Source organism: Nisaea sp. (assembly GCF_040217065.1).
Taxonomy (GTDB): Bacteria; Pseudomonadota; Alphaproteobacteria; order Thalassobaculales; family Thalassobaculaceae; genus Nisaea.
The window spans coordinates 167,661-398,346 of record NZ_JAVJNX010000008.1 but is presented as its reverse complement, the minus strand read 5'-3'; the positions used below and the strand labels follow the sequence as shown (position 1 = coordinate 398,346).

Here is a 230,686-nt window from a genome sequence, read left to right as displayed (position 1 = left end):
GGAACACCGCGGACGCATGAAACAGGGCCCCGTGATGCTTGCGGCAGTCCAGGCAGTGACAAAGGCCGACACGGTACGGCCGTCCCGATGCCACGAAGCGGATATTGCCGCACAGGCATCCTCCGGTGAATTGGTCCATGCTGGATCTCCTTTTGGCATAACGAAAGCTGACGCGACCGGCCGCACTCTACGCTAGGGTGGCACACGGTACATATAATGCGGGAAGAGGCTGCCACGATGAAGCTCTACTACACTCCTAATTCACCCTATGCCCGGATCTGCAGGATCATCGCGATCGAGAGCGGATTGGGCGAGATGCTGGAGCTCGACTGGGTGGGCCTGCGGACGCCGGACAGCCCGGTCATCCCGCTCTCGCCGCTGGGGCGCATCCCGCTGCTGCAGGACGATGACCTCGTGCTCTCGGAGGCGCGCCATATCTGCGCCTATCTCGACGAGAAATCCGGCAGGCGGACCGTCGCACCCTATGGCGACTGGCAGGCCGTGGCGGCGGAGGCACAGTCGCTTGCCTTGCTCGATGTGATCACCGTCTGGTCGCGCGAGATGCGGCGCAACGAGGCGGAGCGGTCCCGGTCCCTGCTGGAGGTGGCCGACATCCAGGTCCGGCGTGGCCTGGCCCACCAGAATGCCGCTGTGGAAGCGCCCGAGGGGAAAGCCCCCGCTGGCGCCCCGCCGATCAGTTTCGATGCGCTCTGCATCGTGGCCGCGCTCGGCATGATGCAGTTCTACGGGTTGGTGCCCGACTGGCGGGAGAGCTATCCGGTCCTCGCAGCCTGGTCGGATGCCTATGACAGCATCGCGTCCATCGCCGACAGCGCCCCAAGCCAGGATGCGCTGCGCCCTCTGACCCGCTGACGCCTTGCCCCGGAACAGGGGCGGAAAACCGAGCGGACGACGCCCCCCCTTATCCCTTCGGGTACAGCGTAACAACCGCGCAGCCGTCCTTGTCGGCGTGCCCCTGCGCGACCAGCAGGCGGAAAAGCGTCAGAGCCTGCCCGGCCATCGGCATGGCGAGCGGCAGGTCCCTGGTGGCGGTGTGCAGCATCTCCAGATCCTTCAGGACCTGCCGGGCATAGCCGCGCGGCTCGAAATCCTCCGCGGCAAGCCGGGGCATGAGCGATTTCAGCAGGTTCGAGCCGGCATGACCGGCTTCCAGCGCATCCGGGATCCTGGTCGCGTCGACACCGTAGGCTTCGGCCAGGCGAAAGGCTTCGGCGATGACGCAGTAATTGGTCAGGACCAGGGTCTGGTTGACCAGCTTCGTCGCCTGCCCGGCGCCGACAGCGCCCATCAGCGTTGCTTTGCCCAGCCCCTCAAGGATCGGCGCGACCCTGGCGAAGTCATCGTCCCGGCCGCCGGCCATGATGGCGAGCGCGCCCGCTTGCGCCGCGTCCGGTCCGCCGGAGACCGGCGCGTCGACAAAGCCGATACCGGCGCCGGCAAGGGACTCCGCGAGGGCGCGTGTCAGCGGAATGTCCGTCGTCGAGTGGTCCACGATAACCCTCCCGGCGCGGCCGGTTGCCGCCAGAATCCCGCCCGCGCCGCGGATGACATCCTCGACGGCGGCGGGTGTCGTGACGCAGATCAGCACATGCTCGGCTTCGGCCGCGACCTCCGCCGCCGAGGCCACGGTGCGGGCGCCGAGACGTTCGGCGGCCGCCCGCGCGTCCGGCTTCAGGTCCGTGCCGACAACCGCATAACCCTGCGCGATCAGCCGCTCCACGAAGGCAAGCCCCATCAACCCGAGACCGACAAAACCGACTGTGGCCATCATGGCACCTCCTTCACGGAAACAAGTACGAGAGGGAGAGTGTTGCCGCCGGAGGGAGCGAGGGCAAGCCGGGTGGTGGAATGAGCGCCGAACAGAGGGTGACGCCAGGGGGATCGGCCGGCCGGCGTGGTACACCTGCTCCCAGCCCATGCCCTGCTTTTCCCGACCGCAAGACCCGCCCTGGAACAGCCGATCCAGGCTGATAGGCGACCTGCGATAGAGTAATGAAGCATATGATCAGCTCTTAAGTTCCGGAGCGCCTCTCAAGGCGCGCTCCAGGTCTCCGTGCTCGAACGCACTGGCCATCCGCAGGATGGCTGCCTCGGGCTCACCTACGCGCTTTGCTACGGCCCGCCACCTAGCAACCGCTATAGCGACCTCACCAATGATCTCGCACGCCCGCTCTTCCTTGAGCCGAAAGTCCCGGCACACCTCCAGTGCCAGATCGATCGAGCAGGTCCCGTCATCGAGCGAGATGGTGGTGGTCAGCACACGCGCCTTCAGATCCGTCGGCGTCGGGTTAAGATCGTATGCGGGCGAGAGCCGCCAGCCGTCCGGGCCGGTGCGCAGGAAACCATGGTTACGAAGATGGTCATCGACATTGGAGATGAGAATATTGAACACCATCCGGCGGTAAAGTTCCTCTAGGTCGGCACGTGTGCGGGAGCCCATGCGGGACAGCTCGTCGGCGATCTCGATGTAGCTCGCCCGCTGCCCGTCGGTGAGCTGAAGCATGGACAGGGCCGACAGGAACGGGATGCGTGCCCCCTTCTCCCTATCAAACCGCCAGGAGATCAGGACCGGGCGTCCGTCGACCCGATGCAGTTCATGCCTGGGCGTGTAAATACCGGCATCGGCGGCAAGCAGCAGGGCGATGTGCTCCCAGGTCTCGATGCTGTATTCGTCGGTCTCCTTGGGGAACTTGGCGATGGCCATGCGGCCCTCGGGATCGATCACCGAGGCCTTCGGGCGGGCGCCTCCAAGAGAGGAGCCCGGCGCGAACATCATCCGCAGGTCCTCGTCCGTCTCCTCATTCCGCTCGATGCGCCGGACGCTCTTCAGAAGCGTGCCGAGCGCAATGAAGGGAGCAACACTGTCCTGGTCGGGCGCGAGGAACACGTCTCCCCCCTCCTCCCTGAACCGCAGAGCCCCGAGCCTGGACCGATCTGCGACACCAAGCAGGAAGTCCAGCTCTCCCAGTGTCCTTGGCGTGCGGCTCTCCAGCTCCGCCTGTCGCCGCTCCCGGCGCCGCATTAGCTGACGCCCCCAGGTGTCCGGTGCGGAGTCCCCGATGGTGCCGAAGATCTGGTGGCCCTGCGGGGGATGGTAGGTGCTCGTCGTCAGCGGCAGGGGTGGCTCCAGGACGAAGCGCTGCGGGTTCGCCAGCCAGTCCTCATGGTACCGGAAAGACACCGTCTCGCCGCCCCGGCGGCGCTGACGGTAGAGCGTTCCGACGCGATGGTCGGCATCCCCGAGCGCAATCCAGACCTCGGCGGTGTCGAACTGCCCCGCTCCGGTCATTTCGGTCGCACCCGCTGGGGCAGCGCATCAATATCAAGGTCGGTACCCAGCGCGTCCTGAGCCGGGTCGACCAGGGACGTCAGCCGGTCGAGGAGCCCGAGCGCATGGAGGACGGAGGCGTAGGTGCCGATGTTCACCCCGGGGTCACCATTCTCGATCCGGGCCACGGTCTTCCGTGAAGCCAGCGCGCGCTCCGCCACCACCTGCATCGTCAGATTGCGGCGCTTCCTGGCGATCCTGATATCTTCTCCCAGACGGCGCAGAGACCGCTGAACGACACTCGAAGGCATGTTAGGTGTTGGCATTAAAGTCCCCATCAAGAACCTTTAAAATTACTTAATGTATCACGATGGATACATTAATCAACGTCTCCTGACGTTACCCCAAGGCCGACACCAGCGCGACCTCGGGCAGGCTGAAACCCCGCTCAAAGAGCCGGCTGATAGCCTCATGCCGCAGGTCATGGAAGTGGACGTCCTCGATCGCCGAGCGCCGCAGGATACGCTTCCAGGCCATCTTGACCCCTGTCGTGGTCGTCGCGAACACCCTGGTGTCGTCGCTCAGGTCGGCTCCACACCGAGCCACCTCCAAGGCACGTCCGCTCAACGGTACCAGCCGGCTTCGACCGTTCTTTGAGATCCGGACCAGGGCCAACCGCTTCTCATAGTCGATGTCCGACTTCTGGAGCCCCACGATCTCACCCTGACGCATGGCGGTTTCGAGTGCGAATGTCACCACCAGGGGGATCGCCTTGTTCCTGCAGGCATTGCAGGCAACCTCCAGCCGCAACTCCTCGTCCTCGGAGAGCCTGCGTGTCCGGCCGGGTCCCGGCTTGGGCTTGAGGATCAAGCGGAACGGGTTCTCGGCACCAACCAGCCCCCAGGACCGCTCGGCAACATCCCAGACATGTTGGAGAGTTCCCAGGTCCCGGCGCACGGTATCGACCGACACCAGCGCGAGACGACGGTCTCGGTAGTCCGCCGCATCCGACGTGGTGATCGAGCCCAGAGTCTTCCTTGCGATCCGGTCAAGCGCCATCTTCCCGAGGCGCAACTCCTCTATGGGGGAGCTGCGCTTGGCTGGTGTGATTTCGCGTTTGTACCGTTCAATGAGGTCACCGAGGGTCGTTCGGCTCGGACTGAGGCTTCCCGTGTTGACTTGGCGGCCCCGAAGGTCCTTCTCGATCTGAGCCGCCCAGCTGACGGCGTCCTGGTACCGATCAAAGGTCTTGGTGAGCGCAGGCTTGTCCTTGACCCGGACCTGGGCTTGCCAGCGGCTTTTACGCTTGCGGATGGTAGGAATGGTTGGACCTCACTGTGACAAACGGTGTGACAGCAAGTCGTTCAAAGGGGATTTCAGCTGGACCTACTCACATAAAGATCAACGATCTCAATGGAGTAAATGGTGGGCGCGACTGGGATTGAACCAGTGACCCCTACGATGTCAACGTAGTGCTCTCCCGCTGAGCTACGCGCCCTATATCCTGCGGCATCGGGAAAAGTGCGCCGCGAAGGAGGCGTGTGTATAGCCAGCGGATTTCCGTTTTGCAAGACCTGATTTGTCAGCGTCGCCATGGTCTTTTACGCCATGCCGCGGCGGCGGCCGGATGGCGCGGGCGGCCGAAAGGACAGGGGCTGCTTCTTGGTTTGCCCCGTCCCGGTTCCATATTAGGGTGGTGGGCGAATTGTCGGCCCGGGAGACTGCATTTGCCTGCACATGACACAAACGGACCTGCTGCCCGGGATACCGCGGGCGCGGCGGCGGCCGCGCTGATCGAGCCCGGCTTCCTGAGCGCCGGCGATGTCGCCCTGCACCCCGCCCCGGCGGTGCCGGACGAGATCGCCGGGGTCTACCGCATTGCGCGTCCGGCGCATTGTACCAGCCCGCTCGTCGTTGCCTCCCCGCACAGCGGCCGGATCTATCCCAAGGACCTGCTCGACGCCACCCGGCTCGGCCTGCTCGATCTGCGGTCGTCGGAAGACAGCTTCATGGAGCAGGTGCTGGAGGGCGCGAACGACGCCGGCGCACCGCTGCTGACGGCGCTGTTCCCCCGGGTCTATGTCGATGTGAACCGGGAGCCGTTCGAGCTCGACCCGGCCATGTTCTCCGATCCGCTGCCGGACGAGGCCACCACCGACAGCATCCGGATTTCGGCCGGGCTCGGCACCATCGCCCGCGTGGTCGCCAATTCCGAGCCGGTCTACGGCCGCAAACTCACCTTCAGGGAGGCCGAACACCGGATCCGGGACTTCTACGCGCCCTATCACCGGGCCCTGCAGCGCCTGATCGCCGAGGCGCTGGAACAGTTCGGCTTCTGCCTGCTCGTCGACGGCCATTCCATGCCATCCAGCGCGGTCCGCCATGTCCGCAGCGAGCGGCGTCCGATCGATATCGTCCTGGGCGACTGTCACGGCGTGACCGCCGCCGCCGCCTTCATCGAGCGCGCCGAGGATTTTTTCAGGGAGCGGCACTATACGGTGCGGCGCAACAGCCCCTATGCCGGCGGGTTCGTCACCCGGCACTACGGCCGGCCCGGAATCGGCGTGCATGTCCTGCAGATCGAGATCAACCGTGCGCTCTACATGGACGAGCGCCGGATCGAACCCCTTTCCGGACTCACTCCGCTGAAGAGAGATATAGCAGGCCTTTTGAGCGCATTGTCGGATTCCGCCCGACGGATGGCGGAGACCGAGGCCGCTCCCGTCCGCGCCGCGGCCGAATAGTCCGGCGCCCGCCCCGAAAACGGCACGGTCCTTGCTTCTGTTTTGCCGACACAGGAGCCAGACCATGCGCTATCTATCGACACTGATCCTTTTTGCCGCTTTCAGCCTGCTGTTCACGCCCGATGCACAGGCGCTCGGGCCGTCGGACAGGATCTGCGCCAACGCGACCCGTCACGCCGAGGAAGAACATCGCCTGCCGCGGCATCTGCTGTTCGCCATATCCCTGAAAGAAACCGGGCGCTGGAACGACGAGCGCAAGGAAAGCTATACGTGGCCATGGACGGTGACCTCCGGCGGAGAGGGGCGCCACTATCCGACGATATTCGCGGCCATGGCCGAGGTGCGCCGCCTGCTCGCCGCGGGCACCACGAATATCGATGTCGGCTGCATGCAGATCAACCTGCGCTATCACGGCACCGCCTTCGAGGATCTCGCCGAAGCCTTCGACCCGTTGAAGAATGCCGGCTATGCAGCCCGGTTCCTGACCGAACTGAAACAGCGGCACGGCTCCTGGCGCGATGCCATCGAGCATTATCATTCCGGTAACAGCGTGCGCGGCAGGAATTACCGGGAGGCCGTCTCCAAATTGCAGCAGCAAGCCTATAAGGGCGACTCTCTCACCATGGCCGATCCCTCGGCCGACAATATCGAGCTCGCGGCCGCCGCTGCGGAACGGGCCGACGCCCTTGCCGCAAGAGCGCTGGCCCGGCAGGAGAGGCAGGCCGAGGAACAGGCCCGCCGCGAAGAACGGGCCGCGCGCCAGCGGAAGATCGCCGACGCACGTGCCCTGGAACTGCGCCGGGAATTCGAAGATCGCAAGGCCCGTTTGCTCGCCGCCTGGGAAAAACGCAAGGCGGAACGGCGGGCCAGATCGGGTCAGATCGCCTCGGCGGACTGACCGTCCCGCCAACCGTCTCGGCACCGGTACAAACAGATCTTGCGGCCGCACGGCGCACGGGCCAGCCTAGTGCTTTCTTGCCATCCAGATTTCACGGAGCCAGCAATGTCCGGGCCTGTCCGCGGCGTCCTGTTCGACAAGGACGGCACACTGACCGATTTCAAGAAAACCTGGGTTCCCGGACTGCTTTCCGCAGCGCGCCACCTCGCAGTGCTCCATGCGCTCGACACCGACCCCGATGCCCTGACCAGGGCCGCCGGCGGCGACCCACAGCAGAAAAGCATCGCCCCCGGAAGCCTGCTGGCACAGGGAACCGCAACCGAGGTCGCAGAGCTCTGGTGTGCCCTCGCCCCCGGCCTGCCAGCGTTACACGAGACAGCGGCATCGCTTGATGCCTACTGGCTCGATCACGCGGCCCGAACCCTGACCCCGGCCTGCGACCTCGAAAAGCTGTTCTCGGCGCTTCGCGCCCGGGATATCCAGATCGGCATTGTCACGAATGATGCCGAGCGCGGCGCCCGGGACCTGATCGAGACATTCGGACTGCGTGACCAGGTTGATTTCGTTGCCGGGTATGACAGCGGGCACAGGCCGAAGCCGGCGCCGGACATGATCGAGGCCTTCCTGCGCGCCCGGGGAATGGAGGCTGCGGACACTGTCATGATCGGCGACAGCAAGGCGGACATGGAAGCTGGAAGGGCCGCCGGGTGCCGCGCCACAATCGGCGTCCTGACCGGAGCGACTCCGGAACCGCAATTGGCCGATCTGGCGGATTTTGTCATTGCCGATGCCGGACACCTGCCGAGCCTGCTTTTTTCAGGCGCACTGACCTGATTCTTCGGGAAATTCAAGAGAAATAACGTATACGAAAACGTATTTTCTCCTGACTGGAAAATACGCCCCCGCACGCCGGCTTTGGAATTGAAGCCTTTGACGGCATGAGAAATCGTGGCAATACTTCGCGCACCACGGGACCAAAAAACACCGGACGTCGTCCGGGGGTTAAAAAAAACCACACTGTGGAATAACGCTAAAGAGGCTCGGATAACCGGGTCCGGAAGCAGATTGAACAAGGGAGGAAGTTCATGAAATCGGGTTTTCTGAAATCATTCGGCATGATTGCGCTCGCATCGACGTTCGCAATTAGTGTCGGCTCCGGTGATGCCGAAGCCAAGAAAGTACGCTGGAAGATGCATGCTGCGTTCGGCCAGAACGTAAAGGTACTCGGCGCGCCGCCGCATCGCATTTCCAAGGGCATCGACCGGATGTCCGACGGCGACTTCGATATCAAGGTGTTTGAGCCGGGCGCACTCGCCGGCGGTTATGCCTATTACGATCCGGTCAGCCAGGGCGCCATCGACTCCGCCTTCGGCACACCGGGCGCCAACCAGGGCAAGAACTCTGCCTACGCATTCCTGTCGACCTGGCCGTTCGGTCCGGCCGCGCCGGAATTCGTCGCCTGGTTCAAGCATGGCGGCGGTGTTGAGATCGGCAGCGAGCTTTATGCCCGCGACAACATCAAGTATCTGCTTTGCGGCATGATCCCGCCCGAAACATCCGGCTGGTTCCGCGAGAAGATCACCTCCCTCGACCAGCTGAAGGGCCTGAAAATGCGCTTCTTCGGTGTCGGCGCGAAGGTGATGCAGAAATTCGGCGTCTCCACCCAGCAGCTTGCGGGCGGCGACATCTATCCGGCCCTGGAGCGTGGCACCATCGACGCCACGGAGTTCTCCATGCCGGCGATCGACCGGTCCTACGGCTTCTACCAGATCGCCAAGTTCAACTATTTCCCCGGCTGGCACCAGCAGTCCACCTCCAACGAAGTCCTGATCAACATGGACAAGTGGAACGAACTGTCCGATGGCCAGCAGGCGATGCTTGAAATCTCCTGCGACAAGAACGTGACGGACATGATCGCCGACGGCGAAGCATTCCAGTTCGAAGCGATGATCGCTAACGAGAAGGACGGCGTTGAAAACGTAACCTGGCCGGACTCGATTCTCGACCAGCTGCGTGGCGCCTGGGAAGAAGTTCTTGCCGAAGAAATTGCGGCCAATCCTGACGTCAAGGTTGTGTGGGACAGCTACTCGAAGTTCCACGAAGGCTTCAAGGTCTGGGGTGAACGCGGTTACCTGAAATAAGACAGGACGCATGCGGGAGTCCCCTTTTTGGGGGCTCCCGTCTCTTTTTTTGCGCCCCGGGCGGGCCCGACGGAAATCCCGGCTGATAATGTCCCGACAGCGGACGCAGCCCACTTCCGGTCCCCATAGGAAATCGAGGTTTCAGAAATGAAAGCCGCACTGAACATTGCGAGCGTCCTGGATCGCATCTCCCGCAAGGCGGGCAAGGCTAGCGCCTGGCTCATCGTGCCGCTCGTGTTCATCATCATGTTCGATGTGATCACCCGCAAGGTCGACTTCATCCGACTCTATTTTTCCGAATTCTCGATTGATTACGGGTATTCGGTATCGACCATCCTGCAGGATCTTGAGTGGCACATTCACGGCATTATCCTGTTGATGACGTTCGGTTTTGGTTATCTCGCCAACGCGCATGTCCGCGTCGATGTGTTCCGCGAACATCTCCGTCCGCGCCGGCAGGCCTGGCTTGAGTTCATCGGTCTGATCGTCATGGCCGTGCCGTTTATTTTCCTGATGGGCTGGCAGTCCTGGATCCTGATGGCGGTCTCGTTTCATCAGGGCGAAGGCTCGGAATCCCTCACGGGCATTCCTTGGCGCTATGTCATCAAGTCTTTCATGATCATTGGCATTGTCGTGTTGAGCATGGCCGTCATTGCAACGCTCTGCCGCCTTGCCGCCTATCTGTTCGGCTCACGCGAAGAACATGAAGAGGCACGGGATTCGCTCGAGATCTTCAACTACGAACATCACCGGCCGGAATGAAAAATGACCAAAGAAAAACCGGCAATCTCTCAGGGGGCAACGCGGTAAACGATGTTTGAGGTTCTTTACGATCACATGTACGAATTCATAGGGGCGTACATGTTTCTCGCCCTGGCGCTGATGCTGTTCACCGGACTACCCGTCGCGTTCGCGCTGGGGGGGGTCGCCGTCGGGTTCGGCGCTCTGGGAATCTGGCTTGATGTGCTCGATTTCGCGGTCTTTTTCCAGGTCATCCAACGGATCTGGGGCGGAGACGGCGCATCGGGAGCCATCCAGAACCCGATCCTGGTCGCCATTCCCTGTTTCGTCTTCATGGGCACCATGCTGGAACGGTCCCGCGTGGCCGAGGACCTGCTGCATATCCTGCAGGTGCTGTTCCGCAAGGTGCCTGGAGCGCTGGCGCTTGCGGTTACCGTCATGGGCACCATCATGGCCGCGACGACGGGCATCATCGGCGCGTCCGTCGTCATGATGACCCTGATGGCGCTGCCGACGATGATCTCGCAAAAGTACGACCGCTCGCTTGCCACCGGCACGCTTGCGGCAAGCGCGACCCTCGGCATTCTCATTCCGCCGTCGATCATGCTCGTACTGATGGGCAGCCTGCTGGCGGTCTCGGTCGGCAACCTCTTTATCGGGGCGATCTTCCCCGGCCTTGTGCTGTCCGGTCTCTATGTCGCCTATATCGTGACCATGGGCATCATTTCTCCGGAAAAAGCCCCGCCGATCGCCGAGGACGCGATCCAGATGGAGCCGAGCAACAAGGCGAACATCGCCAAATTCTTCGGCTTCAGTGTGGTTGCAATCGGCTTCTGTTACTTCATGGAGCAGAGCCATCTCGCGGATGTCTTCAACTGGGGCCTGATCGGCTTTCTCATGGTCTTCGGTGTGTCCATGATCATCGGGCGCATGGAGGGCGACAGCTACCTGGGCGGTGTCCTGAGAGGCTTCGTGCCGCCAATCTTCCTGATCACGCTGGTGCTCGGCTCCATTTTCGCCGGCTGGGCAACGCCGACCGAGGCCGCAGGCGTCGGCGCATTCGGATCCCTGATCCTCTCCATCTCCAACAGAACCCTGAGCTGGGAGGTGCTGCGCGACGTGGTGCACCGGACCGGCCTGACCACGGCGATGATCTTCATGATCTTCGTGGGTGCAACAGCATTCTCGACGATCTTCAGGAACGTCTATGGCGAAGACCTGATCATCGAGTTCATCGAGTGGCTCCAGCTTGGCCCCTGGCCGCTGTTGTTCATGCTGATGTTCGTGGTCTTTATTCTCGGCTTCTTCTTTGACTGGCTGGAAATCACCCTGATCATCCTGCCGGTCTTCGCGCCGGTGATCCAGACCTTGGCACCGGCATTCGCGCCCCATCTCGGACTTGAAGCACCGACCAACAACGCTCAATTGGAGTTCGTTCAGCAACAGGTCATCTACTGGTTCGCCATCATCGTGGCGATCAACCTGCAGACATCCTTCCTGACACCACCCTTTGGGTTTGCCCTGTTCTACATGAAGGGCGTGGCCAAGGAGATGGTCTCCATGCAGGAAATCTACAAAGGCATCATCCCCTTCGTGATCCTGCAGCTGATTGGTCTCTCCATCGTTGTCATGTGGCCTGAAATCACACTCTGGCTGCCCAGTGTCCTGCTGAAATAAGCAGGTATCCATCAAACAAAAAAGCGCCCGGCAATGCCGGGCGCTTTTGCATTGTGGTCCGTTCAAGACGGCTTCAGCCTGAAAATTCCGCACGGATCGCATCACTGTGCTGGCCAAGTGCCGGGACCGGCCCGAAGGACGTGTCCGCACCGACAAACTGCGCCGGTGGCGCCACCACATCGATGGTGCCCACAGGCGTTTCGACCGGCACCTGCCGCAATGCCGGATGCTCCAGCACATCGGCAACGCTGTTGATGGCCCCGAAGGCAATACCCACCGCCGTCAGCTTTTCCCGCACCTGATCGCGTGTCAGCATGCCGAAGACGCCGTTGATCGCATCGTTCATCGCCCCGCGATTGGCCACCCTGTCGGTGTTCGTCCGAAATCGCTCGTCATCCGCGATCCCTTCATCCCCGAGCACGTTTTTACAGAAACGGCGCCACTCCCGGTCGTTCTGCACGGCGATCAGGATCATGTCGCCGCCGGCGCAGACATAGGCACCGTAAGGCGCGATGGCCGGATGGCTGAGCCCGATACGCTGCTCCTTCAGCACGCCATAGGCCTGATGCAGCAGCCAGGGCGACATCCACTCGGTCATGCCACCGAAGAGCGACAGCTTGATCTGGCTGCCTTCACCGGTCCGCGCCCGCAACAGCAGCGCCTCAAGCACGGCTGTCCGGGCGAACATGCCGCAGGCGATATCACAGATCGAGACGCCGACCCGGCCCATTTCCTCTTTAGAGCCAGTGACCGAGATCAGGCCGCTCTCCGCCTGGACCAGGAAATCATAGGCCTTCATGGCGGCATAAGGACCCTCGTCCCCGTAACCGCTGATATCCACCGTGGTCAGCCGGGGATAGCGTTTGCGGAGATCGTCGGAGCCGAGACCAAGCCGGTCCGTCGCGCCCGGTGCCAGGTTCTGCAGGAAGACGTCGGCCTTGCCCATGATCCGGTGCAGCAGGGCCAGATCGTCCGGATTCTTCAGATCCGCGACCAGACTTTCCTTGCCCCGGTTGAGCCACATGAAAAAGGCGCTCTCGCCTTTTATCTCATGGTCATAACCGCGTGCGAAATCTCCCTCGGCGCGTTCTATCTTGATCACTCGGGCCCCGGCATCGGCCAGGCGGGAAGCGCAATAGGGCGCGGCCACCGCCTGATCGATGGAAAGCACCAGCATGCCGTCGAGCGGCTTTGTCATAGTGGTCTCTCCCCGCTCAGTAGGAACGCGGCAGGCCAAGCACATGCTCGGCAATGAAGGACAGGATCATGTTGGTGGAGATCGGCGCCGTGCGGTACAGCCGGGCCTCCCGGAACTTCCGCTCCACGTCATATTCCTCGGCGAACCCGAAGCCGCCATGGGTCTGCAGGCAGGTATCCGCCGCGTCCCAGGCCGCTTCCGCCGTTAGCAACTTCGCCATGTTGGACTCGGGGCCACAAGGCTCGCCGGCCTCGAACAGCTTGGCCGCCTTCTCCGCCATCAGTGCCGCCGCCTCGGTGGCCGCGAACGCCTTGGCGATGGGGAACTGAACACCCTGGTTCTGCCCGATCGGACGGCCGAACACCTTGCGCTCGTTGGCATAGTTGGTCGCCTTCTCGATGAACCAGCGGGCATCGCCGATGCTCTCGTGCGAGATCAGGATGCGTTCCGCGTTCATGCCGTCGAGGATATATCGGAAGCCCTTGCCTTCCTCGCCGATCAGGCTGTCTGCCGGGATCTCCAAATTGTCGAAGAACACTTCGGTGGTTGCATGATTGACCATCGCGCGGATCGGCCGGATTTCCAGCCCGTTGCCTTTCGCCTCACGCATGTCGACGATGAAGACGGACAGGCCGTCCGTGCGCTTTTTCACCTCGTCTTTCGGGGTGGTGCGGGCAAGCAGCAGCATCAGGTCGGAATGCTCGGCGCGCGAGGTCCAGACCTTCTGGCCGTTCACGACATATTTGTCGTTACCCTTCTTCACCGCCGTGGTGGCAAGGGAGAGCGTATCCGTGCCGCTGGTCGGCTCCGTCACCCCGAAGGCCTGCAGGCGCAGCGCGCCGCTGGCGATCTTCGGCAGATACTTCTTCTTCTGCTCCTCGTTCCCGTGCCTGAGCAGGCTGCCCATGATGTACATCTGGGCGTGGCAGGCGCCGCCATTGCAGCCGGATCTGTGGATTTCCTCGAGGATCGCCGCGGCGGCGCTGATGGACAGGCCGCTGCCGCCATATTCTTCAGGGATCAAGACGGCAAGGTAGCCTGACTCGGTCAGCGCCTGGACGAACTCCGTCGGATAGGCGCGCTCCCTGTCTTTCTCCCGCCAGTACTCGCCGGGGAAATCCGCGCAAAGCGCCGCCACGGCACGCCTGATCTCAACGATAACATCGCTGTCCGTACTCATATTTCCTCCTGGATGCGGTTCTTGGCTGCCCGCAGTCTTAATTCAGTCTGAAGATAGCAAGCCGGACGGCGATCCGGCCCTCCTTCAAATTGCGATAGATGTGTTTCTGCTTCCGGGCGAAGGACTCGCCCATGATGACCGGCGCACCAGTCGGCGGCTCCGGTTCGCCCTTTTCCGTCCGCGCCTGACGCGCGGCACGCTGGTCGTCGAGATAGGCCTCGACCAGGGCTGACTGATCCTCCGACAGCTCGGTTGCGAGCCCGGCGGCATTCGCCGCCGCCTCAACCGCGTCGACCGGGATCAGATGGCTGTGTTCCGGAAGGCTCGCCCAGGGGACGGGCATATGGATCGGCTCTCCCGATCCGGCGACCACGTCATAGAGTCCGAACCGGCCACCCGGCTTCAGCACCCGGGCGATCTCCCGGTAGAGCCCCGCCTTGTCGGCGATGTTCATCGCCACATGCAGGGTGAAAATCACGTCGAAACTGTTGTCGGGAAACGGCATGGCGAGCGCGTCGCCCTGCTCGATCCGGATTCTCTCCAGCCCGACCAGCGCATTGAGCTGCCGGGCACTGTCACAAAATGCCTCGGTCAGGTCGATACCGGTGACATCCGCGCCATAGCGGCTCGCGGCCATGCGGGCCGGGCCACCAAGGCCACAGCCGACATCCAGCACCTTGTCGCCGGCCTTGATATCGAGACTGTCGAGGAACTCCGTTGCCGCCATCCGGCCGCGCAGATGCATCTGATCGACGGCATGCAGATCCGCTTCGGTAATGTTCCCCCGGCTGATGCCGGAGGCTTCAAGAATTGCGATCAGCCGATCCGCCAGCCCGTCCGAGCTGTAATGCGCGGTGACGTCCGGAAGATCGACCATGGGGCGGGCTAGCCCCAGGTTCCGAATTCAGGGGGCTGGATAATGCTGCCCTGATAGGTCAGCCCCGGCTGCCGGTCTTTCGCCAGCAGCAGCGGCCCGTCAAGATCGACCACGGCACATCCCTGCGCCACGAGCACGCCCGGCGCCATGGCAAGCGAGGTGCCGACCATGCAGCCGACCATCACCTCGAAACCCATCTCCAGTGCCTTGTCGCGCAACACCAGCGCTTCTGTCAGACCGCCGGTCTTGTCGAGCTTGATGTTGATCATGTCGTATTTACCGACAAGCGCATCGAGGGTCTTGCTGTCGTGGCAGCTCTCGTCGGCGCAGACCGGCACAACCCGGTCGAGACCGCGCAATCCCTCATCGTCAGCCGCCGGCAGCGGCTGCTCGATCATGACGACACCGAGCTCGGCGAATTTCGGTGCATATTCCTGATACTGGGCAACGGTCCAGCCTTCATTGGCATCGACCACGAGCTTCGCGTTCGGCGCATTCTTGTGGATCAGGGCGACCCGCTCCAGATCCTTGTCGTCGCCGGTCATCTTCAGCTTCAGAACCGGGCGCGCCGCGTTCTCGGCCGCTTTCGCGCCCATCACGTCCGGCTCGTCCACGCCGAGCGTGAAGACGGTCGTGACCGGTTGCGGCTCGGACAGGCCCGCAAGCTCCCAGGCCCGTTTGCCGGTCTGTTTTGCCTCAAGATCCCAGAGGGCACAGTCGATGGCATTGCGTGCGGCACCCGGTGCGAGTGCCGCCGCCAGACCGGCACGATCCATACCGTTGGCGAGGTCCCCCGCAACGGATTCGATCTGTGCCGACACGCTGTCCAGAGTCTCGCCATAGCGCTTGTAGGGAAAACATTCCCCCATGCCGGCGACATCGTCGCCGGCAATTTCCACAACAATGACCTCCGACTCTGTCCGCGCCCCCCGGGAGATCCGGAAGACGCCCTGCAGCGGCCAGCTTTCGCGACGGACGGTGACCGACCTGTACATCGACTGTTCCTCTTGCGTTGGGATGGGCCTAGAGCGGCATGTTGTCGACGATGGCGCCGACGCCGTTGCGGATCGGATCCACAGCCGGCAGGCCTGTTTCGTCGCTGGCCTTCTTCAGGAACTCCTCGGCAGCCTTGTCGTCCAGGCTGGAGGTGTTGACGCAGACGCCGACGAACTGCGCATCCGGGTTCGTCAGGCGGGCAGCCTGCAGATAGTACGGAATGCACTCGGTCAGGCTCGGAACCGGATATTCCGGCAGGCCGCGCATGTGCGGACGGTTGGCTTCATGGCAGAGCACAAGTGCGTCCGGCTGTGCACCGTGGATCAGGCCCATGGTGACGCCCGCATAGGAGGCGTGGAACAGCGAGCCCTGACCTTCGACCAGATCCCAGTGATCCGCATCGTTGGCCGGCGCCAGCTCTTCGACCGCACCGGAAATGAAGTCGGCGACGACCGCATCGACAGAAACACCGGAGCCGGCAATGAAGATACCGGTCTGGCCGGTCGCCCGGAAGGTCGCCTTCACATTGCGGTTGTGCAGCTCCCGTTCGATGGCAAGGGCAGTGAACATCTTGCCGACGGAACAGTCGGTGCCGACCGGAAGCAGCCGCTTGCCGGTGCGCTTCTTGCCGTTCGCGACCGAAAAATTGCCGGTCGGGTGGCGCACGTCATAAAGACCGAGGCCCTTTTCCTTCGCCTTTGCCGCCAGCGAAGGGATGGTGCTGATACGGGTATGCAGGCCGCTGGCGATCTCCATACCGAGATCGAGTGCCTTTTCCAGCTCCACCAGCCACGTGTCCGGCATGAAGCCGCCACGATTGGCGACGCCGAGAATCACGGTCTTTACACCGGCTTCGGCGGCTTCCTCGATGGTCATGTCCGGAAGCTTCAGGTCCGCCTTGCAGCCCGGCAGGCGGAACTGGCCGACACACCAGTCCTCGCGCCAGACCTTGACGCCATTGGCGGTCTTGGCTGCGAGCTGGTCGGGCGCATCGCCCAGAAACATAAGATAAGGATTGCGGATTTCCACGACGTCACCCTGGCAAAAATGTGGTTGCGCATTGCCCCGGACGGGGCACGAATTCATCAGTGCCCGCGTCCAAGGAGATTTCTCGACCTCCGGGTCGTCCCCGGTTTCGGGACGACCGTGATCAGGTCATCTATTCAAGATGGACTTTATGGTCACCCTCAGGTGCCACTTTCCATCCGGACGCTGCACTTCGCCACAGAAGATATGCGGAAAACGCCAGCAACGCCACTCCGATAATCGGCCGGACAAAGCCCTCCATCATGAACAGCGGGACAGATACCGCCGCCAGCAGAACCGGGATATAGGCCAGGGTCCATGCCTTCGTGCCCCTCGCCTTCTGGAACCAGGGAAAGCCAATGGAGAAGACCGATACGATCAGGAAGAAGAGCGACCACGGACGGCTGATGAACAACATGAGATCGCTGTCAATCGCCAGGGACCGCGAGAGATTGAGTTCCGCGACATGGCCGAGAACGACGCCGAGAATAATCGGGGCAAGCGGGAAACCGAGCTGACGCATCACGTAGCCGACGATGCCGAAGACGAACAGCACCCAGATGTCGTAGGTAATGTTGTTCAGGGCAAAAACACCGATCGAACAATAGGCCAGGATCACAGACGCAAGCACATACATCGGGATCCGGGTCACCAGCACAAACAGACGCAGCGTGACGGACTGCATGCCGATCATGATGAAATGCGCCAGGAAGAAAGCGACGAAGATCGCGTATGCCAGATCCGAATTGTCGCTGATGAAGGTCGGACTCGGCTGGACATTATGGATCAGCAGGGCACCAAGCATCACTGCCGTCACAATGTCGCCCGGGATACCCAGTGCCATCATGGTGATCAGGGCACCACCGGCCGTCGCATTGTTCGCGCTCTCCGGCGCGATGATGCCGTCGGGAGTACCGGTGCCGAATTTTTCCGGTGTCTTGGACGCCTTCTTCGCCTGGTCATAGGCCAGGATATTCGAAATCGAGCCGCCGGCAGCCGGCAGCACGCCTGTAAACACGCCGATCACGGAGGACCGGAGAAGGTTTGTCCAACGGGCCAGCACCATCCTGATGGCTTTCAGATGCTCGATCTTGATGCGCGTATCCGCACTGGAAGCATCCATCAGAGGCTGCCGGGCTCTTACCCGGTCCTGCAGATCGGAAAGCAACTGGCTGAAGGCGAAGAGACCGATCAGGACCGGCAGGAAGGTGAAGCCGGATTCCAGATCGTCGATCCCGAAACTGAAACGCGCGACGCCGTTCACTTCATCTTCACCGATGGTCGCGATGAACAGGCCGAGCGCGCCGGCAATCATGCCCTTGACCAGGTTCTCGCCCGAAAGGCTCGCCGTGATGGTGAGCGCGAACAGCACAAGCGAGAAATAGTCCCACGGACCGAATTCCAGTCCGATCACGGCCAGACGGGGCGCCAGGGTCACAAGCAGGACCGCGCTGAAAATACCGCCAAAGAAGGAGGACCAGACGCCAAGTCCGAGCGCAAGTCCGGGTTTGCCGTTCCGCGCCATCGGGAAACCGTCGAAGGTCGTCGCAATGGAAGATGGCGTGCCGGGAATACCGGTCAGCATGCCGGACATCAGCCCGCCGGACAGACCGCCGACGAACACGCCGATCATGGTCGACAGCCCTTCCACAGGACTGAGACCGAAGGTAAACGGCAGCGTCAGAACGACCGCCATCGCAATCGTGAAGCCGGGGATCGCACCGGCGATCAGACCGGCTGTCACGCCGATCGTCATCAGCGCCAGATTCCCGAGCGAGAAGACTTCGGAGAATGCGTGGATAAGTGTCTCGATCATCGCGCCCGTCCTAATTCAGCTGCAAGAGTTCGCCGTCCGGCAGCAGAACACCGAGGCCGAAGGTAAAAATTCCCCACATGAGTCCGATCGTTCCGATCGAAATTGCGAGATGGACAGGCGCACGCTTCAGTTCCGGCTCGCCCAGAAGCGTCAGGGACAGAAACACGAAGCCGACACCGCCAATCAACATACCGAGATACGGCATGGTCAAAAGGAAGAGGAAAAACAGAACATAAACCGTAATGGCGTTCCGGTACCGTCCGATCCCACCGCTCTTGGTGTTCTCTTCCGGCGCAGGAGCAGGAGCTTTCACAATGCTCTGACCGAGCAGCGCCAGACAGAAGACGGTGAGAACCCCAAGCACGGCCTGAGGCCAGACACTCGATGGCATGGTCCCGTAATTCGTCTCCTCGATCTCCAGGCTCGCGGAAATCATGACGCCGCAAAAGACCAGAAGCAGCAGAGCTACCAAAGTATCGCGATTCAAGCGCGCCACCGGCGTTCCTCCAAATCCCTTATCGTTAAACGCAAACGGCGGCCCCCGGAGAACGGGAGCCGCCGCGCGTCGGGCTGATTAATCAGTTGCCCTTGAAAAGTCCAACTTCAATCGCGATCCGTTTCCAGTCCGCGAAGGTCTTTTCGAAATAGGCCGTGTACTCTTTCGGGCCGAGATAGTTCACGGTAGTGCCCTTGGCGGTCATGGCTTCGACCACCTTCGGATTGGCGGCCGCTTTCTTGAAGATTCCGGCATAGTGGGCGATCACGTCCTGGCTGGCGCCCTTCGGCAGCACAATACCGCGGTCCGTCCCGTAGATCAGGTTGTAACCCTGTTCCTTGAGGGTCATGACATCCGGGATTTCCGCGTTCCGCTCCGGCGTGGTGATGCCGAGGGCCTTCAGCTCGTTGGTCTGGATGTACTTCTTGGCCGAGGCGAGGTTGATTTCGCCGATATCGATATTCTTGGCCAAAAGCGCGGTCATCCGCTGGCGGGTGCCGTCATAGGAGACGTGCTTGAATTTCACGCCGGCCGCATCTTCGAGCAGCAGGAAGATGAAGTGGCTGGTGGAACCAAGCGTCCCGCCCGCCGTCACCGAGCCCGGTGCCTTCTTCGCGGCGTCGACCAGTTCCTTGATGTTGCTGTACGGCACATCCGGGCTGGCGCCGATGATGGCCGGAGTCCGGGTCAGCAGCGCAACCGGCTCGAACGCATCCCAGGTGAAGTCCACCCGGCCATTGAAGAAGCTGGTCAGCGCGCTCTGGTGAATGGCGAACAGTGTGCAGCCGTCCGGCTTCGCCTTGCGTGCTTCCTTGGCGCCCTTGTTGCCGCCCTGGCCGCCGATATTGACGACCTGCAGCTTCGGCTCGGCACCGCCTTCGTTCGCCGCTTCAACGAACTGGCGGAAGATCACGTCGGTGCCGCCGCCGGCGCCCCACGGAACAATCAGCTTGGCGGTTCGGCAGGAAAGATCGGCTGCCTGCGCGGCAGGTGCCCCGGCGAAGGCAACAGACGCGGTCGCAAAGGCCGCGAAGAGTGCTGTCTTGAGTTTCATACTTGTCTCCCTTTAGGCACACCGCCCGGGCGGACGATGCTCGAATTTCGGCAGGCGCACGCAAAAAGCGCCAATAGAGGTTGATACCCTATGAATACACCGCTGTCTGTCAACCGTTCACGATTGTTCAGACCAGCATTCCATTTCAACGTGCATTAAAATCGGATAACTCATCTGGCTATGAGAGATATTATTTCCTCGATGCCTTTTATATCAGCTTTTCTGTCCTAGCCGCCCGCCATTATTCTGGCGCTGGAGCAGCTCCGACCAGTCTGCCGCAAGATTCTCAAGATACCGTGCGAACCTGTCACCCGGGAGCAATGCAGCCTCTGTTCCGTATTCCGTATGAAGATCCGCGAGGACCCCGCGGGTTTCCATGACTTTGCTGATGATTTCCACAAGCCCCTTAACGACATCATCCGGCAGATCGCGCGGTCCGTAGAGACCGTGGTCGATCCCGAAAGTCAGGCCACCGGCCTCGGCTCCGACCGTCGGCACATCCGGCAGCATTGCCGGCGCGAATGCACCGCTGACCGCCAGCACATTCAGTTCCAGTTCCTTGGCTCTGACCGCGGCGGCCTTCAGGGACACAAACCCGGCCACACCCGGGGGACCGCTGACCAGTTCGCGATAACGCGATATGCCTGATTCGAATCCCCGTATCCGGAAACGGACCTTGAGAGCCTCTTCCATCCTCAGGAACAGCATCTGTTCAAGCGGGTCATCGACGAGGGCGAAGGTGACGCTCTCCGGCTTGGCACGGAGCTGGGCGATGGTGCCGGCGAAGCTGGGTGGCGCCGGCGGCTCCTGACCTTTTGGAGGGGGGGGCGGCCGCCCGCCGGAAGACAGCGCGATCGCGACCGGGGTCCGGGTCAGAAGGGCAACCGGCTTGAAATCGCGCCAGTGCGTCTCGGCTTTCCCACGCAATTCAAAGGCCACCTGAATCTGCGTGTCGAGCATCAGTGTACAGCCGTTCGGCGCCGCTTCCTCAATCAGGCGGCGGGCAATATCGCGCGGGCGATTGCGCACACGGAAGGCAGCACCTCCGAGATTCGTCGCCGCGCCCGCCACGGCGCGGGCAACCAGATCCCCGGCGGAACCGACGACGGACGGAACGATGATCGAAACCGTAATACAGGAAAGCTCTTGCGCCCTCGATCCGTCCGGGCGCGCAAACAGCACCAAGACGGCCAGGATCACAGGCATAAGGAACCGAAACAGTCTCATTGTGCTCCCACTCGGCTGGCGCCCCACTATACCCGGGCCTGTTCCGCCGTCCAGCGGCACCCGATAGACACGGTGATTTGACCCGCCGAACTTTTCCGCTACAGAAGGTGGCGAAAGCAACACGCAATCGGGAAACGGGGAAAGATCAATGGCTGGAAACATGAAGGTCGGAATTGGCGGATTGGGCGCAATCGGCCTCACGCTGGCCCGCGCGATCATAGATGGTCAATTGCCCGGCCTGGAACTCGGCGCCGTTGCCGCCCGCAACGTGGAAAAGGCGCGGGCGAATCTGGATGCCATCGGCGCAAGTGCCCCGGTTCTGTCGCTCGATGCCCTGGCCGAAACCTGCGATGTCGTCGTCGAGTGCGCTCCTGCTTCCGTGTTTTTGACTGTCGCGGAAGCAGCCATCGCGAAGGGGCGTATCTTTGTGCCGGTGAGCATTGGCGCCCTGCTCAACCATATGGAACTCGTTGAAAAAGCGAAACAGACCGGTGCGCGCATCATTCTGCCAACCGGTGCCCTGATCGGCCTGGACGCCGTGCGTGCAGCCGCGGAAGGGGTGATCGACTCCGTGACGCTGGAAACCCGGAAGCCGCCGCGCGGACTCGGCGGCGCGCCCTATCTGATTGAGAACAACATCTCGGTCGAGGGGCTGACAGAGCCAAAGAAGGTCTTCGAGGGAAATGCCCGGGCTGCGGCCAGGGGGTTCCCGGCGAATGTCAATGTGGCGGCGGCCTTGAGCCTCGCGGGAATCGGGCCGGACCAGACCAGCGTGGAAATCTGGGCGGATCCGTCCGTCACCCGCAACACCCATACGATCAGGGTCGAAGCGGACAGTGCGCGCTTCACCATGACGATCGAGAACATTCCGACGGAAGAGAACCCGAAAACCGGTAAGATCACCGCGCTCAGCGTGATTGCAACCCTGCGCCGGCTGAATGCACCGCTGACAGCGGGAACGTGACCTGCGGCTAACTCAGCAGGTTAAGCAGACCGCCGCCGCCGCTGATATCCTGAAACAGACCGACCAGGGAGGCATTCTTGGGCTGCGCGGTTGTGGTCCCTCCGATCGCTTCGAGGTCTTTCTTGATCAGATATTGCTCGATGAACTTGATCGCGTAGTTCGTGTTCTCAAGCGGCTTCAGAAAACTGAGCGCTTCTTCGGACCCACTGGTGTTGGTCAGCGAGGATTTTTTCTCGCTCAGGATGGAATTCTGGATGTTCAGCGTGAATTTTTCGGCATTCACCCGGCTCAGCGTCGAGCCGACCGCGAACAGGGCATCATTCAGAATACTTTCGCGCGAGGCGGCGGCTCCGCCGCTGACCGCGACATACTGAAGCGAGCTCAGCGAGTCGTCGAAAGTATCCTTGAAGCCGTTCTGCGCATCGACCGTGATCGTCGTGCTCAGCGTGCCGAGAACAATTTTCAGATCACTGGCGAACTCTCCGAGCAGGTTGTTCCCGCTTTCCCCGGCCCGCGCGATGATATTGTCAAGATCGCCCCGGATCTGGCGTATCTCGGCATCGATCGAGCCGAGCGGATCGGCGATGTTTGCCGCAAAATCAAAGGACTTTCGGTCAGTGACAAGATCATCCTTAAGCTCGGACAGGGAATCCGTCACCGTGGTGTCGATTTCGGTCAGGATGCTGTTCGCGTTACCTGCTGTCAGACTGCCCGGCAATGCACCAAGAATGGTGGTATCGAGAGACCCGCCACGCGCATCGATGTTTTTTCCGGACGTCGCATCGGCCTGGTAGCTGATCGTGCCGCCGGTCAACAGATTGTCGAACGTGAAGGTGTTCGTCCCGTCCGTCGCCGTCCCGGCTTCGTTAATCAGCGATGTCAGTGCGTCAAGCTTTGCCCCGTAGGCCGTATTCAGTTCGTCGATGTCCGCGCCGTCCGCCTGAGCATCGAACGCCAACCCGCGAATATCGGTGATCAGGCCCGCAGCCTTGGACAGACGCTTGAGACTATCGTCGACCGCCGAAACTCCCTGGGAGAGAGATTGCGTATCGAGGGCATAGCCGAAATTGACGCTATTCACGCTGCCGGCGAAGCTCGACGCATTGACGCCGTTCTGAACCTGGGCGGATTTGAAGTCGGACTTGCCTGCATCAAAATCGGTTTTTGCAGCCGAAATACCGGAAGACAGGGCTCCGAGGCTGATCGCCTGAAATGCCGCATTGGCATTGTCCAGGTCCGTCAGGAACCCCGAAAGGTCGACCGAACTGGTCACGACCGCTGTCCCGTCCGACTTGACGACCGTTGTCGTCTTGGCCGACGGCAGCGCATCGATACCGCTGCCCGCATCGCCTGACGGTATCAGCAGGTTTTCCGTCGTTCCTGCAGTGGAGTCAGTGTAGTTGGACCCCTTGATGAACCCGTCCGCACCGGTAATTTCGGTCACCAGCCGGTCGAACTCGCTCTTCAGGCTGTCCAGGTCTTCCTGGGTGTCAACCTCGGCCGCCTCTTTGAAGATCTTTTCGAGCCGGGTCAGGTTCGGGTCGGTGGTCACGAGAGCTCTTTCAGCCTCGGCAATCAGCCCCTGCTGGCGGATCAGCTCGGGAATTGCCGCTTCCTGAACCGGAATCTCGTTCGCGAGAACCCCGCTCGGGTTCGTGACATTGTCGATATCCTGCAACCGGCCGCGCAGATCCGAGAGCTGGGTCTGCAGGGTGGTGAGCTCCAAGCCTGCATTCGTGACCGCGGATAGGCCTTTCTTGATCTCGCCGAGATCATCATTGACCAGGTCCAGCTTGGTCTTGGACGCATTATTCTCGTCCCGGTCAAGCGTGTTGAGCTTGTCAAAATCGAGTTTGGCATCGAGCAGGGATTGCTGCTTGAGAATGGACTGATTTGCGATCTGTGCCGGCAGACTGAGAGCCGTTGTCACAATCGAACGCAGCGGCAAGTCGCCAAGAATTTCGAGTGAACTGTCGATTTCATTGATCCGGCGAAGGAAAAACACCGCCTCCCGCGCCGCCGGATTCTGGAATCCAATCGAGACTTCGAACGCATTGGTCAGAAAATCATCAATGACCTGGGTCTGCGCGTCTGCGTTCTTCAGCTTGGTGAAACCCTCGTTCTTGACGTTGAGGAATTTCGTGAACTCGCCATACCGCGAATCTGCCAGTCGGTTCGAATAGGAATTCGGATCATCCGGGTCGCTGTTGATGATGGCTTTCAGCTTGCCCGGATTATTGAGTTCGGACTCAAGTCCAAAGGAGGTGAGAACGAATTCGAGAGTCTTGCGGTCTTTCAGAAAATCTTCGACCGAACTGATCTCGCTGGCGCTCGTCTGGAAGCTCTTGATGCTTTTCTGAACGTCCTGGCGCTCGTAGAAATCACGGCGCGCGCCTTCCGGGTCCCGCTTGTATTTGTTAAACGCAGCAAGAGCTGTCGTCGTCGGAGCACTGCCGGTGCTGACGGACCCACCCAGAATGCTTAATGCGGCGGCTGCGTTAGTCATGGAACCCTCTGCTTCTGCTGGATTTGTGCCATTCAGCATACCAAATGGTTAATGCACAAACCGGGCCACCTCTTCTGAGGCACCGTATCATCTAGCATTTTTTCCTGTGAAATTCAATGCTGGATAGAGTCTCGCGGAATTGCACAGCCGGTTGTCGTCAGACTATAGTTGCCGTCCCTTCCAACCGACCCCCACGGATCCGCCATGTTTACAACCAGACCTGAAATTCGCGGCACCTTTGGTGTGGTCGCATCCACGCATTGGCTGGCATCCTCCGCCGGCATGGCGATCCTGGAGCGCGGCGGAAATGCATTCGACGCGGCGGTCGCCGCCGGTTTCGTGCTGCAGATCGTCGAGCCGCACCTGAACGGCCCGGGCGGTGACCTGCCGTTGATCATGCACAGCGCCAAACAGAACCGGACACAGGTCATCTGCGGCCAGGGACCGGCGCCGAAAGCCGCGACGATCCCGGCGATCCGCGATCTCGGGCTCGACCTGATTCCCGGCAGTGGCCTGCTTGCCGCCGTCACACCGGGCGCCTTCGATACCTGGATGCTGATGCTGCGCGACCACGGCACCATGGGCCTTGGGGACGTTCTGGAATATGCCATCGGCTATGCCCGCAACGGCTATCCTGTGGTCTCGAAAATCACCGACACGGTCGAGACGGTGCGCGGGCTTTTCGAAACCGAATGGCCGACCTCCGCCGCGATCTATCTGAAGGACGGCAAGGCGCCAACACCGGGCGCCCTGTTCTCCAACCCGAAGCTGGCCGATACCTACGAGCGGATCGTGCGCGACGCGGAAACCGGCGGTGGCAGCAGGGAAGCCAAGATCGACCGGGCGCGGGACATCTGGTACCGCGGCTGGATCGCGGAGACCATCGACCGGTTCTGCCGGGACGCCTACATGGACGCAACCGGACGGCGCCATAAGGCCCTGCTCACCGGTGACGATCTTGCAAGCTGGTCCGCGACCTATGAAGACGCACTGACCTATGATTACGGCCGGTACACCGTTGCGAAATGCGGCGCCTGGAGCCAAGGCCCCGTCATGTTGCAGCAGCTTTCCCTGCTGAAATCCATGGGCATCGCCGACATGGACCCGACCGGCCCAGATTTCGTGCATGCCGTGACGGAGACCTCCAAGCTCTCCTATGCCGACCGTGAGGCCTATTATGGCGATCCGGACTTTGTCGACGTGCCGATGGAGACGCTGCTGAGCGACGCTTATGCGGAAAGCCGCCGGGCTCTTGTCGGCAAAGATGCTTCCGATGCCTTCATTGCCGGCACCATCGAAGGCTACAGCAACAACATTGCACATTCCCTGCTGCCACACGCGCAGGACATTTCCGGCGCGGGCATGGGGGTCGGCGAGCCGACCGTGGGCAAAATGGGCGAGGCCCGGGGCGACACGGTCCATATCGACATTATCGACAAGCACGGCAACATGGTCTCGGCCACGCCGAGCGGCGGCTGGCTGCAAAGCTCGCCGATCATCCCGGAGCTCGGCTTCTGCCTCGGCAACCGGGCGCAGATGTTCTGGCTCGAGGAAGGCTCTCCCTCCACGCTGGCTCCGGGCAAGCGCCCCCGGACAACTCTGTCGCCCTCCTTCGCGCTGCGTGACGGCGAAGCCTATATGCCGTTCGGCACGCCGGGCGGTGATCAACAGGACCAATGGTCGCTCTTGTTGTTCCTGCACCATGCGGATCACGGCATGAACCTGCAGGAAGCGATCGACTGCCCGGCTTTCCACAACGAGCATTTTCCAAGCTCGTTCTGGCCGCGCGGCCGGATCAACAAGCGTCTGGTGCTGGAAGACAGGTTCCCGGCCGAAACCTATGCCGAGCTGCGCCGCCGGGGTCACGATCTCGAGGTCGGCGATCCCTGGTCGGAAGGCCGGCTGACCGCCGCCGCCAAGGACGGCGACATGCTGAGGGCAGCGGCCAACCCGCGCGGGATGCAGGGATATGCCGTCGGCCGTTAGACACCCGCGGAATGCAGCAGCCGGCGCCTATATATCGAACGGAAAGCGACAGACGCGCCCATGTTTCGCGCGTCTGCGCCTTGAGGCCTGATGGTCACGGGCCGGTCACAGCGGCTGGTTCCGCGCGGCATACTCCATGACGGCGGTCGTCAGATATTCCCGGAGATAGAGTGCGAGATCGTCATTCAGGGAGATCGCCCGCTCCCGCCCGTCCTCGAACCGGAATGTAAGGACAAACCGGTCGTCCACGAGATCGATCACGAAGGACGTGACGACCGGAACATCGCCCGCAGGCTCCTGCGTCAGGCGCTCGTGCGGCTGTTTGTTGAAAAAATCCAGCCACTCGCGCGCTTCCTTGTCCTGCATCAAGACCCCACTCCCCTCGCCGATCAGCGTATCATAGGATCGAAACCACGAAGGATTGCACCGGAAATGCTGTTCATTCAAACAGGATAGCTGCTAGTGCAATAGTTTATGACGATCCCGGCAAGAACGGAGCGCGCCACGTGAAGAAACTCATCATCTTCGTCACCCTGCCACTGATGCTCATCGTCGGTGCCGGTATGGGGGCTGTGATGTTCGGGCTGATTCCGGGATTCGATCCGCTCGGCACCCAGAAGAAGAAACAAATGGCGGCCGGGGGCAGCGCACAGAACGAAGAACCCTATCTGAACGAAGCGCCGCCGCCATTCGCCGCGGCAGCGCCGGACGCGGTTGTTTTCCAGTTGGAAGAGTTCGTCATCAATCTGCAGACCGAACGGCATTATCCGGTCTTCATGCTGCTCAGCATTGCTCTCGAACTGAAGGATCCGGCGGCGCAGATCCGGGTGACGGCCCTTGAACCGCGCATCCGGGACAAGGTGATCATCTTCGCGAGCAGCCTGACCGAGCAGGAGCTGAACGGCTTTGAAGGCATCAACAAGATCCGGGACGGGCTGTGGATCCGGCTGCGTGACATCATCCCGAAAAAGGACCTGCTCAATATCCAGGTCATGAAGATGACCATCAAGTAGCGGCAGAACTTTCCAGCGCCCGGGTCTCCGTTTCGATGACTTCTTCAAGCCGGGCCATGAAGGTCTTGCGGTCGAGCCCCGGCGGGATTGGCTCCAGCACACGAACATCGATGACGCCCGGATATTTCATGAAGCTCTCGCGGGCCCAGAACTGGCCGGAATTGAGCGCCACGGGCACCACCGGAACATTCAGCGCACGATAGAGCGCAAAGACGCCAGGATGATAGGCCTGCTCGGTTCCCGGCGCGACGCGCGTGCCCTGCGGGAAAATCACCACCGGGCGGCCCTCGGCGACCCGTGCCTCCGCCGCCCTGACCATCAGCTTCAGCGCGCCGGCCCCGGCAGACCGGTCGATCGGCACCATGCCGACGCGACGAAAATACCAGCCGATCACCGGCAGCTTCAGGAGCTCCTGCTTCAGCACGATGGCCGGATCCCGGCAGAACAGATGCAGCGCGATGGTCTCCCAGGCAGACTGGTGCTTGCAGGCGATCAGCGCCGGGCCGTCAGGCATGCGCTCCGCGCCCGTCAACCGCCAACGCAATCCCACCACCAGCCCAAGCAGAGCGATGACGCCGCGTGACCAGACGTCCCGGATGGCGCAGACCCAACGCCGCGGCCCGAGGCAAGCCGGCAGGAGCAGCAGGCCGACCAACGGCGTAAGCGTGTAGAACAGAACGTTGAAGAGCGTCGCCCGGAAGGCTTTCATTTCGAGTTCCCTTGATTTATGGGACACCCTTTACTGAAGAATGCCGGGTCTGTCAGGGCAAAACTGACCTGACGATCCCGGTCCGCCGGAGCGCCACGCCAAGATGAGCGAAGCCCAGATCACCGGACGCCACGATCAGGAACCCTGGTTCCCCCGCATGATCGCCGCGCTTGAAGAGCGGGCCCGCGCTGAGCGGACTATCACCTATGCGGAACTGGCGGAAGCGGCGGGCATGGCCGGCCCCCATCGCATTCACCGGCTGACCGAGGCGCTCGAGGATCTGGTGACCTGCGATCACAGGAACGGTGCGCCCCTGCGCGCTGCGGTGGCCATATCGAAGGCCCGTGACGGGCTGCCGGGCCCGGGCTTTTTCCAGCACTGTGCAGGACTTGGCCTGTATTTCGGCCCGGACCACGGCCCGCAGGCCGAAACCTTTCATCGCCTGGAGTTGAATCGCCTATTTGTGAGGACCGGATAGCGTTGTTTCACTGGCAATTACGCCAATGAACGCTGATTAATTGTCCTGACTTCCGATATAGTCATGTATTCAGAAATTGAAGTGGACCGTTTCATGTCTCTTCCACGATCGCTTCGTGCCATGCTTTCGGCGGCCGTTCTACTCGCTGCATCCGGGGTCATGATAGCGATGGCAGCGGGTCCCGCCGCGACCATCAGCCAGAAGGGCCGCATCTTCACGCCGGGCGAGATTACCGTGAAGAAAGGCGACGTGGTGCGCTTCGTGAATGACGATTTCTACGGACACAACGTCTATGCCGAAACCGGGAATGCCGGCTTCGATATCGGTCTGCAACCGCCCGGCGAAGAGCGGGATGTGGTGCTGGAAAAACTGGGTATCATCGATGTCCGTTGCCGGATCCATCCCCGGATGCAGCTGAAGATCACCGTCACCGAATAACCGGCACGCAATGTCTCTCCGCCTCAAATTGATCGGCGCGTTTCTGGTGGCCGTGCTTGCCGCCGGCGCGCTGGCAGGGACAAGCTTCTTTGCCACATGGTCCCTCGGCGACATCGCCAAGGCATTGTACGACCGGCCGCTGCAATCGATCAATTTCGCCCGCGCGACACAGACCAATTTCCTGGTCATGGAGTTGGAGGAACGGCTGACCGGCGCCTCGACGGAAGAGCGTCTGGCCCGGTTGCGCGAGGATTTCTTCATCGATCTTGAGGTCGCCACAGACCGCCGGATGTCGGAACGGACCCTGGAACTCGCAGAAACCCTGCGTACGGACTTTGAGGCCTGGTGGGAAACCGCCCATGAGGCGCGGACCGCGCCAGCCCTGAAACCCGAGCGGGACGCGATCGCCGAAAAGATAAAGGTCAATCTCGACATCCTGGTGCAGGTCGCCGCGGAGGACGGTTACCGTTTCTGGCTCGCCGCCGAGCAAAGCGTCAACGATACCAAGCGGCTGACGAGCTATATTCTCGCCGGTGTGCTGGTGGTTTCCCTGATCGTCGCCGGCCTGCTCGCCCGCAACATCATCCGTCCGCTGAACCGGCTTGCCAAGGGCACCATCGCGCTGGCCTCCGGAGACCGCTCGGTCGCCGTCGACGAGCGGGATCGGACTCGCGGCGACGAGATCGGTGGTATGGCCCGATCCCTGCTGGTGTTCCGCGATGTCATGAACGAGGTCCGTGAGGCCCGGGACAGCGCCGAAGCCGCCGCCAAGGCGAAGTCGGACTTCCTGGCCATGATGAGCCACGAAATCCGGACCCCGATGAACGGCGTCATCGGCATGACACGGCTGCTGCTGCGCCGGCCGCTCGGTGCCGAGGAAAAGCATTTCGCCGAGACCGTGCTGGAAAGCGCCGAAGGGCTGATGCATCTGCTGAACGGCATCCTGGACTTCTCCAAGCTCGAGGCCGGCAAGCTCGATCTGGAGCTGCTGGATTTCGATCTTCGCCGTATGGTCGCAGGATCCCTCGCCCTGATGCAGGGCCGGGCGGAGGAAAAAGGCCTGACCTTCCAGGCCGATGTCGACACGGACTGCCCGCGTTATCTGAAGGGCGATTCGGCCCGGCTGCGCCAGGTCCTGCTCAACCTGGTCGGCAATGCGCTGAAATTCACCGAGAAGGGCGGCGTCACGGTCTCCGTCAGCCCGGCCGGCCCGGCCGGCACCTACAGGTTCAGGGTGACCGATACCGGTATCGGTATCCCGCCGGACAAGGTCGGCCGGCTGTTCCAGGAATTCAGCCAGGCGGACAGTTCAACGGCGCGGACCTATGGCGGCACCGGTCTCGGGCTCGCCATCTGCAAGCAGCTCGTGGAGCTGATGGGCGGACATATCGCCGTCGACAGCATTCCCGGCACCGGCAGCACCTTCTGGTTCGAGATCCCGCTCTCGGACGGCGCGATGCCGGATAATCGCGACCTGCCGGCCAATGCAGAGAAATTGCCGCCGCTGACCGTGCTTGTCGCCGAGGACAACCTGGTGAACCAGCAGGTCGCCCGCGGGCTGCTCGAAGCCGAAGGCCATACGGTGCGAATCGTTCCGGACGGCGCCGCCGCGCTGGCCGCGCTGGAGGCTGAGCCGGCCGGCGCCTTCGACGCCGTGCTGATGGACATGAACATGCCGGTGATGGACGGACTGGAGGCGACCCGCCGGATTCGCGCCCTCGCCCCGCCGCGGTCGGTCATTCCCATCGTTGCCGCCACGGCTGCGGCAACGGCGGAGGACGTGCAGCGCTGCCTTGAAGCCGGCATGGACACCTATGTCGCCAAGCCGATCCATCCCGGCCTGCTGTTCGGCGCATTGGCCCGGGTGCTGCGCCGGAACAACGAGGACGCGGCGGATGATGGAGGGGAAGACTGGCTGGACGATATGCCGGAGGAGGCCGCGTCGCCGGTGGCCGAGCGCCTGATGCAGGACGGCCCGGCGCTGGAGCCGGACATTCTGGCGACATACAGGGACCAGCTCGGCGCAGAGTTCGCCGATGAAATGGTTTCCGATTTCCTTGGCGCGGTCGACGCCCATGTCGCCATCATCGAGGAGCATCTGAAAGCCCGGAACGCCGCCGGGCTCGGCGAAGCCGCCCATGCCCTGAAGAGCGCGGCGGCCTCGGTCGGATTGCGCGATGTCTACCGGGCGGCGCTTTCGGTTGAAACCGGCGCCGAAGCGGATCATCTAGAGGAGTGCGTGGAGTCGGCCGAGTCTCTGCTCACCGCCCTCGAACAAAGCCGAACCCTTTTCGACAACCAGGCGGCCAGATGACTTCATGACAGATCACAGCAGCATGCGCCCCAATTTCGCCGAGTATCAGGTGATCGTCGCCGAGGACGAGCCGATGGCGACGAAACTCGCCCAGGGCGCCCTGAAACTGATGGGTTTCCGCCGGATCTTCCACGCTGCGGACGGGCTGAAAGCCCTGAAACTGCTGAAGGAGCTGAACGGTGACGTGCAACTCATCGTCTCGGACTGGAACATGCCGGAGATCAACGGCCTCGAATTCCTGCGGGCCGTGCGGAAGACCTATCCGAACATGCGGTTCGTCATGCTGACCGGCAATGCAAACAAGGACTTCGTGATCGCCGCCCGCCAATATGGCGTCGACGCCTACATCGCCAAGCCCTTCACCCCGGACCAGCTGCGCCAGAAGGTGGAAACGATTTTCAGGCTTTGAATGCGCTCCAACACGTATGCCGGATACCTTACGCCGGTAAATCCGGTCTGCAGCGCAGCACGTAGAAGGAGATATGCGCCTTTCCTGCCGGCTCGGACCGCGCGCTGAACTGACCTGCGAACTGAGTGGAAGACAGCAATGACCTTTTCGAAAACACTGGCTGCGGCAACATTGGCAACCGGCATGGCCTGGGCCACGCCCGCCGCTGCCCTGGAGCTGATCGGCCTGACGGCGAACAACCAGCTGCTCATGATGACCGACAGCAATCCCGGCGCCGCCCGCTCGGTCGATATCACTGGCGTGGACACCAAGGTCCTCGGCATCGATATCCGCCCGGCCGACCTCGCCCTCTATGCCGTCACCGCGTCCGGCGCGATCTACACCATCGACACCAGCACCGGCGCCGCCACCCGCATGTCGAAGATCTCGGAGCGGCTCGAAGCCGTCGACAATCTCGTCGTGGATTTCAATCCCCAGGCGGACCGGCTGCGGGTGATGGCCTCGAACGGACAGAACCTGCGCGTCAATGTCGAGACCGGCGCCGCCGTGGTCGACGGCCGGCTGAGCTACGACAAGGCCGACAGGCATGCCGGCGAAAAGCCCGGCGTGCTGGCCGGTGCCTATATCAATTCCTACAAGGGCACGAAATTCACCCAGCTGTTCGATGTGGACAGCAAGAACGGCATGTATGTCGTGCAGGATCCGCCGAATGACGGCGTTCTGAAAAGCGTCGGCCCGACCGGCCTTGCCGCCGGAACAATGATTGAAGCCATCGATATCTTCACCGATCCGAAGGACGAGTATCATGGCTTTGCCGTGGCCGGGGGCGCGCTCTACAGGTTCTCCGTCGCCAAGGGCATGATGACCCGCGTCGGCAGGATCGCCTCGCCCGCCGCGGCCGCGGTGATCGACATCGCCGCGCCGGTGGCGAACCGCTGACCATGGCACAGCGGAACCGGACACACTGGAGCGGGCGGCAGCGCCTTGTCGCCCTCCTCGCCCTGACGGCAGCCACCTCCTGGCTCGCCGTCGGCGGTCTCTACGCGGCGACGCCTTTGGTCATTGAGCAATCCGGCATCGCCTTCCTGCCGAAATCCATCACCATCAAGGCCGGCGATACCGTCACCTTCCTCAATTCGGATGTGTTCGGCCATAACGTCTATTCGGACAGTGACGGCGGGGAATTCGATATCGGCCTGCAGTCGACCGGGGCCGAAGTGCCGGTGACCTTCGAGAATGCCGGCCGCTTCATCCTGCAGTGCCGGATCCACCCGCGCATGCGGGCCGAGGTGATCGTCGCCGACTGACCGGCCCGGTCCACATGGCGCCGCCGACAGAGACGATTTTCAAGCGCCGGAAAGCCGGTCATACTCCCCTTAACCAAGAAAACAACGCCCTCGGGGGAGGACCGGACCATGAGCCACATCCAGACAGAACATCTCTTCGACATCACCCTCGCCGTGGAAGCCCCGCTGCAACTGCTCGGCCACACGCCGTTCGGCGAACGCAAGATCGCCAAGGTCACCGGCGGCAGCTTCACCGGCCCGAGCCTGAAGGGAACGGTGCGCGGCGGCGGCGGCGACTGGATCCTGGTGCGCAATGACGGCGTCACGCAACTCGACGTCCGGCTGGTGCTGGAAGCCGACGACGGCGCCCTGATCTACATGACCTACAAGGGCCTGCGCCACGGCCCCGAAGAGGTCATGGCCCGGATGAATGCCGGCCAGCCGGTGAACCGCGACGATTATTACTTCCGCATCACCCCGAGCTTCGAGACGGCGGCGGAGAAATATCTCTGGCTGAACAAGGCGGTCTGCGTGGGCAGTGGCGACCGGACGCCGAGCGGGCCAGTTTATAATGTGTATCGGGTGTTGTGAGGCGAAAACCAGCCATTTTGTCCCCACTATATCCACCTAACCGCCGGAGCCCATCCCTCTGCGTTTCATATCAAGAACTTGACCAAGAACACCGATACAGAAGGACCGCCCGCCATGAACCGCGCCCCCGCACTCATCAAGCGCAGTGACTGGGCCCGGGAAGAGGACCGGTGGGTCGGCCGGTTCGAGGGCGGGGAGATCGGCACGAACGTGACGGTGCTGTTCTTCTCCAGCGACAGGGTCGGCAGCGGGCCGAAGCTGCACGTGCATCCCTATGATGAGCTCTTCATCATCCGTCAGGGCCGGGCGCGCTTCACGGTCGGCGACCGGATTTTCGAGGCCGAGGCGGGGCAGATCGTCTTCGGGCCGGCGGAGGTGCCGCACAAGTTCGAGAATCTCGGACCGGGCCGGCTGGAGACCACGGACATTCACCTGAACGACCGCTTCATCCAGACCGACCTGGAGGACTGACGCCCGTTATCCCGGCCGCACCGCCTCCGCCAGCATCGTCATGCCCGGGATCATCGGGCCGACTTTGACATCGGTGAAGCCGGACTTCGTCAGCTGCTCCGCCAGCCATTCATCGTCCAGCGAGCGCGCTTCCGGGGTGAAGGCGGTGTGCTGGAGCTGCCAGAGGGCGGCGAGTTTCGGGCCGGTGCGGTCGGCCGTGACGACGAAATCATGGATCATCAGGCGGCCGCCGGGGACGAGGTGGTCATAGGCCCGCTTCAGCAGGCTGTCATGCTCGTCGCCGGCCACGCCGGAAAACAGGTAGGACATCAGGATCGCGTCCTGCGCGCGCGGCCATTCCGTGCGCAGCGCGTCGCCGATGACATAGTCGATCCGGCCGCTGAGCCCGGCCTTCTCGACATAGGTCTTGCCGAGGGAGGCGACATTCGGGAAATCGACGATGGTCGCGGTCAGGTCGGGGAAGGCTTTTGCCAGCGTGATGGCGAAGGCGCCGGTGCCGCCGCCGACGTCGAGCAGTTTCTTGCCGCCACTGAGGTCGACCAGCTTGGCCAGGCCGCGGGCCGGACCGAGGGAGCCGGCATGCTGGCTGTTGGAATAGAGCGTGGCCTGCTCCGGGTCGGAGAACCAGTCGGCGTAGGAGCTGGTGGCCTCATCCGGCAATTTGTTGGCGATGGCATCCTCGATCTGGTCCAGCAGGCCGTACATCTGCCGGTCCACCTGCAGCCGCAGGTAGTCGCCGAAATCATATTTCGCGCCTTTCACCAGGAAGCTCTCGGCGGCGGGCGAGTTGGCGAAACGCCCCTCCTCCGCGGAGACCACACCGAGCGAGGCAAGCGCGGTCAGCAGGGTCTGCACCCGGTCCGGATGCAGACCGGTCGCCTCGCCAAGTTCCTCGACCGAAAGCGGCCCGTCGGCCAGGCAGGTGAAAACTCCATGATGCAGCGCAGCGAACAACGCCTTGGATCCCATGAATCCGAAGGCAATATCGGAAATCTCTTCGGCATTGGTCAGCAGCGTCATCAGTCATGTCCCTGTTATTTTATCGTTCTTGCGACATAACTTATCTGAATTCGACAAAACCTGCAAAAGGCTCCGGGTTTTCCAAGACAGAATCTGGATCTCGGTCGGACATGACAGTATTTTTATGCTGCAGTGCGATCAGAATAGGCAGGCCGCCGGGTGTGACAATACCGCGCTTGACCGGCACGCCCCCTGGTTGAACCATGGTGCAACCCAATGGCGAAGGGAGGGACCAATGGCGCTCTACAAGGACCCGCACTTGATCGGGAAATCCACGCACCCGGAATTCGACCGGCTCTACCATCCGGGCGCGGCCGCACCGCTGTCCGGCATCTATCGCTGCGAGGGCTGCCGCAAGGAGGTGGCCTCGAATGCCGGGGAGCCGTTGCCGCCGCAGAATCACCACCAGCATGACGAGAGCCTGGGGGAGATTCTCTGGCGTCTGGTGGTCTATGCCGATCACGACCCGCAATAGGCGCCGGGGCGCAACCTGATCCTGCGGTACCTAGTCCTCCGGCGCCACGGGCCAGGGGGCGAAGCCATAGAGTTCCTCGGCATTGCGCAGCAGAATGCGGGTCCGGACCGCGCGGGACGGCGTCCAGTCGGCCATCAGGTCGAGCGGCTCCCTGTCCGCCGGCTCCTCCCCGTCCGGCGACGCGCCGCGCTCCAGATGCGGCCAGGCGCTGCCCCAGACCAGACGTTCCGGCGCCCAGTCGATGAGGGCGCGGGCCAGGTCCGGGATCTCGGGATCCGCCGGGTTGCCGTCCCGACCGATGACATAGGGCGCCGCGAGCTTCACCCAGAACCGCCCCCGGTCGATCAGATGGCGCAGGGAGCGGAAGCCCGGCTGGGTCAGGCTGCGGGAGAAGCGGAACCCGCCCATGTCGGGCAGGACGGTCTTGCAGGGCCAGGCACGCAGCATCTGAGCGACCTCATGCAGGTCGGAACCGTCCATTGCCAGCTCGACATCCCAGCCGGTCAGGTCATGCACGCGCCGGACATGCCGGTCGAGCTCATCCCAGGGGCAGCTTTCCCGGTGGCGCAGCATGGTCACGCGCATTCCCGTGGCGCCCGCAGCGGCAAGATCCTTCAGCTCGGCCACGTCGGTGCCCGGCCGCACCATGCAGAAGGCGCGGGCGCAATCCTCGACGAGACCGTCCGGGTCGGCGGAGAGCGCCTGTCGCGCCGCGAGCAATGTGCTGTTGTCGAAACCGAGCGCATCCGGCTGGATCAGCACGGCGCGGGCGAGGCCGAGCGCGTCCTGCACCGGGCGATAATGCTCTACCGGGCAATCCGGCAAATCTCTCGGCGGGACGCTTCCGGAAGCGGCGGTGATGCGGACATCGCAATCGACCGCGCCTGGCGGCGGCACGACATGACGGGTATCCGTATCCGCGCGGAGATCGCCGAGGAAGGCTTCGAAGGACATGCTGTTTTCCGTGGTCAGAAAAGCTGAAACGCACCGGTTTCGCGGTAGCGGCCGAAATGGCCCAGCGCGCTTTTATGTGCCGGGATCATTTCCGGCAAGCCGTCCAGCGGGAACCACTCCAGCGCCAGGGTCTCGGTCCCGTCGACAGAGAGCTCACCGCTCCATTCGCGGACGAGGAAATCGACACCGAATCCCTGGATTGTATCACCATTTGGATAAACCAGCGTGCATTCTTCCGGCGAGGATGCATGCCCCCACGGAATCGGGTCGAGCACTGTCAGGCCCGTCTCTTCCCGCACTTCCCTGACCAGGGTTTCCAGCACGCTTTCGCCCGGCTCGGAGAAGCCGGCGGGCAAGCCCCAGACATGAAAGTCGCCCCGGAACTGCAACAGCACGCAATCTTCCGCATCGAGGATCACACAGCGCGCCCCCGGCATCAGCACCATGCGGCTGCCGATCAGCTTCCTGAGCTGGCCGAGATAGCTGTCGGCGAAATCGTCCCCCATCGCGGCCGCTCCGGGCCGGCCTACATCACCGCCCCGATTTGCCAGGGGATAAACTCGTGATCGCCGATGCCGAGCTTCTCGCTCTTGGTTTTCTCGCCCGAGGCAACGGCCAGCACCTGCTCGAAGATCTGCTCGCCCATCTGCTCGATCGTAATCCCCTCGTCCAGCACCGCGCCGCAATTGATGTCCATATCCTCGACCATGCGGTGATACATCGTCGAATTGGTCGCCAGTTTCATCGACGGCGCCGGCTTGCAGCCGTAGCAGGAACCGCGCCCGGTGGTGAAGGCGACAATATTGCTGCCGCTCGCCACCTGGCCGGTGATCGAGCACGGGTCGTAGCCTGGGCTGTCCATGAAGACGAAGCCCTTGCTGTCGATCCGCTCGGCATATTTGTAGACGCCGGCGAGGTTCGTGGTGCCGCCCTTGGCCGCCGCCCCGAGCGACTTCTCAAGGATGGTGGTCAGGCCGCCTGCCTTGTTGCCCGGGGACGGGTTGTTGTTCATCTCGCCGCCATTGCGGGCACAATAGGCTTCCCACCACTTGATGCGCTCGACCAGCTTCTCGCCGACCTCCTTGCTCACCGCACGCCGGGTCAGCAGATGCTCGGCGCCGAAGATCTCCGGCGTCTCGGCCAGCACGGCGGTGCCGCCGTGGCGCACCAGAAGATCCGCCGCATAGCCCAGCGCCGGGTTCGCGGTCATGCCGGAATAGGCATCCGAGCCGCCGCATTGCAGGGCCAGGGTCAGTTCCGATACGGGGCAGGTCTCGCGCCGGCTCTGATTGGCCAGCGGCAGCATCTCCTCGATCAGGGCAAGGCCCTTTTCGATGGTCTTCCGGGTGCCGCCGGTCTCCTGCAGGGTCATGGTCCGCAGACGCGGGCCGCGCTCGAGCTGATGCGCCTCGAGCAGGAAGTCGATCTGGTTCACCTCGCAGCCGAGGCCGACCATGATGATGCCGGCGAAATTCGGATGCCCGGCGAAGCCCCAGAGAGTGCGCTGCAGGTTCGCGTAGCCCTCGCCCGTATCGGCCATGCCGCAGCCGGTCGCGTGGCTGAGTGCCACCACCCCGTCGACATTCGGATATTTCTCCAGCATTGCCGGGGTGACCGCGTCGGCCAGATATTTCGCCGCCGAGGCCGAGCAGTTCACGCTGGTCAGCACACCGATATAATTCCGCGTCCCGACCTTGCCGTTCTTGCGGCGAAAGCCCTGGAAGGTGGCCCGGTCCGCTTCCGGGATATAATCGGTCTCGGCGCGATCCATGCAGAAGGCGTAATCGCGCTCGAAATCCTTCATCGCAACATTGTGGGTATGGACATGGCCGCCGGGCCGGATGTCCTCCGTCGCGAATCCGATCACCTGGTTGTATTTCCTGACCGGATCGCCGGCGCCGATCCGCCGGGTCGCGATCTTGTGCCCCTGGGGCACCAGTGCGAGCGTCGCCACCATCTCTTCCGGGATCTTCGTGTGCGCCGCAATCTCGACGCGCGAGGTGACGACATTGTCCGCCGGGTTTAGCCGGACCGTCAGCCTTTGCGCATTCTGGGTTCCGCCTGATTCGGCCATCACCAGCAACTCCCTCAATATTGATTGTCGCGATGATAGCGCAGCACAAGGTGCGCGCAAATGCTTGCCGCATGGAAATCCGATGCCGTACTCATGGGGAAGCAAGATAATCAAAAACGGGGGACCATCATGTCAGGACGTTTGGCCGGAAAAACCGCGCTTGTGACGGCTTCGGCCCAGGGCATCGGCCGGGCCACGGTCGAGGCCTTCAGCCAGGAAGGCGCGACGGTGATCGCGACCGATATCAATCTGGAAAAACTGGCCGAGCTTGGCGGACTCGCCGGCGTCACCACGCGCCAGCTCGATGTGCTCGACGGCGATGCGGTGAAAGCCGCAGCGGCGGAGATCGGCGCCGTGGATGCGCTGTTCAACTGCGCCGGCTTCGTGCATCACGGCTCGATCCTCGACACATCCGACGAGGATTGGGATTTTTCCTTCAATCTGAACGTCAAGGCGATGTTCCGGATGTGCCGGGCCTTCCTGCCGGCGATGCTCGAAGCCGGCGGCGGCTCGATCATCAACATGTCCTCGGTCAGCTCCAGCCTGAAGGGTATCCCCCTGCGCTGCGTCTATGGATCGAGCAAGGCGGCGGTGATCGGCCTCACCAAGTCGATCTCTTCCGATTTCATGAAACAGGGTATCCGCTGCAACGCGGTCTGCCCCGGCACCGTACAGTCACCGTCCCTCGACGGACGGATCAACGCTTTCGATGACCCGGTGCAGGCCCGCAAGGACTTCATCGCGCGTCAGCCACTCGGCCGCCTTGGCACGGCAGAGGAAATCGCGGCGATGGTGCTCTACCTCGCCTCGGACGAAAGCGCCTACACAACAGGCCAGGCATTTGTAATCGATGGAGGCATCCTCAATTGATCGACCTGTCCGACTTCAAGGCCGCCGCGGAACGAATCCGCGGCAAGGTCCGCCGCACACCGCTGCTGGACGCCGTCGCCCTGAAAAGCGATCCGGCGCCCGGCGCCCGGTTGCTGCTGAAGCTCGAAAACCTGCAACCGACCGGCTCCTTCAAGGTGCGCGGCGCCACGAACACCGTGACGTCCCTGACCGATGAAGAGCGGGCACGCGGGCTGATCACGGCCTCCGGCGGCAATCACGGTCTCGGCGTCGCTTTCGGCGCCCGCATGACAGGTTGCCCGGCGGTGATCTATCTGCCCTCGAACACACCGCCATCGAAAGTGGAGAAGCTTAAAGCCCTGGGCGCAGAAGTGATCATCGAAGGCGCTGTCTGGGACGAGGCAAACGAGGCCGCCCTCGCCCGTGCCCAGACGGATGGCCAGACCTATATTCACCCCTTCGCCGATCCGCGCGTCATCGCCGGACAGGGCACCATCGCGCTCGAATTGCTCGAAGATGCGCCGGAGATCGACACTTTGGTAGTCGCCATCGGCGGCGGCGGCCTGATTGCCGGGGTGGCGGCGGCGGCCAAGCTTCTGAAGCCGGGCATCAAGATCATCGGTGTCGAGCCGACCGGCGCGCCGACCCACCATGCCGCCCGCGCCGCGGGCCATCTGGTCACGCTGGACAAGATCGAAACGGCAGCCGGCACACTCGCCCCCCGCAGCTCCGCCGCGCTCAACTTCGAGCTGATCTCGAAGAATGTGGACGAGCTGGTACTGGTCACCGATCCCGAGATGAAAGCCGCCGCCGAATGGCTTTGGGAAGAGACCGGCCTGTCCGCCGAGCTGAGCGGTGCAGCGGCCCAGGCCGCCCTGATGACTGGCAGGGTCTCGGCACCTGCCGGCAGCACCGTCGCCGTTATCGTCTGCGGCGCCGGGACAGACGGGCTCCCCGCCGCTTAGCGGTACCTCCATCGCCAACAAGGACCCCGTGTCAGGGGCCCTTGCGGATGACAAATGTGAAGGCGCCGTCCGACTCTGCCTCGCTTATCAGCTCATGGCCGCCGCTGTTGCAGAAATGCTTGAAATCCAGCGGCGATGCCGGGTCCGTCGACTGCACGGAGATCAATTGTCCCGGCTCAAGGCCCTTGATGGCCTTGCGGGTCTTCAGCACCGGCAGCGGGCATTTCAGGCCGCTCGCATCCAGGGTCAGTGCCAGCTCGGTCATAGGTTTCCGTCCCACAGGTGATCTTGCTCGCTGCATATTGGGTCGCAAATCCCGCATTGCCAATCCCGGCGACGGAATGACGACGGCCGGTTGGACGGATATCGGCAATCTCGCGGATGATCTTGGCCAGCAGAACGTCCGAGAACGGTGTGTCCTCGTCCGCCACCATAACAAAGGCACCGAGACCGCCGATCACATCCAGCCGGTAATGCATTTCAAGCGGAATGTTTCCCGGACCTCTGTATCCCCCGCCGCGGCTCTTTACGGCCAGCGCGTTGATGGTGATCCCGGCATCGACCGCGCGGTCCCGGGCCCAGTCGATCGGCCGGCCGCCGATCTGCGGCCCGTCGCCGGAGACATCGATCACCATGCGTGCGCCTTCATAGGTATTCGTCAGGATCTTGTCCGTGGAATAGGCAATGGCTTCGCTGATGGAATTATATCCCCAGGCTGCCCGGGGCGCGGAGAGCAGAGCTTCCCCGAATGCGCGAGCATCTTCCGGGCCGGCGATCTCACGCCAGTCTACGATCGTGTGCTGGGAGGATTCATCGCCCCATTCGATATAACTGACGGCAATCGTGCCCCAGCGCCCGGATGTCACTGCATCCAGCACCCTCGGGTCCGAAAGTGCCTCGGCATATCCCTGCCGCTGCAACCGCAGTTCGTCGTCATCGATCGACCCGGAACCGTCAGCGGCGAAAACCAACTCGAGATCAACCGACTTGGAAACCGCTTCAGATGCGCAGAAGGCCCCTGCAAGCAGGACTGTACCCACGGCCACAAAACCCGGAAAAATAGAGCGAACCCACCGTAACATAATTGAAAAAAGGCGAATTTTGCCTGTGGATAACTTATTTTGCCACGCAGACGGGGGCGAAGCTTCAAATGTGAGAGATCCGGTTCGCCCCATGGTTACCTGCCTCGATACAATGAAATCAGAAAGTGATAACGGGCATTCGGTTTAAATTGGAAAAGAATGAAATTACTCACAAGCCATACACAGCTTATCATTTCGATCCGATGGACCAGAGCAAAGCCCAGCCCAGTCATCCGGCACAGATCAGACAACAGGGATAAATATACCGATCCCGTCGCTGTCGCAAAATCTCAAAAGAATCAGGGTTAGAGAATCCCGTCGCTTGCCCGTCAATGCATGTGTCCTGACACGTGCACTCAAGAAGATGTCCGATGCAAGCAAACCAAGTTGGAAACAGCAGCCATTCAATAGACGGACGTCTTTGCAGGAACGATCTCTAACGCTCGCTTTGCTGAACGAATGGGCCGCCCATCCATCGCCAGCATATCCGCGACAACTTCAAGCCAAACAGGGTCGCGCAGCCAAAAAGGGAAATCGATCTGCATGACCAGGCTGTCGGTGCCATCGGTTTTCCGCACGAGTTCCCGCCGGTACCGGCTCTGATCAACATAGTGTGAGAAAGCGCCGGAAAGCGCCATTCGAAGGCGGTACTCTCCCCGGGAGGAAACACTGATCCGGCCAAAACAGACGGTACCTTCAAAGGAGTCAACTCCTGGCGGTACCGGCTCCGGGCTGCCGCAGGTTCCGCTTGCAGGATCCCGCGAGGCTATTGAAAGCGTCATGTACCCAACCGGGCTGGCACCAGTATGGTCCGGATGCCCGTCCGGCGCGGAAAGTCCTGATGGGTCCCGATTCAAGACGGCAAGCACCGCGACCAGCGCGACCAGCGCGACCGCCGCAATCAATGACATCGCACCCGGAACAAGGCGTGGGCTCCGCCACCGCGCCAGCGCCTGCCGGGAAGAACACGCGCGTCGAACCAGCCTCGCAGCCTGATCCCGGCCGAGGCAGGCCGCGAGCGCATCCTCCGCATCTGAGACCGGAACAAGATTCCAGCCATGCATCTGCGCGACACTGTCTGAGCCTTTCGGGAAAAGAAAAAGCCCCGGCGCCTCGCCCGGCAGGCCGGCACGCGCCAGCTTTTCCGCGACATGGCTGACCGGGGTTACCTTCAGATCCCTGTCCAGCCCGCCCGTAACCAATATGGTCTTGGCCGGCGATTCGCCGGGCATCGCCAAGGCGTCGGCAACACGCAAGGCATGCGCCAGGAACAGACCGAGCTGCCAACTCACTCCGGCGTCTATCGGTGCGGATAAATCGGTGCGATAGACCGGATGCCCGGTCATGCGCTCGACGACCCCTGTCGGTTCGCGCACGAAAGCGTCGTAGACCGGGCTGACCGGCAGAGCCGCAAGCGCCCCCCCGACACAAATGACGGACCGGACAGACGGATTCTCCCGCGCGATGTTCAGAACCTGCGCCGGTCCGCGCGTGGTGGCGATCAAGACCCGTATTCGCGGCGTCCCTGCCATCAGGCCAGCAGGAACCGGCAGTCCGGATCCCGGAGCAGCTGCAGGAGTGCCGCCTCCGCCTCCAGCAGAAGCTGAATCGTGCCGTCTTCGCTTTCCGGCAAGACATGCATGACCGGACTCCCCGCTTCCGGTATACCGACGACCAGCCGCGGCATCGTCCCCTCGACCGCCCTCTGAATAACCAGGTAAGCAGGCCCACCGATCTGCAGGGACTGTTCAACACGCATCAGGAAATCTCCTGCCTGGCGTATCGCATAAGTACCGTCGCTCGCCGCCGCAACGGCCGGCATGTCCGCCAACGCGAAGCGCTGGGCCAACATGGCAAGAGCCGAGCCGATCTCCGGCCGCCGCCTTGCCGCCTCCAGAACCTGCCGGCCAACCGGGCTTCCCGGGTCCGCCATACATTGCGCCGCTTCGGAAAATGCGATCCGGCCAGGATCCGCTTCCCGGGCCGGCCGCAACAGGCGATGCCGGAGATCGCACGACAAGGATGACGCGACAAACAGGGCTTCGGCGAACGGATCAGTGTCGGGACTGCGTGTTTCTGTCATACCGGCTCTCCGTAAAGCGCCGCCAGAGCAGCCTGGAACCGTCTGCAATCCTCTTCGAATACCCGGTCCGCAGGGATCAGGCTGAAATGGCGGTCCAGTGCCCGCAACAATGCAGCCAGATCATCGCAGCAAACCCGCAACAGAGGTTCGCTTGCTCTGGCCGCCTCCCGGATTTCCGGATTGCACACCCGCTCTTCCTCGAAGCCGCGCCGGTTCACTTTCATGAAGGCCAACCGGGCACGCCTGAATAGTGCAGCCTCAACCAATGTCTCGGGGTCACCGTCAACAGCGCTTTTAAGCAAACGGCTGATTTCCCGGTCCGGATGCAACGGCACGACGTTCCCAGCAAGTTCTGCCTCCGGATCATTGACCCTGGCGCGCAGGGCCGGGACAATCTCGGGGAAAATATCGAACCCGATCTCGAATGCTTCCGGGTCCCCGTTGCGGAACAGAATGAACATCAATGCCTGCCGGATTTTCTGAACACGCTCGGCCAGCACCTGGAAAGCCGCCGTTGCCGCGCCATAGTCCTCGACCGGCGGCTGCGCGACCAATGCCGCAACGGTCCCGTCAGGCCCGGCCATTCTGCCTCTGCGCACCGCCTGAACGATCCGGGCCTGATGGCTCCCGAAGCATTCCGCGCGAAGGATGGTGAGCGGAAGGATCGCCGCGGCATCGCCCGCTTCAACCACCAGCTCAAGCCGCGCGCTTTCGCTCTTGTTGATGGTCTTCAGCTGGTTCGCAGGCGGCAGGGACAGGTCGGCCAGCACAGATCTCTTACTGTCGGCGACCTCCAGCGCCCGGCAGATTTCGCCCGGGTCGACCTCTCCTGCATCACGTGCCGGACCGATCGGAGCCGCCGCCTCGACGGCAAGCCGGTCGGCGGCGGTCTTCAGCGCTTCCCTCAGATGGAAGAAATTCACCGCCACCGTCCGGAAACCCCGGAAATCGCTGCCTGCGCGCCGATCGGCGCACCGCTCCTCCCAGAAGGCCAGCACCGTGCGGTCGTCGATCGCGTCGGCACCGGCCCGCCGTCCTGTCCGTTCCGAAATGAAACCGCATATCGTGTTGAACTTGCGTTCATATTGCTGGGACGGCAGGTGCTGCTTGAGGAACTCATAGAGCCTCCGGGACAAGCCGTTTGCGAAAGACTGCATCGCTTCCCGGTCCCTTGGGCCGGAAAGGAGGACGGAAATATCTCCATCTATCTCGGCAAACCCGAGGGCGGTGATACAGAAGTCGAGAAGTGCCGCCAGGAAAGGCATACGGCTGTAACTGATCCTGTATGCCTGCCCCGGGAAACTGATAACCAACTCATCCGTGGCGGCGTCAATCTCCCGTGGCGCCGTGCCCCGACCGGCGGCCGACAAAGCGGCGGCCCTGAAGGCACCGGCCGTCGCCACGCGCATCGTCCAGAAAAATCCGACATATCCGTGACGTCCGGAGAGCCGGTCAGCGGCAGCGACAAGATACGCCAATTCCAGCAGAGGCCGGCCATAGGATCGGGCGGCAATCGTCTGGATCAGGCTCCGGCACACCCGCGCGTCATAACGTCCGCCGTCTTCGCCTGAGGCATCGGCCACGGCCGCAAGCACCGCGGCCAGTTCATTGCTGATCTCGGTCCTGAGACCGATTGCGCTGCCGCTGCTATCCAACACCGCCACCAGACCAATCCGATATGGTGAATAATTTCTTATTTTTTCATTTATTGCGTGTTTATCTTGATTGATTTCACAGCTGCCAGCAACAGACTATTGTATGTTGCGCCGGTCGGATCAGGGCGCTTGGAAGGACAATCTCAGGTGATCGACCGATGCGTCCCCGGATATCCGCACCCTCTTCAATCCGAGCCCTTCCGCCATCTTCACCAATCGGTCGCCGAGCAGGGATGCAGGCTCGACACTCCGGTAGCGGAACCGGAAAACGCCCCCCTCTTCAGCCGGATCGATCATGATCGGCGCAAGGGGTCCAGCCGTCTCGACGGAGAGAATATCCGCTATCATGAGAACCGTTTCAAAAGTGGCTCTCTCAAACGAAAGCGCGATATTTTCTGCGTCTGACGTCTTGAAGAGACTGGGCCGGATACCCGGCGCAGAGATGCTGTAGGGGACAATATGAACGATGAAACTGCGGTGCCGGGAGAGGGCCGCAACGTTCCGGAAGAACCGATCGGCGGGCACACTCGCGCGACCTGACGGCACGAGACCGTCGAGTCCATCGGGCGCCTCGCCGGTCAGCAGCACAATGATGGCCTCCCGGTCGAGTGCCAGCCCGGTCCGCGCGGCGACGAAATAGCCGGGAGAGCCGCCTATCCGGAGAATCTGTTCCTTGTTCGCGGGAACCGGGATCACCGGTCCGGTCTCGCCATCCGTCAGCCGGTTCAGAAAGCGGACGGCCTGGACTTTGCCGTCCGCCGTCCGGGCATAGAACGCCGCACTGCGCGGCCCCGGTGCAGCGGCGATGCGAACCTCCGGCACGGCGCCGCTTGCGAGCGCGGCTGCAACCATCGCGATTTCCGGCTCACCCGGCCCGGCGCTCACCGGACGGGCCATCACGATCGACAGCAGCACGCCTGCAAGCAGCAGTCTGCGCATCACCGGATCAACGCTTTCGCGCCGCGACCGCCTCGGCCAGGATGCAGAGCATCTCGAACATGATCGTGGCACCGGTCAGCGCCGTGATCCCGCTCGGATCGAAAGGCGGCGAAACCTCTACCACGTCCGCGCCGATCAGGTTCGCTCCCCTCATCCCTCGCACGAGCAATTGCGCCTCAAGCGCAGTGAAGCCGCCGATCTCCGGTGTACCGGTACCGGGCGCATAGGCCGGATCGATCCCGTCGATATCGAAGGTAAAATAGGTCGGCCCGTCCCCAATGACCCGGCGCGCCTCGGCAATGACCGCATCCAGTCCCATTTCATGCGCTTCATGGATCTGGATGACGCGCATGCCATGCTCGTAACTGAAGGCCCACTGATCCCGTGAATTGATGCCGCCGCGAATACCGATCTGCACGCAGCGTTTCGGATCCAGCAGCCCCTCGTCCACCGCTCGTGAAAATGGCGCTCCATGATGAAACCGGGAGCCGAGATAATCGTCCCCGGTATCGCAATGGGCATCGATCTGGATCAGCCCGACAGGCCGCTCCCGCGCCAGCACCCTCAGGATCGGCAGGGAGATGGAATGGTCCCCGCCGACGCTGAGCGGGATGGCTCCGGTCGCTGCCAGTTCCTTGTAGTAACCCTCGATCTCCTGATGCGCGCCTTCAAGCTGAAATGGCCGTTCAACCACCGCGTCGCCGACGTCGGCAACCGTGCACAGCTCATAGGGACAGACGCCGGTCGCCTGATTGATCGTACGCATCAGGCTGCTTTGGTTGCGTACCTCGCGCGGGCCGTGCCGGGCGCCGGGCCGGTTGGTAACGCCGCCGTCATAAGGCACCCCGACCAGGGCGATATCAAGGCCGGCCGCAGCTTCCCGATAAGGTGTGCGCATAAAGGTCGGAATGCCGGTATAGCGCGGCAGCCCCATCGCTTTGATTTCCTGTTCCGACATCGACATTCGCCAATCCTCCAGCTGCTTTCGTTCCAGTTTGCGATTGGGCCTGAGCGGATTGCAAGTCTGGACCCTCACGGCAATTGGGCGCTACTGTCAGTCTCCCGCCGCGATATCAAGAGACCGACATGACACAGTATTTTCCCGCCTCAAGCGAGTCTTGGGAACGCATCGATCCGCGCGATGCCGGCTTTGACGCCGCCGGTCTGAAAGCCGCCAGCGACTTCGCCATCGCAAACGAATCCAAGATGGACCGGGATATCCGCCGCGCCCTCGACAACGATCTGTTCGGCGAGCCGGAAGGGCTGCGCGACGTCATCGGCATCACCCGGCCGCGCGCCGACCCGCATGGCATGATCCTGAAAGGCGGCCGCATCGTTCATGAATGGGGCGATACCTCGCGTGCAGACATCACTTTCAGCGTCGCCAAAAGCTATCTGTCGATCTGCGCCGGTCTGGCGCTGGATGACGGCCTGATCCCCAGCTTCGACCGTCCGGTCGCCGAACTGGTCGATGATGGCGGTTTCGACGACCCGCAGAACAAGCCGATCACCTGGGCGCAGCTTTTGCAGCAGACCAGCGAATGGCAGGGCACGCTGTGGAGCAAACCCGACTGGATCGACCATAATCGCGATCTCGATGCCCAAGTCGGCGAAGGCACGCTCAAGGGCAAGACCCGCGAGATGCAGACCCCTGGCACCTTCTGGGAATATAACGATGTCCGCGTGAACCGGCTGGCCCTCGCCCTGCTCCGGGTCTGGAAGCGGCCGCTTCCGGAAGTCATCAAAGAGCGGATCATGGACCCGATCGGTGCGTCCTCCGACTGGGAATGGCACGGCTACGAGAATTCCTGGGTCGATATCGACGGCAAGAAGATCCAGTCGGTCTCCGGCGGCTCGCACTGGGGCGGCGGCATGTTCATCAGCTCACGCGATCAGGCCCGGACCGGCCTGCTCATGGCCAACGGCGGCGTCTGGAGCGGCAAGCAGCTCATCTCCGGAACCTATATCGATCAGGCGACGACAGCCTGCCCGATCAACCCTGACTACGGCTACCTCTGGTGGCTCAACAGCTCCGGCGGCTCCGCACCGTCCGCGCCGCGCACCAGTTACTTCGCCAAAGGAAAGGGCTCCAGCGTCATCTGGGTCGATCCGGCTCTCGACATGGTCGCCGTGGTCCGCTGGATCGAACGCGATGCCTTCGACGGATTCTGCGCAGCCGTGATGAGTTCGTTCCGGAAGATGTAAGGAATTATTAATCTAACCCGGAGATTACTGAGCACTAGGTTGACCAGTCGACTTACGTGGTGAACTTCCACTGTCAGGGATTTCCGGTTTCAAGGGATGCGCCTCAGATTTCTCCAATATGCAATCCTGATAGCGGGATTGGCAGCAACATCAGTGCCTTTCGGCACGGCCGACGGTATGCCCGCACTGCCGGGTTGGCTCGCTCCTCTCGCAGCGCCGACTGTACATATTCTCATGACGAAGACGGCTGAAAGACCGACCGTCTCCAGTCGGCGGGACGCGCGCCACCTTCCCCGGAATCCAGTGCGATGCTAATCTGGGGCGGCGCACTCTTCGTCCTGGTCCAGAGCGCATTGATCACATTGCTCTTGGTCAATCACGTCCGCCGCCGTCGCGACTTTCAGGCGCTTGAGGCGAGCGAGAAGCGGTTCCGCGATATGGCCGCGATCTCATCGGACTGGTTTTGGGAGGTCGACGAGAATCACAGGCTGACACATTTATCGGAAAGGTTTGAGAGCGTAACCGGCGAGTCCGTCGCATCGAAGCTCGGCGTATCCTATCTGGATTTCGAAAAGCTGAGCTATAACGAAGATCTGGGCGATGCTTGGAAAGAACACCGTGAGAGCATCAGGAACCATCGACCATTCCGCAATTTCGAATATGCGGTTCCGGGCACCGCCGGGAAGCAATGCTACCGGCGTATCAGCGGCACGCCGATCCTGGAAGAGGGTGTTTTCAAGGGATATCGCGGAACCGGGACGGACATCACCGAAGAACTGGAACGCCGCAACCAGCTTCTGCGCACAATTTATGAGGCGGATCTGGCAAATCGGGCGAAAAGCGCCTTTCTCGCGAATATGAGCCACGAACTCCGGACACCGCTGAATGCAATCATCGGGTTCTCCGAAATCATCACCGGTCAGCTCTTCGGCAAGGTGGAGAACGACCGGTATCTCGATTATGCAAATGACATCAACGATACCGGCAAACACCTGCTCACCGTCCTTAACGATCTGCTCGATATTTCGCGGATCGAAGCCGGATTCCTGACCCTGGACGAGAACGTGATTGATGTGCGGCAGATGATGCGATCCTGCGCCCGCATGCTGAATGAAAAGATCTCCGCGGCCAACCTCAGCCTGACCCTGAATATACCGCCGGACCTGCCCGCCTTTCTCGGGGACGAAACGCGCTTGCGTCAGGTGTTGATCAACCTTCTGATCAACGCCGTTAAATTCACCCCGGCCGGCGGGGCGATCTCGGCCAGTGCCGCAATAGTCGAAGATGGCGGACTGGAAATCTCGGTCAAGGATACCGGCGTCGGAATTTCCGCGGCCGACCTGAAGCGAGTGATGGAACCCTTTCAGCAGGCAGAGCAGGACTTGTCACGGCGATATGGCGGAGTCGGTCTCGGCCTGTCCCTCGCCCGCAATCTGACCGAGCTGCATGATGGAACCATTGCTCTAGAAAGCGAACAGGGTGCATGGACTCTCGTGCGCGTTCACCTGCCGGTCGATCGCGTCAGGGATTACCCAGAGCAGGGCCAGATCACCCAGACGGCCCACTGATAGACAGCCGTCAGATCTCGACGATCTTCCCCGGGTTCATGATGTTGTTCGGATCAAGCGCCCGCTTGATCGATCGCATCATTCCCAGCGCCGGACCATGCTCCTCTTCCAGATACGGCATCTTGCCATAGCCGACGCCATGTTCGCCTGTGCAGGTGCCATCCATCTCCAGAGCCCGATGGACCATGCGTTCGCTATGCGCCTTGGCCCGGGCCATCTCATCCGCGTCGTCAGGATCAATCACGTAGACAAGGTGGAAATTGCCGTCGCCGACATGACCGACCAGCGGCGCACAAAGCCCCGATTCGACGATGTCCTTCTTCGTCTCCCGAATGCATTCCGCCAGCCGCGAGACAGGCACGCAGACATCCGTCGGCCAGCCCTGCGAGCCAGGGCGCAGCGCAAGTCCCGCATAATAGGCATCGTGGCGCGCCTGCCAGAGAACGTTGCGATCCTCTGTCCGGGTCGCCCACTCGAAGGAACTGCCGCCGAAATCGGCGGTGATCGTCTCGACCGTTTCCGCCTGTTCCTTCACACCGGCCTCGCTGCCGTGAAACTCGAAGAAGATGGTCGGTTTCGCCTCGTAGCCCTGGAGTTTCGAATACTCGATGCAGGCCCCCATCTGCACTTCATCCAGCAATTCCATCCGGGCCACCGGGATGCCGGCGTGAATGGTCGTGATGACCGAGTCCACGGCTCCTTCCAGAGTATCAAACTGGCAGACGGCAGACGAAATCGCTTCCGGAATGCCATAGACCTTGAGGGTAATTTCCGTGATCACGCCGAGCGTGCCCTCGGAGCCAACGAAAAGCCGTGTCAGGTCGTAACCGGCGGAAGACTTACGGGCCCGGCGCGAAGTCCGGATGATTTCCCCGCTCGGCGTGACAACACGAAGCGACAGGACATTTTCCCGCATGGTGCCGTAGCGCACCGCATTGGTACCGGAGGCGCGGGTCGCCGTCATGCCGCCGATCGAGGCGTCCGCTCCGGGATCGATCGGGAAGAAAAGACCGGTATCGCGGAGATGCTCGTTCAGCTGCTTGCGGGTCACGCCCGGCTGCACGGTCACGTCCAGATCCTCGGCATGGACCGCCAGCACCCGGTTCATCAGCGAGGTATCAATGGAGACACCGCCCTTGAGCGCGGCAACATGGCCTTCCAGCGAGGTTCCCGTACCGAACGGGATGACCGGGAACTTCAGCCTGTTGCATACAGTGACGGCGCGGGCGATCTCCTCTTCGCATTCGGCGAAGACGACAGCGTCCGGCGCCATCGGCGCATGATAGCTTTCGTCCTTGCCATGCTGGTGGCGCACGGCCTCGGCCGTGGTGAACCGGTCCCCGAAAATCTGCTTCAATGCATCAAGCGCCGCATCGCGGGTGGCGGCATCGACGGGCGTCGCCTCTACATCCATTTCGGGATCTCCGTTCGAAAAAAAGTGGGCCGGTCAAACTACTCTCCACGCCAACACCCAGCAAGGGCACGCCGCCAATACCGTTACGGCCGCACGCCCTTGTTGACGGAAACCTCGGCAGCCGACATGTTCCGTCGAGAATCCATATATCGTCCATCATGCGCGGCACGGCCTGAAACGTGAGTATCTGGGGTAAAATCATTGGCGGCGCCGCCGGCCTCGCCCTCGGCGGTCCGATCGGCGCCCTGCTCGGGGCGACGGCTGGCCATGCCGTGGACCGCTTCGCCAGTTCCGATGCGCCGAAAGACGAGGAAGCGGCGACCAAGAAAATAGCCTTCACCATCGGTGTCGTGGTGCTCAGCGCCAAGATGGCAAAGGCCGACGGCGTGGTCACCCGTGACGAGATCGCGGCCTTTCGGGAAGTCTTCCACGTTCCCCCCGAAGAGATCCGCAATGTCGGCCGGGTCTGGGACATGGCACGGCGCGACGTCGAAGGCTTCGAGGTCTATGCGCAGCAGATAGCACGCCTGTTCAACGCCGGGTCCCCCGTCCTCGAAGAGCTTCTGCTGAGCCTTTTCCACATTGCCAAGGCGGACGGCGTCATTCACCAGAACGAGATTTCCTACCTTGAGCGCGTCGCCGCAATCTTCGGATTCGATGCAAATGCCTTCCAGCGTCTGCGCGCCGTTGCCGGCGACAAGGATGCGGAAGATCCCTATTCCATGCTCGGCATCGCGCATGACGCGGAGGACGCGGAGGTCAAACGGGTTTACCGGACCCTGATCCGCGAACATCACCCGGACCGGCTGATTGCGGAAGGCCTGCCGGAAGAATTCGTCGCGGCGGCAACGCAGAAAATGGCAGCCATCAATGCCGCCTATGACCAAATTGCCAAACAACGCGGCATGAACTGAGCCATGGCCCGAGCATCCTCCGCTCCGCCGGTTGTTGCCCTGCGCAACGCCCGGCTCACGCTCAGCGAACGCGTCCTGTTCGATGATGCCGACGTCACCGTGGCCAAGGGTGAGCGCATCTGCCTGGTCGGGCGCAACGGGTCCGGCAAATCCACGCTGCTGAAATGTCTCGCGGGACAGATCGATCTCGACCAGGGTGAGCGGTTCGTGCAGCCCGGCGCCAAGATCGCCTATCTGCCGCAGGATCCGCCGCTGCCGAAGGGTATCACCATCCGCGACCATGTCCGGGGAGGCCTTTCGGTCCATCCGGGCGAGCATCCGGCGGAATATCTGGTCGATTCCATGTTGCTGCATCTCTCGCTCGACGGCGACCGGCTGACCGATGCGCTGTCCGGCGGTGAGTCCCGCCGCGTCGCCCTGGCGCGCGCCATGGTCTCCGAGCCCGACGTGCTGCTGCTGGACGAGCCCACAAACCATCTCGACCTGCCGACGATAGAATGGCTCGAAGACGAGCTGGAAGCCTTCAAGGGCGGTATCCTGCTGATCAGCCACGACAGGACCTTCCTCAGCCGCCTGTCGAACCGGACCTACTGGATCGACCGTGGCGAGGTACGCCGGAATTCCGAAGGTTTCGCCGCGTTCCCCGACTGGGCGGACAAGGTGCTGGCGGACGAGGAGGCGACCCGGCGCCGGGTCGACAAACAGATCGCCGAGGAAACCCGCTGGCTGCGCGAAGGGCTTACCGCCCGGCGCAAGCGCAATATGGGCCGCGTGCGCACCCTGCTCGGCATGCGCCGGGAGCGGGCCGAGCGGGTGAAACGGACCGGGCTGGTCAATCTCAGTGTCGGAGACGCCGAGTCCGGTGGCCAGCTCGTCATTGAGGCGAACCACATCTCCAAGTCCTACCCGCAGCCGGACGGCAGTGAAAAGGTCATTGCGGAAGATTTCTCCACCATCATCAAGCGGGGCGACCGCATCGGTCTGGTCGGCGCCAACGGTGCCGGCAAGACCACGTTGCTGAAAATGCTGATCAGCCAGGAGACGCCGGACAAGGGCCGCGTCCGTGTCGGTTTCGGGGTCGAGACCGTCTATTTCGACCAGTACCGGGAAACCCTGGACGGCGAAGCGACACTCTGGTCCACGCTCTGCCCCGGTGGCAATGATACCGTCTTCGTGCATGGCAAACCGAAGCATGTCGTCTCATACCTGCGGGACTTCCTGTTCGAGGAACGCCAGGCGCGGGCACATGTGAAGAACCTCTCCGGCGGGGAGCGCAACCGTCTGCTGCTGGCGAAACTTTTTGCCGGCCCGCACAATCTGCTGGTGCTCGACGAGCCGACAAACGATCTCGATATCGAAACCCTCGACCTGCTGCAGGAAGTCCTCGGCGAATATGACGGCACGATCATCCTGGTCAGCCATGACCGTGATTTCCTCGACCGGGTGGTGACCTCCATCATCGCCGTAGAGGGCGATGGCAGGATCGAGGAATTCGTCGGCGGCTTCAGCGACTATGCCGCTCTGCGCAAGGCCGAAGCGCAAGAGCTGACGCAGGCAAAGAAATCCGGCAGCAAATCCACGGCGAAACCTGCCGGGAAACCATCCCAGCCGCGCGCCAAGCTCAGCTACAAGGACCAGCACGCGCTCGACACGCTTCCGGATACGATCGACAAGCTCGGGATGGAAATCGAGGCCCTCGGGAACGAACTCGCCGATCCAACCCTGTTCACCCGGGATCCGAAACGCTTCAAGGCCGCCAGCGCAAGACTTGAAGCTGCGCAGACCGCGCTGGAAACTGCGGAGAACCGTTGGCTTGAACTCGAAGAACAGCGCGAAGATCTAGAGAAAACCCGGGCTTCATGAAGCCACAGGACCTTCTGCTCGGCATCGTCGTCATGCTCGTCTGGGGATTGAACTTCGCTTTAGGCAAAGTTGCCATGGCGGAATTCTCACCGATGATGCTGATCGGTCTGCGCTATCTCCTGACCGCCATCCTGCTGATCCCTTTCCTGAGATGGCGCGGCATCAAGTTCCTGCACATCTTTGGTCTTTCGGTAACCCTGGGCGTCCTGCATTTCGCCTTCATGTTTACCGGGCTCAAGGGCACCGACGCCTCGCTCGCGGCCATCGCCGCGCAGATCCAGGTCCCGTTCGCCGTCATTCTCGCGGTCATCTTCTTTCGCGAACGTCCGAGCCGGCGGCAGATCCTCGGCATCGCCATAGCTTTCGTCGGAGTCGCCATGCTGGCGGGAGCGCCGCGAACCTCCGGCAGCCTGTTCAATCTCGGCCTGGTCATCGTCGCGGCACTGCTCTGGGGGCTCGCCCATATCCAGGTGAAATGGATGGGGACGATAAACCCGTTCGTCCTGAATGCCTGGATGTCCGTTCTGGCCGCCCCGATGATCCTGGGTTCCTCGCTGTTCTTCGAGGATGGGCAGTGGGATTCCCTGCAGACCGCCGGGATAGCGGGCTGGGGCGGTGTCGTGTATATGGCCGTCGGGGTCACCATCTTCGGTTACGGGATCTGGTACAGGATCCTGCAGAAATACGACGTTTCCCAAACCATGCCCCTGACCATTCTGGCCCCGCTGGTCGGCGCGGCGTCCGGGATCATTTTCCTTGGCGAGAGCATGGACCTGTTCCAGATTGCCGGTGCCGCACTGACCGTCGTCGGCGTCGGCGCAGTGACCACCGGCCGGGCAGCGCCCCCTCCGAACGTGGAAGCGGAAGCCAAGGGATAAGGGCGGATGGAGAAGACGGACAACATCATCGAGCGCCCCTCCCCGAACCAGGATGCGCGCCCGGACGGAACCGTCATCGACATCCTGCTGCTGCATTATACCGGCATGCAGTCCGCCGAGGCTGCTCTCGACCGGCTGACCGACCCGGATGCGAAGGTCAGCGCCCATTATCTGATCGACGAATACGGCCACTGCTATCGGATGGTCGACGAGACCCGGCGGGCCTGGCATGCCGGTGTCGCCTCGTGGCACGGTGTGACGGACATCAATGCCCGTTCCATCGGCATCGAGCTGGTCAATCCGGGCCATCAGTTCGGCTGCCGGCCGTTCCCGAATGCGCAAATGCACAGTCTGACGAGACTCTCGACAGCAATAATCAGCCGCCATCCCATCCCGCCGGCCCGGGTGCTCGCCCATTCCGACGTCGCCCCGGACCGCAAGGAAGATCCGGGAGAGCTGTTTGACTGGCAGCGCCTTGCCGCGTCCGGCATCGGTGTTTGGCCCGCCTACCGAGCCACAACGGACGACCCGCCCGCGTTTTCAGAAGCGATGCAGCTGCTCTCGGAAATAGGATATGCGGCGCCGGAAACAGCTGTCATGACCGGGGCGGCCCGCAATATTCTGCTCGCATTTCAGCGCCGCTGGATGCCCCGCGACCTGACCGGCGCCCTGACGCCCGAAACCGCTGCACGCATCCGCAGCGTGCATTCGGAATTAATGCGCGGCTGACCCCTACTCCATCACGGCCAGCACAACCGGTTGCGTTGCCCGTCCCAGATATCCCGCCTCGTCAAAGAGGTCGCTCGCGGTGATACCGAGGCCGCTGGCATTCCAGAACGGTTGCGAGTCCACGCCGAGCCACGCCCCAGCAGGCGGGCGGTGCAAGTGAATGCTGATCTCCGGGTTCGGAAAAACCACCTTCTCCCCATCGACCCAGGCAGGGCGCGAAAGCCCTGTTGCCCAATCCGCCAATGACAGCACGCGGGTCAACGGCCCCATGCCCTCCACCACCGGCTTGAGATGCCGCATCCAGATCCGCCCACCCTCTTCCCGGCGCATCTCGCAGGCATCGGCGAACCAGGGCTGGTCCATCCTCCGGCCGACATGGAAGTCCTTTCCGCCAACGGGAACCCGTTCCGCGGCAGGCTCGTCGATGAAGCCGAGCGGCTCGGCCGTCAGGAACAGGGCGCTGGCCACGGCGCAGGTCTTTCCCCCGGCAACAAGCTCCGCCGCAAGCTGCAGGGAGCGCCGGCCCTGGCGCAGGGTTCGTACGGAAACCGCAACCGGCTCCATCGGTGTGGGACGCAGCAGGGACAGGGACATCTGCAGCCCCATTCCACCGCCGTTTTCCCGGGAGGTCTTTTCCATCTCGGCGGCAAGCAGGCCGCCGACGACGCCACCATGCAGCCCCGGAAAGGGCCCCTTGGCGAGCGGCCCCGGGATCCAGTGGCTGCCGTCGAATGTACAAACGGGGGAAGCTGTCATATGTCAGCTTCCCCCGTTCACAAGAGAGATGTCCAGTGCCCGGAGGGAACGAGATCGTTCCTTCGGCACCGTCACTGCTTGTCTTACTCGGCCGCGACCGCGACGCCTGCGGCGTGGGCGCGGACCGCCGTGTCATAGGCATCGACCAGCTTGCGCGTGACGTCGCCCGGCGTGAACTTGTAGGTGCCAATGGCGCCGACCGGCGTGACTTCCGCCGCAGTGCCGGTCAGGAAACATTCCGTCGCCCGCGAAAGCTCTTCCGGCCGGATATGCCGCTCGACGATCTCATAGCCGAGATCGATGGCGAGCTGCTTTACTGTGCGGCGGGTGATACCGTCGAGGAAGCAATCCGGGATTGGCGTGTGCAGACGGCCGTCATCCATCAGGAAGAAAACATTGGCGCCGGTCGCCTCCGCGACATAGCCGCGATAGTCCAGCATCAGCGCGTCGTGGAAGCCGCGCGCCTCGGCATCATGCTTGGACATGGTGGCGATCATGTAGAGACCGGCGGCCTTGCTGTTCGTCGGCGCGGTATCGGGGGCCGGACGGCGCCATTTGGCGATATCCAGATTGATCCCCTTCATCTTCGCTTCCGGATCGAAATAGGACGGCCATTCCCAGGCGGCGACGGCGAGGTGGATGGTGTTCTGCTGGGCCGACACGCCCATCATCTCGCTGCCGCGCCAGGCGACCGGACGGACATAGCCGTCGACGATTCCCATGGAGCCGATGACGGCCTGCTTGGCGGCTTCGATTGCATCGATGTCATAGGGGATCTTGAAGCCAAGAATCCCGGCGGAGCGATGCAGGCGCTCGGTGTGCTCGCGGGACTTGAAGATCTGTCCGCTATAAACCCGTTCGCCCTCAAACACCGAACTGGCATAATGCAGTCCGTGGCTCAACACATGCAATTTGGCGTCACGCCAGTTCAACAAGGTACCATCCATCCAGATGGCACCGTCGCGATCATCGAAAGGAAGCAGGCTCATGAGGTTTCATCCCAGCAAGCTCCAAAGCCTAACCCGTTCGAATTGTTCATGTTGACGGGCGCTTCGGTTAGATTGTTACCCAAACTCGGGCTGAGAACTAACATTCAAAAGGAATTAAGTCAACATGGTTGACGTAAAAAGCATGGCGAACCCCCTTTTCCTGCGGGAGGAGGAATTGAGGCAAGGCATCGAGATGTTGTTCTTTGCCTATCGCGACTTCACGGGCGAGCCGGATGCCATCCTCGCCGAGATCGATCTCGGGCGGGCCCATCACAGGGTCATCTACTTCGTCGGACGCAATCCCCGGATCACCGTGACGGACCTGCTGAAGATCCTGAAGATCACGAAGCAAAGCCTCTCGCGCGTGCTCAGCCAGCTTGTCAGCGAAGGCTATATCGACCAGACGACGGACCAGGCCGACCGGCGGAAAAAACTGCTGACCCTGACCGAAAAGGGCGTCGACCTTGAGCACCGGCTGACGGCCAGCCAGCGCAAGCGGATCGCACGGGCCTACCGGGCCGCCGGCGCGGAAGCGGTCCAGGGGTTCCGCGAAGTGCTGCGCGGCATCATCGATCCGGGCGATCAGGAACGGTTCGAGATCGTGACCCAGACCATGCCGGTCCAGCGCCGCGGCAAGGCATGATCCCCGGGATGGACGCCGAGGACCAGCCGCATATTCTTGTTGTCGATGACGACAGCCGGCTGCGCGACCTGCTGACCCGGTTCCTGAGCGAGAACGGTTTCCGCATTACCGCCGCAGGCGATTCCGCCGATGCGCGGCGGAAACTGGCCGCGATCGAGTACGATCTCGTGGTACTCGATGTCATGATGCCCGGTGAAACCGGCTTCGAGCTGACACGGTCGATGCGCAAGACGCGCGACCTGCCGATCCTCCTGCTGACGGCGATGGGTGAGGTCGAGGACCGCATCGAGGGTCTGGAGACCGGGGCCGACGACTATCTGACAAAACCCTTCGAGCCGCGCGAGTTGCTGCTGCGCATCCGCACCATCCTGCGCCGCACGCGAACCGTTCCGGACATGTCCCAGGTGCGGTCCCTCGTGACGTTCGGCTCCTATGCCTATGATCGTGCGAACGGTGAGTTGACCAGGGATGGCAGCATCGTTCACCTGACGGAGTCGGAGGCGCTGCTGCTTGGCTGCTTTGCGCAGACACCGGGCCGCACGCTCAGCCGGGAGGACCTGGTTGCCCGCAATGCCGTCAATGGACATGAGCGCACCGTCGATGTGCAGATCAACCGGCTGCGGCGGAAAATCGAGAAAGACCCGAAATTCCCCCGCTTCCTGCAGACCGTGCGCGGCAAGGGCTATGTCCTGAAGGCGCTTGCAACCGGCACCTGATCCGCCCTGCTATCCGCCCGCGCCGGTTTATCTTAACATTGCCTGCAGTCACAGCCCCCAATGCCGGCAGAAAGAAGCGCATCCAACCGATGGCGACACTTGCTGAAAATGAACTCCGGACCAAACGCCGGTCCTGGCTTAAGCGTCGCATGCCAAAAACCCTGTTCGGGCGCGCATTGGCGATCTTCCTGACGCCGCTGATCCTTATGCAGGCGATCTCGACCTATGTTTTCTATGACCGGCACTGGGACACAATGGTACGCCGGCTGGCCACGTCACTCGCCGGAGACATTGCCCTGATCGTCACGGAAGTCGAATCGAATGCCAGCCCCGCCGCGCTGACCCGTCTCGACCGGCTCGCGCGCAACCATCTGGGACTGGTCGTCACCTTCCGGTCCGGCGCCATCCTGGAAAACCGCAGCTCGGAAACCCTGTTCGACCCGACCCTGCGCCAGATGCGGCAATCCATGACCGAACAGGTGCGCCGCCCCTTCGTGATCGATACCGACGCCGGCGACCGGCAGATCGCTTTCACGGTGCAACTTCCCGGGGGCGTGCTCGAAGTGCTCGCGCACGAGAAGCGCCTGTACAGCTCGACGACCTATATTTTCGTGATGTGGATGCTGGGCAGCGCCCTGATCCTGTTCGCCATCGCGCTGATCTTCATGCGGAACCAGATCCGGCCGATCCGCCGGCTGGCCATTGCCGCCCGGGCCTTCGGGCTTGGACGCGAAGTCCGCAACTTCAAGCCGGAGGGTGCACACGAAGTCCGTCAGGCGGCGGAAGCGTTCCAGCAGATGCAGGCCCGTATCCGGCGGCAGATCAAGCAGCGTACCGACATGCTGAGCGGAGTCTCGCATGATCTGCGCACCCCCCTTACCCGGATGAAGCTGCAACTGGCCATGCTTGGCGAGGACAAGGCCGTGCAGGAGCTCCAGGCGGACGTGCAGGATATGGAGCGGATGGTCGAAGGGTATCTCGCCTTTGCCCGCGGCGAGGGAACGGAAGCCACCGTCAAGACCGATATCAAGGCCCTGGTGACCGACTTTGCCATCGGCGAGCGGCGCGGCGGCATCCCGCTTGAACTCGAGATGAACGGCCGGGCGCTGCCGCAGGTCGAGATGAAACCGCAATCGATGAAGCGGGCGCTCGCCAATCTGGTGTCCAATGCGCGCCGGCACGCAAAGACCGTCCGCATCACGCTCGACGCCGCCGAAGAAGCCTATGAAATTCTCGTTGATGATGACGGCCCGGGTATTCCGGAAGCCGAGCGCGGACGGGTTTTCAAGCCGTTCTATCGCGGCGACCCGTCCCGCAATCCCGAAACGGGCGGAACCGGCCTCGGGCTGACCATCGCCCGCGACATCGTCCACAGCCATGGCGGCGAAATCGGTCTGGAAGAGTCGCCGCTGGGAGGCCTGCGGGTGCGGATCCGGATGCCGGTCTAATACAATCGCCCGCCGTTCGGCACTTTCAGCGTCGGACTGGCCAGCACCACTTCGCCATCTTCGTCCGGAAATCCGACAACCAGACATTCGCTCATGAACTTGCCGATCTGCTTGGCCGGAAAGTTCACGACAGCGACCACCTGCTTGCCTTTCATGCTTTCGGGTGTGTAATGCCGGGTGATCTGCGCGGAGGTCTTGCGGGTCCCTATTTCAGGTCCGAAATCCACCCAGAGCTTGATCGCCGGCTTGCGCGCTTCCGGATAGGGCGCGGCGTCGGTCACGGTGCCGACGCGGATCTCGACTTTCTCGAAATCGGAATATTCGATGGTCATGAGCGGCTCCCTTATTCGGGAGTGGAGATTATGCGCTCATCCACGCATCGTGAAGGGGTTTCACCCGCCTATAAAACAAAGAGCCGCCGAAACCTGGGGCTGCGGCGGCTCTTCATCACGCTCTCGGGGAAAGCTTATTTCTTGCCGGACAGGGACTGCACTTCTTCCAGGCTTTCGGTGATCCGCTTGTTGATCACGTCGAAGGCTTCCTGGTTCGATTTCGCGAGCATCTCGGAAATCTCGCGCAGATTCGTCACCGTGCGCTCGATCGTCGTCTTGACGGTCTCGGCCTGCTTGGCGATCCGCTCTTCCGGTGCACCCTGCGACATCAGGGCGCCGAGGGTCTTCTGGGATTCCTCGACGGTCTGCTGGAACAGCTCCGCCTGACGCTTGCCAATGGCCTGCAGACCTTCGGTCGCAAGCTGGTTGGCGCTGGCGATGGCTTCGATGTTCTTCTGCTGCGCGCTCATCAGCGCGTCGGCATCGATGCCGGGCATCTTGAAATCCATCATCATCTTCTGAAAATCAATGTTGAGGAACGGGTTTTCCTGTTTAGCCATTTGGACGTCTCCATCTTTTCTGACCACGTATTGCGCGTATCGACTTGACCGGGCCACGGTGGTTAATTGTCGCATCGCCGCGCTATGCTGCAATGCATCATACGCGTTCATATCGGCGTTTCCCCGAACAATGTCAAGAGCTATGTTGCACTGCAACAAAAACCTCAATCTCCGGATAAACCTCTTTCTTTGCGTGGCCTTTTTCGCCCCATGGGGGTGGATGCGACAATTTCGTCAAGCTGCCGCAACCGGCTGTCGAGCGCGGCCATGGTTGGGCCGAGATCGTCACTCTCGTCCTTCAGCCACACCTGAACGATCGAGATATAGAGCCCCGCCAACACCTGGCGGCGCAGGCATCCAAGCGGTCCCCGGTCGCCAAGCCCGGTCTGCCGGAGCACCGCGCTCATCGCGGAAGGGAGGCGGACAAGGCCGGGAAGCGCCATGCAGGGGTCCAGGCGCGCCGCGCCGAAAATAGCCGTGTGGCCAGCACGATGTTCCTGCAACAGCTCGAACCGGGTCATGATTACGTCGAAAAGCCGCTCTGGGACAGGCAAGGACGGGTCACGGGCTTCCGCATCGACCGCAGCATCCACCGCCCGCTCGAACCGGTCCGCCAGACCGTTCAATATTGCGCGCTTGTCAGGATACAGCGCGGTGACATCGGATACGGAAACGCCCGCCCGCACGGCGACCATGTCGATGGTCAACCCGGTCCAGCCCCGTTCACCGGCAACATCCAGAACGGCATCCAGGATCTTGTCCACATTCGCCGGCACCATGGCCCGCTCCAATTATCCAGTCCCTTTCACGATATGTAGCGGCCCGGCGGCAAAACAACCGCCGTGCGCAGCTCGGGGGCTCGCATAGTGCCGAAAACCGGCACGCGAGGCAGGGATTCTGGTTATTGAATGACAGGGAAGCGTCTAACTAGCCGGCAAGTTCTCGTGACCGGTCCGCCGCCGCTTTCAGCGCCCTTTCGAAAACCGGACCGATACCATCATCCGCCATCAGAACCTTCAGCGCTTCCGCCGTTGTCCCGCCCGGGCTGGTGACATTCTGCCGGAGCTGGGCTGCTGGCTCGTCGGACTGTCTGGCCAGTTCCCCGGCACCGGACACCGTGGCCGCGGCCAGCTGCATGGCGAGAGCCGCAGGCAGACCCAGTTTTTCTCCGGCCGCCGCCATGACTTCGATGACCAGGAAGACATAGGCCGGGCCACTGCCCGAAAGTGCCGTCACCGCATCAAGCAGGCCTTCCTCGGGGACCACGACAGCCTCGCCGACAGCGGACAACAGGTCGCCGGCCAGATCCATCTGCGCCTGGCTGGCAGCCTGATTGCCGACATAGGCCGTGATACCGCGCCCGACCGCCGCCGGCGTGTTCGGCATGGACCGGATGATCGCGGCATCGGAACCGAGCAGGCTCTCGAAATACTGGATGGTCTTGCCGGCGGCGATGGAGAGGAAGGCCGTTTCCGGGCCGATATAGCGGGCGAGCGGTGCCGCGTCATCCATCATCTGCGGCTTGAGCGCCAGCATGACCATCCCGGGATGGAAATCCGCCGGGACCTGCGAAATGTCCCGGACAATGGTCACCCCGTCGATGCCCTCGAATTGCGCCGTCGCCGCGTCCGAGCGCTCGATGACGCAGATGCCATGAGCGGCGTAGCCTTTTCCAAGCCAGCCCTGAAGAAGGGCGCCGCCCATTTTGCCGCATCCAAGCAGCAGGAGAGATTTGTTCATTGGAAGATCAAGCCTCTCCGACGACATCCAGCAGGGAAGCCTGCATCGCCTCTTCCGCCGACTTGCCGCCCCAGATGACGAACTGGAACGCGGGGAAGAAACGTTCGCATTCGGTCAGGGCGACATCCACCAGATCCTCGAGCTGCTCGACGCTCGCGGAATGCGCGCCACGCAGCAGGCAGGTCTGCCGGAACATCGGCGTACCATCCTCGGTCGAGAGGTCGAAATGGCCAAGCCAGAGTTTCTCGTTGATCATGGCAAGCAGGGAATGCACCTCGCGCCGTTTCTCCACCGGAACCCGGCTTTCGAAAATGCACGAGAAATGCAGCGCGCCCATATCCTCCTGCCAGAGGAAAAAGAGCCTGTAGTCTGCCCAGCGGCCCTGGATTTCTACGGCGAGCTCGTCATTGCTTGCACGCTCGTGAGCCCAATCATTGGCTCCGACGATTTCCTCCATCAGGTCTAACGGGTTACGGGGAACTTCAACCGTTTCGACGTAAGTCAGAGACATACTATCAACCCCCTCTGAGAGGTGCGCTGTCCGGCGCTCCGGGACGATCGTAGACAAGGATGCTTGGCCTGCGGACGGATCGAATAGTCCGACTAGATCTAGCGTGGTGCCAATCGCCAAGCACCACAAGAAGTAGACTCTCAAATGCGAAACCCACGATCAACCTATATTTCGTGGGTCGCGTCCGAAATATTGGTATATTTAGTTTTCTTTACAAAACAGCGGTTTATTCGCTCTTTTCCGAACCTGATGCAGCGGATTTAGCGGAAGCCGTTGTTTTTGCCTGCTTTGTGGGCCGGCGCGTGGTCTTTGCCTTGGCCTGCTTCAGGCTTGCGAGCTCCTTTTCCAGCACGGCGAGCCGTTTCGCAAGCAATTCCTGCTCGGCCAGTGCCTTTGCCGCCTGTTCGCGCACCGCTGCGAATTCCTCATAGGTGACGAGGTCATGGTCGCCGAGATAACGCTCGAACTGCTGGCGAATCAGCTGTTCCATCTCTTCGCGGACACCGGCGGCGGCGGACATCGCGCCGTTTGCCATCTTGGCGATGTCGTCGAAAAATCTGTTATTCGTCTGCATCGGCGGCTCCTCCTATCTGGCCACGGCTACCGGATATTCGGCAAATCACCGGGGCACAAGCGGCATCCTGCCCCAGACCTACTACTTTCGAGCTTGCGAAAGCAATCCGCGCCGGGCGAGAAACAACCATATAGAGCCTGGAAGCGCGAGGAGAACCTGATCGTGGGTCTGTTTGTCGCAGCATCGGAGGAACGCGCATGATTGTCGTCACCGGCGGCGCCGGATTTATCGGATCGAATCTGGTCGCAGCTCTCAGCGAGCGCGAGGATCTGGCACGGGACATCGTGGTTTGCGACGTGCTTGGTTCCGGAGAGAAGTGGCGCAACATCGCCAAGCGCGAACTTGCCGACATTGTTGCGCCCGGCGATCTGCTCGACTTCCTGGACGCGCACAAGGGCATGGTCGAGACCGTGTTCCATCTCGGTGCCAGTTCCTCCACCACAGAGCGCGATGCCGATTTCATCGTGAGGCAGAATTTCCGCGCCTCCGTCGATCTGTGGAACTGGTGCGCGGAGAATGATGCCCGGCTGATTTACGCCTCCTCCGCCGCAACCTACGGCGACGGCAGCGAAGGCTTCGAGGACGATGCCAGCATCGAGGGCCTCGCCGGCCTGCAGCCGCTCAATCCCTATGGCTGGAGCAAGCATCTGTTCGACCGCCGCATCGCCCGGCTGGTCGCCGAGGGGCGGAAGACTCCGAAACAATGGGCCGGCCTGAAATTCTTCAATGTCTATGGGCCGAACGAATCCCATAAGGGCAACCAGCAAAGCGTGGTGGCGCAGATCTATCCGCGGGCGGCGGCCAACCTGCAGGCGACGCTGTTCCGCTCGCACAACCCCGACTACAAGGATGGCGGCCAGCTCCGCGATTTCGTCTGGGTCGGCGATTGTGTCGATGTGATGATCTGGCTGCATGACACGCCGGATGTTTCCGGCCTGTTCAATCTCGGTACCGGCCAGGCCCGCTCCTTCGCCGATCTCGCCCGGTCCGTCTATGTTGCCCTTGGCAAGGATCCGCGAATCGATTTCGTGGATACGCCGGTGGAAATCCGAGATCGCTACCAGTACTTCACAGAGGCACGCATGGAAAAGCTTCGGAGCGCCGGATATCCCGGCCAGTTCACGCCTCTTGAAGAGGGTGTGCGGCGCTACGTTCAGGACTACCTCGACACCGAAGACCCTTACCGCTGAACCGGGAGCGACACTGATGGAGCAGGCCGGCCTGCCTTTCCCGAATATCGACCCGGTGATCTTTTCCATCGGACCATTCGCAATCCGCTGGTATGCGCTCGCCTATATTGCCGGCCTGCTCCTCGGCTGGCGCTACTGCGACCATCTCTGCCGGCAGGCGCCCCGCTTCATGGACCCGGCCACGCTCGACGATCTGCTGGTCTATGCCACGCTTGGCGTCGTGCTCGGCGGCCGTCTCGGCTATGTGCTGTTTTACAATCTGGGCTACTACGTCGAAAATCCGTTGCAGATCCTCATGGTCTGGCAAGGCGGCATGGCCTTCCATGGCGGCATGCTCGGAACGCTCGCCGGACTGTTCCTGTTCGCCCGGAGACGCGGCCTCAATCCGCTGGCGGTCGGCGATATTGTCGCCGCGGCAGCACCGATTGGCCTGTTCTTCGGCCGCATCGCAAACTTCATCAATGGCGAGCTCTATGGCCGCGCAACCGATGCGCCCTGGTCCATGGTCTTTCCGAACGGCGGCCCGGTGCCCCGGCATCCGAGCCAGCTTTATGAAGCCGCACTTGAGGGCCTGCTCCTGTTTGTCATCCTCGCACTGCTGGTTGCCCGCACAGATATAAGGCGCCATCCCGGCGCCGTCGGAGGCCTGTTCTTTGCCGGCTATGGGATAGCCCGCTTCACCGTCGAGTTCTTCCGGGAGCCCGACGCGCAACTCGGTTTCCTGTACGCCGGCGCAACCATGGGCCAGTTGCTGTCGCTGCCGATGATCCTTGTCGGACTGGCGGTGACGGTCTGGGCACTTCGCCGTCCCCCGATCCCGGATAAGGCATGACGGCAAATCCGCTTTCGGCGCATCTGAAGGCCCTGATCGCGGCAGACGGCCCGCTGACTGTCGCGCGCTACATGCGGGAGGCCCTGCTGCACCCGGAGCATGGCTACTACACGACCCGCGAGCCATTCGGCACCGCCGGCGACTTCATCACCGCGCCGGAGATCAGCCAGGTCTTCGGCGAGCTGATCAGCCTCTGGTGCGCCGCTGTCTGGCAACAGTCCGGCAGTCCCGAGAGAATGGCGCTGATCGAGTTCGGCCCCGGACGCGGCACCCTGATGGCAGATGCCCTCCGCGCCGCGCGCATCGTTCCGGGATTTTCCGGTGCGATTGACGTCCATCTCGTTGAGGCCAGCCCGAGACTGCGATCCCTCCAGCGCGAAACACTCGCCGATACCGGCGTGACCTGGCATGACAGTCTGGAGACGTTGCCGCGCCTGCCGTCTCTGGTTATCGGCAATGAGTTCTTCGATGCCTTGCCGATCCGCCAGTTGATCTATCGCGGCGGCGCCTGGCGAGAGCGTTGCATCGTCTGGGACGATCACAGCGACGCGCCCCGATGGTCGGACATGGCGGCCCCGGATACATTGATCCGGCAGATGCCGGAGCGGGCAGCCGTCCCTGCCGAAGGGGACATCTTCGAGATTTGCGAGGACGGACGGCTGACAGCCGGAGCGATCGCGCAGCATATTGCGCTTCATGGCGGCGCCGGACTTTTCCTCGATTACGGTCATGGCAAGAGCGCCTATGGCGATACCTTCCAGGCTCTCCGCCGCCATAGATATGTAGATGTCCTGGACGCGCCGGGAACAGCAGATCTGACCGCCCATGTCGATTTCGACGCCCTTCTCGCCAGCGCTGCCGCCAGCGGCTGCAGCTGTTTCGGCACCGTCACGCAAGGACAATTCCTGTCCGCGCTCGGGGTCGAGGCACGGGTCGAGCGTCTTGCGCAAGAAGCATCTCCCCGCCAGACGATGACACTGCGTAGCAGCGCGCGCCGCTTGATCGAACCCACCGAAATGGGCACGCTGTTCAAGGCAGTGGCGATCGCCGCGCCGGAAGTGGACGCACTTCCCGGTTTCGGGCCACCGCGGAGTCTGTAAGTGCGTGAAACGGGAGCCATTTCAGGGTGATCCAGCTTGACGAAATGAACACGGACAAAATCCGCCATGCTTTCTATACGAGGCGCGGCGGGGTCAGCCATGGCATCTACCGGTCACTGAATTGCGGGCTCGGCTCCGGTGACGCACGAAAGTCCGTCACTGCCAACAGGGCCCGGACCATGGCGGCGCTGGATTGCGAGCCTGAAGCCCTCTTCACCTGCAACCAGATCCATTCCGCCTTTGTTCATGTCATCGACAGTGACGAGCGCCCCGTCGAACCACCGCGCGCAGACGGCATGGTGACAACACAGAAGAATGTCGCGCTTGGCGTGCTGACGGCGGATTGCGCCCCCCTGCTGTTCTCCGATCCGGAAGACGGCATCATTGGCGCCTGCCACGCCGGCTGGCGCGGCGCCCTGAACGGGGTCATCGAGGCAACTGTCGAGGCGATGATCGAACTCGGCGCCCGCGCGGACAATATCCAGGCCGCCGTCGGTCCCTGCATCGGCGTGAACTCCTACGAAGTCGGCCCGGAATTCCCGCAGCCCTTCCTCGAGCAGGACAAGAACAACGCCGCCTATTTCAGCGCCGGAAAACGCGACGGGCATTTCCAGTTCGATCTGTCGAATTACTGCGCCTCGCGCCTGTCCCGCCTCCGGCTGGCCGAAATCTACCGGCTTGATTGCGACACCTGCCGCGACGAGCCGAATTTCTTCAGCTACCGGCGATCCCGCCTGCGGACCGAGCCGGATTACGGCCGGCAGCTCTCGACCATCGTCATAACGGAGTAGCACCATGCTGCATTTCGCCGAACAGGAGCTCGCCGATCGCCGCGCGCGCGCCATCGCACTGATGCAGGAACGCGGCCTCGACGGCCTGCTGATGTTCCGCCAGGAAAGCATGTTCTACCTGACCGGATATGACACGTTCGGCTTCTGCTTCTTCCAGTGCCTCTATCTCGGCGCGGACGGACGGCTGGCCCTGATCACCCGGGCGCCCGATCTCCGCCAGGCACAGAACACCAGCATGATCGAGGACATCCGGATCTGGGTGGATCGCGACGGCGCCACGCCGGCGGGCGAGTTGAAGGCAATGCTGAGCGATCTCGGCTGCGCCGGAAAGACCTTCGGCATCGAATACGACGCCTATGGACTGACCGCACGTAACGGCATGGCGATCAACGCAGAGCTGGATGGATTCTGCACTCTGATCGACAGCTCGGAACTGGTCTCCGGGCTGCGGGTGGTGAAATCACCGGCGGAACTGGCCTATGTCCGTCGCGCCGCCGCGCTGGCGGATGACGCCCTCGTCGCCGCGCACATGCTGACCGGCCCGGGCGCCTTCGAAGGCGATATCCTGGCCGCCATGCAGGGCGCCGTATTCAAGGGCGGCGGCGACTACGCCGGAAACGAATTCATCATCGGGTCCGGCTCAGATGCGTTGCTCTGCCGCTACTTCACCGGCCGCCGCACGCTGGGCACCGAGGACCAACTGACATTGGAGTTTGCCGGGGCATACCGGCACTACCATGCCTGCATGATGCGGACAATTCCGATCGGCCCGCTGAAGCCGGGCCACGTGGACATGCATGGCGCCTGCGTCGAAGCGCTGGAAGCCTGTCGCGAGGCGCTGCATCCAGGAAACATCGTCGGCTCCGTGTTCGATGCACATGCCCATGTCATGGACAAGCGCGGCTACGAGCACGCCCGGATGAATGCCTGCGGCTATTCCCTCGGGGCCGTCTTCGCGCCAATCTGGATGGACTATCCGATGTTCTACCATCGCAACCCGGTGGAAATCCGGCCCGGCATGGTGTTCTTCGCGCATATGATCCTGATGGACAGCGAAAAGGATCTGGCCATGACATTGGGTGAAACCTTCATCGTCACCGACAACGGGAACGAGCGCCTGTCCAAGCTGCCCCTCGACCTGGTCCACCGGTAGCGCCCGGGAGGGACAAGGACCATGCCTCACCTTCAGATCCTGTTCGCCGTGACAGTTCTCGGACTGCTTGTCAGTTGCGTCCTGGTGATTTAAGCCCGGCGCCATGACAGACAGCCTTTCCCGCTGGCGGTTTCCCGCACGTCTTTGCGCCCTATTCGCCGTGCTCGCCCTGAGCGTGACCGGTTGCGGCGACATACCGCGTCCCTTCGGCCGCGAGTCGTACGAGAAAACCCACACCGACTTCCTGCTGATACCGGAAGCGGCCGGCATCTATGTCGAGCCCGTGGAAGGCCCGGTAGACTGGGTCGGCGAATCCATCGCGACCGCCGTCTCGACGGCGCTGGTCGAGCACAATGTCGTGGCCAGTGCCGGTGCCCGGAACAGGGGAAGCTACATCCTCAGGAGTCAGGGCTACCAGCAGCTTCACGCCAACCGGCCCGCGGAACTTGTCCTGGATTGGGAACTGAGCGATCCGGCCGGGAACCTGATCGGCGAGAAGAGCGTTGTGTCGGTGCCGCCGCCGGATTTCTGGGAAACGCCGGACCCGAAGCATTTCCAGGACATTGCCAACAAGAACGCCCCCGGGATCGCGGCATGGCTGATCCCGCAGCTTGCGGCCGCCGTCGCAGAGAACCTGCCGATCCTACATGTCGACCTGATCGACGGCGAGGCGGGCAAGGGAAACGCCATCCTGCGTCAGGCCCTGCTGCGCAAACTGCGCGCCCGCGGCGTCGATGTCGCAAACAGCGGCACGATCCCGGAAGACGCGCTGTCCCTGAAAGGCCGGATCGACATCAAGCCGCTCAATGCAGATACCGACATGGTCGCCATAACCTGGCGTCTGGCTGATCTGGCTGCCCGCGAAATCGGGGTCATCGACCAGCAGAACGCGGTGCCTTCGGGCAGCATGGCCGACAACTGGCTCAGCGCCGCCCCGCTCATCGCGGACGGGGCCATGCAAGGTCTCCTGCCCCTGCTGCGCGCCTATGAGCGCCAAAGAATAGGCGAGAAACCTGTTACCAAACGGCAATAACCCTTGCACCGTTTCAACCGCCGCTGATATGTTCCGCCCGCTTCTACTGAGGCTGGTTTCCCGGAGATCGGTCTCAGCACTACAGAGATTTCGCCGCTCCTTTTCCAAACCGCGATCATAGGGCACGAATGTCAGACGTTCGTATGAAGATCCTGGCCTGCAACAGTAACAGGCCACTGGCGGAAGCAATCGCCACCTATCTCAATATGCCGTTGACGAAGGCCGACATCCGCCGGTTCTCCGACATGGAAGTGTTCGTCGAGATCCAGGAGAATGTGCGCGGGGAGGATGTCTTCGTCATCCAGCCGACCTCCTATCCGGCGAACGACAACCTGATGGAACTGCTGGTGACGCTCGATGCGCTGAAACGCAGCTCGGCCCGGCGGATCACGGCTGTCATTCCCTATTACGGCTATGCCCGTCAGGACCGGAAGTCCGGGTCCAGGACTCCGATTTCCGCAAAACTGGTCGCCAACCTGATCACGTCGGCCGGCGCCGACCGGGTGCTGACCATCGATCTCCATGCGGGTCAGATCCAGGGCTTCTTCGACATCCCGACCGACAATCTTTTCGCCGCCCCGGTGTTCCATAACGACATCACCGAACGTTATGGAGACGAGGCACTCACCATCGTCTCCCCCGATGTCGGCGGCGTGGTGCGCGCCCGTGCGCTGGCCAAGCCGCTGAATGCCGACCTGGCGATCATCGACAAGCGCCGCGAACGTGCCGGCGTTTCCGAAGTCATGAACATCATCGGTGACGTGAAGGACCGGCGCTGCATCCTGGTCGACGATATCGTCGATAGCGGCGGCACCCTCTGCAACGCGGCCGAAGCCCTGATCGCCTCCGGCGCGGTTTCCGTCGACGCCTATATCACGCACGGCGTGCTCTCCGGCGGTGCGGTCGCCCGCGTCACCTCCTCGCCGCTGCAATCGCTGGTCACCACCGACAGTATCCAGACCACCGAAGCGGTCCGCCTGGCCCGGAATATCCGGCAGATTTCGATCGCACCGCTGCTCGGCGAGTCGATCCGGCGGATCAGCGAAGAGCGTTCGGTTTCCAGCCTGTTCAACTTCTGAGTCTGTCCAGACGGAACGGACGGCCACGCCGGACCGCAAAGGGCTGGCTTTTTCCCGCGAAAGCCACTAAAACGCCTCGCTCATCCGTTCCGCCTTGCGGGCCGGCACCCCTGGAGGTCAGCCGCACGCGGAACATATTTATTGGAGAATAAAATGTCTGATGTGATCGCACTGAGCGCCCAGACGCGTGACCGGGTCGGTAAGGGGTCCGCCCGTGCCGCCCGTCGCGCGGGGCTCATCCCGGCCGTAATCTACGGCGACAAAAAAGACCCGGTTTCCGTAACCCTGAATGAACGCGCGCTGACGAAGCTGCTTCATCAGACCGGTTTCTTTTCGACCCTGATCGACCTCGAAGTCGACGGCAAGAAGCACAGCGTGCTCGCCCGTGACGTCCAGCTGCACCCGGTCACCGATCGTCCGGAGCATGTCGATTTCCTTCGGGTCAGCGCCAGCTCGACGATTACCGTCGAAGTGCCGGTTGAGTTCATCAATGAAGACCAGTGCCCGGGCATCAAGGCCGGCGGTGTTCTGAACATTGTTCGGCACGAAGTCGAAGTCAGCTGCCGTCCGGACCAGATGCCGTCTTCTCTGACGCTTGATCTGTCCGGCTGGAATGTCGGCGACAGCATCCACATCAGCGCGATCGTGCTTCCGGAAGGTGTCACCCCGACGATCACCGATCGGGACTTCACCGTGGCGACCATCGCCGCGCCGTCCTCGATGAAGAGTGAAGCGAGCGACGCCGAAGACGAGGCCGAAGGTTCGGCTGAAGAAGCCGAAACCGAGTCCGAAGACTAATCGGCCGCGCCGTGCCCGCCTCCTCGTGAGGTGGTCCGGCGGGAGGGGACCGCGCGATGTTTCTGTTCGTTGGCCTTGGCAATCCCGGGGCGAAATACGAGCTGACGCGCCATAATATCGGCTTTCTCGTCGCTGACGAAATTGCCGAAAGCTATGGCTTCGGTCCTTTCCGGGCACGCTTTCAGGCCCTCACCGCCGACGGTACCGTCGGCGGTGAGAAGGTTCTGCTGATGAAACCGACCACCTTCATGAACGATTCCGGCCGCGCCGTCGGCGAAGCGGTCCGGTTCTTCAAGATCCCTCTCGAGAACATCATCGTCTTCTATGACGAGATCGACCTTGCCCCCGGCAAACTGCGCGTGAAGCGCGGCGGCGGAAGCGGCGGTCACAACGGTATCCGCAGTCTCGATGCCCATATCGGCAAGGAATACTGGCGGGTCCGGCTCGGCGTCGGCCATCCGGGCGACAAGAACCGGGTGAAGGATTACGTGCTGCAGGATTTCACCAAGGCGGAACGCACCGGCTGGCTTTCGAAACTTGTGCCCGCAGTCGCCGACGAAGCGGACCTTTTGGTCCGTGGTGACGAAAGCGGTTTCATGAGCCGGGTCAGCCAGGCTGTATTCCCGCAACGCCCAAAACCGCCGAAACAAAATAACAAGCCGGACTCAGCCAAGGCTGACGGCGCCAGCGACAACAGTCAGGAAAATTAAGTCATGGGCTTCAAGTGCGGCATCGTTGGCCTGCCGAATGTCGGCAAATCCACGCTCTTCAACGCGCTGACCGAAACGGCGGCGGCGGAAGCGGCGAACTATCCGTTCTGCACCATCGAGCCGAATACCGGCCGGGTGGCCGTGCCGGACCCGCGCCTTGAAAAGCTCGCCGAACTCGCCAGCTCGAAAACCATCCTGCCGACCCAGCTTGAGTTCGTCGACATTGCCGGTCTGGTACGCGGCGCCAGCAAGGGCGAAGGCCTTGGCAACCAGTTCCTTGCCAATATCCGTGAAGTCGATGCCATCGTGCATGTGCTGCGCTGCTTCGCCTCCGACGACATCACCCATGTCGAAGGCTCCGTCGATCCGCTGCGCGATGCGGAGACCATCGAGACCGAGCTGATGCTCTGCGATCTCGACAGCCTGGAGCGCCGGGTCTCCCCGCTGGAGAAGAAAGCCAAATCCGGCGACAAGGACGCGAAGATCCAGGTCGCCATCATGACCCGGCTTCTGGAAGCCCTGCGCGACGGCAAGCCGGGCCGCTCCATCGATGACTGGAGCCCGGAAGAGCAGAAGATCGTCGCCACCCTGCAGCTGCTGACCACCAAGCCGGTGCTCTATGTCTGCAATGTCGACGAGGAAAGCTCCGCCGAAGGCAACGACTATTCCGCCAAGGTGTTCGAGATGGCGAAAGCCGAAGGCGCCGTCGCGGTTGTGATTTCAGCCGCGATCGAGTCGGAGATCGCCCAGCTCGGCACTGCGGAAGAGAAAGCCGAATTCCTGGAAACCCTTGGCCTCAAGGAAACCGGGCTTGCCCGTGTGATCCGTGCCGGTTACAGCCTGCTGGATTTGCTGACCTTCTTCACGGTCGGCCCGAAGGAAGCCCGCGCCTGGACCGTCGGCCGCGGCGCCAAGGCACCGAACGCGGCAGGCGTCATCCATACCGATTTCGAGCGCGGCTTCATCCGGGCGGAAACCATCGCCTATGACGATTTCGTCGCCTGCGGCGGCGAGAGCGGCGCCAAGGAAGCCGGCAAGATGCGGGTCGAAGGCTCGGAATATCTGGTGAAGGACGGCGACGTTTTCCACTTCCGCTTCAACGTGTAACTGGACAGTCGTCACACAGCCTGAGAAACAGGCACGAGTTTCCGCCGGGCCAGCGCGAGAAACAGCAGCCCGGTCGCGAACATGATCAGGCTGTAGGTTGCAGCCGGGATGACGTAGGCGCCGCCGCCAAAGATCAGCACGCCCACCGCGATGGCGAGGGTGCCATTCTGCAGGCCGCATTCGATGCAGATCGAAACACGCTGCGCCGGGCCGCTCCCGAGTGCCCGGGCGCCGAGAAAGGCGAGCAGCATCATGATGATGTTCAACGCGAGCGTGACCAGTCCGGCTTCGGCGAAATACGCCACCACATTTTCCCGCTCCTGAAGAATTGCGCCCGCAAGTACGAGCACGAAGAACAGGGTCGAGACCTTGGTCGCATAAGGCGCGCACCGGCTCGTCAATCCAGGCATGAAGTGACGCACCGCCATGCCAATCGCGACCGGAACGGTGACGATCAGGAAAATGCTGATTGCCGTCTTACCGATGGAGATTTCCCCGGCCAGCGCCTCACCAACGATCTGCTGATAGGCCATCCCGAGGACCAGAGGAATGGTCACCACGCTGAGCAGACTGGCAACGGCCGTCAGCGACACCGATAGCGCGACGTCCCCTTTCGCCAGAGCGGTCAGGAAATTCGACGTCACGCCGCCCGGCGCCACGGCAATCAACATCACGCCCATGGCAATTTCCGGAGCCAGGGGCCAGCTGGAAACCAGAAGAAAACCGACGAGCGGCAGCAACAGCATCTGGAAGGCCAGTCCCGTAAGCATGTCGCGAGGCTGCGTCAGAAAACGGCCGAAATCGGACACCCGGAGCCCCAGCCCCAAAGTGAACATCATGAAGGCCAGGACCAAGGGCAGGACGATGTCGGTGACGATCCCCATTTCGAACCTCGTTTTCATTTTGGCCACCGTACGGTGTGCCGGGAGATTTCCCGAATAGCACAACGGGTTCCTTTAGGCTTCAGAAGGATGTGATGCGTCAAAGCCCTCCATGCACCAGGATCGGCAGGCCTTCATCCTCCTGCGGCGCGTCGAAATACCGCGTGACCAGGTCGAACTGCTCGTCACTGGGCGCAAATTCATGGCCACCCTCTGCATTGCGCCGGTTCAACCGCATCCTGCAGGTATCGTCCGGAAGCTCCAGATAATGCAGGATGGGGCACGCTCCGGAACTGTCCGCAATTCCGCGCATCCAGCGGCGGACACCGCGTGTGTTCGCAGGGTAGTCCAGCACGACGGAAACCCCGCCCTCCAGAAGGGCGCTCACATGCGGTCCCATGACCGCACGCAGCCGCGCCGAATATGCGACATAGTCCTCGACGGTCCGCATTTCCGGGCCAAACAGGCTGCCGAGCCAGGCATCCTCGCTGATCAGCAAGGCACCGGAATGCTCGGAAAGGCGTTTGGCGAAAGTGGATTTACCGGCGGCGATCTTGCCGCAGAACAGATGCAATATAGTGGACATGGCGCTTTACCGTTTCCGGGTCTGGAGCCCGGCTGCGGGTATGACCCGCGGGTTTTGGAACAAGGGTATACGATGACCCGGCCTGTTGATCAGACCGGGTCGGTAATAACTCGGCGCACCACGAGGGTCGCCGCCTTGTTCAGAAGCGCGTTCATGCTTTTTGATTAACGCAACCCGCGCCGTCCGTCACGCGGAAACCGCTTTGCCATCCGTACCGGCTGGCTCTAGAGTCCGCCGCTCGGAACAAAGGCATGGGAGCGACTGATGGGCGAGTTCATTCAGCTGACGGCATCGGACGGGCATAAATTCGACGCGTATCTGGCACAGCCAAGCGGCAAGGCCCGCGGCGGCGTGGTCGTGGTGCAGGAGATCTTCGGCATCAACGCGCACATCCAGAGCGTGGCGGACGACTACGCGGCGCAGGGCTATCTCGCCATCGCACCCGCATTGTTCGACCGGATCGAGCCGAAGATCGAACTCGGCTACGAGGCCGACGACATCGAAAAGGGCCGGGACTACAAGGACCGCAGCAAAACGGATCCGGCCCTGCTGGATATCGCGGCGGCGCGGGAGACCGCGGCGGCGGCCGGAAAGGTCGGCGTCGTCGGCTATTGCTGGGGCGGGCTTCTTGCCTGGCTGGCAACAACGCGGCTCGACGGGTTCGCCGCCGGTGCCAGCTACTATGGCGGCGGCATCGGCACGGTTGCCGAAGAGAAGCCGAAATGCCCGGTGATCTTCCATTTCGGCGAGCAGGACCATGCCATCCCGAAAGAGGACGTCGAGAAAGTCAAAGCCGCGCATCCGGAACTGACGGTGAACATGTACCCGGCCGGTCACGGCTTCAATTGCGACCACCGGGGCAGCTTCGACGCCACCAGCGCCAAGATTGCGCGGGAGCGGACACTGGAGCTGTTCGGCGAACATATCGGTTAGACCGGCCAGCGCGTCATAATCGCGGTGCCTTGGCTGGCACCGCGATACAGCAGGCACCTCCCCGCCTGTCAGGTTCGGAGCATGCAAACAGCAGCTCCTCTCGTCGCCCTCGCGGTCCAGTGGCACCATTCAAAACGTCTATGCGAGATTTATCGGGCATCAGGCTCCCAATCCCTTAAAATCGACTGGAGCGGCCTGAAAACTCGCCGGTAATTCGACCGATGGTCCGGCCCATATCCGATGTCTTGTAGGTGAGCGCAGACTGTTGGACTCTTCCATAATTGCAATCGATTTCCGCGACCCGGCATGGATCGCCATAGCATTTCTGTCCGGATTGCTTGTCCGCCAGGTCGGCCTGCCGCCAATGGTCGGCTTCTTGATCGCCGGTTTCGTACTGCATATGTTTGGCGCCGAGAGCGATCAGTTCCTTCTCTCTGTCGCCGATATGGGCATCACACTACTGCTGTTCACCATCGGCTTGAAGCTGAGGCTCAGCACTCTGCTGCGCCCGGAGATCTGGGCGACCACAAGCCTGCATATGGGCGCCACGATTATCATCGCCACCGGCTTCATCGCAGCACTCGGCTGGGCCGGTTTTCTTCTTTTCGAAGGTATGGATTATCAGACGGCACTGATCATCGCGTTCGCCCTGTCTTTCTCGAGCACCGTCTTCGCCGTCAAGACCCTGGAAGGTCGCGGCTCACTGATGTCGCGCTACGGTCAAGCCGCGATCGGCATCCTGATCATGCAGGATATTGCCGCCGTGGTTTTCCTGGCCTTTTCCGCAGGTAAATTGCCGACGGTCTGGGCGTTATCCCTTCTCGCACTCATTCCCGCGCGCCATGCGCTGGGATATCTGATGGAGCGGAGCGGCTATGGCGAACTGCTGGCCGTTTTCGGCTTCAGCATGGCACTCGGTGGCGCAGCATTGTTCGAGCTGGTGGGCATGAAGGGCGATCTTGGCGCACTCGCAATGGGCGTTCTGTTGGCGAGTCACGCCAGGGCCAAGTATCTCGCCAGTATACTGATGAACTTCAAAGATGTGTTTCTGGTCTGTTTCTTCCTGACCATCGGGCTCACCGGTCTGCCGACATGGGAAACCGCAGCAACCGCAGTGGTTCTGATGATTCTCATTCCGATCAAAACGCTGCTTTTCGTCTGGCTGCTGACGCTGTTCCGGATGCGCGCCAGGGGCTCGACATTTGGCGGGCTGGTCCTGAGCAACTATTCCGAATTCGGTCTGATCGTGATCGTCATCGCGATTGGCGCGGAGTGGCTTGCGCCCGACTGGTTGACGGTCATCGCTCTGGCATTGTCAATTTCCTTGATTATTTCCTCTGCCATGAATGTCTACGCGCTGGAGATTTACAGCCGTTTCAGCAGTATCCTGGCCGGATGGGAGACTCGAAAACGCTTGGTTGGCGACGAAGATATCGATCTTGGCGGGCACCGCATTCTGATCTTCGGAATGGGGCGTGTCGGACGGGCCGCATATGATGAAATGCGCACCCATGCGGAAGACAAGATCATCGGGATCGATCTGGATGAAGCGCAGGTTGAACGAAACCGTAATGAGGGGCGCAACGTTGTCCTTGGCGACGCCACAAATCCCGAATTCTGGTCTCGTATCGTGACACCCCATTTCGGCATTGAAATGATCCTGCTCTCGATGTCGAAGCATCAATCCAATATCGATGCCGCAAGGCAGATGCGTGAGCGCGGTTATGAAGGCCCGATCGTCTCCACATCGCTTTTCCCGGACCAGGAACAGGAACTCCTGGAAAATGGGATCGACGAGGTTTTCAACATCTATGACGAGGCTGGCAGCGCCGCCGCCACACGCATGCACGGACTGTTGGAAAGCCATCGGCCCTGAGTAGAAGTCTACCGCTCACCCCACAAGACCACGCGCCGTCACACGCCGGGCAGCCGGTAGTCCCTAAACTGCTCGCGCAAGGTCATCTTGGACAGCTTGCCGGTTGCCGTGTGGGGAAGTTCGTCGACGAACACAACGTCATCCGGCAGCCACCATTTCGCGACCCTGTCGCCGAGGAATTCCTGCATCTCCCTAGCGGTCAGCCGCGCTCCGTCCTGCAGCACCGTAATCAGCAACGGCCGCTCCACCCATTTCGGGTGCGGTACCGCGATCACCGCGCATTCCGCCACATCCGGATGCGCCAGTGCCGCGCTCTCCAGATCAATAGAGCTGATCCATTCCCCACCCGACTTGATGACATCCTTGGTCCGGTCCACGAGGAACAGGAAGCCGTCCGGATCGATCCGGGCCACATCGCCGGTCTTCAGCCAGCCTTCCGCATCGAACGCGCCGTCGGTCGCCGCCTCGTCGTTGAAATAGGCACTCATGATGGCAGGGCCACGCACATGCAGTTCGCCGAAAGCCACCCCGTCATGGGGCAGCCGGTCACCGTGCGTGTCGGCAATCTTGAACTCGACCCCGAACATGCGCCGGCCCTGTGCCGTCTTCAGATGCATCCGCTCCGCCTCTGGCAGGGCGCGCTGCCGAGCATAGAAAACGCCGACAGAGCCGACCGGACTCATCTCGCTCATGCCCCAGCCATGCACGACGGTGACACCGAAATCCCGCTCGAATTCCTCGATCATCGGCTTCGGCGCGGCGGACCCGCCGATCAGCACGCACTCGAACCCGTCCGGCTTGCGGCCCTGCTTGCGCATCTCTGCCAACAGGCCGAACCAGACCGTCGGCACGCCCCAGCTCGTATTGACCTTCTCCTGGTCCATGAGCGCGAAAAGCCCCGGCCCGTCGAGCCGCGTGCCGGGCAGCACGAAATCGGTTCCGACGAGAGGAGCGGCGAAGGGCAACCCCCAGGCGTTGACGTGAAACAGCGGCACCACCGGCAGCAGCGAGCGCTCGGGACTGAGGCCGATACTCTGACCGACCGCGAGCAGGCCCATTGTGTGGATCAGGGTCGAACGATGGGAATAGAGCACGCCCTTCGGATTGCCCGTCGTCCCCGACGTGTAGCAAAGCCCCGACGCCTGCCGTTCGTCCAGATCCGGCCAGATGATGGTATCAGGCTGTCCAGTGAGCAGATCCTCATAGGCCAGCACGTCGAGCCCGGTTTCCGGCAAATCTTCCGCCGCGCACATCACCACATAGCGAAGGTCCGGCGGCAACCGTTCCGCCAGCGTCTCCACCAGCGGCAGGAAGCTGGTTTCCAGGAACAGAATCCGGTCTTCGGCATGGCCGACAATATAGAGGATCTGGTCTTCGAAGAGCCGGGGATTGATGGTGTGGCAGACCGCCCCGATCCCGGAGACGGCGTAGTAAAGCTCGAAATGCCGGTAACCGTTCCAGGCCAGGGTCGCGATCCGGTCGCCGTCAGCGATTCCAAGCTGGCGAAGCGCGTGGGCCAGCTGCGCCACCCGCTTGTGCGCCTCCGCGTAACTGTAGCGGTGCACGTCGCCTTCGACCCGGGCCGAGATCACACGCGCATCACCGTGAATTTCGGCCGCGAAATCAAGGATGCTCGGGACCGTCAGCGGACGGTCCATCATATTGCCTGGCAGCATGTAATTCCTCCCTCGTGTGCGCCCGCTTTCCGGCCGGCTCCGACACGATCCGGGAAGAGTCTAGCAAGGCCGAGCCCTGATTGAACAGCGCTCCGCGTTGCCGGATGTGCCGGCTCAGGCCATAGTTCGGCACAAGATTGGAAGCGGGAGAAATTCATGCAGCATTTAGCGTTTGGCAAAGGGAAGGTCGCCGTGGTCACCGGCGCCGCTCTTGGCATCGGCCGCGCCGCCGCGCTCCGGTTCGCCGAAATGGGACTGAAAGTCTGTCTGGTCGATCTGCCGTCGGCGGATCTGAAAGCAGCGGAAGAAGAAGCGAAAGTGAAAGCGGCCGATCCCGGCTCAATTGTCGCCATGGCAACCGACGTTTCCGATCCCGGAGCGGTAAAAGCGATGGCTGCCACGGTGATGGAGACATTCGGCGGCGCCGATATCCTGCTGAACAATGCCGCCTCCCGCGCCGGGCGCGGCTTCGATGCCGATATCGAGGAGTGGCGTCAGCTCGTCGAGGTCAATCTTTGGGGGGTGATCTATGGCACCCGCGCCTTCCTGCCCGGCATGCGGGAGCGCGGCACGCCCGCCGTGATCGTCAATACCGGCTCCAAGCAGGGCATCACCAACCCGCCGGGCCACCCGGTCTACAATCTCAGCAAGGCGGCGGTGAAATCCTACACGGAAAGCCTCGCGCACGAGCTGCGCAGCTCCGGCGCGGAAAACGTGACCGCGCACCTGCTGGTGCCCGGCTGGACAACCACAGGCAAGAACGAACACCGCACCGGCGCCTGGCTGCCGGATCAGGTGATCGAGTACATGCTGCAGGGGATCGCCGCCGGGTCCTTCTACATCGTCTGCCCCGATGACGAGGTCAGCGCGGAAGAAGACCGGCGCCGGATCCTCTGGGGCGCGGGCGACATCACCGAAAACCGCCCGGCCCTCTCCCGCTGGGATCCGACCGTCAAACACGCCTACGACGCGTTCGAACCCTGATCGGGGTTAGCCGCCGGCGATCTCGACCACCGTCCGGCCGCGCACGGCGCCCTTGAGGATCGCCTTGCCGAGTTCCGGCAGGTCTTCCATCGTGTGGCGCTCGATCATGTGATGCAGCTTCTGCATCGGCAGCTCCTTGGCGATCCGCTGCCAGACCTGCAGCCTGCGCTCCTTCGGGCACATCACGCTGTCAATGCCGAGGATGCTGACGCCGCGCAGCAGGAAGGGCAGCACGGTGGTGTTCAGATCGTTTCCGCCCGCGAGGCCGACCGCGGCGACGGCGCTGCCGTATTTCATCTGGGTCAGCAGGTTCGACAGGGTGGTGCCGGCGACATTGTCGATACAGCCGGCGAACCGTTCGGCCGCCAGCGGGCGCGACGGTGCCTCCGCCAGTTCCGCGCGGTCGATCACCTGGGAGACTCCGAGATCGCGGAGATAATCCGCCTGCTCCGGCCGTCCGGTCGAGCCGGCAACGGAATAGCCGAGATTGGCCAGGATCGCGGTCGCCACACTGCCGACGCCCCCGGCCGCCCCGGTGACCAGCACCTCGCCCTGGTCCTTGGTCATGCCATGCCGTTCCAGCGTGTCCACCGCCAGCATGGCCGTGAAGCCCGCCGTGCCGATCGCCATGGCGTCGTCCAGCCCGAGTCCGTCCGGCAGCTTGACCAGCCAGTCACCCTTCACCCGGGCCAACTCGGCATAGCCGCCCCAATGCATCTCGCCGACCCGCCAGCCGGTCAGCACGACCTTGTCGCCCGGCTTGAAATCCGGGTGCTCGGAGGTCTCGACAATGCCGGAGAAGTCGACGCCCGGAATATGCGGATAATCCCGCACCAGCCGGCCGATCCCGTTCAGCACCATGCCGTCCTTGTAGTTCAGCGTGGTATAGGCGACGCGCACCGTGACATCTCCCTCGGGCAGGTCCGCCACAGGCACCTGTTCAATCGCCGCCGTGACTTTCCTGTCCGCCTCGCGCAGCAGCACGGCCTTGAATGTGTCGCTCATCTCATTCCCCCTGAACCCAGTGGCTTTCGCATTGCAACTCGTTTTTCGTCCGGAAAGTTTGCCGCTTCCGATAACCAGATATGCCGCAGCGGCTCGTCCATTTCCTCCGGCGCGACGATGCTGAAACCGAGACGCTCATAATAGGGCGCATTCCACGGCACATCGATAAATGTTGTAAGGCTGATGGCCGCGATGCCCCGGCCGGCGAAGAAACGCTCGACCACATTCAGGATTGCCGCGCCTCGGCGGGCGCCGGCATGGTCCGGATGCACGTCAAGCTCACGGATATGCAGCCCCTCCCCCAAAACGGTGAGATGCGCGGCACCGACCGGCCGGTCATCGGCATCGACAGCAACCCAGAGCCACCAGTTGTCCTGGGCAGCGGCAAGGGTCTCGGCATCGTCAATCGGATCGCCCGCGGCTTCGGGATAGGGCGTATCGAGAAACTTGCGGGCCGCCGCCTGCTGGATCTCCCGGACGATATGGATCTCGTCCGGGCGGGCCAGCCGGCACGGGCCGCCGGTATTGTCCGTCATCGCAAGCCTTTAACGCAGCGGCTCGAGGATCGAGACATAGTTCGCCACGGCAGCCCCGCCCATATTGAAGATGCCGCCCATCTTGGCATCCTTGATCTGCATGTCGCCGGCATCGCCACGCAGCTGCATGGAGGTCAGGACGTGCATGGAAACGCCGGTGGCCCCAATCGGGTGCCCCTTGGCCTTCAGTCCGCCGGACGGGTTGACCGGCAGCTTGCCGTCCTTGTGAGTCCAGCCTTCCTTCACCGCGCGGGCGCCCTGCCCCGGTGCGGTCAGGCCCATGGCCTCGTACTCGATCAGCTCGGCGATGGTGAAGCAGTCATGGGTCTCGACAAAGCTGAGATCGTCCAGACCGACCCCGGCAGCGCCAAGCGCCTGCCGCCAGGCCTCACCGCAGCCTTCGAACTGGATGATGTCGCGCTTGGACAGCGGCAGGAAGTCGTTCACCTGCGCCGCCGCCCGGAAGGCAATGGCCTTGTCCCGGCCGAGTGCGGTCTCGACATCGGTCAGCACCAAGGCCGCCGCGCCGTCGGAGACCAGCGAGCAGTCGGTACGCTTCAGCGGGCCGGCGACGAACGGGTTCTTCTCGGACTCGTTCCGGCAGAATTCGTAGCCGAGATCCTTGCGCATCTGGGCATAGGGATTGTGCACACCGTTGGCATGGTTCTTCGCCGCGATCATGGCAAGCGCGTCGGACTGGTCACCGTGGCGCTGGTAATAGGCCTGGGCGATCTGGCCGAAGACACCGGCGAAGCCACCTTCAATGCCGGCCTCTTCCTTCAAATAGCTCGCCTTCAGCAGCGTTTCGCCGATCTGCTTGCCCGGCAGCCTGGTCATCTGCTCGACACCGACGCAAAGCACGACGCGGGCCTTCTTCGCGGCAATCAGGTGCAGCCCCTGATGCACGGCGGCACTGCCGGTGGCGCAGGCGTTTTCGACACGGGTCGCCGGCTTGAAGCGGAAATCGTCGGAGCTCTGGAAGACCAGACTGGCGGTAAAGTCCTGGGGCGAGAAGCCGCCATTGAAATGGCCGAGATAGACGGCATCGACGTCTTTCGGCTCGAAGCCCGCATCGGCCACGGCTTCCGCCGCGACCTTGACGATCATGCTTTCGACATCCTCGCCCTCATGCTTGCCGAACGGCATATGGGACCAGCCGACGATACATCCGGTCATGAGACTTTCTCCCTGGTTTTCTGCGCCGCACGGAAAGCGACTTTGGTTTTCCCTAGCAGAAATCGGCAGACCTGTCCCGGACAACAATGTTGCACCGCGACATGTGACCGGTGACGCCCCGGAACGGAAGGCGGGCCGGTAGAGAACGCAAACGGTCTGAATTTTTGCAGGTCAGGCGTTCCGGCGCAGGCGTCTTTCGAGATGACTGGTCATCAGGTCGACCAGCAGATACCGATCGAATGACAGCCCCTCGGCGGTCATCCGGTAGCCGAGATGGCGATACAGCGCCAGAGCGCGCTCATTGTCGCTGAGGACGGAGATCGTGACGCGATCGTAGCGCCGTGCGGCGATCCTCTCCTCCAGCGCGCGGACCAGCGCCGCGCCCAGCCCTTTGCCTTCGTGAGCCGGCGCCACCCAGATGTCCGAGATGTGATTGTCGCCATGCTCGCACGCCCCGATGCCGGCAATCTCGCCGTCCCGCTCGGCGATCAGGACCTGCTCCGGCAATTCACGAACAAACGAGACGAAATCCGACGCGGAAACCCGACCGCGCGCGCCGGCCGGAACCAGCGGCGCAATCCCCTTCAGCCAGGCCGCATGTGCCGCACGCCCGGCCAAAACGGCGTCCGCCGCGATGGCGTTCCGGATCAGGATGGCATTCAAAGGGTCTCGACGAACCGCACCGGCGCACCCGACGCCTTTCCGACCAGTTCGTCCTCGCGCATGACGATTTTCCCGCGCACCAGCGTCGCCATCACCCAGCCGGTGACCTGCTTGCCGTCATAGGGCGTCCAGCCGCATTTGCTGGCGATCCAGTCATTCGTGATGGTGCGCTTCGCTTTCAGATCGACGATGGCGAAGTCCGCATCGTAACCCTTCGCGATCCGGCCCTTGGACGCGATGTTGTAGACCCGCTGCGGGCCGGCGGAGGTCAGCTCGACCAGACGGCGCAGGGACAGCCGCCCCTCGTGCACATGGTTCAGCATGTTCACCAGCAGGGTCTGCACCCCGGTCATGCCGCTCGGCGTCTGCGGATAGGGTTTCGCCTTTTCCTCCAGCGTGTGCGGCGCGTGGTCGGAGCCAATCACGTCGACAACGCCCTGCTCGATGGCACGCCAGAGCGCGTCCTGATGATGCTTCTCGCGCACCGGCGGGTTCATCTGGGCGAGCGAGCCAAGTTCCTCGTAACAGTCCGGCGCCGTAAGGGTCAGGTGGTTCGGTGTCACTTCAACGGTGGCGATATCCTTGTTGGCGGCGAGGATGTCCATCTCCTCCGCCGTCGTCACATGCAGGATGTGAACCGGCCGTCCGGCGGCACGGGCGAGTTTCAGGATGCGGTTGGTCGCGAGGATGGCGGTTTCCTCGTCGCGCCAGATATTGTGGACGCGGGGATGGCCCTCTTTCTCGGCAATATGCTTGCGCTCTTCCAGCCGGTACTCATCCTCGGCATGCACGGCGAAGCGGCGGCGGCCGTCGGCCAGGATCTTCGCCAGGGTCTCGTCATCCTTGGCCAGTAGGGAGCCGGTCGAGGAGCCCATGAAGATCTTGATACCCGGGCAGCCCGGCAGGTTCTCGTATTCATGCAGCTTGCCGACATTCTCCGCCGAGCCGCCGACGAAGAAGGCGAAATCGACCCAGCCGCCGGCCTCGCCCCGGGCGATCTTGTCGGCGTGGGTTTCCGGCGTCAGCGTCAGCGGGTTGGTGTTCGGCATCTCGAAGATCGCCGTCACCCCGCCCATGGCCGCCGCCATGGTGCCGTGCGCGATGTCTTCCTTATGCTCCGCGCCGGGCTCCCGAAAATGCACCTGGGTGTCGATCACGCCGGGCAGGACATGCAGCCCCGAGGCATCGAACACCTCCGCCGCCGATCCCGCATCGAAACTGCCCAACCCCGCAACCCTGCCATCCTTCACCGCGACATCCATCGCCTCGATCGCGCCGGGCGTGGCGACGGTGCCGTTCTTGATGATCAGATCGTATGAGGACATGGGAGCAGGCCTTTCGGGGGGATCTTGTCGCGAACGAATAGCGATACAACCGGACGCGCGCCCAGACAAGGCAGAGCGCACCGATTGTGCATCGGGTCAATTTTCGAGAACCCGCAGGTGACACGAACTGCATCACAGGGTACGACCTTTTCACGGGCGACAACGTCTACGTGATTTGGGGGCATTGATGACATTTGAAAGCAGCGGTGCAGGCAGCATCGGGACTGCCGGGGAGAGGGGTATTCCGGCTCACAGACTGGAATTCGACACGACCGGCAAGGGCTGGCTGATCGGGATGCATATCTCCAATGTATTCCTGTCTGTCGTCACGCTGATGATCTACCGTTTCTGGGCAATCACAAACGTGCGCCTCGCACTTTGGCCCCGGATGAGATTTAACGGCTCCCCGTTCGAATATACCGGCACCGGGATTGAGATATTTATCGGTTTTCTGAAGGTATTCTTTCTGATCTTACTTCCTTATTCATTCTTCGCGGAGTGGGCGCTCGACACGGTCGTCGTGAAATGGGCTCTGTTTGGGACCTCTAGTCTTAACCTCATCGAACTCGTGCGACTGATCCTCGGCGTTTACATACCCCTGATATGCTTCTACAGCATCGGAAGTTATCTCGCCTTCCGCTATCGCGTTAACCGAACCCAATGGCGTGGCATCAGGGGGAGCGTCAACGGCAGTCCCATCCGTTACGCCGGGAAGGCCATTATCGCCTACACTTGCACCGCCCTCTCTCTCGGCCTCGCAAAACCGTGGGCCGATATCAACCTCTTGGGCTACAAACTGCAGAATGCGTCATTCGGCCAACGCGCTCTTGGTTTCCGGGTTTCGACCAATGGTCTCTGGAAACCCTACCTGACTTTCTGGTTCTCGATCCCCGCCTATGTGATCGTGACATTTGCTCTCGCCTATATCCTGGATGACAACCTTATCACCCAGACTCAGCACGTGAACGGGAACTCCATCTCAGTAAAGTACAGCGCAAAATCGCAAGATCCACTCGTCGTCATACTGTCAATGTTGCTAATTCTAGTGCCGTTCTTGCTCTACATGAATTATCGCGCTCGATTCTGGCAGAATATCGCCAGTAACACACAATTTGGCGCCGCCAAACCAGTGTTCAACGCGGAAGCCCCGGAGTTCTTCAAGCTCGTACTGGTGAACTACCTGATTACCATCCTCTCGCTGGGCCTTCTGCTCCCCTTAACCTGGTTACGCAAGGGTGAGTTTATGGCCCGTCATCTCGTTATCGTCGGAGAGCTTGCAGAGGAGCGCCTGGTCCAAGCTGAATTCGACGAGCAGTCGACAGGAGAAGGTCTGCTCGGCGATTTCGATATCGCCTGACCCATGAGCTCTCATTTCTTCGATGGATCGTCACCAAAGCGCTACGATGTCACTCTGGAAGTCTGGCCCGAGGGAATTTCGTTCGAGACCGAGCGAGGCGCCCTCAACTGGCGATATGAGGATCTGACCCGGCTCTGGTACTATCGTCCTGGACAGCATCTCGCCCTCACCCATCGCAAACACCAAGATTCGCGGTTGGTGATCGAGGAAGCGGACGCCATCTCCAGCATTCGCATGCACGCCCCGAATCTGCTGAATCGCGGCCGGGAAAGGCTGCGGTCGGTGCGGATTGCCGCAGCGCTTGCCGGCGGCATCCTGGTCTTGGTCGCGGCGATTTATTTCCTGGTGCCCCCGATCGCAGATCGTATGGCGCGGGCCATGCCATGGTCTTTCGAGGAAAAGGATGCGCCGGAGCTCGTGCAGCTCGAACGATTTATAGGCACGCCCTGTACTGCCGCGCGTCCCAATCAGGTGCTTCAGGACATGACCGGACGGCTTCTGGCAGCCGCGCATTTCCCGCATCCCATCACAGTCAGTGTGACAGACCGCAAGACAGCCAATGCCTTCACCTTTCCAGGCGGGCGGATTGTCCTGCTCCGCGGTCTGATCGACAAAGCCCGGACACCGAACGAAATCGCCGCAGTCATCGCCCACGAGATCGGGCATGTGGTGAACCGAGACCATACCGAGCGCTGGATCCGCAACAACGTGCTAAGCGCTGCAACGACGATGCTGTTCGGCTTCAATCCCACAGGGTCTGTCGGCGAGTCCCTTTTTCAGTCCGGGCTCGCGCTGTCTTTCTCGCGGGAGGATGAGCGGGACGCAGATGCCTTCGCCATTGATCTTCTGAACCGGCTTGATCTCGACCCGAGCGGTGGCGCGGCTTTCTTCGAGCGGCTGTCCAGGTCGGGCGGGCTTGGCGGGATCCTGCCCGGTTATCTCAGCACGCATCCCGAAAGCGACGGGCGCGCCGACTATTTCCGGGAGCACGGCACAGGCGCAAAACAGGCACTCTCACCGGCGGACTGGCTCATTCTGAAACAGATCTGCATCAAAACAGGCCAGGGATAGAGCTAAAGCGGCTCCCCCGCTTTCTCTTCTTCCAGCGCGTCCAGCCGTTCGGCGATCCAGGGCATGTGCGGGTTGATCTCCAGCGCGGCGGCGAAGGCCTTGATGGCGCCGTCGGCGCTGTCGATCTGCTGATAGATCAGGCCGAGGCCGGAGAGCGCGCCGAAATGCCGGGGCTCGAGCGCCAGAGTGCGCTCGATATCGCGGACCGAACCGGCGAAGTCGCCAGTGAAATAGAGCAGGGTCGCCCGCTTGTTCCAGGCCTCGGCGAAGTCCGGATCGATCTCGATGATCGTGCTGAAGATCCGGACAGCCTCCTCCAGCCGTCCCGCATTCATCAGCAGAACGCCGCGCTGGAAGCGCAGATCGATTTCCGCATCCGAGCCGTGCGTGGACCAGATCTGCCAGATTTCCCGTTCGATGTAACGGGCATCGGTGATCGAGGTCGCCGTCTTGAGCTCGACGAACAGCGGCTCAAGACGCGCGTCGGTCTGGTCCGCCGGAACCGGGGCGGAACAGATCAACAAGACGATCGCGGCAAGGACCCATCTGCTCATATGGACAGGGTAGCGCATCCGGCCCGGCCGCCAAAGAGACCACCGATCACATCTGGTCGAGCGCCTCCGGCTTCGGCCCGCCGGTCGCCCAGTCCAGCAGCTCCACCGTATGCACCACCGGCACCCCGGTACCGGACGCGATCTGCGTGATGCAGCCGAGATTGCCTGCCGCGATCACCTGCGGCGCGGTCTTCGCGATATTGCCGAGCTTGCGGTCCCGCAGACGGGTGGCGATGTTCGGCTGCAGCATGTTGTAGGTGCCCGCCGAGCCGCAGCATAGATGCCCTTCCGGAACGTCCTTAACCGCGAACCCCGCCTTACGCAGCAGGGCCTGGGGCAGGCTCTTGATCTTCTGGCCGTGCTGCATCGAGCAGGCGGAATGATAGGTCACCCGGAGCCCGTCCCCGGCGCTGCTTTCCGGCAGATCCAGGTCCGTCAGCAGTTCGGTGATGTCCTTCGCCTTGGCCGCGACCCGCGCCGCCTTCTCCGCATAGGCCGTATCCTCGCGCAGCAGGAAGCCGTAATCCTTCACCGTGGTGCCGCAGCCGGACGCATTGATGACGACCGCATCGAGACCGCCCTCCTGCTCTTCCAGAGCCGCCCAGGCATCGATATTCGCCCGGGCCGATTCCATGGCGGCCTCTTCCTTGCCCATGTGATGGGTCAGCGCGCCGCAGCACCCGGCCTCCTTCGGCACCACCACCTCGACATTATGCCGGGTCAGCAGACGGATGGTCGCGTCGTTGATCGACGGCGCCAGCGCCTTTTGGGCACAGCCGGCCAGCATCGCCACCCGAAGCCTGCGCGGTCCCGCGGCAGCATGGGTGCCCGGTTTTTCCAGGGCACTGCGGGCGGGAAGCTGTTTCGGTGCGAGCGACAGCATCGCCTTCACCCGGCCGCCCAGCGCATCGCCGAAGAGCCCCGCGAAGGGCCGTGCCATCGCCGCCCCGAGCAGGGCGAAGCGGAACCGGTTCGGGTGTGGCAGCAGCCATGCCAGCAGCGAGCGCAGGGCACGGTCCAGCAGCGGCCGGGTATAGGTCTGCTCGATATGCGCGCGGGCATGATCGACCAGATGCATGTAGTTCACGCCGGAGGGACACGTCGTCATGCAGGACAGGCAGGAGAGGCAGCGGTCGACATGCCGGACCACCTCGTCATTCGCCGGCTTGTCGTTCTCCAACATGTCCTTGATCAGGTAGATCCGGCCGCGCGGGCTGTCCAGCTCGTCTCCGAGCAGCACGAAAGTCGGGCAGGTCGCGGTACAGAAGCCGCAATGCACGCACTTGCGCAGGATGGATTCGGATTCTCTGACCGCCGGATCGGCGAGCTGGGCGAGGGTGAAATTCGTCTGCATTCTGTGTAGCCCTCTCAGACGCCCGCATACATGCGGCCGGGGTTGAGGATATGTTTAGGATCGAAGCTTTCCTTCAGGCGCAGGCTGAGCGCCGCAATTCCGTCCGGTTGCGGATGGAAAACCGGAACAGCCGCTCGCACCTCCTGCCCGGCGCGCACCAGCGTCGCATGCCCACCGGCAGCGGAAACGGCAGTGCGCACAGCCCCTGCTCCAGCATCGTCCGAGGCCGAAAGCTGCAACCAGATCAGGCCACCCGCCCAATCGGAGAACCAGGCCGCACCGTCCATCTCCGACAGTTTCGCCGCGACCGTGGCCCCGGCGGACGGCGGCACGGAAATGCGCCAGACCGGCTCCAACATCGGCGCGACCAGGTAATGCACGTCGCGGACCTCGAGCCAGAAACTCTGGCTGTTCATGGTATGCAGTTCCTCGACCGTGCCGAATGCCGACAGTTCCGACTTCAGATCTGCGCAGCGGCGCTCCACCGACGGGCCGAAGCCCTCGATCCTGAGCGCGGTCACGGACGTACCCGCGCCCTTGATATAGGACACACCGGACTTGGCCGTCAGGCCAACCGGGACATGGGCCGCCGCGGAAACCTCATGGGCGCTGTTCATCGCCGCGCCCATTGCCTTCACCGCAGCGTTGGCATCGAGGCCGAGCAGGAGCACGGTGTAGACCTTCTCCGGCATCGGCAACACCTTCACGTCGATCTTCGTCACCGCCGCCAGCGTGCCGTATGAGCCGCAGATGATCTTCGGCAGATCGTAGCCGGTCACGTTCTTCACCACCCGGGCACCGGATTTGAACTGCTCGCCCCGGCCGCTCACGGCCTCGAACCCGAGCAGATGATCCCGGGCCGAGCCCGCCTTGAGACGACGCGGCCCGCCGCTATTGATCATCAGCGCACCGGCCAGGCTGCCTTCGGATTTGCTGCCGCCGAGCAACGCGGTCAGATCCATCGGCTCGAAAGCAAGCATCTGGTTGTTCTCGGCCAGCAGCTTTTCCAACTCGGCCATCGGCGTCGATGGCAAGGCTGTAAGCACCAGTTCCTCCGGCTCGTAGTCGATCACGCCGGAAAGGCCGGACAGATCCAGTACGGTCTCGGCCTGGAACGGTCGCCCCAGGACGCGCTTGCTGCTCCGCCCGACGACCTCCAGCGGCTCGCCATTGGAGATCGCCCAGGTCACTGCTTCCTCGACCTGTCTTGCGTCTGCCGGCCTGAATGTTGATGCCATGTCTCGTCCCTGGTGTCCCGATGCGGCCCGCCGCCGCTATTCCGTTCTGGCTGATGCGCCATTGTCCCGGCTGCGCTGCTGATCCGGATGCAGCGATTTGCCGAGGATGTGATGATCGTCGCTGACAACATGGGAGCCGGCACCGACGATCAGCGGATCGGGCCCGCGCACGATCCGCCGGTCCTTGTTGTCATAGGGCAGGCTGGCCAGAAAGTGCTGCATGCAGGCCAGCCGGGCGCGTTTCTTGTCGTCCGACTTGACGATGGTCCAGGGCGCATCGGCGGTATCCGTATAGAAGAACATCGCCTCCTTGGCCTCGGTATAGTCGGACCATTTGTCCAGCGAGGCCAGGTCGATCGGCGACAGCTTCCACTGCTTCAGCGGATCGGTCTCCCGCGCCTTGAAGCGCCGCTTCTGTTCTTCCTGGGTAACCGAGAACCAGTATTTGTACAGCCGGATGCCGGAGCGGGTCAGCATCTGCTCCAGCACCGGGGTCTGGCGCATGAATTCCAGATAATCCGACGGCGAGCAGAACCCCATCACCCGCTCGACGCCGGCCCGGTTGTACCAGGAGCGGTCGAACATCACCAACTCGCCACCCGCAGGCAGATGCTCGATATAGCGCTGGAAGAACCACTGGCTCTTTTCCCGGTTGGTCGGCTTGTCGAGTGCGACGACGTGAGCACCGCGCGGGTTCAGATGTTCCATGAAGCGCTTGATCGTGCCACCCTTCCCGGCCGCATCCCGTCCCTCGAACAGAATGACCACCTTCTGGTCGGTATCCTGGATCCAGCGTTGCGCCTTCAGCAGTTCCGCCTGCAGACTGGCTTTCTGACGCTCATAGACGGCCCGCTTTATCTTCTCGCGGTAGGGATATTCGCCGGACTCGAAAATCCGGTGGATCTCTTCCGGGCTATGCCGCATCTCGGCGAGATGATGCAATGTCTGCCCGGCCGAGGCATGGGCGGCTCTGGTGTCGGCCGCGTCATCAGTCACAACATCCGCAGCAGGCGCAGCGTTCGTCTTGCTCTTCGCCGTGGCGGCCGGTCTCCGTTTGGCAGCGGCAGGTCTCGTCACATCTGTCATTTCAAGTCTCCCTGATCGGCCGGTCCCGCCGATCGCCTATCTGGCGCCCGCAAACCGGACAGATCATTGATCGACATCAAAATCGCGGAATGTCGGGAAATGGCAGCTGGCCCGCACTGACATGCATCCGGCCGAGTTCGGCGCAGCGATGCAATTGCGGGAAGACCTTGCCCGGATTGAGCAAACCGTCCGGGTCGAAGGCGCATTTGACCCGCTGCTGCTGGTTCAGATCGGCCTCCGTGAACATGGCCCCCATCAGGTCCCGCTTCTCGACGCCGACACCGTGCTCGCCGGTCAGAACGCCGCCAAGTTCGACACAGGCCGTCAGGATGTCGGCGCCGAACGCCTCGGCCCGTTCCAGCTCGCCCTCCTTGTTTGCGTCGAACAGGATCAGCGGATGCAGGTTGCCGTCACCGGCATGGAAGACATTGGCGACCCGGAGATTGTGCTTCTTCGACATCGCGCTCATCCGGGTCAGGATTTCCGGAAGCTGCTTGCGCGGGATGGTGCCGTCCATGCAGATGTAATCGGGCGAAATCCGGCCGACGGCCGGGAACGCGGCCTTGCGTCCGGCCCAGAAGGTATTGCGCTCTTCCTCGCTCTCGCTGATCCGGACCTCGGTCGCACCGTTCGCCTCAGCGATCTCCCGCACCCGGCCGATCAGGTAATCGACCTCGACCTCGGGGCCGTCGAGCTCCACGATCAGAAGTGCACCGACATCACGAGGATACCCGGCATGAACGAAATCCTCCGCCGCATTGATCGCCGGATTGTCCATCATCTCCATGCCGCCCGGAATGATCCCGGCTCCGATCACCGCCGCGACGCAGGCGCCGGCCTCTTCCGGTGTCGGGAAGCCGACCAGCACGGCACGTGCCGTCGACGGCTTGCGCAGGATCCGTACGGTGACCTCCGTGACCACGCCCAGCAGACCTTCGGAGCCGGTAATCAGGCCGAGGAAGTCATAGCCGTCCGCCTCCAGGTGCTTGCCGCCGAAGCGCAGGATCTCGCCATCGATAGTGACAAACTCGACCCCGAGCACATTGTTGGTGGTCAGGCCGTATTTCAGGCTGTGCACGCCGCCGGAATTCTCCGCGATATTGCCGCCGATCGAACAAGCGATCTGGCTGGAGGGGTCCGGCGCGTAATAGAAGCCGTCATCCTGCACCGCATGGGTGATGCCGAGATTGGTCACGCCCGGCTGGGTGACCACCGCGCGGTTGTCGTAGTCGATTTCGAGTATCCGGTTGAACTTGCCAAGCCCGATCAGAACACCGTCCGCAAGCGGCAAGGCGCCACCGGACAATCCGGTTCCCGCACCGCGCGGTACGACCTTCACACCCTCGGACTTGCAGTAGCGCAGGATCTCGGCGACCTGCTGCGTTGTCTCCGGCAACACCACGATCATCGGCAGCTGACGGTAGGCGGAGAGACCATCTGTCTCGTAGACGCGCATCGAGTCGGTCTCGGTGACCACACCCTCTCCGGGTACAATCATCCTGAGCGCGGCCGCGATTTCCTCGCGACGGCCGATAACGGACTGGTCCGGCTCCGGCATTTGCATAGCGCTCTCCCCTATTCGTTTCACGCCACAATAAGGCGGTCGGATGCGAGGAGCAATCTGGCGTCATTATTCCGCATGAGAAGATCTGATCCCACGATACGGAAAGCCAATTCCAGCCATGAAAAAGGCGGCGATCCTTGCGGACGGCCGCCTATTTCGGATCAGACCGGAGCTGTTAGCCCTGGCGTGCCTTGAAACGCGGATTCTGCTTATTGATCACGTAAGTCCGGCCCTTGCGGCGAACAACGCGACAATTACGGTCCCGCTTTCTCAGCGTCTTGATCGAATTCGCGATTTTCATGACACGAGTCCAAAAAATTCAGTCGGAAAGGCCAGCTGCCTTCGAGAAGCGCGGAACATATGGTGACGCTTATACTATGTCAACGCCTGATCCTCGGAAAAATACCCCTTGCCGGTCCAGTTCCCGGTTCAGGCTTTCACCGGCTTCAGGGCGAAATAGCGATACAGACGAAGATCGCCGGCTTCAAGCAACGCCGCCAGCCGGGCCCAGCGTTCAACCTCTTTCATCAAAATCTCAAGCTGACCAGGCGTAGCCTTGATCCGGCCGTCCTGGTAGCGATCGATGAAGCTCTGGAAGGCCCGCGTCATGTAACCGTAATAGTCCTTGCTGATATCCTCGGAGACCCGGACATCAAGCTCCAAAGCGGCAATTTCCGTTTCATAGCGGTCCAGAGACCAGAGATGGATCGGAAACGGATCGTTCTTGATCCACTTGTTGACTGCGGCAGATGGCTCCTTGCCAGGCGGCAGCATGAAGTCCGTCAGCGACAATTGACCATACATGCGCAGTGCCCGCTTCAGAACGCGCAGAATCCGGGTCTTGTCTTCTGTCCGGAACAGGAATTCCCGTGTCAGGATACAGTCAAAGCTGTTTGCCTTGAGGGTGATCTCTGCCGGATCATAGTCCTGCAGCTTGATCTTGGATCTGGTGTCCGACATGTCGATATTGCGCTTGGAGATCTCCGACAGTTCCGGAACATTCTCAAGCAGGGTCGCATAGCATCCGAACTGGCTGGTGACTGCGATTGTGCCGCCGCCCATCCCGCTGGTCAGGTCGAGCAGGTTCATCTGGTTGTCGAGCGCGAACGGTTTGGCGAGGGTCAGGGCGTGCTGTGCGCCACCCGGCATATTGAATCCCTTGCCCCAGATAGTCTCGATCATCTCGATGGTCTTGGGATGCCACGGACCGAGGACTTCCTCTTCTTCGGGTTCCGGTTCCTCGAGTTCGAAATCGATATCGAGCTTCGTCTCGTCAACCGCGAGGGTGCGCAGAAAGGCGTACCAGACGCGTTTTACGCGCCTCACAAGCTTGTGCTGTCGCCATCCACCCGCCAAACCAGTCCCCCCACGAACACGCGCGAAAAAGTCTCAGACCTTGTTAAACCATGAAATTTCTAACAATTTATTGACCATCCTGCGGCATTGCGAATCTATCAACTTTTGATTTTCCTGCAAAACCCCAACAGTCATCGCGCGATGACGACTCTGGCGTATCGCCCGAATCTCCAACTTTTTCAAGTATTAGCAACATCATGCCACCCAAATTAAGGAATTGACGTGCCTGAAGTTGCATTGTCTATAGTTTCGCTCAAATTTTGCAGACTTGGATCATGATTATGAGTGTTGGATTCGCCGAGACTTTCCGGGGGGACGTCAAAGCTTGGGAGTGCGACGTCGTCGAGCATTTTACCGTTGCCTACTACTACGAGAAATTCGAAGCGTCAGCCTGGCGCTTCCTGCGTGACCACAAAGTCGACCCGACAAAGGTGCGCACGACCGATTGCTATACGCGCTACCTTGCCGAACTACGCAAGGGCGACCTGTTCCATATCGAAACGGGGCTGATCCAGACCGGGCTTCGGCCCGTCATCGCGCACAAGCTCTTTAATTCAGAAACGGGCAAGCTCTGCACCACGATGGAGCAGACACTGGATGGTGCCGCGCTGACCGGGTCCGAAGCCGGATGGGACGGCCCTGCAAAAGAAGAGCGGGCGCCAGCAGGCGGATCGGCGAAATGGGTTCGTGCCGGCATGGATGTGGTGCGGCCAAGTGATCTCGACTGGACCGGCAAGCTTGGACTCGGCGGACTGATCCACCAGTTCTCCGGCTCGGGTTTTCATGCGCTTGCGAACATTGGCATGACGCCGTCCTACCTGCGGGATAATCGCCGCGGTTTCTCGACCTTCGAATTCCAGATCGAGATGGATCACTGGCCGGATAGTGGCGATCTGGTGCATATCGACAGCACGGTGGCCCATGTCGGCTCATCCTCGATCCGGATGGTGCACCGGTTGATGGACACGACCAGAAACACCCGGCTTGCCGAGCTCAGCCAGTTCGGTGTGCATCTCGACCTCGACGCCCGCAAGCCGACGCGGTTGCCGGAGCCGATCCTCGAAAAGGCCAAAGAGCTGCTCGGCAGCTAGTCTCACGCATTTAGAAACGCGGCGTCCGACCTGAGTTCGATCAGGGTCGGGCCGGCCGCCGCGAAGGCTTCGGCGAGTGCATTGCCGAAGCCTTCCGCACTTTCGGGCAGGGCATAATCGCAATGATAGGCTGCCGCGAGCGCGGAGAAATCCGGCACAAGCAAATCCGTGCCAAGCGGTTGCACACCCGCATCAATCATGTGATCACGGATCTCGCCATAGCCGCCATTGTTCCAGACAAGCACGGGCAAGGGCATGCGCAGCTCCGCCGCGACGATCAGTTCTTCCGCCGTGAACAACAGACCGCCATCGCCGGCAATCGCCATGGCCGGCCGCTCCGGCGCCCCGAGTTTCGCGCCGATCGCCGTCGGCACCCCGGTGCCGAGCGTTCCGAAGCCGTTCGGGAAATGCCATCCATTAGGATGATCGATCCGGAAGTAGGAAGCGCCGGTATAGGCGACCTGCGTCGAATCGAGGGAGATAAAGCAATCTTCCGGCAGGTATTCAGCCAGCATATCGAGCATGCGGCAGCGGTTCATCGTATCGGGTGTTTCGTGCACCGCACGGTTCTCACTCCAGAGCCGTGCCGCGCGTTCTTCAGTACCGGCAGCAGGCGCGCCGCCAAGGCGCTCCGTCAGAGCGGCCATGGTCAGAGCGGCGTCGCCGAGGATCGCGAGATCGGGCCTGAAACCGCGTACAAGCTGCGCCGGGTCAATATCGACGCGGATCAATTTATCGCCGAGCCGGATGCTCGCAGCACTCGTCCAGAAACTGGTCTCCGCCAACTCTGAGCCGACAGCGAGCACGATATCGGCAGCCGCAAGCGCCCGCTGGGTCGGCTCAAGCTCAAGCGTCGCCCCGGCGCTAAGCGGGTGGAACTCCGGGATCACCCCCTTGGCCGCCGTCGTGGTCACGACCAGAGCACCAAGTCGTTCAGCCAGCGCCAGCGCTTCGGCCCCGGCCCATTTCGCCCCGCCGCCAAGCAGTAATACTGGCTGTTCCGCATTGGAGAGGAGGTCCGCCGTCTCGCTGACAGCGCTGGCGTCAGGCCCGGGCTTTGGCGTTCGTGGCCATGCGACGGCATCGACAATGGCAGTCTGGTCGAACAGCTCACGTGGCACCTCCAGCCCAACGGGCCGGGGACGCCCGCTGTCGAACCGGGCAAAGGTCTGCGCAAACACCTCCGGCAGGTTTTCCGGAGCCCGCAGTTGATGATTGAAGGCGGTGACGGTCCGCGCCGCATCATTCTGGTTCGGCATCTCGTGCAGGAAGCCCTGCCCCATGCCGAGCTCATTGCTCTTGTTCGCGGCGGCGACAACCAGCATCGGCACGGAATCCGAATAAGCCTGACCGATCCCGGTCGCGGCGTTCAGCAGACCCGGGCCGGTGATAACGGAACAGGCTGCGGGACGGCCGGTCGCCAGGCCATAGCCATAAGCCATCAGCGCCGCGCCCTGCTCATGCCGTGGCGTCACGTGACGCAAACCGCTCGAGACCAGTGCCCGGTAGAAAGCCACGGTATGCACGCCCGGGATCCCGAAGATCGTGTCGATCCCGTAGCTTTCCATCAGCCCGACAATTGTGTCAGCGCAGCTTTTCTCGGCCATTCCGCCCCCATCACTTTCTGAAATTGACGCCGGCCCGTGCCGGTACCGTGCACCGCTTGGCACTTCACGGGACCCTAACGCCCGGTCTATCTTCGGCAAAACAACAAATTCTTACGTGCAGATAAGCCTGCCTTGGAGAGGGAGCAACCATGACCACAGACATCCAGCAAGCCCGCATCGACCTCGCCTGTTCATTGCGCTGGTCCGCCCGCATGGGTCTTAATGAAGGCGTCGACAATCACTTCTCCCTGGCCCTGCCCGACGATGACGGGGTGATGCGCGGCAACCGCTTCCTGATCAATCCGTTCGGCTGGCACTGGTCGGAAGTCACCGCCTCCTCGATGGTGCTCTGCGACGGTGACGGCACCGTGCTGGAAGGATCGGAGACGGTCGAGGACACAGCCTTCTTCATTCACAGCCAGATGCACAAGAACGTGCCGAGCGCGGTCTGCATCATGCACACGCACATGCCCTATGCCACCGCCCTGACCCTGCTGGAAGGCGGGCGGCTCGAGATGTGCGAGCAGAACGCGCTGATGTTCGACGGCCGTATCGCCTATGACGATGAATATGAGGGCCTGGCGCTGGACGAGGACGAAGGCGCGCGGATGGCGAGTAAGATCGGTAATAACGCGATCCTGTTCCTCGCCTGCCACGGCATCATCACCACCGGCGCGACCGTGCAGGACACGTTCAACGATCTCTATTATCTGGAGCGAGCCGCCAAGGTGCAGGTCCTGGCGAAATCCACCGGCCAGAAAATGCGCACCATCTCGGAGCGGGTCCGCTCCCATACCCGCCAGCAGGCCTCGACGGAAAATGCCCGGGTCGCCGACCGGCACTTCAAGGCGCTGCGCCGGATGCTGGAAAAGGAAGAGCCGGACTTCCTGAACTGAAAACTGTCCGGCTCAATCTCTCATCACACACTGAATAACCTTTTATGGGGAATAACTTAGTCAGAAAATAAATCTTTAATTGCATATTCAATGGTGGCACCATTCCCTTCATCGTGAGCAGAGGCGCTCATCGATGCAGGACCAGGACCGATGGACAGGCACAGGGAAATCGATGACGTCACGGGGCGTCGGAGAGGTGCGTCAACCGGACAGGGGCAGGCACCCTATCTCGCAAGACTGACAGCAGCAGCCAGCCTGCGCTCCTATTATGACGACCCGTCCAACTGTTCCGCAGTCATCGATGCACTCTCTCGGATTGTCGTGTCCAAGAGCATCAAACTGCTTTCGATCGATGTGTTTGACACTGCGCTGCTCAGATCGACGAAATCGGAGCTGGGCCGCTTCTGCTCTGTTTCGGAACGATTTCACACATCGCTTTCCAACGCTGGAACGACAACGAGCTTCGCGCCGGAAGATGTCCTGCTTGCCCGTATTATTGCGTCGCGCGCTGCCTACGGAATGCGGCGCGACACCACCATCGGTGGCGACCCCTCGCTCGATGCCATTGCCGGAACTGTTTGCGCGCTGCTCAACCTGCCGGACACAGCTGCGCTCTATGCCAAGACCGAGCTTGAATGCGAGACCCGCGATGTCTCCCTCAATCCGCTGATCGCCGGGATCAGAGACCGCTTCCCCGGACTCCGCCTGGTGTTTCTCTCGGACATGTATCTCGGGAGCCGGCAGATTTCAAAGATCCTCACGGCAAAGAATATCTCCAGCCGTCGCCCGAAGGTGTATTCCTCGGCGGATGGCCACGGCAGCAAGGCCGGCGGCGGGATGTTCGAGCATGTGGCCCGGTCACTGCGTGTCCCGCCATGCCGCGCCTTGCATATCGGCGACAATCTGGAGAGCGATTACCGCGGCGCGAAGCGCTGTGGCTGGCAGTCACTCTATCTCCCGTTGCCGGACGAAGAAATCCGGGCCCGCCGTCAATGCTTTGCCAGAATCCGCGCCCGGATCGATCGGTTTGCCGGCGGGCTCCGCCCTGAATGCGGTTTTACGCCATGACCCGGCTCCAGAAACGGCCAAGAAACCTGAGAGACGTCGGAAGCGACCTGCTTGGTCCGCTCGTCAATCTCTACCTGCTCAGGCTGCATGCCCACCTCCTGCAATCGGACCCGTGCCGCGACCGCATCCTGTTTGTGCTGCGCGCCGGACATCGGATCAAATCACTTTATGAAACATGGCTGAAGCGACGCGGTCACACGCTGCCTGCGCATGCCGTGCCGCTCCGGTCCTCCCGTCTGATGGCCTGCAAAGCGGCGTACGGGTCGGCGCCGGACCTCGCCCTGACGGCCCTCGGCCAAGAGCTTGATGGAGAGAGTCTGGATACGATAATCCGCGCCTTGCTCCGCGCGGAATCTCCATGCAGCAACCTCGACGATCTTCCACCGGTCCCGCAACAGCCCCTTCACGAATTCCTATGCAGCGACAATCCGGCCGCGAAGCGCGTCAGACGTCACCTGCATCATCAGTCCCGCCTCTTCTCGGACTATCTCGATGCGCTGGCGGGAACGGCCGAACGCCTTGTGCTGGTCGACACCGGATGGCGCGGCACCCAGCAGCTCTTGCTCGAACAGGCCTTCCCGAACTGGGACTGGTCGGGTCTCTATTTCGGCTGCATCGACCGGGCCAATGTTCTCGGCAAGACTCCCCGGCGAATGACCGGACTGATGTTCGACAGCCCGGGCTTCGACCCGGAAAACCCGGTGTCGGGTCTGGTCCTCCACCGCCACCTGATCGAGAGCCTGCTGGAGCCGTCAATCCGCTCGGTCGAGCGCATTGATCACGCTGATATCGAGGCCGTGCAGCACGGAAGGCCAGAGCGCAGCAACCACCGTGAGCTGCCCGACGGCGCCTATGAAGGACTCATCGCGTATATCGCCGCCCATGCCTCTGACAACCCGCGCGAAATCATGGCGGCCTATGAACTGGCCGTGCCACGTCTCACCGCCATGATCACCGCGCCCGAACCGGCGGACATACAGCTGCTCGCCCTGAAGCCCCGTTCCATCGATCTTGGACGGATCGGTTCTGTCTCGGTCGTGATGCCGGCGAAAGACCGAACGCCGGACGACACCCCCAAACAGCGTCTCCATGAGGCGCTCTGGGGACCGGGACAGGCCGCCATCGAGTTTGATGATAGTCGGCGGCAACGGGCACAGACGTCACTGCAGGTACAGGCCACTTGCCCGCCAAAACCCGACGAGCCATCCGTCGCGATCATTACCCGAACCAGGGACCGGCCGCTGCTGCTGAAGCGGGCAGCGCGCAGTGTCGCTGGACAGTCCTATCGCAACATTCTCTGGATTGTCGTCAATGATGGTGGCGACCCCGAGCCGGTTCGCGAGGTTCTGGACGAGTCACTGGTCGACCCGACCCGGATCATTTTCATTTCGCACGAACAGAGTCTCGGCATGGAAGCGGCATCAAATGCCGGCATCCGCTCCTGCTCCTCCGATCTGATCGTCATACACGACGATGATGACAGCTGGGAGCCCGGCTTCCTCGAACAGTCCGTCGCTTTCCTAGACAGACACGGGCAACTGTATGACGGCGTTGTCTGCCACAGCACCTACATCGAGGAAGTCATCGCGGATGGCACCGTGGCAGAATGCGGCAGACATCCCTTCAACGACTGGCTCTGCAACGTTCAGATCGCTGAAATGGCGGTGGCCAACCTGTTCCCGCCGATCGCGTTCCTGTTTCGCCGCGGAGTGTGGGCACGGCTTGACGGGTTCGACGAGACACTACCCGTCCTCGGCGACTGGGATTTCAATCTGCGTTTCCTGATGGAGGCGGATATCGGCGTCCTGCCGCTCGCACTGGCGAACTATCACCACCGCACCGGCACGGGTCACAACGACACTTATGCAAATTCCAACAGCGGAAACGACAATCCGCACGTTGCCTTCAGTGCCATATTGCGGAACCGCTATCTGCGGCGCGCGGCAAGCGAGCCCCGATTTGCAGTGCTCGCCGGCCTGATCGGACATGGCTACGGGCTGGGTGATTTGCGATCGCGCCTTCTGAGCGCGGCAGTACCGGTCAACCCCACCGAAAGCCACACCGCCTCTGCGCTCGAAACGGAAATCGAGAGCCTGAAGGCACGCTGCATGGCACAGGAACAGGAACTCGACCGGCGCTGGGTGCTTTTGCAGATGACCGTGTCCGAGATCATAAGCACGCGAGGCCTGTCGGTCGAGACCGGCGCATTGATCCGACAGCTGTCCAGCCTGGCAGACCAATACACGCAAAAGACCGTAATCCAGCCACCACCCGATTTCGACGAAGCCGCCTACAGGACAGAAAATCCGGACATCGCCCGGGCGGTCGCGGACGGGAAGTTCAAAAACGCCTTCGATCATTTCGCGAAGCTCGGTCGCCGCCAGGGACGCCGTCGGCCGTATCACGGCACACCGGCCGGCAGGGAACGGGAGGCATTGCGATGAGTGCCCCGCTCCCCACGACCAGTGCCTATATCCGCACATTGCAATCGGAGACGGAGTCCGCCACGGCGAAAACCCAGCGCATCCGCCACACGATAGAGCAATGCTGGTCGCTGGAGCCCGACAGGATACCACCGCGGCATTTGATGAATGTCGTCGGCAGCCCGGATGCAGCGCATTTCCGCGCGACGATGTGCGATCTGTTTGGCGAACTGGCCCTGCGCGGCGCTGTCGAGCCGACCGACACGGTGCTGGATCTCGGCTGCGGGTGCGGCCGGCTGGCCATACCGTTCGCCGCCCATCTCGGCAGCGGCACATATATCGGTGTCGACGTCTGGACCGAGGGTCTCGACTGGTGCCGGGACAATATCGCCTCGGACACCGGCAGCTTGCAATTCATCCACAGGGAAGCCGTCAACAATTACTATTTCGAGCCCCGCGCACCCAACGCGGACAATCACTATCACCTGTCGGAGCTGGACCGCGAACAGGTCGACTTTGCCTTCGCCATATCCCTCTTCACGCACCTTCAGCAACGCGATTGCTTCGCCTATCTGTCGGAGCTGTCCCGCGTCCTGAAGGGCAGTGGTTGCGCCTACATCACCTGTTTCATCATCGACGAGTTCTTCTTCGATTTCGTCCGCCGCACCGGTCTGCACCGTGCGGTATCCCAGGAACAGCCGGGCTGCTACTACGCTTACGAAGGGCAGGATTTTTTCGCCGGATATACCCGCGCCACATGGACCGGGATGCTGGAGAACAGCGGCCTGAAGATTGTCGGATACGACCCCGGAACCTGGGCGGAAAAACCCGGCGGGCTGCACTATCAGGACACGTTCATGGTCGTCCCGCAGGGCTATCGGAAGAAGTGATCCCGGCGCGGTGACGCAGGATCGAATGGAAGGAGCAACAAGTGGCATCTCTGGTCGGTGACATGTTCGATCCGATAGGAAACCGGTCCATTGACGCGGAGCAAAGCACGCTCATTCGCGATTTCCTCAACACGATCGGCCTGTCGGATGGGTCCATCGAAACGGTCACGGTTCCGTCATCTGGCGGCTCTTCCGGCCTTGAGAACCAGACACCGTTCTTAGTGCCGGACGAAACGACGGTTGCAACCGCACTGGCCCCAGATGGGGAACAGATTTCGATCTCGCTCAATCCGGATTCCGAGACCGGAAAGGTTCTGGTCATCCAGGGGTACGGCGATGCCCTGATCACCGGCGGCGGTGGTAGCGACAGGGTTCAGGCCGGCAGTGGCGATGACACCGTGAACGGCGGGCGGGGCGACGACCTCGTCCGCGGCGGGCTCGGATCCGATAGCCTGCTCGGGGGACTCGGCGACGACATTATCTACGGAAATACCGGGGGTGACACGCTCGGCGCCGAGGAAGGCGCAAACAGCCTCTTCGGCGGGCAGGGAGAAGACTGTATTTCCGGCGGCATCGACAGCGACCTGATCATGGGCAATCGCGATCCGGACATGATCGACGGCGATTCCGGATCGGATATCATCTATGGGAACCAGCAGGACGACACGGTTGTCGGCGGCGGCGGGCAGGATACGCTCTTCGGCGGCCAGGACAATGATGTCCTGGATGGCGGCACGGGAGACGACGCGCTGCATGGCAATCTCGGCGGTGATCAGTTCGTGTTCCGGACCGACAGCGGCGTCGACGTCATTTATGACTTCGTCGCCGGCACGGACAGCATTCTGGTCGCGACCGGCATCAATGGCCTGCCGGTCTCCGAACCCGCAGATCTGGCCGGACGAATTTCCAGCGATGCTATCGGAAATGCAGTGATCGATTTCGGGAACGGCAATGTCGTGACGATCGATGGCCTCAGTGCTGACGATCTTCTCGGGAATATCAGTTCCTACATCACGGTGGGTTAACGCGACGGCGTCGCATGCATCAGCGTCAGTTTACTGTGCGATTCGCATACGATCGCAGGCAGTGTTATAAACTTTTTGGTTGAATTTTTGGATTAATAGAGATGACGGAGCATCTCCCAACGCGCCCTTCGCACATCCCGACACTTCAGTCGATCGTGGCGAAATGCATCCCGGGGCTTTTGCTCTGCATTCTGTTGAGCTTCGTCATTTCGCTCACCATGTTCGTCCCGCCTCTTTACATGATGAAGCTGTTCTCCGGCGTGACTGCAACCGGCAGCGTCGCGACGGTTGTCGGCCTGTCGGTTCTCGCTGGCGGCGCCGTTCTTCTCTATGTCGTGCTCGACTATCTCCGGAGCAGGACTTATCACCTGCTTTCCGGCTGGCTCGCGGAGCGGCTCGGCGATGTAGCAATCGAGCCGATCGCAGCACAATCCCTTCGCGGCGGCCGGCCGGCGGAGCTGCTGAAAGATATCGGAATGCTCCGCGACTTTGTCGCCGGAGGCGGCCTCACCGCCGGGCTCGACCTGCTATGGGTGCCGATGTTTGTCGCCGCCCTCTTCCTGCTGCATCCGTTTTTCGGTTGGCTCGGCATCGGTGCCGGAGTGACGCTGCTGATCCTTGCGGTGGCGAATGATCTCCTGACCCGTGCACCGGTCCGGGAAAGCAGCGAACGTGCGGAAGGAGCCTATCGCGAAATCGCTGACGCCTTGCGCTTCGCAGAGGTCATTGATGCCATGGGAATGCTCGACGGCATCTTCCGGCGATGGCGCGCCCGGAACAGGCAGATGATCGCAGCCAATCTGCGTGGAGCTCAGCGTCAGGCTGCCGTACTGAGTATCGCCAAGGGGATCCGCCTCACGGTCCAGCTGGCCGTGTTCGGGGGCGGCATGCTGCTGGTGCTCGAACAGGCGGCGGATTTCGGAACGCTGCTGGCAAGTTCCATCATCCTGGTCCGGGCGCTGGCACCGCTGGAACAAATGCTCGACCGCTGGCGGCACTGGATTGCGGCAGCGGGCGCGACCCGACGCATTGCCGCCGCCCTGGCGAAACCGCCCCGGTTGCTGCGCTCTTCCATGCCCATGCCACGTCCCCGCTCCAGCCTTGCCCTCAATCACGTCTATTTCGTTCCGGCCGGGAGCAATCAGCCCACTGTCCGGGGTGTTTCGCTGGAGGTCGGCTGCGGGGAGTTCATCTGCATCGCCGGCGCCGCGGCGGCAGGGAAGACCACGCTTCTTCAGTTGATGGCCGGCATGTGGACGCCGACCGCCGGCTCGATCACTCTGGACGGACATGACACGCATAGCTGGAATCGGGAAGATTTCGGCCATCATGTCGGCTATCTTCCACAATCGGTCCAGCTCCTTGGCGACACGGTCCGCACGGTCATAGCCCGCCTGGCAGAGAACGACCCCGCGGCAACGGTCAAGGCGGCAGAGCTGGCCGGGATCCACACTGTCATTGGACGGCTCCCAAATGGTTACGACAGTCCGGTAGACGGTCCCGGGGCACGGCTGACCGGCGGTCAACGGCAGCAGATCGGTATTGCCCGGGCCCTCTATGGCGACCCTGCACTGATCCTCCTGGACGAACCGGATGGCAGTCTGGACAGCAGCGCGCTGAAGACGCTGATCGCCACCCTCAAGTGGCTGAGAGACCGGGGCCGGATAATTGTCGTCACAAGTCATCGCCCGGAAATGCTGCGCAGCGCGAATCGGGTGGTCCTGCTCGATCACGGTGCAGTGGCCAGGATCGCCACCCCGGTACCCTGCGCGCGCCCGGACCCGATTCTGTCCGCGACAGCAGCATCATGAGTGCAGTCACCAAAAATCACCAAGGAGCCCCTGAAGCGGCTCCCCGCATCGGTCAAATCTGCTTGTCCGCGGTTTCCGCCATCGCGCTATTCATCATCGGCACCGTCATCTGGAGCTGGCTGGTGCCGATCAATGCCGCTGTTCTGGCCGAGGGCCGCGTGCTGGTCCAGTCCTACAAGAAAACGGTGCAAAGCCGGGACGGCGGCCGGATCCTGGAGCTTCTCGTCGGTAACGGGCAGACAGTCACAACGGGACAGCCCCTGCTGCGCTTCGATCCGGCCGAAGCATGGATCGAGCATGATCTGATCCGAAAACACCTGCTTCAGGCCCTCGGTCGTGAGGCGCGGCTGTCGGCGGCCTTGCGCGACATGGACCAACCGGACTGGCCGGAGAACCTGACCCGTGACGGGAGCGATCTGGATGCACAGCGGGTCGTGCAGATCGAAAAGACCTTGTTCACGGCCGCGCGGCGGGAACAGGTCGGCAAGGAGCAGGTCCTCGCCCGCCGGATTGCTGAGCTGGAGGAAGAAGGCCGCTCCCTTGAAGCGCAGCTTCAATCCACCGCCCGGCAGCTGCCGATGATCGAAGAGGAAACGGCGGATGTTTCCCTCCTGCTGAGCAAGGGCCTCGAACGCAAACCCCGGCTGCTCGCCCTGAAGCGGGCACGGGAGGCGCTTCTTGGCGAGCAGAACGCCTTGCAAAGCAAGATCGCCCAGGCCGCAGAAAATCTTGCGGCCGCCAGGTTCAACCTCGCGGCGTTCCGCAGCCAGAACAAGACAGAACTCGCCGAAGCTCTGACCCAGACCTCCAACGAGATCGCCACATTGCGCCATCAGTTGAAAAGCGCCCGCGCCCGGCTCCGCAACACGGAGATCCGGGCGCCGGCCTCCGGCGAGATCGTCGATCTCGGCTTCCATACGCTCGGCGGCGTGGTCCGGCCGGGCGAGGCCGTTCTGAGCATCGTCCCGCGGCAGGAAGAGCTGGTCGTGGATGCCCGCATCAAGGCAACGGATATCGATGCTGTCTATCGCGGACAGGTCGCCGAGATCCGTATCCGTGCCTATAACTGGAAAGACCGGCCACCACTGCATTCGCGGGTGGTGCGGGTGTCCGCCGACCTGCTGGAAGACAATAAGACGGGCCTCCTCTTCTATGAGGTGCGGCTGCGGTTCGATGCCGGCAGCGCGCCGGAGGCGATCTCGGCCCTGAAAGTCGGGATGGCGGCGGACATCGCCCTTCTGACCGAAGAACGCACCGCCGCCGACTACATCCTCGGGCCTGTCTCGCGATATCTTTTCCGGGGTTTCCGTGAGCATTGAGGCAGGTATTTTGCCTTCTGTGCCGCTGACGCTTCTAATCCGGCCCCCGGGCGCGATATGCTCCATGCCGGGGAGAACAAAATGACGTCGACCGTAACGATCCTGCAATCTCGTATCGAACTCGTGGATCCGCAGGACTGTACTGATAATTCGGACACCCTGGCGTTGCTGGAAGCTCTGTTCGACGCACTTGTCCGGCGAGGCCCGGACGGACGCTTCATACCCGCTCTGGCGGAGAGCTGGACATTGGCTGAGGATGCCTGCCGCTGGACGTTCCGGCTCCGGCCGGGGCTGCGCTTTCACGACGGCAGCCCCCTCGATGCGGACGCGATGAAATATTCCATCGAGCGCATGCAGCGGCCCGACATCGGCGCCACCCTCGGCGCACCGGCTGTCTGGGGCCAGTATCTCGGCGGTGCCCGCATCGCAGCCCCCGATCCACTTACCGTGACAATCGAGACGGTCGAGCCGACGGCGGATCTGCTTGATATTCTGGTTTCAGGCTATGCCCTGCCGCCCCATCTGGCGGACAGCCCCGGCTTTCTGCAACATCCTGTCGGCAGCGGGGCTTTCCGGTTCGAGGGCGCCGAACCCGAACGGGAGATCCGCATGGCGGCCAACCCCGATTGGTGGGGCGGCGCCCGGCCACAGGATCATTTGATCTGGCATTGTGTGCCGCTGTCAGAGGCCCGGGCGGAAGCAGTCACAACCGGACGGGCGCAGGTGGCCACCCGCCTGTCGCCGGCAGACACGCCGCAGCTTGGCCAGGCCATAACGCACCATGATTATTTCGACCCGACTGCAATCATCTACCTGCTGAATGCCGCATCCGGACCGTTCAGCGATCCTCGTGTCCGGCGCGCGATCACACTCGCGGTCGACAGGCCGGCCCTGATCGCCGACGTGCTCGGCGGCGCGGGAACACCGCTTGGCGGTTTTGTTAGCAATGTCCATGTCGGCGCCGCGCCGCAGCCGCAGGACCTAGAGCCGGATCCCGCAACCGCGCGTACCCTTCTTGCAGAGGCCGGTTATGGCGACGGCCTTGTGCTGGGCGTCGATTGCCCGACCCGATTGCCGGACGAAGCGCAGGCCCTGACCAACGCCCTCGCCCGTCAGTTGGCCCCGATAGGGGTTTCACTGATTGTGCACACGACTGAAGACCGAGTCGCTTATGCAGAGCAGATCCGGGACAAGAAAATCCACGACATGTGCGTCTTCGATTCCAGCCCGATGAGCACCTTCCGCGTGCTGTACGAAAAGATCGACAGCCGGGTGCGCGGGTCCTGGTGGGAAGGCTACCGGAACGACGCGGTGGAGTCTCTGCTCGACCACTCCCGCCGCACCGTCGATCCGGCTGCCCGCGAAGATATCCACCGGCAGAGCTACATGGCTCTCCGGCAGGACCCGCCCTGGCTGCCGCTCTACCACCACCGGTTCACAGCAGCGATCGCCGGCGATCATCCGAAATGGCGGATGCGCGCCGACGGTGTTCTCGATGTAACGACCCTGCCCTGAGTGCAAACAGTCAGGCGTTGCCGGTCAGGTATTCCATCGCTGCCTGAGCGCCGCCCTTGTTGTGCGGGACGCCCGCAACGGCAAAGCCCATCTCGACGCCGGACAAAGTGCCCATCAGCATCAGGTCGTTGAAATAGCCCAGGTGACCGATGCGGAAGACCGTGTCCTTGACCTTGCCGAGGCCCGAGCCGAGCGACATGTCGAACTTGTCCAGCACGGTGTCCCGATAGCTGTCCGCGCTATGCCCTTCCGGCATGACGACGGCAGTCAGGACCGGGCTGTATTCGTCGGCGTTTTGGCACAACACCTCAAGGCCCCAGGTCCGGACGGCACGGCGGGTCGCCTCGGCGAAGCGCTCATGCCGGGAGAAGACGTTCTCCAGCCCCTCGTCCATCAGCATGTCGCAGGCTTCGTTCAGGCCGTAGAGCAGGTTGGTTGCCGGGGTATAGGGGAACCAGCCATCCGCATTCATGCCGATCTGGCTCTTCCAGTCCCAGTAGGACCGGTTGATGCGCGCATTTTCGTTCGCCTTCATCGCCTTCGGGCCGACCGCGTTGAAGCCGAGGCCCGGCGGCAGCATCAGGCCCTTTTGCGAGCCGCTGACGGTGACATCCACGCCCCATTCGTCATGCTTGTATTCGGCCGAGGCGAGCCCGGAAATGCTGTCCACCATGAACAATGCCGGATGGTTCGCCGCATCGATGGCCTTGCGCACATTCTGGATCTTCGACGTCACGCCGGTCGAGGTCTCGTTATGAACGACACAGACCGCCTTGATCTCGTGCCCCTTGTCTTCCAGCAGCCGCGCCTCGATGGCCGCCGCGTCGACACCATGGCGCCAGTCGCCGGCAATCACTTCCGGCTTCAGGCCAAGACGCGTGGCGAGTTCTGCCCAGAGCGAGGAGAACTGACCGGTCTCGAACATCAGCACCTTGTCGCCGACATTCATTGTGTTGACCAACGCCGCTTCCCAGGCACCGGTGCCTGAGGACGGCAGGATCACGACCGGGCATTCCGTTTGGAAGATCGGCTTCACCTTCGCCAGAACCTCATGCGCGAGCGCTTGGAATTCCGGGCCGCGATGATCGATCGTCGGCTGCCCGATGGCGCGCAGGATCCGGCCGGGTACATGGCTCGGGCCGGGGATCTGCAGGAAATGCGGTCCGGACTTGTAGGTCATGGTCTTCTCCTCGGTGCGGATCACGCCAGTGCGCGGTCCAGGATGGTGGCGACATGCACCGCCTCGCGGGCGGCGCCGTCCTTGATCTGATGGCGGCAGGAGGTGCCGTCGGCGACGAGCACGGTATCTTTTCCGGCGGCGCGCACGGCGGGCAGCAGATCGCGCTCCGCCATGGCCATGGAGACCTCCTGGTTCTTTGCTTCATAGCCGAACGCCCCGGCCATGCCGCAGCAGCTCGACTGGATCACTTCGACGTCCATGTCCGGCACCAGCCGCAGCGCGGTCTCGACGGCGCCCATGGCATCGAAGGCCTTCTGGTGGCAATGGCCATGCACCAGCGCCTTCGCGGCAACCGGTTTGAAGGCGGCGGTGATCTTTCCGGCCTTCTGCTCCCGGGCGATGAACTCCTCGAACAGCAGGGCATGCTCCGCGATCAGGTCGCTATCCGCACCCGGCAGCATCGCCTTGAATTCATCCCGCAGCGTGAACAGGCAGGACGGCTCCAGCCCGACGACGGGAATGCCGCGCCGCGCATAGGGCAGATAGGCCGCGATCATGCGCCGTGCCTCTTCCTTCGCCTTGTCGACGAGGCCGGAGGCCAGGAACGTCCGGCCGCAACAGAGATGGCGCCCGCCCGCACCGCGCGGATCGACGACATGGACGCGGTAGCCGAGCGCCTTCAGGACCCGGAGTGCGGCCCGCAGGTTTTCCGGCTCGAAATAGGTACTGAAAGTGTCGTTCAGCAGCACCACGTCGCGCCCGTCATTTTCGTCCGGGTCGACATCGTCAGCCTCGCTGCCGGAAAACGGCACATCGCTCCAGACCGGCAGGCTGCGCTTGGCGCTGAAACCGAGCAGTGCCTCGGACAGGCCTTTCAGGCCCGGCACGACATCCCGCGCATTCGCCAGATAGCCGAAGCGGGACGCTGCCTCGGCATAGCGCGGCAGGTAGGAAACCAGACGGTCCTTCAGCTTTAAACCATGTTTTTTTGTATAGTGATGCAGGAACTCGACCTTCATCCGCGCCATGTCGACACCGGTCGGGCATTCCCGCTTGCAGCCCTTGCAGGAAACGCAGAGATCCATGGTCTCTTTCATCTCCGGCGCGACCAGCGCCTCAGGGCCGAGCTGGCCGGACAATGCGAGCCGCAGCGTGTTGGCCCGGCCCCGGGTCAGGTCTTTTTCATTCTGCGTCGCCCGGAAGCTCGGGCACATCACACCGGCATCGCGTTTCCGGCAGGCGCCGTTGTTGTTGCACATCTCCACCGCACCGGAGAAACCGCCCCAGTCGGACCAGTCCAGCGCCGTGTCGATCGGGACCGGCGCATAACCCGGCTTGAAACGGAACAGCGAACGGTCGTCCATCTTCGGCGGGTCGACGATGCGGCCCGGATTCATCATCCGCTCCGGATCGAAGGCGCGCTTCACATCGCCGAAGGCATTTACCAGGCGCGTGCCGAACATCTTCTCGTGGAATTCGGAGCGGACAATGCCGTCGCCATGCTCCCCGGAATGGGAACCCTTGTATTCCCGCACCATGTCGAAGGCTTCCTCGGCGATGGCGCGCATGCGCTTCACATCGGCTTCTTCCCGCATGTTCAGCACCGGGCGGACATGCAGGCAGCCGACGGAGGCATGGGCATACCAGGTACCGTGGGTGCCGTGTTTTTCGAACACCTGGGTCAGCCGGTCGGTAAACTCGGCCAGATCTTCCAGCGGAACGGCGCAATCCTCGATGAAGGAAACCGGCTTTCCCGCCTGCTTCATCGACATCATGATGTTGAGGCCCTGGCGCCGGACCTCGCCGATGGTTGCCTGCAGGGCCGGCGCGGTCGCATCGACCACCGCGTCCGGATAACCGAGATCGGCCATCAGCACGTCGAGCTGGCGCAACTGGGCGACACAGGCCGCATGATCCTCTCCGGCAAACTCGACCACCAGCACCGAGTCCGGCTCCCCCTTCACGAACTCCGCGATCATCGGCTTGAAGATCGGGATTTCCCGGGCCAGCTCGATCATGTTCCGGTCGATCAGCTCCACCGCGTGCGGCTTCAGCGTCACGATATGCTGGGTCGCATCCATCGCCTTGTAGAAAGTCGGGAAATGGCAGACGCCCATGACCTTGTGGGTCGGAATGCGGTGCAGCTTCAGCTCGACCTGGCGGAAGGCCGCGAGCGTCCCTTCCGAGCCGACCAGCAGGCTCGCCATATTGTGCCCGGCGGGATTGATCGTGTTGATATTGTAGCCGCCGACCCGGCGCATGAGGTTCGGGAACTTCGCGGCGATCTCGCCGCCTTCCCGGTCGGCAATGGCGCGCATTTCCTGCACCAGATCCCGGTAGCGCGGCTCCGTCTCGATGCCGCCGAGATTGCCCGGCACCGGTCCGAAATGAAGCTGTTCTCCCGTCGGCAGCACGGCGTCGATGGAGAGCACATTGTCCACCATGATGCCGTAATGGATCGACCGGCCGCCGCAGGAATTGTTCGCGGTCATGCCGCCAATGGTGGCCCGGCTGGCGGTCGAGACATCGACCGGGAAAAACAGGCCGTAGGGCTTCAGGGCCGCGTTCAGATGGTCAAGCGCGATACCCGGCTCAACCACCGCACGCATGTTCTCCGGATCGATCTCGATGATCCTGTTCAGGTGCTTCGAGCAGTCCAGCACGAGGGACTCGTTCACGGTCTGCCCGCACTGGCTGGTGCCGCCGCCGCGCGGCAGCAGGGAGACGCCGTTCTCCCGCGCGATCTCCATCGCCGCGATCAGGTCAGCCTGGTTCTTCGGAATGACGACGCCGACCGGCTCGACCTGATAGATCGAAGCGTCAGTCGCATACCGGCCGCGGGAAAAGCGGTCGAAAAGCACCTCTCCCTCCAGCGCGCGCTCAAGACGCGCAGCCAGATCCCCAGCATTTGGCGACACGGCGGCCATCACTTACTCCCGACAAAAGCTATGCGCAAAGTCTGGCCAGTTCTTCCACCATGACAAATCGACTTCCACAATGCGGCAAGAGACTGCCACATATCAGTCCTGCGCGTGGGCCTTCTCGAAGTCCCAGACATCGCCGAAACCCATGGTTCGGGAGAAGGCACCGAAATCATCCAGCTTCTGGGATGCGCCCTTGCTCGATCCGGTCTCTTTCAGGCGGCCATAGACGGAGCGGAGCGCCGCGCCCATGGCCAGAAATCCGGTACCCGGGTAAATCGCCATGGAATAGCCCAGCTCGGTATATTCCTCCGCGCTCAGCACCGGCGTCTTGCCGCCCTCGACCACATTGACCAGCAGCGGCTTGTCGAAGGCGGCGCAGATCTTTTCCATCTCTTCGACCGTTTCCGGCGCTTCGATGAAGAGCACATCCGCTCCCGCCCTGGCGAAAGCCTCACCCCGGCGCAGGGCTTCGTCGAGACCGTAATTGGTGCGCGCATCGGTGCGGGCGACAATGGCGAAATCCGGATTTTCCCGGCTTTCCACCGCGACCTTGATCTTCTGCACCATGTCCTCGAGCGGAATCACCTTCCGGTTCGGGGTATGCCCGCATTTCTTCGGAAATTCCTGATCCTCAAGCTGGATGCCGGCTGCCCCCGCCGCCTCGTAGCCGCGCACCGTGTGCTGCACATTCAGCAATCCGCCATAGCCGGTGTCGCCGTCCGCGACCAGCGGCGCCGAGACCGTATCGGCCAGCACCTTCACCCGGCCGACCATGTCGGTGTAACTGGCAAGGCCCGCATCGGGCAGACCAAGATGGGAGCCGACAGCGCCGTAGCCGGTCATGTAAAGCGCCTCAAAGCCGAACTCGTCGGCGATGCGCGCTGAAATACCGTCGAAGATACCGGGGGCAATCAGAAGCTTGCCCGGCTTGATCAGGTCCATTAGCCGCGTCACGGCGCATCCTCCAGAGATTTCGGGCTCAAGCCCTTGTTCCGGGGACGATACCCAGCCAGACTGCCGACAATCAATGCCCGCGCTTTCCACTCTCGGAAATACTGCCTGCGCGGAACGCCCTCAATTCAGACATGGTGTCCCATGACCAAGGATCTTCTCACCCCCGTCCTCGCCAGAATCGATGCGGGACTGGAGCAGTCGGTCGAACGGCTTGTCGACGTGCTGCGCATCCCCAGCATCAGCACCGACCCGAAATTCGACCCCGACGTTCATCGCGCCGCCGCCTGGATGGCGGACCAGCTGACCGGGATCGGCTTCGACGCCGCCGTGCGCCCGGCCAAGAAGCACCCGATGGTGGTCGGCCACATGAAGGGCCCGGAAGGCACGCCGCACATCCTTTATTACGGCCATTACGATGTGCAGCCGGCCGATCCCTATGAGCTCTGGGACAGCGATCCGTTCGAGCCGGTGATCGTCGAGGCCGAACGCGGCAAGCGCATCGTCGCCCGTGGCGCGGTCGACGACAAGGGCCAGGTCATGACCTTCATCGAGGCCTTCCGGGCCTGGATGGAGGTGCACGGCTCCCTGCCGATCAGCGTGACCGTGCTGCTGGAGGGCGAGGAGGAAAGCGGCTCCGAGAGCCTTGAACCTTTCCTTTCGGCCAACAAGGACGAGCTCAGCGCCGATGCCTGCGTGGTCTGCGATACCGGCATGTGGGCGGTCGACAAGCCCGCCATCACCTACATGCTGCGCGGCATCGTCTCCGTCGAGGTGAAGATCAAGGGCCCGAGCCGGGACCTGCATTCCGGCATGTATGGCGGCGGTGTCATCAATCCGATCAACCTGCTCTCCAGGATCCTCGGCGACTTCCATGACGAGACCGGCCGGATCAGGATCGGGGGCTTCTACGACGATGTCCTGCCCGTCGGCGACAACGAGCTGAAGCAATGGGCCGGGCTCGGTTTCGACGAGAAGGCCTTCCTCAGTGAGGTTGGGCTGGAAGTGCCGGGCGGCGAGCAGGGCTTCACCGCGCTGGAGCGGATCTGGGCCCGGCCGACGCTGGACGTCAACGGCATCACCGGCGGCTATCAGGACCCGGGCGGCAAGACCGTGATCGCCTCGGAGGCATCCGCCAAGATCACCTGCCGGCTGGTGCCGGATCAGGACCCGGACAAGATCATCGCCGGACTGAAGGCCTTCGTGACCGAGCGCCTGCCGAAGGGTTACAGCCTGGAAATCGTCCATGAAGGCGGCTTCCCGGCGCTGCGCGTGCCGACGGAGTCCGACTATCTGAAGGCGGCGGTTGCCGGGCTCAGGGACGAGTACGAAACGGAGCCGGTGCTGATCGGCTGCGGCGGCTCCATCCCGGCAGCCGGATCGATCCGCAACCTGCTCGGCATGGACAGCCTGCTGGTCGGTTTCGGTCTGGAAGATGACAGGGTGCACAGCCCGAACGAGAAGTTCGAAATGGTCTGCTTCCACCGGGGCATCCGGTCCAACGCCGCCATCATGGCGCGGCTGGCGGAACTCGCCGGATAACCGGCATACCTTCCCTTGAAAAGCGCTGCGGGGGCGTCTCCGCGGCGCTTTTTTTCTTGGCAGGTCACGACCTTATGCAGTATCTGGCAATGAGTTTGGGAAATTGGATGCCATGAAAACTACGGCCAGCACAGAGCGACGAGCAAACCCGCGACGACGACGTATCGCCGCGCGTAGTGCGCTGTCCGTCATCACGCTCTAGGCCGCTTCCCTTTTCGGGACGGCCATTCCAAGGCCGGAAGTCCCGACAATGATCGTCATCGAACAAGAGAATGCCGCCGACGCGGCTGCCATTGAGTCCCTGCTGGATATCGGTTTCGGCGCGGACCGTCTTTCCAAGACCGTCTACACCCTGCGGCAGGGCCCGTCCGTGCCGTCCCTCAGCCTCGTCGCCCGCACCGGGTTCGACGCCAAAGTCGGCGCCTCCATCCGCTTCTGGCGCTGCGACGTGAAAGACGCAGACAAGATCCTGCCCGCACTTATTCTCGGCCCCCTGGTGGTCGACCCGGCCCTGCAGGGCAAGGGCCTCGGCCGCACGCTGGTGGCCCGGGCGCTGGAAGAAGCGGATCAGGAAGGCTGGGATCTTTGCCTGGTGGTTGGCGAAGCCTCCTATTACAGCCCCTACGGCTTCGTGCTGGCAGAGCCCTACGGGTTCGAGCTGCCGGGGCCGGTCGACCAGCCGCGCTTTCAGGTGCGTGCTCTGCCGGACCTGTTGAAGTCGCTTGTGGCGGAACCGACAGTCCGCAAAGTGCTGCCTTGGAGCGGCACGGCAAGTGGCGTAGAAGGTGCCGGGGCCGCATCCTGCGCCGCCTGAGTCCCTGACGCCGACAAAGGTTCCGCCAAGTAATGTTCGAGGTGATGAATTTCGGGTGGGACCTGCATTTCTGGGCCGTCGCCCTCGTCGCCACTCTGCTCGGCGGGATCGTCCGCGGCTTCACGGGATTCGGGTTCGCGCTGATCCTGATCAGCGCCTTGCTGCTGGTTGCCGATCCGGTATCCGTCGTTCCCCTCACCCTGATCATCGATCTCCTGGCCGGCTTCACCCTGCTGCCGCGCACCTATCGTGATGTTCATTGGGTTGGCATCCGGCACCTCATGATCGGCTCCGCCATCGGTGTACCCGCCGGCTTCGCCTGCCTGCTTCTGGTCGCGCCGGAGCCGATGAAGATTGCGATCTATGCAGCCGTGCTCGTATCGGTGATCCTGATCGCCTGCGGCTTCAAGATGGCCACCGTCCCGAACAACAGGATGCTTACCGGGACCGGCATTGTCTCTGGATTGATGTCCGGCGCCGCCGGCGTGCCCGGCCCGCCGATGGTGTTGCTCTATCTTTCCTCGCCGCTGCCGGTCGCCATCACCCGGGCAACGGGGATCGCCTTCTTCATCTTCGTCGATATATTCGCCATTGCGCTTGCCGCCTACAAGGGGCTGATAGACGCAGACATGCTGATCCGCTGCGCCATCCTGGCGCCGGTCATGGCGGTCGGAACCTCGATCGGGCACAGGCTTTTCGGCATCACACGCCCCGAAACCGTCAAGCTGGCGGCGATTATCCTGCTCGGCGTGCTGGCGATTGTCGGCATTGGCAAGGTTCTGATAGTTTAGCGCCGCCAACCACAAGGCACCCCCCGGACCTAACGGTGAATTGAATGCCGACCCTCTATCACCTCTGGATTTCGCCCTTCTGCCGGAAGATCCGCGTGTCCCTCGGCGAGAAGAAAATCGAGACCGAAACCAAGGTCGAACAGATCTGGGACCGGCGCCCGGATTTCCTCGCCATGAACCCAGACGGCACGGTCCCTGTCTTTGTCGATGATGACGGCACCGTGGTGGCCAACTCTGGCGCCATCTCCGAATATCTCGAAGAGACCCGGACGGAAGTGCCGCTGCTGCCGGGCGATGCGGCGGCACGCGCCGAAATCCGCCGCCTGGTCGCCTGGTTCGACCGCAAGTTCAACGCGGAAGTGACCGAATTGCTGGTCGGCGAGAAGCTGATGAAGCGCTTCCTCGGCACCGGCGAGCCCTCAAGCGCGGCGATTCGCGCAGGGCATAAGAATATCGTCACTCATCTCGGTTATATCGGTTTCCTGGCGGAGCGCCGGAACTGGCTCGCCGGAGACCATTTCAGCCTCGCCGACATCGCCGCTGCCGCCCATATCTCCACCGTCGACTATATCGGCGACGTGCCGTGGGAGAAGTATCCGGAGGCCAAGGAATGGTATGCCCGGGTCAAGTCCCGCCCGAGCTTCCGCCCGCTGCTCTCCGATAACATTCCGGGCATTCGGCCGCCGGCGCATTACGCCAATCTGGATTTCTGACGGCAGGCCGGAACAACCGGTCACCGCGTCATGACGTCCATCTCTTCGATACGCCGCCGCGCGGCGGCGGCTGCCTGCGAGTCCGGGGCGATCTGAATTACCTGCAGCCAGTCGATGCGGGCCCCGTCCAGATCCCCCCGATACTGCCGGAGTATACCCCGCTCCAGCAGCGCATCCGGGTCGTACGGCACCATATTCAGGACTGCATCGATCTCATTTGCCGCTTCATCGAGACGGTCGAGCTGACGCAGTGCCACGGCTCGGTAGGTATGGGCCTCGACCAGGTCCGGCCGGCGCCTGATCGCCTCGTCAAGATCGGCGAGAGCCGGCGCGAACCGTTCCAGATCCATCAACGTCACCGCCCGGTCGACCCAGAGATCCGGATCGTCCGGTGCGAGATCCAGCAGGGTGCTCTGCAATTTCAGCGCCTTGTCCGGACGTCCGGCGAGATACCAGGCCTGCCCGGCCTGCATCAGGATGCCCCCCAAGAGAGCCGTACGCGCCGTCCCGAGGTCTGTCGCCAGACGCTCCAGCCTCGCGGCAGCCTCACCGTATTGGCCAAGCTGAAGCAAGGCTACGGCGAGGCAATGCCGGGCCGGGATGCCACCGCCCTGCTGGTACCAGGCAAGACCGCTGCCATAGGCATCCTCGGGTCGCTCCAGGGCCAGCGTCATGCAGGCCTGGTATTCCTGCTGATGATCTATCTCCGCCGCCACGGCCCGGAACGGCGTGACCGGGAACAGAACCATGCCGGCGAGCAGAGCGGCCGCCGGGATCAGCCGGCCGCGTCGCACAGCGCCCCCACGGTCCGGGACAGAATGGCGAGATCCCGGTCGGTCGAAAGCCGGTGGTCGCCGTCCTTCACGAAGCGGATCTGGACATCCTCACTCTCGACAGTCTCGGCGATGCGCAGCGAAAGCTCATACGGTACCGATTCATCCCGCATGCCATGCAGCAACCGCACCGGCACCGTGATCGGCATCTTCTCCCGCATGACCAGATGCGCGCGGCCATCCTCGATCAGCTTCATGGTGATGGTGTAGGGCTCATCACTATATTCGGAAGGCTCGTAATAGACCCCGTCGCGCTCAAGCGTCTGTTTGATCTCGTCAGAGAATTCCGCCCACATCAGGTCTTCTGTAAAGTCCGGCGCGGCGGCAATGCCGACCAGACCGGCAAGGCGATCCGGCCGGTGCAGCGCCGCCTGCAGCATGATCCAGCCGCCCATGGAAGAGCCGACGAGAACCAGCGGGCCGTCCGTGACCCGGTCGATCAGGTAGAGCGCATCGGAAAGCCAGGTTCCGATGCAGCCATCCTCGAACTTTCCCGACGACTGGCCGTGCCCCTGATAATCCAGCCGCAGGAACGCCTGCCCACACTCCCGCGCCAGAGCCTCGAGCGCCAGCGCCTTGGAGCCCGTCATGTCGGACATGAAGCCGCCGAGGAAGACAATTGTGGGTCCGCGTCCGTCCAGTTTGTGATAAGCGAGACGCGCGCCGTCCGGCTTTTCGATATAGAGAGGCACGGGGTCCGGCGATAGCTGGGTTTGCTCAGTCATTGTGGTAAACTTCATGACAATGAAAACAACATGCTTGGAACGCCGGTGAACGACGGCCACTCCATGAGGCCTAACATACCGAACCTCCGCCAATCGAGCGGCGATTACGATATGTTCCGCCGACCGCATCAGGACAAGAAGCCGGTCGTTCTCCAGATCCTTCCCGCCCTGGTGTCCGGCGGCGTGGAACGGGGCACCATCGATGTTGCCCGTGCGCTTGTCGAAGCCGGCTGGGACGCCCTGGTGATTTCCGCAGGCGGCCCGATGGTGCACGACCTGACCCGCGTCGGTGCCCGCCATATCCAGCACCCGCTCGGCTCCAAGAACCCGCTCAGCTGGCGGCAGAATTTCGACTGGCTGGTCGATGTCATTTATCAGGAAAATGTCGATATCGTGCATGCCCGCTCACGCATGCCGGCCTGGATTGTCTGGCGCGCGGCGCGCAAGAACAAGGTGCCGTTCGTCACCACCTTCCACGGTCGCTTTCCGGACACCAACCCGCTGAAAAAACTCTACAACTCCGTGATGGTCCGGGGAGACCGGGTGATCGCCATCTCGCATTTTGTCGCCCATGAGATCACGACGCGGTTCGGTACGGGCAGCGACAAGTTGCGGATCATCCCGCGCGGCGTGAATGTCGACCTGTTCACCCCGGACGGCGTCTCCGCAGAACGGATGATCAAACTGAGCCGCGAATGGCGCCTGCCGGACGGTGTTCCTGTCATCGTCATGCCGGGGCGGATTACCCGGTGGAAAGGCCATGACATCCTGATCGATGCCCTGACGAAGCTGGGCGACCAGCCGGTCCACTGCATCATGGTCGGCTCCTATGCGGGCAAGGAAAGCTACAAGGCCGAACTCGAGAGCAAGATCGCCAAGGCCGGGCTTACCGCCTCGGTCATGTTCTCGGGCGCCGTGGCGGACATGCCCTGCGTCTACCAGCTTGCGGATGTCGTGGTTTCCGCCTCCATCGATCCCGAACCGTTCGGCCGGGTGATGATCGAGGCACAGGCCATGGGCCGGCCGATCGTCGCGACCGACCATGGCGGCGCGCGGGAATCCGTCCTGCCCGGAAAGACCGGGTTCCTGGTGAAACCGAATGACGCGGATGCGCTCGCGGATGGTATCCGCACCGCACTCAGCCTCTCGGCCGAGCAGCGCGCCATCGTCTCCGAAACCGCCGTCGCGCATGTGCGGGAGCATTACACGACGGGCGATATGTGTGCCCGGACGCTCTCTGTTTATCAAGAAGTCCTGCCGCTCTCGCCAAATGCCGGATAACTCCAGAAAGCAGACTGACGCGGATCGTAACCGCCGGCGCATTCTTGTCATCAAGCTTGGCGCGCTCGGCGATTTCATCTACGCGCTTGGCCCGATGCAGGCGATCCGCCGCCATCATCCGGAGGCGGAGATCACCCTGCTGACCCGGCCGGCCTATGCCGAACTCGGCGAACGGTCCGGTCTTTTCGACAGGGTCTGGACAGACACGGAGCCCAAGCTCTTCAATCTGCCCGGCATACTCTCCCTGCGCGCCAGACTGACAGGCGCAGCGTTCGATAGGGTCTATGACCTGCAGACATCGGACCGGACCGGTTTCTATTACCGGCTGCTCTGGCCCGGCCCGAAGCCCGAATGGTCCGGCATCGTTCCCGGCTGCAGCCATTACCATCACTATGCGCGCCCGACCCTGATCCATACCCAGGATCGTCAACGCACTCAGCTTGAAATCGCCGGGATAACGGATGTTGGCCCGTCCGATCTCACCTTCATGGACAGCGATATCGGACGATTCGACCTGCCGGATCCGTTCGCGCTGCTGATCCCCGGGTCGTCCCTGAAGATGGCAATGAAACGCTGGCCGGCGGCCTCCTACGGAGAAATCGGCCGGCGTCTGCACAAGGCGGGGATCACGCCTGTGCTGCTCGGCGGCACGGAAGATCAGGACGCCATTAAGACCATCCGGGAAATCTGCCCCGAAGCGCGCGACCTGTCGGGCCAGACCACCCTCTATGACATTCCGGCTCTCGCCCGCGCAGCCCGCCGTGCCATCGGTAATGACACCGGCCCGATGCACATGGCCGCACTTTCGGGTTGCCCGACCATTGCAATTTTTTCGACGAAAAGTTTTCCGGAAAAGGCCGCACCGCGCGGCGAGAATGTAACCCTGCTTGTGGAAGAGGACCTGGCCCGCCTCAGTGTCGACAGCGTCTGGAACGCCATAGCGGCGGACAATTAACCCCGGTTGTCCGTGCTGAAAGACAGGTTGATCGACGCCAGATGTGATTCGGTAAAGATTTCGCGGCGCGGGGTCGCCCCGAACAATGCCATTTGGTCACTGCCCGGCGGCACGGCAATTGCGCTCGCACAAACAACCGCAGGCATGTCCTCGATCGATCGTTTCTTGAAGTTCGGCGCCGCGAATATATAGGCGGTGAAAACAAAGATCCGGTAGCCACGGGTTCGGAGCGCGGTCACCCAGGACGTATCATCCGCAGGGTTTCCGATTTCGAGACTCAGGTGTGGCTGAAACCGGTCAATCGTTTCCAGGCCGCCCCTGATCACAGCCGCTTCAAAGCCCTCTACATCGACCTTGATAAAATCGCAGCGATCAAGCTTCAGGGAATCAATCGAGATCATCTCGGTCGGGACATCGCGACCGTTTGATCCGATGAAATGGGTGGCAAGAGACAACGTCCCGAAATTGAACTTTTCGATTTTCTCGGGGTTTGGGCTAGGAAAGGTGGTCTGGCCGACGGCCTCGGACACGGCGGATCGATGGACGATGATGTTCTCCCGCCGGTTAAGCGCGCAGTTATGCATCAGCAAACCGTTTGCGAATTCACTCGGCTCAAAGGCGTGCACTGTTCCGCCAGAGCCAACCAATTCTGAGAAATGCAGGCTCATCAGACCGATGTTGGCGCCGACGTCAAGAACCGTCATGCCCGGCTTGACGATGTTTCGATAAACGCGCATTTCGCCGAGACAATAGTCTCCACATTCGGCGAGGGCATCATACAGATAAATATCTGTGACAGGGAATGCGACCCGCCCGACGCGCGTATCGGTGCACATGCAGCGATCAAACCGCGGGGCGAATTCATTCATAGACAAAATGCTCATGGATAAAGTGACGACACCCGTCACTATTAAATGTTTCGCGGTCTGCTAACAAGTCGACCGGCTGGACAAAAGGGCCTCTCGGGCAGATTAGGTTTGACGACATCCGCCAAGACCAAGGTGCTCGAACGATCCTAATACCGTGGGCGCTTCTGGTATCGGCGACATTCCGCCGACAGGTCGTAAAGCGTCTTAACCTCGCGGCGAGGAATATCGCCCAGACGCTCAAGATGGCTTTCGGTCGGCGGAATACAGACTGCATTCACGGAAACATCCGTCGTCAGATTTGAGATATCACGGCCTTTGAAATTCGGCCACGCGACGACCCGGTAGGCCATCACGAAGACTCTGTAGCCAAGTTCGCGGAGAGGGACGAGCCAGGACAAATCGTCCTCTTCAAAACCAGTCTCAATGCTGAGGAATGGTGTGAATTTTGCGATCGTATCCAATGCACCGGAAACAACGGCAGCTTCATGCCCTTCAACATCGATCTTGATAAGGTTGCATTGATCGAGCGCCAATTCGTCAAGCGTGATCAATTGCGTTTCGACAAAACGCCCCGGGACCTTTCCTGATTGAATCGAAAGGGACATGGACCCGAAATCAATCCGATCAATCTTCTCCAAATCGGGATCCAGAAAATGCCCCGTTCCAGACGCGTTGGAAATGATCGCCCGGGTCACCTTCGCATTGCCAATAGCATTCTGTGCCAGATTGTGTCGCAGGATATCGTAAGCGAAGGGACTGGCCTCGAATGAGTGCACTGCCCCGCTCGGCCCCACCGCATTCACAAAGCACATTGTCATTGCGCCAATATTAGCTCCGACATCAACAACCAGATCGCCGCTGGAGAGCAATCGCTCATAAACGAGCATTTCGCCGCGGCAATAATCACCGCATTCGGCGAGCGTCTGAACCAGATACCGGTCCGCCGCCGGGAAGGTTATTCTCCCATACCGGAAATCGGTGCTCATGCAGTTGAGGAAACTGAGGCTCGTGCTATTCATTCGCTCCGCTTATCAGTTTTGATCGTCCTGCACTATCCCAGAAAGCGCAGCAGCATGCACCGCAGGCCAGTCTTTCCTTGCGGCAAAGCGGTTCTGGCGCTACATAGCCCAACCATGCGCAACGGCAGATTTTACGGACCCATGTGGCATCCGACCCAGATCATCGTGACTAGTTAGCCGTTTCGGCCTGGCCGGCCGAGACGGCATAGGGATGGGCAATGTCCCCTCTCCAAGGCCTCGCAAAAAACATGTCACGAAAAACACCCCCAAAAGGGTTCCAAGATCATGCCTGCCATTACACTCCCCGACGGCTCAATCCGTTCCTTCGATGCTCCCGTCACCGGCGCGGAAATCGCTGCCGATATCGGTCCTGGCCTGGCGAAGGCGGCGATCGCCATCCGCATCAACGGTGCGCTGAGCGATCTCAGCCTGCCCATTGCCGAAGACAGCCAGGTCGCGCTGGTCACCAAGAAGGACCAGGAAGCGCTTGAACTGATCCGGCACGACTGCGCCCATATCATGGCCGAAGCCGTACTGGAGCTATATCCCGAAACCCAGGTCACCATTGGCCCGGCCATCGAGAACGGCTTCTACTACGACTTCTTCCGGGAAGAACATTTCACGCCGGAGGACCTGGAAAAGATCGAACAGCGGATGCATGAAATCGTCGACCGCGACGAAGCCATCACCCGCGAGGTCTGGGACCGGGACGACGCCGCGCTGCATTACAAGAAGGTGCACGAACCGTTCAAGGTCGAGCTGGTCGAGACCATCCCCGCGGGCGAGAGCATCAGTTTCTACCGTCAGGGTGATTTCCTTGATCTCTGCCGCGGCCCGCACATGCCGTCGACGAAATATACCGGCCATGCCTTCAAGCTGATGAGCCTGGCCGGAGCCTACTGGCGCGGCGACAGCAACCGGCCGCAATTGCAGCGTATCTACGGTACCGCCTGGCCGGACAAGAAGCAGCTCGATGCCTACCTGAACATGCTGGAGGAAGCGGAAAAGCGCGACCACCGCAAGCTGGGTCGCGAGCTGGACCTGTTCCACATCCAGGAAGAGGCCGTCGGCTCCGTCTTCTGGCATCCGCAGGGCTGGACGCTGTACCGGCAGATCGAGAACCACCTTCGCAAAAAACTCGACCGCGCCGGCTATCAGGAGGTGAAGACTCCGCAGTTGATCGACCGATCCCTGTGGGAAGCCTCCGGGCATTGGGACAAATTCCGCGAGAACATGTTCACGGCCAATGCCGAGGACGACAAGGTCCTCGCCCTGAAGCCGATGAATTGTCCGGGCCATGTGCAGATCTTCAAGCAGGGCCTGAAGAGCTATCGCGACCTGCCGCTGCGGCTTTCCGAATACGGCTCCTGCCACCGGAACGAGCCGTCCGGTGCGCTGCACGGCATCATGCGGGTGCGCGCCTTCACGCAGGATGATGCGCACATCTTCTGCACCGAGGAGCAGATCACCGAGGAAAGCGTGAAGTTCTGCGAGCTTCTGTCCGCGGTCTACAAGGATTTCGGCTTTACCGACGTGCGGGTGAAATTCTCCGACCGTCCGGAAGTCCGCGCCGGCGAAGACGCGATCTGGGACAAGGCCGAGAAATCCCTGAGCGATGCCTGCGTCGCCGCAGGTCTCGATACCACGCTGAACCCCGGTGAAGGCGCTTTCTATGGCCCGAAACTGGAATTCGTGCTGACCGACGCCATCGGCCGGGACTGGCAGTGCGGCACCTTGCAGGTCGATTTCGTCCTGCCGGAGCGGCTCGACGCCTCCTATATCGACGAAGCCAGCAACCGCAAGCGGCCGGTCATGCTGCACCGGGCCATCTTCGGCTCCATGGAGCGCTGGATCGGCATCCTGATCGAGCAATATGCCGGACGCTTCCCGCTCTGGCTGGCGCCGGTACAGGCCGTGGTCGCCACCATCACCAACGACGCGGATGACTACGCGGCCGAGGTCATGGCCGCTGCGAAAGCTGCCGGATTGCGGGTTGCGATGGACCGCCGGAACGAAACGATCAATTATAAGATCCGTGAGCACAGCGACGCCAAGATCCCGGCGATCCTCGTCGTCGGCCGTCGCGAGGCGGAAGAAGGCAAGGTCGCTCTCCGGCGACTCGGCGGGAAAGCGCAAGAAGTGCTTGCACTCGACGAAGTGATTACTAGACTTAAAGATGAGGCTCTGGCACCGGATCACATCTGATCCGGGCCGGTTCCTGACCACACAACAGAAACAGAAAATAAAGGAGGCGATAGATCGCCAGACCACCATTCAATCAGCCGCCGGCCAAGGATGGCCCCCGGGTGAACCGTGATATTCTCGCTGAAAAAGTCCGCTGCATCGATCCTGAAGGGGAAATGCTTGGCGTGCTGACTGTTCGCGAAGGCATTCTAAAAGCCGAAGAGTTTGGCCTCGATCTGGTCGAAGTGTCGCCGAACGCGGATCCGCCCGTCTGCAAGATCCTCGACTATGGCAAGTTCAAGTACGAGGCCCAGAAGAAGAAGAACGAAGCCAAGAAGAAGCAGAAAATCATTGAAATCAAAGAGATCAAGCTGCGTCCGAATATCGACGAGCATGATTTCGAGGTGAAAATGAGGAATGTGCGCAAGTTCATCGGCGAAGGTGACAAGGTGAAAGTCACCCTGCGGTTCCGCGGCCGTGAAATGGCGCATCAGGATCTCGGCATGAACGTGCTGAACCGGGTCCGCGACGAGATGGAAGAAGCGGCCAAGGTCGAGTCCTATCCGAAGATGGAAGGCCGGCAGATGACCATGGTCATCGCCCCCCGCTAACCGCTACGCGCCGCGCGACATTTCGTCGCCCATTTTGGTCCGATGGCCCCGCTCAGGCGGGGCCTTGGCATATTTACGGACCGCGGGGCTGGCCCCGGAGGCTCCGCGCCCTAAGTTGGAACCGTTTTAAGCAACCCGTCCGGACTTATTCATGGCCCTCTCCCCCCGAAACCTGCCCTCTGATCATCCCGCGCTGCCGGCCCCGAAAATCGGCGTGCTGTTGCTCAATCTCGGGACGCCGGACGCGACGGACACCAGATCCATTCGCCGCTATCTGAAAGAGTTCCTCTCGGACGAGCGCGTGATCGAGGTCAATCCGCTGCTGTGGAAGCTGATTCTCAACCTTGTCATCCTGCCGACGCGGCCTGCCAAGACCGGTCATGCCTATCAGCAGATCTGGGTCAAGGAAACGGACGAGTCACCGCTGCGCCTGCATACCCGCAACCAGTCGGCCAAACTGGCGGAAATGCTGGCGGACAAGCACCCGGATGTCATCGTCGACTGGGGTATGCGCTACGGCAATCCGAGCACCGAGAGCAAGATCCGCGAACTGAAGGACAAGGGCTGCGAGCGTATCCTGCTGGTCGCGCTCTATCCGCAATACGCCGCCAGCACGACCGCGACCGCCTATGACAAGGCCTTCGAGGCCTTGATGAAACTGCGCTGGCAGCCGGCCGTCCGCACCGCCCCGGCCTACCACGACGAACCAACCTATATTGCAGGTTTGGCCAATTCGATCGAGACCCACCTCGCCGGTCTCGACTGGACACCGGATCTCGTCATCACCTCCTATCACGGCCTGCCGGAGCGCTATTTCCTGAATGGCGACCCCTATCACTGCCACTGTTTCAAGACCACGCGCCTGGTCCGGGAGCGGCTCGGCTGGGCGGAGGACAGGATGATGGTGGCCTTTCAGTCCCGCTTTGGCCGAGAGGAGTGGCTGAAACCCTACCTGCAGGATACGGTCGAAGGCTTGCCGGCAAAAGGCGTGAAGAACCTCGCCATCATCTGCCCCGGCTTTTCCGCCGACTGCGTGGAGACACTGGAAGAAATCAATATCGGCATACGGGAAACCTTTGCCGAGGTCGGCGGCGAGAATTTTGCCTATATCCCATGCCTGAACGCCAGCGACGACGGCATGAAGGCGATCGTGACCGTGGTGAAGCGAGAGTTGCAGGGCTGGATCTAGATCGTCACGCAGTTCGCGCCGCCGATGCAATGAAGGTTTCGCTCCCTCCAAGCATGGGATATTGGGTGATTCCATATTTTAATATTGAGTAAAATTATCGACAATTATAGCGCATGTAAATTCTACTTACTTCATTAAATAAACTTCAAATATATCGTGACATGAAGATAAACAGCCTAACAAGTACTTCTATTTTTCACTGGTTTCTTTGCAAAAATACCCCTATCATAAATATGAAATAAAATTCGATACCGTCATCACAAGAGGTCAAGTCGATGTTCGGATTCGGTAAAGAAAAAAGCGCTGAGGAGGAAGCTGAACAACGCCAGATCGACGCGATGAAAGTGTCGATTGAAAGCGCACTTGTTCAGATGAAGCAACAAGCCCAGGCCGGGCTGACCGATCGCTGTGAAGCGGGGGCCAAGCGGCTTACAGAGGCCCTGAAGAACCCGAAACTGCCAAAAGACTACGCCAAGCAGGTCCGCGACGGAGTCGACCGATTGCTCTTGCATGCCTTCATGAAAGCAACGGCGCTCGCCTCCAAGGAAGCCATCGATGCCGGCAAGGCAGACGATCTGGAAAAGCGCTCTGCCAAGATCAAGGAAGCGCGCGAGAAGCTGTCCGGCGCCATGAAGTACAAGGCGCCGCAGGACTTCAAGCAGCAGTGCGAGCGTATGCTGGAGGTCGCGTTGATGTCTGGCGGTGTGAAGGCGAAGGGCCCGACGAAGGCCAAGCCCCGAGACTTTGCGCCAAAAGTCGAGAACCGCGCCAAGCCGGTCAATACCGCCCCGCAGGCGCCGGACAAGGCGAAGGGACCAGGCGCACAGCAGCATGAGTACGCAAAGCCGGTCGGATCATAGGCCAGCGGCGCGCTCACCGACGGCATCAATGCGACGGGTCCAAAATCGGCCGAACCATTCGAAAACCCCTTGAATCCGTATCGTCTCCGCTCCGGCTCCAACGGCCAACAATATCAATTCCGATGAATCTCGCATTTTTATGTAGCAATTACATAAAAAGCATTTTAATATTTACCGATCATTAACCACGCACCATCAACAGAAAGTTGGAGGATGCCAATGTTCGGTGACACGAAAACCAGACCTGTCGAGGAAGACGCGGCGCTCCGCCGGATCTACGAGTTGGCGCCCGTCGTCAACGGAGCCCTCTTCCAGATCAAGAAACAGGCTGAAAGCGGCCTTACGCGCCGCTGCGAAGCGTCGGCCACCTGCCTGAAAGACGCGATCAAGAGCGCCAAACTCCCGAAAGACTATACCGACGAAACAACCGAAGCCGTCGACGCTCTCATGCTGCAGGCCTATATGAGGGCGACAGCTGCCGCCTCCATGGCCGCGATTGAAGCCGGCATGGAAGACGAGATCGAACGCCGGGCGATGAAGATCAAGGAAGCCCGCGAGAACCTGTCCGGTGCCATGAAGTACAAGGCGCCCCGGGAATTCCAGCGCAAATGCGAGCGCATGCTCGAAACCGCTCTTTATTCCGGCGGCATCAGGGCGAAAGGGCCGACCAGGGCCAAGCCGCTCGACGAAGCCCCGAGACCGGAGAACCGCGCCAAGCCGGTCGAGCACTGACTCCCGATCCCGAACTCCGTACATCACTCCAAACGAGAAACGCCGCCTTAACTGGCGGCGTTTCCATCCGTGATCCTGTATTCGCTTACCCCCGGATGCGCCCGCCCGTCACCTTCTCGACCCGGGCGATGATCTTGCGGGTCACGTCGCCGATCTGCTCGTCCGTCAGGGTCGCGTCGACCGGTTGCAGGGTGACCTGGAGAGCGATGGATTTCTCCGTCTCTTCCAGACCCTTGCCCTGATATTCATCGAACAGATGCACGCCAGAAATCAGCGCCTTGTCGGCACCGGCCGCGGCCCGGACCAGTTTTTCCGCAGGCACGTCCTTCTCCACCACGAAGGCGAAGTCGCGGGTCACCGGCTGGAACGGGGAGAGCTTCAGGAACGGCTTGGCCGGGCCCTTGGCTTTCGGTGTCGGCACCTTAGCGAGGAAGATCTCGAAGGCCACAGCCGGGCCTTTCAGGTCCATCGCCTTCAGCACCTTCGGGTGCAGCTCCCCGAAGGTCGCCAGCACGTTCGGGCCGAGACGCAGCGCACCGGAACGGCCCGGATGGTACCAGGCAGGCGCATCGGTCGAGACCTGCAGGTTGCCCGCCGGGGCATCCAGTGCTTCCAGCAGCGCCATCACGTCGGCCTTGGCATCAAAGGCATCCACGGCACGGGTCGAGCCGGCCCAATCCTTCGGACCGGTGCGCCCGGCACGCAGGCCTGCCACCACCGTGGACTGGCCCTTCGGCGTCGCGTCCGCATATTGCGGGCCGACCTCGAACAGGGCGGCGTCTCCGATACCCATATTTCCGCCGCGGACAGCCGCCGCGATCAGGTTCGGCAGGATCGAGGGACGCATCACGTCCAGCTCGCTGGAGATCGGGTTGACCAGCTTCAGCTCGTCAGCGCCACCGCCGAAGAGCTCCGCCTCGTCCTGCGACAGGAAGGAGAAGGTGACCGCCTCCATCATGCCCCGGGAGGCCAGCAGGCGCTTGGCCGTGCCTTCCCGCACCTGCGCCTTGCTCAGCGCCGGCTCCGGCACGACATGCTCCGTCGGCATGGAGACCACAGGGATCTCGTCATAGCCGTTGATCCGGATGACTTCCTCGACCAGACAGGCCTCGCCCTCGACATCGCGATAGCGCCAAGGCGGCATGGCCGCGCTGATCGCTTCGCCGCTGCCGGAGACCTCGAAGCCGAGCCGCGTCAGGATATCCTTCGCCCGCTCTTCCGGCACGTCGATACCGGCGAGGCCCTTGATCCGGGAACGCCGCAGCGTGATAGTCCGCTTCCAGTCCTCTTCCTGGCCATGCACCACCAGCTCGCTCGCCTCCCCGCCACAGATATCCAGCACAAGCTTGGTGGCGAGATGAACACCCCAGGTCGGGCCGGTCGGGTCGAGGCCGCGCTCGAAACGGTAGCGGGCATCGCTCAGCACGTTCAGCTTGCGGCCTGTCATGGCGACCGAGATCGGATCGAAGATCGCCACTTCGAGGTACATGTTCACGGTCTCGTCGGAACAGCCGGTCCGCTCGCCGCCCATGATCCCGGCCATATCGTCGATGCCATGCTCGTCGCCGAGCACCAGCATGCCGTCCTCGAAGGTGTAGGTCTTCTCGTTCAGCGCTTCGTATGTCTCGCCGGCCTTGGAGAGACGGATGCGGATCTTGTCGCCGGAAACCTTGTCCGCGTCATAGGCATGCAGCGGACGGCCGACATCGAGCATCATGTAGTTGGTGATATCGACCAGCGCCGAGATCGGGCGCAGACCGACGGCAACCAGCCGGTCCTGCATCCATTTCGGGCTCGGGCCGTTCTTCACGCCCCTGAAGTAACGGCCGACCACGTAGGGCACCAGCGACGGCTCCGGCACGTCCACGTCCCAGGTGATCGGGCTTGCGAAAGTGCCCTTTATTTCCGGGATATCGAGCGGCTTCAGGGTGCCGAGACCGGCAGCGGCCAGATCGCGGGCAATACCGCGCACACCGAGGCAGTCCGCCCGGTCCGGCGTGATGGCGATATCGATCACCGGATCGTCCAGCCCCGCATATTCGGCGTAGGACATGCCGACCGGCGCATCTTCGGCCAGATCGATGATACCGTCATGCTCGTCGGACAGGCCAAGCTCGCGCTCGGAGCAGAGCATGCCGTTGCTCTCCTCGCCGCGGATGACGCCTTTCTTCAGATCGACGCCGGTGCCCGGAACATGGCTGCCGGACGGGGCGAAGACGCCCTTCATGCCGGTGCGTGCGTTCGGCGCACCACAGACCACCTGGATGGTCTCCGTGCCGGTATCGACCTTGCAGACGCGCAGCCGGTCCGCGTTCGGATGCTGCACCGCCTCGATGACATGGGCGATGGTGAAGGGCGACAGCTTTTCAGCCGGATTGATCAGCTCCTCGACCTCAAGCCCGAGCATCGGCAGGGTGTCGCAGATCTGCTCGAGCGTGGCCTCGGTCTCGAGATGCTCCTTCAGCCAGGACAGCGAGAACTTCATCGGTTGAGCCCTCCGGCCAGATTGGGAACATCGAAGGGCATGAAGCCGTAATGCTTCAGCCAGCGCAGGTCGCTGTCATAGAACGGGCGCAGATCGGGGATGCCGTATTTCAGCATGGCAATCCGCTCGATCCCCATACCGAAGGCGAAGCCCTGATATTCGGTCGAGTCGATGCCGCAATATTCCAGCACCTTCGGATGCACCATGCCGCAGCCGAGAATTTCCAGCCAGTCGTCGCCGGCGCCGATCTTGAACTCGCCGTCCTTGCGGGTGCAGCCGATATCGACCTCGGCCGACGGTTCGGTGAACGGGAAGTAAGACGGGCGGAAGCGCACCGGCAGATCGTCGACGCCGAAGAAGGCGCGGCAGAAATCGATCAGGCAGCCCTTCAGGTGGCCCATATGGGTACTCTTGTCGATCACCAGCCCCTCGACCTGATGGAACATCGGGGAGTGCGTGGCGTCATGGTCCGAGCGAAAGGTGCGGCCCGGGCAGATGATCCGGATCGGCGGGGTCTGTTTCTCCATGGTGCGGATCTGCACCGGGGAAGTATGTGTGCGCAGGACGCGCGGCGTGCCGCTCTCGTCCGGTGGCAGGTAGAAGGTATCGAGCTCCTGACGGGCCGGATGCTCGGGCGGGATATTGAGCGCGGTGAAGTTGTAGTAGTCGCTCTCGATATGCGGCCCTTCGGCGACGGAGAAGCCCATCTCGGCGAAGATCTGGATCAGCTCTTCTGTGGTCTGCGTAAGCGGGTGCACCCGGCCGGATGTCTCCGGACGGGCCGGCAGGGAGACGTCAATCCGCTCGGCCAGAAGCCGGGCGTCCAGCGCTGCATCCTCAAAACCGGTCTTGCGCGCCTCGATGGCAGCCTGGATCTCGTCTTTCAGCCGGTTCAGGGCTTGTCCGGCTTCCTTGCGCTGCTCCGGATCGAGACCGCCGAGCTGCTTCATCAGGCCGGTGATGCGGCCCTTCTTGCCAAGAGCGCCGACACGGAGCTCCTCAAGTGCGGCAAGATCTCCCGCGTTATCAACGGCGGCGGCGAGTTCCGCTCTCAGTGTTTCAACGTCCTGCATGATCCTCATTCACCCCAAATCGATGCCGGTTCCGGCCCAGCGCGGGTTCCTTAAAGCAAAAGGGGCCCGGCTAAGGCCAGACCCCTTTTCAACTCTTTTACCGAAAGACATCCGGAACAGGTTCCGGAAAGACTTTTAGTCGGCAGTTCCGAGCGCGGCCTGGGCTTGATCGACCAGGCTTTTAAACGCCGCCGGCTCGTGGATCGCGAGATCCGAGAGCACCTTGCGGTCGAGCTCGATACCGGCCTTCTTCAGACCATTCATGAACTTCGAATAGGTCAGACCATAGCTGCGCGCACCGGCATTGATGCGCTGGATCCAGAGCGCGCGGAAATCGCGCTTGCGGACCCGGCGATCGCGATAGGCGTACTGAGCCGCTTTCTCCATCGCCTGTACGGCAACGCGGAATACGTTCTTCCGGCGGCCGTAATAGCCTTTGGTCTTATCCGTAACTTTCTTATGACGGGCGTGAGCCGTGACGCCCCGTTTTACACGTGCCATCTCTGGTGCCCTTTCTTAAGCGTACGGAAGGAATTGTTTGACGATCTTCGCATCGGCATCGGACAGGATCATCGTCCCCCGGGCCTTGCGCTTCATCTTCTGGGATTTGTTCGACAGCTGGTGGCGCTTGTAGGCGACGTTACCACGCACCTTGCCGCTGCCCGTGAGCCGGAACCGCTTCTTGGCGCCGCTCTTGGTCTTCATCTTGGGCATTTCGATCTCCGTTTTAGCGGTTACTACCTGCCGGCCAGGCATGCCCTACAAGCCATGACGCGGCGCTGCCCCACAATCTCTCATGGGGAGGCGGGTTTATACAGAGCGGGCGTGGGAGAATCAAGCGGTCTGTGACACCGGATGCCGTGACCCGGCCATGCAGAAAACCGATGGATCGATTGCCGAAGCCGATGCGTCGTGAGAAAATCGCGCAATATCCGGCTCAACAGCGATTAGGTGGTGATCCATGGATAACAATGGCGAGACCGACGGACCTCCAGGACTCTGTTTTGTCGTCACGTCGCACGACCCGCTGGCGCACGACCTGCGGGACCGGATCGCGGAACCCGCCATCCACAAGGCGGGATTGCTGGTTCTGCGATCGGACGATGTTGAACTGGGTGATCGGCACGCTCCGACAATCTGGACATCGATCGAGAAGTCAGCTGCCATACTTGCGGTCGTGACGGCGCAAAGCCCGCACGTCTTCTACGAACTCGGCATTGCGCACGGTCTTGGGAAAAAGACCCTTGTCGTCGTCACGGAAAATATCGAACTGCCTGTCGATACCTCCGAAATGAACGTGTTCTATGTCGATGGGGATGCGCTGGAGAACAGGGAGCTCCCGGCCAAGCTGGCCGAGATCCTGAAGCCAGCCGGCCGCGGTTAGGGGCTGAATACTGGCGCGTCCCGTCGGCAGGGAGACCAGCCCGGAAAGACCGGCCGGGCCGCGCCGATAGCGGACGGTGAGGCCGGAACGCCAAGGCTCGAAACGGGCCTGAGGACTGGCGGGAGGCCGCGCCCCTCCACTCCCCCGGGAACCTCGCTTGCGCCGTGCCAGATATAGCGCGCCAATCCGAGGAGCTCGCCTTTTGCTGGATTCCGGGTTCCGCCGCGCGCGAATCGTTGACCTCGGCCCCGCTCCGCCCTAGCTTCCGGCGCATTATGCTGAAGCTCAAGGAAAAAGACATGACGTCCCTTATCCCCGCCGAGATCGCCGAGAACGCCCGCGCCTGGCCGTTCGAGGAAGCGCGAAAGATCGTTGCGCGGATCGGGGGCAAGAAACCGGAGAAGGGCCATGTCATCCTGGAGACCGGCTACGGCCCGTCCGGCCTGCCGCATATCGGCACTTTCGGCGAGGTCTTCCGCACCACCATGGTGCGCCGCGCCTTCGAGCAGCTCATGCCGGACGTGCCGACCAGGCTGATCGCCTTCTCCGACGACATGGACGGTTTCCGCAAGGTGCCGACCAACCTGCCGAACCAGGAGATGCTGGCGGAGTATCTGAACAAGCCGCTGACCCAGGTGCCGGACCCGTTCGGCACGCATGAGAGCTTCGGCGCGCACAACAACAACCGGCTGATGGAATTCCTCGACGGCTTCGGCTTCGAGTACGAGTTCATGTCCTCCACCGACTGCTACAAGAGCGGCATGTTCGACACGGCGCTGCTGGAAACCCTGCGGCACTACGACGAGATCATGGCCATCATGCTGCCGACCCTCGGCAAGGAGCGGCAGGCGACCTACTCGCCCTTCCTGCCGCTCTGCCCGACCACCGGCAACGTGCTGCAGGTCGCCATCATCGAGCGCAACTCGGATGCCGGCACGGTCGTCTATGAGGACCCGAACGGCGGCGGCAAGGTCGAGGTGCCGGTCACCGGCGGGCATTGCAAGCTGCAATGGAAGTGCGACTGGGCCATGCGCTGGCACGCGCTCGGTGTCGATTACGAGATGTCCGGCAAGGATCTGATCGACAGCGTCAAGCAGAGCTCCAAGATCTGCCGCACCCTCGGATCGAAGCCGCCGGAGAGCCTGAGCTACGAGCTGTTCCTCGACGAGGAGGGCGGCAAGATCTCCAAGTCCAAGGGCAACGGCCTCTCGGTCGAGGACTGGCTGCGCTACGGCTCGCCGGAAAGCCTGTCTCTGTTCATGTTCCAGCAGCCGAAGCGGGCGAAAAGGCTGTATTTCGACGTCATCCCGAAAAACACGGACGAGTATTTCCAGTTCCTCGACAAGCTGGAAGACGAAAGTGACGAGGCCAAGAAGGTCGAGAACCCAGCCTGGCACATCACGCAAGGGCGCGGGCGCGGCAACGAAGAGAAAGTGCCGCTCAGCTTCGGCCTGCTGCTGAACCTCGCGAGCGTCTGCCATGCCGAGGACACTTCCGTGCTCTGGGGCTATATTGCCCGCTACGCGCCGGGTGCCACACCGGAAAGCCATCCGGAGCTGGACCGCATGGCAGGCTATGCGGTGAATTATTATCAGGACTTCGCCCGGCCGCAGAAGAGCTACCGGACGCCGGACGACAATGAACGCGCGGCCCTTCTGGATCTGGTCGGCGAGCTGAAAGCCCTCGCCCCGGACGCCGATGCGGAAACCATCCAGACCCAGGTCTACGAGGTCGGCAAACGCCACGATTTCGAGAACCTGCGCGACTGGTTCAAGGCGCTCTACCAGGTCCTGCTCGGCCAGGACCAGGGCCCACGCTTCGGCAGCTTCATCGCGCTCTACGGGCGGGACGAGACCATCGCGCTGATCGAGAAGGCACTGGCGGGCGAGGATCTGGCGGCCTGAAAATGGCCGGTGCTCACTCGGCGACGAATCGTATCTATTGTTACTTCCTAATAAAAAACGCCCCCAGAAAGTCTGGGGGCGCATGAAATCCGTATAACCTGCATCGTTAGGCGTTATGTGGGCTCCAAGTCCCATCTTCCAAGTAGGCCTTATAGCTGCCGCTCGGCAGATCAATCCGCATATCACGCCAAATATTAATCTTCATGAACTCGCTCTCTATCGCCTTCGGGTCGATCCCATCTCCAATTGTCAGGTCGACGAAAAGCGCCAAAAGCATCAGAATCTTTTCATCATCAGGCGCCTCGTGAAAATGCCGATCACAGTTTCCTGTTGAGGCCAGATAGCCATCGCTAAAGTGCTTGCAGTCTGGCCAAGAAACTACGGCGACGTTCCTTTGTTCCCTTGGATACCCGTTCCAGACCACCATGAAAGCATCACTACTAAACATCTTGGTGTCCTCTATAATGAAGGGTGGGCATGCTAGTTGACCGGACGGTTTTTCCAAAATTCTAGATTGAGCGACACCCCCTTGAAAGAAGGCGTCAGTTCTGCTGTATTTCCATCAAGTATACGACGCAAATGCCGGACAAAATCACTTACATCAAGAAAATAGTTAGGAAAAGCAGCTTCTAGACTCTTTGCTTTTTGCACTTCAACCAACACCGTATTCACCCGACCATTCTTTTCGGCCTCGATATAAGCCTTAGAACTCTCGTCAAAGTCGTCGTGGTACGGCCAAACGGTAACGATACGCTCTTCCAAGTCAAATCTCAAAATGCAATACCGGCTGAAACGAACGCCGGGAACAGATGCGTAACTGATGGCATGGTTATAGCCATCAAGTGTCTCAGCCGCGTTGAGTTCCCGAGAAAGATCCCGGAGCTCTTTACGACGGATCCTCGTATTTTCGCTTGCCGTCGGTCCGATTGGTCGATTCTCAGCAACGGCAAACTCTGCTGACATCAGCTCGAAGAACCGGAGCCAAGTTTGGTTTCCTTCTTGCCACTTTAGATGGTCGCCAGTGAACAGGCCGACAGCCTCAACCGCCGTTGCCCAGGCGTGTTGCAAACGTGATCGAATCTGAACTTCGATGAACTGTCGCTCATACACCCGGTCCCAGTCATCTCGAGCGTTATATTTGAAGATGAGATGATGGCTACGGTAACCGTCTCGCTTTGGCTCCGCGATATAGTCGTTCTGGCGAACAAGTCGATGCAAAGCCGATTCGTGATACAGCGAAACAAGTGCATCAACGTCGCGCTCGCGAGGCAAGACCACACGGCAGCCTGCAATATCTTGAAGCTGATACAGCGTCTCCGCCTTATTTTGCAACTTTCGCCTGATCGACTGCATGCGCTTCAATCTCGCCGCAGTGATAACTTCTTCGCCAAACTGCCGGGATTTGGCACTCAGTTCGTAATGAATTCGACTCATCGGATAGGCGAAAGAATCGCGCCAGGTATGGGCCACCAAAAAGGCATCTATCACTTCTTTGGTCCGGTCCGTATTCCGAGCCGCAATGACTTTGCCGGCGGCCTTGATCTGCCGCTTCGAACTATCCGAGCTCGTGTAATCAGATTTGGCTATCATCTGAGCGCCCACATAGAATCGCCAACAGTCAGCTGCCTTTCCAAATCTCGCATTACGCGAATATAGAAAATTCTGAACTAGTTTTACACCCCGCAGAAAGAACCCGCTTTTAGGCCAACCCAACCCCCACCAGCTCTCCCTTGATCGCCCGCGCCAGGAACTTCGAATAGATCCGCGCCTGCGCGAAGCTGCCGCCGGTATACCAGAGGCCCGGCTGCGGGGTCGGTGTCCACATGTTGTTCAGCTCCTGGATCTCCGGATCGATATCCCAGACCGTGCCGACCCGGTCCGCCACCGCGTCGCCGAACAGCACCCGGGTCATGTGGTCCTGGCCCTTGTAGCCGGTGGCCAGCACGACCAGGTCGGCCTCGCGCGGTGTGCCGTCCTTCATGCGCAGGCCGCCCGCCTCGAAATGCGCGATATCCGCATTCTGGATCAGGCCGATCCGGCCTGCCGCCATCAGGTCCGAGGCGCCGACATTGAAATAGTAACCGCCGCCGCGGGTGCGGTATTTCAGCGGCCAGCCGGTGCCGCCCTCGCCGAAATCAAGCCGGAAGCCCACCTTCTCCAGACCGTCGAGCAGCGGCCTGTCGATCTCTTTCACCTTGTCGGTGATGATCTTGTGGGCAATGCGGACCACATCGAAAGGGGTGGCCATGTTGATCAGGTCCCGGTCCTCCCAGCTCGGCCCTTCGCCCCAGTAGATGCCGTCATAGAGCTGCGCGCTCGGCTCGATATTGACGATCAGGGTCGGGCTGCGCTGGACGATGGTGACGGCGGCGCCGTTCCCTTCCAGATCCTGCGCGATGTCATGGGCGCTGGTGCCGGTGCCGAAGATCGTGACCCGCTTGCCCTTCCAGTCCGCGCCGGCGGTGAACTGGCTGGAATGCAGCACCGGTCCCTTGAAGCGGTCGAGGGTCGGGATCTCCGGAATGTTCGGGGTGCCGCTGACGCTGGTCGCCATGACGATATGGCGCGGCCGCATCTCCCGCACCGATCCGTCCGCCAGCGCCATCCGGGCGATCCAGCAGCCGGCTTGTTCGTCGTATTCCGCGCTCTCGAAGGAGGTCTCGGTCCAGAAATTGATGTCCATGGCATCGACGTAGGACTCGAGCCAGTTGGCGATCCGGTCCTTCGGGATGTAGGTCGGCCAGCCCTCCGGGAAGGGCATGTAAGGCAGGTGGTTACTGTGGATGTAATTGTGCAGCTTCAGGCCGTGATAGCGCAGCCGCCAATTGTCCCCGACCCGCTTCATCCGGTCGACGACAAGCGTATCCACATCCAGCCGGTTTAGCCGCGCCGCCACCGTCAGCCCGGCATGGCCGCCGCCGACGATCAGCACCTCCGGGTCGCGGTCCGCGTAGGCCCGTTCATTCTGGCGCTTGTCCAGCCAGTTGGGGCCGTGGAAGCTTGGATTGAAGGCCGGCTCGTCCCGCTGCTCGAACAGGCGCGCTTCCTCGAAACCCTTGAGGTCTTCCAGCGCGGTCATGAAGATCCAGGCACGCGGCCGGTCGGCGGGATGTTTCAGCCGGATGAGGCCGACACCAATACCCTTATCGGTCTCGAAAGAGAGAAAGCCTTCGATGACATTGCTGCCGGCGCGCTCGACGATGCGGGGGGCGACATGGTTGTCGGCAATGGAAAAGGCACCGAGCCCTGCGCGCGCCGCTTCCGACAGGAGAGTGCCGGCGATCGCGGCATCACCCGGGATCGTGCGTTGCCGGCCGGACAGGATCAGCACGTCGCGCCAGTAGCCGTCCGGGTCGAAACAATCGGCCACGGCGCCAGCATCCGAAGCCGTCAGGGCCGCGTTCAGACCGGCAATCCAGCCCAGCAATATCCCCGTGACGTCGGGTTCCGCCATCCGGTTCATCGAGCATCCTCCCAGTCACTCTTTTCCGAAGAGTAAGAGGCACCCGGAGGGGTGTAAACGCCAATGGGACGTGATTTCACGCCTCAGAAGAGTGCATGAAACGCAAACGGGTCAGACGGCCAGCTTGCCCATCACCTCTTCGGCAATAGCCAGTGAAGATGTGAGGCCGGGTGACTCAATGCCATAAAGATTGACCAGCCCCGGCACGCCATGTTCGGCCGGCCCCTGGATCATGTAATCGACGGCGGGCTCGCCTTCCGCCTGGATTTTCGGGCGGATGCCGGCATAGGCCGGGGTCAGGCTGTCATCGGGCAGGCCGGGCCAGTATTTCCGGACTGCGGCATAGAAGCTGTCGGAGCGACGCGGATCGACGTCGTAATTGATCTCGTCGATCCACTCGACATCCGGGCCGAACCGGGCCTGGCCGCCGAGATCGAGGGTCAGGTGGACGCCGAGCCCGGCCGCTTCCGGGGCCGGGTAGATCAGGCTGCTGAAGGGCGCGGAGCAGCCGGTGAGCTGATAGTAGTTCCCCTTGCAGAAATGCTGCGCCGGGATGGCGTCCGCCGGAAAGCCCTCGATGGTGCGCATGATGCTCTGGCTGTGCAGGCCGGCGGCGACCACCACGGTCTTCGCGGTCAGGGTCATGCCGTGCAGGCCGCCGACGCGCAGCTCGATGCCGTCTTCGGTTACCCTCCCGCCCTCGACGGGGGAGAGAAAGGCGATCATGCCGCCATGCTCCTCCATGTCGCCCTGCAGGGCCAGCATGTAGGAATGGCTGTCGATAACACCGGTCGAGGGAGACCAGAGCGCGGTGACGCAGCGCAGCTCCGGCTCGCGCGCGGTCACCTCGTTGTGGGACAGGAATTCGAGATCGTGCACACCGTTCTGCTCCGCCCGCTGCTTGATCTGCTGCAGGGCCGGGATCTGGTCCTCGGAGGTGGCGACGATCAGCTTGCCGAGGCGCTTGTAGGGCACGCCGTGGCTCTCGACATAGTCATAAAGCATTGCCTTGCCGCGGACGCAGACATCGGCCTTCAGGCTGCCCGGCGGATAATAGATGCCGGCATGGATGACCTCGGAATGGCGCGAGCTGGTCTCGGAGCCGATCAGGTCATGCTGCTCCAGCACGATCACCTCGCGCCCGGCCATGGCCAGCGCCCGGGCCGCCGCCAGACCGACCACACCGGCCCCGATCACCACTGCGTCGACTGAGTCCGACACGCCTTGTTCCTCCATTTTCCCGGTCGTCATCCCGGACTTGATCCGGGACCTTTTTGATCATGAGGCGCTGCCCGTCATCGACAGAGAGAAGGACGATGCCTTTCGCCGAAAGGTCCCGGATCAAGTCCGGGAAAACAGCTTTATTGATTGATTATGGGGTTAGAACGGCACCTCGTCCGCGTCAACTGACACTGTCGGAACGGGTGCCGTCCCGAAAAAGCCACGGGTCTCCGCCACCGCCTCGGCGAGGCCGCAGCGCCGCACTTCGACCCCCTCGGGAAAGGCCCCGAGCAGCCGGGTCGGCATCATCGGGTCGAGCAGCACGAAGACGCCCCGGTCGTCCGCCCGGCGGACCAGCCGGCCGAAGGCCTGCTTCAGCTTCAGCCGGGTCAGCATGTCCGTGTAGCCGCCACCGCCGAAGGCCGCGCGGCGCGCCTTGTAGAGAATATCCGGGCGCGGCCAGGGTACCCGGTCGAAGACGATCAGGCGCAGCGAATTGCCTGGCACATCGACCCCGTCGCGGACCGCATCGGTGCCGAGCAGGCAGGCATTCTCCTCGGCCCGGAAAATGTCGATCAGGGTGGAGAGGTCGAGCCCGTCCACATGCTGGGCATAGAGCGGCAGGTCGGCCTCGTCGATGGCGCCGCCGATCCGCCGATGCACCTCGCGCAAGCGCTGGATCGCGGTAAAGAGGCCGAGTGCGCCGCCGCCCGAGGCAAGGAACAGCTCCCGATAGGCCGACGCGACCTGGGCCATGTCGTCCTTGCGCACGTCATTGACGATGAAGACCCGGGTCCGGGCCGGGTAGTCGAAGGGCGAGGCGACGGCGGCATGCACTGCCGGGGCATCCAGCCACACCGCCCCGGTCCGTTCCTCTGCCGCCTGCCAGTCGCGGAAATCGTTCCCGGTACCGTCCCGCAGGGTGGCCGAGGTCATGACCACGCCCTGGGCGGGTTTCACCACCGCCTCGGCGAAGGGCCGGCCCGGATCGATCCAGTGCCGGTGCAGGCCGAGATCCATGTCGCGCCCGTCGCTCCGGTCGATTTCCAGCCAGTCGACATATTCCGCCGGGGTCTCGTGCACCAGTGCCTTCAGCATGTCCCGCCAGGCACCCAGGGTCATCTCGCCGCGCCGCTGCAGGGAACGGGCGACCGCCTCGATGCGCAGGCGGATGGCGCTTTCCAGCTCGTCCGCATCCTCGTCCAGCCGGCTCTCCAGACGTTTCTTCAACGCCTTAAGCGGGGTCAGGATGCGGGCCAGCGCGGCGTCGAGCGCCTCGGCCGCGTCCAGCAGACCGTCCACCGGTGGATGCGTATCCGTCTGCATCGAATAGGGACTGTCCGGCTGTTCCGTGCGGGCATAGACCTGGGTCCGGACCAGGGCGAGGAAACGCTCCGTCTCGCCCCGCGTCTCGCCTTCGGCGATCCGGGTCAGCCAACCCTCTCCCGGCAGCACGCGGGCGGCATGCAGCACCTCTTCCAGCGCTTCCAGCGCCTTCTCGTCGTCCGCGATCAGATCCTCGACCCGCTTCTTCAGGCCACGGGCCCGGCCGGACCGCCGGCCCTCGGCGCCGATCAGCCAGCGCCGCAGCTCCACCGTCTCGATCGCGGTCAGATGCGCGGAGAAAGCGCTGTCGGCCGCATCGAAGACATGGTGCCCCTCGTCGAACACGTAGCGGGTCGGCAGCGCCCCGTCGTCCATGCCGCCAAGGGCCGCCTGGATCATCACCAGCGCATGGTTGGCGACAACGATCTCGGCCCGGCGCGCCCGGCGCACGGATTTCTCGATATAGCATTTGGAATAATGCGGGCAGGCGGAATAGATGCACTCACCACGCCGGTCCGCCAGCCCGACGGTCCGCCCGCGCCCGAGCAGGTCGGCCAGCCAGGCAGGGAAGTCACCGCCCTGCACATCCCCGTCCCGCGTCACCTCCGCCCAGCGCGCCATCAGACCGAGGGCGGTACCGAATTGCGGCATGGTCGGAAGCGTGTTCACCGCCTCTTCCAGATTGAGCAGGCAGAGATAATTCTCCCGCCCCTTGCGCACCACCGCCTTCAGGGCCTTGCGCACCGGGTCCGGATAAAGCCGGTCGAGCTCGCCATCAATCTGGTGCTGCAGGTTCCGGGTATAGGTGGAGACCCAGACCGCGCCCTCGTTCTTCTCCGCCCAGACACTGGCCGGCGCGATATAGCCGAGGGTCTTGCCGACGCCGGTGCCCGCTTCCGCCAGCACCACGTTCGGGCGCCGTTCCTCCTCGCGCGGCATGAAGGCGGCAGCGACGGCGGAGGCATAGTCCGCCTGGCTCGGCCGGGCCTCGGCCCCGCCGCCAAGCAGGGCGGCCAGCCGCTCCCGCGCTTCCGCGTCGCCCACCGGCTGGTTCCCGGCCGGCGGCTCCGGCGCATGCTCGGACCATTCCTCCATCCGGCGCCAGACCTGCAATCCGCTCGGCCGCACCGGACCCGGCGGCGGTAATTCCCCGGCACCCAGCGCATGCAGCACCGCATCGCCCCAGCCCCAGCCGCAATTGCGCATGGTCTCGGCAATCGGCCGGGCGCTCGGGTCCCGGTCCCTGTCGGCAAGCTCGGCCAGCAGCGCGGTGGCGGCGGCGGGCAGGATCAGGGCCTCGTCCTCGTGATCCTGCGGCGGCGCCAGCAGCAGCGCCTCGGCCAGGCCGCGCGGCGTCGGCAGGCAGAACTGGGCGGGGCGGACGAAGGCAAACAGCTCGAGCACGTCGATGGCGGCGATTCCCTCGAGCCGCAGCCGCCGGGCGATGGCCCTGGCATGGGCAACAAGGCACGGCCCGGAGCGCAGCCTCGCCGCCGCGTCCTCGTGGCCGATCTGTTCCAGGTCACCGTCCGTGCCGAGCCAGACCGCGAAACGCGGGGCGAGGACAAGGCTCGGCAATGCCGGTATACGGATCTGGCGTTCGGGGGACGTCATCCCCACCCTTTATCAAGGCCGCGCCGGGTTTGCCAGAAGTGCGTGGAGCCTGCATTCTGTGCCCGCCCGAGGCGAGGAAAGAAGATCATGTTCACGAGCCCTGCGATCCCGGATGAAAAAGCCACGGCGCTGATCCAGTGGCTGATCCATCAGGCCTGGGAAAAAGCCCCGAACGAAGCGCTTCTGGCGGCGACTGCTGAGCGGATCATTGAGGCCGGCGTGCCGCTCGACCGCTGCCGGGTGGCGATGTACACGCTGCATCCGGAAACCGGCTCGCTGATGTTCGACTGGGACCGGGCCGAGAACCAGGCACTCTCCGGACGCCGGCATGAAATCGCCTATAGCCGGGACGAGTCGGAGGAATGGAAGGCCAGCCCCCTCCGGCACATGATGGCGACCGGCACCCTGCGCCTGCGACGCCGGCTGACCGGCCCCGACGCCGCGCTGGATTTCACGGCCTTCGAGGAATTTCGAGACGAAGGCTTCACCGACTATTACGCCTGCATGTTCGGCGGCGCGGAAGCGCTGCGCCTGATCCGCGAAGGTGAACGCAGCTGCGGCGCCCTGCTGCGCTGGCTGACGCGTCATCCGGAGGGTTTCTCGGAGCATGACATTGCCTTCATCGACAGCATCGTGCCGGCCCTGACCTCGGCCATCCAGGCCCATCTCGACCAGGAGATCGCCGCCAACCTGCTGGATGCCTATGTCGGCCCGCTGGTCGGCGGCCGCATCCTGAAAGGCGAGATCCGGCGCGGCATGGCGGAAAGCCTGAACGCCGTGCTGATGATCGCCGACCTGTCCGATTTCACCAGCGTCAGCGACATCGTCTCGAAAGAGGAGATGGTCTCCGCCCTGAACCGCTATTTCGACGCCATGCTGGCGCCGGTCCACGCCGCCGGCGGGCAGGTGCTGAAATTCCTCGGTGACGGCTTTCTCGCCATCTTCCCCTTCGAGCCGGGCATGCAGACCGAAACCGCCCGCATGGCGCTGAAAGCCGCGACCGAGGCACTGGCCGCAATCGATGAGCTGGCCGAGACCGAGGCGGACCTGGAGCGCCCGGCCATGGGCCTCAATGTGGCCCTGCATCTGGGCGAGGTGATGTTCGGCAATGTCGGCTCCCGCGACCGGCTCGACTTCACGGTGATCGGCCCGGCCGTGAACGAGGCCAGCCGGATGGAGAGCCTCTGCCGTTCGCTCGGCACCGACATCATCCTGTCGGAGAGTATCGCCGGCCTGCTGCCGGACGAGACCCGGCTGCTGACCCGGATGGAATTGCGTGGTGTGAAGGGGGAGCGCGCGCTCTATGTCCCGGTTGCGGACGCGCGCAGGGCCAGCCCATGAGCGAGCCGAAACTCGATGCCATCGACCGGGCCATCCTGACCTTCATCCAGAGCCACGGCCGCGCCGCCTATGCCGATATCGGCGCCCATGCCGGCCTGTCCGTCTCCGCCGTGAACGAGCGCCTGAAGAAACTCCAGGCCGCCGGCGCCATCCGCGGCTACGGCGCCATCCTGGAGCCGGCAGCCATCGGCCTCGAGGTGCTGGCCTACGTTTCCGTGCTGATCGACTGGAGCGCCCATAACGACGCCTTCCTGGAGGCCGTCCTCGCCATGCCCGAAGTGCTGGAATGCCACCATGTCACCGGCGACTGGTCCTACCTGCTGAAAATCCGCACCCGCTCGAACGACGCGCTGGAGGACGTGATTTCGAACCGCATCAAGCTGCTGCCTGGCGTGACGAGGAGCCAGACGGTCATCGCCCTGAAATCCCCGAAGGAAAGCGCGGTCCTGCCGGTGTGAGACGGAACGGCTTCCACCCTCAACCAGCCCCCTAACCAAAACGCCGCCATTCTCGCGCACGCGGGAACCCTGGGAAGCCGGACACCGCCCTACGATCTCTGAGTCCCGGATCAGGTCCGGGATGACGATTTTGGAGAACCCGCGCCGCATATCTCGGAAATTGCCGCACAAAAACTCCAGCCCCTTGTTACGTACGTATTTTTGTACATCTTATGCACAACAAAGGAGGCGTACGATGGACGTCATGAATTATTCAGAGGCCCGCGCCCAATTCAAAAGCGTGATGGATCGCGCCATAAACGACAAACAGGAAATTGTGGTCACGCGCAAGAAGGGCGAGGCCGTTGTCGTCCTGTCCCTGGAAGCATGGAATTCCATCAACGAAACCCTGCATCTGCTTTCCAGCCCGCGCAACGCGGCTCGTTTGCGGTCCGCGGTGGCACAACTCGACGCTGTGGATGGGCAGGAGCGTGAGCTGATCGAGTGAAGCTGGTTTTTTCGGATGAGGCCTGGGAGGATTATCAGCACTGGGTCGAAACGAACCCCAAGCTCAAGGACCGCATCAACGAATTGATCAAGCAATGCACGCGCACGCCGTTTGCAGGCTCCGGCAAACCCGAACCCTTGCGTGGAGATCTCAGTGGATGGTGGTCACGCCGGATCACAAAAGAAGATCGCATGGTCTATCGGGTGACCGGGCCAGACGATGATCAAAGTCTGGAAATAGCCCAGCTCTGATTTCATTACTAATTCGGATTTTTGAGATTTTTCAACGCTCTGGAATTGGACCGGCGCACTGAATCACGCTGTGCGTCCCTCTATTTTGAAGGCGGACACGACTGAGCTGTCATGACTCGCTGAATTAAGGTGCGTGTCCCCATTACTAAGGTGCGTGTCCCCATTACTACGTGTCCCATTACTACCCAAGTGTCGTGCCCCCGGAACTCCCACCGCAACCCACCAGACTTGAATCAGTCGAATTCAGGATGCGGGATGTAGCAAATGTCGAGTCCGCTCGTCTCCAGGCCATTGCTGTGCTCAACCCATTCGCATTCGGTGTACCCGATCAGACCGCTTGGCTCTCCATCCTCCCGGTCAGACAACGGCAAAAGAATTCGCGCGCCAAGAGGAATCCGTTCAGCCGCAGCATAGACCAATCCAGACATGTAGACGATGTCGCCGTTCTCGACGAGTGGGCGCCAACGCTCGTGAACAATGGCCGCTGATTCGGGAGGCAACATCTCGTCGAGGTTAACGCCCCGCATCGAGAATCTTCCAGTGAACCGGGAAAAGATTTCTTCGACCTCATTTCCAGCGATCCGGTAGCGATATTTCTCAGTTTCGCGGTCGTAATCCACCATGAAGAATTGGGATAGAGCCCAAGGGATGTCGATCGGGTCAATATCGGTACGCCCCGGCATACTGCGCCCGTTAGTCCTCGATAACCAATATTCAGCGATCCGGCGCAGGTTGGGTTCGGCTATCAGAGAAAGATCGAAGAACTCCGCCCTCGAATAAGTGGCGATATCGTTGGGCGTGGCGCCCCGATAGGTAGCATTTCCCGTGGCCGCTGTGCTTCGCTTCATATATTCAAAGCCTCATTCTTCAGGCGCTTATTCTTCGGGCATGGGGTGACCCTCCCGAATCAATGAAAATCTAATAACATCGAAGAATGAATACCAAATTAATCGCGCTTTTCTGGCTTGAAGGCATCATGATCCGGTTGTGGCAATTGAGGCTCTGGACTTCAGGTTACGGCATAGCTCTGCTCCAAATCACTCTCTATCCAGCCCCCACTCGCGGCCATTCACTCCTACATTCATTCCCGCCATACCATTTATCGACGCGCAATCTCCCGCCAGAATACGCTCAAAAGAAGACCGGTCCGCGCCCGGGGAGGGTCGCACTATGACACCGACCATCGACAGTATCCTCGCCATGCTCGCCATGGCGCTGCCGCTGATGGGCAGTCCCGGCCCGGCCATCGTGGCGGTGACGGCGAACGGGGCCGCCTTCGGGGTCCGGGCCAGCCTGCCCTTTCTGTTCGGCATCTATGCCGGGGTCTTCACCGTGCTGTGCCTGACGGCGTCCGGCGTCGCCGGACTGCTGCTCGCCCTGCCCGGCGCCGGCCCGATCCTGGTCGGGGCCGCAGTGCTCTACATGCTCTATCTCGCCTACAAGATCGCCACCGCGCCCATACCCGGCATGGATGCCGACTCGGATGGCACCGCGCCGGGTTTTGCCTCCGGCTATACCGTCTCAATGATCAATGTGAAGGCCTACACGGTGTTTACCGCGCTCTATGCCGGGAACGTGCTGATCGAGACGGACCCGGTCATGGACATGCTGTTCAAGCTCGGCGTCCTGACCTGCGTGATGCTGTGCGTGAACGGCACCTGGCTGGTCTTCGGCGGCATCTTCGCCAGTTTCATCCGGTCGCCGAAGATCGGCCGGGCCTTCAACATCATCATGGCGATATTGCTGCTTGTCTCCGTCGCGCTTGCGGTGACGCCGTGAGTGCGGGCTAACTGGCTTCCGGCTGTTCTTCCCGCTGATCTGGATCGCGCGTGTCCCTCTTCCTGTTTTTCAGCACGGCCCTGATCTGGGCCACGGGGGCGTTTGTCACGACCCTGCAGGCCGGCATCGTGCCGATTCCGGTCTCCGTCGGCTATCGCATGACGCTGATGGCCATCGCCATGCTCGCCGTCATCCTTGCAACACGGGCTCCGCTCCGGGTGCGCCGCGCGGATGTGCCCTGGCTGGCGGTGCACGCGGCGGTCTTCTTCGCCCTGAACTTCATCTGCTTCTATAACGCCACGACCTATATCCCGAGCGGCGTGGCGGCGCTGGCCCTGTCCACATCGCCGATCTTCGCCACCATCTTCGGCTTTCTCGTCCTGCAGGAAAGGGTGCGCCCGCGCGCCATCCTCGGCATGGTGATCGGCATTGGCGGCCTCGGCGTGATCGTCGCACCGGACCTTGCCGGTCATTCCGGCGGCTCGACCTTGCTCTCCGGCATGCTCTGGGCCCTCGGCGCCTCCTTCGGCACGGCAGTCGGCACCGTGATCGGGGCCCGCAACCAGCGCGCCGGCGTGCCGACTTTCACCGCAAATTTCTGGGGGGCGCTCGGCGGCGCGGCGATCGGCTTCGGGCTCGCCCTGGCCGGCGGCCTGCCGATCGTCATCGACTGGTCGCCGCGCTATATCGGCTCCCTGCTCTATCTCGGGATCGCCGCGTCGAGTTTCGCCTTCCTGATGTTCTTCAGCCTGGTCACCCGGATCGGTCCCGGACGGGCGGCCTATATCTTCACCGTGGTGCCGGTGATCGCCCTGCTGATCTCGACATTGCTGGAAGGGGTCGAGCTGACTGCCATCATCGTCGGCGGGACGGCCATGATCCTGACCGGCAACGTGCTCGTCCTGAAGCGCTAACCGGCGCGGCGGTCCTCTTCGGCCAGGGCATCCTCGTCCCAAGCCTGCACGAATCGCATCTGACCCGAATTGATCACCAGCGCCGACAGCACGCCGGTATTCACCGCGCCCGAATCGATGCCGATCCGGTGATCGTGCACCAATGGCTCGCCATGGTTCCACTCGACCGTATGGCCGTGCACCACGGTCAGCTCGTAGGGCCAGATTTCCGGATGCAGGAACGGATCGCGGATCCAGCACAAGGTCTTCAGGGTCTGCGCATTGAGCGGCTGGCGCGGGTCGATGCCGGCATGGACGAAAAGATAGTCGTCGACCCGGTAGGAGGCCGACATGGACAGAATGAATTTCTGCACCGGTTCCGGCAGCCGGCGCCGGACCTGCATCACCATGTCCCGGGCGCCGACCAGCCGGCTGATGCCGAAACTGCGCCAGGTCGCCTCGCCGCCATTCGAGCCCCAGAACCGCAGATCGTCATCCTGCAAGGTCCCGTCGACGGCCTGCCGCAGCCAGTAATCGTGATTTCCGATGAGGCAGATATCCTCGACCGGGCGCTTTGTGAAGGCGCCGAGCCCGCCAAGCGCCAGGCCCAGCACTTCAAGGCTGTTCGGGCCGCGGTCGATGAGATCGCCAAGCAGGATCGCCGTGACCCGCTCCGGCTTCATCCGGGCGACGTCCTCGGCCAGTGCCTCGTACAGCGCGGTCAGCAGGTCGGCCCGGCCATGCACGTCGCCAATCGCCACCACCATGTGCCCGTTGCCGACCGGCCGGGGAACCTCGCGCCACTCATATCGGCGTATTTCGCATTGCGTATTCAGCGGGCTCTCCGGCATCGGTTTCGACAATATTCCGGCCATGCGGGCTGGCCGCATCATACGGCGATAGATCACCATCCTGTCCAGAATGCAAATCGCAACACCGGAATACCACACAGCAGAAGAAGACGGCGCGCCGGCATATTGGCTATGATGGGCCCGGACCACGGACAGAGCATTGATCGCATGGAAAGTTACGGCGCGCCGGTGATGCGAAAACTGCCGCTTCTGGCGGGTCTGATTCTGTTTTTCGGCATGCTGCAGATAGATCCGCCGGCGCCGTTCAGTCCGGCCGCCTGGCAGGCCATGACGGTCGCCGCCCTGATGGTGGTCTGGTGGATCGGAGAAGCCGTGCCGCTGCCGGCAACAGCCCTGCTGCCCGTCCTGCTCTTCCCCCTGCTCGGAATCTCCAGTGTGACGGACGCGGCTGCGCCATACGCGCACCCGCTCGTGTTCCTTTTCCTCGGCGGTTTCCTGCTCGGTGCCGCGATCTCCGGGTCCGGACTGCACCGCCGGCTGTCCTTCGCCATCCTGCGCCTGACCGGAGCCGGAAGCAGCCGGGTCATCGCCGGTTTCCTGCTGGCCGGCGCGCTGTCGTCAATGTGGATCAGCAATACGGCCAGCGCGGTCATGCTGCTGCCCGTCGCGCAAGCGGCACTCGGCGGCGCGCCCCCGCGCTATCACAAGGCACTTCTCCTGTCCGTGGCCTATGGCTGCTCGATCGGCGGGGCCGCATCGCTGATCGGAACGCCGCCAAACGCCATGCTCGCCGCCTATCTCGACCGGGCCCATGGCCATGCGCTCGGGTTCGGGGAATGGCTGCTGATCGGCCTGCCGGTCAGTGCCCTGCTGCTGGCGCTGGCCTGGCTGGTCCTGACCCGCCTCGCCTTCGGCAGGATCGAGGCCCTGGAGGCGGCGGCCATGCCTCTATCGCCCGGACCGATAACCGCCCGGGAGAAACGCGTGGCCATCATCCTGGCCCTGACGGCACTGGCCTGGATTTTCCGGCCCGCCCTTGCGGTCTGGTTCCCGGCACTCAGCGATACCGCGATCGCGCTCTGCGCCGGCCTCGTGCTGTTTGCCGTTCCCTCGGGTCAAGATCGCCGTCCGCTGCTGACATGGGAGGAAGCGCGCGGCATTCGCTGGGGCGTCCTGCTGCTGTTCGGGGGCGGCCTGTCGCTCGCGTCGGCCCTGACCGAAACCGGGCTCGCGGCCACGCTTGCCGCCTTCCTGTCGGACATGGCCGGAGACCTGCCCGCCACTGCCGCGACGGGCCTTTCGGTCGTCACCGTCCTGCTGGCGACGGAACTGACCAGCAATACAGCGTCGGCCGCCGCGTTCCTGCCGATCATGGCCGGGCTGGCGCAGGCGCTGGGACTGCCTCTGTTCGCCCTGCTTGCGCCGGTCACGCTGGCGGCGAGCTGCGCCTTCATGATGCCGGTGGCAACGCCGCCGAACGCCATCGTCTTCGGCGCCGGCGGGTTGCGCGTCGCGGACATGGTCCGCGCCGGGATCTGGATGAATGCCGGCGCGGCCCTGCTTCTGACCACGCTCGGCTGGGTGTTGCTGCGGCTTGCCTAGATCCGGTTGACCGCACTCATGACGGCCCGGATCGGGGCCATGGTGATCGAGGTGTCGATACCGACTCCGAACACGCTGCGGCCGTTCGCGTCCGGCACATTGAGCTCAATATAGGCCGCCGCCTCGGCCCGGGAGCCGACGGAGCGGGTATGCTCTGTATAGTCCTTGAGCCGGAAATTGAGCCCGAAATGCTGGCGCAATCCGTTCACGAAAGCCGATATCGGCCCGTTGCCCTCGGCCTCGACCACATGATCCTTGCCCTCATGCTTCACCACCGCCGTGATATGCTCGCGCTCGTTCGAGCCTTCCAGGGACCGGGACTTGAAAGAGACCAGGCTGAAAGGCGCGTCCGGCTGGTGGATGAATTCCGAGTCGAAGGTCGACCAGATGGTCTCACTGTTGATCTCCTTGCCGGTGTCATCGGTAATCTTCTGGATCGCCTGGCTGAAATGGGCCTGGGCCGCCTTCGGCAGCTTGATCGCGTGATCCTTTTCGAGCAGATAGGCGACCCCGCCTTTGCCGGACTGGCTGTTGACCCGGATGATGGCCTCGTAATCCCGGCCGATATCCTGCGGATCGATCGGCAGGTACGGGACTTCCCAATGCGGATCGTTCGCCTTGCGGATCGCCTGCATGCCCTTGTTGATGGCATCCTGGTGCGAGCCGGAAAATGCCGTGTGCACCAGCTCGCCCGCATAGGGGTGGCGGGGATGGATCGGCAGCTGGTTGCAATATTCGGCCGTCTCCATCAGGCCGTTGATGTCGGAGAAATCCAGCTCCGGATCGACGCCCTGGGTGAACAGGTTCAGCCCCAGGGTGACCAGATCCACGTTGCCGGTCCGCTCGCCATTGCCGAACAGGGTGCCTTCCACCCGGTCGGCGCCGGCCATGATCGCCATTTCCGTCGCCGCGATGCCGGTGCCCCGGTCGTTGTGCGGATGCACGGACAGAACGATCGAGTCCCGCCGGGTGAAGTTCCGGTGCATCCACTCGATCTGGTCGGCATAGATGTTCGGGGTCGACATCTCGACCGTGGACGGCAGGTTGATGATGACCGGGTTTTCCGGCGTCGGCTGCCAGACATCCATCACCGCTTCGCAGACTTCCAGCGCGTAGTCGAGCTCGGTGCCGGTGAAGCTTTCCGGTGAATATTGCAGCCGCACCCGGGTGCCGGCCTCTTCCAGCCGCGCCAGCCGGTCCTTCACCATGATCGCGCCTTCGACGGCGATCTGCTTGACGCCCGCACGGTCCTGGTTGAACACCACACGGCGCTGCAGCTCGGAGGTCGAGTTGTAAAGATGGACGATGGCGCTCTTGGCGCCCATCAGGCTTTCGATGGTCCGCTCGATCAGATGCTCACGGGCCTGGGTCAGCACCTGGATGGTGACATCGTCCGGGATCAGGCCGCCCTCGATGATCTCGCGGACAAAATTGAAATCGGTGTCGGACGCGCTCGGAAAACCAACCTCGATTTCCTTGAAACCCATCTCGACCAGCGTCTTGAACATCCGGTGCTTGCGCGCGCTGTCCATCGGATCGACCAGCGCCTGGTTGCCGTCCCGCAGGTCGACGCTGCACCAGACCGGCGCCTTGTCGATGATCTTCGAGGGCCAGATCCGGTCCGGCAGATCGACCCGGGCATAGGCACGGTATTTTTCGATCGGCATGTGGTTCATCACTTCAACTCCCTTGGGCGGCGCATTTTCCTGTGGGCGCCTGCCCGTTTTCAACATTCAATTTCTGTTCCTGAATGCGCGCGTCCTTCGAACCGTGCCTGCAAAAGGGCTGACGGAGAAGAGTCTCTGTTCGATTGTGTGAAGCGGGATGGTGAACCATCGGTAACGCATCAGCACGGCTCAAGCATAGACGAGCGACGTGACCCGGACTCTCTAAAGAGCCGGGATCCTAAGTCGTAGCGCGAAGCCGAGGTGCGTGTGCGTCAACATATCGCGCGAAAAATAGCCAGAATCCGCTATACCAGTCAAGCCATGAGCGTACAGTTTGACTTGGATCATTAATCCTGATCGAAAAGTGCGCCAGAATGAGACCGTACCAAAACGGGAGAGAGGCAGTGAACCTCTTCGATATCTGCCAAGACGAGCTGAACCGGATCAAGGCCGAGGACCGCTATCGCGTGTTCGCCGATCTGGAAAAGCAGGCGGACAAGTTTCCCTACTACAAGCACTACAGGGACGGCCACGTGGAGCAGGTTCTGGTCTGGTGCTCGAACGATTATCTGGCGATGGGGCAGAGCGACGTGCTGCGCGGCGCGGTGCATGAGGCTGTCGAGCAGACAGGCGTCGGCGCCGGCGGCACCCGGAATATTTCCGGGACCAGCCATTACCATGTCGCGCTGGAGGACGAACTGGCGGACTGGCACCGGAAGGAAGCGGCCCTGATTTTCACATCGGGCTACATCGCCAATGAAGCGAGCCTTTCAACCCTGCTTAGCGCCTCGCCGAACATGGATGTGTTCTCCGACCAGAAGAACCATGCCTCGATGATCCAGGGCATCCGCAAGGGGACGGCCCGCAAGCATATCTTCCGGCATAACGACCTTGCGCATCTGCGCAAACTGCTGGAAGCCGCCAATCCCGAGAGCCACAAGATGGTCGCCTTCGAGAGCGTCTATTCGATGGATGGCGATATTGGCCTGATCAGGGAAATCTGCGATCTGGCGCACGACTACAACGCCATCACCTATCTCGACGAAGTGCATGCCGTCGGCATGTACGGGCCGCGCGGCGCCGGCATCGCCGAACAGGAGGGCGTGCTGGACAAGGTCGACCTGATCGAGGGCACCCTCGGCAAGGCCATCGGCGTGCATGGCGGTTATCTCGCCGGCCCGGCCCATGTGCTGGATTATATCCGCAGCGTCGCCCCCGGCTTCATCTTCACCACATCGCTTCCCCCGATGGTCGCCGCAGCCGCCACCGCCAGCATCCGGCACCTGAAGGAAAGCGGGCAGGAACGGGCCATGCAGCAACGTCAGGCGGCGCGCCTGAAGGAAGCCTTCCGCGCGGCCGGTCTGCCGGTGATGCCGTCCGAAAGCCATATCGTGCCGCTGCTGGTCGGCGACGCGGCAAAGGCGCGCGATTTCTCCAACCGGCTGCTTTACGATCACAATATCTACGTCACCGCGATCAACTATCCGACTGTGGACAAAGGCACGGAACGCCTGCGCTTCACCCCGACGCCGCGCCACACGGACGCGATGATCGCGGAGCTGGTGGATATTCTGGTGCCGATGTTCGCCGAGGCGGGAATCCGGAAGCGGGCTCGACGCTGCATCCACACTTATCCGTCATCCCGGACTTGATCCGGGACCTTTGTGATCACAAGGTGCGCTCGGCACCAAAGGATCCCGGTTCAAGTCCGGGATGACGGATAAGTGTGGATGCAGCGTCGAGCCCGCTCAGACCCCGAGTTTCTCGTGGATCAGAGCGGCGTTCTCGTCGAGTTCAGCCGTTGTGCCTGTCCAGACCACCTGACCCTTTTCCACCACATAATGCCGGTCGGCGATGCGCTTCATGTCATCGATATTCTTGTCGATGACCAGGATCGCCTGCCCGGCTTTCTTCAGCCGTTCCAGACAGTGCCAGATCTCCTGCCGGATCATCGGAGCCAGCCCCTCGGTCGCCTCGTCGAGGATCAACAGCTTCGGGTTGGTCATCAGGGCCCGGCCGATGGCGAGCATCTGCTGCTCGCCGCCCGACAGCAGGTTGGCCATCGACGTCATCCGGACCTCGAGCTCCGGGAACATGGCCAGCACGCGCTCGACGCTCCACGGATCGCGGGAATAGAAACGGTTCGCCGCGGTCGCCACGAGATTTTCGCGCACGGAGAGGTTCGGGAAGACCTGCCTGCCTTCCGGCACCAGCCCGATGCCGTACCGCGCGATCCGGTGGGCCGGCGCCCTCGTGATATCGTCCGCCTCGAAAATTATACGGCCGGATGCGGGACGGATGATGCCCATGATGGAATTCACGGTCGTCGTCTTGCCCATGCCGTTGCGGCCCATCAGCGTCACGACCTCGTTCGAGCCGATCTTCAGACTCATGCCGAACAGGGCCTGGCTGGCGCCGTAGAATGTCTCGATTTCTTCCACTCTCAGCATCACGCCACCTCGTCGCCGAGATAGGCCCGGCGTACGGCTTCATCGCCACGAATCTCATCGGGTGTCCCGGTCGCAATGATGCGTCCATAGACCAGCACCGAAATCCGGTCCGCCAAGGCGAACACCACGTCCATGTCGTGCTCGATCAGGAGCATGGTCTTGTCGCCTTTCAGATTGCGCAGGATCTCGACCATGCGCTGGGACTCTTCTGCCCCCATCCCCGCCATCGGTTCATCAAGCAGCAGCAGGACAGGGTTGGTCGCCAGCGCCATGGCGATCTCGAGCTGGCGGTGCTCACCGTGAGACATGGCCTTGGCAATATCCTGCGCCCGGTCCTGCAGCCCGACCGCCTCAAGCGCCGCCATTGCCGGTTCCGTCAGCGCCGGGTCCTTCCGGGCCGATCGCCAGAACCGGAAAGAATGGCCGGCATGCGCCTGAACAGCGAGCGCGACGTTCTCAAGCACACTCATGTCAAGCATAAGGCTGGTGATCTGGAAGGATCTGGCCAGCCCGCGCAGCGAGCGCTTGTAGCCGGGCATACGCGTGATGTCCCGCCCGTCGAAGCGGATCGCTCCGCCGTCCGGATCGATCTCGCCTGAGAGCTGCGAGATCAGCGTGGTCTTTCCGGCCCCGTTCGGGCCGATGATCGCGTGCAGTTCCGACTGCCGGACGTCAAGATCGACATGGTCCGTCGCGGCAATCCCGCCATAGCTTTTGTAGAGGTTCCGGACCTCGAGAAACGCGCCGCTCATGACCGTCCTCCGATGCCGGCTTTGGCGCCGATCCAGCGGAACATCCCATTGATGCCGCCGCGGGTGAAGATCACCACCAGGATCAGCATGGCGCCGAAGGGAAAGTGCCAGTACTGGGTCAGGCGGGAGAGATATTCCTCAAGCAGGATGAAGACCGCGGTGCCGAGCACCGGACCGAACAGGCTGCCCGCGCCGCCGAGCACGACCATGAAGATCAGCTCACCGGAATGCACCCAGTCTCCCATTTCCGGCGTGATGAAGTTTGTGAAATTGCCGAGCAGCGCACCGGCATAGCCGCAGATCGCACCGGAAATCACGTAACAGACGAGACGATACCGATAGGTCGGGAACCCGATGGCCTGCATCCGGCGCTCGTTCCCCTTGGCCCCGGCAATCACCATGCCGAAACGGGAATGCACGATCCTGTACACCAGCCCGAGCACCGCGATCAGCGATGCCAGCACGAAGTAATAGAGGGTGAAATTGTCCTCGATATCGAGCAGACCGGCGAACTCGCTGCGCATGTTGATGGTCAGACCATCGTCGGCGCCATATTCCTCGATGGAAACGAAGGTGAAGTACACCATCTGCGCGAAGGCCATGGTGATCATGATGAAATAGACGCCCTTGGTGCGCAGGGCGATGGCTCCGGTTACAAGCGCGACCGTCGCCGCCGCCAGAATGGCGATGGCGAACTGAAGGAAGCCATTATAGATGTCGTAATAGGCCGGGATGCCGACGGCATAGGCGCCGATCACCAGATAGGCTGCATGACCGAAACTGACCATCCCGCCATAGCCGAGGATCAGGTTGAGCCCGACCGCGGCGATGCTGAGGATCATCAGGCGCATGAACAGATCCATCAGGAAGATGTTGTCGACCCATACGGCCAGCAGCGGCAAAAAGGCAAGAAAGCCGAGCCCGGCGACCATAACGAAGGCCGGAAGGCCCGTTCTGAACAAGGATGTCATGGCTCAACGCACCTTCGGCGGGAACAGGCCCTGGGGCCGGAAGGTCAACACCATGGCCATCAGGATATAGATTGCCATCGCCGACAGGGCCGGTGCCGACGTCTCGGCGCTCTCGGACGACATGACAAGCTTCAGCAACTGGTCGAGGAAAGAGCGTCCCATCGTGTCGATCATGCCGACCAGCATGGCCGCGACGAAAGCACCTTTGATGGAGCCGATACCGCCAATGATAATGACGACGAAGGCGACGATGATGATCTCGTTGCCCATGCCGATACTCGCTTCCGTGATCGGCGCGATCAGCATTCCGGCGAGCCCGGCAAGCGCGGCGCCGACGGCGAAGACCAGCGCGAACAGCTTGCCGATATCGACCCCGAGCGCCATCACCATGGTCCGGTTCGAGGCACCGGCGCGGATCAGCATGCCGATCCGGGTATGCACGACCATGACATAGAGGAAGCCGGCGACCGCGAGGCCGGTGCAGATGATCAGTATCCGGAACACCGGGAATGTGTGACCGCCGAAGAGATCGATATGGCTGTCGAGGAATTCCGGCAGCGGGATGGCCATGCCGGTCGGGCCCCAGATGAAATCCACAGCCGTGTCAAAGCACAGGATCATCCCGAAGGTCGCCAGCACATGATCCAGATGGTCATGCGTATAGAGCGTCCTGACGATGATCAACTCAACGATGTAACCGAGCAGCGCGGTCAGAGGCAGTGCAAGTATGACGCCGAGGATAAAGGAGTCCGTGAGTTGCACCAGGGTCGCACAGAAATAGGCGCCCATCATGTAGAGCGAACCGTGCGCCAGGTTCACGAAATCCATGATGCCGAAAACCAGCGTCAGGCCGGCAGCGAGCAGGAACAGGAGCACGCCAAGCTGCACTCCGTTTAGCATCTGAATTAGAAAAAGGCCCCAGTCCACCCTGCAGTCCCTAAAAAACAGTCTTATTGCGCCAGAGGCGAAAACCGAAACCGGCGGGGCTCGCGCTCCGCCGGTTTCCTGTCATCCGAGGTGGATGATCACATTTTGCATTCGGCCGCGTACGTATCCTGGTGATTTTCCAGTACCGTCTTCACGATCTTGGTGGTCCAGACACCGTCGGCGTCGGCAACGACTTCACGCAGATAGAAATTCTGGATCGGGAAGTGGTTGTTGCCGTAGCTGAACTTGCCGCGCGTAGACGGGAAATCTGCCGTCTTCATGGCGGCACGCATGCCGTCCTTGTTCGTCAGATCACCGTTCACCGCTTCGACGGCGCTCTTGATCAGGAAGATCGTGTCGTAGGACTGGGCCGCATAAAAGGACGGATAACGGCCATACTTCTTCTTGAAACCCGAGACGAACTTCTTGTTCTGCGGGTTGTCCAGATCCGGACCCCAGTGCTGGGTATTACGGGAGCCGAGAACGCCCTTGAGATCGCCTTCCTGCAGTTTCGGCAGGGCAATCGAATCGACAGTGAAGACAGTATAGAGCGGCAGCGTGCCCTGCAGGCCGGCCTGCTCATACTGCTTGATCAGCGCACCGCCAGCCTTGCCCGGGTAGAACACCCAGAGAGCCTCTGCACCGGAGGCCTTCGCTTTCGCCAATTCCGCGGAGAAGTCGAGCTGAGCGTCCTTGCCCCATTTGGTCAGATCACGCCCGACGATCTTGCCTTTGAAGGTCCGTTCAACGCCCGCAATCATGTTCTTGCCGGCAGCATAGTTCGGAGCCATGACATAGACCGATTTGACGCCGTTCTGATTCAGGACCTCGCCCATCGCCATCGGGGTCTGGTCGTTCTGCCATGAGGTGGAGAAGAAATTCTTGTCGCACTGGTCGCCAGCGAGCTGGGACGGACCGGCATTGGAGCTGATCAGGAACGTCCCGGAATCCAGTGCCGGCTTTTTCGAGGCCAGCAGCACGTGGGACCAGATAAAGCCGCCGATGAAATCGACCTTGTCTTTCTTCACCAGCTTGTCGACTTTCTGCTTACCGGTCGGCGGCTTGAAGCCGTCATCCTCGATAATCAGTTCGACATCAAGCCCGGCCATCTTGCCGCCGATATCTTCCATCGCGAGATTGACCGCATCGACCATGTCCTGGCCGATCACGCCTGCCGGTGTCGTGATGGTGGTGACAAATCCGATTTTTACCTTGTCAGCTGCCATTGCCGGAGCAGCCAAAAAAGCTCCCATTGCCGCAAGGGCAGTAATTTTTCTAAGCATTACACAAGCCTCCCAGTTTGATGCGGCAACTATGCCACAACAAGTACCTGCAACATAGTGCACACCTGGTTATGAAAGTGCAGTATACTTTCGCCCGTGGCAATCCTGTTGCTCGAGTGCGTGCCCGGTATCCCTGTCATTTCGGCCACCTTGGAGACCGAACCGCGCAAGACCTGCTGCAGTTGAAGGTTATTTCAAACTTAAATCAATCAAAATTCGACGGCAGTGTCCCGGTTCATGTTTTCCGGCGCCATGATCGGGATAATGATTGTTACCGCAACGCCCTTTCCTGGGTCGGACGCCATGGAAACAGCGCCACCGGGAGCCCCATGCATGATGGAATAGACGAGCTGCATGCCAAGGCCGCCGCCGCTACCGAATTCCGTCGTAGAGAGTCGAAAAGAAAGGCCCGAACACGCGGCCCGCCATCTTCAGCGGCATGCCCTTGCCATATTGCTCCGGCGGTGAACCAGGCTTGGCTCAGGTCAGCGCCGCCGACTCATCAGCATGGGTCATCCTGATGTCGATCATGGTTGTCAGGTTTTCCAGGAACACATCAACAACCACAGGGTCGAAGTGAAGGCCTTTTTGTTCCCGAATGTGCTGCACCGCTTTTTCAACCGGCCATGCTTTCTTGTAGACCCGCTCAGAAGTCAGCGCGTCAAAAACATCGACAAGCCCGATGATCCGTCCTTCGATCGAAATCTCGTCCGCCTTGATGTTGTACGGATAGCCACCGCCGGCCCATTTTTCGTGATGTTCGAGCGCAATACGTGCCGCCAGCTTCAGGATCGGCATGTCCGACGTGCGCAGCATTTCATACCCGATCGTCGTGTGCTCCTGCATCGCCTGCCACTCGTCCGCATCGAGTTTACCGGGCTTGCAGAGAATCGCATCGGGAATGCCGATCTTGCCGATATCGTGCAAAGGGGCCGCCCGGAAAAGCAATTCTGAATCTGATCGGCTGAAGCCGAGTTTGTCGGCAATCTCACGGGCATAGAGCGCGACCCGCGAGACATGGCGCCCGGTTTCACCGGACCGGGTTTCGACGGCCTCGCCCAGGCGCAGCACGATCTCGCGTTGCGCACGTTCGGTCTGGTCGTGCAGGCGAAGATTGTCGAAGGCGGTCAGCATCTGGGAAATGAAAACATCGACAATCTGTGCATCCGACTCGTTCAGTCTTTGCAGCTCAGGCAGATACAGAAGGCTGGGTTGGCCATTGCGTCCGACGATACCGGTCATCAGCGCATTGTCAGTGCGGCTGGTGTGAATACCAGGCCCACGCCCGGCCAATTCACCGGCCAGTTTTTCCGCGTCCGAGTCCAGCGAAAGATCCGTCAGTTTGCGCCGATCACCGCTCCTGTTCAGACCTGCCACGATCTCGAAATCCTGCGCCGACCTGGAATGCGCATCGGCGACAGCAAGAACACCGGACGGTTCGAGTTTGTCCTTTGGACCACGGTTCATATTCGCGATAAAATCGAGATTCTCGAGTATCCCGTCTGCAAAATCATCCAGCCTGGGTTTTTCAAACAATGCAGTAGAGGCCTGCAACACCTTCATCAGGCCGCGGCGATTTTGTTCCATGGCAAGAAATTGCTGGTAGGAGCGCAGACCCGCATAGGCGAGCGAAAAGAGCTTCTGTGCGCTGAGCTCGGTCTTTTCCTTATAGTCGCTGATATCGTAGTCGATGATGACGCTTTGTTCCGGCGCGTGCCCCGGTTGGCCGGTCCGCACGACCAGTCGGATAAGCTTGTTGCCCATCTCCTGGCGAATATAGCGGATCAGGTCGAGGCCGGCATTCGGCGTTTCCATCACCACGTCAATCAGAGCAAGGCCAATATCGGGATGTTCAGACAGGATCTGTTTGGCTTCAGCGGCCGAGTAAGCCGATAGAAGATCAAGCGGTCTGCCTTCGACCTCAACGTCGCGCAACACAAGAGTCGTCGTCGCCGCCACGTCGCGGTCGTCATCAACAATGAGGACCTTCCAGGGCTCTACACTGTTGCTCGACACGCCGGGCTCTTCGACGAGAAATTCGAGAATGTTCAGGTCTTCATCGGACATTCAGCTGCCAACCGTGCCACGCAGCTTCAACGCGACACGAGCTCCCCTTAAATGCGCGAGAACCAGTCGAAAGTTCCCCGATATTCATTAAGTCTAGAAATACTCGGTAATCCTGAATTAAGAATTAACGCAGAACAACGAAACAAGCTGCCCGTTACCCGCTGCGCAGGACGCGATCCTCTGCCGACAGTCCCCCCGAGGGGATCATTGCGGTTTCGTTTCAGGAACATCGGCAGAAGCTTGTCCAGGCCGCTGTCACCTGCTCCTCGACGCCACGCGCGTACCGGTCCTTATCGCACAGGGGAGACGTCGAAACCTCCTGCCGCAGCGTCTGGCGTGTCCGGGCCAGTCGCGGCAGATCGGACGCCAGATCAACCCCGAGCGCGAAAAAATCGTCCGCTGTTTCAACAGCCCAGTGCGGATATCCGGCATTGCTCAGATGACTGAGGGAGTGTCGACCCGCAAAATGGCTTTGTGTCGCGAGTGTGATGACGGGAACGCCCATCCAGAGCGCCTCGCAGGTCGTCAGCCCCCCGGAATACGGCATTGAATCAAGCGCGACATCCATCAGCCCGTAACCGCCGAGAAACTCCTCGTGATAGGTGAACGTCTTGAAATCCACCCGCTCCGGCGCAACACCGGACGTCGCCAGACCGGAGCGGATGTCGTGCTGGATCTGCGGGTCGTCAAAACCGCGATAGGCGAGCAACAGGCGGGAGTCCGGAACCGCGTCCAGAACCCGGCACCACAGCGCCAGGGTGTCGTCGCTGAGTTTTGCCGGGTTGTTGAAGCTGCCGAATGTTACGAAGCCATTGGCCAGCGCCGGGCTCGGAGATACCGGCGGAGACGTCGGAATCGGCAGGAAGCAGATGTAATCGTCCGGCAGAACCAGCCAGCGCTCGGAATAGATTTCTTCGGTCCCGGGCATGGTCTGAAACCGGTCGGTGACAAGATAGTCCATCGTGTTGAGACCGGTCGTGCCGACATAGCCCATCCAGGTCATCTGCAGCGGTGCCGCACGCCTGGCAAACATCCCCATGCGGTTTCCGGCCGAATGCCCGGCGAGATCGAACAGGATATCGACCCTGTCTTCCAGGATTTGGCCCCGCAGGGTCTCGTCATCCTTGCCGGTCGCATCGAACCAGCGGTCCGCGTGGCGACGGAGGTCCTGGGTAAACAGGTCTCCCTCCCCCGAGTCGGAATAGACCGAAATCCGGAACCGGCTGCGCGAGAGATGCGTCAGCACCGGCATCAGGAAAAAGCCCACCGGGTGGCGCTTCAGGTCCGGCGAGACAAAACCCAGATGGATCTGGCGCCCTTCAGTGCGATCCACTTCATAGCCGAGCGGCTCTTCGGCCGGCGCGTGTTCCCGCTCCCACTCCCGGTGTCTCATAAAGAGTGATCGCGCGGAAACGCCGGTTTCGTAATTGTGCCCCATCAGCAGACCGGACTGGATCGTCCGGTCCTCCGGAAATGCCGAACGGGCCCAGCGCAACAACCGAGCCGCCATCGGGCGCTTGCGGGACTGCCGGTGTGCATTCGCCAGGCCGACGAACATGTCCCGGTCGGTCCCGCCCGAAATCATGGCGCTCTTCATGGCAATAATGGCGGCGCCGTATGCACCTCGATCGAGCAGGAACTTGCCCAAATTGCCCCATGCTCGGGACTTCAGCGGATCGACACAAAAGACGCGGCGATACCCGGCACGAATGCGATCCGCCGGCTCCCCGGACTTGGCCAGAACGACAAGATGGTTTTCGAATGCGGTCAGTTTTCCGGGGTCCAGCAGCAAAGCGCGGCGGTACCCGGCTGCTGCGGCCAGCATCTGATCCTCCGCATGCAACGCATTCGCATAGGCAATCCAATTGTCCGCCACGGTCGAATCCAACGACACGCAAAGGCGCAAGATCCTGACGGCTTTGTGGTGCAGGCGCTGGTCGAAAAAGGCGCCCCCGAGTCTGGCACTGACCTTGGCGTTTCCCGGAGTGAGCAGGAGCGCGCGCTTCAGGGCGGCGGTGGCGGCTTCCCGCTGTTTCTCCGCCTGCGCCACCAGGCCAAGTCCCATCCAGGTGTCCATGTCCACGGGGTCGCAGCAGATCACCCGGCGAAAAAGCCTTTGTGCGGTCAGCCGGTCATCCGAAACAGTCGTCTCCGCCAACAGTTTGAGAGGTCCCGGCTGGTCCGGATTGATCAGGATGACCTTGCGGGCCAGCATGCGCGCCGTTTCAGGCTGGCGGCTGCGCACCAGATTAGCCCAGTCGCTCATCGCCGACACGTTCAGCGGATCACAGCCGACAGCCGACGCATAATGGCCCTCGGCCGCGGCCAAATGCCCCTGTGAGGCCTCGGCAAAGGCCAGAAGCTGCAGGAAAGAACTTTTCCACGGTTCAAGCACGAGCGCTCTATTGAGCAGGGCTGCGCCGGCTGCCGGATCACCTCCGGCAGTCGCAGCGTCGCCGGCAAGGGACAGGACAAGTGCAATCGGCGGATGCACGGCGAGGACCGTCCGATAGAGAGACATCGCCTCCCTCAGCTGCCCGGACTGGTGCCGCGCGAAGGCCTCGTTCACCAACGCCTGTAAATCCACTCTGCCCGACTCCCGCAGCGCTGCACCGATTGCAGTCTGCCTAAGGTTTTACCGTGATGAGGAAAAATTGGCAGAGGGATTTTGCCAGACGGCAGCGGCACTTGTCATCGGTCCGGATGAGACGGCATGATTGCGGCCATCGCAATCCCGCCCGCCTGCCACTTTCTCCGATCGGACCCTGGTTCCATGCGCGACAGTCTGCTCGACGCTCTCGTCTCTCCGGCCAGCATAGCCCTGGTCGGTGCCTCGAATACGGAAGGCAAACTGACCGCGCGCCCCATGCGGTTCCTGCGGCGGCATGGCTATGCCGGCCGGATCTATCCGGTGAATCCTGGCCGCGAAACAGTGCTTGGCGAGAAAGCCTGGCCAACGGTCAGCGCCATCCCGGAGAAAATCGATTTCGCCTATATCCTGGTCGATGCCGACCCGGCCATCGCCGCCCTGCAGGATTGCGCGGCAGCCGGCGTGAAGGTTGTCGCCATTCTCGCGGACGGATTTGCCGAGGCCGGAGCGGAAGGGGAACGGCGGCAGGCAGAGGTCTGCCGTATCGCCAGGGATGCCGGGATCCTGCTGATCGGGCCGAACTCCATGGGTGTTGTCCACACGCCGTCCGGCTTCGCTGCGACAACGAATGCCGCCTTCGGCGCCGAGGAGATCGGGCGCGGCCGGCTGGCTGTGATTTCCCAGAGCGGCAGCGTGATCGGCACCCTGCTCAGCCGGGGGGCGGCGCGCGGCATCGATTTCTCGACCTTCGTCTCGGTCGGCAACGAAGCCGCATCGGGCATCGGCGAGATCGGCGAAATCCTTGTCGATCATCCGGAGATCGACGGCTTTCTCCTGTTCATGGAAACCATCCGCAACCGGCAGGCACTCGGCCAATTCGCGGCAAAGGCCCATGCCGCCGGAAAACCGGTGGTCGCCTACATGATCGGCAAATCGGAAGAAGGCCAGGCGCTGTCGGTCTCCCACACCGGTGCGCTCACAGGCTCGTCGGAGGCCGCGGACGCCCTGCTGCGCAGCTTCGGCATCCGCAAGGCCGACCAGCTGGAGACTCTGCTGGAGGCGCCGGGCGCGCTGTTCAAGGCGCGGCTCAAGCCCGGGCGCCCGAAAAGCGCAACCGTGATCGCGACAACCGGCGGCGGCGGCGCCATGGTGGTGGACCAGCTCAGCGCACGCGGCGTGACCATCTCCGGCGCCAGCGCGGCAACCCGCGCGCATTTCGCTGAACGGAAGATTCCCTGCGGTCACGGCAAGCTCGTCGATGTCACCCTCGCCGGCGCCCGCTACGAGGTGATGAAGGAAGCGGTCTCGACCCTGATCAGGGATCCCGAGACAGGCGTGCTGATCGTCGCCATCGGGTCGTCCGCGCAGTTCGACCCGGAACTCGCGGTAAAGCCCATTGCCGATGCCGTCGCCGAGGCGCCGGCCGACGCCGCACCTGTGCTGGCCTTTCCGCTGCCGCACGCGCCGGACAGCATGCGGCTGCTCGAGGCCGGCGGCGTGCCGACATTCCGCACCGTCGAGAGTTGCGCGGAAACCGTCGCCATGCTGATGGCCGACATCGTCCCGGCCGCAGCGCCCGCGGCCGCGCTGCCCGATGCCGCGCGGCGGCAGATCGATGCACTTCCCTCCGGCATCGCCGATGAGGTGGTAGCCAGCAGCGTCTTCCGCGCACTTGGCCTCACCGGTCCCGGTCAGATCGTGCTCGACCCGGATGCGGACATTCCGGACGCCCTGCCTGTCGGTTTTCCAGTCGTCGCAAAACTGGTCTCCCCGGACCTGCCGCACAAGACCGAGGCCGGCGCCATCCGCGTCGGCATCCGCAATCGTGCCGAACTGGCGACGGCGATCACGGAGATGCGCGCATCGGCGGAGCGCTATCATTCCGGCTTCGCGCTCAGAGGCATTCTCGTCCAGGAATTGTGCGAGGGGCTTGGTGAAGCCCTGATCGGCCTCTCCCGCGATCCCGTCGCCGGGCCCGTCGTAACGGTGGCGATGGGCGGGGTGATGACCGAAATCTACAAGGACAGCGCCGTCCGGCCCGCGCCGGTCGGCATCTCGGCCGCCCGATCGATGATACGGCAGGTAAAAGGCTTCGCCCTGCTGCGCGGCTATCGCGGCAAGCCCGAAGGCGATCTCGACGCCCTCGCGGACGCGGTCGCCGCATTCTCGCTGCTGGCACATGACGAGAGGATCGAGGAGGCCGAGGCCAACCCTGTCCTGGTGCGTCCCGCCGGCGCTGGCATCGTCATGCTGGACGCATTGATCCGGATTCGCGCCGGATCCGCCTAACGGGCCACGACACCGCCATCGACCGGCAGCGCTGCACCAGTAACAAAGGAGGCCTCGTCGGACAGCAGGAAAAGTGCCGCATTCGCGACCTCGTCCGGTGTTCCGATCCGTTTCATCGGCACCGCATTTTCCGTGACTTCCGCCAGGGTCTTTTGCTGCTGGTCGGGGCGGCTGCCAAAGACCTGGAACATCGGCGTCGCCACCGGCCCGGGACCGACCATGTTAACCCGGATCTTCTCCTCGGCCAGCTTCACCGCCAGAGACTTCGCGAACCCAACGACCCCGTGTTTCATTGCCGCATAGACCGGCGAGTAGCGCGACCCAACAAGTCCAGCCGTCGATGCTGTATAGAGAATCGAGCCGCCGCCGGCCTCCCGCATTTCCGGAATCGCCGCCTCGGTGGTCGCGGAGATCTGCTGGCAGTGCCACCGCCATGCCGCCCGCAGCCTAGACATGCAGACGTGGTCGTGGGTCAGGCTTACGGAGTTCTCCAGAGCCTTCATGTGTGAAAGTGTGCTGATCATTTCATTGCAGCTCGCGCAGCAGATCTCAATGACTTAGCCCCCTGCGATAGCTCTTATCTTGTCGCTATATGGGCGCGCTGGCCCTGCACAAAGGATGTCACCGCACTTCGGACAACAGATATCGAACCTATCGGTCATTGTTGTCTTTGCCTCTCTCATGGCTCTCGATGAAATCGAGCCAAAAGCTGACGGCCTTGTAGGCTTCGTAGGTCCTCGTCACGCTTCACATCACCTCCATAGCCGCGATTTTCTCCTCCGGAGTTCTTGTTGCCTGTGAGAGCTTCTATGCCTCCCGAATTAATTGGTGAATCTCGTCAGCAATCGGAAGAGTGCTGCGTTCTCTTGGGGGCGTACTCCTTTCCGTCTGAAGTTTTTCTGGGGACGAAGCGGTTTCTGGAGCTGATTGACCTGTGCGATCAGAAATGCACACGTAGTTGCGTATAGCCTCTATGCGCAATATTGATGAGTTATACGCGATATTTTCTGTCTATGCGCAAACATAATTGTTTATAGAGATTGATTTTTGCGCATAGAGCTGTTTTAATTGCGCATAGAATTTTATGCGCAAGAACGAACACCACATGCCAAAAACAATTGCCGAGAATGATCTGGCCACGATCGAGGAGGTCGTGCGCCGCCACCCCGAGGGCATCAAGCTTCGGGAAATCATCGATGCTCTAGCTGCGGACTTGCCGCGGCGGACGCTGCAATACCGCCTAAAACAGCTCGTAGACACAGGACGTGTCACCCAGCAAGGAGAGCGCCGCTGGACGAAGTATTTCCCGCCACAATCTGAAGAGCGACGAACTGACCCAACTGACGAACAGACCGAACCTACGGAGCAGATCGTTGTTCCCGTGTCGCCACAAGGCGAGCAAATTCGAGCTTATTTGCGGAAGCCACCGGAGAACCGCACACCCGTCGGATACAATCGGGATTTCCTGGATTTCTATCGCCCGAACGATGATGAGAATGCGTATTTGACCGCATCGGAGCGGGCGCATCTCGCTGAAATCGGCCAGCCCCGCATCGCGCAGCAGCCAGCCGGCACCTACGTGAAGCACATCCTCAACCGGCTGCTCATCGATCTGTCGTGGAACTCTAGTCGACTTGAGGGCAACACCTACTCGTTGCTCGATACGCGGCGCTTAATCGAGTTCGGGAAAGAAGCCGAAGGCCGTGAGCGCCTCGAAACGCAAATGATCCTGAACCACAAGGATGCGATCGAATTCCTCGCCGGCGAATCCGGTAACATCAGCTTCAATCGCTATACGATCCTGAACCTCCACGCGATGCTCGCCAATAACCTACTGGAAGACGAGGCTGCCGCCGGCCGTCTCCGTCATATTGCAGTCGGGATCGAGGGTTCGCCATTTCATCCGCTTGAGGTGCCGCCGCTTATTGAGGAGTGCTTCGATCAGGTTTTAATGACGGCAGAGGCGATCAGGGACCCATTCGAGCAGGCGTTCTTCGTCATGGTGCATTTGCCCTACCTCCAACCATTCGATGACGTGAACAAACGGGTATCCCGCCTTGCGGCCAATATCCCCTTCATCAAGGGCAACCTTACGCCGATCTCATTTATGGATGTCCCAAGCTCGATCTATACGGAAGCCATGTTGGGCATATACGAGCTGAACAAGGTCGATCTCCTCAAAGATCTTTTCGTCTGGGCCTACGAACGATCTGCGGCTCGCTATGCCGCCGCCCGCCAGTCGCTCGGGGAGCCCGATCCATTCAGACTGAAATACCGAGTCCAACTGCGGGAGCTTATCAGCAGGATCGTTAGAGAGCAGATGGGCCGTCAGCGGGCGTTCGAACTCATAACTGTATGGGCAGGGGAAAGGATCGATGCCGCTGATCGCGAGGAATTTCAGGAGTTGGCCGAAAAGGACCTCTTGAGCCTGCATGAAGGGAATTTTGCGCGCTATCAGATCCGACCGGCTCAATATGAGGCTTGGCAGAACGCCTGGAACACAAATTGACGCGGATCGCTTCTTTCCGTATGGGCCTCGAAAAACTTCTGAGGGTCAGTTTTGCGGAGCAGTGGGGCCGGCTTCCCACCGAAGCCGCTTAGGTTTCGCCCGGGCCCGCCGTGAGGTGAGCGCTGGGAAGGGAGAAACGCCTGACGGCAAGACCGAATTGCTCTTGCCTCAGTTCTGAAAGACAGGACCCGGTCGCGGAACCAAGGCTTGCTTCATTGCTCTGTCAGTGCGTGGCGCAAGGAGCGCGCAATCGGTGCCGTCAGATATTCGAGCAGGGTTCTTTCGCCTGTGATGATCATCACATCGGCATTCATACCCGCCTTCAATGCCGGTACATCGGCTCCTTCCGGACGGGTATCGGCCAGCTCGACCCGCGCGAGGTAGTAAGCCAGCCCGCTCGTCTGATCCACCAAGCGGTCGGCCGAAACACTGGTCACCTGGCCCTGATAGGGGATCGTTGTCCGTTGATTGAGGGCACTGATGGTGACACGGGCCGGCAGTCCGGTCTCCACGACATCGATATCGTCCGGCGCAACACGCGCCTCCACGATCAGCTTGTCGTCTGTTGGCAACAGTTCAAGCATCACCATGCCGGGCTGCACCACGCCACCGATTGTCGTGACCTTGAGATCAACCACAATGCCATCCACCGGGGCCACAACCGTGGTCCGGGCGAGCACATCGCCGGTGACAAGCAAACGCTCCTCAAGGTCGGCAATCTCGCGTTCGACATCCGTCAACGCTTCCAGGACACCATTCAGGAAGTTGGTCTCCGAATATGAGCTCTGCAGGGCAATCTCGTCGATCTGAAGACGCGTGCGGGCGATTTCCGCATTGTTGCCCGCGACATCGCGCTCGATTTCGGCCTGTTCGCGTTCCAGCCCCAACGCCCGGGGCTGCCGTTCCAGCCCCTTGGCAACCAGTTTCGCAACGGACTTGTGCTCCTGCCCGATCAATTTCGCCTGCTTCTCCAGCGCGGCGTTCTGAGCCTTGATGCCGACGATCATGGAGCCAAGCTGTTCACCACGGCGCTCGGCGATTGCACGCTCGACTTCCCGGTTCCGGGTGCGGACCGCGAAAATGCCGCGCTCGGCGGCAAGCGCATCGCGGGTGCCCTTTGCCGGATCATTTATCAGGTCATCGGGAAACCGGATCGTTTCCGCCCCATCCCGTTCGGCTACCAGGCGCGCCCGGCGGATTTTGGCCACCATCAGCCGGTTCTCGAGAACACTCAGGGCCGCGCCGGATTGGGTCGAGCTGAGAACCACAAGCGGATCGCCTGCGGCGACCGTATCCCCCTCGCCGACCATGATGCGGGAGACAATGCCGCCTTCCAGATGCTGCACCTGGCGGCGATTCGACGTCACCGTCACCACGCCGGGAGCGATCGCCGCGCTGTCCAGCGGAGCCAGCGTCGCCCAGGCGCCAAAGACTCCGAAGAATCCCAGAACGACCACCAGCCCGTAAAGCATCGGTCCTCGCAACAGGGTGGCGGAGCTGTTGGAGTCTTCCGCCGGAGCGCCGTTTGCAGCCAGTGCAAAAGGTTTCATGGCCTTACGCTCCCATGGCCAGCATTTCGACGTCGTCTCGTGGTTCCGTCGGGCGCGTCAGTTTGCCGATCACGTCCGCGCTCGGCCCGAGCTTCACGGGAATGCCGGCATTCAGGACGAGGACCTGATCCACGCAGCGAAAGACCCGGGGGCGATGCTCGATCAGCACGACCACGGAACCGCGGGCGCACGCCTCCCGTACTGCTGCGGCAAGAGCGGTTTCCCCGGCCAGATCCAGGCTGGAGGACGGCTCGTCCAGGACGAGAAGAACCGGGTCGCCGTAAAGCGCCCGCGCCAGAGCGATGCGTTGTTTCTGTCCGCCCGAAAGACGTGTGCCCTGCGAGCCGAGTGTCGTCTCGTACCCGTCGGGCAGCGCCAGGACCATCTCGTGAATGCCGGCCTTGCGCGCGGCTGCGACGACCTTGGCATCGTCCGGGGTGCCCATGCGGGCGATATTCTCGCGAATTGTGGCCTCGAACAGGTCGAGCTCCTGCGGCAGGTAGCCGACATGGGGACCGCGTTCGGTATCGGCCCAGGTGGACATTTCGACCCCGTCCAGCCGGATCTCTCCCGCCGTCGGCTTGAAGGCGCCGGCGATAAGCCGTGCCAGGGTCGATTTCCCGGACCCGGTCGGGCCGGCGATGCCGATTGACTGGCCGGGCGTCAGGGAGAAGGAAACCCGTTGCAGGACCGGCTGAAGACCTGCACCCGGCACATGGGTGACGTCGGACAAGGTCAGCCGGCCGGCCGGCTTCGGCATGGCCATGTCGGTAACCGTGGGAACGGGCGCGGTCAGCAAATTCCGGATCTTGTGCCAGGATTCGCGCGCGGCGACGAAGGCGCGCCAGCTTCCGATGGCCTGCTCCACCGGCGCCAGAGTCCGTGCGAGCAAAATGGAACCGGCGAGCATCGAGCCGGGCGACATCTCGCCTTCGATGACCAGATAGGCTCCGGTTCCCATCACGCCGACCTGCAGGCCCATGCGAACGAGCTTCGAGGTCGCGGTGAGGGTGCTGGCCCTGTCGGCGCCGCGTCCGAGATCCTCCGCTGCCCGCACCATTCTGAGGCGCCAGCGCGCATCAAGGGCGTCCAGAAGGCCCATGGCCCGCACGGTATCGGCGCTTCGCGATGCAAGGTCCACCTCTCGTGTGACACCCGCCACCCCTGCGTTGCCCGTGACGGTGACCGCCTGTGTCGCCGCATTGTTCCAGATGGCAATCAGCAGGAGGACGGCACCGCCGGCCAGCGTGAGATGGCCAAGCAGCGGGTGGATAAAGTAGATGACAAGCAGGAAGAGCGGAGACCAGGGCGCATCCAGAAACGGCAAAACGGAATTGCTGCCCAGAAAGCCGCGCAGCGTGGCGAGATTGCGCAATCCTTCTCCGGGCAGATCGCCCACATTGGCGTGCGAGAAGCCGCGGCGCAGGACGGCAGGCATGAGATGCAGCTCGAACCCGCGACCAACCCGGGCCAATACGCGGGTCCGGGCATCGTCCAGCATGGACATGGCGAGAATCGCCAGCAGGGCGATGAGGCTGAGGACCGCCAGCGTCGCGCCGTTGCGGGTCGACAGCACGCGGTCGAAAACCTGCATCATGTAGAGCGGAGAGGCCAGCATCAGCACGTTGAAGCCAAGGCTGAAGACCGCACACAGAATCATCGCCTGGACGACAAACCGCCGTTGGCTGCCGAGGGCCGGGCCGGAGACCGGCACTTCCGTCGTTTCTGGATTCTTGCTCATGATTTTTGCCTTCGCCGCGCTGACTTTTCGGTCAATCGAGAATGCGCGATCCCTCAAGATTTGATTCTTGCCCCGGCAGTACCTCCGTCCCGTTTTCTCCGGGACGGAAATCAGGCACTGCACGAGAGATGCCCGCGGGCACGTCTGCGGACCGGCGGGATGAGACTCTTCTCACCGCCACCCATCGCGGCTGGATTGTGGAAGTCTCGACGCAGGTGTGAGAATCACGCCGCGTCGAAGAGCCAATCGCCCTGGCCTGGCCGGTTGTCCTCCTGGCTCTGAGACTGCAAGGCGCTGGTGACAGCCCCGTCCAGAGTGCCGGACGAGATGACGCTGCCGCCACTCACCAGATCCACATTCACCGAAGAGGCGTCGGCAGAGGTCAGACCAACCAGGGTCAGTCCGTCCCCGTTACCGATGTCGACCAGGAGATTGCCCGAGCTGTCGGTTGTCAGATTCTGCACCAGGCTGCTGATTGACCCGATACCGGTACCGTCCACATCGACCCGGATCCTGTCGCCCTCCGCGAGCGAGAAATCCAGCACCTGGTCGATATCGTCGCCGAAGCCGATCTCGAAACTGTCTGCTCCCTGGCCGCCAATCAGCACGTCCGTGCCGTCGGCCCCGGAGATCAGGTCGATGCCCTGCCCGCCATAAAGCGTGTCGTTGCCAAGATTGCCGTAAAGGGTGTCATTGCCGCTGTTGCCATAGACGATGTCTTCGTCCTGGCCGCCGAACAGCACGTCCTCGTTCTCACCGCCGGACAGGGTGTCGTTGCCCATGTTGCCATAGACGAAATCGTTGTCGTTGTCGCCGCGGACAATGTCAGCATCCTGGCCGCCATAGACCGTGTCCATGCCGCCGCCGCCGAAGACGAGGTCCGCGCCCTGATTACCGTAGACGATATCCTCGCCCCAGCCGGATCCGACTGTGTCGCTACCGCCGCCTCCGGCCAATGTGTCGTCCTCGGCACCGAGCGAGATGAACTGGGTGGAATCGTCGCCGACCACGTAGTTCTGACCGGCACCGCCGTTCACCGTCGCATTGCCGACGATCGCAGCGAACTCGATATTGTCGAGTTGCAGAGTGGAGCCGGATGGCAGGCCCGAAGTGTCGATGACAAAGGCCTCTGAGCCGGAGCTGGTGCCCTCCGCCCCGGTAATCTGGATGGTTTGGGCAGTCGAACCCGAACCGGAAAAGCCGATACTCCGGACATCCAGTGTCGTGCCACCGGATCTGGTGATGAAGGACTGACCGTGCCCGTCGAGGAAGCTTTGGTTAGCAACTGGTGCGGTGACCCTGATTTGCCCCGAAAGCGTCGTGCTCGCGGTACTCGTGGCCTCCGCCGCCAAGGTCCCGGAATTGGTCACGGAGAAGCCGGTCGGCAGGGTTGCCGTCACCACGTTGCCATTTCCGGTGTTCGACACCAGGGCGCCGGTGGCCGAACCGCCGCTTGTGTTCGACAGAGTGCGGCCGGTGGCCGTGCCGGAGACATCTTCATTGGTCTGGCTCGTGACCGTCAGGCCGCTGTCGGAGCTACCGGACGAGCTACTTCCTGATGACGCTGCCGGCGCCGTCGCCGCAGTCAGTGTCGTGTTGCCGCCGGCAAAGACAGCGCTGTATTGCAGGTTGCCGGACGTGCCGGACAGGTTCAGGGTGCTGCCGCCGCCGAGCGCGAGCGTGCTCCCGACCGTACCGCCGTTCAGGCTGGAAAGGTCCGTGCCGGTGACCACGATCACGTCGCCGGCCTCGAGGCCTGAAAGCGTGTCCGTGTTCAGTTCGGCGACACTTCCCGTGAAGGTATCGTTCCCGGTCCCGCCAAACAGCAGATCGCTGCCGGAGCCGCCGGACAGCAGGTCCGCGCCGGAGCCGCCGGTCAGATTGTCCGCGCCGCCGCCGCCGATGATGACGTTGGCGCCGTCGCCTGCATTTATGGTGTCGGCCGCACTGGTACCAGTAATTGAATCCGCCGAGGCCGAGCCGGTAATCAGCTCGATACTGTCCAGGGTCACGGTGGACAGATTGAACGCCCCGCCGCCGGTGAGAGACAGAACGTCCGTCCCGGTGCCGCCGCTAACGGTCTCCGCAAGGCCGGTGATCTCGGCAGAGGCAGCACTGAAGGTGTCGGCGCCCGTGCCGCCGACCAGACTGTCCGCGCCCGCGCCGCCGGAGACCAGATTGGCCCCGTTGCCGGCATTGATTAGGTCGGCGCCATCGCCGCCGGCGATGGTGTCGGCTGCGCTGGTACCGGTGATGGAATCGACCGAGGCCGAACCGGAAATCAGCTCGATGCTGTCCAGGGTCACGGTGGAGAGATTGAAAGCACCGCCGCCGGTGAGAGACAGAACGTCCGTCCCGGTGCCGCCGCTGATCGTTTCCGCAAGGCCGGTGATCTCGGCCGAGGCGGCGCTGAAAGTATCCGCGCCCGTGCCGCCGGTCAGACTGTCCGCGCCGCCGCCGCCGACGATCAGGTTGGCGCCGTCGCCCGCATGGATGGTGTCGGCCGCACTGGTGCCGGTGATCGAATCCGCCGAGGCCGAGCCGGTAATCAGCTCGATGCTGTTCAGCGTCGCGGTGGAAAGGTTGAACGCCCCGCCTCCGGTGAGAGACAGAACGTCCGTCCCGGTGCCGCCGCTGACCGTTTCCGCAAGGCCGGTGATCTCGGCAGAGGCGGCGCTGAAAGTATCCGCGCCGGAGCCGCCGGTCAGATTGTCCGCGCCGCCGCCGCCGACGATCAGGTTGGCGCCGTCACCCGCATTGATGGTGTCGGCTGCACTGGTGCCGGTGATCGAATCCGCCGAGGCCGAGCCGGTAATCAGCTCGATGCTGTCCAGCGTCACGGTGGAAAGGTTGAACGCTCCGCCGCCCGTGAGCGACAGGACGTCGGTGCCGGTGCCGCCGCTGACCGTTTCCGCAAGGCCGGTGATCTCGGCCGAAGCGGCGCTGAAGGTATCCGCGCCGGAGCCGCCGGTCAGATTGTCCGCGCCACCGCCGCCGATGATCACGTTGGCACCGTCGCCCGCATGGATGGTGTCGGCTGCACTGGTACCGGTGATCGAATCTGCCGAGGCCGAGCCGGAGATCAGCTCAATGCTGTCCAGCGTCACGGTGGAGAGATTGAACGCACCGCCGCCGGTGAGAGACAGAACGTCGGTGCCGGTGCCGCCGCTGACGGTCTCCGCAAGGCCGGTGATCTCGGCCGAGGCGGCACTGAAGGTGTCGGCGTCCGTGCCGCCAATCAGACTGTCCGCGCCCGCGCCGCCGGAGACCAGATTGGCCCCGTTACCCGCATTGATCAGGTCGGCGCCATCGCCGCCGGCAATGGTGTCGGCTGCGCTGGTACCGGTGATGGAATCGACCGAGGCCGAACCGGAAATCAGCTCGATGCTGTCCAGGGTCACGGTGGAAAGGTTGAACGCCCCACCGCCGGTGAGAGACAAAACGTCCGTCCCGGTGCCGCCGCTGATCGTTTCCGCAAGGCCGGTGATATCCGCCGAGGCGGCGCTGAAGGTATCCGCGCCCGTGCCGCCGGTCAGACTGTCCGCGCCGCCACCGCCGACAATCAGGTTGGCGCCGTCGCCCGCATGGATGGTGTCGGCCGCACTGGTGCCGGTGATGGAATCCGCCGAGGCCGAGCCGGAAATCAGCTCGATGCTGTTCAGCGTCACGGTGGACAGATTGAAGGCGCCGCCGCCGGTGAGCGACAGAACATCGGTGCCGGTGCCGCCGCTGATCGTTTCCGCGAGACCTGTGATCTCAACCGACGTGGCGCTGAACGTGTCGTCGCCTGCATCGCCGGAAAGATTGTCGGCGCCCGCGCCACCGGAGATCGAATCGTTGCCGTCGCCGCCGAGCACCAGGTCGGCATCGTCACCGGCAAGAATGGTGTCGTTGCCCGCGCCGCCGGTGATCGTATCGGCACCGGCAAGGCCGGAATAGGAATCGTTACCGGCCAGCAGATCCACTGTGTCCGCGCCGGCGGTCCCGGTCAGGGCGTCGTTGCCCGTCGTCGGTCCGGCGACCGTGTATATGATGTTATCGAGTCCGACCCGCCAGTCGATGCCGCCGGCGAAGGACACCGTAAAGGACGTGACGCCGGTCCAGTCCGCGGGATTCAGCGTCGCAACCTGCCCGGAAAGGCTGCCGGAATTATCCGCGATCGTCACCGCTGAGCCGGTGTTCGGCGTGAATATGTAGTTGCTGCCGGTACTGTTGTTGGCGAATTCGCCGATCTGGAACTGGGTGATGTTGACCGCACTTGAATAGCTCAACGTATAGGTCGTGGCGCTAGTGATCACACCGGAATCGACAAAACCTGAGCTGACACCCGCCATCGCCGTGCCGTCGGAACGTACGACGCTGATCGTTACCCCGCTGGTTTCATTTGCACCAGAGACCACCAGCGTGGTGGTTGACTGGATCGTGGTGACGATCCCGAAAGTCGTCTGATGCAGCGTATGGGGATAGCGCGCCATGCTTTTCTGTGAGAAAGCGGAAAGAGCGGCGGGAAAAGCACCCCAGCCCGGACCGGCCCCGACAGGGATGGCCGAGGCGGTTACAGTCGCATCAAGCTTTTGTTCAAGCGACGCGACGAATTCCCGGCCGACGGCGCCGGCAGAAACGGCACAGCCATAGAGGACGATATCGGCGTCATCCGCCAGGGCATGCCGTATGGCCTGGACCCGGCCAGCGGACCCATCGAGCATCGCCGCATCGACCCGGGCACCCGCCAGAAGCAGGGCACCCGGCGCGCCATGGGAAAGGATGTGCAGGCGTTCGAGATCGCGCTCCCCGGCCAGCGCCGTTGCGATCTGCCCGAGCGGGTCGCCGTCCCTCTGCAACCGGACCACCCGCACCTGCGGGCCCATACCGTCGAGCAGCACATCATGATCCCTGACATCCGGGTCGACGAACAGAATGTCCGGACGGATCGAGTGGGGCAGATGAGAGAGCGGCGCAGCAGTGATCGACATAGTTGGTTCCTGGCATTCAGGGATAGGGATGCAAAAGGCGAGATTACCGCCGAAGGGTTGACGATTGGTTTACGGCAATCGAACTAACGGTTTGCCTGAAGTAATTGAAGTGGGCGTGAGATGGCAAAAAAAACCGGCCTTGATATAATTTTATTTATAAAAATCATGTATTTAGTGTTGTCCAATTAATCCTACAAGGTTAAAATAAATTTTCAAACTCAGAAAACAGAAGCATTGTATTTATTCCGCTATGGTTTACCGAAAACGCCCAATTCATACAATAGTATTCTTATCGTGGCCGACCTACTGGCACAAGAACGGTGACAGAACAAGCCTGAACGAGTGAGTTATCTGCCATCGGCCTGCCCCCGAATCAGCAACACGTTCGCGCTGGCTCGCCCCCTCTATAGTGACCACGCACAGCTCACTTCCCCTGATGAACATCGTGGTGCGATGCTTGCTGATCGTGCCGACAGCGCTATGACGGGCAGCTCCTTCAACCCCATGATAAAAACGCGCGAAAACCGAATCGGGGATGAGCCGGCACAGCCATCATCTGACGCCAGCGGCACATTGGATTTTAATGAAAATAATGGTGCTGCCGGAGAGATTTGAACTCTCGGCCTCTCCCTTACCAAGGGAGTGCTCTACCCCTGAGCTACGGCAGCATTTTGCGGCAAAAAAGCCTGCGGCGAGGAAGGCCCCTCGCAAAGCGCGCGGAACATGCCACAGGCACTTCGGAGGTGCAAGTGCGTTTCTTGACTGGAATTCAGCACCCGCGCACGGCATCCTCCAGCCATGGAAAAGCAGCCGAAAACAGTCCCTTCCGATAACCGGAAATCCGAAGCCGATCTGCGCGCCGAGCGCCGGGCTTCGGCCTTGCGCGCGAATCTGCATCGCCGCAAGGCGCAGGCACGCCAGCGCACCGACGGGGATGACGGCTCCGCAGCCGACGCAAAGGGTGCAAAGAAAGACAGCGGGCGGTGAGCCTCGGCGCCACGCGCGCGCGTCTCTGCAAAAGGCCCAAATTCCTGCCGCATTCTCGGTAAAGGCTCTGGTCACGCGGGCTTGTGAGAGCCCGCCCGGATACAGTAATACAGATCAGGGACGGTGCCGGTCGGACCGTCCCGCATGAAAACTGGGGACCTTGATGGATAAATTGGTGATCAGGGGCGGCACGCCGCTCAAAGGGCAGATTGCGATCAGCGGTGCGAAAAATGCCGCCTTGCCGCTGATGGCGGCAACCTTGCTGACGGACCAGCCGGTCACCCTGACCAACATGCCCAAGCTCGCCGATATCAAGTCCATGGCGGCGCTGCTCGACCAGCACGGGGTGAAGCGCAAGACCCAGGACGAGGCCGGCGGCGGACAGACTGTCGATTTCCATGCCGGGACCATCGAGAGCACCACCGCGCCTTATGATCTTGTCCGCAAGATGCGTGCTTCCGTCCTGGTGCTCGGCCCGCTGCTGGCCCGGGAAGGCAAGGCGACTGTGTCGCTGCCCGGCGGCTGCGCCATCGGCAACCGGCCCGTAGACCTGCACCTGAAGGGCCTGGCGGAGCTCGGCGCCGAAGTCGCGCTCGAGGGCGGCTACGTGAAAGCGGAAGTGCCCTCCGGGCGTCTGCATGGCGGCCGGGTCGTCTTTCCGATAGTCTCCGTCGGCGCGACCGAGAATCTGATGATGGCGGCCAGCCTTGCGGACGGAGAAAGCATTCTGGTCAACGCGGCACGCGAGCCGGAGATCACCGATCTTGCGGAATGCCTGATCGCCATGGGTGCGGAGATCGAGGGCCACGGCACGGACACCATCCGCATCCAGGGCAAGGACAGGCTCGGCGGCGCCGTGCACAAGGTGGTGCCGGACCGGATCGAGACCGGCACCTATGTCATGGCCGCGGCCATTACCGGCGGCACTGTCGAGCTGACCAACACCCGTTCCGGGCTTCTCGAAAGCGTCTTCGAGATCCTGCGCGAGGCCGGCGTCACCATCGAGGAGGGCGATCGCTCCATCCGGGTCTCGGCAAAACGCGGCACCCTGAAGGGCGTCGACGTGATGACCGAGCCCTTTCCGGGGTTCCCGACCGACCTGCAGGCCCAGTTCATGACCCTGATGAGTGTCGCGAACGGTGCCTCCATGATCACCGAAACGATTTTCGAGAACCGTTTCATGCATGTTCCCGAGCTCGCCCGCATGGGCGCTAACATCAATGTGCACCATGCCTCCGCCCTGGTCCGCGGGGTCGACCGCCTGATCGGCGCGCCGGTGATGGCAACGGATCTGCGGGCCTCGGTCAGCCTGGTGCTTGCCGCCCTCGCAGCGGACGGACAGACCGAAGTGAACCGGATCTATCATCTTGACCGGGGATATGAGAATCTGGTCGAGAAGCTGAGCGCCTGCGGCGCCAATATCCGCCGCGTTGCGACCGAAGCGGAATTCTCCGCCGAAGAAGAGACCGTCTGATTGGCAGGTTCCATGGCCCCCAGAGACACCAGCCTGCTCGCATTGGGAGACAAGCCGTTCCGGGTTCGCGCGGAGGATTCCGAGGATCTGGCCATCGCCGCCAGCCTGCTGCAGGACGCGCTGCTGCCGGTCCGGGAAATGACCTTCGAGGCACGGGACCGCCGCTTCGCCATGGTCGTCCAGCGCTACAAGTGGGAGACCGCGCCCGCGCAAGGCACGGTCCCTGCTGAAGGCGACACGCTCTACAGTGAACGGGTGCATTGCGGCATCCGCTTCGAAGGAGTCTCCGCCGTCCGCACCCATGGCTTCGACAGGGGCAAACGCGACCGCATCCTGAACCTGCTGACCATTCATGCATCGGACGGTCACATAGACCTTGCCTTCTCCGACAACGTGACCATTCGACTCGCAGTCGACCGCATCCTGTGCCATATCGAGGATCTCGGCGAGCCATGGCCGACCGTCTTCGCGCCGTCCCATCCCGTTTCCGACGATGAAACGGCGACTTCGGCGGACGGGGCCTCGGGCGCCGGATAGAACGGCCGCCCGGGCACGGCGGCGGCCGCAGGATAAAACAGGAGAGACGCGGTGACCGCGAACCAGCCACTGATCCTCGCCCTACCGAAGGGCCGGATCCTGAAGGCCATCACCCCCATTCTGAAGCGGGCGGGGATCGAGCTTGAGGACGACTTTTTCAACGAGTCTTCCCGGCGCCTTCAGTTCCATACCAATCAGGCGGATCTTGAAGTCATTCGCGTGCGCAGTTTCGACACCGCGACCTTCCTCGCCTTCGGCGCTGCCCATCTCGCCATTGCCGGCAGCGACGTGCTGATGGAGTTCGACCATCCAGAGATTTATGCGCCGGTAGACCTCAATGTCGGGCATTGCCGCCTTGCTGTGGCCGAGCCTGCAGAGCTTGCCGCGAAAGAGAACCCGCAGCACTGGAGCCATCTCCGGATCGCCACGAAATATCCGAACGTCACCCGGCGCCACTTCGCTGCCCGTGGCGTGCAGGCGGAATGCATCAAGCTGAATGGCGCCATGGAGCTGGCACCGGGTCTTGGCCTGTGCCGCCGCATCGTCGATCTGGTCGAGACCGGCTCCACCCTGAAAGCGAACGGACTCGTCGAGGTCGAACAGATCGCCGCTGTCAGCGCCCGCCTTGCCGTCAACCGCGCCGCGCTGAAGACCCGGCCGGGTCCGGTGAAGGATCTGGTCGACCGGATCGGGGAGGCAGCCCTTGCCGCGTAAACTGATTGCCGGCACGGCGGATTTCGAGAGCGCTTTTGCCGCGCTGGTCGATTCCAAGCGGGAAACCGACAGCGACGTCTCCGATACCGTCGCCGGTATTATCGCCGATGTGATCGCCCGCGGTGACGCCGCGCTGATCGATCTCAGCCGCAAGTTCGACAATATCGATCTCGCCGAGACCGGCATTGCGATCTCGGCGGAAGAAATCGCAAGAGCACGCTCTGCCTGTTCCGCCGAAACGCTTGCCGCGCTGGAAAAGGCGGCGGAGCGGATCGAGGCCTTTCACAAGGCGCAACTGCCGGAAACCATCGATTACACGGATGCCGACGGCGTCGGCCTCGGCCTGCGGCATACGCCCGTGGATGCGGTCGGCCTCTATGTGCCCGGCGGCAAGGCCGCCTATCCGAGCTCCGTGCTGATGAACGCCATGCCGGCAAAGGTCGCGGGCGTGCCGCGCCGGGTCATGATGGTGCCGACACCGGGCAACGAGATCAATCCGCTGGTGCTGGCCGCCGCCGAGCTTGGCGGGATCACCGAGATCTACCGGGTCGGCGGCGCGCAGGCCGTGGCCGCAATGGCGTACGGCACCGAGAGCATCATGCCGGTGGACAAGATCATCGGCCCCGGCAATGCCTATGTCGCCGCAGCCAAGCGTCAGGTCTTCGGCAAGGTCGGCATCGATTCCATCGCCGGCCCGTCGGAAATACTGGTCGTCGCGGATGCCGAGAACGATCCCTCCTGGATCGCCATCGATTTGCTGTCCCAAGCCGAGCATGACGAGGTCGCCCAGTCAATCCTGATCACGGACGACGCGGATTTCGCAGGAAAGGTCGAGGCCGCGATCGCAGAGCATCTCTCCACCCTACCCCGCGCCAACATCGCCGGTGCAAGCTGGAACAACCACGGCGCCGTCATCATTGTCCACAGCCTGGAAGACGCGATCCCGCTCGTCGACCGGCTTGCGCCGGAACATCTGGAGCTTGCGGTCTCCGATCCGGACGCCATGGCGGCGAAGATCCGGCACGCCGGCGCCATGTTCCTCGGCCGGCACACGCCGGAAGCCATCGGCGACTATGTCGCGGGCCCGAACCATGTGCTGCCGACGGCGCGGACCGCGCGCTTCTCCTCCGGCCTCGGGGTGCTCGATTTCCTGAAGCGGACGACCTGGGTGAAATGCACCCCGGCCAGCCTCGCCGCCATCGGCCCGGCCGCCGTGACCCTGGCGGAAGCGGAGGGGCTTGGCGCACATGCACGTTCCGTCTCCATCCGCCTCGGAGCCGCCGCCGAGTAGGCGGGAAGGAGTATGGTGCGCGACTTCGGCGACGGCCCGATCGAGGAAGACGAGGATGCGGGCCGCGCCAATGCCTGCATCTCCAAGATCGAGCTGGATGAGCCGGCGGTCATCCGGCGCAGCCCGGAGGTCGAGCATGAACGCGCCGTGGCGATCTATGACCTGCTGGAAGACAACAATTTCGCCCCGGCGGGAGACGATCAGGGCGGTCCGTACGAGCTTAGGCTGCGGATCGAGGAAAACCGTCTGCTGTTCGACATCACCGACCCGGCGCGCGACGGCAACTACCAGATCTGGCTGGCGATGTCGCCGTTCCGCCGCGTGGTGCGGGACTATTTCAAGATCTGCGAGAGCTATTACGACGCCATCAAACGCCTGAACCCGTCCCAGATCGAGGCCATCGACATGGGGCGGCGCGGGCTGCATAACGACGGCTCGACGCTTTTGATGGAGCGGCTGTCCGGCAAGGTCGATATCGATTTCGACACCGCCCGGCGGCTCTTTACCCTCATCTGCGTCCTGCATATCCGGGGCTGAACCGGAGATGACGCAGCGCCCGCCCCTTTCCGAAGCTCCGTCACCGCTGGGTGAGCCCATTCAGGAACCGAGCGCGGTCCTGTTCGCCTGCACTCAGAATGCCGTCCGCTCGCCCATGGCTGAGGCGATCATGAAGCATCTGATCGGCATGAAGGCCTATGTGGATTCCTGCGGTGTCCGGAATGGCGATCTCGACCCCTTTGCCGTCGAGGTATTGAAGGAAGTCGGCATCGATCTTTCGCGCCACGCGCCGAAGAGCTTCGACCAGATGGAAGATGATTTCTTCGATGTCATCGTCTCCCTGTCGCCGGAAGCACAGCACAGGGCCATCGAGCTGACCCGGACCATGGCCTGCGATATCGAATACTGGCCGATGCTGGACGCAACCATTATCGAGGGTTCACGCGACATGCGTCTCGACGCATACAGACAGGTTCGCGATGAGCTGATGCGGCGCATCAGGACGCGGTTTTCAGCGCTTCTTGATGAAAACCAGACATGAAAATATCCCGTGCGCAGCCCGGCCATGCCCAGAAAAGACCTTGACCCGCTGCACCGCACGGCGCACTTAGTTGCCCGATCTTCGAAGACTTGAAGGAGCAGGAATGCCGAAAGAAGACGTCATTGAATTTTCCGGGACCGTTTCGGAACTTCTTCCGAACGCCATGTTCCGGGTGAAGCTGGACAATGAACACGAAGTGCTCGCCCATACCAGTGGCAAGATGCGCAAGAACCGGATCCGGGTTTTGGCCGGTGATCGGGTAAACGTGGAAATGACCCCGTACGACCTGACAAAGGGTCGTATCACTTTCCGCTTCAAATAAGCCTTCCGAGATGACGGCCATGTCTGGCCCCCTTCGATTGCGCGCCCCAGCCGGCGCGCATTTCGTTTTGGCATCCGCCTCGCCACGGCGGCTGGATCTGCTCGCCCGCATCGGGCTTACCCCGGATGCTGTCAGCCCCGCCGACATCGACGAGACGCCGAAAGCCCGTGAATTGCCGGATTCCTATGCCGAACGTGTTGCCTGGGAAAAGGCGAAAGCGGTCGCCGCCAGCCATCCGGACGCCTTCATTCTCGCCGCCGACACCGTGGTCGCCAGCGGCCGCCGCATTCTGCCGAAGGCCGAAACGGAATCCGAGGCGCGTGCCTGCCTTCTGCATCTCTCCGGCCGCCGGCACCGGGTCATCGGTGCCATCCGGCTGATCGCGCCCGGTGGCGAGACGCGCAGCCGGATCGCCACCACGACGGTCGCCTTCAAACGGCTGACCGCGATGGAAATCGATAGCTATATCCAGTCCGGGGAATGGAACGGGAAGGCAGGCGGCTATGCCATCCAGGGCCTCGCCGCGATCTATATCCGCATGCTCTCCGGCTCCCATTCCAATGTCGTCGGCCTCGACCTTTACGAGACCCATGCCCTTCTGGCCGGGTTCGGCTTCCGCTACGGTGGGAGCCATGCGTGACCCGGACCGCCTGATCCTTGACCGCTCCCCGGGGGAAACCCGGATTGCCGCGCTCGTCGACGGCACTCTGACCGACTTCTGGATCGACCGCGTCGGCGGTGCGTCCCGGCGCGCCGGAGAGATCGTCCTCGCCCGCGTCACCGCCGTCCGGCCGGAACTGAATGCCGCCTTTGTCGATCTCGGCCATGGCGAGGCGTTCCTGAAGCTCGGCAAGAAAACCCCGCCGCCCGAAGGCTCCCTGGTCCCCGTCACGCTGACCACGGACGCCGCGGGACGAAAGCAGCCGCAGGCAACGCGGCAGCTGTCCCTGCCGGGACGGTATCTCAGCCTGCGCCCGGAAGAGCCGGATCTGGCCATCGCCGGCACACTCAAGGCCAAGGGCAAGCGGGAGCGCCTGAAAACCCTTCTGCAGCCTCTGCTCCCCCCGGATATCGGCCTGCTTGTTTCGGCAGAGGCCGCCGAGGCGGACGACATCCAGCTGCTGTCCGACCTGACCGCCCTGCTGACCGAGTGGCAGGCCGTCGGCGACGCCATCGCCGCCGGAGAGGGTCCGAAGATCATACGCCCGGCACCGGATCTCGTATCCCGGATACGGGCGGCCTTTCCGGCGGCATCGATTGCTGAAAGCAGTGCCGGGGCACTCTTCGCGGAGGAGGATCTCGACACCGGGATCGACCGGGCCCTGGCCCGCCGCCTGCAGCTCCCCGGCGGCGCGGTGCTGACTTTCGACGAGACCGAAGCCCTGGTCGCCATCGATGTGGATATCGCCGGCGCGGCGGCCGGTCCGAAAGCCTGGGCCCAGCTCTTCGAGGGCATGACCGGAGAACTCGCGGCCGCGATCCGGCTCCGGCGTCTTTCCGGGCTGGTGCTGGTGGATTTCCCGAAACTTCCCGCGAAGGCCGACCGGGACCGTGTGGCGGCGGCAATGCAGGCCGCCTTCGATGGCTGGCCGTGCCTGATGCAGGAACAGCCTCCGCAGGTACTGGGCTGGACCCGTAGCGGCGTGCTGGAAATCATCGTGACCCGGACCGGCCGGTCGCTGCGGGACGATCTGATGCGCCCTGTCGAACAGCATCCGCGTGCCGCGACCATCGCCCTGGAGGCATTGCGCCGGCTGTTGCGGGAAACGCGAAGCATCGCGCAACCGGAGATGATCTGCGCCCAGGACATCGCGGACTGGCTTGAAGGGCCCGGCCGCGCGGCGCTTGGCGAGACGAAAGAAAAGCTCGGCGGCTCCTTGAAAGTGACGGCGGATCCGTCCTATAGGCTGGAGCAGATCGAAATCGGCCCGGCGCGGCGATAAATCGGGAGAGCACCCCATGGGCGACATCAGCGAGTTCGACAAAACGAAGCGCAAGCGCAAGGCCGGCTGCGCGATCTGCGGCAAACCGATGGTGACCGAATTCCGCCCGTTCTGTTCGGACCGCTGCAAGACCATCGATCTCGGCCGCTGGCTCGGCGGCGATTACCGGCTGCAGACCAACGAAGAGCCCGACGAAGCCGAATTGCTCGATCTGGCCCGGGCCATGGAAGAGCGCAAGGAGCGCTGATTCGTCAGGCCTGACACCAGAACTGGTACATCGCGAGGAAGCTGTCCGGGAATTCCCGCTCCAGCGCATCCCAGTTTGCCGGGCTCGTTGCTGCCGGCTCATCCGGAAAGCGCTCCCGGTAGAGAGCCCTCAACGCGGCTGACGGCGTCTCGACGCCGACCAGCTTCAGCTCCAACGCGCCCAGAGCCTCGCCGATTTCCGGCCAGCCATAGCGCACCTCGCGTCGATGGTAGAGCAGGTCACGGCATCCGCTCAGGGAATAGAAATCACCGGTCCGCCAGACCATGGCGGCCGGATCGTCCTCGGCGAGCTTCAGGATCGCGTTCCGGCGCAGACGAATTTCCCGCCCGATCTCCTGCGAATCTTCCGCCGCGATCTCCGCCTGCAATTTGGCGAAGCGGGCCCGGGCAATGTCGCTGTAAAGCGCAACGCGCATCAGCCCGCTCGGCTTCAGCAGACCGCGCAGGACCTGCCAGCCCGCCTTCGGGTCCGCCATATGGTGCAGCACGCCGGAGCATTCGATGACATCGAACCGCTCTTCCAGAATTCCGAGCCCAAGGATATCCGCCTGGGCGAAGCTGATATTGTCGCGCCCGAGCTCCGCCGCCATGCGGGCCGCGTAGCCGAGCGACCGGCGGCTGAGATCGACGGCCGTGACCGTGGCGCCTTCGTAACGGGAAGCTGTCTGGATGGCATGCCGCCCGGTGCCGCACCCGGCGACAAGAATTTTTGGCCCTGCGAGATCGATGCCGTCGAAGCGCATGGCCGGAAACCGTTCGCGCAGATGAGCGTCCAGCGGCTTCCGCCGGATCTGGCCGTCAACGCTGCGCCAGCGCGGATAGGGATGGATCTCGTACTGATCCCGCACCTTTTCGGAGGTCGCATCCGCGATCGCTGTCAGTGCCGGCAGGGCAGCCGCCAGCGCGTTTTCCTCCTCCGGTTCCGCCACCGCTCGACGCAGAACAAGACCGACAGCGCCCTCTGCCGGAGCCGCCGCCAATACCGCCGCTGCCGCCGGAACGGTGGCCGGATCCCGATAAAGTGCGACCAGCAGCGCTTCCTGCAACGAGAGAGCGTCACGTGACAACAGCGCCGCCACTGCCGCGGTCTCGTCAGGTCTTTCCATCCAGGCGAATTCCGCGGTCATCGCCTGTAACGCCAGAGGCGCGAGTCTGTCGGCTGTTGCCGTGCGCACGCCCTCGAACAGCAACCGGCGACGCTCGGCGGTCATCCAGGCTTCCAGCTTCGGGTCGGGCAGCGTTGTCCAGGCAAGCAGAAGATCCAGCAGCGGATCATCGGGCAAGGGTGGCGGCATGGCCCCCTTCTCGTCACGCAGCCAGCGCCAGGCCGCATCCGCGCCCCTGGCATAGCTGCGGTTGGCCAGCACCAGCGAGAGGGCGGCGGGAGCGAGCCGCTGAAGATCGATATCCCGGCGCGCGAACAGGCCGGTCACCAGGGCCTTCATCTTCGGGTCCGGGCTGGCGAACCGGAGACCGGCAAGCACATCCAGAAACTCGGCCAGATAACCCGCATCCGGCGCATGCCAGTCGGCACTTTCGAAATGCCAAACGGCGGCGGCACCGTCTCCGAGAGCCAGCAGCACACGGGCCAGATTGGCTTCCGCGACCGCATAGCCCGGCGCCAGCTTGAGGGCCCGGCGATAGGCCTGCGCCGCCTCTTTCAGACGGCCGGCGGCCTTCATGGCGACCCCGAGATTGTTCTGCAATTCCGGCTGGCGTGGATTGGCCCGGGCAATCTCTGCGAAGATCCCGGCCGCCTCGTTGGCACGGCCCTGCCGCATCAGCGCGGACGCCTCCCGCAGCCGCAGCATCGGATCGGTGGGTCTCACTGCTCAGCCATCGATATGCAAATCGAAGGCGATGCTGATCCGCTCCCCGCCGCCCCGGAACGGCACGGTGCTGTGCCAGACATAGGACGGGAAGACCATGGCCATGCCGAGTTCCGGACAGACCGCGTCCAGCGGGCGTGTACCGCGATGGGGAATGCCGTAACCCGGCCGGTTGAACTCGAGCCAGCCGGCCCGGGTCTCGTCGTCCGGCGAGACCGTCTCGGGGATGGCGGCGTAATAGGTCCCGCTGAGCCAGCCCGCATTGTGGATATGAGCGCTCTGGTGCCCCTCATCGCCAAGGATGTTGGCCCAGATATTGACCGCATAGCGTTCCGGAATCCGGGCGAAGAAAGGATGATCCGGATCCTTCGGCAGACCGGAAATATACTCGTCGAGACCGTCGGAAAGCATGCGCTCGAAAGCGGCGATGGCCGGGCCCTTGTGGTCAAACAGTTGCGCGACATATGCGCCGCCGCGAATGGCCCGGCGCAACGGGTCGAGATCGCCGGAGAGATTCGGATGCGCGCGGATTTCCTCGCACAGCGCGGCATTGAAATCCGCATGGTCCCCATAGCCGGGCGGTACTGGAAACCGGATCGGGCGGGTCGCGCTGCCCTGCGCGATCAAACGGTCGACCTCATCGTGCCGGCCCAGCTCCTCGAGCGCCACGGACCTGTAGGCGGTTGCCCGGACATGGGTCGGATTGCGCGCCAGCACCCGGTCCGTCGCGGCCAGCGCGCCGGCAACATCGCCTTCGATCAGCAATGCCTGGGCCAGATTGTTCGCCGCGGCAACATTCCCCGGCTGCCCGGTCAGGGCCCGTGCATAAGCCCGCGCCGCCGCCCCCGTTTCCTTGTCCAGTTGCAACTGGTTGCCGATGCCGACGAACGGGCCGGTATTGCCGGGACCGGTGATCAGCGCGCGCCGCCAGGCCTCGACGGCGGCGGCAGGCTCCTTGCGGGCATCAAGAAGATCGGCGCGCGCATTCCATGCCTGCATGTAGTCCGGCGCCCTGCGGACGGCCGCCTCGGTCAACCGGTCCGCCGCTTCCAGGCCACCCTGTTTCAGATGAAGGCGGGCACGCAGCGTCGCCGCCGGAGGATTGCCCGGATCAACAGCCAGAATTCGGTCGTAGATCTCCGCCGCCGCCTGGTCGCGGCCGGCATTCTGGTGTGATATCGCGAGCGACAAGGCCTCGGATAATTGCATCTATGCGCCACTCCCCGGCAAGCTGATCCTTGGATAGCGCCGTTGTCCCGCGCCATCAAGCGGGGCGCGCAAAAAAGCACTTATTGGGCGCTGGACAGCCCAGACGATATCTTCTATACACCTGCCTCTCGTTGGTATTGAGGCGCCTGCGCCGCAATATCCACAGTGTGCCCAGGTAGCTCAGTTGGTAGAGCAGCGGATTGAAAATCCGCGTGTCGGTGGTTCAAATCCGCCCCTGGGCACCACTCTTCCCGCCATTTCCCGAAGAACCCTTGCATTACAAGCGCCGCTCGACTGCCGCGCCTGTTGCTTGTGGGAATTCTGCCACTTGGTTCTCCAAGGTTCCGCAGCGCACCAGATACGGTCGACCCGCTCTGCCAAGGATCCGCGATCTTAATTCGGTGCCGGAAGAACCGCCACACGCGGCTCTTCGGCGATGATTTCCGCGATGCAGCATAGCGGTTGGATTCGGCAATATTCTGCGGTAACTGCCACTTCAATCAGGAATCCTGTTGGCGCACGACCTCAGTCCGGCACGGGCAGAAGATGTCAGCGCGGACAGGCGCACGAGGGCGCGGCTTCCCGATTGAGCGGAATACCGACGCCGATAAGCTGGCGAGCAAGGGGTGGATTATGGATGTGATTCGGACCAAGGCCGCGCTGCGGGCGCGTGTGGCGCAATGGCAGGCAGCCGGCGAGGCGGTCGCACTGACGCCGACGATGGGGGCCGTGCATGAAGGCCACCTCTCGCTTGTCCGGCTCGGACTGGAGCGCGCTGACCGGTGTGTTGCCACCATCTTTGTCAATCCGCGCCAGTTCGGACCAAACGAGGATTTCACCACCTACCCCCGCGACGAGGAAGGCGATCTCGCCAAATTCAGGTCGGCGGGATGTGACGCGGTCTATATCCCGGATCCCGGGCAGATGTATGGCACGGACTACAAGACCGAAGTCACCGTGACCGATATTTCCGATGTCATGGAGGGCGCGAGCAGGCCGGGCTTCTTCACCGGGGTCGCAACCGTGGTCTCCAAACTGCTGATCCAGTCGCTGCCCGACATCGCCATTTTCGGCGAAAAGGACTTCCAGCAGCTTGCCGTGATCAGAACCATGGCGCGGGATCTTGATCTGCCGACCGAGATCCTCGGCGCGCCGACGGTACGTGAGGCCGACGGGCTGGCCCTCTCCTCGCGCAATGCCTATCTCACCCCCCGGGAGCGCGAGATCGCCCCGTCCCTGCACCGCGCCATGATAGCGGCGGCAGAGTCGGTCCGGACAGGCGCCGCGCCGCACGTGGCGGCGGAACAGGCGAAGCGGGATGTCCTCGCAGCCGGTTTCCAGCAGGTCGCCTATATCGATATCCGCAGTCAGGACACCTTCGCGCCGGCCGAGGCCCTAAGTGAAAACCTGCGCATCTTTGCAGCAGCCACACTCGGCAGCTGCCGGCTGATCGACAATATCGCGGTCTGACGGCATCCGAAGCTGCGTTATACTCCTTCCGACGGCTCGCGGTGAGGCGATCAAGAGGGAGGAAGAGCAATGGCGATCGAAACGCCGAACTATCCCGACCATACCGGGCTTGCACCGCTCGACTCGCGAATGGTCGACCCGGACCGGCTGTCCTGGATGCCGACACGCTTCGAGGGCGTCTCGGTGAAAGTCCTGATGGAGGACAAGGAAACCGGCCTGATGACGGCGCTTTTCCGCTGGGCGCCCGGCGCGGTACTTCCCTTCCACGAACATACCGGGATCGAGCAGACCTACATGCTCGAAGGCCGGCTGGAGGACGAGCAGGGCTCCATCGGTCCCGGCGAATATGTCTGGCGTCCGGCCGGCAGCAGGCATGTCGCCCGGGCGCCCGAGGGCGCCCTCATGCTGGGGATATTCCACAAACCGAACCAGTTCCTCGACGAAGAGGTCTGAAGCCCTACTCAGGCGCAGTTCGTGTTTTCGCTGATCCGTGTCTGGTCACCGCCCTCGCCTTCGACTCATCCAGATCGTGCAGAAACGACAACATCCTCATCCTTTAGGCCATTGCGTCGATTGTTGGCTATGCGCATGAAAGCTTCTTCCAGAGCCCGAATATAAGCTCCCGGATTAAAGAACAGACTTGAGGTCTTTTCCAGAAGCCGGTTTCGACAGGACGCAAGCCATAGCGGGTCTGATGCAAAGCGCTCGACGCGGGCGAAATAGTCTGCCGGACTTTCCGCAATTCCCTCGGGCAGGCCGGCCGCGCTCAAAATACCGGCAGACATCCGCCAGGCAAAACTGTGCCCGGGCAGTGTAACGACCGGCACACCGCGCTGAATTGCCAAAGCCGTTGTGTATCCCCCATTGTACCCAATCGGGTCCAACGCAATATCCGCCGCGCTGATACGCGCTCTGTGTTCACGGATGCCGACCCGATCAGTAACGACAACCCTGTCCGGGTCCAGTCCAGCGTCGGATAGGAGCTTGAGGAGATTGCTTCGCCCTGGTCCCTCGTCCACGGCGCACCACAGAACAGTGTTCGGGATCCTTCGCAAGCAGGTGAACCAGAGGCGGATAGTCGACAGATCAAGCTTGTTCAGGCGATTGAACGCCGCCATGACGAAAGCATCCTCCGGTAACCCGAGCGCGGAACGGGGCGGTGGATCTTCATCCGGCATCTGATCGTCGACAGGAAGGAAACTCCCCGGCATCAAAATCAGGCATTCGGAAAAACCCGACCGTTCAGATGGAGGAACTGTCACTGGATCGGCGACATAATAATCAACCGTTTCCTGACCTATGCCGCCCGGATAGCCAAGCATAGACACCTGGAGCGGCGCGGCGCCAAGGCAAAAAACATCGCGAAGAGGGTCCAAGGGGGCACCACTCAAGTCGACCAGAATGTCGATGCCGTCACTCAGAATCATTTTCCGTAGGTCTGGAACAGATAACCCGGGCACCGCGCGAAACTGGTCCGCAGCCAGTTTGACCGGGCCCTGTACGGGCTGTTTCGGCTCGGTCGTTCGGTCATAAACCGTGATATCAAACCTATCCCGGTCATGCCGAAGCATCAGACTCCGCACAGACAAACCAACCGGATGCATGTTCAGGTCGCTGCACACATACCCGACACGCAGCTTGCGATCTCCGAACCATGCCCAAGCGGGTCTCTGAAATATTTCTGTCCTTCGTCTCCGCGCGTGGCCCATCACCAATTGGGCAACACGCAATGCCAATGCCGGATCATCGCGGCGTTCCAAGAGTGAGTTTGGCGCTTCAAAGGGGACATCACCATGTGCGACCTGCGATTCCAGAACAGCATCCAGAACCGGCGCCAGGAACTGCGTCGCTCCTAGGTCAAGTGCGTCTCTGAGTGGGCGAAAGCCAAGGATCAACGCCCTTGTCGCTCCCCTATCCAGTTGCAGAAGGCGTCTTCCTGCCGTCTCCAAGAACCTCCGCTGCCATGCTTCGTTCTGATTACTCACAGACAGCTCGGACAAAAGCTCGATATATGGGTTGATGTTGCCCGGGCCGTCCAAAATGGAAGTTCTGTCTATCATTGCGTCTCAAGCGCGGCACTAAATTGACGATCATCCATATTCAATGGGTCGCAGAACACAAGCGAGTGAAACCCGACCACCCGCCCGGAGGTCAAATTCCAGAATATTATGTTACGCCGAAAAACGCTTCGGTCTCACACGAGGTATGTCGCCAAAATGCGTGTCATCAATCAATTTCCTTAGTTAAAATCAATATCTAAATAATTTTAGAAAACTCGCCGATATTTACCCTTCTCGAATGAAACTACTTATCAACTTGCCTTCTCCTTTATTTTTACTAATTTGACCATGTGGTCCAAATTTTCGGGAATACTTTTAGAACTCTGCATGAACACGTCCAATAGAGATTATGCAGGCATCGTGGTCGATGCGGAAACGCTCGATCATCCGGAGCATCGCGCGCTGTTTTCCCAATGGAAGGAAAACCGGCGCGGGTCAGACGTGCCGCTGCGCAGCACGTTCGATCCCCTCGCATTTCATCGCTACATGCCGCGCATGGCCATTATCGAGCGTACCGGCAGCGTCGGGAGCGAGACATTCCGCTACCGGCTGGCCGGCACCGAGATCGCCCAGCGGGCCGGGCGCGACCCGACCGGCAAAAAATTCGAAGATCTCTATCACGGCACCTATCTCGAAACGGCAAAACAGACCTATCTGGAAATCGCGAATTCGCGCCAATGCCATTTCTCGCAGAGGGTGTTTCCGATCGGCGATGGCAGCAGCGCCTTGCGCTATGACCGGATCATTCTGCCCTATAGCTCAGACGGAGCCGCCGTCGATCAGTTTATCCTGCTGATTGTTGTCGTTGAACAGGACACACCCCAAAAGCAGGTCGGCAGCTTCTCTCGTTTCGGTGACACGAACGACACCTGAGCCCGCGATTACTGCATAAAAAACAGGCGCCGAAATGGCGCCTGTCCCTAATGCTATGTGTCGTCAGCAGACCTGCCTCAGAGCGCTTCATCCACCCACTGCTGAAGCTGCGCCTTCGGCATCGCTCCCATCTTGGTCGCGGCAACCTGGCCATCCTTGAACAGGATCAGCGTGGGAATGCCCCGCACGCCATATTGCTGAGGCGTCTGCGGGTTCTCGTCGATATTGATCTTGGCGACAGTGACCCGGTCACCCATCGACTGCGCCATTTCCTCAAGCGCCGGAGCGATGGCTTTACAAGGGCCGCACCATTCGGCCCAGAAATCAACCAGAACCGGTTTGTCGGAATTCAGAACGCTGTCGGAAAAGCTGGAGTCGGTGACATTAACCGTCGACATGGGGCAATCCTCGTTTGACTCATCTCTCATGCCGGGTTCGCGCCCTCGCATGGACAGTGAATCTAGGAAGCCGGACCACCCGCGTCAAGGCAACGAGTGTCGCGTCCAGATTTCCGGAATGAAATCAAAGGCCGCGTCATCCGGCAACCGATACAGGCCCGTATCCATCGAGCAAATCACCCGGCAAATCGGTCAGAAACGGCCCGTCCGTCCAGAGCAGAAGACACCTTACGGCGCGTCCCTCAAACATGCGGGTAAGCAGTGCCCGGTAAGCCGCCATCTGCTTCAGATAGATCACCGGGACATCCTCCAGCCGCTCCGGCGGCGGCCGGTTGGTCTTGAAATCCACAACCGTCACCCGGCCCTCCTCGACCAGCAGACGGTCGATCTGGCCCGAGACGATGGTCACCTCGCCACCCCCGGTCCCGACCTGTCCGACAATGGGCACTTCCGCGCGTGATCCGGCAGCGAAAAGCCCGGCCCAGTCCGGATGTTCCAGCACGGTCATGATCTCTTCGACATAACGCTCTGCAAGCCCGGGAGCGAGGTCGTGAACGGGACGCTGAAGATATGCCAGCCCCGCCTCCCGGCGACGCTCGGCAGGAAGATCGGGGAGGACCTGCAACAACCGGTGCAACAATTGGCCACGCTTGAACCGGCCCTCGTCCACGGCGGAAAGCGGCGAGCGGGTTGCCGGCTCCTGCTCACTCGGGCGGGACGGCATCAGCGGTCGCGGCGGTACCGGCTCCGGCGCGGGCGGCGCCAGCGCCCAGAGCGGCAAGGGAGGTTTTTTGGAGACCTTTATCGTCTCCATAGCCTTTGCCTCCACAGCCCGCTCCTGAGGCGTCTCATAGCGCAGCACCGGCAGATCGGATCCGGCCGCACCCGATATCACACGATCTTCAACCGGCGTCGCCATCTCGCTCAGCGCGTTTCGGATCAGCTCGTACCAATTGCCTTCCGGCGCCCGCTGTTTCGTCGCCCAGCCGCCGACATAAAGCCTGTCTTCCGCCCTGGTCATCGCGACATAGAGCAGCCGGCGATACTCCTCGTTCCGCTTGCGCTCCGCTGCCTCTTTCGCCTCCGTGCTGGCAGGTGCATCCTCAGGCTTGGCCGGGGCACAAAGCGGAACCGGCACGCCGTCCTCCCGCTCGCCCCAAAGGATCTTCGCCGTGCCGCGCGGCAATTGCAGGGTGTCCGGCATGAAAACGATGGGTGCCTGCAGGCCTTTCGAGCCATGCACGGTCATCACCCGGACACGGCCACCCTCGCCGCCTTCCATATCCCGCTTGATATCGCTCTCAGACGCTTCCAGCCAATGCAGGAAGCCCTGTAGGGAGGCGACATGGCCGCGTTCATATTCAAGCGCCTGTGCCAGGAACTCGTCCAGGGGATCGGCGGCCTCGATACCGAGCCGTTCGAGAATACGCCGCCTTCCGCTCGGCTCTCCCTCGGCCAGGATGCCCGCGAAAAGTTCATAGGGCGGGGTTGTATCCGTCCGCGCCAGATACGACGCAAGCAGCCGATCAGCCCTTGCGAAGGACGTGTTCTCCGGTGCCCGACGGCGCAGCTCGCGCCAGAGCCGGTGCTCCTTTCTGCCATGGGCGAGATCGAACAATTCGTCCTCATCAAGTCCGATCAGGGGGCTTTTCAGCACCGTCGCCAATGTCAGGTCGTCGTCCGGCAGCAGCAGGAAACGGCCGAGCGCAATGAGGTCCATGACGGCGATCTGGTCGCTCAATACCATGCGGTCGACACCGGCCACGTCGATATCGCGCTCCTTCAGGGCGCGCACCATTTCATGCACGAAACCGCCCCGGCGGCGCACCAGGACCATGATGTCGCCGGGCCCAACCGGACGCCCTTTCGAGGGCAGCATTTCGCCCCGGTCGATCCACTGGTGAATGCGTCCGGCAATGGCCCCGGCAAGACGGGAGGCCGGATTGTCGAGACCGCGCTGGGTGACGGGAACGGCCCAGGCGCCATCATCCTCGCTCTCCACAGGCTCGAACGGCGGCCAGAGCTCAACCAGACTGGCATCGCCACCACGGGAAACACCATGCCGGATCGACAGGAACTCACCATCCGCACCGGCCTCCAGCACGCCCTCGGCGGCGGGACGGCTGTTGAACAGGCGGTCGACCAGCCCGAGCACGGCGGCGCCGGAGCGGAAAGACACTTCGAGATCGACCGACGCCCAGCTCTTGGAGGCTGTCTCCACCCGCGCCGCGAAATGCCTGCGCATGCGCAGGAAACCCTCCGGGTCGGCTCTTTGGAAACTGAAGATCGATTGCTTGACGTCGCCCACCGCGAAAATGCTGCGCCCGGCGCCGCGCACCTCCTCAAAAGCACCTTCGCCGGAGAAGAATTCCTCGGTCAGGGCACGGACCACATCCCATTGCTCCGGGTTGGTATCCTGCGCCTCGTCGATCAGGATATGGTCGAGGCCGCCATCCAGCTTGAACAGTACCCAGGCAGCCACACCGGGACGGCGCAGCAACTCGCATACGGTGGCGACGAGATCCTCGAAATCCACCAGCGCCCCGCGCCGCTTTCCTCCTTCGTACTGTTTGAGCACGGCGGAAGCGATGCGCAGCACGGCGGCCGTTCGCTCCGCCAGTCCAATGGTGTTCAGCAGCTGGCGCACGGCGATCAGACGTTCGGCCTCCCGCGCCATGACGGTCTCGATATCGGTGAATGTCTCGACGGCTTTCTTCGTGGCCAGCCGCTTGCGCATATCCCCGTCACCGGTCAGGAAGACCGAGCCGTAACTCTCGAAGAGATCGATCCTTGTATCCGGGTCAGCCGCCAGGAATGTCGCAAGGCTTTCCGCCCGGTCCACATCCGTCTTGCTGCTGCCGGAAAGAGCCTCCATGGCGCGGCGCAGGCCGACCGCATCGAACGCTGTATCGGACACCGCGTCCCGCATCACGCTCTCCCGGCTCTCTCCCTCCGGCAGGTCGAGATGGGCAAGCAGGGCCGGTGTGATCTGTCCCGGTCCGCCGATGCCTTCGAAGAAACGGCCAAGCCGCGCCCGCTCCATCAGCAGCTCCGAGACCAGTCCGTCGAAGGTCTCTTCCGCGAAGCGCCGATTGATCAGACGGAGCGCCTCGCCGAGCGGGCTTTCCGGTTCCGCCGACGCTTTGTTGAGAACCCGGTCCCGCGCATCGGAGAGGCGTTCGGCGGCCGTCCGGTCGTCCATCACCTGGAAATGCGGCGGCAGTCCGGCTTCCAGCGGGAAGCGCTTCAGCACGGCCTGACAGAAGGCATGAATGGTCTGGATCTTCAGGCCGCCCGGCGTATCGAGCGTGCGGGCAAAGAGGCGCCGGGCAAGGGCGATCTGGTCCTGCATCGGCTGCCGTCCGAGCAGATTCTCGAGCTGTTCCGTCAATGCCGTCTCGCCGATAACCGCCCACTCGGAGAGCTTCGCCGATATACGGGCGGACATTTCCGCCGCCGCCGCCTTGGTAAAGGTAAGGCAGAGGATACGGCCCGGATCGGCGCCCGCCAGCAGCAGGTTCAGCACCCGGTCCGTCAGCACCTTGGTCTTGCCGGTTCCGGCAGAGGCCGCGACCCAGACCGAGGCGGCGGGATCGGCGGCCCGGCGCTGGGCCCGGTCGGCTTCGGCGATCACCGCATTCGGATCATGCTCCGCCATCGCCTAGACCTCCCCCGCCGCGGACCATTCCTTTACCCGGGCCAGATGCTCGTAGTCGGAATAGCGCGGCGCATGTTCAGGCGCTGGACGGGAGCGGTAAGGCGTCGCGGGGTCATCGAACACCCTGACAAGGTCGAGAAGACCCGCTTCCGCCTCTTCGATCAGCTCTTCGAGATTACCTTTCAGGGGTTTGCGCTCGCCTGCTGGCTCCCCCCCACTCAGCCGCCAATACTCCAGCGCACCGATGGCGCCTGCGGGGATTTCTGCGAAACCGTCCATTGCAAGCATCATCGCTTCCAGCGGAAGCTGCGGAGAGAGCCCGGCCCGGACCTGCTTGTCGGTCGGCGGCGCGCCGGTCTTGTAGTCGACAATAACGTAGCTGCCATCCGCCTGCCGCTCGATCCGGTCCGCCTTGCAGGTCAGCTCGACCGGTGCAAGTGGACCGCGGAGCATGATCTGCCCTTTCCGTTCAGTCCAGATCCGGGAAAGTTCGGCGCGGCGCGGGCCGTCCATCGCAACAACCCATTCCGCGATCCGCTCGAAGCGCGGCCACCAGAAAGCATGCACCGAGGGGCGGAGCATGGCGGGGGCGAACTGCTCCCGGCCGATCTCCAGCAATCGGTCCAGGGCATTTGGCGGAAGCTCTTCCGGGAACTCCCGGACAAACAGATCCAGCGAATCATGAATCATCGTGCCGCGGTCCGCAGCGCCCGGATCCTCGTCGATCTCATCCAGGCTCTTGAGACCGAGAATGCGCTTTGCATAGATCGCGTAAGGATCACGCACCCAGGTTTCGATCTCGGTAACGGAGAATTTCCGGGGCCGTACCTTGACCGGTGGGCAGGGTGCGGGAGGACGCACCGGCTCCAGCTTTTTCGGTGCATCCAGTGCCTGCTGCCAGAACGCATAGGCGGCGACCTGCCGGCCGATCTTGTCCTGCAAACTGAGCGCCCGGAGCACCGTCTCCATGCGCAGCCACCAGCGCGAAGCGACAGTCGGCGCACCGTCGACCCGCTCGGCCCGGGTCAGTACCACCTGAGGCGCCGAAGCCGCCATCTGGAAATCATGCGCTGAAAGACCAATGCGGCGTTCCGGCGAGGGCAGGCCGAACTCGGCCCGCATGGGACGGCTCATCCAGGGGTCGGCACCGGGATCGGGCGGCCAGGTTCCTTCGTTCAGACCGCCGAGGATCATAAGGTCGAATTGCTGCAACCGGCCCTCAAGCGGACCGAGAATGGCCAGGCGCGGGTGCGTGCCATAACGCGGACGGTGTACCCGGCCAACCAGCAGGGCTTCCAGGAAGGCGCCATAGGACCGGCCCTCGATGGGCGGGAAATCGCGCACGGCCTCAACCAGCTCACCCAGAAAATTGGCCGCGTCCTCGCCCGCCTCGCCAGCCCAGAGCCTGCGATCGCCCGTTTCCTCATCCGTCGCCGCCAGCGTTTCAGCCACGGCGTTGTGGGCGGAAAGCAGGTCGATCAGGGAGATCGCGTCACTGTCCAGCAGCGTGGAGAAATGCGTGACGGTTGGTGCCAACCTGCCAATCCAGTCAAGCGTATCCTGCTGTTCCTCTTCGGGGTACGCGTCGCGCACCGCATTCAGCAGTCCCTCGATACCCGGCGCCGGTCGCGGGCCACGCAAAACGCTGCGTTCCAGTGTGCGCACCCGGCGGCGGAAACGCGGCGTTTCCATGCCGCCTGCGGCAAGCGGATGTTTCAGCGCCGCGAGCAGCGGCACCGGCGCGCAGGCATTGGCCGCCATTTCGGCGGTCGCCAGCCAGAAGGTCATCGGGCCGGTCGCCGCCAGGGGTTGGCCCGCGGAATCGTCCACCTCGATATCCCAGCGCCGAAGCGCCGACTTCACCCGGCGCGCCAGCACCCGGTCCGGTGTCACAAGAGCCGCCGTCCGGGTCTCGTCCTCCAATGCCTCACGGAGCATCAGGGCGATGGTTTCCGCTTCCTCGTGATGGCCGGGACAGGCCAGCATGGACAGGCCATCGATACCGCCGGACAGAAGCTCCGCATGCTCTTCGGGGAGCCGCCGCCAGGCTTCCGTCGTCTCCGCCGGGCGCAGGGTCTCCTGGATCAGCCGCCTGCGCGGCGCCCGGGCGGCACCGGCGCCCGATGCCGGCCATTCGCGCACATCCGCCCGTTCCCGGCCGAGGCTCTTCAGCAGATGGGCCAAACCATGCTGGGCATGGCCCGGGTCCTGCCCGATGGCGGCCCAGGTGACCTCATCCGCATCCCGGTCCAGCCCCGGCAACACCACGGCGCCGCGCGGCAGGTCCAGCACCGCACCCATGAGGCGCGCGGTGGCCGGGATACTACCGGTCGAGCCGGCAACGATGACAGGGTCTTGCGGCGGATGTTCCGCCCAGCGTACGGAGAGCCGGTCGACAAGAGCGGAATGCCGGAGCGGTGCTTCCACCGCCCCTTCCTCCGCCAGCAGAGCCGGCCAGAATTCGGTGGCAATGGAGAGAAACTCCAGCACCTCCTGCCAGTGCGATGCGTAACGCTCCTTCGCGAGATCGGCGAGGCCCGCATAGGGCACCTGCTCGGTATGCACCTGATCGAGAAAACTGGCGAGTTCGCCCGCCAAGAGGGCCGCATGATCGATCCCGGCAGCCTGGATCGCGGTCCCGCTGTCCTTGCGCTCAAGAAATCGCTGAACCAGCTGGGTCAAGAGAAGCTGACGGCGCAGTCCCGGAATGGCAGGCGGCAGGTCTCCTGCGGCGGCGGCCCCATCCAGCCCGCTGAACCCGGCCTCGTCATCGTCGATATCGCCGACCGGACGGAGCGCCGGCAGCAGCATCGGGCGGCCATTGCCGAGGCGGAGGAAACTTTCACGAAGGGTCCGGACCGCGCGTCGGGTCGGCACCAGGACGGACATCTGGGCAAGCACCATCGGGTCCTCACCGGCCTCCTGCCAGAGGCCCCGCGCCAGCGTATCGGCGAAACCGTCCGTCGCCTCGATGGCGTAGAGCCCGCCGATGCCCATGCCGTCCCCCTTGTTAGCGGACCTCAGAAGAACGGCACGTCGGGCACATGGCCCTGGGCGAAAAGCTTCCGCGCCGTCTCCAGATCGTCCGGTGTGCTGATATGGTACCAGAGCCCGTCATGCAGGGCACCGTAGAGACGTTCGGCCTCCTGAGCCTTGTCATAGAGAAGATTCAGGGAGAAGGCCCCGCCTGGCGCGCCGTCGAACAGCCGCGGATGCAGGATCGACGCACCCATATAGGTATAGGGCGCAACCCGTCGCTCTTCACGCCGGGTCAAGCGGCCCATCGGGTCCATGGTGAAGTCTCCTCGGCCGAGTGAACCCGAGACCCGGGCCGAGGGATGCAGCAGCAGCAGCGCATCCATGTTCTCCGAATGCCAGGCCTCGGCCAGCCGCGCGAGCGTCGGCTTCATGGCATCGACCCAGAGACTGTCGCCATTGATCACGAAGAACGGCGCCGTGCCGAGCAGAGGCAGGGCATTCATGACGCCCCCGCCGGTATCGAGCAGGCTCTCCTCCCGGCTAATGACGATCTCGACATCCGTCCGATTCTTGAGATGCGCTTCGATCTGCTCACCGAGATGGAACGCATTTACGACGACGCGCTTCACACCGACCGCTAACAGCCGCTCCAGGATGTAGTCGATCAGCGGCGTGCCATCGACATCGGTGAGAGGCTTCGGAATCGTATCTGTCAACGGCGCCAGCCGCGTCCCCCGGCCGGCCGCGAGAATCATCGCGGTCTCGGGAATCGTCGCTTTTTTCGTCTTCAGTCTGGTCAGCAGCATGGCGTTCAGATCTTCCTCAAGCAGCGCGCCCGCCCGGCGGCGGGGTCACACGATATGCCTCTGGGACGTGTTTTTCGATCCATTCGCGGATCGGTGCAAGAGCCTCGTCCGACAAATTTCCCAGGGCCAGGCGCCAGAGCCTCGGAATGTGCTCCAGATAGCCGTGGTTCCCGTAGAGAACTGTCTGGCGGGCGAAGATCCCGAGCACCTTGAAATGGCGTTGCGCACCGAGCACGCGGTAGGAGCGGAGGAACGCATCCCTGTCCTGGATCTCCGGCATGGCAGAGAAATACCGGTCCATGGCCGAGCGGATGACAGCGGGCGGGATATCCCGCCGGCAATCCTGGAGCAGGGAAACGAGATCGTAACTGGCAGGACCGACCACCGCGTCCTGGAAATCGAGCAAGCCGCAAGCCGCGATGCCGGGCCGGTCCAGCAGCATCAGATTGTCGACGTGATAGTCCCGCAGGACAAGAACCTCCCCGCCATAGCGCGCGGCAGGCAGACAGGCCCGCCAGGCATCGGCGAAGGCATCACGTGCCAAGTCATCGATCCGGAGGCCAACGCCGGACCGCAGGTACCAGTCAACGAACAGCAGTGCTTCCCGCAGCAGCTTTTCGTCACTGTAGGCAGGGACGCGTTCCGCGATATCGTCCAGTCCGCGTTTCGCCAGATCTGCCAGCAGATCGGTGGCAAGATCGTACAGTGTGTGCTCATCCTGCCCCGCCGCCAGAGCGCGGGTGTAGGTCGCGTCCCCCAGATCTTCCAGCAGCAGAAACCCGGCGCCCTCGTCCGCGGCCGACAGCCGCGGCACGCTGTAGCCGAAGCCCGAGAGGATTTCCCCGACGGTGACAAACGGCCGGACATCCTCCTTGTCCGGTGGTGCATCCATGAGGATCGCGGTCTGACCGTCTTCGCGCTGCAGGCGGAAATAGCGCCGAAAGGACGCATCGGCGACGAGTGCCGTTTCCACCGCACTGCCCCAGCCGGCGTCCTGCCGGAACGCCTGGCGCTGTGCTGCTCTCATGTTTCGGTCCACGCTACGTCTATTCCGGCTTGCTGGCAGGCGCCGGCGAACGCCGTGCGCCATTCCCCCGGAAACCGCCCGGTGACAAGACGTGAGTCCGGACCGGCGGCCTTGCCCGCAGCAAAATCGAAAATCAATTCCATGGCATCCTTCGGCGCAAACGGGCCGAGACGATCCGGCCATTCGACAAGACATACTGCTGTCCCGAAGGCTTCATCCAGGCCCAGTTCAAGCACTTCGTCCGGATCACCAAGACGATAGAGATCCGCATGCCAGATCTCCACATCGTCACCGGCGAGGTCGATCGGGCCATATTGCTGCACCAGCGTGAAGGACGGGCTCGGGACTTCCTCGTCCGGCCGCGTCAGCCGGCGGATGAAGGCGCGGGCGAAGGTCGATTTACCGGCGCCGAGGCCGCCGGACAGAAGAAACGTGCATCCGGCGACAGCAATATCCGCACAGGCATGCGCCAGTCGTTCGGTGGCCTGTGGTCCGTCAAGTGAGAGACGCGCCACCGAAGTGGTTTGAGTCATAGAGAAAGCTCGTTTTCCAGGACATTTTTCGTGGTCGGCGGCATCGCCTTGCGTGGCAAGCGACACTGGATACTGAGCCCGGCACCCTCAATCGGCTCGACCAGCATAGTACCGCCGTGCAGTTCGACAAGGCGATGGACAAGCGGCAATGCCAGGTCAGGCCCCTGTGCCCGACCGCCACGGTCGACACCGGAAAAGGCCTCGAAGATCAGGTTGCGCATTTCTTCCGGCACGCCGCTGCCGTCATCCATGACGACAAACAGGATGTCATCATCATTCGCGCGCACAGAGAGCCTGACAAGGCCTCCCTGCGAGGTGAACTGGAGCGCGCTTGAGACCAGATTGAAGAGAATCTGCCGGAGTCGGCGATCATCCGCCTCGATGCCGGAAACCGCATCATCGATATCGACTTCAATCTCGACACCCTGGCTCCGGGCCCGCTCCTCGATCAGCGATATCGCCGAATCGACAACCTCGCGGACGTCGAGTTCGTCCGGTTCAAGCGTAAGATAACCGGCCTCAATCGAGGCAAGATCAATGATGTTGGCAATCAGGGACGACAGCCGGCCGGAGGATTCCAGAATGGCCTTGAGGTATTCGCGCTGCTTGTCGCTGATCTCGCCGACATACCCGTCATCCAGCATTTCAGCGAAGCCGATGATCGCGTTCAATGGCGTACGCAGCTCATAGGAAACATTGGCGATGAATTCGCTCTTCAACCGGTCGGCTGTTTCCAGAGCCTCATTCCGGTCCTGCAGGGCGCGCTGGACATTCAGAGTGTCGGTTATATCCAGGAAATTGACCAGAGTCGCTCCATCCGGCAATGGAACAAACGAATATTCAAGGGAGGTTCCATCAGGACGTTCCGTCCGACCATGCTCGGAAACACGATCGGCGAACCGGGCCGCAAACTCCTGCTTGTAGCTGTCCCATTCCCCCTCCTCCAGAACCGGGAACAGGGGCCGCATCGCGTCCAGAACCTCCGAAACATGCAGAGCCTGGTCACCGAATCCCGGGTCGAGATCCCACATGCTGAGAAATGTGGGATTGGAAAGGGTCATACGCCCGTCCGCGCCGAACACCACGACACCCTCGGCAAGGTTATCGATGGTCTCTCGCTGCACCTCGTTCAGCGTGTTGTAACTCCGCTCCAGTGCGAGCCTGTCGGTAACGTCCTCGAAGGTCAGGAACAGGCCGCCGAAAGGATGCGGCATCACCACCATACGCAGGGTCCGGTCGTCCGGCAGGAAGAAGAAATCCTCCATCGGGTCGATCAGGCGCGTGAAGAGCCCATTCCAGTGATCCCGATAGGCCCGGAAATCCGATTGTTCCGGCAGACGCCGCAATTCCCGCAACAATTCAAGGAATTCGGTGATGGTCGGGTCCGCGTCAAGCTGGGCCGGGTCAACCTGCCAGAGATCAGCGAACGCACTGTTGAAGAATTTCAGCCGCTTGTCCGGACCGAAGATCGCAATCGCGGTCGAAAGGCCTTCGAGCACATCCTCGTGCGCCGCGATATGCCGGGCAATCTCGGCCTGGGCTTCCTCCAGGGACGTGACATCTATTGCCCAGCCCACAGTACCGCGCGTATCCGGGCTCGGGGCCTCGGTCACCTCGAACAGCCTGCGTTCACCGTCGACAACAATAAAGCGGCTTTCCGAGTAGGGTGCGCCGAGCCTCCGGGTGCGCCGCGAGGTATCACGTGCCGATTCCGAATCGAGATCAATGGTATCGGCCGCGATATTCGCAAAACTGACCCGCATGTCTTCGTCACGACGCCAGAACGGGATGGCCTGTTGGTTTATGGACGCAATCAGATCGTCGTTCCGCCGCCGTCTGCTGCGCGCGTCCTCTTCAGCTGCCGCACGGCTTTGAGCTTCCTCAGAGATATCCACCAGTGCAAGCGCGGCCCGTGGAGACGCTGCGATGCCGGCCTCGATCGGAACTCCCGAAACCCGCAAGACACGGGATCCGTTGCGAATTCCGGCAACAAAGGAGAAAGCTTTCCCGTCGGACATCAGGGCACGGACGGATGAGCCGAGCGTAACCCCGGCTTCGTCGGAAAGGTAGCCCGCGATGTCATCGATGGTCTGCAGCCGATTTGTACCTGCACGTAGCAGGGCGGCAACCGCCGGGCTGACATAGCGCAACACCGATCCGTCACCCGATGAATCGTCCATGATCATCCCGATCATGCCGACATACGGCATCTGAAGCGCCGCATCCCGTCCATCGAGCGCTGCGGCAAGTCTGTCGCGCTCTTGCCGCAAGGCACCAAGACGCCGGCGATACAAGATCCGGGTTGCCACCAAAGCCGTCGCCAAGGCGAGCATGAAAGCAAGCATCACCGCGGTCAGCGGGTTCATGGCAATACTGCTGGACAGGCTATCCATGGCGATTTCCGGCGCCGCATGCGCGGACGGAATCATGGAGACCAGACATATGGCCGACATGAATAGGGCGCGGGACCGGGACGTGTAACGTGTCATGCGCCTGAAGGTACGCGCCAAGCAACCGCCACTCAAGGAAAGACACCCAGCTCTTACCGGTTGTTTCCAAAAAGAAATCCATAGATCGTCCGATCCAGGCTTGCCGAAGCGAGACCGGCCCCTTCCAGGGCATCGGCGAGCCCGTCATTCGCGTCGCGCACAGCCGCTTCGGTCGCACCGTCAAGCAGCACGATCCATTCCGGGATTTGTCCGGGCGGTACAGGCTTTCCCTGCGCAGAAAGCCCGATATTACTGACCTCTATGTCGTTCTCCGCGAGGCAACCGCCGAGCATGTTCAGGCGCCCTTTAAGGTCAGGAAAAACCTCTTCTTTCAATAAATTACGCAGTCCATCCCGCTGACTTTCCTCCGGGAAAAACCGTGTTACGCCGAGCCAGCCCGAGAACCCGTGAGTCTGGTCGATAGTGATTTCGGCCGTCAGCCGGTCGAACTTGGTGAAGCCGGCCATGACCTTCTGGCTCCATTCGCTCTGCACCTGAAGCCTGGCCATGTAGTCCGGGTCGGCCAGATCCCGGACGGTACCGGTCTCGTAGCTGGCGAAATATTTCACACGGGCATCGGAATCCACCGCGACATAGCGTCGGGCCCGATGAAAACCAGGCATCCAGACGCGCTCATCGATATGCTCGCGATTGTACCACTCGTTGTATTCGTCCTCGTCTTCCGGCGCGACCTCGGTGAAGGTCATCAGCATGCCGGTTCCATACAAACCCATAATTGCCCTGGCTCCCATTGTTCAGAGTTCCGTTTCGAGACTGCGTGCAATTTCGGTGACCACTTCCCAGCCTTCGCAAACATGGCGCTGTTCGGTACCGGTCTGCCCGATGGAAAAGCGGATGGCCGCCCGGCCCCGGACCTTGTTCTGGGTCAGATAGATCCGCCCGTCATCATTGATCCGCTCCAGCAAGATCGCGTTGAGACGGTCGAGCGCTTCCGGATCGTCCATACCCGCTGGATGATAGCGGAAATTGATGAGCGCCAGGGACCGCGGCGCGACGATCTCGAAATCCGGTTCGTTCGCGATCCAGCCCTCAAGTTCAGCGGCAAGGTCGATATGCTTGCGGATAATCCGGCGCAAACCCTCGACGCCATAGGACCGGATCACCATCCAAAGCTTCAGCGCGCGGAACCGCCGGCCCAGCGGTACGCTCCAGTCCCGGTAATCGATCACCGCACCCTGCTCCCGGCTCTTCAGGAATTCCGGCAGGATCGAAAGGGTGCGGACCAGCGCGTCCGGATCGCGGACAAAATGCGCCGCGCAGTCGAAATTCGTCAGCATCCACTTGTGCGGATTGAAAACCAGGCTGTCGGCATATTCGATGCCGTCCAGCATCCAGCGCTGTTCCGGCAGCAGCCAGGCAGTTCCCGCCCAGGCCGCGTCGACATGCAGGAAGATGCCGTGCCGCTCGCAAATCTCGCCGATGGCCCTCAGCGGGTCGACGGCACCAACGCCGGTGGCGCCAATGGATGCAACGACACATGTCGGGACGCATCCGGCCGCCTTGTCCGCCTTGATCCGGGCTTCGAGCACATCCGGACGCAGGGCGAAATTCTCGTCCACATCGATCAGCCGGAGATTTTCCCGCCCGAGCCCGATGATCTTCACGTTCTTCTCGGTCGCGGAGTGGGTCTGGTTCGAGGTGTAGACCGTCAAGACCGGCTGTTGGCCGAGCCCGCGCTCGTTGGTGTTCCAGTTCGTGACCTTTTCCCGAGCCGTCAGCAGGGCGCAGAGAATCGCGCCGGAAGCGGAATCCTGGATCACGCCAGTCAATCCTTCCGGCAGTCCCGTCATCTGCCGGAGCCAATCCAGCACCCTGGTTTCCATTTCGGTTGCCGCCGGGCTTGTCTGCCACAGCATGCATTGCGCGCCGAGGGTTGCCGTCAGCATTTCAGCCAGCACCGATGGCGGCGAGCTGTTGGCCGGAAAATAGGCAAAAAAGCGCGGATGCTGCCAATGGGTTATGCCCGGCATCACGTCCGATTTGAAATCCTGGAAGATCCGCTCCATCGGCTCGCCTGCTTCCGGCGGCGTCTCCGGCAGCTTTGCGGCGATCTCGCCTGGCGCGGTTTGCGCGCGCACCGGAAATTCCTCCACGGCTTCCATGTAGTCTGCCATCCAGTCGACAAGGTCATGGGCGTGGCGGCGGAACTCTTCGGGCGACATGCGGTATCCAGAAATAAAGATCGGGCCGCACCAGACTAGACCGATGGGGTTTCCGACGCCAATAGCGCTCCCGGCTCATCGTTCTGCAAACACGGCGATGCGCATGCCGCCATTAGGAAATATTAATCGTATTTTAAGAAAATCATCGCATACACTGAAATAGAGACTTCGGAATGCGTTTGTTATCCGCGCCAAGGTAATTTGCCGGTCCCTCTTGGCCGGTCGCAGACAGCAGCCAAGGCTTTAGAATGGAGCCGGAAAAGTGTCCGCCCCATGATTCTGGGTCACTATCGAGCAGATCACAAGTACCAGCGCGTCCACAGGCATGCCTGCAACCGGGCTGAGGGCCTTCTTGCCTATTGGCATGCCAGCAGCAAGGACGGCAGCATCCCGGATCGGAACGCCTTCAATCCGCATGCTCTACAGAAATGGCTCGGCTTCATCAGCGTTTACAAGTATGTCGAGAAACTCGACGATTTCGTGAATGCGCTCGAGGGAACGCTGATCACCCAGATCACCGGGCAGGACTGGACCGGAAAGCTTGCATCCGATGTCGACCGCCGGTTCGGCTCGACTTTTCTTGATGATCTCCATGACATACGCGTTTCAAGAGCTCCTTTGATGGACCATGTGAAAATCTATCAAAAGGACTATAAATCCGCGACCAGACTGCTGCTGCCCATTGCCAACAAGGGAAGCCAGGAAGTTGATCAAGTGTTCCTCGGCCTGTTCCCTGACTGGTCATGACGGGCTGCTGAAACTGTTTTCCCACTTCAACCACTCAGCCCGGACCGACGGGTCTTCCTCGACTTCAGGCGATCGCTTGGCCAGAGCCGAAAACCGCTCCTCCGGCAGTAGCCGTCCCAGCGCCCAGACCGCCATGGCGCGCACGAGCGGGGACGCATCCGTCAGAAGCGCTTCGATCATCGGCACAAGGCTGTCGTCGCCACTATTGCCGCAGGCGATCAGCACATTGCGCAGAAACCGGTCCCGGCCGATCCGCTTGACGGGCGATCCCCGGAATCTTTCCCGGAAAGCCGTATCGTCAAGGCCGAGAAATTCGGCCAGTGGCGGCAAGGTCAGATCGTCCCGTGCAGCGAAAGCAGCTTCGGCCGACTGTTCGGCGAACTTGTTCCACGGGCAGACCGAGAGACAATCGTCGCAGCCATAGATCCGGTTGCCCATCGGCACCCGGAATTCCTCCGCGATGTGCCCTTTATGCTCGATCGTGAGATAGGAAATGCAGCGCCTTGCATCGAGTGCGTAGGGACGCGGAAAGGCGTTGGTCGGGCATATATCGAGACAGCGCGTGCAATTGCCGCAATGGTCCACCTCCGGCGCGTCCGGCGTCAGCTCCATATCGGTGAAGACTTCGCCGAGGAAGATCCAGGAGCCGTGCTCGCGGGAGACCAGATTGGTGTGCTTGCCCTGCCAGCCAAGCCCGGCACCGGCGGCGAGCGGCTTTTCCAGCACCGGCGCCGTATCGACGAACACCTTCACCTGACAGCCGAACTCGGCGACCATCCAGCGGGCCAGCCGCTTCAGGCGCTTCTTGATCAGGTCGTGGTAATCCCTGTTCCGGGCATAGACGGAGATGTTGGCCCGGTCGGTGGCGTCGAGATTGGCCATCGGATCGTGGTCGGGACCGTAATTCTGGGTCAGCACGATAACGGACCGGGCCTCTTCCCAGATGCCCTTCGGGGCAATCCGGCGCTCCATATGGGCTTCCATCCAGCCCATATCGCCATGCTCGCCATTATCGACGAATTCACGCAGCCGATCCTGCTCCCGCGTGCCGATATCGGCGGCGGTGATACCCGCGGCGGAAAACCCGATCTCCGCCGCTTCCTGCCTGATCCGCTGTTCCGTCTGCATAAGCCCTTTCCGTCCGGAGACCTCAGAGGGGCTCGATATCGCCCTCCGCCTGCTGAGCCCGGAAGGCCGCAGCATGCGCCGACAGAGTGCCGGTCTCGATCGCGCCGCGCAATCCGGCCATCACTTCCTGGAAATAAGAGAGGTTATGCCAGGTCAGCAACATCAGCCCGAGCACTTCGCCGGTTCTGAAGAGATGATGCAGATAGGCCCGGCTGTAGCTGCTGCAGCACGGGCAGGAGCAGCCAGGGTCCAGCGGGCGCGGATCGTCCATATGCCGGGCATTGCGGACATTCACCGTGCCGCGCCGGGTAAAGCCCTGCCCTGTCCGCCCGCAACGGGTCGGCAGCACGCAATCGAACATGTCGATGCCCCGCTCGACCGCGCCGACCAGATCGTCCGGCTTGCCGACGCCCATCAGATAACGCGGCTTTTCCGCCGCCATGGACGGCGTGGTGAAATCGAGAGTGGAGAACATCATTTCCTGCCCCTCGCCCACGGCCAGACCACCAACCGCGTACCCGTCGAAACCGATCTTGGTCAGCGCCTCGATGGATTCATGCCGCAGATCCTCGAACACACTGCCCTGCACGATGCCGAACAGGCCGTACCCGTCCCGATCGACAAAGGCATCGCGGGAGCGCTGCGCCCAGCGCATGGAGAGCCGCATGGACTCCGCCGCTTCCTTCTTCTCCACCGGGTAGGGCGTGCATTCGTCGAAACACATGGTGATGTTGGAATCGAGCTGGTGCTGGATCCTGATCGAGCTTTCCGGGGTCAGCTCGTGGGAGCTGCCGTCGACATGGCTCTGAAAGGTCACGCCCTGTTCCGTGATCTTCCGCAGCTTGGAGAGCGACATCACCTGGAAGCCGCCGGAATCCGTCAGGATCGGGCCGTCCCAGTTCATGAACTTGTGCAACCCGCCCAGCTTCTCCACCCGTTCCGCGCCGGGGCGCAGCATCAGGTGATAGGTGTTGCCGAGCAGGATTTCCGCCCCGGTGGCCTTCACCGATTCCGGCATCATGCATTTCACCGTCGCCGCCGTGCCAACCGGCATGAAAGCGGGCGTCTCGATGCTGCCATGCGCCGTTGTCAGGCGGCCGCGCCGGGCGGCGCCGTCTGTGGTGATCAGTTCATAGCCAAGGGTCATGTCACGTTGTCCGAACGTTCGAGCAGGCAGGCATCGCCATAGGAGAAGAAGCGATAGCCTTCCCGCTTGGCATGTTCATAGGCGGCGAGCATCCGCTCGCGCCCGACCAGTGCCGAGACCAGCATCAGCAGGGTCGATTTCGGCAGGTGAAAGTTAGTCAGCAGCATATCGACCGCCTTGAAGCGATAGCCCGGCGTGATGAACAGCCCGGTCTCTCCGGAGAAAGCCGGCACGGTTCCATCTTCCAGTACCGCGCTTTCGAGAAGGCGCAGGCTGGTGGTGCCGACGGCGACGACACGGCCGCCTGCCGCCCGGGCCCGGGTGATCTTCTCCGCCATTTCCTGGCTGATCTCACCCCATTCGAGGTGCATCTTGTGGTCGTCCGTATCCTCGGCCTTCACCGGCATGAAGGTGCCGGCGCCGACATGCAGGGTCAGTTCCGCACGCTCGACACCCGCCGCGTCGATCGCGGCCAGCAACCGGTCGGTGAAATGCAGTCCGGCGGTCGGCGCCGCGACGGCACCGTCACGGGCGGCGAACATGGTCTGGTAGGAGGTCGCATCGTCAACGACGGCATCGCCATCGCGCTTTATATATGGCGGCAGCGGCATCCGGCCGACGCGTTTCAGGGTCTCGATCAGGGCGGCGCCGGTTTCGGGAAAGCCAAGGATGACCTCGCCGCCATCGCGCTTCTCGCGGACCTCGGCTTCGAGTTCGCCCTCGAAGAGAATGATGTCACCGACCCGGCAGCGTTTTGCCGGACGCACGAAAGCGGCCCAGGACCCGTCGGCTTCCGCCTTGTGCAGCGTCGCCTCGATCCTCGCATCGCCGCGGCGGCCGGTCAGCCGGGCGGGGATCACGCGGGTATTGTTGTAGACGAGAATATCGCCCGCCCGCAGCAGACCCGGCAGATCCGAGACACCCCGATCCGCAAGCCCGGCGTCTGTCAGGTCGAGAAGCCGCGCGCTGTCGCGCGGCTCCGCCGGTTCCGTGGCAATGAAATGTTGCGGCAGTTCGTAGTCGAACAGATCGACGTGCATAAGGAGGCCTTACTGAGTGCTGTCCGCCACGGCCCCGTCCCGCGCGAAACGCTGGGGCAGCAGGGCGATGAAGGCGCGGAAAGGCACCAGCAGGGCCGCCGCCATGGCCAGCTTCGCGCCGTAATCGCCGATCGCCCAGGTCACCCAGGGAAGGCCCGTCGCATAGAAGGCGAGCGAGAAGAAGAGAGCCGTATCAAGCGCGGAGGAAAGCAGCGAGGAAGCCAGCGGCGCTTTCCACCAGCTCTGCCGGCGCAGGCGGTCGAACACCCAGATATCCAGCAGCTGCGCGGTCAGGAAGGCGGCGCCGGAGGCGAGCGCGATGCGCTGGTCGGCGAACCAGAGAGACAGCCCGACACCGAGCGCGAAACCGGCATAGACCACCTTGCGGGCAAAGGCCGGGCCGAAGATCCGGTTCATCAGGTCCGTCACGAGAAACGCGATCGGGTAGATCAGCGCACCCCAGGTCAGCCAGTCATTGATCGGGAAATTGACCGCGATGTTCGAGACGAGCACGACAACGCCCATGGCGCTCATGCCGGCGACAAGCCCGGTACGGCTGAACGCGGCGGTATCACTAGTGGTCATGGACCATTCCTTTTCTGTTCTGCCGATGCGGGAAGCCACACCGGCACGTCGTTCACTGCCGGTGTGGGGAGCCTCACCGGCCAAACAGTGCGGCAGCTCTTAGGTCTTTCACTGCGCTTTGTCGATGCGAAACTGGCCCCGAAGCATCAACACGCCGGAATGCGCCTCAGCAAGCGCGCAGTATATTGCAACGCAACATGAACAATATCGCATATCCAGGCCAACAGCGACGCACTCATCTACCGCATAAGCATCTCTTATTAGCGCCATTTTTGCACTAATTTAGTGATTAAATCATTAATTGCCGAAAAAAAAGAAATTGTTATTGTTCTCTCACAGCCAATTCAAAGGAGGCCGATATGACCACCACCCTGATCCGTACTCCGAGTAATGCCGAAATCAATGCCGGCATCGCCAATGGCAGGCGCGAGCGCGCCATGGCAGTAAAATCAATGGTTTCTGGCGTCTATGATGCTGTCTGGAAGCATTTTGAATGGCGTGAAGACATGAGCCGCACGGCGATTTCCGCCCGGTGCCCGAACTGCAGCTGCTGATGACAGGACAGGCGCCGCCACTGCGCGACACCTCGCACCTGCATCATTTCCAAAATGGCATGCCAGCCTTGCTGCATTGCAACATTGAAATGTCAGCAATCCTGACCTAAATTGCCAATTATCGGGAAACGCAACTAGCCAAGCAGCGAAGATCAGCGGGCTCGTTTACAAACTGGAGCACTGTTATGACTGCTAACAAGACCCTCAACGAACGCGAAACCATCGATTTCGCCCAGGTTGAACGCCATATCGCCAACGGCCGCGCGGAGCGGTCCAGAGCTGTCCACAATATGCTGCGCGCATTCGGACGGAAGATTGCGACGCTGTTCGACCTGCATGCCGTGATGCAGAAGAAAGTCAGCTTCGAGCCGACCATCAAAGTGGCCCCGAAGCACTAATCAATCTGCGCACTCTGAACATTTCTCGGGAAACCGCCTGATCAGGCGGTTTCCCTGAGCTTGAAGCGCTGGATCTTTCCGGTCGCCGTTTTCGGCAACTGGTCCGTGTAGACGATCCAGCGTGGATATTTGAAGCTCGCCAGATCCTTTTTGACGAAAGCCGTCAGGTCCGCGGTCAGATCGTCGGACTCCTCGACACCCTCCGCCAGCACCACATAGGCCTTCGGCTTGACCAGACCGTCATGGTCCGGATGGCCAACCACGGCTGCTTCCAGCACCGCCTGGTGCTTCAGCAACGCGCCCTCGACCTCGAACGGCGACACATAGATGCCGCCGACCTTCATCATGTCGTCATTGCGCCCGCAATAGGTATAGACCCCGTTCTCGTCCGCGACATACTTGTCGCCGGTCCGCGTCCAGGCGCCCCGGAACGTGTCGATGCTTTTCCCCCGCTGGTTCCAGTACATCACCGCTGCCGTCGGCCCGGACACCTCAAGAATGCCCATTTCCCCGGGTTTGCACGGATTGCCGTTCTCGTCCAGCAAACGGAGCTGGTAGCCGGGCACCGCCTTTCCTGTCGCACCGGGCACGATCTCGCCGACCTGGTTCGACACGAAGATATGCAGCATCTCCGTGCTGCCAAGGCCGTCCAGAATGTCCGTGCCCGTGCGCGCGCTCCAGCGGTTCAGCAGGTCTTCCGGAAGCGCTTCGCCGGCCGAGACGCAGAGCCGCAAGGCATGCTCGCCCGCTTTCGGCAGATCCTTCGAGGCCAGCAGCATGCCGTACAGCGTCGGCACGCCGAAGAACAATGTCGGCCTGTGCTCCCGGATGATCCGGCAGACCGAGACAGGGTCCGGCGGTCCTTCCAGCAGGATCGCCGTCGCGCCGACCGCGAAGGGAAAGGTCAGCGCGTTGCCGAGCCCGTAGGCGAAAAACAGCTTGGCCGCCGAATAGACAATGTCCTGCTCCGAGATGCCGAGTGTCGGGAGCGCGTAGAGATTGGCGCTCTCCACCAGATGGGAATGCAGATGCACCGCCCCCTTCGGCATGCCCGTGGTGCCGGATGTGTAGAGCCAGAAACAGAGATCGTCCGGCGAGGTCTCGGCCGGCGCGGTGTCGCTGCCCGGCGCCGCGATGAAATCCGCGAAGGATGTCCGCCCGGCCGCGTCCGCACCGGAAACCACGACATGCCGCGGCGGTGTCTCCACCTCCGACAGCACCGTATCGATCAGATTGTCGGAGACGAACAGGGCCTCGGCCCGGCTGTCGGACAGGATGTAGGCATAGTCCCGCGCTGCCAGCCTGGTATTGACCGGCACCGGAATCGCGCCGGCCCAGATGGCGCCGAGGAAGGCCGTCGGGAAATCCACGGTGTCGTGCAGGGCGAGGATGACACGCTGCTCCGGCAGCACACCTGCCGCCCGGATCGCATTCGCGAACCGTTCAATCCGGGTCGCAAGGTCCTGGTAGGTATGGGTGCCGCCGCTGTCGATGACGGCGATCTTGCCCCCGCGACCCGCCCTCAGATTGCGGCCGATCAGATCTTCTGCCGCGTTATAGAAACGCGCGGCACCGGCGTTCTCCGCCATATGTCCCTCCCAGTGTGGCCAGGTTGGCCGAAATGACCGGGTGCCGTTTGTCGGCACGCCATTCTTGTTTGAAAGAGGCGCCGCGCCCGAGGATCAGGCGGCGGCTTTCGATGCCAGCGCGCCGATCCAGCCCTCGATCCACTCGATGGCCTCGTCTTCCGCCATGGCGCCGGAATTGGCATCGTGAATATGACGCTCGATCACCCGCTCGGCGCCGCATTCGGACAGCACCGTGTCGAATTTCTGGCCGGCGAAATTGAAAGTGTCCTCGTAGGTCGTGTCGCCGAGACCGAACACCGCGAAGCTGACCCGCGACAGGTCCGGCTTTTCGGAGACTAGGGCCTCGTAGAATTCGGTGCCGTTATCGGGGATCTCGCCATAGCCATAGGTCGCTGTGCAGATGATGACGTGACCGCCCTCATCGAAGACCTCCAGGCCGAAATCGCCCATCAGGATCGCGTCCGCTTCATAGCCCCGGTCTTCCAGGATATCGACCATTTCCTGGGCGCAGAGATCTGCCGTACCGCCTTGCGTGGCAACGAGAATTTTCACTTTCATTCGTCGTACACTCCTCTTCGGCCGGGTTCCGGATCGGTAAAATGAGCTAAATCAGACACGCACTATAATTCATGTTATCCTCGGGCGCAAAGAATGATAATTCAGGTTCGCCCGGTTCATCGGGAACCGCAACGACAGCCGCAAGGAACCGCCGGACGGCCATGAGGCAAAGAACGCATACCGACGTGCCGCACCAGCGCCGCACCACCCTCGGGATCGAGGATTATCTCGCCCGTCTCGGCGACCGGGTGCGCGCGGCCCGGGCCCAGCGCGGCATGTCACGGAAGATCCTGGCGCGCGATTCCGGCGTCTCCGAACGCTACCTTGCCCAGCTCGAAAGCGGCCGCGGCAATCCGTCGGTCGCGGTGCTGCACCAGGTTGCCGACGCCATGGACATGTCGGTGATGGAACTGGCGGATCCGCATGGCGGCACCGATCCGGCCCTGGCGGAAATCCAGGCCCTGCTCGCCCCCCTCGCCCCCGCGGAGCTCTCGGAAGCAGCCGAAATTCTGGAGCGGCGTTTTGCCGGCAGCGGCACGCGGGGACGGCGCATCGCGCTGATCGGTCTGCGCGGTGCCGGCAAGTCCACCCTCGGCAAGGCTCTGGCGGACGCGCTCGGCTTTCCCTTCATCGAGCTGAACCGGGAGATCGAGCGGGATTACGGCGCCAGCATCGGCGAGATGCTCTCCCTGTCCGGACAGCCGGCCTTCCGGCGCTACGAGAACCGCTGCCTGAACGCCGTCCTGAACGATCACGAGGAAGCGGTGATCTCCACCGGCGGCGGCATCGTCTCCAACGCGGACACCTACACCATGCTGCTGCGCCGGTCGCACACCATCTGGCTGCAGGCCAGCCCGGAAGAACACATGCAGCGCGTCGTCGAGCAGGGCGACATGCGCCCGATGGCCCAAAACCGCGAGGCCATGTCCGACCTGCGCGCCATCCTCGAAGCCCGCGCCCCGCTCTATAACCGGGCGGAAGCCAGCGTCGACACGGCGGGCGAAGCCCCCGAAACGAGCCTGGCGAAACTCACGGAAACGGCGCGCGCGCTGATCGCCTAGGCGAAAGCGGAGATATCCACCGGCATCCGCTTTTGCCCCCACGTGCCCGGCACCTCCTCGAACACACCCGCCAGTTTCGTGCCGCAGCCGGTGCAGCAGCCGCCCGCATCCAGCCTCCATTCCGACAGCACATACCAGTCCCGGCCGATCACCCGCTCGCCGCAGCCGTGGCAATAGGTGCTCTGCCGGCCGAGATCGTGCACGTTGCCGGTATAGGCATGCCGCACCCCGTTGCGGCGGGCGATGCGGCGCGCCCGGGCCAGGGTGTCGAACGGCGTGCGCTCCTTGTCCAGCATCCGGTAGTCGGGATGGAAGGCGGAGAAATGCATCGGTATGTCGGGGCCGAGATGCTCGACCACCCAGCCGGTCATCTCGTCGATCTCCCGCTCCGAATCATTCTCGCCGGGGATGATCAGGTTGGTGATCTCGAACCAAACATCGGTTTCTTCCCGCAGATAGCGCAGCGTGTCGAGCACCGGGCCAAGCGCGCTCTTGGTCACGGCTTTGTAGAAATGCTCGGTGAAGGCCTTCAGATCGACATTCGCCGCATCGACATTGCGGAAGAAGGCGGGCCGGGCCTTGTCCGTCAGGTACCCCGCCGTCACTGCGACCGTCTTCACCCCCGCTTCCCGGCAGGCAATCGCCACGTCATCCGCATATTCATGAAAAATGATCGGATCGTTATAGGTGAAGGCGACGGAGCGGCAGCCGAGCTTGGCGGCGGCCCGGGCAATCGCCTCCGGCTGCGCCTCGGACTGCATCGAGTCCATCTCCCGGCTCTTCGAGGTGTCGTGGTTCTGGCAGAAATTGCAGGCCAGATTGCAGCCCGCCGTGCCGAAGGACAGCACCGGGGTGCCCGGCAGGAAATGGTTCAGCGGCTTCTTCTCGATCGGATCGATGCAGAAACCGGAGGAGCGGCCATAGGTGGTCAGCACGATCCGGTCATTCTGCCGCGCCCGCACGAAACACAGCCCGCGCGCGCCTTCCTTCAGCTTGCAGTAACGCGGACACAGCTCGCACTGCACCCGCCCGTCCTCCAGCAGGCTCCAGAACTCCGTCTCGACAATCGGGCCCTTGCCCTTCAGCGCGGGAGGCGCGCTGTCGGCAAGGCTTGGTGCTTCATGCATGACCATATCGCCCACCAGCATTGCTCCTTCGCCGGGTTCTCGCCCGGACTTTCACGGCATTATACTCCGCCGCGTTACTGACCGCTTCCCCAAACCCGGGACCGATCCTTGTTCATCACCCTGATCCTGCCCATTGCCCCGATCTTCCTGCTCATCGTCCTCGGCCATCTGCTGCGCCGGGGCGGCATTCCGAGCCTGGAATTCTGGAACCTGAACGACAAGCTGGTCTACTGGGTGCTGTTCCCCTGCCTGCTGTTCAACAAGATCGCCACCATCGACTTTTCCGGCGTGCATCTCGGCGGGCTGGCGGTCGTGGTCTATAGCGGGTTCGGCGCGGCGGTGCTGTTCTCGCTGCTGCTGCTCTTCCTGTTCCGCGCGGAAAAACCGCTCTGGACCTCCGTCATGCAGGGCTGCACCCGGCACAATACCTTCATCGCGCTGGCCGTGGGCGAGCAGGTTTTCGGCGCCGAGATCCTCGGCACCGCCGCGCTTGTCACCGCCCTGCTGATCCCGATCACCAATGTGGTTGTGGTCTGCCTGATGGCGACCGCGCTGGCCAAGAAGGACGGCGGCAACCTCTTTGTGGCGGTGTTCCGGGATCTGGCCCGCAACCCGCTGCTGCTCGCGGTCGGGCTCGGGCTGATCTTCAATGTCCTGGACTGGCACCAGGTCCCCGTCATCACCGACATGACGGCGATCCTCGGCGCCGCCGCCCTGCCCATCGTGCTGCTCTGCGTCGGCGCCAATATCCGGATCAAGGCGATGAGCGCCGATCTCAAGGCAACCCTGCTCTGCGTCCTCGGCAAGATGGTGGTGTTCCCGGCGGCCATGGCCCTCGCCGGTCTCGCCATCGGGCTGGAGCCCGCGCTGTTCATGGCCGCCATGCTGTTCGGCGCCTCCCCCGCCGCCGCCAGCGCCTACACCCTGGCACGCGCCATGGGCGGAGACGCCCCGGCCATGGCCGGGATCGTGACGATCCAGACGGCGCTGTCCTTTGTCACCATGCCTGCGACGCTGTTGCTGGCGCAGTATTTGATTGGCCAATAAACCCTCCCGCTCCATCCCATCCGCACCTATATTCAGGGCATGACACAGGGATCGACCGAAACCACCGCACTCCGCGCCCCGCACGTCGCCGGCGCCTTCTACCCGGCCGCCCCGGATGCGCTGGAAAACATCGTCGCGCAGTGCCTCACCGGCGCGGCGGAGACGCCGGTGGCGGATGCGAAGATCATCATCGCGCCGCATGCGGGCTATGTGTTTTCCGGTCCCATCGCCGGGACCGCATTCAAGCCGCTCGCCAGACGCCGCGACAGTATCAAGCGCGTGGTGATTGTCGGCCCGGCCCACCGGGTCGGGTTCAAGGGGCTGGCGACGACCAGTGCCGATGCCTGGGCGACGCCGCTCGGCACCGTGCCGGTGGCCTGGGATGCTTTGCGCACGCTTTTGACCCTGCCGCATTTCCATGTCTCCGACCGGGTGTTCGAGGGGGAGCACAGCCTTGAGGTGCACGTGCCCTTCCTGCAGCAGGTGCTGGGCGCTTTCGAGATCGTGCCGATCCTGGTCGGCGATGCCGGGGCGGGTCAAGTGGCGCAGGCACTCGACGCGGTCTGGGGCGGGCCGGAGACGCTGATTTCCGTCTCCTCCGACCTGTCGCATTTCCTCGACTACGACAGCGCCCGCACGCTCGACAGCCGGACCATGCAGAATATCGAGCTGCTGAAGCTGGAGGATATCGACGGCACCGGCGCCTGCGGGCACCGGGCGATTGCCGGTGCGCTCAGCCACGCACGGCGGCGGGACATGCGGGTGACGGCACTCGATACGCGCAATTCAGGCGACACGCACGGGGCCAAAGACCGGGTGGTCGGCTATGGCGCGGCGGCGATGGAATATGCCGGGAGCGCGCGCATTCCGGAGGCGGACCGGGAGCAGATGATCGAGGCCGCCCGCTATGCCTTGCGCTTCGGCGCCGAGCATGGCCGCCCGCCGGAGGCGCAGCTCGGCAAGAACTTGTCACCGTCCCTGAAGGCGATGCGGGCCAGTTTCGTCACCGTGAATATCGGCGGCAGGTTGCGCGGCTGCATCGGCAGTGTGATCGCGCATCAGCCGCTGCTGCTGGATGTCATGACCAATGCCTACAAGGCCGGTTTCGGCGATCCCCGCTTCCCGCCGCTGACTGCCGAGGAGCTGGCAACGGCGGACCTGCACGTCTCCATCCTCTCCACCCCGCACGCCCTGCCCTTCAGCAGCGAGAAGGATCTGGTGTCCAAGGCCCGGCCGGACGTGGACGGGCTGATCCTGCAGGAGGGCAACAAGCGCGGCCTGTTCCTGCCGAGCGTCTGGGAAGGCCTGCCGAAAGCGGAGGATTTCATCCGCAACCTGAAGCGGAAGGCCGGGTTGCCGATGGATCACTGGTCGGACAGCCTGCGGGTGTTCCGCTATACGACGGAGAGTTTCGGGGCGCCGTTTGCGGGACCCGCGCAGAGGTAACGCGCTCACCACCCACTAAAATAATCGTTTCCCGGATCACGTCCGGGAAAACACGTGTGGGGAGATTCTTACACGCCCGGCAGGGCCATCACCTGTTTCGACCAGACCGCCAGCGGCGCTTCAAAACCGCGGATCTTTTGCTCGCCAAGCGGTTTCAGCAGGTCATCCGGTTTTGCCTTGCCCGCCACCCCGGCATCGGCCAGCACCGTTGCCCCGACATCCTTGGCCAGAACTTCCAGCCGGGCCGCCCGGTTCACCGTATCGCCATAGATGGTGAAGGCCTGCCGCCTCTCGGAGCCGACACGACCCGAGGCGATCTGTCCGGCGGCGAGGCCGACGCGGACGCGGAAGCCGGACTCACGTGCACAGGCCAGCAGATCCGACGCGGCATCCAGCGCGGCCCGCTCCGGTTTGGCGATCTCCAGCGGCGTGTTGAAGGCGGCGAGCAGACCGTCGCCAGTGAAGCTGATCACCACCCCTTCACGGTTCGAGATCGCCTCGGCGGCGCGGGCCAGGAAGGCGCCGAGGGTGGCGATGACCTCTTCCGGCGCGCGGCCATCCGCATAGGCAGTGAAATTCTCAATATCGAGCACCAGCGCCACCCCGTGCCGGACCTGCGGCGCCAGCGCGTCCCGGTCCGAGGCAAGCCGCTCGGCGATGGTTTCCGGCACGAACCGGCCGAAAGTCCGGACCGCCCGCTCGCGTGCCTGCTCGGCCTCCACCTGGGCCACGAAAACGCAGCGCGCACGATAGACCGCAAGGGCAAGGACCAGGGCCGCGATCATCAGCAGCACGGTTTCCTGGAGCCGCGTGCCGTAACCGACGAAATCCGGGGAGAGGAATACATTCAGATATTCCTCTGCCGTCGGCCGGGACGGCAGGTCGCTCCAGGAAAGCCGCTGCTGCATGTCGGCGATGGCGAGACCGAAGGCGACCCACCAGCCGGCCACGGCCGCCAGCCCGGACCAGGCCACCAGGCGCCAGGACAGGGTCAGGCACGCCATGGCGACCAGCGGGAACAGGTAATGCACGCCGAAGGCCCGGAACGCGAGCACCTGGGGCAATTCCGGCGCAAACCGGCTGACCGGGATGACGATGAAGACGGCACAGACGGCAAGGATGTCGATGGCGTAGAGGGCATATTTCAGCCACCACCGCTCATACCGCGTGCCGACCACCGTGTAGCTGACAATGCCGATCACGCCAAACAGGGCAAGCGCCGTCATGGCCATCGGGCTGGGGGCGAATCCGGCAAGGTTCCAGCCGACCGTCAGCCAGATCATGCCGACAGCCACTGCCGCAGTCCGGCAGAGCACGGCCAGCTTCAGCCCCTGCCGTTCCGCCGCCAGCAAACGTTGCCGCGCCACCCGTCCAGCCATGTTCCATCCCCGGCCTGTGCTGGCACACCAATGCGCGCAGCAATCAGTGCATTGAGCCTGATTGCTGCGGTTTAGGCTAGACCGCGAGTGCCGTCGAAAGCGGCGTCGTCGGATGTGCCACTGCCGAAACGCCCGCGTCGGAGAGCATGGCGCCGAGCGGGCAGGCATACATGATCGGATAGGTGGTCGCCGGCCAGCTCTCGGTCGGGGCCACCGCCTCCAGAGCTGCCATGGTCGCCGCGTCGAAACGGGCATCGGCATAGATCGTGTCGATGGCCCCCAGATCGACCCGCGGCTGGTTCAGCGCGGTCGCCATGTCCATGCCGAAATCATTGACGAAGGAGCAGAGCTGGAAGACGGCCGGCATGATCTTGCGGCCGCCGGAGGCGCCGAAGCCGAACCAGGGCTTGCCATCCCTGGTCACAACCGCCGGCACCATGTTGCAGAGCGGCTTGGTGTCCGGCTTCAGCGAATTCGGACGGCCCGGGCGCGGATCGAACCAGTTGATGCCGTTATTCATCATGATGCCGGTTTCCGGGAACAGCACCCGGCTGCCGAAACGGGAGAGCAAGGTCGTCGTGATCATGACGATATTGCCCTCGGCATCGGCGGCAGCGATATGGCTGGTGCAGCTCCGGTCGCCATGGTCGCCGGCATGCCCCAGATTGGCCATCCGGTACTCGTAGGCGGCCTTCAGGGTGCGGGCATAGGCGGCGTAGGTCTCCGCGTCCGGCGCCGCACCGGAGAAGGCCGGCAGATTCTTCAGCGCATCGGCGAAGCTCGGCCCGGCGGTCAGGCCGCCCGGCACATGGTAGGTCGCCTCGCCGCGCGTCATCGACAGCGGCTCCTGGACTTCCGCCTCATAGGCTTCCAGATCCGCCATCCGGACGGAGGAGCCCAGACGCTCAGCGTCTTTGGCAATGCGTTCCCCGATGGCGCCGCGATAGAAGCTCTCGGCTCCGTCCCGGGCAAGCTCATCCAGTGTGTCGGCAAGCTTGCCGAGTTTCAGGAATTTCGGCTCCGGATCCGCGCCCATCGCCGGCGGAAAACCGCCCGGCAACCAGGTTTCCGCCGTCGCCGGGCATTTCTGCAGCGCCGGCATGTCGGCGCCACACATCAGCATGGTCCACCAGGTAACGCGATGGCCGCGCCGCGCCAGGGCGGCGGCAGGCGCGATGACATCGGCGAGACTCTTCGTGCCGTATTTCTGCATCGCCAGCGCATAGCCGGCAACGGTGCCCGGCACGGCGATCGAATAGGGGCCGTTCACGTTCCGGTCGTCCACCACCGCGGGCCAGCCGAACAGGTCGGCGCCGGTGCCCTCGGCCAGCGGATAGTCCACCGGGTTCAGCCCCTTGGCAGACTTCATGGCGAAATCGACGACCCGGACCGCCTTCTCCTTCGCCGAATACAGCGTGATGTATCCGCCGCCGCCAAGGCCGCTCATCCAGGGCTCGGCAACGGTCAGGGCAAAGGCCGCGCCGATGGCCGCGTCCATAGCATTGCCGCCATCCTTGAGAATTGCCTGCCCGACGGCTGCCGCTTCGACATTCTGCGAGGCCACGGCGCCGCGCGGACCGGTTGCCGCCGGCTTCTCTGTTTGCCATGTCTCATAGGTCCGCTCGAAGGCGGTGACGGAAGCGGGAACGCTCATCGGGGATACTCCGGGCATGAAGGTTGCATTGCCGCAAGAGAGTGCGACACCCTGAGTGTGATAGGGATGATGCGCAAAAAGCAACTCGGGCGTCAGAAAGGGTGATGTGCCAATGACCAGCAGCTACGGGAAGTCGGCCCGCATGGCGGTCCTCGCGATCCTGGCGGTGCTGGGCCTCCAGATATTTACGCTGCACGCGGCGAACGCACAGCAAACGCCCCCGGTCGAGCCCCCAGAGGACGTCAAGGACGAAGACTGTGCGAAAATCCCCGGAGGCAACGCGCCGATCAACATCCTCGCCCGGCTGAAGGGCGGCATGGCCGTCGAGAACCTGGAATACACCTACTTCCGGAAAAAGCTCCATGAGTTTACCCAGAGTGACTTCGACTATCTCAAGAAGCTGATCCCCTATTGCGGCGATCAGAAAGTCGAGCAGACGGAATATATCCTCGACCGGCTCTCGGTTATGGTGCTCGAAGCACAGCAGACCCGGCAGAAATCCATCGACTGGATCAAGGCGACCGTGGAAGTGCTCGAGAAACTGCCCGCGACCAAAGTCTCGATCGAGGAAGTCCACAATATCGAGATCGAACTGAAGAACCGTCTGCTGGAGATGACCCGGGCGGACGGGAAATATCTTGCCATGAAGCTGAACGAAACCCGCGACCGGCTCTACCGGGATGCAGCTGTGGTCCCGACCGGCAAGGAGCCGCATGACCCGGCAATCGAGGTCAGCCCCTTCCTGCCGGAGATTCCCACCGACGAGCGGAAACCCGATCCAGGCTGACATGTCAGTCTTTTCGTTTTTCTGCGTGCCAAGCCGCCCCGCGCGCGACACACTCCCGATCTCAAAAAGGATAATGACGGGAGGAAGTCATGTCGGGGAACGGAAAAACCGCGCTGGTAACCGGGGCCGGATCGGGGGTCGGTCGCGCTGTCGCGCTGGCCTTCCAGAAGGAAGGCTACAATGTCGTTCTGGCCGGACGCCGGCCGGAACCTCTTGAGGAAACAGCCGCCATGGCGCATGCCGGCGGCGGGGCCATGCTGGCCGTGCCGGCCGATATAGGCAAGGTGGCCGAGGTCGATGCGCTGTTCGATGCGCTGAAGAAAGCCTTCGGCCGGATCGACCTGCTGTTCAACAATGCCGGCATGGGTACGCCGGCCATCCCGATGGACGAGCTGACCGCAGAGCAATGGCAGGCCGTGGTCGACGTCAACCTGACCGGCTCGTTTCTCTGCGCCCAGCGGGCCATGGGAATGATGAAGAAGCAGACACCGCAGGGCGGCCGGATCATCAATAACGGCTCCATTTCGGCCCATGTGCCGCGGCCGAATTCGGCCCCCTATACATCGACCAAGCATGCCATCACGGGACTAACGAAATCGATCTCTCTGGACGGCCGCGCCTTCGACATCGTCTGCAGCCAGATCGATATCGGCAACGCTGTGACGCCGATGACCGAGCGCATGGTCAAGGGCGAAGGCGTGCCGCAGGCGGACGGCTCGATGATGATCGAGCCGCGCATGGATGTTGCACATGTGGCCAGCTCGGCGGTCCATATCGCCAAAATGCCGCTCGATGCGAATGTCCAGTTCATCACGGTGATGGCAACCAAGATGCCGTTTGTCGGGCGGGGCTGAGGATCCGTCAGAGATAGTCCTGCAGCATCGCCACCAGGGGCACGTCGGCAGGCGGCATCGGGTAGTCCTTCAGACGCATCGGACGCACCCATTTGACCGCCTGGCCTTCCTGCGGCGTGACCTGTCCCCACCAGCGGCGGCAGAGATAGAGCGGCATCAGCAGGTGGAAATCCTCGTAGGCATGCGACGCGAAGGTGAAGGGCGCAAGGCAGCTCTCCTTCGTGTCGATGCCGAGTTCTTCCTGCAGCTCACGGATGAGCGCGTCCTCGGGGCTTTCCCCCTGATCGACCTTGCCGCCGGGAAACTCCCACAGACCGGCCAAGGTCTTGCCTTCCGGGCGTTGTGCCAGCAGGACCCGTCCATCCGCATCGATCAGGCCGGCAGCGACCACCATGATGATCGGTTTCGCAATATCGTCACTCATGCCGGGATAACCTTGCCGCCGCGCGCCTGCCAGTCGGACCGGGACAGGTCGAACCGCACCATATCGACCTCATCACCGAAATTCGGACGCTTCACCCGCATCGTGCCGGCACGGGCAAGGCCGCATTTCTCCATAACCCGGATCGACGCGGGATTGTCCGGCATCGCCGCCCCCCAGATCCGCCGCAGACCAAGCGACCCGAAGCCGAAATCAAGCAGGGCCGCAAGCGCCTCGCTGGCATAGCCCCGGCCCCAGGAAGAGGTGGCCAGCCAATAGCCGAAATGCGCAGTTTCTTCAGGGTCGAACCGCAGATCGATGGTGCCGACAGGCTCTTTCGTTACCCGGTCCAGGATCAGGTAATAGAGCCCTTTTTCCTCCGCCCGTCCGGTCCGCGCGCGTTCTATGTATGCATCCGCGTCAGGCCGCGTATAGGGCCAGGGCACGGAGGTCAGAAACTTCACGATGCCGAAATCGTTCATCAGCGCGAAGAGCGTATCCCCATCCGCCAGCTCCGGCGCCCGGAAGGCGAGCCGCTCCGTCATCACACGTTCCATCGCGCGGACCCTAGCTGCGATAATCCGCATTGATGCTGATATAGCCGTGGGTCAGATCGCAGGTCCAGACCGTGGCGGCGCCGTCGCCGGCACCGACATTGACATCGATCCCGATCTCCTTGCCCTTGAGATGGGCTGCGACCGGCGCCTCGTCATAATCCGGGTTCCGCTTGCCATCGACCGCAATGTCGACGCCGCCGAAGCCGATGCTGATGCGCGAGACATCTATCGGCTGTTCGGACTTGCCGACCGCCATGACCACCCGCCCCCAGTTCGCGTCCTCGCCTGCGATGGCTGTCTTCACCAGCGGCGAATTGGCGATGGAGAGCGCGATCTTGCGCGCGGAGTCGTCGGACACTGCCCCCGTGACACGCACCTCGATCAGCTTCTGAGCGCCTTCGCCATCGCGCACGACCAGAAGAGCGAGCTCGCGCAGGACAGCTTCCAGAGCCTGCCTGAAACCGTCGAGCGCCGGATCCGCCGCGGCTGACGGCACCGTGTTCCCGGCGGCGCCGGTGGCGAACAGCAACAGCGTGTCGCTGGTCGAGGTATCGCTGTCGACGGTGATGGAGTTGAAGGTCCGGTCGACGATGGGCGAAAGAATTTCCTGCAGGATCGCCGCCGGAATCGCCGCGTCGGTGAACACGAAACTCAGCATCGTCGCCATGTTCGGCTGCACCATGCCGGAACCCTTGGCGATGCCGGCAATGGTCACGGTCTGGCCGCCGATCTCCGCGGTGGCACTGGCGCCTTTCGCGAAAGTGTCCGTCGTACGGATCGCGCCCGCAGCCGCGTCCCAGCCGTTTTCGGTGAGCTTGGCCTTCGCATCCGGGAATGTGGCAATGATCTTGTCATGCCGCAGGATCTCGCCGATCACACCGGTGGAGGCGATATAGATCTCATCCGGCGCACAGGACAGGATGCCCGCCGCCGCGGACGCGGTCTCGCGCACCGAGGCGTCCCCGATGGCGCCGGTAAAGACATTCGCGTTGCCGGCATTGACGACCAGGCCCCGTCCGCTGCCCCTGGCCAGGATTTCCCGGCACCATGTGACCGGCGCACCCGGTGTCGTTGAGCGTGTCAATGTCCCGGCGACGGTCGTGCCGGGCGCCAGCTCGACCAACAGCACGTCGTCCCGGTTCTTGTATTTGATCCCGGACGAGACCGTGGCTGTACGTACCCCGGCAATCGCCGGAAGTGTCGGAAAGCTGTCCGGAGCGAGCGGCGAAACCTGGTCGGTCATGGTCGGGATCCTGTGGATACTATTTCGACTGAAGTTCCGTGCCGTCAGGCCCGTAACGCTTGATGTCGACGCCGGCCCTGAGTTCCTCGACCGCCTTTGTCAGAACTTCGCGGGTCATGTCTTGCGTCAGCTGGGGCTGTACCTGCTCGAAGCTCGGTGGCTGCACGGCGCGCCGATCCTCGACCTTGATGATATGCCAGCCGAACTGGGTCTGCACCGGCGCTTCGGTGATTTCGCCCGGTTTCAGGGCAAAGGCAGCCTCGGAGAACGCCGGAACCATGGCATCGGCGGTGAAATAGCCGAGATCGCCACCGCTGGCCCCTGAAGGCCCGGTGGATTTCTCCGCCGCAAGCTTGGCGAATTCGGCGCCGTTCTTGAGCTCTTCAATGATGGTTTTCGCGTCTTCCTCGCTGGCCACGAGGATATGGCGGGCTTTCACTTCCTCGCCGGCGTCTGCATCCTCCTTGATGGTCTCTTCGTAGCGCTTGCGCAGCGCATCCTCGTCAACGGAGTCCTTCACCTTGTCGGTCAGATAGACCTCGGAAATGATATCACTTTCCGCCTGGCTCACCCGCGCCTTGACGTCGTCCCGATCCTGAATCCCCGCTTCCCGCGCCGCACTGGCGATCAGACGGGAATCAATCGCCCGGTCCAGCATTGGCGGATAGATCTGCTCCATCGGTGCCTGCTGGTACTGCTGCGGGAGCTGCTGGATCTGCAGCAGGATTTCCGAAAGATAGATCGGCGCGCCGTCGACGGTGGCGACGACAGTGGTTGCCGGATCGATTGCGGCCTGCTCGACCGGCTTCGTTTCAGGCGTGCTGCCGGTTTGTTGCGCGAAAGCAGGAAAGGCCGACAGGGCAACGCTCAGGGCCATTGCAGGAAGCAGTGCCGTCACCGAGAGGCGCAGGGCTGGAACACACAATACTGGCCGGAAGCGGAAGTCTTTCATCGAGGCGCCTTTCACCGGACCTTCGGCCCGCGCTTTGTTCTGAAGAATGGCGCGGGAGCAGGGCTGCCGCACGACGAGCAGCCCTATCAGATCGCCCTGGGAGCGGCAAGACGCGTTTGCAGGCTGCAAGGTGACAAGTTCGGGAGTGTCGGCGCCTGGTTTCAGCGCTTGCCGAACGGCAGGATGAGGTCGAGCGCCAGCCATTCGGCCGGCGCGCGGTGGTTGGAAAAATCACTGTTGTCGGCCCGGATCAAAACAATAGCGCCTTCGGTATCGTTGCTGCCGCCAAAATGCGGCAGATCCCGCCGCACGGTCTCGATGATGTTGTTGGCGATGGCCGCCCCATGCGTGCCCGTATCGACGAAGATGCCGGGACGGGCATCATGCACCGCAGCGTCACCGCGCACATCGAAAACCACACCGGTCGCCCTCATGTCGATCCGTTCGAGAAACTCGGCAGCTCCGATCTTGATCGCCGCCGTGCCACGCAGACTGTCATAACGCACCGAAATGTTTGCGAATTCCAGGCCGCGCGGGCTGGAAGTCGCGCTGCCGGGTTTGCGGAGAAAGCGTTCCCGTGCCTGACGAACAGCACTCAAAGCCGCAATATGGAACCGCCGTTCGACGTCATGAGCGGCGCTGTCCGGGACTTTCATCAGGCTGGTCACGAGCAACCCGACATTTGTCACCGCGCGGCGGATAAGGCTGCTGAGATCCTCCGTCAGCAGGACCGCCGTGGACCGGGAGATCAGGACATCGTCATCGCTCGACGCATCGGACGCGTTTGTCGCACGGGCGTAAGCGTTGGAGGCATAGGGCGAGCGCGATGTCGGCGGCCGCGCCGACGCATTGGAGAACCGCACCTCAACACTGTCATCGTCGGTGCTGGAATGCTTCTGATTTTGCTGAGGATTTTGTTCGCCGGCACCATGTTCGTCGCGCGACTTCCCGCGGCGCGGAAGGACACGCTGATTCAATGCCTCTCCGCCGACCTGGCGGCTTCTCCGCGCTGTCGTCGGCGCGATCACCCCTGACGTGTATCCGGTGATCCGATCAATCATATGCTTACCCTTTCTAGGCAACACATCATATTCGTTAACAAAATTTAATGGAAATTAATCAGAATTTCAAACTATCTCCAGCGATTGATTTTCTTTAAAATGAATATTGAATATATCACATATTGCGCCTCAGTTCACCTGCCGCCTTGCGGAGTCCTTGCCATACGGCTTGGCGCGCCTTAATCGCTCCAAAACACATGCGGCGCGAGGTCGCGGCAGAGTTGCCGCCACATGCTGAAACGGACCGTGTGCCCCGTTATTTCCGGACCGATGAACATCAACGGGGAAATAGCCCTGTTCCGAACCGCCGGCGGGTGCACGGATGTACTGTTCCGACGGATTGCATCGTTCGTGGCCGGGCCTCCCGGGCCGGACGCGTTGACAGAGTTTGCGTGACCCCCTATCTGTCAGCCAGCCGGTCACTTTCCGGATATTCATTCTCATTTAAGAGGTCGGCATGCTCGGCGCACTCGCCAAAGCCTTCTTCGGCTCGGAAAACGAGCGGATACTCAAGCGTTTGCAAAAGACTGTCGATGCGGTGAACGCTCTCGAGCCGGAGTTTGTGGCGCTCGACGACGCGGCACTCACGGCAAAGACGGAAGAGTTCCGGCAGCGTCTGAAGGCCGGGGAGAGTCTCGACGACATTCTGCCCGAAGCCTTCGCAACGGTCCGCGAGGCGGCGAAGCGGACGCTCGGCCAACGGCATTTCGATGTTCAGCTGCTCGGCGGGCTGGTGCTGCACCAGGGCCGCATCGCGGAGATGAAAACCGGCGAGGGCAAGACCCTTGTCGCCACTCTTGCGGTCTATCTCAACGCCATCGAGGGCAAGGGCGTCCATGTCGTTACCGTGAACGACTATCTGGCCAAGCGCGATGCCGGCTGGATGAGCCAGATCTATGATTTCCTCGGACTCACGACCGGTTGCATCGTTCATGGCCTGAACGATGCCGAGCGCAAGGCCGCCTACGCCTGCGACGTGACCTACGGCACCAACAACGAATATGGATTCGACTATCTGCGCGACAACATGAAGTTCCGCCTGGAAGACATGGTACAGCGCGACTTCAATTTCTCGATCGTGGACGAGGTCGATTCGATCCTGGTGGACGAAGCGCGGACCCCGCTGATCATTTCCGGCCCGGCCGAGAACAGCTCCGCCACCTATACCGCCATGAATGCCGTGATCCCCGGACTCGTTCCCGAAGATTACGAGAAAGACGAGAAGCAGCGCACCGTCGCCTTTACCGAGGCCGGCCAGGAGCATATCGAGGAGTTGCTGCGCGACGCCGGCATGCTGGAAGAAGGCGGTCTCTACGATATCAACAACATCTCGCTGGTGCATCACGCCAATCAGGCGCTCCGCGCCCACCATCTCTTCGCCAAGGACACGGATTACATCGTCAAGGACGACAAGGTCGTCATCATCGACGAGTTCACCGGCCGGGCGATGGAAGGCCGGCGCTATTCCGAGGGCCTGCATCAGGCACTCGAGGCCAAGGAAGGCGTCACCATCCAGAACGAGAACCAGACCCTGGCCTCGATCACCTTCCAGAACTATTTCCGGCTCTACCCGAAGCTGTCCGGCATGACCGGCACGGCGATGACCGAGGCCGCCGAATTCGCGGAAATCTACAATCTCGAGGTCGTCGAGATGCCGACCAATGTCGATATTGCCCGGAAAGACTATGACGACGAGGTCTACCGGACGGCCGAGGAGAAGTGGGACGCCATCATCGACACCATCGCGGAATGCCGCGAAAAGGGCCAGCCGGTGCTGGTCGGCACGGTTTCCATCGAGAAGTCCGAGCTGCTCTCCGGCCTGATGCACAAACGCCGGATCGAGCACAAGGTCCTGAACGCGCGCTTCCATGAACAGGAAGCGACAATCATTGCCCAGGCGGGTCAACCGGGCGCCGTGACCATCGCGACCAACATGGCCGGCCGCGGCACCGACATCCAGCTCGGCGGCAATGCCGAGATGCGGATTGCGCTGGAGCTTGGCGAAAACGCCGATCCGGAGAAAGTCGCGGCGCTGCGGGCCGAGGTCGAAGCCGCACGGCAAAAGGCGCTGGAATCCGGCGGTCTTTACGTCATCGGTACCGAGCGAC

General features: G+C 62.3%; 210 protein-coding genes and 3 tRNA genes (2 of these 213 only partly in view). 101 read left to right on the top strand and 112 right to left on the bottom strand.

What is annotated here, in order from left to right; all coding sequences use genetic code 11:
* Positions 1–139, bottom strand: partial view of a GFA family protein gene (locus RH950_RS10925; RefSeq protein ID WP_350056597.1) — the 5' end (the start) only. 254 nt of this gene lie to the left of the window's left edge; the window shows 139 of its 393 coding nt (coding positions 1–139); the start codon lies at positions 137–139; its stop codon lies off the left edge, out of view.
* Positions 140–216: 77 nt separating this feature from the next.
* Here RH950_RS10925 and RH950_RS10920 point away from each other — a divergent pair, with 77 nt between their 5' ends.
* Complete coding sequence (locus tag RH950_RS10920; RefSeq protein WP_350056595.1) at positions 217–873, top strand: glutathione S-transferase family protein; 657 nt, start codon at positions 217–219, stop codon at positions 871–873.
* 49 nt (positions 874–922) lie between these two features.
* Here RH950_RS10920 and RH950_RS10915 read toward each other — a convergent pair whose 3' ends face one another.
* From RH950_RS10915 to RH950_RS10895, 5 genes are all read right to left on the bottom strand, one after another.
* Entirely contained in the window at positions 923–1,792 is an 870-nt protein-coding gene (locus RH950_RS10915) for an NAD(P)-dependent oxidoreductase (RefSeq protein ID WP_350056593.1), read from the bottom strand.
* Positions 1,793–2,026: 234 nt separating this feature from the next.
* The gene (locus tag RH950_RS10910) at positions 2,027–3,310 is read right to left on the bottom strand and encodes a type II toxin-antitoxin system HipA family toxin (RefSeq protein ID WP_350056591.1); all 1,284 of its coding nucleotides are present in this window, start codon (positions 3,308–3,310) and stop codon (positions 2,027–2,029) included.
* Entirely contained in the window at positions 3,307–3,615 is a 309-nt protein-coding gene (locus RH950_RS10905; RefSeq protein ID WP_350056589.1) for a helix-turn-helix domain-containing protein, read from the bottom strand. The genes RH950_RS10910 and RH950_RS10905 overlap by 4 nt, the downstream gene beginning before the upstream one ends.
* 73 nt (positions 3,616–3,688) lie before the next feature.
* Entirely contained in the window at positions 3,689–4,348 is a 660-nt protein-coding gene (locus RH950_RS10900; protein ID WP_350056587.1) for a site-specific integrase, read from the bottom strand.
* A 364-nt stretch (positions 4,349–4,712) separates the two neighbouring features.
* Positions 4,713–4,787: transfer RNA gene (locus RH950_RS10895), tRNA-Val, on the bottom strand.
* Positions 4,788–5,016: 229 nt separating this feature from the next.
* On the opposite strand from RH950_RS10895, the gene RH950_RS10890 reads away from it, so the two are divergent.
* The 6 genes from RH950_RS10890 to RH950_RS10865 all read left to right on the top strand — a co-directional run bounded on the left by RH950_RS10890 (position 5,017) and on the right by RH950_RS10865 (position 11,490).
* Positions 5,017–6,033 (top strand): N-formylglutamate amidohydrolase, encoded by a 1,017-nt coding sequence (locus tag RH950_RS10890; protein ID WP_350056586.1) that lies wholly within the window; start codon positions 5,017–5,019, stop codon positions 6,031–6,033.
* Between the two features lie 64 nt (positions 6,034–6,097).
* Positions 6,098–6,931 carry a transglycosylase SLT domain-containing protein gene (locus tag RH950_RS10885; RefSeq protein WP_350056585.1) on the top strand — a complete coding sequence of 278 codons (834 nt, stop codon included), beginning with the start codon at positions 6,098–6,100 and terminating at the stop codon, positions 6,929–6,931.
* A 105-nt stretch (positions 6,932–7,036) separates the two neighbouring features.
* Positions 7,037–7,765, top strand: a complete 729-nt coding sequence (locus tag RH950_RS10880; protein ID WP_350056584.1) for an HAD family hydrolase — start codon at positions 7,037–7,039, stop codon at positions 7,763–7,765.
* Between the two features lie 251 nt (positions 7,766–8,016).
* Positions 8,017–9,072, top strand: a complete 1,056-nt coding sequence (locus tag RH950_RS10875) for a TRAP transporter substrate-binding protein (RefSeq protein WP_350056583.1) — start codon at positions 8,017–8,019, stop codon at positions 9,070–9,072.
* A 147-nt stretch (positions 9,073–9,219) separates the two neighbouring features.
* Complete coding sequence (locus RH950_RS10870; protein WP_350056581.1) at positions 9,220–9,834, top strand: TRAP transporter small permease subunit; 615 nt, start codon at positions 9,220–9,222, stop codon at positions 9,832–9,834.
* 51 nt (positions 9,835–9,885) lie between these two features.
* The gene (locus RH950_RS10865; protein ID WP_350056579.1) at positions 9,886–11,490 is read left to right on the top strand and encodes a TRAP transporter large permease; all 1,605 of its coding nucleotides are present in this window, start codon (positions 9,886–9,888) and stop codon (positions 11,488–11,490) included.
* Between the two features lie 73 nt (positions 11,491–11,563).
* On the opposite strand, the gene RH950_RS10860 is transcribed toward RH950_RS10865, so the two are convergent.
* The 9 genes from RH950_RS10860 to RH950_RS10820 form a co-directional block, all read right to left on the bottom strand.
* Positions 11,564–12,688 (bottom strand): CaiB/BaiF CoA transferase family protein, encoded by a 1,125-nt coding sequence (locus tag RH950_RS10860; protein ID WP_350056577.1) that lies wholly within the window; start codon positions 12,686–12,688, stop codon positions 11,564–11,566.
* A 16-nt stretch (positions 12,689–12,704) separates the two neighbouring features.
* Entirely contained in the window at positions 12,705–13,868 is a 1,164-nt protein-coding gene (locus tag RH950_RS10855) for an acyl-CoA dehydrogenase family protein (protein ID WP_350056575.1), read from the bottom strand.
* Positions 13,869–13,905: 37 nt separating this feature from the next.
* Complete coding sequence (locus RH950_RS10850) at positions 13,906–14,745, bottom strand: class I SAM-dependent methyltransferase (RefSeq protein ID WP_350056573.1); 840 nt, start codon at positions 14,743–14,745, stop codon at positions 13,906–13,908.
* Positions 14,746–14,753: 8 nt separating this feature from the next.
* The gene (dgcA, locus tag RH950_RS10845) at positions 14,754–15,740 is read right to left on the bottom strand and encodes an N-acetyl-D-Glu racemase DgcA (protein WP_350056571.1); all 987 of its coding nucleotides are present in this window, start codon (positions 15,738–15,740) and stop codon (positions 14,754–14,756) included.
* Positions 15,741–15,768: 28 nt separating this feature from the next.
* Positions 15,769–16,770 (bottom strand): N-acetyltransferase DgcN, encoded by a 1,002-nt coding sequence (dgcN, locus tag RH950_RS10840; protein ID WP_350056569.1) that lies wholly within the window; start codon positions 16,768–16,770, stop codon positions 15,769–15,771.
* A gap of 130 nt (positions 16,771–16,900) precedes the next feature.
* Positions 16,901–18,583 carry a tripartite tricarboxylate transporter permease gene (locus RH950_RS10835; RefSeq protein ID WP_350056567.1) on the bottom strand — a complete coding sequence of 561 codons (1,683 nt, stop codon included), beginning with the start codon at positions 18,581–18,583 and terminating at the stop codon, positions 16,901–16,903.
* Positions 18,584–18,593: 10 nt separating this feature from the next.
* Complete coding sequence (locus tag RH950_RS10830) at positions 18,594–19,079, bottom strand: tripartite tricarboxylate transporter TctB family protein (RefSeq protein ID WP_350056565.1); 486 nt, start codon at positions 19,077–19,079, stop codon at positions 18,594–18,596.
* Between the two features lie 82 nt (positions 19,080–19,161).
* On the bottom strand, positions 19,162–20,133 hold the full coding sequence (locus tag RH950_RS10825; RefSeq protein ID WP_350056563.1) for a Bug family tripartite tricarboxylate transporter substrate binding protein: 972 nt from the start codon (positions 20,131–20,133) through the stop codon (positions 19,162–19,164).
* 213 nt (positions 20,134–20,346) lie between these two features.
* Entirely contained in the window at positions 20,347–21,360 is a 1,014-nt protein-coding gene (locus RH950_RS10820) for a type 2 periplasmic-binding domain-containing protein (RefSeq protein ID WP_350056561.1), read from the bottom strand.
* A 148-nt stretch (positions 21,361–21,508) separates the two neighbouring features.
* On the opposite strand from RH950_RS10820, the gene RH950_RS10815 reads away from it, so the two are divergent.
* The gene (locus RH950_RS10815) at positions 21,509–22,324 is read left to right on the top strand and encodes an aspartate dehydrogenase (protein WP_350056559.1); all 816 of its coding nucleotides are present in this window, start codon (positions 21,509–21,511) and stop codon (positions 22,322–22,324) included.
* A 7-nt stretch (positions 22,325–22,331) separates the two neighbouring features.
* Here the strand turns inward: RH950_RS10815 and RH950_RS10810 are convergent, their stop codons facing one another.
* Positions 22,332–24,830, bottom strand: coding sequence for a DUF1217 domain-containing protein (locus tag RH950_RS10810; RefSeq protein WP_350056557.1), 2,499 nt, complete (start codon positions 24,828–24,830; stop codon positions 22,332–22,334).
* A 204-nt stretch (positions 24,831–25,034) separates the two neighbouring features.
* Here RH950_RS10810 and RH950_RS10805 point away from each other — a divergent pair, with 204 nt between their 5' ends.
* Positions 25,035–26,816 (top strand): gamma-glutamyltransferase family protein, encoded by a 1,782-nt coding sequence (locus RH950_RS10805; protein ID WP_350056555.1) that lies wholly within the window; start codon positions 25,035–25,037, stop codon positions 26,814–26,816.
* Between the two features lie 105 nt (positions 26,817–26,921).
* Here the strand turns inward: RH950_RS10805 and RH950_RS10800 are convergent, their stop codons facing one another.
* Positions 26,922–27,182, bottom strand: coding sequence for a hypothetical protein (locus tag RH950_RS10800; protein ID WP_350056553.1), 261 nt, complete (start codon positions 27,180–27,182; stop codon positions 26,922–26,924).
* Between the two features lie 140 nt (positions 27,183–27,322).
* On the opposite strand from RH950_RS10800, the gene RH950_RS10795 reads away from it, so the two are divergent.
* Positions 27,323–27,829 carry a flagellar basal body-associated FliL family protein gene (locus RH950_RS10795; RefSeq protein WP_350056551.1) on the top strand — a complete coding sequence of 169 codons (507 nt, stop codon included), beginning with the start codon at positions 27,323–27,325 and terminating at the stop codon, positions 27,827–27,829.
* On the opposite strand, the gene RH950_RS10790 is transcribed toward RH950_RS10795, so the two are convergent.
* Positions 27,822–28,538 carry a lysophospholipid acyltransferase family protein gene (locus RH950_RS10790; protein WP_350056549.1) on the bottom strand — a complete coding sequence of 239 codons (717 nt, stop codon included), beginning with the start codon at positions 28,536–28,538 and terminating at the stop codon, positions 27,822–27,824. The genes RH950_RS10795 and RH950_RS10790 overlap by 8 nt on opposite strands.
* 103 nt (positions 28,539–28,641) lie before the next feature.
* Between RH950_RS10790 and RH950_RS10785 the strand changes: the two genes are divergently transcribed.
* The 8 genes from RH950_RS10785 to RH950_RS10750 all read left to right on the top strand — a co-directional run bounded on the left by RH950_RS10785 (position 28,642) and on the right by RH950_RS10750 (position 34,525).
* Positions 28,642–29,016 carry a hypothetical protein gene (locus RH950_RS10785; RefSeq protein ID WP_350056547.1) on the top strand — a complete coding sequence of 125 codons (375 nt, stop codon included), beginning with the start codon at positions 28,642–28,644 and terminating at the stop codon, positions 29,014–29,016.
* Positions 29,017–29,184: 168 nt separating this feature from the next.
* Positions 29,185–29,454, top strand: a complete 270-nt coding sequence (locus tag RH950_RS10780; RefSeq protein ID WP_350056545.1) for a cupredoxin domain-containing protein — start codon at positions 29,185–29,187, stop codon at positions 29,452–29,454.
* A gap of 10 nt (positions 29,455–29,464) precedes the next feature.
* Positions 29,465–31,768: an ATP-binding protein gene (locus RH950_RS10775; protein WP_350056543.1), complete on the top strand. Its 2,304-nt coding sequence runs from the start codon at positions 29,465–29,467 to the stop codon at positions 31,766–31,768.
* 4 nt (positions 31,769–31,772) lie between these two features.
* Entirely contained in the window at positions 31,773–32,177 is a 405-nt protein-coding gene (locus RH950_RS10770; protein ID WP_350056541.1) for a response regulator, read from the top strand.
* A gap of 138 nt (positions 32,178–32,315) precedes the next feature.
* A complete protein-coding gene (locus tag RH950_RS10765) occupies positions 32,316–33,116 on the top strand; it encodes a DUF4394 domain-containing protein (protein ID WP_350056539.1) in 801 nt (266 codons plus the stop codon).
* 2 nt (positions 33,117–33,118) lie between these two features.
* Complete coding sequence (locus tag RH950_RS10760; protein WP_350056537.1) at positions 33,119–33,484, top strand: cupredoxin domain-containing protein; 366 nt, start codon at positions 33,119–33,121, stop codon at positions 33,482–33,484.
* Between the two features lie 108 nt (positions 33,485–33,592).
* A complete protein-coding gene (locus RH950_RS10755) occupies positions 33,593–34,054 on the top strand; it encodes a DUF3237 domain-containing protein (protein ID WP_350056535.1) in 462 nt (153 codons plus the stop codon).
* Between the two features lie 114 nt (positions 34,055–34,168).
* Complete coding sequence (locus RH950_RS10750) at positions 34,169–34,525, top strand: cupin domain-containing protein (protein WP_350056533.1); 357 nt, start codon at positions 34,169–34,171, stop codon at positions 34,523–34,525.
* 6 nt (positions 34,526–34,531) lie between these two features.
* Here RH950_RS10750 and RH950_RS10745 read toward each other — a convergent pair whose 3' ends face one another.
* Entirely contained in the window at positions 34,532–35,545 is a 1,014-nt protein-coding gene (locus RH950_RS10745; RefSeq protein WP_350056531.1) for a methyltransferase, read from the bottom strand.
* Between the two features lie 235 nt (positions 35,546–35,780).
* Between RH950_RS10745 and RH950_RS10740 the strand changes: the two genes are divergently transcribed.
* A complete protein-coding gene (locus tag RH950_RS10740; protein WP_350056529.1) occupies positions 35,781–36,020 on the top strand; it encodes a hypothetical protein in 240 nt (79 codons plus the stop codon).
* A gap of 30 nt (positions 36,021–36,050) precedes the next feature.
* Here RH950_RS10740 and RH950_RS10735 read toward each other — a convergent pair whose 3' ends face one another.
* Genes RH950_RS10735 through RH950_RS10725 form a run of 3 tightly spaced genes read right to left on the bottom strand, consistent with a single transcriptional unit; the run spans position 36,051 to position 39,048 of the window.
* Positions 36,051–36,974, bottom strand: a complete 924-nt coding sequence (locus RH950_RS10735) for an amidohydrolase family protein (RefSeq protein ID WP_350056527.1) — start codon at positions 36,972–36,974, stop codon at positions 36,051–36,053.
* Between the two features lie 14 nt (positions 36,975–36,988).
* Positions 36,989–37,480 carry an NUDIX hydrolase gene (locus tag RH950_RS10730; protein WP_350056525.1) on the bottom strand — a complete coding sequence of 164 codons (492 nt, stop codon included), beginning with the start codon at positions 37,478–37,480 and terminating at the stop codon, positions 36,989–36,991.
* 20 nt (positions 37,481–37,500) lie between these two features.
* Complete coding sequence (locus RH950_RS10725) at positions 37,501–39,048, bottom strand: UxaA family hydrolase (protein WP_350056523.1); 1,548 nt, start codon at positions 39,046–39,048, stop codon at positions 37,501–37,503.
* A 129-nt stretch (positions 39,049–39,177) separates the two neighbouring features.
* Here RH950_RS10725 and RH950_RS10720 point away from each other — a divergent pair, with 129 nt between their 5' ends.
* Together RH950_RS10720 and RH950_RS10715 are read left to right on the top strand one after the other, a co-directional pair.
* On the top strand, positions 39,178–39,918 hold the full coding sequence (locus RH950_RS10720; protein ID WP_350056521.1) for an SDR family oxidoreductase: 741 nt from the start codon (positions 39,178–39,180) through the stop codon (positions 39,916–39,918).
* Positions 39,915–40,862, top strand: coding sequence for a threonine ammonia-lyase (locus RH950_RS10715; protein ID WP_350056519.1), 948 nt, complete (start codon positions 39,915–39,917; stop codon positions 40,860–40,862). The genes RH950_RS10720 and RH950_RS10715 overlap by 4 nt, the downstream gene beginning before the upstream one ends.
* Before the next feature lie 31 nt (positions 40,863–40,893).
* On the opposite strand, the gene RH950_RS10710 is transcribed toward RH950_RS10715, so the two are convergent.
* From RH950_RS10710 to speB, 7 genes are all read right to left on the bottom strand, one after another.
* The gene (locus tag RH950_RS10710) at positions 40,894–41,127 is read right to left on the bottom strand and encodes a sulfurtransferase TusA family protein (RefSeq protein ID WP_350056517.1); all 234 of its coding nucleotides are present in this window, start codon (positions 41,125–41,127) and stop codon (positions 40,894–40,896) included.
* A complete protein-coding gene (locus RH950_RS10705; RefSeq protein ID WP_350056515.1) occupies positions 41,039–41,902 on the bottom strand; it encodes a DUF1194 domain-containing protein in 864 nt (287 codons plus the stop codon). The genes RH950_RS10710 and RH950_RS10705 overlap by 89 nt, the downstream gene beginning before the upstream one ends.
* A gap of 446 nt (positions 41,903–42,348) precedes the next feature.
* Entirely contained in the window at positions 42,349–43,290 is a 942-nt protein-coding gene (locus RH950_RS10700; protein ID WP_350056513.1) for a hypothetical protein, read from the bottom strand.
* A gap of 185 nt (positions 43,291–43,475) precedes the next feature.
* The gene (locus RH950_RS10695; RefSeq protein ID WP_350056511.1) at positions 43,476–44,027 is read right to left on the bottom strand and encodes a hypothetical protein; all 552 of its coding nucleotides are present in this window, start codon (positions 44,025–44,027) and stop codon (positions 43,476–43,478) included.
* On the bottom strand, positions 44,024–45,691 hold the full coding sequence (locus tag RH950_RS10690; protein ID WP_350056510.1) for a hypothetical protein: 1,668 nt from the start codon (positions 45,689–45,691) through the stop codon (positions 44,024–44,026). Before RH950_RS10690 ends, RH950_RS10695 begins: the two co-directional genes overlap by 4 nt.
* Positions 45,692–45,802: 111 nt before the next feature.
* Complete coding sequence (locus RH950_RS10685; protein ID WP_350056508.1) at positions 45,803–46,621, bottom strand: hypothetical protein; 819 nt, start codon at positions 46,619–46,621, stop codon at positions 45,803–45,805.
* 7 nt (positions 46,622–46,628) lie between these two features.
* The gene (gene speB / locus RH950_RS10680; protein WP_350056506.1) at positions 46,629–47,585 is read right to left on the bottom strand and encodes an agmatinase; all 957 of its coding nucleotides are present in this window, start codon (positions 47,583–47,585) and stop codon (positions 46,629–46,631) included.
* A 122-nt stretch (positions 47,586–47,707) separates the two neighbouring features.
* Between speB and RH950_RS10675 the strand changes: the two genes are divergently transcribed.
* Positions 47,708–48,826: a serine hydrolase domain-containing protein gene (locus RH950_RS10675; protein WP_350056504.1), complete on the top strand. Its 1,119-nt coding sequence runs from the start codon at positions 47,708–47,710 to the stop codon at positions 48,824–48,826.
* 308 nt (positions 48,827–49,134) lie between these two features.
* Positions 49,135–50,394: a PAS domain-containing sensor histidine kinase gene (locus tag RH950_RS10670; protein WP_350056502.1), complete on the top strand. Its 1,260-nt coding sequence runs from the start codon at positions 49,135–49,137 to the stop codon at positions 50,392–50,394.
* A 10-nt stretch (positions 50,395–50,404) separates the two neighbouring features.
* Here RH950_RS10670 and RH950_RS10665 read toward each other — a convergent pair whose 3' ends face one another.
* Positions 50,405–51,808, bottom strand: a complete 1,404-nt coding sequence (locus RH950_RS10665) for an FAD-linked oxidase C-terminal domain-containing protein (RefSeq protein WP_350056500.1) — start codon at positions 51,806–51,808, stop codon at positions 50,405–50,407.
* A gap of 179 nt (positions 51,809–51,987) precedes the next feature.
* On the opposite strand from RH950_RS10665, the gene RH950_RS10660 reads away from it, so the two are divergent.
* The 4 genes from RH950_RS10660 to RH950_RS10645 are packed head-to-tail and all read left to right on the top strand — an operon-like array spanning position 51,988 to position 56,192.
* Entirely contained in the window at positions 51,988–52,722 is a 735-nt protein-coding gene (locus RH950_RS10660; protein WP_350056498.1) for a TerB family tellurite resistance protein, read from the top strand.
* Positions 52,723–52,725: 3 nt separating this feature from the next.
* Positions 52,726–54,585, top strand: a complete 1,860-nt coding sequence (locus tag RH950_RS10655) for an ATP-binding cassette domain-containing protein (protein WP_350056496.1) — start codon at positions 52,726–52,728, stop codon at positions 54,583–54,585.
* On the top strand, positions 54,582–55,463 hold the full coding sequence (locus RH950_RS10650; protein ID WP_350056494.1) for a DMT family transporter: 882 nt from the start codon (positions 54,582–54,584) through the stop codon (positions 55,461–55,463). Before RH950_RS10655 ends, RH950_RS10650 begins: the two co-directional genes overlap by 4 nt.
* Before the next feature lie 6 nt (positions 55,464–55,469).
* Positions 55,470–56,192, top strand: a complete 723-nt coding sequence (locus RH950_RS10645; RefSeq protein WP_350056492.1) for an N-acetylmuramoyl-L-alanine amidase — start codon at positions 55,470–55,472, stop codon at positions 56,190–56,192.
* Between the two features lie 3 nt (positions 56,193–56,195).
* Here the strand turns inward: RH950_RS10645 and RH950_RS10640 are convergent, their stop codons facing one another.
* Both RH950_RS10640 and RH950_RS10635 read right to left on the bottom strand, forming a co-directional pair.
* Positions 56,196–56,948: a thioesterase family protein gene (locus tag RH950_RS10640; protein WP_350056490.1), complete on the bottom strand. Its 753-nt coding sequence runs from the start codon at positions 56,946–56,948 to the stop codon at positions 56,196–56,198.
* A gap of 83 nt (positions 56,949–57,031) precedes the next feature.
* Positions 57,032–57,937 carry a branched-chain amino acid aminotransferase gene (locus tag RH950_RS10635; RefSeq protein ID WP_350056488.1) on the bottom strand — a complete coding sequence of 302 codons (906 nt, stop codon included), beginning with the start codon at positions 57,935–57,937 and terminating at the stop codon, positions 57,032–57,034.
* 124 nt (positions 57,938–58,061) lie between these two features.
* Here RH950_RS10635 and RH950_RS10630 point away from each other — a divergent pair, with 124 nt between their 5' ends.
* The 3 genes from RH950_RS10630 (at position 58,062) to RH950_RS10620 (ending at position 60,744) form a co-directional block, all read left to right on the top strand.
* The gene (locus RH950_RS10630) at positions 58,062–58,580 is read left to right on the top strand and encodes a MarR family winged helix-turn-helix transcriptional regulator (protein WP_350056486.1); all 519 of its coding nucleotides are present in this window, start codon (positions 58,062–58,064) and stop codon (positions 58,578–58,580) included.
* A gap of 8 nt (positions 58,581–58,588) precedes the next feature.
* Positions 58,589–59,296 carry a response regulator gene (locus RH950_RS10625; protein ID WP_350056484.1) on the top strand — a complete coding sequence of 236 codons (708 nt, stop codon included), beginning with the start codon at positions 58,589–58,591 and terminating at the stop codon, positions 59,294–59,296.
* Positions 59,297–59,445: 149 nt separating this feature from the next.
* A complete protein-coding gene (locus RH950_RS10620) occupies positions 59,446–60,744 on the top strand; it encodes an ATP-binding protein (RefSeq protein ID WP_350056482.1) in 1,299 nt (432 codons plus the stop codon).
* Here the strand turns inward: RH950_RS10620 and RH950_RS10615 are convergent.
* The 6 genes from RH950_RS10615 to RH950_RS10590 form a co-directional block, all read right to left on the bottom strand.
* The gene (locus tag RH950_RS10615; RefSeq protein WP_350056480.1) at positions 60,741–61,076 is read right to left on the bottom strand and encodes a tRNA-binding protein; all 336 of its coding nucleotides are present in this window, start codon (positions 61,074–61,076) and stop codon (positions 60,741–60,743) included. The two genes, RH950_RS10620 and RH950_RS10615, sit on opposite strands and share 4 nt — an antisense overlap.
* A 134-nt stretch (positions 61,077–61,210) precedes the next feature.
* Entirely contained in the window at positions 61,211–61,636 is a 426-nt protein-coding gene (locus RH950_RS10610) for a phasin family protein (RefSeq protein ID WP_350056478.1), read from the bottom strand.
* A gap of 164 nt (positions 61,637–61,800) precedes the next feature.
* The gene (locus RH950_RS10605; RefSeq protein WP_350056476.1) at positions 61,801–62,415 is read right to left on the bottom strand and encodes a TetR/AcrR family transcriptional regulator; all 615 of its coding nucleotides are present in this window, start codon (positions 62,413–62,415) and stop codon (positions 61,801–61,803) included.
* Between the two features lie 148 nt (positions 62,416–62,563).
* Positions 62,564–63,376, bottom strand: a complete 813-nt coding sequence (gene proC / locus RH950_RS10600) for a pyrroline-5-carboxylate reductase (protein WP_350056474.1) — start codon at positions 63,374–63,376, stop codon at positions 62,564–62,566.
* Positions 63,377–63,383: 7 nt separating this feature from the next.
* The gene (locus RH950_RS10595) at positions 63,384–63,887 is read right to left on the bottom strand and encodes a type III secretion system chaperone family protein (RefSeq protein ID WP_350056472.1); all 504 of its coding nucleotides are present in this window, start codon (positions 63,885–63,887) and stop codon (positions 63,384–63,386) included.
* 226 nt (positions 63,888–64,113) lie between these two features.
* Entirely contained in the window at positions 64,114–64,461 is a 348-nt protein-coding gene (locus RH950_RS10590) for an accessory factor UbiK family protein (RefSeq protein WP_350056470.1), read from the bottom strand.
* Positions 64,462–64,658: 197 nt separating this feature from the next.
* On the opposite strand from RH950_RS10590, the gene rfaD reads away from it, so the two are divergent.
* From rfaD to ychF, 10 genes are all read left to right on the top strand, one after another.
* Positions 64,659–65,651, top strand: a complete 993-nt coding sequence (gene rfaD, locus RH950_RS10585) for an ADP-glyceromanno-heptose 6-epimerase (protein WP_350056468.1) — start codon at positions 64,659–64,661, stop codon at positions 65,649–65,651.
* A gap of 16 nt (positions 65,652–65,667) precedes the next feature.
* Positions 65,668–66,483 carry a prolipoprotein diacylglyceryl transferase gene (gene lgt / locus RH950_RS10580; protein ID WP_350056466.1) on the top strand — a complete coding sequence of 272 codons (816 nt, stop codon included), beginning with the start codon at positions 65,668–65,670 and terminating at the stop codon, positions 66,481–66,483.
* Complete coding sequence (locus RH950_RS10575; protein ID WP_350056464.1) at positions 66,480–67,583, top strand: class I SAM-dependent methyltransferase; 1,104 nt, start codon at positions 66,480–66,482, stop codon at positions 67,581–67,583. Before lgt ends, RH950_RS10575 begins: the two co-directional genes overlap by 4 nt.
* 26 nt (positions 67,584–67,609) lie before the next feature.
* On the top strand, positions 67,610–68,374 hold the full coding sequence (pgeF, locus tag RH950_RS10570) for a peptidoglycan editing factor PgeF (protein ID WP_350056462.1): 765 nt from the start codon (positions 67,610–67,612) through the stop codon (positions 68,372–68,374).
* 4 nt (positions 68,375–68,378) lie between these two features.
* A complete protein-coding gene (locus RH950_RS10565) occupies positions 68,379–69,527 on the top strand; it encodes a M24 family metallopeptidase (protein ID WP_350056460.1) in 1,149 nt (382 codons plus the stop codon).
* Between the two features lie 103 nt (positions 69,528–69,630).
* A complete protein-coding gene (locus RH950_RS10560) occupies positions 69,631–70,560 on the top strand; it encodes a hypothetical protein (RefSeq protein ID WP_350056458.1) in 930 nt (309 codons plus the stop codon).
* Between the two features lie 143 nt (positions 70,561–70,703).
* Positions 70,704–71,639, top strand: coding sequence for a ribose-phosphate pyrophosphokinase (locus RH950_RS10555; RefSeq protein ID WP_350057116.1), 936 nt, complete (start codon positions 70,704–70,706; stop codon positions 71,637–71,639).
* Positions 71,640–71,792: 153 nt separating this feature from the next.
* Positions 71,793–72,437 carry a 50S ribosomal protein L25/general stress protein Ctc gene (locus RH950_RS10550; RefSeq protein WP_350056456.1) on the top strand — a complete coding sequence of 215 codons (645 nt, stop codon included), beginning with the start codon at positions 71,793–71,795 and terminating at the stop codon, positions 72,435–72,437.
* A gap of 56 nt (positions 72,438–72,493) precedes the next feature.
* Positions 72,494–73,147, top strand: a complete 654-nt coding sequence (gene pth / locus RH950_RS10545) for an aminoacyl-tRNA hydrolase (protein WP_350056454.1) — start codon at positions 72,494–72,496, stop codon at positions 73,145–73,147.
* 3 nt (positions 73,148–73,150) lie between these two features.
* A complete protein-coding gene (gene ychF, locus RH950_RS10540; RefSeq protein WP_350056452.1) occupies positions 73,151–74,254 on the top strand; it encodes a redox-regulated ATPase YchF in 1,104 nt (367 codons plus the stop codon).
* An 11-nt stretch (positions 74,255–74,265) separates the two neighbouring features.
* Here the strand turns inward: ychF and RH950_RS10535 are convergent, their stop codons facing one another.
* Positions 74,266–75,156 carry a bile acid:sodium symporter family protein gene (locus RH950_RS10535; RefSeq protein ID WP_350056450.1) on the bottom strand — a complete coding sequence of 297 codons (891 nt, stop codon included), beginning with the start codon at positions 75,154–75,156 and terminating at the stop codon, positions 74,266–74,268.
* A 79-nt stretch (positions 75,157–75,235) separates the two neighbouring features.
* The gene (locus RH950_RS10530) at positions 75,236–75,721 is read right to left on the bottom strand and encodes a P-loop nucleotide/nucleoside kinase family protein (protein WP_350056448.1); all 486 of its coding nucleotides are present in this window, start codon (positions 75,719–75,721) and stop codon (positions 75,236–75,238) included.
* Between the two features lie 264 nt (positions 75,722–75,985).
* On the opposite strand from RH950_RS10530, the gene RH950_RS10525 reads away from it, so the two are divergent.
* Positions 75,986–76,654 (top strand): dienelactone hydrolase family protein, encoded by a 669-nt coding sequence (locus RH950_RS10525; RefSeq protein ID WP_350056446.1) that lies wholly within the window; start codon positions 75,986–75,988, stop codon positions 76,652–76,654.
* Between the two features lie 265 nt (positions 76,655–76,919).
* Positions 76,920–78,530 carry a cation:proton antiporter domain-containing protein gene (locus RH950_RS10520; RefSeq protein WP_350056444.1) on the top strand — a complete coding sequence of 537 codons (1,611 nt, stop codon included), beginning with the start codon at positions 76,920–76,922 and terminating at the stop codon, positions 78,528–78,530.
* Between the two features lie 38 nt (positions 78,531–78,568).
* Here the strand turns inward: RH950_RS10520 and RH950_RS10515 are convergent, their stop codons facing one another.
* Positions 78,569–80,206, bottom strand: coding sequence for a long-chain-fatty-acid--CoA ligase (locus tag RH950_RS10515; protein ID WP_350056442.1), 1,638 nt, complete (start codon positions 80,204–80,206; stop codon positions 78,569–78,571).
* Between the two features lie 156 nt (positions 80,207–80,362).
* Between RH950_RS10515 and RH950_RS10510 the strand changes: the two genes are divergently transcribed.
* Positions 80,363–81,190: an SDR family NAD(P)-dependent oxidoreductase gene (locus tag RH950_RS10510; protein WP_350056440.1), complete on the top strand. Its 828-nt coding sequence runs from the start codon at positions 80,363–80,365 to the stop codon at positions 81,188–81,190.
* A gap of 6 nt (positions 81,191–81,196) precedes the next feature.
* Here RH950_RS10510 and RH950_RS10505 read toward each other — a convergent pair whose 3' ends face one another.
* From RH950_RS10505 to RH950_RS10485, 5 genes are all read right to left on the bottom strand, one after another.
* A complete protein-coding gene (locus RH950_RS10505; protein WP_350056438.1) occupies positions 81,197–82,195 on the bottom strand; it encodes an MDR family oxidoreductase in 999 nt (332 codons plus the stop codon).
* Positions 82,192–82,731: a GNAT family N-acetyltransferase gene (locus tag RH950_RS10500; protein ID WP_350056437.1), complete on the bottom strand. Its 540-nt coding sequence runs from the start codon at positions 82,729–82,731 to the stop codon at positions 82,192–82,194. The genes RH950_RS10505 and RH950_RS10500 overlap by 4 nt, the downstream gene beginning before the upstream one ends.
* Before the next feature lie 9 nt (positions 82,732–82,740).
* Positions 82,741–83,907, bottom strand: a complete 1,167-nt coding sequence (locus tag RH950_RS10495) for an acetyl-CoA acetyltransferase (protein ID WP_350056435.1) — start codon at positions 83,905–83,907, stop codon at positions 82,741–82,743.
* A gap of 171 nt (positions 83,908–84,078) precedes the next feature.
* Positions 84,079–84,570 (bottom strand): GNAT family N-acetyltransferase, encoded by a 492-nt coding sequence (locus RH950_RS10490; protein ID WP_350056433.1) that lies wholly within the window; start codon positions 84,568–84,570, stop codon positions 84,079–84,081.
* The gene (locus RH950_RS10485; RefSeq protein WP_350056431.1) at positions 84,567–85,895 is read right to left on the bottom strand and encodes a dihydroorotase; all 1,329 of its coding nucleotides are present in this window, start codon (positions 85,893–85,895) and stop codon (positions 84,567–84,569) included. Before RH950_RS10485 ends, RH950_RS10490 begins: the two co-directional genes overlap by 4 nt.
* A 187-nt stretch (positions 85,896–86,082) precedes the next feature.
* Here RH950_RS10485 and RH950_RS10480 point away from each other — a divergent pair, with 187 nt between their 5' ends.
* Positions 86,083–87,252: a DUF898 family protein gene (locus tag RH950_RS10480; protein ID WP_350056429.1), complete on the top strand. Its 1,170-nt coding sequence runs from the start codon at positions 86,083–86,085 to the stop codon at positions 87,250–87,252.
* A 3-nt stretch (positions 87,253–87,255) separates the two neighbouring features.
* A complete protein-coding gene (locus RH950_RS10475) occupies positions 87,256–88,323 on the top strand; it encodes a M48 family metallopeptidase (RefSeq protein ID WP_350056427.1) in 1,068 nt (355 codons plus the stop codon).
* A gap of 2 nt (positions 88,324–88,325) precedes the next feature.
* Here RH950_RS10475 and RH950_RS10470 read toward each other — a convergent pair whose 3' ends face one another.
* From RH950_RS10470 to RH950_RS10440, 7 genes are all read right to left on the bottom strand, one after another.
* Positions 88,326–88,877 carry a tetratricopeptide repeat protein gene (locus RH950_RS10470; RefSeq protein WP_350056425.1) on the bottom strand — a complete coding sequence of 184 codons (552 nt, stop codon included), beginning with the start codon at positions 88,875–88,877 and terminating at the stop codon, positions 88,326–88,328.
* Between the two features lie 46 nt (positions 88,878–88,923).
* Positions 88,924–90,231, bottom strand: coding sequence for a glycolate oxidase subunit GlcF (glcF, locus tag RH950_RS10465; protein WP_350056423.1), 1,308 nt, complete (start codon positions 90,229–90,231; stop codon positions 88,924–88,926).
* A 14-nt stretch (positions 90,232–90,245) separates the two neighbouring features.
* On the bottom strand, positions 90,246–91,469 hold the full coding sequence (locus tag RH950_RS10460) for an FAD-binding protein (protein ID WP_350056421.1): 1,224 nt from the start codon (positions 91,467–91,469) through the stop codon (positions 90,246–90,248).
* A 36-nt stretch (positions 91,470–91,505) separates the two neighbouring features.
* A complete protein-coding gene (gene ppk2, locus RH950_RS10455; protein WP_350056419.1) occupies positions 91,506–92,555 on the bottom strand; it encodes a polyphosphate kinase 2 in 1,050 nt (349 codons plus the stop codon).
* A gap of 76 nt (positions 92,556–92,631) precedes the next feature.
* Complete coding sequence (locus RH950_RS10450) at positions 92,632–94,119, bottom strand: FAD-linked oxidase C-terminal domain-containing protein (protein WP_350056417.1); 1,488 nt, start codon at positions 94,117–94,119, stop codon at positions 92,632–92,634.
* Between the two features lie 175 nt (positions 94,120–94,294).
* Positions 94,295–94,420: a type B 50S ribosomal protein L36 gene (ykgO, locus tag RH950_RS10445; RefSeq protein WP_028467147.1), complete on the bottom strand. Its 126-nt coding sequence runs from the start codon at positions 94,418–94,420 to the stop codon at positions 94,295–94,297.
* A gap of 128 nt (positions 94,421–94,548) precedes the next feature.
* Positions 94,549–95,445: a methyltransferase domain-containing protein gene (locus tag RH950_RS10440; RefSeq protein ID WP_350056415.1), complete on the bottom strand. Its 897-nt coding sequence runs from the start codon at positions 95,443–95,445 to the stop codon at positions 94,549–94,551.
* Between the two features lie 311 nt (positions 95,446–95,756).
* Here RH950_RS10440 and RH950_RS10435 point away from each other — a divergent pair, with 311 nt between their 5' ends.
* A complete protein-coding gene (locus tag RH950_RS10435; RefSeq protein ID WP_350056413.1) occupies positions 95,757–96,566 on the top strand; it encodes a thioesterase family protein in 810 nt (269 codons plus the stop codon).
* 2 nt (positions 96,567–96,568) lie between these two features.
* Here RH950_RS10435 and RH950_RS10430 read toward each other — a convergent pair whose 3' ends face one another.
* Positions 96,569–98,173 carry a 5-guanidino-2-oxopentanoate decarboxylase gene (locus tag RH950_RS10430; protein ID WP_350056411.1) on the bottom strand — a complete coding sequence of 535 codons (1,605 nt, stop codon included), beginning with the start codon at positions 98,171–98,173 and terminating at the stop codon, positions 96,569–96,571.
* Positions 98,174–98,322: 149 nt separating this feature from the next.
* On the opposite strand from RH950_RS10430, the gene RH950_RS10425 reads away from it, so the two are divergent.
* The 8 genes from RH950_RS10425 to RH950_RS10390 all read left to right on the top strand — a co-directional run bounded on the left by RH950_RS10425 (position 98,323) and on the right by RH950_RS10390 (position 109,120).
* Complete coding sequence (locus RH950_RS10425) at positions 98,323–99,069, top strand: aldolase (RefSeq protein WP_350056409.1); 747 nt, start codon at positions 98,323–98,325, stop codon at positions 99,067–99,069.
* 150 nt (positions 99,070–99,219) lie between these two features.
* Positions 99,220–100,137, top strand: a complete 918-nt coding sequence (locus tag RH950_RS10420) for an HAD-IA family hydrolase (protein WP_350056407.1) — start codon at positions 99,220–99,222, stop codon at positions 100,135–100,137.
* The gene (locus tag RH950_RS10415) at positions 100,134–102,581 is read left to right on the top strand and encodes a glycosyltransferase family 2 protein (RefSeq protein ID WP_350056405.1); all 2,448 of its coding nucleotides are present in this window, start codon (positions 100,134–100,136) and stop codon (positions 102,579–102,581) included. Before RH950_RS10420 ends, RH950_RS10415 begins: the two co-directional genes overlap by 4 nt.
* Positions 102,578–103,450 (top strand): class I SAM-dependent methyltransferase, encoded by an 873-nt coding sequence (locus tag RH950_RS10410; RefSeq protein ID WP_350056403.1) that lies wholly within the window; start codon positions 102,578–102,580, stop codon positions 103,448–103,450. The genes RH950_RS10415 and RH950_RS10410 overlap by 4 nt, the downstream gene beginning before the upstream one ends.
* A 41-nt stretch (positions 103,451–103,491) precedes the next feature.
* Positions 103,492–104,475 carry a calcium-binding protein gene (locus tag RH950_RS10405; RefSeq protein ID WP_350056401.1) on the top strand — a complete coding sequence of 328 codons (984 nt, stop codon included), beginning with the start codon at positions 103,492–103,494 and terminating at the stop codon, positions 104,473–104,475.
* Between the two features lie 101 nt (positions 104,476–104,576).
* Complete coding sequence (locus RH950_RS10400) at positions 104,577–106,286, top strand: type I secretion system permease/ATPase (RefSeq protein ID WP_350056399.1); 1,710 nt, start codon at positions 104,577–104,579, stop codon at positions 106,284–106,286.
* Between the two features lie 62 nt (positions 106,287–106,348).
* Positions 106,349–107,605 carry an HlyD family type I secretion periplasmic adaptor subunit gene (locus RH950_RS10395; protein WP_350056397.1) on the top strand — a complete coding sequence of 419 codons (1,257 nt, stop codon included), beginning with the start codon at positions 106,349–106,351 and terminating at the stop codon, positions 107,603–107,605.
* Between the two features lie 81 nt (positions 107,606–107,686).
* Entirely contained in the window at positions 107,687–109,120 is a 1,434-nt protein-coding gene (locus RH950_RS10390) for an ABC transporter substrate-binding protein (RefSeq protein WP_350056395.1), read from the top strand.
* Positions 109,121–109,130: 10 nt separating this feature from the next.
* Here the strand turns inward: RH950_RS10390 and RH950_RS10385 are convergent, their stop codons facing one another.
* The 3 genes from RH950_RS10385 to RH950_RS10375 form a co-directional block, all read right to left on the bottom strand.
* Complete coding sequence (locus RH950_RS10385) at positions 109,131–110,300, bottom strand: pyridoxal-phosphate-dependent aminotransferase family protein (RefSeq protein ID WP_350056394.1); 1,170 nt, start codon at positions 110,298–110,300, stop codon at positions 109,131–109,133.
* A 20-nt stretch (positions 110,301–110,320) separates the two neighbouring features.
* On the bottom strand, positions 110,321–113,227 hold the full coding sequence (locus RH950_RS10380) for an FAD-binding and (Fe-S)-binding domain-containing protein (protein WP_350056392.1): 2,907 nt from the start codon (positions 113,225–113,227) through the stop codon (positions 110,321–110,323).
* A 93-nt stretch (positions 113,228–113,320) separates the two neighbouring features.
* On the bottom strand, positions 113,321–114,178 hold the full coding sequence (locus tag RH950_RS10375) for an isocitrate lyase/PEP mutase family protein (protein ID WP_350056390.1): 858 nt from the start codon (positions 114,176–114,178) through the stop codon (positions 113,321–113,323).
* A gap of 141 nt (positions 114,179–114,319) precedes the next feature.
* Between RH950_RS10375 and RH950_RS10370 the strand changes: the two genes are divergently transcribed.
* The 4 genes from RH950_RS10370 (at position 114,320) to RH950_RS10355 (ending at position 118,035) form a co-directional block, all read left to right on the top strand.
* Positions 114,320–115,717, top strand: coding sequence for a dipeptidase (locus RH950_RS10370; RefSeq protein WP_350056388.1), 1,398 nt, complete (start codon positions 114,320–114,322; stop codon positions 115,715–115,717).
* Between the two features lie 250 nt (positions 115,718–115,967).
* A complete protein-coding gene (locus RH950_RS10365; RefSeq protein WP_350056386.1) occupies positions 115,968–116,531 on the top strand; it encodes a GNAT family N-acetyltransferase in 564 nt (187 codons plus the stop codon).
* A gap of 32 nt (positions 116,532–116,563) precedes the next feature.
* Positions 116,564–117,322, top strand: a complete 759-nt coding sequence (locus tag RH950_RS10360) for a sulfite exporter TauE/SafE family protein (protein WP_350056384.1) — start codon at positions 116,564–116,566, stop codon at positions 117,320–117,322.
* Between the two features lie 44 nt (positions 117,323–117,366).
* The gene (locus RH950_RS10355; protein WP_350056382.1) at positions 117,367–118,035 is read left to right on the top strand and encodes a glutathione S-transferase family protein; all 669 of its coding nucleotides are present in this window, start codon (positions 117,367–117,369) and stop codon (positions 118,033–118,035) included.
* A gap of 20 nt (positions 118,036–118,055) precedes the next feature.
* On the opposite strand, the gene RH950_RS10350 is transcribed toward RH950_RS10355, so the two are convergent.
* Positions 118,056–118,829 carry a tetratricopeptide repeat protein gene (locus tag RH950_RS10350; RefSeq protein ID WP_350056380.1) on the bottom strand — a complete coding sequence of 258 codons (774 nt, stop codon included), beginning with the start codon at positions 118,827–118,829 and terminating at the stop codon, positions 118,056–118,058.
* Complete coding sequence (locus tag RH950_RS10345; protein WP_350056378.1) at positions 118,811–119,593, bottom strand: alpha/beta fold hydrolase; 783 nt, start codon at positions 119,591–119,593, stop codon at positions 118,811–118,813. The genes RH950_RS10350 and RH950_RS10345 overlap by 19 nt, the downstream gene beginning before the upstream one ends.
* A gap of 111 nt (positions 119,594–119,704) precedes the next feature.
* On the opposite strand from RH950_RS10345, the gene RH950_RS10340 reads away from it, so the two are divergent.
* Positions 119,705–120,874 carry a glycosyltransferase family 4 protein gene (locus tag RH950_RS10340; RefSeq protein ID WP_350056376.1) on the top strand — a complete coding sequence of 390 codons (1,170 nt, stop codon included), beginning with the start codon at positions 119,705–119,707 and terminating at the stop codon, positions 120,872–120,874.
* Complete coding sequence (locus tag RH950_RS10335) at positions 120,864–121,829, top strand: glycosyltransferase family 9 protein (protein WP_350056374.1); 966 nt, start codon at positions 120,864–120,866, stop codon at positions 121,827–121,829. Before RH950_RS10340 ends, RH950_RS10335 begins: the two co-directional genes overlap by 11 nt.
* On the opposite strand, the gene RH950_RS10330 is transcribed toward RH950_RS10335, so the two are convergent.
* The gene (locus tag RH950_RS10330; RefSeq protein ID WP_350056372.1) at positions 121,826–122,737 is read right to left on the bottom strand and encodes an FkbM family methyltransferase; all 912 of its coding nucleotides are present in this window, start codon (positions 122,735–122,737) and stop codon (positions 121,826–121,828) included. The two genes, RH950_RS10335 and RH950_RS10330, sit on opposite strands and share 4 nt — an antisense overlap.
* A 107-nt stretch (positions 122,738–122,844) precedes the next feature.
* Positions 122,845–123,684: an FkbM family methyltransferase gene (locus RH950_RS10325; RefSeq protein WP_350056370.1), complete on the bottom strand. Its 840-nt coding sequence runs from the start codon at positions 123,682–123,684 to the stop codon at positions 122,845–122,847.
* Between the two features lie 318 nt (positions 123,685–124,002).
* Here RH950_RS10325 and thrS point away from each other — a divergent pair, with 318 nt between their 5' ends.
* From thrS to RH950_RS10300, 5 genes are all read left to right on the top strand, one after another.
* Positions 124,003–125,922, top strand: coding sequence for a threonine--tRNA ligase (thrS, locus tag RH950_RS10320; protein WP_350056368.1), 1,920 nt, complete (start codon positions 124,003–124,005; stop codon positions 125,920–125,922).
* Between the two features lie 101 nt (positions 125,923–126,023).
* Positions 126,024–126,512: a translation initiation factor IF-3 gene (gene infC / locus RH950_RS10315; RefSeq protein ID WP_350056366.1), complete on the top strand. Its 489-nt coding sequence runs from the start codon at positions 126,024–126,026 to the stop codon at positions 126,510–126,512.
* Between the two features lie 151 nt (positions 126,513–126,663).
* A complete protein-coding gene (gene hemH / locus RH950_RS10310) occupies positions 126,664–127,701 on the top strand; it encodes a ferrochelatase (RefSeq protein WP_350056364.1) in 1,038 nt (345 codons plus the stop codon).
* Between the two features lie 275 nt (positions 127,702–127,976).
* Positions 127,977–128,561 carry a hypothetical protein gene (locus RH950_RS10305; RefSeq protein WP_350056362.1) on the top strand — a complete coding sequence of 195 codons (585 nt, stop codon included), beginning with the start codon at positions 127,977–127,979 and terminating at the stop codon, positions 128,559–128,561.
* A 219-nt stretch (positions 128,562–128,780) separates the two neighbouring features.
* Positions 128,781–129,293, top strand: coding sequence for a hypothetical protein (locus RH950_RS10300; RefSeq protein ID WP_350056360.1), 513 nt, complete (start codon positions 128,781–128,783; stop codon positions 129,291–129,293).
* A gap of 85 nt (positions 129,294–129,378) precedes the next feature.
* Here RH950_RS10300 and pheT read toward each other — a convergent pair whose 3' ends face one another.
* The 4 genes from pheT to rpmI form a co-directional block, all read right to left on the bottom strand.
* Positions 129,379–131,778, bottom strand: a complete 2,400-nt coding sequence (pheT, locus tag RH950_RS10295) for a phenylalanine--tRNA ligase subunit beta (protein WP_350056358.1) — start codon at positions 131,776–131,778, stop codon at positions 129,379–129,381.
* On the bottom strand, positions 131,775–132,851 hold the full coding sequence (gene pheS / locus RH950_RS10290) for a phenylalanine--tRNA ligase subunit alpha (protein WP_350056356.1): 1,077 nt from the start codon (positions 132,849–132,851) through the stop codon (positions 131,775–131,777). The genes pheT and pheS overlap by 4 nt, the downstream gene beginning before the upstream one ends.
* Positions 132,852–132,986: 135 nt before the next feature.
* Entirely contained in the window at positions 132,987–133,352 is a 366-nt protein-coding gene (gene rplT / locus RH950_RS10285; protein ID WP_193172694.1) for a 50S ribosomal protein L20, read from the bottom strand.
* A gap of 15 nt (positions 133,353–133,367) precedes the next feature.
* Positions 133,368–133,565 (bottom strand): 50S ribosomal protein L35, encoded by a 198-nt coding sequence (gene rpmI / locus RH950_RS10280; RefSeq protein ID WP_028467118.1) that lies wholly within the window; start codon positions 133,563–133,565, stop codon positions 133,368–133,370.
* Positions 133,566–133,812: 247 nt separating this feature from the next.
* Between rpmI and RH950_RS10275 the strand changes: the two genes are divergently transcribed.
* Both RH950_RS10275 and RH950_RS10270 read left to right on the top strand, forming a co-directional pair.
* Positions 133,813–134,235 (top strand): hypothetical protein, encoded by a 423-nt coding sequence (locus RH950_RS10275; protein WP_350056353.1) that lies wholly within the window; start codon positions 133,813–133,815, stop codon positions 134,233–134,235.
* 299 nt (positions 134,236–134,534) lie between these two features.
* Positions 134,535–136,139, top strand: coding sequence for a lysine--tRNA ligase (locus tag RH950_RS10270; RefSeq protein ID WP_350056351.1), 1,605 nt, complete (start codon positions 134,535–134,537; stop codon positions 136,137–136,139).
* 106 nt (positions 136,140–136,245) lie between these two features.
* Here RH950_RS10270 and RH950_RS10265 read toward each other — a convergent pair whose 3' ends face one another.
* The 5 genes from RH950_RS10265 to RH950_RS10245 form a co-directional block, all read right to left on the bottom strand.
* Positions 136,246–136,587 carry a hypothetical protein gene (locus RH950_RS10265; RefSeq protein ID WP_350056349.1) on the bottom strand — a complete coding sequence of 114 codons (342 nt, stop codon included), beginning with the start codon at positions 136,585–136,587 and terminating at the stop codon, positions 136,246–136,248.
* Positions 136,588–136,619: 32 nt separating this feature from the next.
* On the bottom strand, positions 136,620–137,729 hold the full coding sequence (locus RH950_RS10260) for a RelA/SpoT domain-containing protein (protein ID WP_350056347.1): 1,110 nt from the start codon (positions 137,727–137,729) through the stop codon (positions 136,620–136,622).
* Positions 137,730–137,838: 109 nt separating this feature from the next.
* Positions 137,839–139,602, bottom strand: coding sequence for a flavin-containing monooxygenase (locus RH950_RS10255; RefSeq protein WP_350056345.1), 1,764 nt, complete (start codon positions 139,600–139,602; stop codon positions 137,839–137,841).
* A 111-nt stretch (positions 139,603–139,713) separates the two neighbouring features.
* Positions 139,714–140,823, bottom strand: coding sequence for an NAD(P)/FAD-dependent oxidoreductase (locus RH950_RS10250; protein ID WP_350056344.1), 1,110 nt, complete (start codon positions 140,821–140,823; stop codon positions 139,714–139,716).
* A gap of 159 nt (positions 140,824–140,982) precedes the next feature.
* On the bottom strand, positions 140,983–143,763 hold the full coding sequence (locus RH950_RS10245; protein ID WP_350056342.1) for an ATP-dependent DNA helicase: 2,781 nt from the start codon (positions 143,761–143,763) through the stop codon (positions 140,983–140,985).
* A gap of 87 nt (positions 143,764–143,850) precedes the next feature.
* On the opposite strand from RH950_RS10245, the gene RH950_RS10240 reads away from it, so the two are divergent.
* From RH950_RS10240 to RH950_RS10225, 4 genes are all read left to right on the top strand, one after another.
* The gene (locus tag RH950_RS10240) at positions 143,851–145,104 is read left to right on the top strand and encodes an adenylate/guanylate cyclase domain-containing protein (RefSeq protein ID WP_350056340.1); all 1,254 of its coding nucleotides are present in this window, start codon (positions 143,851–143,853) and stop codon (positions 145,102–145,104) included.
* The gene (locus RH950_RS10235; protein WP_350056338.1) at positions 145,101–145,562 is read left to right on the top strand and encodes an Lrp/AsnC family transcriptional regulator; all 462 of its coding nucleotides are present in this window, start codon (positions 145,101–145,103) and stop codon (positions 145,560–145,562) included. The genes RH950_RS10240 and RH950_RS10235 overlap by 4 nt, the downstream gene beginning before the upstream one ends.
* Positions 145,563–145,797: 235 nt before the next feature.
* The gene (locus tag RH950_RS10230; protein WP_350056336.1) at positions 145,798–146,049 is read left to right on the top strand and encodes a type II toxin-antitoxin system Phd/YefM family antitoxin; all 252 of its coding nucleotides are present in this window, start codon (positions 145,798–145,800) and stop codon (positions 146,047–146,049) included.
* Positions 146,046–146,300 carry a Txe/YoeB family addiction module toxin gene (locus RH950_RS10225; protein WP_350056334.1) on the top strand — a complete coding sequence of 85 codons (255 nt, stop codon included), beginning with the start codon at positions 146,046–146,048 and terminating at the stop codon, positions 146,298–146,300. The genes RH950_RS10230 and RH950_RS10225 overlap by 4 nt, the downstream gene beginning before the upstream one ends.
* A gap of 233 nt (positions 146,301–146,533) precedes the next feature.
* Here the strand turns inward: RH950_RS10225 and RH950_RS10220 are convergent, their stop codons facing one another.
* Positions 146,534–147,148 carry a PAS domain-containing protein gene (locus RH950_RS10220; protein ID WP_350056332.1) on the bottom strand — a complete coding sequence of 205 codons (615 nt, stop codon included), beginning with the start codon at positions 147,146–147,148 and terminating at the stop codon, positions 146,534–146,536.
* A 322-nt stretch (positions 147,149–147,470) separates the two neighbouring features.
* Between RH950_RS10220 and RH950_RS10215 the strand changes: the two genes are divergently transcribed.
* Together RH950_RS10215 and RH950_RS10210 are read left to right on the top strand one after the other, a co-directional pair.
* Positions 147,471–148,079 (top strand): LysE family translocator, encoded by a 609-nt coding sequence (locus RH950_RS10215; RefSeq protein WP_350056330.1) that lies wholly within the window; start codon positions 147,471–147,473, stop codon positions 148,077–148,079.
* A 50-nt stretch (positions 148,080–148,129) separates the two neighbouring features.
* On the top strand, positions 148,130–148,993 hold the full coding sequence (locus tag RH950_RS10210) for a DMT family transporter (RefSeq protein ID WP_350056328.1): 864 nt from the start codon (positions 148,130–148,132) through the stop codon (positions 148,991–148,993).
* Here RH950_RS10210 and RH950_RS10205 read toward each other — a convergent pair.
* Complete coding sequence (locus RH950_RS10205) at positions 148,990–149,847, bottom strand: metallophosphoesterase (RefSeq protein WP_350056326.1); 858 nt, start codon at positions 149,845–149,847, stop codon at positions 148,990–148,992. The two genes, RH950_RS10210 and RH950_RS10205, sit on opposite strands and share 4 nt — an antisense overlap.
* Positions 149,848–149,991: 144 nt before the next feature.
* On the opposite strand from RH950_RS10205, the gene RH950_RS10200 reads away from it, so the two are divergent.
* Complete coding sequence (locus RH950_RS10200; protein WP_350056324.1) at positions 149,992–151,386, top strand: SLC13 family permease; 1,395 nt, start codon at positions 149,992–149,994, stop codon at positions 151,384–151,386.
* Here RH950_RS10200 and leuA read toward each other — a convergent pair.
* Positions 151,383–153,062, bottom strand: a complete 1,680-nt coding sequence (gene leuA, locus RH950_RS10195) for a 2-isopropylmalate synthase (RefSeq protein ID WP_350056322.1) — start codon at positions 153,060–153,062, stop codon at positions 151,383–151,385. The genes RH950_RS10200 and leuA overlap by 4 nt on opposite strands.
* 395 nt (positions 153,063–153,457) lie before the next feature.
* On the opposite strand from leuA, the gene hemA reads away from it, so the two are divergent.
* Positions 153,458–154,705 carry a 5-aminolevulinate synthase gene (gene hemA, locus RH950_RS10190; RefSeq protein ID WP_350056320.1) on the top strand — a complete coding sequence of 416 codons (1,248 nt, stop codon included), beginning with the start codon at positions 153,458–153,460 and terminating at the stop codon, positions 154,703–154,705.
* A gap of 96 nt (positions 154,706–154,801) precedes the next feature.
* Here hemA and RH950_RS10185 read toward each other — a convergent pair whose 3' ends face one another.
* From RH950_RS10185 to RH950_RS10150, 8 genes are all read right to left on the bottom strand, one after another.
* Positions 154,802–155,503 (bottom strand): ABC transporter ATP-binding protein, encoded by a 702-nt coding sequence (locus tag RH950_RS10185; RefSeq protein WP_350056318.1) that lies wholly within the window; start codon positions 155,501–155,503, stop codon positions 154,802–154,804.
* Entirely contained in the window at positions 155,503–156,255 is a 753-nt protein-coding gene (locus RH950_RS10180; protein ID WP_350056316.1) for an ABC transporter ATP-binding protein, read from the bottom strand. The genes RH950_RS10185 and RH950_RS10180 overlap by 1 nt, the downstream gene beginning before the upstream one ends.
* A complete protein-coding gene (locus tag RH950_RS10175; protein ID WP_350056314.1) occupies positions 156,252–157,226 on the bottom strand; it encodes a branched-chain amino acid ABC transporter permease in 975 nt (324 codons plus the stop codon). Before RH950_RS10175 ends, RH950_RS10180 begins: the two co-directional genes overlap by 4 nt.
* Before the next feature lie 3 nt (positions 157,227–157,229).
* Positions 157,230–158,126, bottom strand: a complete 897-nt coding sequence (locus tag RH950_RS10170; protein ID WP_350056312.1) for a branched-chain amino acid ABC transporter permease — start codon at positions 158,124–158,126, stop codon at positions 157,230–157,232.
* 125 nt (positions 158,127–158,251) lie between these two features.
* Positions 158,252–159,379 (bottom strand): ABC transporter substrate-binding protein, encoded by a 1,128-nt coding sequence (locus RH950_RS10165; protein ID WP_350056310.1) that lies wholly within the window; start codon positions 159,377–159,379, stop codon positions 158,252–158,254.
* Positions 159,380–159,645: 266 nt separating this feature from the next.
* A complete protein-coding gene (locus RH950_RS10160) occupies positions 159,646–159,792 on the bottom strand; it encodes a hypothetical protein (RefSeq protein WP_350056308.1) in 147 nt (48 codons plus the stop codon).
* Positions 159,793–159,916: 124 nt separating this feature from the next.
* The gene (locus RH950_RS10155) at positions 159,917–161,503 is read right to left on the bottom strand and encodes an HD domain-containing phosphohydrolase (RefSeq protein ID WP_350056306.1); all 1,587 of its coding nucleotides are present in this window, start codon (positions 161,501–161,503) and stop codon (positions 159,917–159,919) included.
* A 220-nt stretch (positions 161,504–161,723) separates the two neighbouring features.
* Positions 161,724–164,090 carry a tetratricopeptide repeat protein gene (locus RH950_RS10150; protein WP_350056304.1) on the bottom strand — a complete coding sequence of 789 codons (2,367 nt, stop codon included), beginning with the start codon at positions 164,088–164,090 and terminating at the stop codon, positions 161,724–161,726.
* 186 nt (positions 164,091–164,276) lie between these two features.
* On the opposite strand from RH950_RS10150, the gene RH950_RS10145 reads away from it, so the two are divergent.
* A complete protein-coding gene (locus RH950_RS10145; protein WP_350056302.1) occupies positions 164,277–166,382 on the top strand; it encodes an acetate--CoA ligase family protein in 2,106 nt (701 codons plus the stop codon).
* On the opposite strand, the gene RH950_RS10140 is transcribed toward RH950_RS10145, so the two are convergent.
* Positions 166,379–166,906, bottom strand: a complete 528-nt coding sequence (locus RH950_RS10140) for an SDR family NAD(P)-dependent oxidoreductase (protein WP_350056300.1) — start codon at positions 166,904–166,906, stop codon at positions 166,379–166,381. The genes RH950_RS10145 and RH950_RS10140 overlap by 4 nt on opposite strands.
* A 560-nt stretch (positions 166,907–167,466) precedes the next feature.
* On the opposite strand from RH950_RS10140, the gene RH950_RS10135 reads away from it, so the two are divergent.
* Entirely contained in the window at positions 167,467–168,891 is a 1,425-nt protein-coding gene (locus RH950_RS10135) for a Fic family protein (RefSeq protein ID WP_350056298.1), read from the top strand.
* 212 nt (positions 168,892–169,103) lie between these two features.
* Here RH950_RS10135 and RH950_RS10130 read toward each other — a convergent pair whose 3' ends face one another.
* The 4 genes from RH950_RS10130 to RH950_RS10115 form a co-directional block, all read right to left on the bottom strand.
* Positions 169,104–170,441 (bottom strand): HlyD family type I secretion periplasmic adaptor subunit, encoded by a 1,338-nt coding sequence (locus tag RH950_RS10130; RefSeq protein WP_350056296.1) that lies wholly within the window; start codon positions 170,439–170,441, stop codon positions 169,104–169,106.
* A gap of 4 nt (positions 170,442–170,445) precedes the next feature.
* The gene (locus RH950_RS10125) at positions 170,446–172,182 is read right to left on the bottom strand and encodes a type I secretion system permease/ATPase (protein ID WP_350056294.1); all 1,737 of its coding nucleotides are present in this window, start codon (positions 172,180–172,182) and stop codon (positions 170,446–170,448) included.
* Positions 172,183–172,406: 224 nt separating this feature from the next.
* Positions 172,407–177,155 carry a DUF4347 domain-containing protein gene (locus tag RH950_RS10120; protein ID WP_350056292.1) on the bottom strand — a complete coding sequence of 1,583 codons (4,749 nt, stop codon included), beginning with the start codon at positions 177,153–177,155 and terminating at the stop codon, positions 172,407–172,409.
* Between the two features lie 593 nt (positions 177,156–177,748).
* Positions 177,749–177,823: transfer RNA gene (locus tag RH950_RS10115), tRNA-Thr, on the bottom strand.
* A 130-nt stretch (positions 177,824–177,953) separates the two neighbouring features.
* Here RH950_RS10115 and RH950_RS10110 point away from each other — a divergent pair.
* The 11 genes from RH950_RS10110 to RH950_RS10060 all read left to right on the top strand — a co-directional run bounded on the left by RH950_RS10110 (position 177,954) and on the right by RH950_RS10060 (position 185,709).
* Positions 177,954–178,142 (top strand): hypothetical protein, encoded by a 189-nt coding sequence (locus tag RH950_RS10110; protein ID WP_350056290.1) that lies wholly within the window; start codon positions 177,954–177,956, stop codon positions 178,140–178,142.
* A 163-nt stretch (positions 178,143–178,305) separates the two neighbouring features.
* Complete coding sequence (gene murA, locus RH950_RS10105) at positions 178,306–179,616, top strand: UDP-N-acetylglucosamine 1-carboxyvinyltransferase (RefSeq protein WP_350056288.1); 1,311 nt, start codon at positions 178,306–178,308, stop codon at positions 179,614–179,616.
* Between the two features lie 12 nt (positions 179,617–179,628).
* Entirely contained in the window at positions 179,629–180,153 is a 525-nt protein-coding gene (locus RH950_RS10100; protein ID WP_350056286.1) for a DUF2948 family protein, read from the top strand.
* A 51-nt stretch (positions 180,154–180,204) separates the two neighbouring features.
* On the top strand, positions 180,205–180,867 hold the full coding sequence (gene hisG, locus RH950_RS10095; protein ID WP_028467093.1) for an ATP phosphoribosyltransferase: 663 nt from the start codon (positions 180,205–180,207) through the stop codon (positions 180,865–180,867).
* Positions 180,857–182,158, top strand: a complete 1,302-nt coding sequence (gene hisD, locus RH950_RS10090) for a histidinol dehydrogenase (protein WP_350056284.1) — start codon at positions 180,857–180,859, stop codon at positions 182,156–182,158. The genes hisG and hisD overlap by 11 nt, the downstream gene beginning before the upstream one ends.
* Positions 182,159–182,170: 12 nt before the next feature.
* A complete protein-coding gene (locus tag RH950_RS10085) occupies positions 182,171–182,695 on the top strand; it encodes a UPF0262 family protein (protein WP_350056282.1) in 525 nt (174 codons plus the stop codon).
* A gap of 7 nt (positions 182,696–182,702) precedes the next feature.
* Positions 182,703–183,197 (top strand): arsenate-mycothiol transferase ArsC, encoded by a 495-nt coding sequence (locus RH950_RS10080; protein ID WP_350056280.1) that lies wholly within the window; start codon positions 182,703–182,705, stop codon positions 183,195–183,197.
* A 103-nt stretch (positions 183,198–183,300) separates the two neighbouring features.
* Complete coding sequence (infA, locus tag RH950_RS10075) at positions 183,301–183,519, top strand: translation initiation factor IF-1 (protein WP_028467089.1); 219 nt, start codon at positions 183,301–183,303, stop codon at positions 183,517–183,519.
* A gap of 10 nt (positions 183,520–183,529) precedes the next feature.
* The gene (locus RH950_RS10070; protein ID WP_502889758.1) at positions 183,530–184,159 is read left to right on the top strand and encodes a Maf family protein; all 630 of its coding nucleotides are present in this window, start codon (positions 183,530–183,532) and stop codon (positions 184,157–184,159) included.
* A complete protein-coding gene (locus RH950_RS10065) occupies positions 184,152–185,462 on the top strand; it encodes a ribonuclease E/G (RefSeq protein ID WP_350056276.1) in 1,311 nt (436 codons plus the stop codon). The genes RH950_RS10070 and RH950_RS10065 overlap by 8 nt, the downstream gene beginning before the upstream one ends.
* 16 nt (positions 185,463–185,478) lie before the next feature.
* Positions 185,479–185,709: a DNA gyrase inhibitor YacG gene (locus tag RH950_RS10060; protein WP_350056274.1), complete on the top strand. Its 231-nt coding sequence runs from the start codon at positions 185,479–185,481 to the stop codon at positions 185,707–185,709.
* 4 nt (positions 185,710–185,713) lie between these two features.
* Here the strand turns inward: RH950_RS10060 and RH950_RS10055 are convergent, their stop codons facing one another.
* Both RH950_RS10055 and RH950_RS10050 read right to left on the bottom strand, forming a co-directional pair.
* A complete protein-coding gene (locus RH950_RS10055) occupies positions 185,714–187,558 on the bottom strand; it encodes a methyltransferase domain-containing protein (protein ID WP_350056272.1) in 1,845 nt (614 codons plus the stop codon).
* A 3-nt stretch (positions 187,559–187,561) separates the two neighbouring features.
* Positions 187,562–188,767 (bottom strand): putative 2OG-Fe(II) oxygenase, encoded by a 1,206-nt coding sequence (locus RH950_RS10050; protein WP_350056270.1) that lies wholly within the window; start codon positions 188,765–188,767, stop codon positions 187,562–187,564.
* A gap of 169 nt (positions 188,768–188,936) precedes the next feature.
* Here RH950_RS10050 and RH950_RS10045 point away from each other — a divergent pair.
* From RH950_RS10045 to RH950_RS10035, 3 genes are all read left to right on the top strand, one after another.
* Positions 188,937–189,012, top strand: a tRNA-Phe gene (locus RH950_RS10045).
* 388 nt (positions 189,013–189,400) lie between these two features.
* Positions 189,401–190,237 carry a pantoate--beta-alanine ligase gene (panC, locus tag RH950_RS10040; RefSeq protein ID WP_350056268.1) on the top strand — a complete coding sequence of 279 codons (837 nt, stop codon included), beginning with the start codon at positions 189,401–189,403 and terminating at the stop codon, positions 190,235–190,237.
* A gap of 69 nt (positions 190,238–190,306) precedes the next feature.
* Positions 190,307–190,690: a cupin domain-containing protein gene (locus tag RH950_RS10035; RefSeq protein WP_350056266.1), complete on the top strand. Its 384-nt coding sequence runs from the start codon at positions 190,307–190,309 to the stop codon at positions 190,688–190,690.
* Between the two features lie 65 nt (positions 190,691–190,755).
* On the opposite strand, the gene RH950_RS10030 is transcribed toward RH950_RS10035, so the two are convergent.
* Positions 190,756–192,297 carry an O-linked N-acetylglucosamine transferase, SPINDLY family protein gene (locus RH950_RS10030; protein ID WP_350056265.1) on the bottom strand — a complete coding sequence of 514 codons (1,542 nt, stop codon included), beginning with the start codon at positions 192,295–192,297 and terminating at the stop codon, positions 190,756–190,758.
* Positions 192,298–192,624: 327 nt separating this feature from the next.
* Between RH950_RS10030 and RH950_RS10025 the strand changes: the two genes are divergently transcribed.
* Positions 192,625–193,170 (top strand): PAS domain-containing protein, encoded by a 546-nt coding sequence (locus RH950_RS10025; RefSeq protein ID WP_350056263.1) that lies wholly within the window; start codon positions 192,625–192,627, stop codon positions 193,168–193,170.
* Between the two features lie 77 nt (positions 193,171–193,247).
* Here RH950_RS10025 and trxA read toward each other — a convergent pair whose 3' ends face one another.
* The 9 genes from trxA to RH950_RS09980 all read right to left on the bottom strand — a co-directional run bounded on the left by trxA (position 193,248) and on the right by RH950_RS09980 (position 207,243).
* Positions 193,248–193,568: a thioredoxin TrxA gene (gene trxA / locus RH950_RS10020; RefSeq protein ID WP_350056261.1), complete on the bottom strand. Its 321-nt coding sequence runs from the start codon at positions 193,566–193,568 to the stop codon at positions 193,248–193,250.
* Between the two features lie 136 nt (positions 193,569–193,704).
* The gene (addA, locus tag RH950_RS10015) at positions 193,705–197,226 is read right to left on the bottom strand and encodes a double-strand break repair helicase AddA (protein WP_350056259.1); all 3,522 of its coding nucleotides are present in this window, start codon (positions 197,224–197,226) and stop codon (positions 193,705–193,707) included.
* Positions 197,227–197,229: 3 nt separating this feature from the next.
* Positions 197,230–200,223 carry a double-strand break repair protein AddB gene (addB, locus tag RH950_RS10010; protein ID WP_350056257.1) on the bottom strand — a complete coding sequence of 998 codons (2,994 nt, stop codon included), beginning with the start codon at positions 200,221–200,223 and terminating at the stop codon, positions 197,230–197,232.
* 23 nt (positions 200,224–200,246) lie between these two features.
* Positions 200,247–201,011, bottom strand: a complete 765-nt coding sequence (locus tag RH950_RS10005; protein ID WP_350056255.1) for a nucleotidyltransferase family protein — start codon at positions 201,009–201,011, stop codon at positions 200,247–200,249.
* A gap of 16 nt (positions 201,012–201,027) precedes the next feature.
* Complete coding sequence (locus tag RH950_RS10000) at positions 201,028–202,038, bottom strand: aminoglycoside phosphotransferase family protein (protein ID WP_350056253.1); 1,011 nt, start codon at positions 202,036–202,038, stop codon at positions 201,028–201,030.
* Positions 202,035–202,571 carry a tRNA (adenosine(37)-N6)-threonylcarbamoyltransferase complex ATPase subunit type 1 TsaE gene (tsaE, locus tag RH950_RS09995; RefSeq protein WP_350056251.1) on the bottom strand — a complete coding sequence of 179 codons (537 nt, stop codon included), beginning with the start codon at positions 202,569–202,571 and terminating at the stop codon, positions 202,035–202,037. The genes RH950_RS10000 and tsaE overlap by 4 nt, the downstream gene beginning before the upstream one ends.
* Positions 202,568–204,964, bottom strand: coding sequence for a sensor histidine kinase (locus tag RH950_RS09990; protein ID WP_350056249.1), 2,397 nt, complete (start codon positions 204,962–204,964; stop codon positions 202,568–202,570). Before RH950_RS09990 ends, tsaE begins: the two co-directional genes overlap by 4 nt.
* Positions 204,965–205,113: 149 nt before the next feature.
* Positions 205,114–205,794, bottom strand: a complete 681-nt coding sequence (locus RH950_RS09985) for a hypothetical protein (protein ID WP_350056248.1) — start codon at positions 205,792–205,794, stop codon at positions 205,114–205,116.
* Between the two features lie 21 nt (positions 205,795–205,815).
* On the bottom strand, positions 205,816–207,243 hold the full coding sequence (locus RH950_RS09980) for a pyridoxal phosphate-dependent decarboxylase family protein (RefSeq protein ID WP_350056246.1): 1,428 nt from the start codon (positions 207,241–207,243) through the stop codon (positions 205,816–205,818).
* 273 nt (positions 207,244–207,516) lie between these two features.
* Between RH950_RS09980 and RH950_RS09975 the strand changes: the two genes are divergently transcribed.
* Complete coding sequence (locus tag RH950_RS09975; protein WP_350056244.1) at positions 207,517–207,990, top strand: PAS domain-containing protein; 474 nt, start codon at positions 207,517–207,519, stop codon at positions 207,988–207,990.
* On the opposite strand, the gene queG is transcribed toward RH950_RS09975, so the two are convergent.
* Genes queG through RH950_RS09955 form a run of 4 tightly spaced genes read right to left on the bottom strand, consistent with a single transcriptional unit; the run spans position 207,985 to position 211,890 of the window.
* Entirely contained in the window at positions 207,985–209,118 is a 1,134-nt protein-coding gene (gene queG, locus RH950_RS09970) for a tRNA epoxyqueuosine(34) reductase QueG (RefSeq protein ID WP_350056242.1), read from the bottom strand. The genes RH950_RS09975 and queG overlap by 6 nt on opposite strands.
* 22 nt (positions 209,119–209,140) lie before the next feature.
* On the bottom strand, positions 209,141–210,265 hold the full coding sequence (gene tgt / locus RH950_RS09965; RefSeq protein WP_350056240.1) for a tRNA guanosine(34) transglycosylase Tgt: 1,125 nt from the start codon (positions 210,263–210,265) through the stop codon (positions 209,141–209,143).
* A complete protein-coding gene (queA, locus tag RH950_RS09960; protein WP_350056238.1) occupies positions 210,262–211,305 on the bottom strand; it encodes a tRNA preQ1(34) S-adenosylmethionine ribosyltransferase-isomerase QueA in 1,044 nt (347 codons plus the stop codon). Before queA ends, tgt begins: the two co-directional genes overlap by 4 nt.
* Before the next feature lie 9 nt (positions 211,306–211,314).
* Complete coding sequence (locus RH950_RS09955) at positions 211,315–211,890, bottom strand: queuosine precursor transporter (RefSeq protein ID WP_350056236.1); 576 nt, start codon at positions 211,888–211,890, stop codon at positions 211,315–211,317.
* Positions 211,891–212,249: 359 nt separating this feature from the next.
* Here RH950_RS09955 and RH950_RS09950 point away from each other — a divergent pair, with 359 nt between their 5' ends.
* Complete coding sequence (locus tag RH950_RS09950) at positions 212,250–212,444, top strand: hypothetical protein (protein ID WP_350056234.1); 195 nt, start codon at positions 212,250–212,252, stop codon at positions 212,442–212,444.
* A 185-nt stretch (positions 212,445–212,629) separates the two neighbouring features.
* Positions 212,630–212,842 (top strand): RSP_7527 family protein, encoded by a 213-nt coding sequence (locus tag RH950_RS09945; protein ID WP_350056232.1) that lies wholly within the window; start codon positions 212,630–212,632, stop codon positions 212,840–212,842.
* 41 nt (positions 212,843–212,883) lie between these two features.
* Here RH950_RS09945 and RH950_RS09940 read toward each other — a convergent pair whose 3' ends face one another.
* A complete protein-coding gene (locus RH950_RS09940; RefSeq protein ID WP_350056230.1) occupies positions 212,884–214,431 on the bottom strand; it encodes a benzoate-CoA ligase family protein in 1,548 nt (515 codons plus the stop codon).
* A 93-nt stretch (positions 214,432–214,524) separates the two neighbouring features.
* On the bottom strand, positions 214,525–214,989 hold the full coding sequence (locus RH950_RS09935; RefSeq protein WP_350056228.1) for a flavodoxin domain-containing protein: 465 nt from the start codon (positions 214,987–214,989) through the stop codon (positions 214,525–214,527).
* 161 nt (positions 214,990–215,150) lie between these two features.
* On the opposite strand from RH950_RS09935, the gene RH950_RS09930 reads away from it, so the two are divergent.
* A complete protein-coding gene (locus tag RH950_RS09930; RefSeq protein WP_350056226.1) occupies positions 215,151–216,050 on the top strand; it encodes a helix-turn-helix transcriptional regulator in 900 nt (299 codons plus the stop codon).
* Here RH950_RS09930 and amrS read toward each other — a convergent pair.
* Positions 216,047–217,183 carry an AmmeMemoRadiSam system radical SAM enzyme gene (amrS, locus tag RH950_RS09925; RefSeq protein WP_350057114.1) on the bottom strand — a complete coding sequence of 379 codons (1,137 nt, stop codon included), beginning with the start codon at positions 217,181–217,183 and terminating at the stop codon, positions 216,047–216,049. The genes RH950_RS09930 and amrS overlap by 4 nt on opposite strands.
* Before the next feature lie 102 nt (positions 217,184–217,285).
* Between amrS and RH950_RS09920 the strand changes: the two genes are divergently transcribed.
* Entirely contained in the window at positions 217,286–218,224 is a 939-nt protein-coding gene (locus tag RH950_RS09920; protein ID WP_350056224.1) for an AEC family transporter, read from the top strand.
* A 39-nt stretch (positions 218,225–218,263) separates the two neighbouring features.
* Complete coding sequence (gene amrB / locus RH950_RS09915) at positions 218,264–219,670, top strand: AmmeMemoRadiSam system protein B (RefSeq protein ID WP_350056222.1); 1,407 nt, start codon at positions 218,264–218,266, stop codon at positions 219,668–219,670.
* A 68-nt stretch (positions 219,671–219,738) separates the two neighbouring features.
* On the opposite strand, the gene RH950_RS09910 is transcribed toward amrB, so the two are convergent.
* Together RH950_RS09910 and RH950_RS09905 are read right to left on the bottom strand one after the other, a co-directional pair.
* Entirely contained in the window at positions 219,739–221,049 is a 1,311-nt protein-coding gene (locus RH950_RS09910) for an adenylate/guanylate cyclase domain-containing protein (protein ID WP_350056220.1), read from the bottom strand.
* Between the two features lie 76 nt (positions 221,050–221,125).
* A complete protein-coding gene (locus RH950_RS09905; RefSeq protein ID WP_350056218.1) occupies positions 221,126–222,703 on the bottom strand; it encodes a gamma-glutamyltransferase in 1,578 nt (525 codons plus the stop codon).
* A 112-nt stretch (positions 222,704–222,815) separates the two neighbouring features.
* On the opposite strand from RH950_RS09905, the gene RH950_RS09900 reads away from it, so the two are divergent.
* Both RH950_RS09900 and RH950_RS09895 read left to right on the top strand, forming a co-directional pair.
* Positions 222,816–223,490, top strand: coding sequence for a hypothetical protein (locus RH950_RS09900; RefSeq protein WP_350056216.1), 675 nt, complete (start codon positions 222,816–222,818; stop codon positions 223,488–223,490).
* Positions 223,491–223,579: 89 nt separating this feature from the next.
* Positions 223,580–224,344, top strand: a complete 765-nt coding sequence (locus RH950_RS09895) for an SDR family oxidoreductase (RefSeq protein WP_350056214.1) — start codon at positions 223,580–223,582, stop codon at positions 224,342–224,344.
* A 7-nt stretch (positions 224,345–224,351) separates the two neighbouring features.
* Here the strand turns inward: RH950_RS09895 and RH950_RS09890 are convergent, their stop codons facing one another.
* From RH950_RS09890 to RH950_RS09870, 5 genes are read right to left on the bottom strand one after another with little or no spacing between them, the layout of a single operon-like run.
* Positions 224,352–224,768 carry a (deoxy)nucleoside triphosphate pyrophosphohydrolase gene (locus RH950_RS09890; RefSeq protein ID WP_350056212.1) on the bottom strand — a complete coding sequence of 139 codons (417 nt, stop codon included), beginning with the start codon at positions 224,766–224,768 and terminating at the stop codon, positions 224,352–224,354.
* Positions 224,765–225,310 carry a GNAT family N-acetyltransferase gene (locus RH950_RS09885; protein ID WP_350056210.1) on the bottom strand — a complete coding sequence of 182 codons (546 nt, stop codon included), beginning with the start codon at positions 225,308–225,310 and terminating at the stop codon, positions 224,765–224,767. The genes RH950_RS09890 and RH950_RS09885 overlap by 4 nt, the downstream gene beginning before the upstream one ends.
* Positions 225,311–225,332: 22 nt before the next feature.
* Positions 225,333–226,565 (bottom strand): bifunctional glutamate N-acetyltransferase/amino-acid acetyltransferase ArgJ, encoded by a 1,233-nt coding sequence (argJ, locus tag RH950_RS09880; protein ID WP_350056209.1) that lies wholly within the window; start codon positions 226,563–226,565, stop codon positions 225,333–225,335.
* A 19-nt stretch (positions 226,566–226,584) separates the two neighbouring features.
* Positions 226,585–227,646, bottom strand: coding sequence for a peptidylprolyl isomerase (locus RH950_RS09875; protein WP_350056207.1), 1,062 nt, complete (start codon positions 227,644–227,646; stop codon positions 226,585–226,587).
* Positions 227,647–227,678: 32 nt separating this feature from the next.
* On the bottom strand, positions 227,679–228,578 hold the full coding sequence (locus tag RH950_RS09870; protein ID WP_350056205.1) for a hypothetical protein: 900 nt from the start codon (positions 228,576–228,578) through the stop codon (positions 227,679–227,681).
* Positions 228,579–229,035: 457 nt separating this feature from the next.
* Here RH950_RS09870 and secA point away from each other — a divergent pair, with 457 nt between their 5' ends.
* On the top strand, positions 229,036–230,686 hold the 5' portion of the coding sequence (gene secA / locus RH950_RS09865; protein WP_350056203.1) for a preprotein translocase subunit SecA. 1,076 nt of this gene lie beyond the right edge of the window; 1,651 of the gene's 2,727 nt are visible here — the first part of the coding sequence; the start codon lies at positions 229,036–229,038; its stop codon lies beyond the right edge, outside the window.

Bases quoted from the DNA above. Each gene is read 5' to 3' on its own strand.
- RH950_RS10920 (WP_350056595.1), top strand. From the start codon at position 217: ATGCGGGAAGAGGCTGCCACGATGAAGCTCTACTACACTCCTAATTCA.
- RH950_RS10915 (WP_350056593.1), bottom strand. From the start codon at position 1,792: ATGATGGCCACAGTCGGTTTTGTCGGTCTCGGGTTGATGGGGCTTGCC.
- RH950_RS10910 (WP_350056591.1), bottom strand. From the start codon at position 3,310: ATGACCGGAGCGGGGCAGTTCGACACCGCCGAGGTCTGGATTGCGCTC.
- RH950_RS10905 (WP_350056589.1), bottom strand. From the start codon at position 3,615: ATGCCAACACCTAACATGCCTTCGAGTGTCGTTCAGCGGTCTCTGCGC.
- RH950_RS10900 (WP_350056587.1), bottom strand. From the start codon at position 4,348: ATGGCGCTTGACCGGATCGCAAGGAAGACTCTGGGCTCGATCACCACG.
- RH950_RS10885 (WP_350056585.1), top strand. From the start codon at position 6,098: ATGCGCTATCTATCGACACTGATCCTTTTTGCCGCTTTCAGCCTGCTG.
- RH950_RS10880 (WP_350056584.1), top strand. From the start codon at position 7,037: ATGTCCGGGCCTGTCCGCGGCGTCCTGTTCGACAAGGACGGCACACTG.
- RH950_RS10875 (WP_350056583.1), top strand. From the start codon at position 8,017: ATGAAATCGGGTTTTCTGAAATCATTCGGCATGATTGCGCTCGCATCG.
- RH950_RS10870 (WP_350056581.1), top strand. From the start codon at position 9,220: ATGAAAGCCGCACTGAACATTGCGAGCGTCCTGGATCGCATCTCCCGC.
- RH950_RS10865 (WP_350056579.1), top strand. From the start codon at position 9,886: ATGTTTGAGGTTCTTTACGATCACATGTACGAATTCATAGGGGCGTAC.
- RH950_RS10860 (WP_350056577.1), bottom strand. From the start codon at position 12,688: ATGACAAAGCCGCTCGACGGCATGCTGGTGCTTTCCATCGATCAGGCG.
- RH950_RS10855 (WP_350056575.1), bottom strand. From the start codon at position 13,868: ATGAGTACGGACAGCGATGTTATCGTTGAGATCAGGCGTGCCGTGGCG.
- RH950_RS10850 (WP_350056573.1), bottom strand. From the start codon at position 14,745: ATGGTCGATCTTCCGGACGTCACCGCGCATTACAGCTCGGACGGGCTG.
- dgcA (WP_350056571.1), bottom strand. From the start codon at position 15,740: ATGTACAGGTCGGTCACCGTCCGTCGCGAAAGCTGGCCGCTGCAGGGC.
- RH950_RS10835 (WP_350056567.1), bottom strand. From the start codon at position 18,583: ATGATCGAGACACTTATCCACGCATTCTCCGAAGTCTTCTCGCTCGGG.
- RH950_RS10825 (WP_350056563.1), bottom strand. From the start codon at position 20,133: ATGAAACTCAAGACAGCACTCTTCGCGGCCTTTGCGACCGCGTCTGTT.
- RH950_RS10820 (WP_350056561.1), bottom strand. From the start codon at position 21,360: ATGAGACTGTTTCGGTTCCTTATGCCTGTGATCCTGGCCGTCTTGGTG.
- RH950_RS10815 (WP_350056559.1), top strand. From the start codon at position 21,509: ATGGCTGGAAACATGAAGGTCGGAATTGGCGGATTGGGCGCAATCGGC.
- RH950_RS10810 (WP_350056557.1), bottom strand. From the start codon at position 24,830: ATGACTAACGCAGCCGCCGCATTAAGCATTCTGGGTGGGTCCGTCAGC.
- RH950_RS10805 (WP_350056555.1), top strand. From the start codon at position 25,035: ATGTTTACAACCAGACCTGAAATTCGCGGCACCTTTGGTGTGGTCGCA.
- RH950_RS10800 (WP_350056553.1), bottom strand. From the start codon at position 27,182: ATGCAGGACAAGGAAGCGCGCGAGTGGCTGGATTTTTTCAACAAACAG.
- RH950_RS10790 (WP_350056549.1), bottom strand. From the start codon at position 28,538: ATGAAAGCCTTCCGGGCGACGCTCTTCAACGTTCTGTTCTACACGCTT.
- RH950_RS10785 (WP_350056547.1), top strand. From the start codon at position 28,642: ATGAGCGAAGCCCAGATCACCGGACGCCACGATCAGGAACCCTGGTTC.
- RH950_RS10780 (WP_350056545.1), top strand. From the start codon at position 29,185: ATGGCAGCGGGTCCCGCCGCGACCATCAGCCAGAAGGGCCGCATCTTC.
- RH950_RS10775 (WP_350056543.1), top strand. From the start codon at position 29,465: ATGTCTCTCCGCCTCAAATTGATCGGCGCGTTTCTGGTGGCCGTGCTT.
- RH950_RS10770 (WP_350056541.1), top strand. From the start codon at position 31,773: ATGACAGATCACAGCAGCATGCGCCCCAATTTCGCCGAGTATCAGGTG.
- RH950_RS10765 (WP_350056539.1), top strand. From the start codon at position 32,316: ATGACCTTTTCGAAAACACTGGCTGCGGCAACATTGGCAACCGGCATG.
- RH950_RS10760 (WP_350056537.1), top strand. From the start codon at position 33,119: ATGGCACAGCGGAACCGGACACACTGGAGCGGGCGGCAGCGCCTTGTC.
- RH950_RS10755 (WP_350056535.1), top strand. From the start codon at position 33,593: ATGAGCCACATCCAGACAGAACATCTCTTCGACATCACCCTCGCCGTG.
- RH950_RS10750 (WP_350056533.1), top strand. From the start codon at position 34,169: ATGAACCGCGCCCCCGCACTCATCAAGCGCAGTGACTGGGCCCGGGAA.
- RH950_RS10745 (WP_350056531.1), bottom strand. From the start codon at position 35,545: ATGACGCTGCTGACCAATGCCGAAGAGATTTCCGATATTGCCTTCGGA.
- RH950_RS10740 (WP_350056529.1), top strand. From the start codon at position 35,781: ATGGCGCTCTACAAGGACCCGCACTTGATCGGGAAATCCACGCACCCG.
- RH950_RS10735 (WP_350056527.1), bottom strand. From the start codon at position 36,974: ATGTCCTTCGAAGCCTTCCTCGGCGATCTCCGCGCGGATACGGATACC.
- RH950_RS10730 (WP_350056525.1), bottom strand. From the start codon at position 37,480: ATGGGGGACGATTTCGCCGACAGCTATCTCGGCCAGCTCAGGAAGCTG.
- RH950_RS10725 (WP_350056523.1), bottom strand. From the start codon at position 39,048: ATGGCCGAATCAGGCGGAACCCAGAATGCGCAAAGGCTGACGGTCCGG.
- RH950_RS10720 (WP_350056521.1), top strand. From the start codon at position 39,178: ATGTCAGGACGTTTGGCCGGAAAAACCGCGCTTGTGACGGCTTCGGCC.
- RH950_RS10710 (WP_350056517.1), bottom strand. From the start codon at position 41,127: ATGACCGAGCTGGCACTGACCCTGGATGCGAGCGGCCTGAAATGCCCG.
- RH950_RS10700 (WP_350056513.1), bottom strand. From the start codon at position 43,290: ATGACCGGGCATCCGGTCTATCGCACCGATTTATCCGCACCGATAGAC.
- RH950_RS10695 (WP_350056511.1), bottom strand. From the start codon at position 44,027: ATGACAGAAACACGCAGTCCCGACACTGATCCGTTCGCCGAAGCCCTG.
- RH950_RS10685 (WP_350056508.1), bottom strand. From the start codon at position 46,621: ATGCGCAGACTGCTGCTTGCAGGCGTGCTGCTGTCGATCGTGATGGCC.
- speB (WP_350056506.1), bottom strand. From the start codon at position 47,585: ATGTCGATGTCGGAACAGGAAATCAAAGCGATGGGGCTGCCGCGCTAT.
- RH950_RS10675 (WP_350056504.1), top strand. From the start codon at position 47,708: ATGACACAGTATTTTCCCGCCTCAAGCGAGTCTTGGGAACGCATCGAT.
- RH950_RS10670 (WP_350056502.1), top strand. From the start codon at position 49,135: ATGCTAATCTGGGGCGGCGCACTCTTCGTCCTGGTCCAGAGCGCATTG.
- RH950_RS10665 (WP_350056500.1), bottom strand. From the start codon at position 51,808: ATGGATGTAGAGGCGACGCCCGTCGATGCCGCCACCCGCGATGCGGCG.
- RH950_RS10655 (WP_350056496.1), top strand. From the start codon at position 52,726: ATGGCCCGAGCATCCTCCGCTCCGCCGGTTGTTGCCCTGCGCAACGCC.
- RH950_RS10650 (WP_350056494.1), top strand. From the start codon at position 54,582: ATGAAGCCACAGGACCTTCTGCTCGGCATCGTCGTCATGCTCGTCTGG.
- RH950_RS10645 (WP_350056492.1), top strand. From the start codon at position 55,470: ATGGAGAAGACGGACAACATCATCGAGCGCCCCTCCCCGAACCAGGAT.
- RH950_RS10640 (WP_350056490.1), bottom strand. From the start codon at position 56,948: ATGACAGCTTCCCCCGTTTGTACATTCGACGGCAGCCACTGGATCCCG.
- RH950_RS10635 (WP_350056488.1), bottom strand. From the start codon at position 57,937: ATGAGCCTGCTTCCTTTCGATGATCGCGACGGTGCCATCTGGATGGAT.
- RH950_RS10630 (WP_350056486.1), top strand. From the start codon at position 58,062: ATGGTTGACGTAAAAAGCATGGCGAACCCCCTTTTCCTGCGGGAGGAG.
- RH950_RS10625 (WP_350056484.1), top strand. From the start codon at position 58,589: ATGGACGCCGAGGACCAGCCGCATATTCTTGTTGTCGATGACGACAGC.
- RH950_RS10620 (WP_350056482.1), top strand. From the start codon at position 59,446: ATGCCAAAAACCCTGTTCGGGCGCGCATTGGCGATCTTCCTGACGCCG.
- RH950_RS10615 (WP_350056480.1), bottom strand. From the start codon at position 61,076: ATGACCATCGAATATTCCGATTTCGAGAAAGTCGAGATCCGCGTCGGC.
- RH950_RS10610 (WP_350056478.1), bottom strand. From the start codon at position 61,636: ATGGCTAAACAGGAAAACCCGTTCCTCAACATTGATTTTCAGAAGATG.
- RH950_RS10605 (WP_350056476.1), bottom strand. From the start codon at position 62,415: ATGGTGCCGGCGAATGTGGACAAGATCCTGGATGCCGTTCTGGATGTT.
- proC (WP_350056474.1), bottom strand. From the start codon at position 63,376: ATGAACAAATCTCTCCTGCTGCTTGGATGCGGCAAAATGGGCGGCGCC.
- RH950_RS10595 (WP_350056472.1), bottom strand. From the start codon at position 63,887: ATGTCTCTGACTTACGTCGAAACGGTTGAAGTTCCCCGTAACCCGTTA.
- RH950_RS10590 (WP_350056470.1), bottom strand. From the start codon at position 64,461: ATGCAGACGAATAACAGATTTTTCGACGACATCGCCAAGATGGCAAAC.
- rfaD (WP_350056468.1), top strand. From the start codon at position 64,659: ATGATTGTCGTCACCGGCGGCGCCGGATTTATCGGATCGAATCTGGTC.
- lgt (WP_350056466.1), top strand. From the start codon at position 65,668: ATGGAGCAGGCCGGCCTGCCTTTCCCGAATATCGACCCGGTGATCTTT.
- RH950_RS10575 (WP_350056464.1), top strand. From the start codon at position 66,480: ATGACGGCAAATCCGCTTTCGGCGCATCTGAAGGCCCTGATCGCGGCA.
- RH950_RS10565 (WP_350056460.1), top strand. From the start codon at position 68,379: ATGCTGCATTTCGCCGAACAGGAGCTCGCCGATCGCCGCGCGCGCGCC.
- RH950_RS10560 (WP_350056458.1), top strand. From the start codon at position 69,631: ATGACAGACAGCCTTTCCCGCTGGCGGTTTCCCGCACGTCTTTGCGCC.
- RH950_RS10555 (WP_350057116.1), top strand. From the start codon at position 70,704: ATGAAGATCCTGGCCTGCAACAGTAACAGGCCACTGGCGGAAGCAATC.
- RH950_RS10550 (WP_350056456.1), top strand. From the start codon at position 71,793: ATGTCTGATGTGATCGCACTGAGCGCCCAGACGCGTGACCGGGTCGGT.
- pth (WP_350056454.1), top strand. From the start codon at position 72,494: ATGTTTCTGTTCGTTGGCCTTGGCAATCCCGGGGCGAAATACGAGCTG.
- ychF (WP_350056452.1), top strand. From the start codon at position 73,151: ATGGGCTTCAAGTGCGGCATCGTTGGCCTGCCGAATGTCGGCAAATCC.
- RH950_RS10535 (WP_350056450.1), bottom strand. From the start codon at position 75,156: ATGAAAACGAGGTTCGAAATGGGGATCGTCACCGACATCGTCCTGCCC.
- RH950_RS10530 (WP_350056448.1), bottom strand. From the start codon at position 75,721: ATGTCCACTATATTGCATCTGTTCTGCGGCAAGATCGCCGCCGGTAAA.
- RH950_RS10525 (WP_350056446.1), top strand. From the start codon at position 75,986: ATGGGCGAGTTCATTCAGCTGACGGCATCGGACGGGCATAAATTCGAC.
- RH950_RS10515 (WP_350056442.1), bottom strand. From the start codon at position 80,206: ATGCTGCCAGGCAATATGATGGACCGTCCGCTGACGGTCCCGAGCATC.
- RH950_RS10510 (WP_350056440.1), top strand. From the start codon at position 80,363: ATGCAGCATTTAGCGTTTGGCAAAGGGAAGGTCGCCGTGGTCACCGGC.
- RH950_RS10505 (WP_350056438.1), bottom strand. From the start codon at position 82,195: ATGAGCGACACATTCAAGGCCGTGCTGCTGCGCGAGGCGGACAGGAAA.
- RH950_RS10500 (WP_350056437.1), bottom strand. From the start codon at position 82,731: ATGACGGACAATACCGGCGGCCCGTGCCGGCTGGCCCGCCCGGACGAG.
- RH950_RS10495 (WP_350056435.1), bottom strand. From the start codon at position 83,907: ATGACCGGATGTATCGTCGGCTGGTCCCATATGCCGTTCGGCAAGCAT.
- RH950_RS10485 (WP_350056431.1), bottom strand. From the start codon at position 85,895: ATGTCCTCATACGATCTGATCATCAAGAACGGCACCGTCGCCACGCCC.
- RH950_RS10480 (WP_350056429.1), top strand. From the start codon at position 86,083: ATGACATTTGAAAGCAGCGGTGCAGGCAGCATCGGGACTGCCGGGGAG.
- RH950_RS10475 (WP_350056427.1), top strand. From the start codon at position 87,256: ATGAGCTCTCATTTCTTCGATGGATCGTCACCAAAGCGCTACGATGTC.
- RH950_RS10470 (WP_350056425.1), bottom strand. From the start codon at position 88,877: ATGAGCAGATGGGTCCTTGCCGCGATCGTCTTGTTGATCTGTTCCGCC.
- glcF (WP_350056423.1), bottom strand. From the start codon at position 90,231: ATGCAGACGAATTTCACCCTCGCCCAGCTCGCCGATCCGGCGGTCAGA.
- RH950_RS10460 (WP_350056421.1), bottom strand. From the start codon at position 91,469: ATGGCATCAACATTCAGGCCGGCAGACGCAAGACAGGTCGAGGAAGCA.
- ppk2 (WP_350056419.1), bottom strand. From the start codon at position 92,555: ATGACAGATGTGACGAGACCTGCCGCTGCCAAACGGAGACCGGCCGCC.
- RH950_RS10450 (WP_350056417.1), bottom strand. From the start codon at position 94,119: ATGCAAATGCCGGAGCCGGACCAGTCCGTTATCGGCCGTCGCGAGGAA.
- ykgO (WP_028467147.1), bottom strand. From the start codon at position 94,420: ATGAAAATCGCGAATTCGATCAAGACGCTGAGAAAGCGGGACCGTAAT.
- RH950_RS10435 (WP_350056413.1), top strand. From the start codon at position 95,757: ATGAGTGTTGGATTCGCCGAGACTTTCCGGGGGGACGTCAAAGCTTGG.
- RH950_RS10430 (WP_350056411.1), bottom strand. From the start codon at position 98,173: ATGGCCGAGAAAAGCTGCGCTGACACAATTGTCGGGCTGATGGAAAGC.
- RH950_RS10425 (WP_350056409.1), top strand. From the start codon at position 98,323: ATGACCACAGACATCCAGCAAGCCCGCATCGACCTCGCCTGTTCATTG.
- RH950_RS10420 (WP_350056407.1), top strand. From the start codon at position 99,220: ATGGACAGGCACAGGGAAATCGATGACGTCACGGGGCGTCGGAGAGGT.
- RH950_RS10415 (WP_350056405.1), top strand. From the start codon at position 100,134: ATGACCCGGCTCCAGAAACGGCCAAGAAACCTGAGAGACGTCGGAAGC.
- RH950_RS10410 (WP_350056403.1), top strand. From the start codon at position 102,578: ATGAGTGCCCCGCTCCCCACGACCAGTGCCTATATCCGCACATTGCAA.
- RH950_RS10400 (WP_350056399.1), top strand. From the start codon at position 104,577: ATGACGGAGCATCTCCCAACGCGCCCTTCGCACATCCCGACACTTCAG.
- RH950_RS10390 (WP_350056395.1), top strand. From the start codon at position 107,687: ATGACGTCGACCGTAACGATCCTGCAATCTCGTATCGAACTCGTGGAT.
- RH950_RS10385 (WP_350056394.1), bottom strand. From the start codon at position 110,300: ATGACCTACAAGTCCGGACCGCATTTCCTGCAGATCCCCGGCCCGAGC.
- RH950_RS10380 (WP_350056392.1), bottom strand. From the start codon at position 113,227: ATGGCCGCCGTGTCGCCAAATGCTGGGGATCTGGCTGCGCGTCTTGAG.
- RH950_RS10370 (WP_350056388.1), top strand. From the start codon at position 114,320: ATGACCAAGGATCTTCTCACCCCCGTCCTCGCCAGAATCGATGCGGGA.
- RH950_RS10365 (WP_350056386.1), top strand. From the start codon at position 115,968: ATGATCGTCATCGAACAAGAGAATGCCGCCGACGCGGCTGCCATTGAG.
- RH950_RS10360 (WP_350056384.1), top strand. From the start codon at position 116,564: ATGTTCGAGGTGATGAATTTCGGGTGGGACCTGCATTTCTGGGCCGTC.
- RH950_RS10355 (WP_350056382.1), top strand. From the start codon at position 117,367: ATGCCGACCCTCTATCACCTCTGGATTTCGCCCTTCTGCCGGAAGATC.
- RH950_RS10345 (WP_350056378.1), bottom strand. From the start codon at position 119,593: ATGACTGAGCAAACCCAGCTATCGCCGGACCCCGTGCCTCTCTATATC.
- RH950_RS10340 (WP_350056376.1), top strand. From the start codon at position 119,705: ATGTTCCGCCGACCGCATCAGGACAAGAAGCCGGTCGTTCTCCAGATC.
- RH950_RS10335 (WP_350056374.1), top strand. From the start codon at position 120,864: ATGCCGGATAACTCCAGAAAGCAGACTGACGCGGATCGTAACCGCCGG.
- RH950_RS10325 (WP_350056370.1), bottom strand. From the start codon at position 123,684: ATGAGCACCGATTTCCGGTATGGGAGAATAACCTTCCCGGCGGCGGAC.
- thrS (WP_350056368.1), top strand. From the start codon at position 124,003: ATGCCTGCCATTACACTCCCCGACGGCTCAATCCGTTCCTTCGATGCT.
- hemH (WP_350056364.1), top strand. From the start codon at position 126,664: ATGGCCCTCTCCCCCCGAAACCTGCCCTCTGATCATCCCGCGCTGCCG.
- RH950_RS10305 (WP_350056362.1), top strand. From the start codon at position 127,977: ATGTTCGGATTCGGTAAAGAAAAAAGCGCTGAGGAGGAAGCTGAACAA.
- RH950_RS10300 (WP_350056360.1), top strand. From the start codon at position 128,781: ATGTTCGGTGACACGAAAACCAGACCTGTCGAGGAAGACGCGGCGCTC.
- pheT (WP_350056358.1), bottom strand. From the start codon at position 131,778: ATGAAGTTCTCGCTGTCCTGGCTGAAGGAGCATCTCGAGACCGAGGCC.
- pheS (WP_350056356.1), bottom strand. From the start codon at position 132,851: ATGCAGGACGTTGAAACACTGAGAGCGGAACTCGCCGCCGCCGTTGAT.
- rplT (WP_193172694.1), bottom strand. From the start codon at position 133,352: ATGGCACGTGTAAAACGGGGCGTCACGGCTCACGCCCGTCATAAGAAA.
- rpmI (WP_028467118.1), bottom strand. From the start codon at position 133,565: ATGCCCAAGATGAAGACCAAGAGCGGCGCCAAGAAGCGGTTCCGGCTC.
- RH950_RS10275 (WP_350056353.1), top strand. From the start codon at position 133,813: ATGGATAACAATGGCGAGACCGACGGACCTCCAGGACTCTGTTTTGTC.
- RH950_RS10270 (WP_350056351.1), top strand. From the start codon at position 134,535: ATGACGTCCCTTATCCCCGCCGAGATCGCCGAGAACGCCCGCGCCTGG.
- RH950_RS10265 (WP_350056349.1), bottom strand. From the start codon at position 136,587: ATGTTTAGTAGTGATGCTTTCATGGTGGTCTGGAACGGGTATCCAAGG.
- RH950_RS10260 (WP_350056347.1), bottom strand. From the start codon at position 137,729: ATGATAGCCAAATCTGATTACACGAGCTCGGATAGTTCGAAGCGGCAG.
- RH950_RS10255 (WP_350056345.1), bottom strand. From the start codon at position 139,602: ATGAACCGGATGGCGGAACCCGACGTCACGGGGATATTGCTGGGCTGG.
- RH950_RS10245 (WP_350056342.1), bottom strand. From the start codon at position 143,763: ATGACGTCCCCCGAACGCCAGATCCGTATACCGGCATTGCCGAGCCTT.
- RH950_RS10240 (WP_350056340.1), top strand. From the start codon at position 143,851: ATGTTCACGAGCCCTGCGATCCCGGATGAAAAAGCCACGGCGCTGATC.
- RH950_RS10235 (WP_350056338.1), top strand. From the start codon at position 145,101: ATGAGCGAGCCGAAACTCGATGCCATCGACCGGGCCATCCTGACCTTC.
- RH950_RS10230 (WP_350056336.1), top strand. From the start codon at position 145,798: ATGGACGTCATGAATTATTCAGAGGCCCGCGCCCAATTCAAAAGCGTG.
- RH950_RS10220 (WP_350056332.1), bottom strand. From the start codon at position 147,148: ATGAAGCGAAGCACAGCGGCCACGGGAAATGCTACCTATCGGGGCGCC.
- RH950_RS10215 (WP_350056330.1), top strand. From the start codon at position 147,471: ATGACACCGACCATCGACAGTATCCTCGCCATGCTCGCCATGGCGCTG.
- RH950_RS10205 (WP_350056326.1), bottom strand. From the start codon at position 149,847: ATGGCCGGAATATTGTCGAAACCGATGCCGGAGAGCCCGCTGAATACG.
- RH950_RS10200 (WP_350056324.1), top strand. From the start codon at position 149,992: ATGGAAAGTTACGGCGCGCCGGTGATGCGAAAACTGCCGCTTCTGGCG.
- leuA (WP_350056322.1), bottom strand. From the start codon at position 153,062: ATGAACCACATGCCGATCGAAAAATACCGTGCCTATGCCCGGGTCGAT.
- RH950_RS10185 (WP_350056318.1), bottom strand. From the start codon at position 155,503: ATGCTGAGAGTGGAAGAAATCGAGACATTCTACGGCGCCAGCCAGGCC.
- RH950_RS10180 (WP_350056316.1), bottom strand. From the start codon at position 156,255: ATGAGCGGCGCGTTTCTCGAGGTCCGGAACCTCTACAAAAGCTATGGC.
- RH950_RS10175 (WP_350056314.1), bottom strand. From the start codon at position 157,226: ATGACATCCTTGTTCAGAACGGGCCTTCCGGCCTTCGTTATGGTCGCC.
- RH950_RS10170 (WP_350056312.1), bottom strand. From the start codon at position 158,126: ATGCTAAACGGAGTGCAGCTTGGCGTGCTCCTGTTCCTGCTCGCTGCC.
- RH950_RS10165 (WP_350056310.1), bottom strand. From the start codon at position 159,379: ATGGCAGCTGACAAGGTAAAAATCGGATTTGTCACCACCATCACGACA.
- RH950_RS10160 (WP_350056308.1), bottom strand. From the start codon at position 159,792: ATGCAGCTCGTCTATTCCATCATGCATGGGGCTCCCGGTGGCGCTGTT.
- RH950_RS10155 (WP_350056306.1), bottom strand. From the start codon at position 161,503: ATGTCCGATGAAGACCTGAACATTCTCGAATTTCTCGTCGAAGAGCCC.
- RH950_RS10145 (WP_350056302.1), top strand. From the start codon at position 164,277: ATGCGCGACAGTCTGCTCGACGCTCTCGTCTCTCCGGCCAGCATAGCC.
- RH950_RS10140 (WP_350056300.1), bottom strand. From the start codon at position 166,906: ATGATCAGCACACTTTCACACATGAAGGCTCTGGAGAACTCCGTAAGC.
- RH950_RS10135 (WP_350056298.1), top strand. From the start codon at position 167,467: ATGCGCAAGAACGAACACCACATGCCAAAAACAATTGCCGAGAATGAT.
- RH950_RS10130 (WP_350056296.1), bottom strand. From the start codon at position 170,441: ATGAAACCTTTTGCACTGGCTGCAAACGGCGCTCCGGCGGAAGACTCC.
- RH950_RS10125 (WP_350056294.1), bottom strand. From the start codon at position 172,182: ATGAGCAAGAATCCAGAAACGACGGAAGTGCCGGTCTCCGGCCCGGCC.
- RH950_RS10120 (WP_350056292.1), bottom strand. From the start codon at position 177,155: ATGTCGATCACTGCTGCGCCGCTCTCTCATCTGCCCCACTCGATCCGT.
- RH950_RS10110 (WP_350056290.1), top strand. From the start codon at position 177,954: ATGGAAAAGCAGCCGAAAACAGTCCCTTCCGATAACCGGAAATCCGAA.
- murA (WP_350056288.1), top strand. From the start codon at position 178,306: ATGGATAAATTGGTGATCAGGGGCGGCACGCCGCTCAAAGGGCAGATT.
- RH950_RS10100 (WP_350056286.1), top strand. From the start codon at position 179,629: ATGGCCCCCAGAGACACCAGCCTGCTCGCATTGGGAGACAAGCCGTTC.
- RH950_RS10085 (WP_350056282.1), top strand. From the start codon at position 182,171: ATGGTGCGCGACTTCGGCGACGGCCCGATCGAGGAAGACGAGGATGCG.
- RH950_RS10080 (WP_350056280.1), top strand. From the start codon at position 182,703: ATGACGCAGCGCCCGCCCCTTTCCGAAGCTCCGTCACCGCTGGGTGAG.
- infA (WP_028467089.1), top strand. From the start codon at position 183,301: ATGCCGAAAGAAGACGTCATTGAATTTTCCGGGACCGTTTCGGAACTT.
- RH950_RS10070 (WP_502889758.1), top strand. From the start codon at position 183,530: ATGACGGCCATGTCTGGCCCCCTTCGATTGCGCGCCCCAGCCGGCGCG.
- RH950_RS10065 (WP_350056276.1), top strand. From the start codon at position 184,152: ATGCGTGACCCGGACCGCCTGATCCTTGACCGCTCCCCGGGGGAAACC.
- RH950_RS10060 (WP_350056274.1), top strand. From the start codon at position 185,479: ATGGGCGACATCAGCGAGTTCGACAAAACGAAGCGCAAGCGCAAGGCC.
- RH950_RS10050 (WP_350056270.1), bottom strand. From the start codon at position 188,767: ATGCAATTATCCGAGGCCTTGTCGCTCGCGATATCACACCAGAATGCC.
- panC (WP_350056268.1), top strand. From the start codon at position 189,401: ATGGATGTGATTCGGACCAAGGCCGCGCTGCGGGCGCGTGTGGCGCAA.
- RH950_RS10035 (WP_350056266.1), top strand. From the start codon at position 190,307: ATGGCGATCGAAACGCCGAACTATCCCGACCATACCGGGCTTGCACCG.
- RH950_RS10030 (WP_350056265.1), bottom strand. From the start codon at position 192,297: ATGATAGACAGAACTTCCATTTTGGACGGCCCGGGCAACATCAACCCA.
- RH950_RS10025 (WP_350056263.1), top strand. From the start codon at position 192,625: ATGAACACGTCCAATAGAGATTATGCAGGCATCGTGGTCGATGCGGAA.
- trxA (WP_350056261.1), bottom strand. From the start codon at position 193,568: ATGTCGACGGTTAATGTCACCGACTCCAGCTTTTCCGACAGCGTTCTG.
- addA (WP_350056259.1), bottom strand. From the start codon at position 197,226: ATGGCGGAGCATGATCCGAATGCGGTGATCGCCGAAGCCGACCGGGCC.
- addB (WP_350056257.1), bottom strand. From the start codon at position 200,223: ATGGGCATCGGCGGGCTCTACGCCATCGAGGCGACGGACGGTTTCGCC.
- RH950_RS10005 (WP_350056255.1), bottom strand. From the start codon at position 201,011: ATGCTGCTGACCAGACTGAAGACGAAAAAAGCGACGATTCCCGAGACC.
- RH950_RS10000 (WP_350056253.1), bottom strand. From the start codon at position 202,038: ATGAGAGCAGCACAGCGCCAGGCGTTCCGGCAGGACGCCGGCTGGGGC.
- tsaE (WP_350056251.1), bottom strand. From the start codon at position 202,571: ATGACTCAAACCACTTCGGTGGCGCGTCTCTCACTTGACGGACCACAG.
- RH950_RS09990 (WP_350056249.1), bottom strand. From the start codon at position 204,964: ATGGATAGCCTGTCCAGCAGTATTGCCATGAACCCGCTGACCGCGGTG.
- RH950_RS09985 (WP_350056248.1), bottom strand. From the start codon at position 205,794: ATGGGTTTGTATGGAACCGGCATGCTGATGACCTTCACCGAGGTCGCG.
- RH950_RS09980 (WP_350056246.1), bottom strand. From the start codon at position 207,243: ATGTCGCCCGAAGAGTTCCGCCGCCACGCCCATGACCTTGTCGACTGG.
- RH950_RS09975 (WP_350056244.1), top strand. From the start codon at position 207,517: ATGATTCTGGGTCACTATCGAGCAGATCACAAGTACCAGCGCGTCCAC.
- queG (WP_350056242.1), bottom strand. From the start codon at position 209,118: ATGCAGACGGAACAGCGGATCAGGCAGGAAGCGGCGGAGATCGGGTTT.
- tgt (WP_350056240.1), bottom strand. From the start codon at position 210,265: ATGACCCTTGGCTATGAACTGATCACCACAGACGGCGCCGCCCGGCGC.
- queA (WP_350056238.1), bottom strand. From the start codon at position 211,305: ATGCACGTCGATCTGTTCGACTACGAACTGCCGCAACATTTCATTGCC.
- RH950_RS09955 (WP_350056236.1), bottom strand. From the start codon at position 211,890: ATGACCACTAGTGATACCGCCGCGTTCAGCCGTACCGGGCTTGTCGCC.
- RH950_RS09950 (WP_350056234.1), top strand. From the start codon at position 212,250: ATGACCACCACCCTGATCCGTACTCCGAGTAATGCCGAAATCAATGCC.
- RH950_RS09945 (WP_350056232.1), top strand. From the start codon at position 212,630: ATGACTGCTAACAAGACCCTCAACGAACGCGAAACCATCGATTTCGCC.
- RH950_RS09940 (WP_350056230.1), bottom strand. From the start codon at position 214,431: ATGGCGGAGAACGCCGGTGCCGCGCGTTTCTATAACGCGGCAGAAGAT.
- RH950_RS09935 (WP_350056228.1), bottom strand. From the start codon at position 214,989: ATGAAAGTGAAAATTCTCGTTGCCACGCAAGGCGGTACGGCAGATCTC.
- RH950_RS09930 (WP_350056226.1), top strand. From the start codon at position 215,151: ATGAGGCAAAGAACGCATACCGACGTGCCGCACCAGCGCCGCACCACC.
- amrS (WP_350057114.1), bottom strand. From the start codon at position 217,183: ATGGTCATGCATGAAGCACCAAGCCTTGCCGACAGCGCGCCTCCCGCG.
- amrB (WP_350056222.1), top strand. From the start codon at position 218,264: ATGACACAGGGATCGACCGAAACCACCGCACTCCGCGCCCCGCACGTC.
- RH950_RS09910 (WP_350056220.1), bottom strand. From the start codon at position 221,049: ATGGCTGGACGGGTGGCGCGGCAACGTTTGCTGGCGGCGGAACGGCAG.
- RH950_RS09905 (WP_350056218.1), bottom strand. From the start codon at position 222,703: ATGAGCGTTCCCGCTTCCGTCACCGCCTTCGAGCGGACCTATGAGACA.
- RH950_RS09900 (WP_350056216.1), top strand. From the start codon at position 222,816: ATGACCAGCAGCTACGGGAAGTCGGCCCGCATGGCGGTCCTCGCGATC.
- RH950_RS09895 (WP_350056214.1), top strand. From the start codon at position 223,580: ATGTCGGGGAACGGAAAAACCGCGCTGGTAACCGGGGCCGGATCGGGG.
- RH950_RS09890 (WP_350056212.1), bottom strand. From the start codon at position 224,768: ATGAGTGACGATATTGCGAAACCGATCATCATGGTGGTCGCTGCCGGC.
- RH950_RS09885 (WP_350056210.1), bottom strand. From the start codon at position 225,310: ATGACGGAGCGGCTCGCCTTCCGGGCGCCGGAGCTGGCGGATGGGGAT.
- argJ (WP_350056209.1), bottom strand. From the start codon at position 226,565: ATGACCGACCAGGTTTCGCCGCTCGCTCCGGACAGCTTTCCGACACTT.
- RH950_RS09870 (WP_350056205.1), bottom strand. From the start codon at position 228,578: ATGATTGATCGGATCACCGGATACACGTCAGGGGTGATCGCGCCGACG.